Raw genomic sequence first — 230686 nt, 5'->3', positions numbered from 1 at the left:
GATCGTCGCGAGCCCGCCCGCGGACGCGAGCGCGGACGACAGGGCCGACGCGTGGGGCCTGCTCGCCGAGGGGCTCGAGGCGCTCGGCGATGCGGGCGGGGCCCGCGCTGCGAGCGAGTCGAAGCTCGCCGTGCTGGAGCGGGCCGCGAAGGAGGCGAAGACGCCCGAGGCGGCCGCCGCGTACGACTACGGGCGCGCCATGGCCTATGTCGCGCTCGGCCGCGGCGAGGAGGCGATCGTGATGCTCTCGCAGCGCGAGGCGCAGATGCCCGCGTCGTACGAGCCGCCCGCGCGGCTCGCGCAGGTGCTCCACGCGATGGGCCGCGAGGCGGAGGCGCTCGCCGCGGTGGAGCGCGCCATCGGGCGCGCCTATGGCCCGCGCCGGCTGCGCTACCTGAAGCTCCGCGCGGAGATCCAGCAGCGGCTCGGGCGGGGCGCGGAGCAGGTCGCCACGCTGCGCGAGGAGGTGGCCGGCTACGAGGCGCTCCCGAAGGGCCACGCCAGCCAGGCGGCCCTGGACGACGCGCGGCGGCGGCTCGACGAGGCGGAGAAGGCCCAGCGCGGCGGCGGTGTGAAGAAGCGCTGACGGCGGCTCCCAGGGTCCGCTAGTTCTCCCCGGTGCCCACGACCAGGCCCGTCGCGCGGAGGCGGTCGGTCGTGGGCTCCTCCGGGAAGACCACGGTGATGTCCAGGTCGATGGTGGATGGGAAAGACGTGCTCCCCGAGGTCTGCACCGTCAGGCTCCCGGTCGCGCTGGTCGCGCTCACGGCGGCGCCAGCTGAGCCCTGGCCGTCCGGCGTGCAGCTGGCCGCCCCCTTGCTCATCAGGATGCGCGACACACTCCACACCTCCGGGACCGTGACGATGGCGAAGCCCTCGGGCGACTGCCTGCTCGGCGCCTCGGCGTAGAGCACCACGCAGAGGTCCGCCTCGGGTCGGGCCTTGTAGATGGTGAGGTGATCGTACCCGCCGGGCCAGTAAGAGACGGTGTAGCGGCCGACCTCGGGCTCGACGCAGGACGCATTCATCGAGACGTCCACGCCGGCCTGCTGCGCAGCGCACGCATTGCAGTAGAACTGGTTGTCGCACCCGCAGACGCCCGGGCAGTCCTCCGGGCACCCCCCGGGCCGGGGGGTGCACCTGCCGATGGTGTCGAACGTTCCGCACGAGTCGTCGGGGAAGTCGCAGTACTCCTCCGCGCTGCAGACCCCGCCGCTGCGCCCTCCGCAGGCGAGCGGTGTCCCGCCGCTCGAGGTCGAGCTGGCGGAGCCGCCAGCACCGCCGGTGCCGCCGCCGTCGCCGGTGTCGCCAGTGCTGGCCGTGCCGCCGCTGCCGGACGGCATGTCGACCGTGCCGCCGCAGAGATTGCGAAAATCATCGGCGCTACCGTCGCTCGACGGGATCTCGACCGAGCCGCTGCAGGCGGCGAGAGAAAGCCCGAAGAGAAGCGAGGATAGGCGTGCGTGGCTCATGTGCGCAGTATGCCACGCTCGGCCGCCCGCCGAGAGGCCCTCGCCGTCCGGCGAAACGAAGCCGAGCTCGTGAAGGAAAGACACGCCAAGGTGCCAGAAGGCGCCAGGCGGAAATTCCAATCTTGGTGGCTTCTGGCGTCCTCACGGTTCCTCTGTTCGCCGCCCGCTTTACAGCGTCGGCAGCACGCCGCGATCCCGCCCGAGCGGAAAGGCCGTCTCGAGGCGGGCGATGTCCTCGCTGCTGAGGCGCAGATCGCCCGCGGCCGCGTTGTCGAGCGCGTGCGCGGCGTTCGCGGCCTTGGGGATCACGAAGATCGGCTGGCGGCGGAGCAGGAAGCGCAGCGCGACCTGCCACGGCGTCGCGCGGTGGGCGGCGGCGACGGACGCGAGCACCCTGCCCGCCGTGCTGTCCGGCGCCGGGAACCGGCCCGAGCCGAACGGGCTGTAGGCGACGACCGCGATGCCGTGCCGCTCGCAGAGCGGCAGCACCCGGTGCTCGATCGACCGCTCGAGCAGGTGATAGAGCACCTGGTTGCAGGCGATCTCGCGCGCTCCGGCGATGGCGATCGCCTTCGAGAGCTCCGCCTGGTCGAAGTTGCTGACGCCGAAATACCGGATCTTGCCACGGTCCCTCAGGTCCTTGAAGGCGCGGAACGTCTCCTCGAGCGGGTGCGGCCCGGGCCAGTGGAGGAGGTAGAGGTCGAGCCGGTCGGTGCGGAGCTGCTCCAGGCTGCGCTCGCACGCGGCGATCGTGCCGGAGTAGCTCGCGTTGCTCGGCAGCACCTTGGAGGCGAGGAACACCTCGTCGCGGCGGCCGGCGATCGCCTTGCCGACGAGCGCCTCGACAGCGCCCGAGCCGTACATCTCCGCCGTGTCGATGTGCGTCATGCCCGCGTCGATCCCCCGCCGGATGGCGTCGATGCAGGCGGCCTCATCGCCTATCTCCATCTGCCAGGTGCCCTGTCCGACGACCGGGATCTTGACGCCAGTAGAACCGAGTGCGCGCTGCTCCATGATGATGAACCTCCGCTTTTGTCACCGGGGGCGGCACGCGCCGCCCCCGCCCCGCCCCCACGCGGTCCGTGCTGGCCTCCCTTCACGGAGAGCCGCATGGACACAGCGTTTCTACCTGATCGGCGTTCCAGGGGCGCCCCTCCGCCCCGGGTGGGATCGCTGAATTCGCCACGAAAGGCAAGCCCGAGCGCCTTCACCGGGCTGAGCCCGGCGGTTCGCGGCGTCGGTCGCTGGCGTCTTGTCCATAGAAAATTCCTTGCTTGAGGACGTCGCAGACAGACGATGAGCCGCTGTGTAGATTGCGCTGCCCGCGAGCTCTGAGGAGGTGGATCGATGCGTTGCATGCTGATGGGATCGTTCGTAGTGGCCGCCGTGATGTCGTTCGCTGGCGTGAGCCGCGCGCACATCGACCTCACGTCCCCCGCGCCGAGGCACGCGGACGACCAGCAGAAGGTGTCGCCTTGCGGTGCTCGTGGCGATGCGCGGGGCGAGACCGTCACCGTGTTCGAGCCGGGCGAGACCATCACGGTGACGTGGAACGAGACGATCGATCACCCCGGGCATTTCCGGATCATGTTCGACGACGACGGCTTCGACGATTTCCCGGAGCCGGCGAACGAGAACGATCTCTGCGAGCCGGGGGTCGACAAGGGCTGCCTGCTCGACGGCATCGCCGACAAGAAGGGAGGGTCGTATTCGGCGGAGGTCACGCTCCCGGACGTGGAGTGTGACAACTGCACGCTTCAGCTCATCCAGGTCATGACGGACAGGAGGCCGGCCACCCTGTACTACCGCTGTGCGGATCTGGTGCTCAAGTCCTCCGACCCTGCCCCCGCAAGCTCCAGCGCCAGCGCCGGCGCCGGCGCCGGTGGCGGCGCGACGGGCGCGGGCGGGGGCGCAACGACGAGCGCGAGCAGCAGCGCCACGGTGGGCGCAGGCGGGGATGCGACGACGGGCGCGGGCGCGGGCACGGGCGGGGGCGCAACGACGGGCGCTGGCGCGGGCACGGGCGGGGGCGCAACGACGGGCGCTGGCGTTGACGAGGGATCTGGCGCAGCGGAGGACGACGGCGGGTGCAGCTTCGGCGGCGCGTCGGGCGGGGCTCCGATCTCGGCGGGGCTCGGCGCGCTCGCCGCCCTCGCGCTCGCGGCGCGCGGGCGGAGGCGAGGCCGGCTGGCGCCGCGGCGGGACGCTGCCGGGCGCGGGCCGCGGCGCTCGTGATCGCGGGGCCGGCGCGCCGTCAGGAGCGGCGCGTCGACCCTTCGGAGAACCTGGCGATCTCGATGATCTCCGCGGCGCGGTCGCTGGCCGGCGGAGCGAGCCAGGGGCCGTCGAACCGCGTGACCAGCGCGGTCACGTTGTCGCGGCCTCCGGCGGCGAGCGCGGCGTCGATCAGGGCGCTGGCGGCTGCCGCCGGGTCGGGGTGGGCGTCGAGCGTGGCGGCGATGTGCCGATCGTCGATGAGGTCGCTCAGCCCGTCGGTGCAGAGCAGCAGGGTGTCCTCGCGGCGGAGCTCGACGGCGGAGAGCGCGATCTTGAGGTGTTCGCGGAGCCCGAGCGCCTGGAGCATCACGCCCCTGTGCTCGAAGGTGGCGGCCTCTTCGGGCCGCAGCTTGCCGCTCTCGAGCAGCGACTGGAGGAGGGTCTGGTCGCGGGTGAGCTGGGTGAGGACGCCGCTGCGGAGGAGGTAGGCGCGGCTGTCGCCGACCTGCGCGAGCAGGAGGCGCTCATCGCAGAGCGCGGCCACGGTCGCCGTGGTGCCGCTGTTCCGGTGCTGTGAGCTCCGGCGGGCGTTCTCGCGGACGGCGCGCCCGGCCTCGCCGATCGCCTCGAGGAGGCTCCGCTCGAGGGCGTCGCTCGATCGGGGCGCGGAGCGGGTGAGGAGGGCGTGGACCATGCGCGCCGCGAGCCGGCTCGCAGCGTCGGGGGACGACGCGCCGCCCGAGCCGTCGTACACGCCGAGCGACAGGGCGAGCGGCGGCTCGATGGACGCCTCGGCGGCCGGAGGCCCATGGACGAGCCCGCGCGCGAGATCGCTGATCAGGAAGGTATCCTCGTTGTGCTCGCGGCTGTGGCCCACGTCGGTCCGGGCCGCCACGGCGACCGCCGCGGCGTGTTCGACGGCGGACGTGCGGTACACGGGCATGCGCGCATCGTACCGCGGGGGCGCTGTCCGAGGGAGGGCGCTCGACGCGCCGCTCGTCGAGATCGCCACGGCGGGCGTGGAGCTGCCGCGTGCGGCGACCGCGGCGGCCACGCCCGGCGGAGCCCTCGCCGAGGCGACGCGGGCGCTCGACGCGCGGCGCGCCTCGTACCTGAAATGAAGAAGAGACCGCATGAGACTGCTCCCCAACCCCGAGTGCGCGTGGGAGCGCGCCACGCACGTCCAGACCCTCGCGCGCGCCGAGATCGAGCGGCGCGTCCTGCCGTTTTCCGGCGAAGTGGAGGTGCTCTCCGGCGGGCACGCCAGGCGAGGGATGAGGTGGCTTGAAGCGTCGACCCCGGCGTGGCTCGGTAGCGCCTATTGGCGGGCACCGTAGCTTGGAGAGTCGTTTTCGTGATGAGCACAGAGCTCCTCGCGTAAGCATGCTTGCCGCTCATATTCCGCTCTATCTTGTGGGCCGTTCTCCGTGATGCGGTTAGGGTGCGCCGCCGATGCACAACGGCGCTGACCAGTTCGCGAAGAACATTCTGCGCGAGGCGCTGAGCCGAGCCTCGTCTCCGGAGACGGAGGTGGAGGTGCTCGCGGCGACGCAGAAGATCGATGTCTACAGCGTGCCCGATCCGGCGCGGGACGCTGAGCGCGCCGGCATGGGCTTGCTGGGCGAGCTCTCCGCGGAGCCGAGCCTGTTCGAGCCGTTTCACCGCACGCCCGGCCTTCGGCAGGTCCGCTCGTGTTTGCGCAAGCAGCTCACCTGGTATCACGAGCTCGAACGCCGGGCCCGCGCGTCTGCGTCTCCAGTTGGCGCGTCGTCGAACGATGCGGAACCCGACGCATCGACCCAGCCGGCCGTGGCTTTCCCTGCGCTCGTGGTCATCAGCTCGGGCCGGCCGGAGAGCGTGCTCGCAGCGTACGAGTGCCACAAGGTGAAGCCCGGCGTGTACCACGCGGCGCCGGGGCTCGCGCTTCGCCTCGTCGTGCTGTCCGAGCTGCCCCGGACACAGGAGACGCTGCTGTTGCGCCTGCTCGGATCCGGGCGCGTGCTGCGCGAGGCGCTCGCCGATCTGGCGGCGATGCCGGAGGACGCCTGGGAGAGGAGCGTCGCCACGCCTCTCCTGGTACATTTCCAGCTCGGGCTGGATGAGCAGGCGACGAGCGAGGAGGACGACGTGAGCGCAGAGATCCGGGCGTGGTTCGAGGACTACCAGCAAAAGCTGCGCAACGAGGGGCTGAAGGAAGGGGGGCGCAACCTCCTGCTGCGGCAGCTCCGGGCCCGCTTCGGCGAGCTGCCCGCGGCCGTAGTCGCTCGCATCGACGCAGCCGACGTGGCCGAGCTCGAGCGGTGGGGCGAGCGGGTGCTCGGCGCGCGGACGCTCGACGAGGTGCTCGGCGCCCCGAGCTGAAGGGCCGAGGAAGGCCCGCCGCGCCTGGCCGTCCGGCAGCATGGCCGCGCAGGGGCGGCAGCGATGCTCCGGCGTCCCTGGCGTCGCCGACCCCCCGTCGCTTTCTGCGCAGAAGACGCCTGCTCAGGGCAGGCCGGCAGGTGTCAGGACGACACCTTCACCCAGGCGGGACGCGCGCTGATCCGCTTCCACCACGCCGCGACGTTCGGCCGATCGGTGATGAGCTCCCCGACGTTCGACACCACGAGACACTGGAGGTACGGCATCCACGAGATGTCGGCCAGCGAGTAGCTCGAACCCGCGAGGTACTCGTGGCCCGCCAACGCCTTCTCGATCACGTCGAGCGCCCTCGAGACCTCGGCCTTGGACGCATCGACGATGGACTCGTCGCCCGGTTTGCCCTGCATCGGCAGGAAGACCCGCTGGAAGCAGATCTTGACCGCCGGGGTCCCGAAGTACGATTGCTCCACGCTGAGCCACTGATCCATGAGCGCCCTGGCCCTGAGCTCGGTCGGCGTCAGCGAAGCTCCCGGAAGCTTGTGATCGAGGTAACGCATGATCGCCCTCGACTCGTAGAGCGTGAAGTCCTCGTCCTCGAGCACCGGGATCACGCCGAAGGGGTGGCGCGCGAGGTGCTCGGGCTGCTTGTGCGCGCCCTTCATCAGGTCGACGAGCACGAACTGCGCCTCCTGGCCCTTCTCGGCGAGCACCGTCAGGACCTTGCGCGTACACGTGCTCATGGGATGTCCGTAGATCTTCATCGCGTCTCCTTAGACCTGTGTTCCGTCGCGAGGCGCCGACCGGCGGCGGCCTCCGCGGCGCGCTAGCCTAAACGGATTTCTCCTACCGCGAGCGCCCAGATGACGCGACCGATCGCGGCGCGCGCTCATCCCTCGCGCCGCCGGTCCTCCTGCCACTCGGCGTCGCGGGCCGCGGCGAAGACCGGGAGGCGCGCGAGCCACCGCTCGCCGGCGTTCGGGCGCTCGAGCGCGATGCGCAGGGCGGCGATGAGCTCGAGCGGCGCGGCGTCGAGGCCCTGCTCCTTCGCAGCCCATCCCAGCCCGGCGAGGACGGCGTTGGCGACCTCGTAGCCCGGGCGGTGCATCGGCGCCGTGGGGATGGACGCGGGCGCGGCGAAGTGGCGCTCGCACGCCGCGGCATCGAGGGAGCTCCAGCCTGCGCACACGATCGGGCGGACGGCGTGGATCGAGCAGGCGCCGCGCTCGTCGAGCAGCGGGCAGGGGACGCCGGCCTCGGCGCGCTCCAGGCGGGAGAGCCCGCGCGTCGCCGCGTCGGCGGCGCGGACGCGCTCCTCCAGCGCGGCGAGCTCCGCCTGGCTCCGCGTGGCGCGCAGGTGGGCTGCGATGCGGAGCACCTCCGGCGCCAGCACGAGCACCTTGCTGACGCAGCAGGTCGAGCAGCCTGCCCTGCAGGCGATGGGCCGATCGGGCGGCTCGGCGCCCACCGAGGCCCGTTGCAGCGCCTCGGCCCGCGCGAGCGCCGAGGCCGCGGCCGACACCGCGCCGGCCTCGGTGCGCGCGGCGAGCGACGGCGCGAGCGCGGCGCGCTCCCCGTCGGCGATCCCCTCGAGGACGGCGGGGGTGTACCGCGTCCCCGGGGAGAGCGGCAGGGAGCGCTTCCGCGGCGTCATCGCGGCGTTACGCGGTCTCCGGGAGCCGCCAGTCGATCTCCTCGGCGCCGCGGGCGCGGAGGGCGCTGTTGATGGTCGAGAACGGCTTGCTGCCGAAGAACCCGCTCCTCGCCGACAGCGGCGAGGGGTGAGCCGCCTTGATGACCGTGTGGCGCTTCGCGTCGATGAGCTTCGCCTTCTTCTGCGCGTGGCCGCCCCAGAGCACGAACACCACCCCGTCGGGCCTCTCGTTGACCTTCTTGATGACCGCGTCGGTGAACGACTCCCAGCCCTGGTTCTTGTGGGAGTTCGGCGTGTGCGCCCGGACGGTGAGCACGGTGTTCAGCAGCAGCACCCCCTGGGTCGCCCACGTGGTGAGGCAGCCGTGGCTGGGGATCGCGAAGCCCGGCAGATCCGAGACCGCCTCCTTGTACATGTTGGCGAGCGACGGCGGCGGCGTGACGCCCGGGCGCACGGAGAAGCACAGCCCGTGGGCCTGCCCGTCGTCGTGGTACGGGTCCTGGCCGAGGAGCAGCACGCGCACGCTCTCGTACGGCGTGAGCTTGAACGCGGCGAAGACGTCCTCCTCCGCGGGAAACACCTGGTGCGCCTTCCGCTCGTCCTCGACGAAGCGCGCCAGCTTCTTGAAGTACGGCTGCTCGAGCTCTCCGGCGAGCACGCGCTCCCACGAGGCAGGTAGATCGATCTTCATCTCTCGCTCAGACCCCTTCCTTCGGACAGAACTCGCTCATCCGGCACTCCCCGCACTTCGGCTTCCTGGCGACGCAGGTGTAGCGGCCGTGCAGCACCAGCGCGGGGCCGAAGAACGTCCATTGATCCTTCGGCACGATCTTCATCAGATCCTCCTCGATCTGCTCGGGCTTCTCGCGCTTCGAGAGGCCGATGCGCCCGCTGAGGCGGGCGACGTGGGTGTCGACGATGATCCCCGAGGCGATGTCGAACGCCGTGTTGAGCACGACGTTCGCCGTCTTCCTGGCCACGCCCGGCAGCGTGGTGAGATCGGCCATGGTCGCGGGCACCTCGCCGCCGAAGCGCGCGACGAGCTCCCTGCACATGGCCTGCACTGTCTTCGTCTTCTGGCGGTAGAAGCCTGTCGGCTTGAGCTCTTCCTCGAGCTCCGCCGTGGGCGCGTCGGCGTACGCCTGCGCCGTCGGGTACTTCGGGAAGAGCGTGGCGGTCACCCGGTTGACGCGCTCGTCCGTGCACTGCGCGGCCAGGATGGTCGCGACGAGCAGATCGAGCGGCGTCTTCCAGTCGAGCTCGTAACGCGCGTCGGGGTACTCCTTGCGCAATTGAGCGAGGAGGAGGGGGATGCGGTCTCGGGCGTTCATGGGGGTCGTCGCAGCGTAACCCAGCCCCGGGCCGCCCGTCAGCGGGGCTCGGCCCCTCAGCGACGCCGGGCGACGAGGCTGTGCACGGCGAGCGCGGGGCGTCGGCGCTCGCCTTCCCGAGCGGCCAGCGCCGCTCACGCCTTCTTGCCGAGCGCCACGTCGACGAGCACGTCGCCGAGCGGCGCTTCCAAGAGCAGGTGCACGCTCTCCCCTGCCGGCCTCCAGTGTACGATGGCGCCAGGCTCCACCTGGAAGCGCGCTGACGTCGTGATCACCCCGCCGTCGATCCGGAGGACGGCCTGCTCTCCCGGCGCGTGCTCGACGAGCACGTAGAGCCCGTCATCGCCGGCTGCGAGGTGGATGGGTCGACCTCCGAGCTTGGCGGACCCGGAGCGCGCACCCTCCCAGGCGACGAGGTTGAGCCCCGGCGCGAACCACGCGAGCGCGCGTGTCGCTACCGCGCGCGGTCGTGGCGCCCCGATCGCGCCGAGCTTCGCGTACGCTTCCTCCTCCTCTTCGTCAATCTCGAGGAAGATGGGCATTGGCTCCTGCGCTTCCGCCCGCTCTGCGCAGCGTCGCCGCGCGCGCTCCCACCGCGCGCGCGCGACGCCGTAGGAAAGCGGCGAGCGCGCGATGCGGGACCAGAGGCTGGGCTCGGTTGCGACGAGCGGTCCCCCTGGAGTCGACACCTCGCAGACGCGGCCGTTCAGCTGGAAGTATGCCCGCCCGTTGCGCGCGAAGAGGGGGGTGTGCACGCCGGGTAGCTCGAACAGGATTTGCCCCTCGGGCGCGCCGGCGCTGAACCGGGTGATGGAGAGCCCGTCCAGCGCAGCGACGTGATCGCCGTCTCGGCAAATCCGAGAGAGGCGACCGTGCTGCGCCGCTGCGAGGAGCCGGGTGCCCTCGGGAGCGGCCAGCGGAGCGGGAGCGAGCGCTGCCTCGAGAGCGCGGCTGCTCCCCTCGACCCCCGAAGTCCGCGCGGCCTCCCGCAGGGCCACGAGGGTTCCCGCGAGCCGCTCGCGCCGCCGATTCTGATCCGCGCGGGTCGCGATCGTCGCTGCGACGAAGCGAGCCGCTCCGCGCCGCGCTTCGGCCGAGCTCAGCCCGGCGCGGATGGCGTCGTCCACCACGGCATCCCCGAGCACGCGGAGCAGCGCGAGCGGCACGGGATCGCTGTCCGGAGCGGCCGTCCAGGCGCCCGCGTCATGACCGAGCCATTCCAGCAGTATCGTGGCCTGATCCAGAGGCGCCGGACGCGCTTGCCCCAGCACCGACAACGCCTCGATGGCTCCCCCGAGGCGGCCCCCTGCCGGGGCTGCGAGCGCCCCGCGGAGCGGCGCGAGGTCAGGCGGAGCGCCCTCCGGCCAGCGGGGCCCTTCCGCCGCGCTCTCGGGCCCGGCGCCTGGCGTCCCCCCCGGCGGCGCGAGACACCCCCGCTCGGCCAGCCAGCGCGCGAGTTTCTCCGGGCGCGCGAGCGGGGCGGCTGCGTTCCAGCCGGGATAGCCGACCGCGAGCCCGTGATGCAGCGTCAGCGTTGCGACGCGCTCGCCCCGGCCGATCAGCTCGAGCACCGGCGCCTCATGCCATGCGCTCTCGGCCGGTGGCGCCCCGTCCCCGATCTGGAGCAGCGGCCGGAGCTCGGCGAGCGCGCTGCGGTCCACCCACGAGAGCGTCGGCGCGACGCTGCGTCCTGGCGCCGGCGGTCGCGCCAGCACGCGCCCGAAGCTGGCCCGCGAGAGCAGCGCGTCGATATCTGCCTGCCGGGGCAGCCCGCCAAAGGGGGATGGTACGCTCGCGAGACGAGGGCTCATGGCTTGAACGGGACGCCGCTGACCGATCCGGATGGCGTCACTCCGACGTAGTAGCCTTGATGCACGAAGGGACCCTGGGGCGTGGGGCACATCTCGCCAGGACGGTAGGGATACTGGGGGGGCTTCCCCCAGAATTTCCAGGAGGGTTTCTTGCGCCCATCGTGGGGTAGGGGATGGGCAACGGGCTCGGCGCGGCCGGCGTGAGGCACACGCTCACGGCCATCCCCGTCATCTGATGACCGGATTTCTCGGTGATCGTGTCCATGCCGAGCGCGGTGACCTTCGCCATGGCGCCTGAGCGTCACATCCTCAAGGAGGGGAGCACAAGGGATGATGCAGGTCGAGCAAAGGGCTGCACCTGACGCGCCGGCGCCGTCACGGAAGCAGCTGCGCGTGTCATCGGTGAAGGCGATGCGCCACGCGGGCGCGTCGTGTGCGCGGCGTCGATGGCCGTCAGCGCCGTCGGGCCACGGGCCCCGGCCGTCTCCGGCCGAAGTAGATCTCGAGCAGCTCGCGTCCCACGAGGTTCGCCTTGGTGCGCCACGCGATGTCGTTGGCCAGCATCACGGAGACCGCGATCTCCGGGCGATCCGACGGCGCGAACGAGGCGAACCACGAGAACATCCGCGACGGGCTGCCGCCGACGAGCGTGCCGGTCTTGGCGGCGACGGGCATGGTGCCGAGGGCGCGGGTGCCGTCGGGCTTGCGGAACGCCTTGGCGCAGGTGCCCCGCCGCGTCGTGATCTCGAGCATCGACCGGAGGGAGCGCGCGACGTCGGTCCGGAGGCCGCGGCCGTCGGTGCTCCGCGGCGTGACGGCGCCCGCGTCCTCGCGGTCCTGCGCGCCCGGCGGCGCGAGCAGCGAGAGGCGGACGCGCTCGCCGTCGTTGGCGATCGTCTGCATCGCGAACAGGGCGCCGAGCGGGCTGAGCCGCCCGCTCCAGAAGCCCGCAGCGGCGCGGGCGAAACCGAGCCCGCCGGCGGGGATGTTGGCGGTGCTCGGCGCGACGGGGATGTCGATGGGGACCTCGCCGTCGAAGCCGAGGTCGCGGGCCTTGTTGCGCAGGTCGTCGGCCGTGAGGTGCCGGCCTGCGAGGCGGGCGAAGACGCCGTTGATGCTGCGGCCGAGCGCCTCGCCGAAGACGGTGCAGGTGGCGCCGCGGCCCTCCAGATCGGCCGCGGTGATCGCGCTCATGCCGCCCGTGTAGCAGACGGGCGTGGCGATGTTCACCTTGCGGCCCTCGAGCAGCGCCGCCGCGGTGACGATCTTGAAGAGGCTCGCGCTCGGGGCGAGCGGGGTGGCGACGTAGTCCCGGTCTCCGCGGCTCGCCCACACGAGGATGCGGCCGGTGCGGACGTCGGAGGCGACGATGGCGCCTTCGGGGGCGCCGGAGCGGGCGAGGAGGCGCTCGGCGGCGCGCTGGAGCTCGGGATCGAGCGTGAGGCGCACCTGCTTGCCCGACGCGCCGACCGTGGCGTGGACCGCCCCGGCCTCTACGTGGAGCTTTCGGACGCCCGGCGGCGCTGGAGATGCCGTCGCCGGCGCGATCCCGACGGCGATCGCGGCGGCGAGCGCGAGGAAGAGACGCGATCGCACCGCGCGGAGATGCCAGGCGCCGCGCGGGAGGGCCAAGTTCCGGGCGGCGTTCGTGACGGGCGCCTCGTCGCCCGAGGAGGAGGCGCGGGAGCGGCTCGTGAGGTGCTGCGCCCGCTCCCTGCTTTGCCCTGGAGCGGCTCAGCGTTCTTGTTCCAGGGCGATCCGATGGCCGTCGGGATCGATGACCGTCACGGGCGAGCTGCCTTCGGAGCCGACGACGCCGACGGCCGCGCCCAACGCTCTGAGCGACTCCAGGACCCGCTCGAGGTCGGAAACGACGAGCCCCAGGCGGAGGCCGGACGTCGGCTTGTCCGAGAGCGGATAGAGCTCGAGGATCAGTCCACCTACATCGCACGAGTAGTGCTTCGCTCCGCTGCCGTGCTGTTCTGGGGACAATCGCAGGCCAAGGCCCTCGTAGAACCGCCGCGAGCGCTCGAGGTCCGCGCACCGGAGAACCAGGTAGGCAACACGTTGCACGCTCATTGGAGGGGAGCCGCGCGCGCTGACCGAGGTCAGCGCCGCCCTTCCGGCACGATGGTCTCACCGCGCGCCAGCATCGCCACCAGCGTCTCGATCTTCTTCGCGCGCCCGGCGGGCGTCTTCACGCTGTTCATGCGAAACGCCAGCGCGAAGAGGTTCTGGCGTCCGAGGGTCTGGAACGTCTTGCGCGCCCGCGGGTTCGCCTCGATGGCCGCGCGAAGGTCCGCAGGAAGGGTGTCTTCGGTCGCGCTGCGGATGGGGGCGTAAGCGGCCTCCCAGCGACCATCCGCCTTCGCGGCGTCGACGTGCCGCTGGCCGTGCGGGGTCATGCGGCCGGCCGCCGTGAGCCGAGCGATGTGATCCCTGTTGATCTGGCTCCAGACGCTCCTCGCCTTGCGAGGGGTGTACCGCTGCAGAAACGAGATCTCGTCGAAGGACTTCCGGATGCCGTCGATCCACCCCCAGCACAGGGCCACGTCCAGCGCCTGCGCGTAGGTCACCGTCGGCACGCCCGAGTCCTTCTTGTGAATCTTCAGCCACAGCTCGGTCTCGCGGGCGTGGTTCGCGGCCAGCCAGGCTTCGAAGGCCGCCTCGGTGGGGAAGCTCTTTATCTTGTCTGGATTCGGAATGATCGGTGCCATGAAAAAGGTCCCGGTTAAAGCCTATCGATCAAGGAGCCAAGAAAGCTGGCATGCCGGGGCCTCTGCACGTACCAGAGCTTTGGAACGAGCGAAAGCTCATCGAACGTCGCCCATGGTGACCCGAGCAGCACAAGTGTTCCCCACTCGTCTTCAACAATTTCAGAATTTTAAGCAACGCCCGCGCCAGTCGCCGGCGGCTGCCGGTCTGCCGCGGCGCAGCGCCGCCGGCAGCAGCGGCTGATTGGGCGGCCTCATGGTTCAATCTTGCTCACGCAGCGCCCTCCCGATGTAGCTACGGCTCATGTCCTTGGTGAAGCCCCGAGACGTCATGACCTCGCTGTTTGAGCAACGCGGCAGATCGGGAACGAACCAGCATGATCCGCGTGTACTCCTTCATGAGCGTCGCGAGCGCCTCCATGTCCGACGCGGAGAGCCCTTCGCTCTGGCGCTTGATGTGCAGATCCTCGAGGTCTGCTGCCTTCTCCGGGGAGAGGCTCTGCCTGGCGGCCCGCCAGAGATCCTCGTCACCGAGCAGGTGCAGCGCGGCGATGGCCTCCGCCGTGTCGACCGGCAGCTCGTCGGGTTCGTCAGGGAGGGAAGTTGCCACCGCGTCGACGAGCTCGGCCTCGACGGTTCGTTGTGTCTTCTGAGCGCGGCGAGCCAGGCGCTCGTACAGCGGCTGGGGCAGGGTCACGGTAACGGCTCGAACGGCCATATCCTGGTTTACGATGGGCCGTCGAGGACAGCAAGCTCGGCGGTACAAGGCGCAGCGACGCGCAGCCGGCCGCTCTCCTCTGCCGTGCCATGATCGGTATCATCGTCGGCCCAACACTGAGCCAGTGATGGTGAGGGAGGTCCCCGTGCGGCCCGAGCTCCCGCTGGAAGCTCCGGAACGCCGAGCGCGCGAGGCCGCAGAACGGATGGCCTGGCCCGACGGATCTCTGCGTTCGGGAGGTACGCCGCCGCGATGGTCGTCGCCGCGCTCCGGGTCTGGTAGGGTGCGCACAGAGGTGCCTGTGCTCAAGCTGCCGAAAGATCTCGTCGCCGATCCGCGCCATGACGCGGTGTCCGATCTCCTCACCAAGCACGCAGGTCTGCTGTGGGAGAGCGGCCGAAACCAGGTGGCGACGCTCCCGATGACCGACGCGCTGGCCGCGGAGCTCCGCGGCGCGCTCGCGGCCGAGCACGCCTGCCATGGCCTCGAGCTCATCGCCGAGAAGCTCGCCGGCGAGCAGAAGGGGCTGGACGCCGCGGCCAGGAGGGCCCCGGAGAGCCCGCAGAACGCACGCGCGTCGCGCATCCTCTTCCTCGCGAGCGACGGCAGCACCCGCTTCTATCGCGACTGCGACGCGCTCCTCTCCCGCTACCCCCAGCGCCTCCTGGCCTGCCGGCTCGAGATCACGGGCGAGGCGCTGGGAGAGAAGCTCACGGGGAGCGCAAGGCTGATCCGGAGCGTGCTTGTCCTCGACAAGAAGGTTGCCGCCAGAGCGCTGCTCGCCCTGCTCCCGCCGGGCTGACGCCCGGCGGCGGCACGGCACGCTCCACCGCAGCGCGTCCTCCATCCACCCGGCGCCCGCGCACAGCACGCGGCGCTCGCGTGCTGGCAGCACCATCGGCGCGGCGTCCTGGAGGGGCACGCCTCCGCGCCTGGAGGTCATGGCCTCCAGGCCACAGCCTCCATACAGGCCCCCAGCATTTTAGCAGGACTGCCGCCGTGTTCCCGTACCGGCGCTCGCTCCACGAGCGCCCCCTCGAGATCGCCGGAAATCCGCGCCCGCCGGACCGGCACGCTGCGTGCTCAGCGTGCTCAGGAGGAAGGATCGTCAGTCGAACAATCGATCCCCGACCGGAGAGAACCCGTCATGAAATCTACCGCATTCATCCTCAGCAGCCTCGTTGTCCCCTTCGCCCTCGTCGGTTGCGTCTCGGACTCCGAACCTCTCGACGAGGGGCCCATGGACGTCGAGGAGGTCGCCGCCTTCCCCGAGGCAGCCCGCGCCCCGGCGGAGGTGCAGCCGGTCGAGGGCATCGGCGCGCAGAACACCGCGCCGGCCCCGGACGCCCTCGCCCAGCAGACGCTGACCCCCGTCGCGAAGTCTGGCGCAGAGATCGCGGTCAGCTCCGGCAGCGCGCAGTCCCTCGTCCTCCTCCAGCTCCCGATCGTCAACCTGCTTTACAACCCCGGCTTCGAGAACGCGCAGGCCGGCATCCCGTCGGGCTTCATCGATCATGGCAACGCCAATGCGTCATGGTTCGCCGGCTGGGGCACCGCGGCGGACTCCTGGCCTGCCACGAGCAATGATCTGAACTACGGCGCCATCGCGACATGGCTCAAGACCGACGTCGTGCACACGGCCAACAGGCGCAGCCTCCTCGTGTCCGCGACGACGACCAACGGCGGCATCGCCCAGCAGTACTGGACATCCGCCAGCCCGCCGCCCAACAACCCCTACCTGCGGTTCAGCGTCTGGGTCTATACAGTGACCGGGCAGGTGACGATAGGGCTCGGCAGCGGCGGGACGGGTTATAACACGAGGACCTCGACCCAGACCGGAAAGTGGGAGTATCTCCAGACCTGCGGCACGTCCTTCAACAACGAGGTCTATATCTACACGATCGGCGGGCCGGCCGTGTACTACGTGGACGACGCCAACGTGTCGGCGACGCCTTCGCCCCTCCTCGACCAGTATTGCTCGCCCGGCGGCGTCGTCTTCTGATCCACGCCGCCGCCCGGCGCGCAAGTCGGGAGAACCCGCGCCGGGCGCACCGAACATGGGCTCCGCGCTGCATCGCTCAGTCGGTGCAGCACGGCGCCCCGCCGGGGGCGCCGCAGGTCGCCGGATCGTCGCTGCACGGCGGCCCCCAGGCCACGGTAGCGCCGAGGACGACCTCCACCTGCGCCGCGTGCTTCGTCGAGCCGTCGTCGTTGCGCGCCTCCGCCGCGAGGATCACGTGGGTCCCTTCCTTGAGCACGGCGGCCGGATCCCACACTCTTCCGGGGAGGAACGCAATGAGCCCGTACGCGTGCGGGAACTCCCCGGGGACGAGCTCGATCATCCCCTCCTGCGGCACGCCCGGCGGGAACAGGTCCCCGGTCGCAGGGTCCTTGACGCTGTACCGAACACGCACCCTCTCCCCGCAGTCGGTGCAGCCGACGGCGAACCAGAGGTGATATCCCCCCTGGGGCCCGGCCATCACCGGGAGCGTGGCGCCCTCCTCGATGCTCTCGAAGCAGGTCTCGCCGGTCCCGATCTCGAACACCGCGGGGTCGTCCGGCAGGCGGCACCCGCCGCCACCGCCCGCCCCCGTGGAGCCTCCGCCGCCACTTTCCCCCGTGGAGCTGCCGCCTTCCCCTGTGGAGCCGCCAGCGCCCGATCCATTCGAGCTGCTGCCGCCGCCCTCGCCCGTCGAGGCGCTGCCGACGCTCCCCTGGCCGGTGGAACTACCGCTGCCACCCTCGCCGGCGGAGCCGCCGCCCATCGAGTCCGCCTCGACGCTCGAGCTGCAGTGGAGACACAGCAGCGCGAGGGTGAACACGGGAGTTGCTTGCCAGCGGATCAATGCGCGAAGAAAGGACCGCATTCTCATGGGGAGCACCTGGAACACGCGAGTGCGCTGTAGAGGGGAAGACGGAGCGCTTTACCTTCAGGCGCGATGTCCCGGAGGGCCGCGGCGGACCCGACGTCAGCGTCGGCCCTGGCAGACTTGGCAGCAACCGTTCCATCGCCGCTCCGCGCGATCCGGGCGCTTTCCCGAGCGCGCTCGCTGGCGCGCTGCGCCATGTGTGCCAGGCGCAGACAGCTCTGGCACAGGGACCAGGCGCCCACGGCCCAGCCGGCGCAGCGTGCGCGCTGGAGAAGAGCGGCGACGACGCGCCCGACCGGGCGGGCGTCTTCGAGGCCCACGCCGTGCCTTGGCGCGCTATGGTGTCGTCTCCCGGCCGGGGGCCGGGGGTTCCTTGCCGCCCATGCCGACGACCCGCCTGTTGCACAGCGCCGAGATCCCCCAGGCCGACAACCTCACGAACGTGCGGCGCGTGCTGGAGGCGCTCTCGGGCGGGGTGACCGAGAAGGAGCGGATCTCCGAGCAGACGGGCATCTCCTTGCGGCACGTCGGCTATGCGCTCGCCGCTGCCCGCGTCCTCGGCTGGCTCGGCGACGACGGCGCCTCGATCACGCCCGCGGCACGCGAGCTGCTCGCCACCTCGTCCGGCTCTGCCGACGAGCGGACGCACCTGCGGCGCGCGATCTTCGCCTGCGAGGTCGTGAAGGAGGTCGCGCCGGATCTCTTCGAGCCCTCGGCCCCGACGCGGGAGGCGCTCGCGCGGCGCATCTTCCGCTTCACCGCGGGCATCGGGAAGGAAACCGCGCGCCGGCGCGCGCAGACCCTGCTCGCCTGGCGGAGCCAGGTGCTGGAGCGGCAGCTCCCGCTCTTCCCGAAGCGTCCGAGGAAGCGCGCCGCCGCGCCGGCGGCGGGCGCTGGCGAGGAGACAGCGCCCGCCGAGGAGACCGCGGCCGGCGAGGCGACGGCGCCGCGGCGCTGACCTCGCTGCTCTACCGCGCTGCCGGGGCCTTGCGTGCGCCGCGCGCCGCGCGCAACTCGTCGGGGCTCAGCTTGCCGTCGCGGTTCGCGTCCGCCGCCTTCACCCGCTCCCAGCGCTTCTCGCCCACCTCGTCCCTGGTGAGGAAGCCGTCGCCGTTCTTGTCCTTCTTGGCGAAGCGCGCCTTCTGCTTCGCCTGCCGGTCCTTCATGCGCTGCTCGGCGTGCGCCTTGAGCTCCTCGGCGGACAGGTTGCCGTCCTTGTTCGTGTCCGCCTTGCCGAGCCGCTTCTGCGCCTTCTCGGGGAGCTCCGCGACGGTCAGCTTGCCGTCGCCGTTCTTATCGAAGCGCTTGATGAGGCGGGCCGGGTCCTTCGGGCCGTGCTGGCGGCGGGCGTCCTTGCCCTGGCCCTGGTGCGGCGCCGGCGTGTCCCCCGTGCCGCCCGCGCCGTTCGCCGCGTAGGCCGCTCCGCCGCCGGCGAGGACGGCCGCGGCAAGGAAGGTGCCGAGGACGAAGCGACGGATCGCGCTGTGGGTCTTGTTGGAGGAGAGGGCGAGGGTCATTGGGTCGTGCTCCTTGGTGCAAGGGCCAGCCTGTTCTTGCCGGCTTCTGTTCCTGGGACGCTCCCCGGGCCGCCCTCCCTACGCGCCCCTCGATCTTTTTTCCGGGAGCGGGCGCGACCCCCGGCGCCTCCGGGTTCACGGCGGGGTGCCCGGGTTCGAGGTCGAGGACGCCTTTGCCGGCAGGTATCCTGTGCAAATCCTGCTATTCGCGTCGGGGAAGGCGCATAACGTGGGATCCTCACCGCGCGGCGCCCGGCGAGACCGCGCCGGAACGCGCGCCGAGAAGGAAGAACGCATGAACCCTTATGCACCTCCGACCGCATCCACCGAGCCTCACGCCGCGGCCGTCGAGCAGATCAGCCCGGAGCGGCGCCTCGAGATCCAGAAGAAGCTGAGTCGCTTCAGCAGATTGAGCTTCCTCTTCGGGGTGCCGGGGTTCCTCCTGCAATCGGCGGGTCGCGCGATGGACAGCGCTCCCCTCTCGCTCCTCGGCGTCGTCCTGTTCATCATCGCCCTCGTGAATTACGCGAAGATGCGCGGCCGGAGCGGCGCGTGGGGCATCGTGGGGCTGGCCACCTGCATCGGGCTGGCGCTCCTCTACTTCCTGCCGAAGCACTGCCTGAACTGCGCGGCGAAGCACTCGTACCGATCGAAGGATTGCGATCGCTGCGGCGCGCCGCTCGGCTCCTGAGCGGGCGGACCGCGCCTCTCCACGTCTCGCGCTCGCCTCGGAGTTACCGCGCTGCCGCCGGCTTGTGCGCGGGGTGCGCCGCGCGCAGCTCATCGGGGCTGAGCTTGCCGTCATGGTTCGCGTCCGCCGCCTTCATCTGCTCCCAGCGCTTTTCACCCACCTCGTCCCTGGTGAGGAAGCCGTCGCCGTTCTTGTCGCGCTGGGCGAAGCGCGCGTTCTGCTTCGATTGCCGCTCCTTCACCTGCTGCTCGGCGTTCGCCTTGAGCTCCTCGGCCGACAGGGTGCCGTCCTTGTTCGTGTCGGCCTGGCCGAGCTGCTTCTGCATCTTCTCGGGGAGCTCTGCGACGGTCAGCTTGCCGTCGCCGTTCTTATCGAAGCGCTTGATGAGGCGGGCCGGGTCCTTCTGCCCGTGCTCGCGGTGGGCGTTCTTGCTCTGGCCCTGGTGCGGCGCCGGCTTGTCTCCCGTGCCGCCCGCGCCGTCCGCCGCGTAGGCCGCTCCGCCGCCAGCAAGGACGGCCGCCGTAAGGAAGCTGCCGAGTGCGAAGCGACGGATCGCGCTGTGGGTCTCGTTGGAGAAGAGAGCGAGGGTCATTGGGTCGTGCTCCTTGGTGCACCGGACAGCGTCTGCGTGCCGGCTTTTGTTCCTGGGACCCTCCCCGGGCCGGCCTCCCTCCGCGCCCCTCGATTCTTTTGTGAGCGGTGACGAGGCGGACCCCCCGGCGCGCTCGCGGTGGGCTTCGTGCCGGCTGGGCTCGCCACGGCGCCTGCCGCGCGGACGGAGGGCAGGGGGCCGCGAAGGACCAAAGGATCAGGCTTCGCCCGAGGTAACCTACCGCGATGGATATCTCCTCGATCCCCGCAGCCAACCCCCCTCCCGGCGAGATGGAGTTGCGCCTGGAGCAGCACCGGCGGGAGCTGACCGGCCACTGTTACCGGATGCTCGGCTCCGCGTTCGACGCGGACGACGCCGTGCAGGAGACGATGGTGCGGGCGTGGCGCAGCATCGATCAGCTCGACGGCAGCGCGGCGATGCGATCGTGGCTGTACCGCATCGCCACCAACGTGTGCCTCGACATGCTGCGGGGCCGGTCGAGGCGGGCGCGACCGATGGATCTCGGCCCGGCGGGCTCGGCCGAGAACCCGGTCCTCGACACGCTGGTGGAGGCGACGTGGGTGCTGCCGATCCCCGACGGTCGGGTGCTGGCGGCGTCCTGCGACCCGGCGGAGCTGGTCTCGTCGCGGCAGACGATCCGGCTCGCGTTCGTGGCGGCGCTCCAGCGGCTCCCGCCCCGGCAGCGCGCGGCGCTGCTGCTGAAGGAGGTCCTGTCCTGGGAGGCCGCGGAGATCGCGGAGCTGCTCGGGATGACCGTCGCCTCGGTCAACAGCGCGCTGCAGCGCGCCCGGGCGACGATGGGCCAGGACGAGAAGACCGACCTCCACGAGCCGATGAACGAGGCGCAGCGGTCCCTGCTCGGCCGCTACGTCACGGCCTTCGAGCGGCAGGACGTCGACGCGCTGGTCTCGCTGCTCCGGGAGGACGCGACCTGGTCGATGCCGCCCTACCGGCTGTGGCTCCGGGGGCGCCCCTCGGTGCACGCCTGGCTCCTCAAGGTGGGCGAGGGGTGCAGAGGCTCGCGGCTCCTGCCGGTGGCGGCGAACGGATCCTTCGCGCTGGGGCAGTACCGGCCGAGCGGCCCTGGCGGCGCCTTCGTCCCGTGGGCGATCCAGGTCATCGAGCTGTCCGCCGGGGAGATCGTCGGGGTGTGCTCGTTCCTCGACGCCGAGCGGCTCTTCCCGCTCTTCGGCCTGCCCCTCCGGCCCGAGGCGTAGCTCCGAAAAAAATCTTCCAGGCGACCGATGAATCGGGCGCCGTCGCGCGGTCCTAGGGATCGAATCGGCCGCGCCGCGCCACCGTGACCCCGGGGCGGGCGGACCGATCTGTCCAGATCGACCCGGAGGAGACGATGGAGATGAGCGCCTTGATGTCGGAGAAGCACGTGGAGCCGGTGGTGGTGTCGAACAAGAAGGTCTGGGCCGGGCGGGTCCTCAGCGGCCTCTCGGTGGCGTTCCTGCTCTTCGACAGCATCGGGAAGCTGATGATGGTGCCGCAGGTGCTGGAGGGGTCCGAGCAGCTCGGCTATCCCGTGAGCTCGGTCCGCGGCATCGGGCTCGTCCTGCTGGCGAGCGTCGTCACGTACGTGATCCCGCGCACCTCCGTGCTCGGCGCGGTCCTGCTGACGGGCTTCCTGGGCGGCGCCATCGCCACGCACGTGCGCGTCGACAACCCGCTGTTCAGCCACGTCCTGTTCCCTGTGTACGTCGCCGCGATGATCTGGGGCGGGCTGCTCCTCCGCGACGAGCGGCTGCGCGCGCTGTTTCCGCTCCGAAAGTAGCGGGGGTCGAGGGATCGTCGCGCGACCGAGGCGTCCGAGCGGCTCGCGCGGCCTGTGATCGAGGAACGCCCGCCGTGCCGGGCGAGCACCCAAGGAGAGACGACGATGCGATTCTTGATGCTGTATCGGCCTGACAAAAGCCAGCAGGAGCTCTGTGCTCCCGATCCCGAGCACATGGCGCAGATGGGGAAGCTCATCGACGAGATGACGAGAGAGGGCGTGCTCCTCGGCACCGACGCGCTCCTCCCCGCCGCGATGGGCGCGCGCGTCCGGAGAGCAGGCGCCGAGCTCACCGTGAGCGACGGGGCGCTCCCGGACATGAAGGATCCGATGGTCGGCTACGCGCTGATCCGGGCGGCCTCGAAGGAGGAGGCGATCGCGGGGGCGAAGCGCTTCCTCCAGGTCGCGGGGGAGGGCTACTGCGAGGTGCTGCCGCTGATGGACGGGCCTCCGCCCTCCTGAGCGCGCCAGCCGTGCGCTGTTGCACTGTCATCTGAATTGTACAGTGTGACGGCTGTCTGAAGCCTCCGGCCAGAGCTTCATCTTTCCCGGGAAGGTGCCGACAGCCTCCGGCCAGAGCTTCATCTTTCCCGGGAAGGTGCCGACAGCCTCCGGCCAGAGCTTCGTCTTTCCGGGGAAGGTGTCGACAGCCTCCGGCCAGAGCTTCGTCTTTCCGGGGAAGGTGTCGACAGCCTCCGGCCAGAGTTTCATCTCTCCGGGAGGGTGTCGACAGCCTCCAGGGGGGCGAACCGGCCCTTGACTCCGTGCGCGCGCTCACTTTTACGTGGTGTGCGCCGCCATCGCCTCTCCGCGGCGCCAAGGAGCCCAACCATGCACACTCGCAAGCTCGGAACTCTGCAGGTCTCCGCCCTCGGCCTCGGCTGCATGGGCATGAGCGATTTCTACGGCGAGCGCGACGAGGCCGAGTCGATCGCCACGATCCACCGCGCCATCGAGCTCGGCGTCACGCTGCTCGACACAGCGGACATGTATGGTCCCTTCACGAACGAGGAGCTCGTCGGCCGGGCCATCGCGGGCCGGCGCGATCGCGTCGTCCTCGCGACCAAGTGCGGCATCGTCCGCGACCCGAACGACGTCACGGTCCGCGGCATCAACGGCGCGCCGGCGTACATCCGCGCGGCGTGCGACGCGAGCCTGCGGCGCCTGCGCGTCGATGTGATCGATCTCTACCAGCTGCACCGCGTGGATCCGAAGACGCCTATCGAGGACAGCGTCGGCGCGATGGCGGACCTCGTGAAGGCCGGCAAGGTGCGTGCAATCGGCCTCTCGGAGGCGAGCTCGTCGACGCTCCGGCGCGCCCACGCCGTGCACCCGCTCGCGTCGGTGCAGACGGAGTACTCGCTCTGGACGCGCGATCCCGAGGACGACGTGCTCGCCACGTGCCGCGAGCTAGGCATCGGCTTCCTCGCGTACAGCCCCCTCGGCCGCGGCTTCCTCACGGGGCAGATCCGGCGCTTCGAGGATCTCGCGCCGGACGACTACCGCCGGATCTCGCCGCGATTCCAGGGCGAGAACTTCCAGCGGAACCTGGATCTCGTCGCGAAGGTCGAGGGCATCGCGCGGGAGAAGGGCGTGAAGGCGTCGCAGCTCGCGCTCGCGTGGGTGCTCGCGCAAGGGGACTTCATCGTCCCGATCCCCGGCACGAAGCGTCGCACCTACCTCGAGGAGAACGTCGCCGCGGAGGCGCTCGAGCTCACCGAGGGCGATCTGCGGCGCCTCGACGCGGTGGTGCCGAAGGGCGCGGCCGTCGGCCTCCGCTACCCGGAGCCGGGCATGCAGCTCGTGAACCAGTGAGCGAGGCGGCCTGAGGACCGCGCGCACGCCGATCCGGCGCGCGGCATCATGTGTCTTCGGGCGCGGGATCAGCCCTGTCTTTCGGGCGCGCGGCGACCCTCGCCTCTTCGGGCACCCCGGGCAGCCGGAAGACATGCAGGGGACCCTCGGACGAGAGCAGTCCGGCGAGCGCCGGATCGGTCATCACCTCGAGGAGGTCGCGCTCCGTGTCGTCGACCGTGCACCGTCGCCGCACGAGGCGGACGACCTGCGAGTAGTCCACGTGATCCGGATCGTGCGCGAGCCCGAGGGGTTGCCACAGGGTGTGCTGGCCGTACCTGTGGGCCGCGCCCGGGTCGAACCAGCCGTAGTTGGCGGCCCGGTCGGGGCGATCCGCGAGGCGGTTGGTGAGTACCCAGTGCTTGCCCACGTTCTCGATGAGCCCGGTGCGCCCCGCGACGTGCTCCTCGACGCGGCGGTGATGCTCCAGCATGCGGGAGGTGCTGGCCATCGTGGCATCCGGGGCGCCGATGCACGGCGGGATCCGCACGCTGGCCTGCTCCCACACGAGGTCGCAGAGGCGCGTCGTCAGCAACGCGCACTCGAGCAGATCCGCGATTCGCTGGGTCGTCCGCGCGGAGGCGTTGACGCGGACGGAGTCCTCCGCGTCGCCGATGCGGAGCGCGTCGGCGCTCACGAGGAACGTCGCGCGGCGCTCCTCGAGCTGGCTGTACACAGGGACCCACGAGATCGGCGCCAGGTAGCCGGCCTGCACCGCTTCCAGGATGGCCTCCTCGCGCGCCGCGCACGCGTGCTCTGGAAGGCCTGCGACGAAATCGGTGCCTCTCAGGACGTCTGTCATGCTCCCCCTCCCGCGAGCGCGCCCGCGGCGCTCGAGGTGAAAGCGTGAGCGGAAGCGGGCGCGGCAGGAAGATGTTTCGCTCTCTCGTCCACGGCGTGCCCACGGCCGCGCGCTCCCGTGCCGCTTTGCGCTGTCCGTCCGCTCGCCCTAAGCTCCGCCCCATGTCGCCCCCGGCGAGCCGTCTCTCCCTGCGTCCGTCCCGCGCGCCCCGCGCACCCCGCTTCCTCCTCGCCGCCTGCGCCGCCGTCCTCGCCGCGCAGGCGGCCGGCTGCGGCTCGAGCGCTTCCCGGGGGCCCGACGCGGGCGCCGCGATCTCGTCGATCGACGCGCGCCTGCGCGGCAGCTTCAGGCTCGTCCGGTTCGAGCCCGAGGTCCCGCTCGAACCGATGCTCGCGTCGATGCTCGAGTTCCAGTACGCGCACCTGGTCGTCCGCTTCGACGGAAAGCGCATCCTCGCGGACTCGCCCGGCCTCCACGTGGACCGCGCCTACGAGATCCGCGACCCCGCGTGGGATCGGTTCAAGATCGTCTCCTACGACGAGGCAGGGGTCGCCTACGAGGCGCTGTGCGAGTTCTCGGGCCAGGAAGAGCTCATCGTGCACGCGCAGACGCCGCCCTGGAAGGGCGTCGCCACGCTCCGGCGGGCACAGTAGCGAGCGGCCGGCCCTCTCGCGTCGATGCCCGTCAGCGGCGGAGCGGGAGCAGATCCGCGCGTGATGCGCCTGCCATGCTCTCTTGATGAGACGAAGAGACGCATGCTCGTGCAGGCGTGATCAGGTGCGCTCCGGTGTGTCGATGGGATGACAGGGCGTGCGCTGTAGGATGCGCTGCACGCGCCTCCGGCACGCTCGAAGTTCACCCTGCGCTATCGTCCTCTGGTAGGATAGCTAGGACGGACGTAACTGTCCACACGGCGCGCCAAGGAATCACCGGATCATGAACGACGGCGAAGCGGATGTTGTCGCTACGATGCGAGCGGAACTGGAGATGCTCCGCTGGCGCAACGCCGAGCTCGAGCGGGAGCTCGCCGAGAAGCAGCGCGTCGAGGACGCGCTGCGGGAGAGCGAGGCGCGCTACCGGGGCATCGTCGAGGACCAGACGGAGCTCATCTGCCGCTTTCGGATGGATGGCACGCTGACCTTCGTCAACGACATCTACTGCCGGTACTTCGAGAAGACGCGGGAGGAGCTGGTCGGCCACCGCTTCATGCCGATGGTCCCCGACGAGGAAGGGCCGCACCTCGCTCGGCAGTTCGCGAAGCTCGGCCCCGAGAACCCGATCGTCCACACCGAGCACCGCGTCATCCTCCCGAACGGCTCGATCCGCTGGTTGCACTGGACCAACCGCGCCCCGCTCGGCGAGGGGGGGCCGCTCGCCGAGTTCCAGGCGATCGGCGTCGACGTCACCGAGCGACGGCACGCGGAGGACGAGGTGAGGCGCCTCAACGCCGAGCTCGAGGCGCGCGTGGCGGACAAGACGAAGCGGCTCGAGCAGATGGTCCGCGAGCTGTCGACCCCGCTCATGCCGGTGGCGGATCAGGTCATCGCGGTGCCGCTGATCGGCTTCCTCGACAGCGACCGCGCGGCGGCGACGCTCGAGACCGTGCTCAACGGGGTCGTCACGCACAGCGCCAGGACGGTGGTCCTCGACATCACCGGCGTGGGGGTCATCGACTCCCAGGTGGCCGACTCGCTCATCCGGCTGGCCAAGGCGGTGAACCTCCTCGGCTCCCAGGTGGTGCTCACCGGCATCCAGCCGCGGATCGCGCAGACGCTGGTCGCGCAGGGCGTGGGCGTGGGCGGCGTCGTGACGCTCCGGACCCTGAAAGAGGGTATCGCGTTCGCCCTGCGGCGCGGGCTCACCGCCTCTCGACCTCCGGCCCTCCAGGGCAGCTAGCTCCGAGCCTCGGCGTGCGCCGGAGAGGGCGCGCCTGCCCACTATCCAGTCTCACGTCCGATCGTGTAGCCTCATCGACGATGGCGCACACGCAAACGACTGATCAACCCGACGTGCATTCGGCTGCTCACGGCGCGAAAGCCGGCGAGGGCTTTCAGGGGTTAGGAGGGGACATCGACTCGCGCTACATCAACGAAGACATCGCGCCCGTGCGCTCGGACCAGCGCAAATGGGGGATGAAGGACATCGCTGCGCTCTGGGTCTCCATGTGCGCCTGCACGCCGACGTACATGCTCGCCTCGGGCCTGATCGCCGAGGGGATGAGCTGGGGGCAGGCCGTCCTCACGATCCTCCTCGGCAACGTCATCGTGCTCGTGCCCATGATCCTCAACGCGCACGCGGGCACGAAGTACGGTATCCCGTTCCCCGTCTACTGCCGGAGCGCCTTCGGCGTCCGAGGGGCGAACGTGCCCGCGGTGCTGCGCGCCCTCGTGGCCTGCGGCTGGTTCGGGATCGGGACGTGGCTCGGCGGGTGGGCCATCTACAAGATCGTGGCCGTCTTCGTCCCGTCGATAGAGCAGATGCCGCCGACGCCGCTGGGGATCAACGTCCCGCAGCTCGTCTGCTTCCTGTTCTTCTGGGGCATCAACATCTGGATCATTCGCATGGGCATCGAGTCGATCCGGATCCTGCTGAACGTCAAGGCGCCTCTCCTGATCGGCCTCGGCATGGCGCTGCTCCTCTGGGCCTATAGCCGCGCCGGCGGGTTCGGCCCGATGCTCGAGAAGCCCTCGTCCTTCGGGGTGGGGCAGCCCAAGGAAGGTCAGTTCTGGGTCTTCTTCTTCCCGGCGCTCACGGCGATGGTCGGCTTCTGGGCCACCCTGGCCCTCAACATCCCGGACTTCACTCGCTACGCGCATTCGCAGCGCGATCAGGTCATCGGACAGGCGATCGGCCTGCCGCCCACGATGGCGTTCTTCTCGTTCATCGGCGTCGCCGTCACCTCCGCCACGGTCGTCATCTACGGCGAGACCCTCTGGGATCCGGTCGTCGTCATCACCCGCTTCGAGAACCCGGTCGTCTTGATCATCTCGCTCGCGGCCCTCTGCATCGCCAACCTGGCGACCAACATCGCCGCGAACGTGGTGAGCCCGGCCAACGATTTCTCGAACCTCTGGCCGTCGCGGATCTCCTTCCGCACCGGCGGCCTCATCACAGGCATCATCGGGATCCTGATGCAGCCTTGGCGGCTCGTCAGCGACCCGACGGGTTATATCTTCACGTGGCTCGTCGGCTACTCCGCGCTGCTCGGGCCCCTCGGCGCGATCCTGATCGCGGAGTACTACGTCGTCCGCAGGACCAACCTCGATCTCGCCCAGCTCTACAAGCGGGGAGGGATCTACTGGTACGCGGGCGGGTGGAACCCCGTCGCGATCGTCGCCCTCGTCCTCGGCATCCTGCCCAACTTGCCTGGCTTCCTCGGCACCATCAAGGTCGCGACGGTCTCCAGCGCGTGGATGAATCTCTATAGCTACGCCTGGTTCTCGGGCTTCGCCATCTCGTTCGTCGTCTACGTCGCCCTCTCGCTGATTCGCCGCCCGGCCAAGCTCGCCGCGGCCTGATCCTCATCGCCTCGCGGCGAGGCGCGCGACCCCGCCGCCCATTCAACTCAGCATCAGCGCGGTCGGCCGCGAACGCCGCGCCTTTCCCGCGGAGCGCGCTCCCGAGGGCGCCCTCTGCCTCGGGAGCGCCGTCGGCTCCTCGCCGGCGCGCGCCGGCGAGGAGCCGACGGGCTGCGTTTTTTTTGTACGCGGGCATTCATCTCGTGATCAACGACGAGACTCCCCCTCGGCAACAACGTTGTTGTGGGGCGGGGCCCCACCGTGGGAGACCTGTGGTGTGTTGTGGAGCGCTCCCGCCGCCGAGGCACTCCGCAAAGTGTCTTGCCAAACAACGTGGGTTGATTCCATTCGTCTGTCTCTTGCTCCGTGGGCGCTTTTCGATGGATCATGAAATGTCGCTCTTCTCCCGCCTTCGAGGTGCCCATGAACAAGCTCGTCCTCTGGTCGCTCCCGGCTCTCGCCCTGGCCGCATGCGCTGATAACGGCACGCCCGTCGACGAAACACCGACCGTCGCGGGCGCCCCGATCACGGTCGCCGCCGCCCGGCCCTACTCCCTCTTCGAGAGCGGCCAGGTCCGCCCTCTCGCCCTCTCGCCCGACGGCTCGATGCTCTTCGCCGTCAACACGCCTGACAACCGGCTCGAGATCTTCAAGGTCCGGAGCGGCGCGCTCGAGCACCGCGGCTCCGTCGCCGTGGGCATGGAGCCCGTCGCCGTCGCGGCCCGCAGCGATGACGAGGTCTGGGTCGTCAACCACCTCTCCGACAGTGTGAGCGTCGTCGACGTCTCGAAGCCCAGGAAGCCCCGCGTCGTGCGCACCCTGCTCGTGGGCGACGAGCCTCGCGACATCGTGTTCGCCGGCGCTGGCAAGAGCCGCGCCTTCATCACGACGGCGCACCGCGGGCAGAATAGCCCTGTGGATCCGGCGCTCACCACGCCGGGCGTGGGCCGCGCCGACGTCTGGGTCTTCTCGACGGCGAGCCCGAGCACCGCGCCGCTCAACATCATCACCCTCTTCAGCGACACGCCGCGCGCGCTCGCGGCCACGCCCGACGGCTCACGCGTCTATGCGGCGGCCTTCCACTCAGGAAACCGCACAACGGTGATCGAGACCAACGTGGTGAACCTGGGCCTCGGCCTGCCTCCGCCGACCACCAACGCCGCCGGGGTCGCGCAGCCCTCGGCGCCCCTCATCGTCAAATTCAACGGGACGCACTGGGTGGACGAGCTGAATCGATCCTGGGACGACAAGGTGAACTTCTCGCTGCCCGACAAGGACGTCTTCGTCATCGACGCCCTGGCCAACCCGCCCGCGCCCGTCGCGGGGGCCGGGGGCGTGTTCCGGGGAGTCGGCACGGTCCTCTACAACATGGCCGTCAACCCGGTGAGCGGCCGCGTCTACGTGGCCAACACGGAGGCGTTCAACGAGAATCGCTTCGAGGGCCCCGGCGTCTTCGCCGGCCACACCGTGCGCGGCCGGTTCAACCACAACAACATCACGGTGCTCGATCCCGCGACGGGCAGCGTCACCCCGCGGCACCTGAACAAACACATCGATTACAGCGCGTGCTGCGCCCCGGTCCCGAACGCCGAGAACCGGAAGAGCCTCGCGCTGCCCACGGGCATGGCCGTCTCCAGCAACGGGAAGAAGCTCTACGTCGCCGCGCTCGGCTCGGACAAGATCGGCGTCTTCAACACCGCGGCGCTCGAGGCCGACACCTTCGTGCCGAGGCTCGCGCGGCAGATCCCGGTCTCCGGCGGCGGGCCCACCGGCGTGGTCCTGGACGAGGCGCGCGGGCAGCTCTACGCCCTCACGCGCTTCGACAACTCCATCTCGATCATCGACGTCGATGACAAGGCCGAGGTCGCGCACGTGCCCATGTACAGCCCCGAGCCGGAGAGCGTGGTCCGCGGCCGCCGCTTCCTCTACGACGCGTCGTTCACGTCGAGCCACGGCGACTCGGCGTGCGCGAGCTGCCATGTCTTCGGCGATCTCGACAGCCTGGCGTGGGACCTCGGCGACCCCGACGCGGTGAACAGGCCGATGCCAGGCCCCTTCGTGCTCGATCCGACGATCTTCGGCGCGCCCGCCGAGTTCGCCGCGCTCAAGGGGCCGATGACGACGCAGAGCCTGCGCGGGATGGCCAACCACGGCCCGATGCACTGGCGCGGAGACCGCACCGGCGGGGAGGACGCGCCGAGCGCGCAGCCGAACAGCGGCACGTTCGACGAGGAGGCCGCGTTCAAGAAGTTCAGCGTCGCCTTCGTCGGCCTGCTCGGTCGAAACGCGCCCATCCCCGCGGCGGACATGCAGGCGTTCACCGACTTCGCCATGCAGGTGATGTATCCGCCCAACCCCATCCGCCACCTGGACAACTCGCTCACCGCCGATCAGGCGGCGGGCAAGGCCTTCTTCACCCTGCCGCCCAGCGAGGGCGGCGCGTGCGCCTCGTGCCACGTGCTCGATCCCACCGCCAACGCCGAGTACGGGGTCGAGTTCCCCGGCTTCTTCGGGACCGACGGGCGCTACACGTTCGATTTCATCTTCCAGAGCTTCAAGGTCGCCCAGCTCCGCAACGTCTATCAGAAGGTGGGGATGTTCGGCATGGTGCAGAACCCGCGCTTCAACGACCGGAACTTCGAGTTCCAGGGCGATCAGATCCGCGGGTTCGGCTTTGGCCACGACGGGACGATGGATACGGTCTTCCGCTTCCACGATCAGAACGGCTTCAACGAGGCGCCGGGGGTCGCCGGCTTCCCGCCGGGGGCGGCGGGCGAGGTGCTGCGCCACCAGGTGACCAAGTATCTTCACGCCTTCGACAGCAACCTGGCGCCCATCGTGGGCCAGCAAGCGACGCTCGCCGGCGCGGGCGACACGGCCGCCGAGCTGCGCGTGGATCTCCTGATCGCGCGCGCCGACGTGGGGGAGTGCGATCTCGTGGCGAAGGTCCGTCTCCACGGGGATGAGCAGGGCTTCCTCTATCAACAGGGCGCTGGCACGTTCCTGCCCGACAGGGCGGCGAGCCCGGCGATCAGCGCGGCGGCGCTGCGCGCGATCGCGGGGCCGAACAAGGCGCTGACCTTCACCTGCGCGCCGCCCGGCTCGGGGACGCGGATGGCGCTCGACCGCGACGGCGATGGGGCGCTCGACGGCGACGAGGAGGACGCGGGGAGCGACCCGGCGGACCCGGCGAGCACGCCCTGAGGCCCCGAGTCCGAGCCCGCGCGGCGATCCCACGCCGCGCGGGCGTCTTCGCGCCCTCGCGCGCCGCCTTCACATCACCGCGGCCGAGGCTTCCTCGCAAGCCACGCACGCTCGCCCCACGGGCACGCGAAATCCTGCGGCTTCGTCAGGATCCAGAGCACCGGCAGCGGCGGCGGCGCCGGGGGCGTGGGCCCCGCGCCGTCCGTGAAATAGATCACGCCGGAGACCTTCCGCGCCGCCAGGAACTCCGGGGCGAACACCGGCCGCAGATCGGTCCCGCCGCGGCCGCCGACCTCGTCGAGCCGCCCGTCGAACGCGTACACGCGCCCGATCTCCACGTCGCACTCGACCACGGTGATGCGCGCCGACTCGCTCATCACCTGAAGCTGCCGGGCGATCTCCGAGAGCTCCTCGCGCCGCATGCTCATCGACGTGTCGATCGCGACGAGCACCGACGGCTTCGTGATCGCGCGGGGCGCGTACGTCCTGCCGGGGACCTCGCCGACGCGGCCCGGGAAGCGCCGGTTCGGCCGCGCGTACGTGTGCACCGGCGCGCGCTCCCGCGCCACGAACATCCTGAGCGCGGTCTTCCAGTCGAGCGGGTGCGCGGGCGGGCCCAGCGCGTCTGTCAGCTCCTCGATGAGCCGCCCCGGCGTCTTGCCTGCGAGCAGCAGGCCGGGCACGTCCGCCGGATCGCCGTCCTCCGCGAGCGCGTCCGCCTCCTCGGCGGCGCGCAGCAGGAGCTGCCGCGTCTGCTCCACAGCGCCCGGCTCCCGCGAGGGGCGCCGGAGCACGCGGTGATCGTCGACGGCCTCGCCGCCGCGCTGCGGGAGCTTGCCCTCGCGCGCCGCGCTCACGAGCAGCTCGTAGCGCTCGAGCGTGCTCTGGCCGCCGCGCAGGCCGATCGCGGCGTAGGGCTGCCAGCGGATCGGGTCGGGGAGCGGCTCCTCGATGTACTCGTTGGCCGACATCTCCAGGGCGAGGTCCATGAGCTCCGGCTCGTCCGCGCCCGCGAACTTGGGGTGGCACAGGTGCCCGAGCGCGACGTGGTGCACCTCGTGGAGGAGCACGCCCCGCAGGAACACGGGCTCGTTCATGAACGACTCCACGTTGACGTGGAGGAAGAAGCGGCCATCGAACAGCGAGACGGCCATGCGCTTGACCGAGGGGTCCGCGACCGGCGCGAGCCGCGCGAGGATCGCCGCGTAGCAGGGGTACTTCTCCAGGAAGCCGGGATCGCGCACGAAGGCGTCGAGCCACGCGGCGAGCGCGTCCTCGGACACCTCGCCGCGCCCCGCGGTCTCGCTCATTGCGGCCGGACCGGCGTGACGCCGTGCTTCTTCAGCGCGCCCGCGAGCCGGAGGGCCCAGCGCTCCGGCAGCTGCGCGAGCAGCTGGCCAAGGCACACGCGCGCGACGTTGCTCCGCCGCACGTCGACGAGCTTCGCCTGCTGCGCGAGGTGCGCCGACAGCGCGGTCACGACGAGCCCCACGCGGTGCTGCCGCAGCGGATCGGCGCGCCACGCCAGCACCTTCTGCTCGGCGGCGCTGCCCGCGTAGTTCTGGAGCAGCTCCTCGGGGCGGATGTCGATGAGCTGCGTGGCCGTCGCGTTGCCGCCGAGCGCGTCCTGGAGGCGCTCGCGGTGGTCGCCAGGCAGGTCGGCGAGCAGCGCCTCGAACGCGCCCAGCGACAGCTTGCGCTGCGCCGCGAGCACGCCGACCTCGGGCCCCTCGAGCAGCGGCGCGAGCCGCGTCGTCACCTCGTCGAACCGGTCGGTCTCCCCGCGCTCGCGCGCCCCGCGCAGCACCTTGCCCGCCGGCGAGCTCGGCCCGTAATCGGCGAGCAGCGCGCGCAGATCGAACGGCAGCCGCGTCGACCAGCTGTCCTTCGACGCGAGCAGGAGCTCGACCCAGCTCGGGGGCAGGTACCCGCCCAGCGTGTCGCGCAGGAGGACGCCGTCCGCGAGCTCCTCGGGGCGGAGCGCGCTCAGCACGTGCGACGCATAGGTCCAGGTGCGCGGGGGGACGTCGTCCAGGACGCGCTCGTGCGCCTGCGCGAGGGCGATCACGCCCGGGTGGAGCCCGTTCACCTGCGCCCAGGCGAGCCAGGACGCCCGGTCGGCGCGGACGTTCAGGTGAAGGAACCGCGCGCGGAGCGCGCGATCGAGGGGGGTCACCTGGTAATCGGCCGACTCGGGATTGACGGCGGCAAAGCACACCCACCCCGTGGGCAGCTCGTACTCGTGCAGCCGCCGGGCGCTGAGCAGCTGGAGCGCCGGCTGCTGGATGTACCGCTCCGCGCGGTTGAGCTCTTCGAGCATCAGGATGCCGGCGCCGTCCTGGGGAAGCACCGACGGCGCCGCGTAGGTGGTCCGGCCGTCCCGGATGACCGGCAGGCCCACGAGGTCGGGCGGCTCGAGGAGGCTCAGATCGAGCACGACGGTGGCGATGCCGAGCCGCTCGGCGAGCTGACGGACGAGCTCGCTCTTGCCGATCCCCGTGGGCCCCTCGAGCAGCACCGCGCGGCGCGCGCGGTAGGCGAGCTCGAGCACGGCCTCGAGGCGCGGCCCGACCGGGATGGGCGCGGAGCGTCCCTCGAGGAGGTTCGGTGAGGTCGCCGGGGCCGGCCTGCCCGGCGCGTTGCCATCGGATCTGGGCTTCGTCACGGATGAAGAGGGGGTGCCGCGCGAGGGCGAAGAAAGGACCGCCGAGGCCCGGAGCCCGGGAGGTTCGGCCCTTCCGTACCCGACGGGCTTCCGGCGCGCTTCGTCTTTCTTGCCGGGTCGCCCCGAGCTCTAGCAGCCGCTGCGCGGCCTGTCATTCGCCACCGCCCACGCGACGGGGCGGCCCGCGGCGCGCTCATGCGCCAAGGAGCAGCCCGAGGCTGGCTGCGAGCGCGGCGTCGCTCCACGAGGACAGCCCGCGGGGCAGGAGGACGGTCGCGTGATGAGGCTGACCTTCGCAGCTCCGCGACCCCTCGTAGGTGCGCCCCGTCCGTGTGAGCTCGTAGCTGCAGCGCCCGATCGTGCCCGTGAGCTGCCGCTCGTCCAGCCGGTAGTCGGAGAGGGCGCCGGCCAGGAGGCCCCGCGCGTGGAGCCCTGCCTCCGCCCGGGTCACCGAGAGCTCCAGCGGCATGGCGCCGACGGTGCCGGCCGCGCGCTGCCCCGTCGCGGTGACGTTCACGGCCTGGTCGAACGCCACACCCCGGACCGTCTGCCCCTCGCGCCCCCTGTCGGCGGCGTACACGCCGAGGTTCACGTCCGGGCCGACGACGCGCCCCGGCTCGATGTCGGCGCTCACGAGCTCGCCCCGGGCGGTCAGCAGGATGAACTCGTTCGGCCCCGCGGCGCGGAAGATGTCCTCGCGCGCAGGGGATTCGGCGGCCGGCGCCGTCCCGCACGCCGCGGTGAGCGACAGCGCGAGCGCGAGTAGCCAGACAGCGCGCCCGGGGAGCAGGTTCATCCGCATCGCAACACCTCGACGCCCGACCGGGTGTGCCCGATCGGACACGCGCAACGTGATGCCGGCGATGCCCGACCGGTAGATGGCAGTCCCGCCGGGAGCGCGCTTCACCGATCCGTTCCCGGTGACATCGTGGACGACCCCGGCTCCTCCGTCCCGATGGCTCCTCCGCCCTACACCGGTTTCCGCCCCATGCCGAGCAGAGCGGCGGTCACCCGCACAGGAGACGGGCCCAGATCGGCGTTTTCGGCGCGCAAGCGCACTCCGGTGCGCTGAGCACCGAAAACGTCGAGATGGGCCCGTATCCGAAGCGGGTGACCGCCGCTCTAAAGGGGGAGCTCGAGGGGGGCGCAGGTCGACACGCCGGCGCCGACGATGCGGAAGCCGATGTCCGTCATGTAGTCCGTGTCGATCGAGCCGTCCGACGGGCGATAGCGGCTCACGTTGGTGGTCCGCGACGGGGACCCGAGCTCGCTCGGGGCGGTGTAGAAATAGAAGTCGCCGCCCCAGAACGAGAACGCCCAGGAGCTGGGGGTCTCGATGCCCGGCAGGTCCGTGGCCTCGATGATCTCGCCGGTGTCCTTGTCGATCTCGGCGAGCTGCACCGGGGTGGTCGTGAAGAAGCCGAAGAGGCGTCCATCCCCCGTGCCGGTGAGCTCCGCCGAGATGTCGCGCATCGAGCCGCTGAACTCGCCGACCGGCGTCACCGACGCGCCCTCGATCCTCCCCAGCCCGATGCCCGGCGTGCCGGTGGCGCCCGCCACGAAGAGCTCCTCGGTGTCCGGGCGCGAGAGATCGCTCGAGAAGCCCATGCCGAGCCGGGCCCATCCGTCGGAGAGCGTGGCCCCGGAGGGCTCGCAGCTCGCGTCCTCGGTGCTGACCTTGAACAACGTCCCCTCGCTGTCGTCGGCCTCCACATAGTTGACCCACGCCACCGCGTTGCGATCGACCGCCATCGAGTTGGGATCCATGCCGGTCCGGCACCCCAGGACACCAATCTTCGTGAACTCCTTACGATCGGGCCTGAAGCTGTAGAGCTCGTTGTCCTGTGAGAGCACATACACGAGGGAGGCCCGCTCGATGCACCCGTTGTTCGGGGCCCCACTCCCGTTGTCCCCACTCCCGATGTCTCCGCTGTTCCCGCCGATCCCGGCCCCGGAGCCAAACGGATCGTCCTGGCCGCCCGCGCCGCTCGCTACGCTGCCATTTTCGGCACCCGAGGACGGGTCGGTCTCCGTCGCGGACGTGCCGCTGTTGGACGCGCTGCAGCCGGCCGCCGCGAGCGCGATCCAGAAGCACCCTCGTGCGATTCGCATATCCGCTCTCCCTTTCGCGTGATTCGCTCTTATAGCCGCGAAGCGCGCACACGGGTACACGAACTCGCACCCTCGCTCAAAGGGGCGTCCGGGTCGAACAGCTCGAACAGCCCTTGGCGGGCGGGGTCATCAGTAGATAGGGATGACCTCGTCCGACTGGCAGCAATAGTAGGCCGGGCTCTCCGGTGTCACCTGGCCCACGGCGACTCCGCCTGTCGGGGCGCACCTGCCCGGGTCTTCCCTGATCCATCGGGCAGCCATGCTCTCGAGCCGCAGATCCGGCCCCGCGACGCACTTCGGCCCGGCCATCGTCACCATCTCTGCGCCGAGGAGCTCGCGACAGCCGCCGTCCTCGTAGACCGAGACGAGCGCGGAGCACGTGGCGTCCTCGAGCTCCTCGCACGCGCACTGCGTGCAGCTGCGCGTGTCGTCGAAGCGCTCGGCGGCGGCCAGCAGATCGGGATACTGCTCAGGGCACTCCGGCGTGCGCTGCTGGAGATAGCGGATGCACATCGTGAAGCCCCCCGACCGCCGCCTGGGGGCCGCGACACACATCCTCGAGGGATCTCTGCACTTGTCCTTGTCGGCCGTGCCCGTGCACGCGCGCACCCGGGTGCTCGCGGGGGCGGCCAGCCCGGGCGGCGCTCCTCCGGGATCGTGCGTCGGGGCGCACGCGCTCACGGTCGGCGCCGGGATGAGGAACGAGCCGATCTCGCCCGAGGTCGCCGCGTCCGGCGCCGTACACGCGCCGCTCCACCCCGCGGGGGCGGCGAACGACGTGGACGCCGTCCCATCGCACGTCGCCGAGGCGCTCCCCACAAGGCCTGACGGCAGCTCGCAGGAGGGCTTCGTGCAAAGGCACGTCGGACACGTGTGCTCGCCGTCGAAGCCGCTGTAACCGTCGAACACGAGATCCGGCGCCTCCGCCGGGCACTCCGGTGGGGACGTCCCGCCTGTCGCGTCGCCCCTCCAGAGCAGGATGGGAGCGTCGAACCCGGGGGCCGGCGGCGGCACGCACGCGCCGTCGCACACGGGGCACGGATCATTGCACTCGTGAGCATCCAGGCTGAAGCACGGCTCATTGCACGAATAGATCTGGACAGCGCCGCCTTCCCAGCAGCCCGCGAAGCTGCCGGCGCCGGCGCCGGCGAGCGCGAGCGCGATGCCGAACGGGTCCTTCCTTCTCCTCATCGTGATGGTCCTTCTCGCGTGTCGCGTTTCGGCTCTTCGGCAGGGGGCACCGCGACGATCGCTCGGCGCAGCCCCAAGCCTCTCTCTTCCTGCTCCTTTCACGCCGGCGAGGCGACCCGACCGGGGGCGCGCGGCGCCCTTGTCACTCCGGAGCCAAGGAGAGCTCGCATGCGTATTTCATACTTGGGTCGGCGGGGCCAAGGAAGCTGAATCTTGCCGTTAAGGCACGATGAATTGAGTATATTTCGATAGGCCCCGAGAAATTATCAGCAATTGTTGGTCGAGCGCTTTTCGTGAGAATCTCACCTTGGATGGTGGAAAGCACGGTGGCGCTGCCGCGCTGCCGGCGGGATCAGGCCGCGCCGGGCGTCGCTCCTGGCCAAGGACGAGCGCGTCGCGCGTCGCGCGTCCGCCTGGCGCGAGCGCGACACGGAGGCGGCGAGCGACGTGAGGTCTGGCGGCGCGGGCGCGCGCGCCTATCGCTGCGACCGATCCAGCGCGTCCACGGCGTCGAGCTGGGGCTGGAGCTGGGCGCGCTCCTCGCCGGAGAGCGGCGCCGCGTCGATCTCGTCGCGCAGGGCGCGGGCGCGCGCCTGTTCGCCCAGGGCGACAGCGAGCTCGAGCCGCGCGGCGAGGGCGCGGGCGCGCTCGAGCGGGTCGTCCGCCCCCTTCCGGGCGAGCGCCACGTCGAGGACCTTGGCGGCCGCGGCGTCGTCGTTCTTGAAGTCGCGCAGCCGCGCCGCCGCGCGCAGGGCCTTGCCCAGCCTCGAGCCCGAGCGCGACCCGGCGGCCCCCTCGTCGTCGTCGTTCGGCGCGTCCCGCCGGATGAAGATCACCGAGTTGCCCGCGACGTCGACAACCCTGAAGCGGCTCTGCCCCTTCTTCATGCGCGAGATCCGGGGCAGGCCGGAGATCGGCAGCTTGCCGTACGCCCGCCGCAGCCCCTCCGCGAAGGTCTCGTGGAGCCGCTCGACCTCGGGCACGATCACCAGGCACGTGCTGTACGCCTGCGTGGGATCCAGCCCCTTGAGGCCCATGAAGTGCAGCTGGACCTCCCCGCGTTGCGTCGCCGCATACACGTACGGCGCTTTCTGCTGGTGGGTGACCTCGAAGCCCAGGGCGCCGTAGAACGCCAGGGTCTCGGGCAGCGACACGCACGGGAGCACGGGAATCGTCATCGCTTCGCTCATGGGATCACGCCTTTCGAGCGGGTCGCGTGGGCGACGCCGCGTCCTCTTCGAGCACACGTCCGGCCTGTCGCAGCGCATCGACGGTCGCGCGCAGGCTCGACAGATCGAGCCGCTTGCCGATCCGGTCCGCCCACGCGGCGTGGCGCGCCTCGACCTGCCGCAGGGCCTCGCGCCCTGCCGCCGTCATGGAGATGAGCTTGGCCGTGCGGTGATGCGGGTTCTCGACGTACTCGACGAAGCCCTCGCGCTCGAGGGCGTCCGCTATCTGCTGCACGCCCTGGCGGGTCAGCCCCATCGTCCGAGCGACGTTCGAGACCGGCGCCGGGCCATGGTCCACGACGCCGAGCACCTGCCAGCGCGCGCTCGTGAGCCCCGCCGGCCTGGCCAGGGCGTCCCCGGCCTCGAGCGCCAGACCATTCAAGCGGAACACCTCGATCACCAGCTCGCTGAGCGCGGTCGCCTCCGCGGTGAGCTTCGTCATAGACATCAAGTTGTCATGTTGACAAGTACTTGTCAAAAGAAGCGCCGCGCCGGCGTTCTCCAATCGACCTGGTTTGCGTCTCGGGGAGCTCGGCGCGGCGGGAGGCCCGGCGGGGTGTTCCAGGGCGCGGATCTCATGCCAGGTTTGAAAGCAGAGATCTCAGAATCGAAAAGTATCGGGGGCATCCTTAAGGGTAACCCCAGGAACAGAGAAGGGGAGAGCCTTGGCTCGACTCCTGCTAAACACGGAGGCCAGAGCGCCCGTGACGGCTTCCCCCCCCCGCCGTCGAATGGGCGCTCTGTTTTTTGTGCCCCGGATCGGGGCAAGGGGACGTGCAGCCCGGCGATGCGGCTGATCGGCGCCTTGCACGCGGGATGCGCGTCCAGGGCACGTGGATGGCTGAGCGTGCATGGACTCCCTGGCTTCCGCCGAGCCCCTGGATTTGCTAATTCCGGGGCGCCACGGGGGAGGTTCTCCCGGCTGCCCGGCGGCGCATTAACGACATCCGCGTGAGATCCCCAGGCGCACTCTTCTCCCTCGCGCTCGCGGCCGCCGCCACCTTTCATGCGGGCGAGGCGCGCCCTCAGCCTGCAGGCGGCCCGGCCGATGAATCGGCAGGAACCGGAGGGACGCCGGCGCCCGGCGCAGCCCCGGCCGAGCCGCCGGCGTCCGAGGTTCCCGTCGGGTCGGCCGCGGCGCCCGCGGGGATCGAGGTCACCGTCGAGGGCAACCGGGCTCCGCCGGGCTCCGTCTCGCTCACGCGGCGCGACGTCCGCGAGCTGCCCGGCGCCCTCGGCGACCCCTACCGCGCGATCGAGATCCAGCCCGGCGTGACCTCCATCGCGAGCGGCATGCCGTACTACTACATCCGCGGCGCGCCGCCGGGGAACATCGGCTACTTCTTCAACGGCATCCAGGTCCCGCTCCTCTTTCACGTGGGCGCCGGCCCCAGCGTCATCCCTGCCGCGATGGTCCAGCGCGTCGAGATGCACCTCGGCCCCTATCCCGCGGACATCGGGCGGCTCGCGGGCGCGGCGATCGAGGCCGAGAGCGCGCCGCCGTCCGACGTCTGGCGCGGGGAGGGGAGCCTCCGGTTCGTCGACCTCGGCGGCGTCGTGGAAGGGCCGATGGACAGGGACACCCATGTCCTCGTGGGAGGGCATTACGCCGCCGGCGCGGCGCTCACGTCGGCGCTCGTCCCGAGCGTCGACGTGGGCTACGCCGACTACCAGGGGCGGATGACGTACCGGCTCGGGCCGGAGGAGCGCTTCACCGTCTTCGCCTTCGGCGCGTACGACTACCTCGCCAGCATCGGCAAGGAGCACGGCGCCGAGGTGACCGACGTCCTCCTCGACAGCGACTTTCATCGCCTGGACCTGCGCTACGACCGCGACGACGCCGCCTCGGGCGCGCGCGTCAGGTCGGCGCTCACCCTCGGGCTCGATCGGTCGCGCGGAGTGGGCGTGCAAAGCGCCGAGGCCTGGAAGCTCAACGCGAGGATAAGCCTGGCCCGGCCCATCCTCGCGGGGCGCGCGCTCCTGCGGGCGGGCGTCGACGCGGCGGTCGACCGCTACGTGGTGACGCCGCGCCCCAGCGCGGCGGACGAGGAGGCCGCCGGCGGCGCGTCCACCGAGGAGGACTCGCCCGCCGAGGGGACGGCCCAGCTCGACGAGAGCTTCCCCGAGCTCTTCCGCAGCCGGCTCGACCTGGCGCTGGGCGCGTGGGCGGACGCGCTGATCGTGCTCGACGAGCGGTCGACCCTCACGCCCGGCGTGCGCGTGGACCACTACACATCGCTCGGCAAGAGCGCGCTCGCCATCGACCCGAGGATCGTCGGCCGCTTCGGCGTCGGCGACCACGTGCGGCTCATCCCGGCGTTCGGCCTCGCCTCGCAGCTGCCCGGCCTCGCCCCGCTGCCGGCGCTCCAGATCGGCGGCATCCCGGGGGGGCTGCAGCGCAGCCTGCAGGCGAGCTTCGGTGTCGAGGCCGATGCGGGGCCGGTCAACTTCAGCGCCACGGTGTTTCGACAGGTGACCCTCGGCCTGAGCGATCCGATCGGGACGGGCCGCGGCACGAACCTCAGCACGGAGCGCTTCCTCACGCGGAGCCTCGGCGACACGTACGGTCTGGAGCTCGGGGCGCGCGGGGCGCTCCGCCGCGACATGTTCTTCCTGGCGTCGTACACGCTGTCGCGCTCCACGCGCACGCGGGGCAAGTCGACGGTCCCCTCCGCCTACGATCGGACGCACGTGGCGCACGTCGCGCTGCTCTACGACCTCGGCGCGGGCTGGCGCGCCGGGATCCGCCATGTCTTCTACACAGGCTTTCCCGCCGACGAGGCCGCCCCGGGCCGCGCCCCGCGCGAGCACCCGGATCGCATCGCGCCGTTCTACCGGCTCGACATGCGCCTGTCGAAGCGCTGGGCGCTGGGCGCGCGGAGCTACCTAGGGCTCGTGCTCGACGTGCAGAACGCGACGCTGGCGAAGGAGGTGTTCGACGTGAGCTGCGATGACAGCGGGTGCACGCCGCGGAAGCTCGGGCCCATCACGATGCCTGGGCTCGCGATCGAGGGCGGTTTCTGAGGGGATAGGGGAAAAAGACGCCGACGACGCCGGCGACGCCGCGGCAGACCGGCAGGGCCGACGGCCGCGCGAGCTACCGGTGGAGCACCTCGAAGAGCTGCTTCAGCATGAGGTACGTCAGCCCCCAGACGACCCGCTCGTCCACGAGCAGGCACGGGAGCTGGAGGACGTTTCCCTCGTGCGTGTACGCGTAACGCGAGGTGCGCTCGCCGCGCGCGAGCGGCCCGAGCGGCGTCCAGAGCGCCTCGGCCACCTCGTCGCTCAGGGTGAGCTCCGGCGTGGAGCGCAGCGCGAAGACGAACGGGGCCACGATCATCCCGGCGCGCCGCCCGCGCGCGACCGCCGGGACCTCGGGCAGGCGCGCGAGCAGGGTCCCGTGCGCCGCGAGGTCGATCCCCACCTCTTCCCGCGTCTCGCGGATCGCCGTGGCGAGCAGGCTCTCGTCCGCCGGTTCGCGCCGCCCGCCCGGGAGCGCCATGTGCCCCGACCAGGGATCGGCCGGGTGCTCGGCCCGGCGGATCAGGAGGAGCTCGGCCTCCCCGGGCTCCCTGCCCCCCGCAGGGTCGAGCGCCGTGCCCAGAGGTCCCGCAGGCGCCCGCAAGATCGCGGCGACAGCGGCCTGGCGCTCCTGCGTGAGCAGGTCGAGCGCGGCCTCGCGCCCGTCGAGGCGGGCCATGATGGCGGCGAGGTCGTAGGAGGAGAGCACCGTGGTCAGGATAGCATAATATCTATCGCTATTTAGAGCGCGGCGGCTGCGCTCGGGGCTCCATCGCGCGGCGGGCCCGGAGGCAAGGCGCGCAGGCCGCACGCCGTGCCCCGGCCATGGCGCGACGCGCCGCGGCCCTCCGTGCGAGCGCCGTCAGGGAGCCGCCGTGGCGAAGGTGTCCCACGCGTCGCAGAGCTCTCTCTTCAGGCCGGCCTGCGGAGCGATCTCGAGATCGAGGGCGAGGCTCTCGTCCCCCTCCGCTTCATACCTTGGCCACGTGACGGCGCCCTCGCCGTTGGGGTCCCCGCTCGCCGCGAGGCGCGACCAGTACCCCATGATCTTCTGCGACATCCCGAGCTCGCCCGCGGTCAGCGGCTCCGGCAACACCAATGTCGGGTTGCCGAACACGAACTTGATCTCGGAAGAATGGAAGGCGCCGAGATCGCCGAGCAGCGAGCTCTCGGGCGCATAGGTGAAATGATAGAGATACGTCGCCGCGCCGCCGCCCGCGAGCGCGCGCGCCGCCCGCCGCGTCGGGCACACGAACATCGAATCGCCGAGCGCCGCGATCGCCGCCGCCTGCGCCGAGCCGTAGGTCTGGCTCGGGTAGAGCGCCACCACCTCCTCGCCGTGGCCCGGGGCGAGCGTCTCGGCGAACGTCTCGAACGCGGCGTCGTCGGCGACCGCCGCGGACTCGCCCCAGAGCGCGACGAAGAGCGTGCCCTCGTCCGCGTTGCTGCCGAGGATCGTCGGCACCTTCTCGAAGCTCCCGGCCTCGAGGAGCTTGCCCGGCACGTCGGGGAGGTTCCACCCGTCGACGACCGGGAACCACGTCGGGCCGGCGCCCTCGAGGAAGGCCGCGCCCCGCGGCAGCGCGCTCATGACCTCCTCGGCCGACTTGCCGCGCAGGCACTCGAGGACCGACGGCGCGTCGGTGCAGCCCAGCGCCTCGACGAGCTCTTGCCCTTGCGCGCTGGCCGCCGCCTCGTCCGCGGCGGAGTCGCACGGTCCGCTCTCGATGATGGCGCGCTGGAACAGGCCTTTGCTCCTGGGCGAGACCAGGTGCATGCAGACGCTGATGCCGCCCGCGGACTCGCCGAACAGGGTGACCTTGCCCGGATCCCCGCCGAACGCGGCGATGTTGGCCTTGACCCATTCGAGCGCGGCGCGCTGGTCCTCGAGGCCGTACGCGCCCGTCGAGGGGTGATCGGGATCCTCCGACTTGAGGTCCGGGAGGGCGAGGAACCCGAGCGGGCCAAGGCGGTAGTTGAAGGTGACCACCACCGACCCGGTCGCCTCGGAGAGCGCCCGGCCGTCGTAATCGGCCTCCCCGCCGCTGCCGAGCTCGAAGCCGCCGCCGTGAATCCAGACGAGGACGGGCAGGGGAGAGGACGCCGGGCGCTCGGGCGTCCAGACGTTCAGGGTGAGGCAGTCCTCTCCCGAGCTCTCATTGAAGCCCGGGGTGAGCAGGTCCATCTGCGGGCAAGGGACGCCGACCTCGACGGCAGCCCGCGGCTCGGTCCACGGCTCGTGCCGCGCGGGCGATCTCCAGCGCAGGTCCCCGACCGGCGGCGCGGCGTACGGGATGCCCAGGAAGGTGCGCGTCGCGCCGACGCGCGCGCCCTCCACCGGACCCGCCTCCGTCTCGACGAGCGGCGCAGCCGCGTCGCTGCCGCCGGACCCACCGGCGCCGCCCGAGCCGCCGGCGCCGCCCGAGCCGCCGGCGCCGCCCGAGCCGCCGGAGCCCTCCAGAGCCGGCTCGCTCGAGCTGCAGGCGGCAGCGAGCAGGCCAAGAAGAATGGTGTGCGACAATGAAGGTCGAATAGGCATGATCGTCTCCGTCAAGAGCAAATCGTGAATGCAGGACCGTGGGAAGAGGCGAGCGCGGCGCCGAGGACGCAGGTGGCGATGAAGGCCGCCAGTCGGCGGAGCGACGTTCTGCGCACGCGGAATTCAACCATGAAGCGCGAGCGGTGGTGCTGGAATTTGACGTGGTTGTCTGAGAAGCTCCCACTGTGACAGCTTCGTGCTGCGGCGCAGGCCGCCTTGACATGGCGGATGGCGCGAACGCCTTCTGTGCGCATGGCAACTCATCGCAACGACGGGATCGCGGGCGGCGCCGGGCGTCGACAGGCTCCGGCGCATAGGTACCAGGGTCGCGCGGCCCGGATCGGGAGATCAGGCTGGTCGTGGCTGCTGTCATGCATGGTCATGGCCGGCGCCCTGACCGAGAGCGCGTGCAGCTCGGATCCTGGCCCTGGAGGACCTGGGGGAAGCGGCGGCATGGCGGCGTCCAGCGGGGGCGCGGGCGGCGAGGGCGCAACCACGGCGACCGGGGCGGGAGGAGAGGAGGGAGAGGGGGGTGGAGGCGAGATCACGCCGGTCATGCCCGATATCCACCCCGAGGTGTTCGGCACGTTCGACACGTCGGAGCTGACGGTGTTCGCGTTCAGCCAAGTGGAGGTGAACGAGGCGGATCCCCAGGTGCTCGAGCTCGCCCCGGACATGGTGCCGAGAGCGTGGCAGCGCTGGCGCGATACCGGGATCGAGGCCGACGATTATGACGCCGAGTATCTGGCGAGCTGCCGCGAGCGCGGCGTCCGCTTCGTCGCGGGCAGCACTGCATCCATCCTCTTCGACGACGAGGTCGACAGCGACGAGCAGTTTCGGGAGCAGACAACGCGCAACGCCGCGGGCGAGCTCGTCGCCCACGACCAGATCGTGCCAGGCGCCCACCGGTCGAGCATGGCGTCCCCGAGCTACCGGGCGCGGCTCGTCGAGATCGGCAAGCTCCAGATCGACCTCGGCGTCGACGGGCTGAACTTCGACGAGATCAACGGCGGTTACGGGGGCGCGGAGTACGATGGCAACGAGGGGTTCGACGACCACCATGTCGCGGACTTCGGCAACTACCTCTGTCGCAAGCACGGCGGCCGTCCGGACGGCTGGCAGCAGGGGTTCGATCTCCTCCCCGAGGACGGGCTCGACTGCGGAGGAGCGCCGGAGACGGCCGGGAGAGGCTTCGATTTCCGCGGCTACCTCCAGCGCGTGAACGCAACGGCGAAGCCCTTCGACAGCGGGAACGAGCTGCTCGTCGAGGAGTGGGGCCGGACCGTGGGGAACCGCCCAGACCCGCAGCTCGGGACCTTCGTCGAGGTCTATCCGGCGCTCGTCTACTGGCAGGAGGTGGTGCTCGAGCTCCGCCGCTACGCGCGGGAGCAGCACGGCCGCGAGATCTTCATCTCGTCGAACGGCATCGTGCCGTTCGTCGACATGCAGAGCGTGGGCCTGTACGACTGGAACATCGACGGCGACGGCCCGCGCGGCATGAACTGGGTGCCTGTCGTGGAGGGGCACCTCGACGGGACCGTGTCGTTCCAGACCGCTCTACGGGGGCTCAAGGCGCGCTCGAAGCGCGTTCAAGCCCTCGTCGGTGGCAAGGAAGTCCCCCTGATGCTGTTCCTGGACTGGCCCAATGACATGATGAACCGCTACTACGGGCTCCCGCTGGAAGAGCGGAAGGACTATTTCCGCGTCTTCGCCGCGGAGGCCTACGCGAACGGCCTGTACTTCGCCCTGCCGCTGCACACGACAACGGACGAGAGCACGGCGACCGCGCTCGAGATGACGGAGTTCTTCGCGCGCTTCCGCGACTTCTACAAGTCGCACGAGGGCCTGTACCACGGAGCGACGGACCTCGCAGGGCCCGTGACCCTCTCCTTCGAGGAGTGCGCGTCCGCCGAGCAGCCCGAGGCGTGCGCCGGCGAGAAGAAGATGAGCCATAACCTCGTGCGGCTCGCGGACGGCCGCACGGTGCTCCACGTGATCAACCACGAGTACAGCGCAGGCGTCGTGGAGCAAGAGGGGGTGACGGTGAGCTTCCCCGTGGACGCGAGCCCGACGCAGGTTACCGCCGCGTCGATCGACTTCGAGGAAGATCGCGCGGTGCCCTTCTCGTACGAGGACGGCGTGGTCACGGCGGAGATCGGGGCGCTCCCGGCCTCCGTCGCGATCGTCGCCGAGTGAGCCGGGCAGCGCCGCGGGCTCAGCTGCCCACCCGGGGCGCCAGGGCGGTCGTTACTGGCCTGCGACGTAGAACACGCCGCGCAGATCCTCGGTCGCCGCGATGGCGCCCGGCTCGCTGCCGCCCGGGGAGCGCCAGGAGGTCACGCGGAACTGATAGTACATCCCCGGATCGAGGGGCCCGCCGTACTCAACCGAGACCTCGTCCACGCCGCTCGATCCCGGGATGCTCGGCCCAGCGCACGTCGGGTCGTCCCCGAGGCACCACACGAGGTCGCCATAGGCGTTGTAGACGACCACGGTATAGAAGTCCTCGCTGGAGTCGTCTCCCCACCGGAGCGTGGGCGCGGCCGTCACCGGCTCGGGATCCGTCGCGCCTGGGCCGATCACCGGCAGCGCCTCGGTGATCTTGAACGAGGTCGGCAGCGAGACGTCCTCGCCGGGGCTCGGCATCTCCACGGTGACGAGCTGCGTGCCGGCGATGTTCGGATCGGGATCGCGGACGAGGCTGTCGTTCTCGAACGCGGCCAGCACCACGTACTTGCCGGCGGGGACGCCGGAGATGCTGAATTCGCCGCTCACGTCGGGCGGCCCGCTGAGCGGCGTGCGCAGCCCTCGCGGCACCTCCCCTCGGACGAACGCGTCGTTGAACGTGGACGCGACGACGAGCACGACGCTGGTGGTCGAACCGCCAGGAGCGTTGACGATGTTGAGCGTGCCAGTCAGGGTGCCGAGGGCGGCGTCCGAGCGCGCGAGATCCACGCCCGTGAGCGCCGCGTCGCCGACCTCCGCGGCCTTCGGATCGAGCGCGAGCCCCGCCGCGTAACCGCTCACGGAGTAGCTGCCGGAGGGCACGTTGAAGATCGTGAAGGCGCCGCCGCGATCGGTCACCGCGCTGAACCCCTTGCCGCCCTCGCCCTCCGCCACGACGAGCACGCCGCCGGACTGCTCGTCCGCGAGCACCGAGCCCGAGATGCTCGGCAGCCCCCGCTGGTCCTCGGGCAGCGCGATCAGCGCGATATCCGTGAGCGCGGTCTCGATGCTCCACCCGTCGTCGCCCGACGTCGCCTCGCTCGAGGCGATCGGCAGCGCGGTGCGGAGCCCACCGGGGAAGGGCTGGTGGTCCTGCGCGCTCGCCCGCAGCGTGAAGATCACGTCCCCGATCGGGGCGCCGTTCTCGGCGCGGGGCACCGGCACCTCGAGCACGTAATCCCCTGCGGCGTCGGTGGTCGTCACGTCCGTGATCGCGGTCGCCTGATCGTCGAGCGCGAGCACGAGCGCGCCCTCGATGCCCGCGGTGGTCTCGGAGTCGAAGACGCTCCCTCTCGCCAGCACGGGCGGATAACACGCATGGCCGCCTGCGACGAGCTCGGCGCAGGTGAGGCCGCCTGCGCACAGCGGGGCCTCCGGATCGCACTCGCCTCCTTCGGCGATGCCACAGATTCCCCCGCGGTCTCGCGTCTTGCCGCAGACCGCGTCGTCGAGGCAGAGATCGGGGCCCGCCGGATCGCACGCGCCGCCGGGCGGGGTCTGGCAGGTTCCGTCAGCGCCGCACGCCGTGCCTTCTGCGCAGAAGTCCTTCGCGTCCCCGGCGCAGGAGCCGCCGAGCGGGGCTCGGCATGTGCCGTCGTCGCCACAAACGGCATCCCCCAGGCAATAGTCGGTGCCGCCCGCATCGCAGCCGGCGCCGGGCGGCGCATAACAGATGTGGTCCTCACCGCCCTCGGCGCACACGAGGCCGCTGGGGCAGCCGTCCTCCGGAGCACATTCATCGCCGACCTTCTCCGGGTCAGGCCCGCAGCCCAGCGCGACGAGCGGAAGAGCGACGGCGGCGGCCTGCGCAGCCAGACGAGCGTACTCGGCAACTTTCATTGAAGTGTCCTCCCTCTTGTAAGTTGAAATGCGACGAGGTCGCCAGCGCGGCTCAGCGCTCTTTCGCCCGGGCAATCTGGATGACATGAGGCGATTGCCACTCTCGCCCTGGGTCAACGAGCTGGCCAGCACATGCCCCCTGCAGTGCCCGGGCGATCCGTGGACGGCTCAGCTTTTATATTGTCCGAGGAAGTGCCACCTTCCGGGCCAACTACCACGCAGGCCGACACGCGCGCTCGAGCGACGCCAGACGTGTGTCTGGCGGCGCGCCATGCCACACAGCAGCGCTATTGCACGAGCGGCGGCGCGTGATCGCCTGTGCGGGTGGCATCCGGGCGCGGCTCGACCGACATCTCGCCGGTGAGCACCGTCAGCGCGACCTTGATGGCGATCGTGAGCACCATGAACCCCACGGCCCAGATGCCCGCCGTGATCTTCCACTCGGCCATCGAGGGCACGTACTCGACGAGCTCGTGCAGGGTGCTCGGCACGAAGCCCGGGATGATGAGGCCCATGCCCTTCTCGATCCAGACGCCGGCGAAGGCGGCGACGCAGGCGGCGTTGAGGAAGGCCCGGCTCCCGCGGCTCGCCGGGAGGTGCAGGAGCGCCGCGGAGGCCACGTTCAGCGCGACGGCCGACCAGATCCAGGGCACGAGCGCGCTCTTGCCGTGCAGGCCGAAGAACAGGTAAGTCACCGCGGTGCTGTGCGTGCCGCCGGTGTAGAGCGACGTGAAGAGCTCCGAGCCCAGCATGAACAGGTTGAGCAGCACGGTCACGCGGAGCACGGAGGTGAGGGTGCGGATCGGCCCGTCGCCCACGCGCAGCCGGGTCAACCGGGCGACGAGCTGGAGCAGCAGGATCACGAAGGCCGGACCCGTGATGAAGGCAGAGGCGATGAAGCGGGGGGCGAGCAGCGCCGAGTTCCAGAACGGGCGGCCGCCGAGGCCCGAGTAGAGGAACGCCGTCACCGTGTGGATCGACACCGCCCAGCCGATGGACAGGAACACGAACGGCAGATACCACTTCCTGTTCGGCTTCCTGCCCAGGTACCTCGTGTAGATGAGGTAGCCCGAGATGTGCAGGTTGATGAACAGATAGCCGTTCAGGACGATGACGTCCCATGTCAGCATCGAGATTGGCCAGTTGAACCGCCCGAGCCCGGGCAAGATGTGCCAGAACCTGTCCGGGCGCCCCATGTCGGCCACGATGAACAGGAGGCACACGACGATGGCGGCGATCGCGAGCAGCTCGCCGAGGATCACGACGTCGTGCATCTCGTGGTCGTCGTAGAGATACGCCGGGATCACCATCATCACGGCGCCCGCCGCGAGCCCCACGCCGAAGGTGAAGTTCGCGATGTAAAGGCCCCACGAGACGTGATCGCTCATGCCGGTGACCCGCATGCCCTCGACGAGCTGGTGGGCCCAGGCGTTCGCCCCGACGAGGGCGATCGCCGTGAGCACGGTCATCCAGAGATAAAAGCGCCACGAGCCCTCGAAGCTCTGGCCGATCACCCGGAGGAGGAAGCGCGGGTAGGTGATGGCGTGCGTGTCCTTGCCCATCGTGGCTCCGCTCGCTCAGACGTCGAAGAAGTAGAAGAAGCGCGGCCGCGTGCCGAGCTCCTCCTTGAGGACGAAGATCCGCTTGTTCTCGAGCACCCAGCGGATCTCGCTCTTCGGATCCAGGAGGTTGCCGAAGACGCGCGCGCCCGTGGGGCAGGCCTCGAGGCAGGCCGGCATCCGGCCCTCGCGCGTCCGATGCAGGCAGAAGGTGCACTTCTCCACGACGCCCTGAGGCCGGATGCGGTTCGACAGGTAGCCCTGATCCGGGTTGATCTCGCCCGCGGGCACCTCGGGCTTCGTCCAGTTGAAGCGCCGCGCGTGGTAGGGGCAGGCGGCCTCGCAGTAGCGGCAGCCGATGCACCAGTTGTAATCGACGGCGACGATGCCGTCGGGCTCCTTCCATGTCGCCTGGACGGGGCAGACCTTCACGCAAGGCGCGTTGTCGCACTGCTGGCACTGCACCGGCATGTAGTACTTGCCCTTCGCGGGCACGGCGTGCTCGTACGTCGCGTCGCCCTTCTCCATGTCGAAGCTGCCCTGATCCATCTCGAGCACGCGGATGTAGGAGTTGTTCGTGCGCCGATCGTGGTTGTTCTCGACGTGGCACGCCTCGGCGCACTTGCGGCAGCCGATGCACACGCTGAGGCTGAGCGCGTAGCCGAACTGCACCCCTTCCTGAGGGCGGATGTCGCGGATCGTGACCTCGCGGCCGTACTCCTCGCGCGTCTCCCGCTCGAGGCGGCGGATGACCTCGGCGAGCTCTTCGCTCGTGAGCTCCTTGTAGTGGCGCTGCAGGAACTGATCGAGCGAGAGGTCCTTGCTCCACGCGCGGAGCGGCTCCATCGCGTGGGCGAACGCGGAGGCGCCGAGCGTGGCTCCGAGCACCTTGAGCGCGACGCGCCTCGTTGTCTGGGTCATCGGTGGGCTCCTTCTCCTGTGCCGGGCGCCGCCACGAAGCGGTCGCGCGGGGGCAGGACGGGCATCGACGGCTGGAACGCCGGCACGTGTGGATCGTGGCAGTCGACGCAGTGGTTGCGCACGCGCGCTCCGCCCGCGTAACTGCCGTTCATCCCGCCGTGCGCCCCGTTCGCGTAGTCGCGGAGCTGGGGGCCGTGGCACTGGGCGCAGAGCTGCATGGCGTCGCGCATCGGGACGAGCGTGCCGTCGGCCTTGCGCAGCGTGTCCTGCTCGCCGATCACATGGCACGAGGCGCAGCTCAGCCCGCCGTGCTCGAACCTCAGCCCCACGTGGAACTCGTCGAGCTCCGCCGTCGAGGTCGGCAGCGCATCAGGCCTGCGGAGCGAATGGCACGTCACGCACGCCGCGCGGATCGGCCGGCCCAGGGAGTCCCGCCTGTCCGTCGAGACACCGGAGAGCTTGTCAGGGCGGTGGACGCTCGCGGAGGCGATCGGCGTCGCGTCGAGCGCGGGGCGCAGCCCGGGCGGCTGGTCGCGATCCTGGCAGCCTGCCGCGTGCGCCACGCACAGGAGCCCCAGGATCACGGCGGCTCCAGGAAGATGAAGAGAGGCGTGCACGGCTCGAACCACATCGCACGCCACGTGCCATCACGCGTGTCCGGGGCGGCGCCGAGGCCCGCGGCTCGACACGGTGCAGGGCGCGCGTTCCGACGCACCGTTTGCGCATCCCAGCGCTCCTCGTGCGCCGCGGATCTCCGGTGAGGGGAAGGGACAGGCCGCGATGCGCGGGCGTTCCGGCGAGGAGCTCGTGTGGCCCGGACGTTGCGATGTTGCGATGCGACGCTCGACCGCATCCACCCGAACAACCCCAGCCAGGCGTGCCGATGCCCATCAGTGCTCTTGTCATCACGCTCTCCGATGAGCCCAGCGCGCGAGCGCGCGCGTGTCGCTCGCTCGCCGCAGAGGCGGCGCTCTCGCTCGGTCCTCCGTGTGGTTCGAGGCTACCCGCGATCGCCGAGACAGCGACCCTGGTCGCCGGGGAAGAGCTCGTGGAGCGGGTGCTCTGCACCGACGGCGTGGACTTCGTCGACGTGGTCTCGGTCGACTTCTCGGATCTGGAGCCATGATGGATCGCCGCGAGTTTCTGAGGTGCTCCGCGATGGGCGCGGCGACCGTGGCCGCCAGTCGGCTCGCGCTGGGCAAGGACGGCGTCGCCGCCGCCCAGGCGGCGCCCGGGGCGGGGATCACCTCCGATGTGGTCTGGAACAAGGCGCCGTGCAGGTTCTGCGGCACCGGCTGCCACGTGCAGGTGGGCGTGAGAGGGGGCCGCGTGGTCGCGGTCGCGGGCGACCAGAGCGCGGACGTCAACAAGGGCCTGCTCTGCGTGAAAGGGTATCACGTCGGCCTCGCCCTCTACGGCAGAGACCGGCTCACGAAGCCGCTGCTCCGCAGGAACGGCAAGCTCGAGCCCATCGGCTGGGACGAGGCCATCGCGATCATCGCGCGGCGCGCGATGCAGAGCCCGGCGGGGTTCGCGCTCTACGGCAGCGGCCAGTGGACGATCCCCGAGGGGTACGCGGCGAACAAGCTCGTGAAGGCGGGGCTCGGCAACAACCAGATCGACCCGAACGCGCGCCTCTGCATGGCATCGGCGGTGACAGGCTTCCTCTCCACGTACGGCGTGGACGAGCCGGCCGGCTGCTACGAGGATCTCGACAGGTGCGATGTCCTCCTCATGTGGGGGAACAACCCGGCCGAGATGCACCCCGTGCTCTTCTCGCGCGTCGTCGACCGTCGATCGAAGGGCGAGCAGGTGCTCCTCATCGATCTCACGACGCGGCGCACGCGCACCTCGGCCTTCTGCCAGCACACGCTGGTCTTCAAGCCGAACACCGATCTTGCGATCGCGAACGGCATCGCGCACCTGCTCGTCGAGCGCGGGACGTTCGACCGGGCGTTCGTCGACCGGTTCTGCAACTTCCGGAAGCGGACCGAGCCCCCGACCCTCGAGGGGCAGCCGATGAGCTTCGAGGAGTACAAGACGGCGCTGGCCGAATATACGCCGGAGCGGGTGGAGGCGATCTCGGGCGTCGCCGCGAAGGACATCCGGATGCTGGCGGATCTCTTCGGGCGCCGCGATCTGCGGATCACGAGCCTCTGGTGCATGGGGATGAACCAGCACACCCGCGGCACCGCGATCAACGATCTGGTGCACGGCGTGCACCTGCTCAGCGGCCACTTCGGCAAGCCCGGCGACGCCCCGACCAGCCTGACGGGCCAGCCGTCGGCCTGCGGCACGGTGCGCGAGGTCGGCACGCTCGCCCACGGGCTCCCCGGCGGCCTCGTCGTCACGAACGCCGAGCACCGGAAGGAGGCCGAGCACCTCTGGAACCTGCCCGCGGGGCGGATCAACCCGAAGCCCGGCTACCACACGGTCGACCTCTGGAAGCGCTTCTCGACCCCGAAGGAGCAGGGCGGCGACATCGACACCATCTGGGTGATGGTGACCAATCCAGGCCAGTCGTTGCCGAACACCAACGAGCTCTTCGACGCGAGCCGCAAGATCCCGGGCAAGTTCCTCATCGTGTCCGACGTCTACCCGACGGCCACGGTGCGCGCCGCGGATCTCGTCCTGCCCTCGGCCATGTGGGTCGAGAAGAACGGGATGTTCGGCAACTCCGAGCGCCGCACGCAGCAGTGGTTCAAGATGGTCGAGCCGCCCGGCGAGGCGCGGGACGATGCATGGCAGATCATCGCCGTGGCGCGCAAGCTCCACGACATGGGCTTCGCCGGGATGAAGGACAAGGACGGCCGTTTCCTGTTCGACATCCGGAAGGACGGCAAGGGAGTGCCGGTCTGGGACTACAAGCACTACCACGACGTCAACGTCGACGAGCAGCTCTTCGAGGAGTACCGCGAGTTCAGCCGGTTCAAGCACAAGGACCTGGCGCCGTACCGCGAGTACGTCAAGGCGCGCGGCCTGCGCTGGCCGGTCGTCGAGCAGCCGGACGGCTCGTGGCGGGAGACGCGGTTCCGCTTCGCGCGGTTCGACGACCCTTATGCCACGAAGGACGAGATCCAGTTTTATCACTCGGTGACGAAGGACGACCGGGCGCTCATCTGGTTTCACCCCTACGAGCCGCCGCCCGAGTCGCCCGACGCGGAGTATCCCTTCTGGCTGTGCACGGGCCGCGTCCTCGAGCACTGGCACACGGGGTCGCTCACCATGAGGATACCCCAGCTACAGCGGGCGATGCCGCAGTCGTACCTGGAGATGAACCGCGAGGACGCGCGGAGGCTCGGTGTCGGCGACGGCGAGGTCGTGATCCTGGAGAGCCGGCGCGGCGCGCTCGAGCTGCCTGTCTGGATCGAGGGCCGGGGCGCGCCGCCGGCCGGCACGGTGTTCGTGCCGTTCTTCGATGAGACCGTGATGGTGAACCGCGCGACGCTCGAGGCGTACGATCCGCTCTCGAAGCAGCCGGACTACAAGAAGTGCGCGGTCAGGATCCGCCGCAAACCGCAGGGCAAGCGGGGAGAGGCGCGATGAAGGACGCCCGCGGCCTGCACGTCGGCCTCGCCGCGATCGTCGCTGTCGCGGCGGCGGGCTACTTCTCGGGGGTCCGCGGCACGGAGCAGGGGGTCGCTGAGCTGCGCGGCGATCCCGCTCCGCCCTCGGCGAGCGTCGAGGCGCGCAGCTACGCCGACATGCGCGAGCGCGCGCACGGCCCGAACGCCGGCATGTACGAGGGCGCATTCGCCCGGCTCGAGGCGGCGGACGCCGATCTCTACGCGCCTGTCGAGCAGTCGGAGGCCGATCGAGAGGCGGCGCTCGAGCGGCGCGCCTCCCGCCGCGCCTACGACGGCGCGCCGCCCACGATCCCGCATCGCATCGAGCAGCTCGGCGCCCCGGATTGCCTTTCGTGCCACGAGCGCGGGCTGCGCGTCGCGAACCTCACCGCGCCCAGGATGAGCCACCGTCGCTACGAGAGCTGCACGCAGTGCCACGTCGTCGGCGCCGACCCGAGGCCGCTCGCGGACACGCCGCCTCCGCCCGACAACACCTTTGCGGGCATGGCGTCGCCGCGGCGAGGCGCCCGCGCCTACGAGGGCGCGCCGCCGACGATCCCGCACCCGACGCTGATGCGCTCGGAGTGCGCGAGCTGCCATGGTGTCCATGGTGCCCTCGGGATGCGCTCGACCCATCCTTATCGGCAGAGCTGCACCCAGTGCCACGCGCCTTCGGCCGAGCTGGATCAGCGCGCGCCCAGGCCTCTGTCCGCGTGGCCACCGCCGAGCATGGGAGCGGACAGGCCATGAAGCTCCACGCCGTGGATGAGACGGAGAGCGCGCCTGAGATCCGGCTGCCGCCATTGCAGGAAGCGGTGCTCGACGAGGCGACCCTCGATCAGCTCTTCTTCGACCTCGCCGAGGCCGCGGAGCTCGTCTCGGTGTCGCTCAAGGCCGGTGCGGCTGCCCGCGCAGGGGATCTCCAGCGGGCCGGCAGCGCGGGCGGCGAGCTCGCCCTCGCCCGTCGCGCGCTCGTCGACGGGACCGCGCTCGGGGTGCAGATCCGTTATCGCTTCGCGGGCTCGGAGTGGTGGGATACGCTGCTCCGGATCCCCTCCGGCGTGCGCCTCGTGCGCGTCCGGATCGAGGACGCCCTCGGATAGCGCCTCGCGCCCGCGTAGCGCCGTCCTCATGGGTCATCCATGGCCGAACGGCGACACCCACGCTTGCTTGGATACCGGCGCATCACCCGGGCGACCTCATGCCCTCTACAGTGCCCGCGCGATCTGCCGACGGCTCACCTTTCGTATTTGGCCGAAGCCGATCCACGTCGTGGACGAATGAACACGCCAACCCCCACAGGCGCCCTCGGCCAATCTGCGCCCGGCGAGCGCCGCGAGGCGCGCAGCCGCCTGGACACCGGGCAGAACACCTCGGTTCGGAGCGGCGGCCCATGTCCTTGTCTTGGTTGGACAGCCCTGTGCCTTGGCTTTCCATTGGTTGCGTGATTCTCTTGTCAGCCAGCAAATTCACCGTATACTGATTGTGAGTCGCGCTCCTGCCGTCCGCCATGTCGTCCTGAGGCGTGTCGCAGCGCTCGTGACGATCCGCCGGATCGAGGCTCCGACCATTCCAGGTCCGGCGATGCCCTGGACGGCGGGCTCGCCGCCGGCGCTCGCGAGCTGAGCGGAGGCCAGAGCGCTGCCGCCACCGATCTTCGCTGCGGTCAAAGGCTCTCGAAGGGGGAGGACTCATGTCAAACGTGGTGATCGTGGACGGACAGGACATCGATGTTGCCCGCTTCTCCCCCGAGCGGCCCCCGGCGCTCGTGCTAGGAGACATCACCCTGGTCCGCCCCCACGCGATGGCCGGGATCCCGGTCATCGTGGTGACCAAGGACCCGACCGACGCGGTCCTGTGCTCGCGCCACGTGAGCGCCGCGTGCCTCGTGCCCGGCTTTGACGAGGCGAGCCGGGCCGCGTCGGCAGCGACCTTGCTGCGCCTCGGGGCGCGGCTCCACGCCGCCCTCGGACGCAGGATCCCGCTGGCCTACGGCACCGACCCGCAGCTCGATCTCGTCTACCGCCACCGGAGAGCGCTGGCGCAGCACTTCCTGTTCCTCCTCAACGAGGAGGACGTGTGCTGGTCTCTCCTCGACAAGGAGGGTTTCTACGGCCTCTGCGAGGCGAGAGGCGTCCTCGCGCCGCGCACGCTGCGGCCCGGCGGCGATCCCGCGAGCTTGCGCGAGCCGCTCCTCGTGAAGCCGCGCCGCAAGTCGGCCTGGGCCGAGATCCAGCGCGATCTGCTCGGCGGCGCTGGCAAGGCGCGCCTCTTCAACACGCGGGCCGAGCTCCTTGCACACCCGCATTTCGCGCGCCTCAAGCAGGACCTGATCGTCCAGGAGCACATCCCGGGCGGCGTCGTCGATCTCGTGTCGTTCCACGGGTTCGCGGACGAGGAGGGGGAGCTGCTCGCGTGGTTCTGCGGCCGCAAGCTCCGCACCTACCCGGCGTTCGCCGGCGAGAGCGCGGTCGTCGAGATCACGGGCGACGAGGCGGTCGCCGCGGCCGGGCGCGACGTCGCCGCGAAGCTTGGGCTCAAGGGGCCCTTCAAGATCGACCTCGTCCGCGACGCAAGGAGCGGCGCGCTCTACACCCTCGAGGTCAATGCCCGGTACACCCTATGGAACCACGTGGGCGCCGCGGCGGGCGTCAACCTGCCGCGCGTCGCGTACGACTACCTGGTCGAGGGCCGGCGCCCGCCTGCGCCGCCGCGCGCCGCCCCCAGCTACCGCTGGCTCGACCTCTACCGTGTCTACCGCGCGTTCCGGGAGCAGCGCAGCAGCGCATCCCTCGCGGGCTGGCTCGGCACGGTCGCCGGGGCGCGCACCGTCTATGACGCGTTCGCCTGGGACGACCCGAAGCCGTTCGCGCGATGGGCCAGCTCATTCCTCACACGAAAGGTGGCGCGCCATGCTCTACGGGATCATCGCGGACATTCACGGTAACCTCGAGGCCCTCTCGGCCGTGCAGGCGTTCCTCGCGGAGCGGGGGGTGGCGCGCCTGCTCTGCCTCGGGGATATCGTCGGGTACAACGCGGACTCCGACGTGTGCGTGCGCCTGCTCGCGCGGCCGCCCACCCTCGCGATCGCGGGCAACCACGACCTCATCGCGATCGGTCGGATCGGCACCGAGCGTTGCGGCACCAAGGCGGCGTTCGCGCTCCGGCGCACGCGCGTCGCGCTCTCCGCGGACAGCAAGCGGGCCCTCGCCCTGCTACCCAGGCGGCGCCTCATCGAGGGCGAGATCGTCCTCATCCACGGCGGCGTCGCCGACGCCTGCGAGTACATGGTGAGCCCCGCGCACATCGAGGCGAACGCGCTGCTCCTCAGGGAGCATGAGCCGAGCGGGCGCATCTGCTTCTTCGGGCACACCCACGTCCAGGCGCTCTACGAGGTCGAGGCGGGGGTCGCGACGCCGCGGCCGACGGGCGAGCGGATCTCGCTCGGCCGCGGGCGCCGGTGCTTCTTCATCAACCCCGGCTCGGTCGACGCGGCCCGGAGGCGCGAGAAGCTCGCCGAGCTCGCCCTCTTCGACTCGTCGCGCCAGGAGATCTCGTTTCATCGGGTCCCTTATGAACACGAGCGCGCCGAGCGGCGCGCCGCCGAGGAGGGGTATCGAATGACATGGCTGGACAAGCGCATCGTCATGGCGCGGGCGGCGCTTGCCCACCTGCGGCCACGATGGCGCTGAGGGGGAGCGACGCCGCCGCCGCGCCGCTGCGAGGCGCGGCGTAGCGGCGGCGGACGGCGTGCGGGGTTGTGCGGAAGGGAGGGGGAGATGCTGCGGTTTCACCTGGTGACCGATGTCGCCGAGCTCGTCGCGATGCGTGGGGCTTGGGAAGAACTGATGGAGCGGAGCGGCATGAACGAGCCGATGCTCACGCCGGACTGGATGCTCGCCTGGTGGCGCGTGTTCGGGGCGCAGGGCCGCTCGCTGCGCGCCGCGCTCTTCTTCGATGGGTCCCGCCTGGTCGGCCTCGCGCCGCTGCTGGAGCGCCGCTGCCGGCACCGCAGCGGCATCCTGTTCCGCCGGCTGGAGCTCATCGCCTCAGGGGAGGATCAGGCCGACGAGGTCTGCTCTTGCAACCTCGGTGTCATCGCCGAGCGGGGCGCCGAGGCCGACGTCGCGCACGCGCTCGCCGGCGCGCTCACGGGCGCGGCGCTCGGGGCCTGGGACGAGCTGGTGATGCCGGCCATGCGTCCCGACGGCGCGCTCGCCGTGATCCTCTCGCGCGAGCTCCGGCAGCACGGCATCGACGCGCGGATCGAGGTCACGGACGCCTCGCCCTACATCCCGCTGCCGTCCAGCTGGGAGAAGTACCTGAGCGCGCTCTCCGCGTCGCGCCGCTACCTCGTGCGCCGCTCGACGCGCGATCTCGAGGCGTGGGCGGGCGGCACGCTGACGTTCGAGCGGGCGAGGACGCGCGCGGAGCTCGAGCGCGCGCGAGAGATCCTGCTCCGCTTGCACGCCGAGCGCTGGTCGGCCGATGGGGGCGCGGGCGTGTTCGCCTCGCAGCGCTTTCGCGACTTCCACGACGAGGTGATGCCCGCGATGTTCGAGCGCGGCGCCCTCGATCTCGCGTGGCTCTCGGCGCGCGGCGAGCCCATCGCGGCGCTCTATAACCTTGTGTGGGACAACAAGATCTACTTCTACCAGTGCGGGCGCAGGGTCGACCTGCCGAAGGGGCTCCGGCCGGGGACCGTGATCCACGCCTTTGCCATCCGCGCCGCGATCGCGGAGGGGCGGCGCGAATACGATTTTCTGGACAGCCCTTGCCAGTACAAACTGGCCCTCTCGCTAGCGGCGCGGCCGCTCATCGAGCTCCGGGCCGCGCGCCCCTCGCTGAACGACAGCGCCCGCCGCGCCGCGGAGCTCGCCGCGCACGAGCTCCGCGCGCTGAAGCGGCGCGTCCTTGCGACGTGGCGCTCCGCCGCCGGGTCGCTCGCGCGCGGGCCCGCGGACGGGCAGGAGACCCCGCGCGGCGAGCTCGCAGTCGCCCAGGGAGATCCCGCCATCCCCCCGCGGGCAGTGCGTGAGCGAGCCGCCTCGGAGCGAGCCGTTCGCCAAGAACAGAAGTCCTAGGCTCCTGTCCCTTGCTCTGTGGCCCTCTGTTCCTCTTCTGTTGTGGGCAGAGGCCGGGGGGCCGGAATCGGAGGGGGGTCGGATCTGAATGGCAAGGCGAGAAGATGGGAAGAACAGTTCAATGATCTTCCCACCTTCATGGGAACTCTCGCCGGGGAAATGCGACCGCTGCCCGGCGTCGCGGTGCGTCTCTCGGGGTGGCCTCAGAGGCCGACGGTAGCCCGGAAGAACTGGCCATGTCCGTCGATGGCGTAGCTCCCCGACGAGAACGGGACGAAGATCGAGCCACCCTGGCGGAGCTCGCGGGCTGCGCCGCGCGCGTCGACCAGCGAGGCCTGTCCCCGGGTGCAGAGGACGATCTCGGGGCCTCGGCGGTCATCGGTCCTCCAGGGGGCCGCGGCGTCGAGCTCGATGCGGGAGAGCCGGAACTCCGGCGCTGGGGTGTCATAGAAGGACTCCACGCCCACCTGGCGCGGCACGATGGGCTCGACGCGCCACGGCGCGAAGTCGAGGACGCGAATCAGCTCGTCGACGTTGACGTTCTTCGGCGTGAGCCCGCCGCGCAGCACGTTGTCGGAGCTCGCCATGATCTCGATCCCGACGCCCTGCACATAGGCGTGCAGCCGGCGCGGCGGCAGGTACAGCGCCTCGCCCGGCTCGAGGTGCACGTCGTTGAGCAGGAGCGCGATCACGACGCCGACGTCGCCCGGGTAGAGCTCGTGCAGGCGGAGCGCCCAGCCAGCGGCCCGTGCGAGCCATCCGCCCGCCTGGGCGCGCGCCCGGCACGCCTCGACCACCGAGGACACGAGCTCGCGCCGGGCGGCCGGCTCGAGCGCGAGCAGGCCCTGCACGAGCCGCGCGACCGCGGCCGCGTCGATCGCATCGGCGCTGCGCGGGACGAGCGCGTCTCCTGGGCCTCCGGCGAGGAGCTCGAAGACCTCCGGCAGGGCCGTGGCCGGCCGGAACCCGCAGAGGGCGTCGAACGGGGTGAGCGCACAGATGAGCTCGGGTTTGTGCTGCGGGTCGCGGTAGGTGCGCTCCGGGGCGTCGATCGGGACGCCGGCGGCGTTCTCCGCGTCGAACCCGCGCCGCGCCTGCGCCTCGTCCGGGTGTGCCTGGAGCGACAGCGGCTGGTCGGCCGCGAGCACCTTGAGGAGAAAGGGGAGCCGAGCGCCGAAGCGATCGCGCGCGGGTCCGCCGAGGAATGCGTCTGCGTGCCTGGAGATGGCGTCGATCAGGCGCTCGCGGCCCCCGTCGAGCTCGATGCACGAGGAGGCCGCCGGATGCGCTCCCATCCAGAGCTCGGCCTGCGGTTTGTCGGAGGGGCGCTGTCCGAGCAGCGTCGCGATGGCGTCCCGGGAGCCCCAGGCGTACTCCTGAACACGGTTCTCGAGCGAAAACATGGGGATAACGTGCTCCTGCAAGGCGCCACCCTACCTCATGGCACCCGGGAAATCAGCTCTCGATCGGGCTGTGAGCAGGCGCCGTTCCGGCTTTACGAGGTCGCGCGAGCGCTTTACGCTCGCCGGATGACGATGCGCCAGGACGACGCGAGGTTCACGCCCATCCTCGCGAGGCTGCGCGACGCCGCGCTGGCCTATCCCGAGGCCGTGGAGGAGTTCCCCTGGGGCGACCGTGTCGCCAAGGTGCGCGGGAAGATCTTCGTCTTCCTCAACACCCACGAAGGGAAGCTGCATGTCACGGCCAAGCTCCCGCAGTCCGGCGAGGCCGCGCTCATGCTGCCGTTCGCGGAGCCGACGGGGTACAACCTCGGCAAGAGCGGCTGGGTGACGGCGCGCTTCGGGCCGAAGGATCGCGTGCCCGAGGCGATGATGCTCGAGTGGATCGAGGAGAGCTATCGCGCGGTGGCGCCGAAGCGGGCTTTGCAGTCGCTGGAGGGGGCGGCGCCGAGGGAGTCCGGGACGAAAAGGGCTCCTGGAGAGCGTGCGACGGTGAGCCGGCGAGTGGCGCGGGCGACGGCCGCTGCCGCGGGGAAGGGCGCGGAGAAGGGGACTCCGGGGAAGAGGGCGGCGGCGAAGAAGGGGTCTCCCACCAAGAAGGTGGTATCGGGGAAGGGGACTCCGGAGAAGAAGGTGACGGCGACGAAGGGATCTCCCGCCAAGAAGGTAACGGCGAAGAAGGGGGCTCCCGCTCAGAAGACGGCGGACAGAGCGGCTCTCGCCAAGAAGGCGGCGGAGAAGGAGAGCCGGCGAAGCCCGTAACGCTTGTGAACGAGGCGGCGCCAGCGGAGGCCGCCAGCGCGCCCGGCCGGTCAGGTTGAGTGCGTTCTGGCCGCCGCCGCGCGTCGAGACGGACTCTACACGCCGACGGAGGAACATCGATGCGCCACCGCGAGCCATCCAGGGATGCGCCGTCCGAGCCGCAACCGCAACCCGCCAGGCGTCCCTCGCCGCCGCCGCGCTGGCGCCGGCTGCGGTTCTTCGTGCTCGCCGTCGCCGTGCTCTACCTCCTCGCGGTCGCGTCGATCTGGCTCGCCCTGCCCATCGTGGGCGACCGGTGGTGGCCAGGGACGCTCTTTCTCTTCGGCCCGCGCCAGATCGTCGCGCTCCCTCTCCTCGTGATCGTGCCCGCCGCGCTCCTCGTGCAGCGCCGCGCTCTCGTCCCGGCGGCGCTGGCCTCGGCGATCGTGGCCGGGCCGATCCTCGGCTTCACGTTCTCGCTCCGGGCCCTTTCCGGAGACGCCGACAGCGCCGATCTGCGCGTCGCCTCCTTCAACACGGGGAGCCGCGCCATGAACATCGATCGACTCAAGGGCTTCGTGGCCGAGACGCGGCCCGACGTGCTCGCGCTGCAGGAGTGCTCGGCGCCGGAGCAGGAGCTGAGCGCTGCATTCCCGGGGTGGTCCGTCCACGTAGATCACGGGATGTGCCTTGTGAGCCGGCACCCTCTCCTCGAGGTCGAGTCCAGGGATCGCCGCGACGTCTGGGATAAAGGCGGCCACGGCGCGATCCTCCGCTACGCGATCGCGCTGCCGGACGCGTCACGGCCGGGCGCCCATGAGCCGCCCGGTATGCGCACCTTCAGCCTGCTCAACCTGCACCTGGAGACGCCTCGCGAGGCGATCGAGGCGCTGATGCACGGCCTGTGGAAGCAGGCGGAGGAGCACGACCGCGTCATCGCATTGCGTGTCTGGGAGTCCGAGCTCGCGCGGCAGTGGGTCGACGAGGCGCCCTATCCGGTCGTCGTCGCCGGCGACTTCAACATGCCGGTCGACAGCGCCATCTACCGGCGTTTCTGGGCGGGCTTCGAGAACGCGTTCTCGCGCGCCGGCCTGGGGTTCGGCGCGACGAAGCGCACGCGCTGGTTTGGCGTCCGCATCGACCACGTGCTCGCCGGGCCTGGCTGGACGACCGAGCGCGCGTGGGTCGGCCCGGATCTCGGCTCGGATCACCTCCCCATCGTCGCCGACCTGCGCTGGAGCGGCACCCCGCGCGAAGGGCGTGGGGAGCGCTAGCGCCGCGTCGCCGCGAGAATGAGCGGGGGAAGCTCGAGCCGGCCCGTCAGGCGCGCGCCGGACGCGGGCCGCACAGCGGGCGCAGCGCCTCGCGCTCGGCCGCGGACAGCACCGTGATGGGGTACTTCGGATCCCTGGTCGCGCGATCGAAGAACGGATGCGGCCACGCCTTGCCGCGGAGCGTCCAGCCAAGCAGCTTCCGGGCCGCGTGCGCGAGAAAGCGCACGCTCGGCCTCACCGACCCGGGCGGCGGCTCGCCGATCGCAAACTTGCCCATGATGGCGCCGCGCGGCGCGCCGAAGACCTCGTCGCACGGAAGCGCGCTCGGGGCTTGCTGGAACAGCTCGGTGACGATGCCGACGAACGGCAGCCGCGGCGTCAACGTGTTGCCGAGCGGCGTCTTGCAGCAGCTCGCGTACCAGCGATAGAGGCCCTTGGGCGTCAGGCGCGCCGCGACGACGAGCTCGCTGCCGCGGTCGAACGAGACCGCCGAAGGAGCCACCTGCACGATGTCCGTGCCGCCGTGCTCATCGAGCAGGTCGGCGCGGCCGAGATGGTGCGCGAACGCCTGACAATCGTCGCAGTAGCAGACTGCGCGGTTCACCGCGTCCGGCGATGCACCGCGCAGCCATCCGTGGACCTTTCCGCAGCGACACTGGAGCTCGACGTCTCTGGACATCCGGCTCGCATAGCACGGCTCGACGCGCGCCGTGCGCGCTTCCGGTCGTCAGCGGTCGAGGAAGTCCATCAGCCAGGTCATGGCCGGCCGCATGGTGCCGTTCGGCTGCTGGAGGCCCGTGTTGGCCCTCCAGGTGGAGCCGACGATGTAACCCCACAGCGTGATGCCGGGGACGGAAGGGTGATTCCAGAACATCGTGAACTGTTCCTGCATCACCCGGCGCTGCTCCTCGTCGCTCGCGATGCCGATATCGTACTCGGTGATGTACACGGGCTTGCCCAGCGACGCGAGCTTGTCGATGTACCCCTTCACCGTGTTGGTGTTGAGCTTGTATGCGTCGTGGGCCTGCGCGCCGAGCGCGTCGACAGGGGCGCCTGCGTTGATCACCGCCCTCGCGATCCGCATGAAGTTCTGGTGCTCGCTCTCGTACTCGATGTTGTTGTAGTCGTTGAGGATCAGCTTCGCGTTCGGGCAGAACTCGCGAGCCCACTTGAAGGAGTTGACGATCCAGTCATAGCCGCTGGCGCCGTCGCCGCCGATGCCGTTCTTGTAAGAGGGCGTCGTGTGGGGCGGCGGCTCGTTGACGACGTCGATGTACTTCGTATCCGGGTAGCGCGCGCAGAACGACCGCATCCAGTCCCTCACGGCCGCCTGCTGCTCCGACCCGGAGAGCCCCGCGAGCCAGTCGGGCTGCTGGGCGCCCCAGACGAACGTGTGCTGTTTGAACACGATGCCGTTGTCCTTCGCGTACTTGTAGATCGCGTCGAGCTTGCTCCAGTCCTTCTGGCCGCGGCTCCTCTCGACGGAGCCCCACTTGCCCTCGTTCTCGGGCGTGATCTGGTTCCAGTAGTTCGCGAAGCCGGTGCGCACGGCGCCATTCGTCGTGATGTTGCCCACGAACTTCGCGCCGGTCGGGGTGCCGCCACCCGAGCCGCCGGAGCCGCCCGAGCCGCCCGAGCCGCCCGAGCCGCCGGAGCCACCCGCGCCGCCCCCGCCGCCGGCGCCGCCTGCCCCGCTGCTCGCGGAGGAGCTCGAGGACGAGCTCGAGCTGCTGCTGCTCGATGAGGAGCTCGAGCTGCTGCTCGATGAGGAAGTGCTCGTGCTGGTGCTCGAGCCGCCATTGCCCTTGACCGAGACGATCGTGGGGCTCCCGGTGCCGTTCGCGCAGAACCCCCATGATGTCGAGCGGCCCGCGGCCAGCGAGCCATTGTAGCTCTCGTTGGTGACGTTCAGCTGCCCGCCCGACGTCGTGGAGCGCGCGTTCCACAGGTTGGCCAGCGTGGCGCCGTTGAGCCCGACCACCAGGCCCCACGACGTGGCCGGGCCGTTGCTCGTGTTCGTCACTGTCACGTTCGCGCAGTACCCGCCGGTCCATTGCGACTGGAACGAGAGCTCGGCCTTCATCGTGTTGTCCGGGCTGCTCAACCCCGACTCGAGGGCGTCGCTGTCTTCCAGGTCAGCAGGCTCCATGGCGCAGGCGACCAGGCAGCACGCGAACGAAAAGGAAACAGGGCCAAATAAGCGATCGAACCGCATAAGGTCCTCCATGATCCGGCCGGCGGAGCCGCAAGAGTGCGTTCAAGGCGAATAAATAAAACAGAGTTGCGTCTGCGAGCCCTGCCGCCCATCGGGTCGAATTTGTAAGATTGTGGCCAGAGCGATATGCAATCGACAATGGCCGTTGCACGATCACACCGTGACTGTCGAAGAAAGATCTACACACGCCATGCCCGGCGCGAGACGAGGCCGAGCATGGCATCTGACTTAAGCATGCAGATGGGATCCGATGTCAAGCGCTTCGCGCGAACGGCTCCCTGATACAGTCCCGTTGCATTCACTGGCTCGCGACGGAACGACGTGCGCTCCGTCCGCCGCTCTGGAACTGCAACTGCAACTGCAACGGTGGTTCGATGGCCGAGCCGTGCGCTCGGGGGGATACCGCTGCTCCCGTGGCGCGCGGGCGCGAGGTCAGAAGCCCGGGTGGATGCGTGGCCCGCGGGCCGCGCTCACCCCGCGGGGTGTGTCTCGGCGTCCGCGCAGCAGCGGAAGCCGACCTCGTAGCCGTAGTCGTCTTCCTTGTGAAAGGTCGTCATCGGGCGACATGCGCTCCGGATCGGACCCCACCATCCGCCCTTGAGTCCGCTGCGGTAAGGGGCCTTCTGATCGGTGCGCACCACCCACTCGTTGACGTTGCCGTTCAGGTCGAAGACGCCCGCCCACGAGGCGCACTCCGCGCGCCCGCCGGCGGGCTCGCGGCCGTCCAGGCGCGCGAGCTCGGCGGCGCATCGCGCGTTCTGCTTGCACGCTTCGTAGTGGAGCAGCCGCTGGGAGTGGTCGGGAAAGCGGTAGTCTCGGTCCTGATTGCATGTCTCGGCATTCCGCTCGTAGCCGTAGACGTAAGGCAGCGACTCGGGACCTTCGCAGGCGAAATTGAACTCGGCCTCGGTGCAGAGCCGCTTGCCCTGCTCCGCGCAGAGCCCGGCGGCTTGCTCCCACGAGGTCAGCGTGCGCGGCAGCGCGCCCGGGACGTTCGGGTACTCGTACCGGTCCATGCAGAACGAGAGATGCTCGGTCTTCCCGGCGACGCACCGCGACGGCTCGCGGAATCGCAAGCATCGGGCGGCGACCCCCGGCTCGCCGTGGCGCTTTGTCCATTCGGGATGGTACTCGAGGCATTCCTGCACCACGGCGCTGCAATACTCGCCCTCCACCCGCACCATCCCGTCGGGGCAGCCCTGGGTCGAGCCGGGCAGCGCGATCGGCACCTCGATCATCGTCGGCTGGCCCGGCGGCTCGTCGCTCTCTGCGGCTGGAGGCTCGACCGGCAGCGGGTCCGAGTTCTCCACCTCTGCCGTCGGCATCTCGACCGGCAGCGGGTCGGTCATCTCCGCCTTCGTCGCGGGCGTCTCGACCGGCAGCGGGTCGGACATCTCCGCCGACTTCTCGGGAATCTCGGCGTGCCGGGCGTCGCCTCCACCTCCGCCCCCGCTCCCGTCGCCGTACGAGGGACCGGTGCAGCTCAAGGTCGCAACGCCAAGCAGTGTCAGTACCGTGAAGCCCAGGATACGCACGTTAACCTCTTCCCACGTTTGGCTACATCAGCCTACAGGCGTGGGCCAAAATTGATGCTGACCCGGGCTCGCCTCGATTTCTCCGCGAGCGTCGGGAGCCACTGGGAGGCATTGCAAAATCTCGGCCTGCTGCCTTACCCCGGAAAAGCCGGGTTACAGGGCTGTTGGCCGTTGCTTTGTCCCGTGGTGTGGCCGCCCGGTGGTCCAGGATGGCCGGCCAGCGCGGCCACCCCGGCACACCGGCCCGCGCGCGATATGCGCGCCCTGCCTCTGCTTCTTGCGCGGGTGGCTGGCTGGCCGCCAGCCTTTGCGCGCGTGCCGGCCGAGCTGTCCTGGCTGGCGGCCGCGCCGTCGGGCGAGGGCGCCGCGCGCCGTCACGTCGCGTCGACCGGAGGGCTCAGGCGGGGATCTGGGCCTCTCCCCTCTGTCGCGCCGGCACGCCGAGGCCACAGGCGGGCCACGTCAGGAGGTCAGCGCGCGTCCAGTATCCGCGGAACTGCATGGCTACTTGCAGGTCTGGAAGCCGCGATGTGCACCGCGCGAGCGCTGGCGCCGGCCTCCTGGTGGCCAACGAGCTTGAGGGGCGCGGGGCGAGGGGGCTCCGCGAGATCAAGGACATCGTGTTTCGAGCTCATGGAGTTCTCGAATCACCCGCTGGAGCGGCCCGGAGAGCTCGTCGGGATCGCCCCTCCGATCGCCTCGAATGCGCGACGTCCGTGTGGAGCTCCGGAGGTGGGGTCTTGGCCTGTTCATCGCACGACGCTCCGTCGCAGCGCATGGCGGCATGCGGAGCGCGGCGGGCGGATGCGCGACGCTCACCGTCGAATTGCCCAACGGCGGGCGTCGGGGCCAGGGCCGCCGCTTCTACGCGGGGTTCCCCTCGTCGTCCCACGTGGAGAAGCCGGGCGCGTCCGGGTGAGCGGTCCTCACCACGCAGAAGCGCTGGCCGGTCGGCGCCTCGAGCACCCACCACGTCGAGGCCTGCGTGATCCGCTTGGCGCCGAGCCGCTCGAGGCGGCGCACCTCGGCTTCGACGTCGTCGGTCTCGATGTCGAGGTGAACGCGGCTCCCGTGCTTCACGCTCTGCACCTCGACCGAAAGATCGCGCGTAGACGCGTCCAGGCGGACGTACGCCTCGCCGTCACGGCCGCGCGATCGCATCCCGAGCGCCGCGCTCCAGAAACGCGCGGCGCTATCGAGATCGTCGGTTCGGCAGTCGATGATGAACCCAGCCAGGCGACTCTTGTGCATGCGCTCTGTTACCACGGCTCCCACGGTGTGGCCGCGACGTGATGCGCCCGGGTGAGTGAGATTGCTGCCTGCGCATCAGCGGATAGGGTGCGTCGCCGTGGTCAGAGGTCCAGCGTCGGCTCCTGGAGCATCAGGCTCACGTCCGCCACGCCGGGCAACGCCTGCAGGCTCGTCACGAGGCCGGCCCGCAGGTCGGGGTGGCGAACGCGGATCTGGTAGGCGTGCTCCATGACGGTGCCCTGCGCCGCCTCGCGCAGGGTGACGAGCGAGAAGGTGCCGCAGTGCTCGCGGAGGATGCCCGCGATCGCGCCGGCGATCTCCGTGCCGGCCTGGCCGGCCGGCGCCACGAACCGGAGCAGCCCGTCCGGCTGCCGGCGCGACCCGTAGCCGGTGACGTGGAGCAAGAGCGTCGCGACGCCGAACATCGCCGCCCCCGCGATCGCCGCGCCGTAGGCCCGCGCGCCGCTCGCCATGCCGATGGTGAGCGACGCGAAGACGAACACGACGTCGCGCGGATCGCGCATCGTGGTGCGGAACCGGATCGCGGAGACGCCCCCCGCGATCCCGATGCCGGCCGCGATGTTGTTGCCGACGGCGAGCATGAGCGTGCACGTGATGATGCTGCCGAGCGCCATGCTCTGGACGACCGTCCGGGAGTACGAGAGGCCGCGGAACGTGAGCATGTAGACGCCGGCGATGCCCTGCGTGAGCCCGAAGGCGACGAGCAGGGAGATGAGCGCCTCGCGCCACTCGACGGTCCCGCCGTGCGAGAGCGCCGCGAGCCAGTCCATCATTGCCACCCTGCGACCCGGGCCGACCGCGCCTCCGGCAGCGTCAGCTGCGCGGTGACGCCGTAGCAGTACTTGGAGAACGAGTGCCGGACGAGGTCGAGGCGTCGCACGAGCGCCACCATCCACGGCGGCGGCCTGCGCTCGAATTTGAGCTCGAGCACGCAGACGGGCTCGGGCGTCTGCGTCTGGACGGGGTGGTCGACCGGGCGCCACCCCCCTTCGGAGGCGTCGAGATCCATCGTTTCCCTGCGCTGACAGACGATCTTCCGGTCGAACGTCAGGCGCGCGTAGGTGTCGGTGGTGCTCTCGTACGCCTCGCGCTCGTAGTCGACGAGGAGCGCCGGCCTGAGGTCGTGGCGGTGGAACGCGCCGATGAACTTCTCCGCGGCCTTCCGCGCGCCCGGCGAGAGCCGATCGAGCGAGGGGGGGCGGCCGGGCGCGAGCAGATCGCGCCAATCGCTCGCCGGCACCGCCGCGCGCGACTTGATGATCACATCCTGGACGCGCCGCTTCACCTCCAGGAAGGCCGGGCTGGTCTTCCCAGGATAGTTGCGCACCCGCAGCTTGAAGCGGTCGCGCTGCTCGCGGGCGTTGGCCCAGTAGAGGTCGAACCCGCGTGTGTCGAGGTAGAGCGACCGGATGCGGTACACGCCGTCCGGGCCGGCGTATCGGTCAATCCGGCCGACCGAGCAGGCCGTGGCCCGGATATCCGGGACGAGGCGCTCCGGCACCAGGTACTTGAACTCGTATCGTTCGATGACGTCCAGGACTCTCGCCTCCTCGGTCGTCAAGGGCAAGAGCGCCGCGCTGCCGCGCGTCGCGAAATTGTTACGGTAGCCACGCAATAATGACACAAATTTCACCCGCGTCCGCAAGCGGAATTCATCTCTGGTCCACGAGATCTTTGTGCTTTCCCTGCAACGTGCGCGCCTGCGGCAGCGCTGCTGGGGGGAGCGCCCGGCGCGGCGCGGCGCGGGGCCTGGCGCTGTTCCTCGCCCTGGGCTGCCGGGGCTCGGGGGCGGTGCCGGCGGGGCGGACCTTCGGCTGCCGGGGTGACGCGGGCCGGCGCGCTCCTCGGCGTCGGCGCGTGCTCCGGCGTGGTCGCTGGTAGGGGGCCCGCGGACGTGTTGTCGCTGCCTGTCTGTGCCACGAGCGCCCGGCTCATGATCGCGTCGTCATGAGTCGATCTCGTGAGCCGTTCCTCACGGGCGGCGAAGCCGTCGCGACGCGCCACGCTCGCGCTCCTCGACGCGCGGTGTCGGCGCGTGGCTGCTCGCCTTGTGGGCGTATCGCGCCTCCAGTACCCTCCGCGCGATGCGGAGCTCTTTTTCCTGGGGTATTGCGCTCGCAACCCTCTTCCTCGGGTGCGCCGATCTCCTCGGGATCAGGGACGTGACCCGCGACCCGGCATCGGGCGGTGGCGGTGGCGGTGGCGGTGACGGTGGCGCGAGCGCCGGCAGCGGCGGCGGCGAGAGCGTCGGCAGCGGCGGCGGCGGCGGGAGCGCCGGCAGCGGCGGCGGCGGAGAGCCGCATGCTCCCACGACGCCGGTCCCGAGGCTGCCGATCCAGGACAGCCCGGTCGGCTCGATGCTCGTGCCCGACACCCGGCGGCCCACCTTCGTCTGGGAGCCGTCGGTGTCGCCTGCAGGCGACCCGATCGAATACACGGTCGAGCTCGGTCAGGACCCGACGTTTGCCGCTGTGATCACCTCCGAGACGACGACGGCGACGCGCTGGCAGCCGGCCGCGGATCTCGAGGGCTCCGCGGCGCCTCCCGTGGGCGCCCGCGTCTACTGGCGGGTCCGCGCGTGCTCGGGGGGCGCCTGCTCCGCTCCCTCTGCGGTCCGGTGGATCAACGTGGGACGGGGGCACCACGATCTCAACGGCGACGCCTTCGACGACATCCTCGTGGGGGCGCTCGAGTATCAGATCCCGGAGTACATCCCTTGCGGAGCCGCCTACGTCTTCCTGGGCGGCGCGGGCGACGGCTTCGACCCGGCGCCGGATGGGACCCTCATCGGGATCAACAACCGCACCGGCGGCGCCATCGAGGGGGCCGGCTACGGGGGCAACGTGGCGACCGCGGACCTGAACGGCGACGGCTTCGCCGAGGCGGTGGTCGCGGGCACGACCTTCGCGGACCTCAAGGGCATGGTCCGCGTGCTCCAGGGGAGCTCGAAGGAGCCCGGGACGTGGGCCGCGAGCGCGGATTTCTCGGGGAACCTCGCTGGCGATGAGCGCAGGTTCGGCAGCGCGCTGGCCTCCGGGGACATCGACGCAGACGGCTACGCCGACCTCGTGGTCGGCGCGCCGGGAGGCGGCCCCAACTTCGACGAGCCGGGTAACGCGTACATCTATCGGGGCGGGCCAGAGGCGTTCGATACGGTCGCCGACACGATGTTCTCGGGGGTGCAGAGCGGCAGCAAGTTCGGCACCTCGGTCGCATCGGCGGACTTCAACGGCGATGGCTTCTCGGACATCGCCGTCGGGGCGCCCGGCAGCCAGCGCGTCTACGTCTATTTCGGCTCGGCCGGCGCGCTCGACACAACGCCTGACGGCCTGCTGATCGGCGAGGGCGAGGGCGAGCTCGGACGAGCGGTGGGCGCGGGCGACGTCAACGGAGACGGGTTCGCGGACTTGCTCGTGGGAGATCCGGGGAAGAACATGGCCTTCCTGTACCTCGGCGGGCCAGGAGGGGAGTTCGACACGACCGCCGATCTGGAGCTCCACGGCGAGGCGCCGGCCGATCGCTTCGGTCAGACCGTGTCATCGAGCGGTGACCTCGACGGGGATGGCTTCGTGGAGATGGTGGTGGGCGCGCCGGAGGCCGGCCTCAACGGCAAGGCGTACGTATACCGCGGCGGCGCGGGCCTCGACGGGGAGCCCGACGCCTCGATGAGCGGACAGCGCAGCGGCACGCGCGAGACGAAGATCTCGCGCGCCGGCGACTTCAACCGCGACGGGCTCGGGGATCTCGTCATCGCGTTCGGAGGCGGCAAGGAAGTCCTCGTGTACCTCGGCGGCGACCTCGGCGACCGCTCGCAGGCATCTCTCGCTGGGGCGGGAGGCATGAGCAACGAGCGGTTCGGGTCCGCTGTATCGCCGTAGCGGCGCGCGCCGCGCCTGCGCTCGGCAGCGCGGTTTTTTCCGACCCGCGATCGACCCATTGCGCGTGAATTTGTTGAAGGCCGCCTGGATCCAGGCGAGATCGTCGAGCGACCCGCATGCGTCCGGTACCCGACCTCCTCGCCGTCCTCCAGCAGATCGTGCGGCGGGCCATGGCCGTTCTCCCGTACGCGCCGCGCGGCAGCCTGCTGATCCGCGAGGGCGACCGCTTCGTGGCCAGAGCGCTGGTCGGGTTCGACTCGCCACCTGGGTTTTCCTCGCGCGTCCCGGTCGGCGCAGAGCTCGCCGACGGGGGAGCCGCGCTCGGCGCTGCGGCGCCTCTCGACGCCGCGCACGCGAGCCGCATCGTCGATGCGCGGGCCTGGTACCGGACGTACCTGCCTTTCGCGATCGAGGCGGGCAGCGGCGTCCCCGAAGGCGCCGGGCTCCTGGTCGCGCCCATCCAGCTCTGCGGCGAGCCGGCCGGCTATCTCGCCGTCGAGCAGGCCACCATGGCGTCTCCGGGCGAGGAGCGCTGCGCCACGATCCACGTCCTGGCGGGCACGGCCGGAGACGCGCTGGAGCGGCACAGGCTCTATGACGACAAGGCGAGCGCTGCGCAGGAGATCCGCCTGTTCGAGCGGCTTCTCCACGAGGTGGGCACGACGCCCGCGCTGCACGACCTCATCGAGACCATCGCTCACGGCATCAAGAGCGTGCAGCTCGACCCGAGCTGGAACACGGTGGAGATCTGGCTGCTCGAGGAGGACCGCGTCGGGGACGGCCCTGGGCTCGCGCGAGGCGACCTCTGCGCCCGTGTCTACCGGGCTCCGGCGTCGGAGCCGACGACCTACTTCCAGAACATCCGCGCCGGCGCGGACAGCGCCGCGCGGCCCCTCGGCGTCTCCATCGACTGGCGGACCGGCCACGGCGGCGACGGCGAGGGCTCTCAGCGCGCGCTGCTCGACGAGGCGATCAGCCGCCGCATGTCCGGCATCATCATCGCGCCCAGCAACCCCGAGAGCGCGGAGGAGGCGTTCCGGCAGGCGGCCGAGATGGACATCCCGGTCGTCGTGATCGACACGCCTCCGTTGCCGGGCAGCCGGGCGCCGCTCTATATCGGCACGGACAACGTGGCGTCGGGCAGGTTGGCGGCCGAGGTGATGAAGCGGCTGCTCCCGGGCGGCGGCGTCGTCGCGTCCCTCGGCGCCGTGGGGCTCGGGCTGAACGTCCGCGAGCGCGTCGATGGCTTCTGGGAGGCGGCGCTCGGGTCGAACCTCACGGTGCTGCCGACGATCCCGTGCGACTGGGATCAGGAGGCCGGGACGAGGCTCGCCACGGTGGCGCTCGAGGGGCGGTCCGACGTCGCGGGCGCCTTCGGCGCCGCCGCGGACAACGGGCCGTCCTGGGGTCGAGCGGCGCGAGCCCTCGGCCGGGCCGGAGAGCTCAAGATCGTCGGCTTCGATCTCGTCGCCCGCACGGTCGCCCTGCTCCGGCAGGGGACGATCCACGCGACGATCGTCCAGCGCGAGGACGACATGGGCTTCCGCGCCGTCGAGACGATCCACCGGATGATCACGCGCGGCGTCGGGCCGACCCTCGCCGAGCTGCCGCCTTCCCGGGTCCTCCACACCCGCGTCGATTGCGTCACCCTCGAGCAGACGCCTTGGTCCACGGCGCTGAGCGATTACCTCTCTCTCGAGGCCGCCCGCCGGGCCGCGGCCGGGAGCGGCGGGCGGATCGCGCCCGTCGCCCCTGCGATCGAGGTCATGATGATCGGGCTCTCGTCCCCGTCGAGCTCCGTCGTCGAGGACCAGGTCTCGATCCCGACGCGCTCGCTCGTGCGCCGCGCGATCGAGTCGGGCCGCTCGGTCGTGATCGACCCCGCCGACGGGGGAGCGGACGCCGCCCTGCCCGCCGCGCACGACGGCGCGCGCACGGCCATCGCCGTGCCGCTGCAAGGTCGCGGCAACGTCCTCGGCGCCCTCGTCCTGAGCAGCGCTCGCAGGGAGGCGTGCGGCGCGGGCGACGTGGCGTTCCTCGTCCGCGTCGCCGGCACGGTGGCGATCGGCGTCGAGAACGCCCGGCTGCTCCGCCGCATCTCCGCGCGGAGCGAGGAGCTCGAGCGCGCGAACCTGCAGCAAGCGGCGATGCTCCAGACCATCCGCGAGCTCTCGAGCCCCGTGGTGCCCATCGCGGACGGCATCCTCGTGATGCCCGTCGTGGGCGTCATGGATGCCCAGCGCTCAGGCGACTTCATCGCCTCGATGCTCCGCGAGATCGACGCGAAGCGCGCGCGCGTCGTGCTGATCGACGTCACCGGCATGGCGTTCGTCGACGCGACGGCGGCGTCCCGGCTCGTCGAGGCGGCGCAGGCGGCCGCGCTGCTCGGCGCCGAGGCGGTGCTCGTCGGCATCCGGCCGGAGGCCGCGCAGATGATGGTCCGGCAAGGCCTGGACGTCGGCTCGACGGCGACGCACGCCAACCTGGCGAGCGGCTTCCGCTATGCGCTCTCGAGGGTGCGCCGCCGCGCGGCGAAGCGCCGCTGACCGCGCGGCGGCTACTCCGCCCCGGCGGGCGGCGCCTCGATGGCGTTGCACGACCAGAGGCCGGTCGCGGCGTTGAGGTCCGGGTGGGCGTTGATGATGTCCTCGACGTTCGCGCGCGCCTCGGCGCGATCGGCGTTGTCCTCGCGCTTGTCCACGATCTGGATGTCGTGGGCGGTGACCACGTCCTGGATGCCCTCAAGGCGCTGTGTCGCGTCGTCGACGGCGAACATGCCGACGAAGACGGGTATCTTCCCGCCGTTTCGCAGGATCTTCACGATCTCGTTGCGGAGCAACGGCTATTGCGAGCAGAGCTGGGGATCCGATTTGCATTGGCACTGATTTCTACGCTCGGTGTCATTCCATTCGCAATAGCCGCACAACGCGTGCCTTTGACTCTTGCAGTACTGGTCGCACGCCGCACCCCCGAGGAAGCCGAAGTCGCAGACGTGAGGAGCCTCAGACCAGGACACTGGCCTGGCGAGGCCCTCGAGGGGCGCGTGGCTGAGGGCGCTCTGGGCCGGCGTAGTCTCTGACGGATCGCCGTCTTGCGGTGTCTCGTTGTAAGGTGAGCTGTCGACGACACAACCGGCGAGCCATCGCGCGCCAAGAGCGACGCATGTCCACAGCGCGGCATTCTTGAAGATGATCTTGCTCGTCATGTTTGGGCCCTGTCCTCCCCTGATGCTTCGCTGATTCCGTGTTTCCACACGAGCGCCGTCAGCACCTGCACGAGGTGCTTGCGCCGGCGCTGGCCGTGTCCATGCGGCGCCGTGGCCGCGCGAGGCAAGCGGGAGCGCCCTGATCGACGGCAGCGCGTTGGTGGGGGGTTGACCGGCGTCGGGCCCTGACAGGTCCCGGTGGGAGACGCGCGGCGGATGTCGTGGACTGCGGGCGATGGTGACCGCACCACCGCCGACGATGGCTCTTATCGCCTCGCGAACCCGAGGCGCGTCGCCTTGCCATGCACCTCGCGGAACACCGCGAGCTCGAAGGCCCACTCGCGGAGGCGTCCGCCGCCGATCCGGAGCCGGTCCTAGGCGCTCTGGTCGGGGCCGGCGACAAAGCCGTCGAGCGATATCGAGATCTCGAAACGCAGCTTGCTCATGTCGTGCTCTCCTCGAAGCTCATGGCTGTCAGCGGCGTCCTGCCTGCCGTGCGATCACTCGGGGCACGCCGCGGCGCACCCCTCGCCGCCGCAGTCGACGCCGGCCTCGTCGCCGTTCTTCACGCCGTCGGTGCAGGTGGGCGCCTGGCAGGTGCCGCTCCAGCACACGCTGCTGAGGCAGTCCGCGCCGGTCTCGCAGCCCCCGCCCACCGGGCAGCGCGGGCACCATAGCTTGCCGCAGTCGACGCCGGCCTCGAGGCCGTTCTTTATCCCATCGCTGCACGTCGGGATCATGCAACTCCCGTTCGTGCACACGCCGCTCTCGCAGTCCGTGTCGTCCTTGCAGCGCTCGCTCGAGGGGCAGGGGCGGCACGGGCCGCCGCAATCGAATCCGGTCTCTCCGAGCCCAGGGTCGCTCACGCCGTTCTCGCAGTGCGATGGTACGCACCACACGCCGTAGCACACGAGCCCCGCAGGGCACTGCAGCGTTGGGTCTTCGGAGACACACTGCACGCAGACGCCTTCATGGCATCGGCCGGAGCCCGAGGCGGGACATACGACGCCATCCAAGATGAGATGTCGCGGCCCGTCGAGCTCGCAGACGTCGAGGGTGCACTGGTTGCCGTCGTCGTAGGCGTCGACGGCCGCCACGCTCACCACGCGGCCGTCGGCCGTGCACTCCTCGACCTTGCAGTCGCCGCGGATCTGCGAGTCGATCGGCCCTCGTTCGATCTCGACGACGCAGGCGCCGTCCACGCACCTCCCCACGCCGCACCGCGGGTCCGGCGGGCCGGGGCACTCCGCGTCGCCCTCGCAGCCCCCGGGCGGAACCGGCACCCCCGAGCACGCCTCCGTGCCCTCGGCGCACTCGTCGCAGGTCCGGCACTCCTCGAAGCAGTTCGGCGTGTCGTCGCCGCGCGCGCAGCAGATGACCTTCCCCGGCTCGCCACACTTGCAGTGCTCATCGATGCAGATCGTGCCCGGCACATTCTGCTGGTCCGACTGGCAGTGGTCCGTGGTCGCGCACCTTCCACCCACGTAGGGCTCATCGCCGCACGCAAAGAAGGTCGCCGAGATGATCAGAAAAAGGAGAGCAGCAGCACAACGCGCGATGGGTTTACCCATGCGTCCAGTCCTCCGGCACGAGGCTGTGGCGCCGGCACCCAGGTGGCCCCAATCCGCCGGGGTGTCGTCTGCCAGGTCGTCTCGGGGCGCAGTATGCCGCGGTCAGGCGGCCGCCGTCACGCAAGTTTTCGCAAGATCGCGCAGCGTGCGAAGCGGCCTTCGATCAGCGCAGGCGCAAGGTCGAATTGCACATCAAAACTTGCTCGTCAACGCAAGGCCCTTGGCTGACACCGTGATCTCTGCCGGTCCGCGCGGATAGAACGTGTAGCCGAGCGTGGCGGCCAGGATGGCGCCTCCCGCGATGAGGCCGGCGATGCCCACGCCCCGGTAGGTGATCGCGTCGTCGTAGGCCGAAGCCGACTGCTGGCAAATCGGCTGGGTCAGCCGGAAGCAGCGGTTCGGCCCTGCGGAGAGCGCGGCGGTGTCGCCCGCCTCGTCCTTCTTCCCCGCGCCGACGAGCATCACGCCGCCGATCGCCGCCAGCGTGGCGGAGAGCCCGAAGCCGCCGGCGACGAGCTCCGGCCGCGGCCCGGGCCGGGGGGGCGGGGGGGCGAAGGGGGCGAGCGGGGAGGCGCGGGGGCCGGGAGGCGGCGCTGTCGCGTCTGCGGGCGCGGCCGGCAGGCCCGGGAGCGGCGCAGGGGCGCCGGCGGGACGGGCAGCGAAGGTGAGCACGACTTCCCGCGCCTCGCCGCGCGGCACGTCGATCTCGGCCGTCGCGATGTCGCCGTCCAGCATGGCGCGCACCACGTGGTGGCCGGGGGCGACGGGGACGGGCTTGCCGTCCTCGATCTCGGCGGGCGCGCCGTCGATCGTGATCTTCGAGCCCGCGGGGGCGACCACGTGGAGCTCGCCGGCGAGCTGCCGCGCGCGGGCCAGGTCGCTGAGCCGCGACGCGACGAGCGCGCGCTCCGCGGGCGTCCTTGGCGCGCGCATGATCTCCTGGCAGAGCGACAGCCAGCGCACGGCGGCCGGCGCGTCGCCGAGCCGGAGCGACAGCGCCCCGATGTTGCACGCGGCGACCTGGACGCGCTCCAGCCGCCAGACCGCCATCCACAGGTCGCGCGAGTCGGCGAGCCGATCCTCGCGAGCGGCCGCGTTCGCCTGCGCCATGAGCCGGGCGACCGCCTCCGGCGGAGCCTCGGCGCGACCCTCCGCCGCGCCGGCCAGCAGGGCGATGCACAGCGGGAGCGCGGCGACGCGGCGTGTGTTCCTTGGCACGGGTGCGGTTCTCCTCGGATTTGTCATGGAGGCTGTTAAGAGCAGAATCAACATCCCGAGAACGCGTCTCGGAACCGGCGCCGTCGCAGCCCTCCTGGAGCCGAGGCGGCCACGCCGTCCCGATCGCGTCGAGCGCCGGCCGGGCGCTGGAAACGTTATGCGGATCTGGCAGACGCCGGGTATCCCTAACTACCGCCCTTCCATCGCTCCCGCGCTCACCCCACCGCAGGCCCGGCCTTCCGCTGCGCGCTGTCGCAGACCCACCGCACCACCCCAGGGATGACCCCCTGCGCGATCGCGCTCACCCGCGAGCCCACGTCGGGGTAGATCTCGAACCGCCCGCGCGCCATGCCGTCGGCCATGCTGCGCGCCACGGCGTCCGGCTCGAGCGTCTTCACGTTGCCCGCGATGGCCTTCGTCTCCGCCGGCTTGTACTGGTTCTCGAACGCCAGCTGCGGTGTGTCGGTGTCGGGCGGCATGCACACGCTCACCCGCACGCCGTGCGGCCACATCTCCGCGCGCAGCGCCTGCGAGAAGCCGATCAGCGCGAACTTGCTCGCCGCGTACGGCGTGTAACCGTAGATGCCGATCACGCCCGCGAGCGAAGAGACGTTGAGCACATGGCCGCTGCCGCGCGCCGCCATCGCCGGGAGCACCGCCTTGCACAGGTGCACGGCGCCAAAGAAGTTCACGTCCATCATGCTCCGGAACTGATCCACCGGCAGCTCGAGGAAGCGCCCCGGCATCACCACGCCCGCGTTGTTCACGAGGTGATCGATCGGCCGCTCGGCGAGCCGCGACTCCATCGCCCGCGCGACATCGTCCGGCCGGCTGACATCCAGCTCCAGGAGGTCGACCCGCGCGGACGGGTGCTCGCGCCGGATGCCCACGGCGGCCTCGTCGAGGAGGGCGCGGCGGCGCGCCACCAGCGTCACCGCGGCGCCGTACCCCGCGACGAGCCTCGCGAACGACAGCCCGATGCCGCTCGAACCGCCGGTGATGAGAACGCTCTTGCCCTGGAAATAAGTTCGGGTGTCCATCGGCGGCCGAACCTACCCCAGGACCGCCCGAGGCGCGAGGCGCTCGTGCAGGCCCGCGGCGCCGCGCCTCAGCGGTCGCGCCGCCGCTTCTTCAGCGCGTCCTTCAGCAGGCTGCCCGCGGCGGAGCCGAGCGTCTCGACCGCGATCATCGCGGCCGCCGCCGACACCGCCTCGACCGCCTTCCGGAGGGCACGGCGGGTCTTCTTCTTCATCGGCTTCATGACGGCTGCGCGAGCTCCACGTCGGGGTGAGCTCTCCCCGATACGCCATTGGCCAGCTTCAAGCCGCCCAGCGCGCTCGCCCACTCCCTCACCTTCCGGCTCACGGCGGTCCTCGCGTTGCTCAGATAGTTTCTCGCTTCACCGCTGTACAGGCCGGCCGCGAACACCGCTGCGACGCTCGTCGCAGCGGCCACCGGCCGGAGGGCCCTCCGGCCGAGCTTGCTGAGCTTCCTCTTTTGCTTCTTGGAGAGCTTCATCTTCATGATCCCATCAGCCCAGCAGGGGTCGTGCCATGGCGTCCGAGCCGAGACGCGGTGACGAGCGCAACGCGCCCCCGTGACTCGCGCCCCGGAGACAGGACAGGACGTTTTGCCTCGGTGGGGTGAAATGCGCCTCCCACACCGGCGCTCAGGCGCGCAAGCGCGCTCGGGGCGCGAGCCCCCATCCAGGTAGATCAGGTCTCTCTGTTTCCCACGCTACACGACGCTGGACGGTGCTTCCGCTGCGCCGGCGTGGCATCACGGCTGTCCTCCGCGCGGGGCATACAGGGGTACGCCGCCCGCGCCACGATGAGTGATGTTGGGTAGCTCACAGCCTGGACGGGCTCGCAGCCGCCGGCGAACCGCCGCGCCCGGCCGCTGCGGGCGGAGTCGCTGGCGATCGGGGCCGAGTTCGTTTACTCCGTTGTAAGCAGGCTCATGCGAGGTCTCAGGTAAGGCGGGGACGAGATGCGCGTGGGAGACGTCATCGACCGTCGCTTCCTGATCGAGCGCCTCGCCAGCTCGGGCGGGATGGGGGACGTCTACCGCGCCTGCGATCTGGTCACGAACGAGCCGGTGGCGCTGAAGGTCCTGCAGCGGCGAGGGCTCCAGGAGGCGATCCGGTTCGCGCGCGAGGTCGAGGCGCTCGAGGCGCTCACCGCGCTGCGGCACCCGGGCATCGTGCGGTACATCGCGCACGGCGCGACCGACGCCGGGCAGCCCTACCTCGCGATGGAGTGGCTCGCCGGCGAGACGCTGACCGAGCGGCTCAACCGCAGGTCGCTCACGATCGCCGAGAGCGTCGCGCTCGCGTCGCGCATCGCGTCGACGCTCGGCGTCGTGCACCGCGCCGGCATCGTCCACCGCGACCTCAAGCCGAGCAACCTGCTCCTCGTGGGCGGCGCGATCGAGGGGGTCACGCTCATCGACTTCGGCGTGGTGCGCCTCGGCGCCATGGACCGGCACCTCACCATGCCCGGCACGATGCTCGGCACCCCGGGCTACATGGCGCCTGAGCAGGCCCGCAGCGAGCCGAACATCGACCCCCGCGCCGACGTCTTCTCGCTCGGCTGCGTGCTCTTCAAGTGCCTCACCGGGCGCTCGGCGTTCCAGGGCGCGGACGGGCTCTCGGTGCTCATCAAGGTCATCCTCGAGGATCCTCCGCGGCTCCGGGAGCTGCGCGGGGACGTCCCCGAGGCGCTCGACGACCTCGTCGCGCGCATGCTCGCGAAGCCGCCGAAGGACCGGCCCCGCGACGGCGATGCGGTGGCGGCGGAGCTCCTCGCGCTCGACGACGCGGGCGTCGGCGCCGCGAGCAGCCGCCCGTCGAACACGCTGCGCGGGGGCGAGATCACCACGAACGAGCGCAAGATGATGTGCCTCGTGCTCGCGCGCGACGCGAGCGGCGACGCCGAAGCGACGCGCTCCCAGGAGGAGGACCTGGAGCGCAGCAAGGCGCTCATCGCCGTCGCCGAGCGCTACCAGGGCGAGCTCGAGATCCTGGAGTCCCGCTCGCCGCTCATCGTGCTCACCGCCGGCGGCGCCCCGACCGATCTCGCGGCGCAGTCCGCCCGCTGCGCGCTCGCGCTGAACGCGCTGCTCGGCAGCGTGCCGGTCGCGCTCGTCACGGGCCGCGCCGAGATGTCCGCGCGGCTGCCGGTCGGCGAGCTCATCGACCGCGCGGTCCACCTGCTGCCGCCCGCGCACGCGCCGGCCGGCGCGGACGCCGTCCGCATGGACGAGGTGACCGCGGGGCTGCTCGGCGCGCGGTTCGACGTGACCCGCGAGGCGGGCGCCCTCCGCCTGTACGGCGAGCGCGAGGAGCTCGCCTCCACGCCGCCCCTGCTCGGCAAGCCGACGCCGTGCGTCGGGCGCGACCGCGAGCTCGCGCTCCTGGAGGCGGCGTTCTCGCACTGCGTCGAGGAGTCGACGCCGAGCGCCGTGCTCGTGACCGCGCCCGCGGGCGCAGGCAAATCCCGCCTGCGCTCCGAGCTGATCCGGCGGCTCCGCGACCGCGGCGAGGACCTGGAGGTGTGGATCGGGCGCGGCGACCCGATGAGCGCCGGCTCGGCCTTCGCGCTGCTCGCCCCGGCGCTGCGGCGCGCGATCGGCCTCTTCGAGGGCGAGCCCATCGAGGCACGGCAGCGCAAGCTGCGCGCGCGCGTCGCGCGGTACGGCCACGCCGAATCGGCGCGCACCGCGGCGTTCCTCGGGGAGCTCATCGGCGTGCCGTTCCCCGACGGCGACAGCGTGCAGCTGATGGCGGCGCGGCGCAGCCCCGTGCTGATGAGCGACCAGATCCGCGTCGCCTGGGAGGAGCTCCTCAGGGCGGAGTGCTCGGCGAGGCCCGTGCTCCTCGTGCTGGAGGACCTGCACTGGGGAGATCTCCCGAGCGTGCTGCTCGTCGACTCGGCGCTCCGCAACCTCGGCGATCAGCGGCTGATGGTGCTCGCGCTGGGCCGGCCGGAGGTGCGGGAGCTCTTCCCGAAGCTCTGGGCTGGGCGCGGCGTCCACGAGGTGCAGCTGTCGGGGCTGCCGCGGCGCGCGAGCGAGCGGCTGGTGCGCCAGGTGCTCGGCGAGGACGTCGCGCCGGAGCTCCTCGCGATGATCGTCGACCGCGCCGACGGCAACGCGTTCTACCTGGAGGAGCAGCTCCGCGCGGTGGCCGACGGCAAGGGCGCCGACCTGCCCGAGACGGTGGTGGCGATGGTGCAGGCGCGCATCGAGGCGCTCGACATCGAGGCGCGGCGCGCGCTGCGGGCGGCGAGCGTCTTCGGGCAGACGTTCTGGCAGGGCGGGGTGTCGGCGCTCGTGGGCGGGGCGCAGGTCGCGCCGAAGCTTGTCGAGCTGGAGCAGCGCGAGGTGATCTCCCGGCGCGGCGAGGGCAGCTTGCCCGGCGAGGTGGAGTACAGCTTCCAGCACGCGATCGTGCGGGAGGCGGCCTACGGGATGCTGACGGAGGGCGATCGGCGGCTCGGGCACCGGCTCGCCGGCGAGTGGCTGTCGCGCGCGGGCGCGGGCGTGGTCGACGCGATGGCGCTCGCCGAGCACTTCGAGCGCGGCGGCGAGCTCTCGCGCGCCGCCGCCGCGTACTGCCGCGCGGCGGAGCAGGCGCTGAGGGCGCAGGACCTCGCCGCCGCGATCGAGCGCGCCGAGCGCGGCGTCGCGTGCGGCCCGAACGCGCAGGCGCTCGGCGCGCTTCGCCTCGTGGAGGCCGAGGCGCACGTCTGGCGCGGGGAGCTTGCGCTCGCGGAGCAGCGCGGGACCGAGGCCGTGGACCGGCTGCCCGCCGGCTCCGCGGCGTGGTTCTCGGCGATCAAGCAGGTCGCCATGGCCGCGGGCAAGCTGGGCGGCTTCGAGCGGGTGGAGCGCTGGATGAGCGCGGCGCAGGCCGCCGCGGCGGACGCGGAGGGCGCGCTCGTGGCGAAGCACATGTGCCTCGGCGAGGGCGCGCTGCTGCTCGTGTTCGGGGGGCGCTACGCGTTCGCGGACGCGCTGATCGAGGCGATCGAGGGCGACGGGACGGACCTCGCGGAGCGGGAGGTCGAGGTGGTGGCGCGGCTGCACGCGGCGCGGTCGGCCCGGGCGCTCGGGAACGGCGATCCCAGCGCGTGCCTCGCGGGGCTGTCCGCGGCGCTCGCGGCGTTCGAGCGCGCGGGCGACCGCGGCAACGCCTGCGCGTTCCGCATGAACGTCGGGTACATGCACGCGGAGCTCGGGGATTTCGCGGGTGCGGAGGAGGTGCTGCGCAGCGCGCTCTCGGGCGCGGAGCGGATGGGGCTGCACGATCTCGCGGTGGCGACGCTCAGCAACCTGGGGCACGTCCTCGGCTACCGGGGGCGGATCGAGGAGGCGGAGCGGACCGAGCGCGAGGCGATCGCGCTGTCGCAGCGGCTCGGGGATCCGCGCACGGAGGGGAGCGCGCGGACGTACCTCGCGCGGATCGCGCTGCTCGCGCGGGACTTCGAGAGGGCGGAGCAGGAGGCGAGGGCGGCGGCGGAGATCCTGCAGAGCGCGCCGCCGCTGCGCGCGGCGGCGGTGGCGGCGAGGGCGAGGGCGCTGCTCGGGCTGGGGAGGTTCGACGAGGCGCTGTCGGCGGCGGGGGAGGCGTTCTCGATGCTGAACGCGATCGGGGCGATCGAGGAGGGGGAGTCCGCGGTGAGGAACGTCTACGCGGAGGCGCTGGCGGCGAACGGGATGGAGGCGGACTGCGCGGCGGCGATCGCGGCGGCGAGGGAGAGGTTGATGGAGAGGGCGGGGAAGATCAGCGATCCGGTGTGGAGGGAGCGGTTCCTCACGATACCGGAGAACCAGCGGACGCTGGAGATGGCTGCGAGGTGGGGAGGGCCCTCGGCGTGAAGCAAGCTCGTTCGGCCACAAGGCCTCCTCCCCACCATCAGTCACCAACGTAAACGTTTACGTAGTCGTCATCGTGGTCGTGGTCGTGGTCGTGGTCGTTCACGGCCTATCGTTGACGACCACGTAAACGACCACGTAAACGTTCGGATGTAGGAGAACGTGGCGCGAAGCTTGGTTGACGCCTACGGGGACGGGAGGATCAGCCGTCGCGCGGCTCGGCCGGCAGGCCGGCGTTCTTGCGGAGGGTGGCGATCAGGCGGTCCATCGCCTCGCGGTAGGTCTTCTGGGCCGCGGCGATGCGCTCCTCCATCGTCTCGTCGATCTGCTTCGCCTGGGTCGCGGCCGAGTCGAGCATCGCCTTGCTGCGCCCGAGCTCCTCGATGCGCGCCTCCGACGTCTTCTTCTCCTCGTCGGTGCGTTTGCCCGAGGACTGGAATGCTCGCTCCGCCTCGACCGCCTCGTCGATCGACTTCTTGATGGTCTCGATCTCCTCGAGCATCCGGCGGAGCCGGAGCTTGTGCTCGACCATGTCGATGTGGACGACGTAGCTCACGAAGCTCACGGCGTCGGCCTGCTTCTCGAGCGTCGCGGCGTTCTCCTTGCCGAGCGAGGCGCGGTAGCGCTCGATGCGGCGGTGCGCCTCGCTGCGCTCGCGGACGTACTTCTCGAGCTGGCGCTCGACGCCCTCCTCGAGCGCGTGCGCCGTGGCGCCGGTGACGTCGACGTCGCACCCCTTCTGCTTGACGACGTACTGCGCGGCGCCGCTCACCTTGCGGGTGAGGTCCTCCTTGTTGTCGTTGAAGAACGCCACGGCGCCGTCGACGGCGCGCACGCGCTCCACGTAGTCGTAGCTCCGGCCCGCCGCGTCCGCCTGCTCGATGACGTCGAGGACCTGCTTCCAGTCCGGCTTCTTGAGCTGGTCGGGATAGGACGCGAACTGCTCCGTGGCGCGCTTCGAGAGGTCCTCGCGCTCGCCAAACGACGTGGCCGTCGCCTGGAGCTCGGCCGGGTAGCGCCCCGCATAGCCGCTCTGCGAGGCCGAGGACGCGATCTCGGGCTCCGGCTTGGGGGCGCTGCAGCCGAGCGCGAAGAGCTGGCCGGTCAGGAAGAGCGCCCCGGCGATGAGGTACGGTCGGTTCATGGACGCCGGCCTATAGCCCAACTCCGCCCCGGCCGCGCGCGCTGCGCGCCGACGCCACCTCGGTCAAGGGTGACGCGACCCACATCCACGCAGCCCGGCGCAACCAGGGCGACGCACGCGCGACACCTCGGCACAAGGAGCCCTGTTGCGCGTCTCGTGCGCGTCGCGTTACCGCGCGGAGAGCGCCGGAATCCCTTCCCTTTCGTACTCGCCCTTGGCATCGTCTCGGGCCCGCTCTGCGCGCTCCGTTTGCGTTCCAGACGGTCGAAGACGGTTGTTCCTTGCTCGGCGTTTCACGAGCACCGGCGCCTGTCATGGAGGCGCCGGCCACCTTCGGGAGGGATGTGAAGCATGGGAGCTCTGAAAGACAAGGTCGTCATCGTCACGGGCGCGAGCTCGGGCATCGGCAGGGCGACGGCGGTCGCGCTGGCCGCCGAGGGCGCCAAGGTCGTCGCGAGCGCGCGGCGCGAGGCGCAGGGGCGCGAGCTCGTCGCGGCCGTCAAGGATCGCGGCGGGGAGATCACCTGGGTCACCGCCGACATGCGGGTCGAGGGCGACGTCGAGGCGCTCGTGAAGGCCGCGCTGTCCACCTATGGTCGCCTCGACTGCAGCTTCAACAACGCCGGAGCCGGCTTCTTGGTGCCGCTCGCCGACCTGTCCAACGCCGACTACGACCTGGTCATGGACACGAACCTCCGCGGCGTCTTCTGGTGCATGAAGTACCAGATCAAAGCCATGCTCGCGAGCGGCGGGGGCTCGATCGTCAACTGCGCGTCGGTGGCCACGTCGCGCTTCTTCCCCGGGCTCTCGATCTACGCCGCCTCCAAGGCCGGCCTCGTCGCGCTCACGCGCACCGCCGCGGTCGAGTACGCGCAGAAGGGTATCCGCATCAACGCGGTGAGCCCCGGCGTCGTCGAGTCGGAGATGGCGACGGCCGGCTGGCGCCTCGACGATCCCCAGGGCCGCGCCTTCGCCGCGTCGCTCCACGCCATGAACCGCGTCGGCGGGCCCCACGAGGTAGCCGCGCTCGTCGCCTTCCTCTTCAGCGACAAGGCCTCGTTCATCACCGGCCAGGAGGTCGCCGTCGACGGCGGCCTCCTCTCGGCGGCGTGGCCCGCCAACTACGCGGGCGGGGGCTGAGCCGCGCGCCGCGGCGGAGCCCGGAGGAGCGCGCCGCGGCGGAGCCCGGCCGGATGCCGCGCGGCTGACCCCGCTGCGCCCGGATCCTTCGGATCCCAGGTTCCCGAGCGTCCGGCGTCCCCATACTGCGACCATGGGTCAGCCTGAAGCGGAGCCGCTCCCCGCGGCGGGTCGTGGTGAGCGCCCGGCGGGCTCCGGCGCGTCGCTCTTGCGCGCGCTCCGCCACCGCAACTACCAGCTCTTCTTCGCCGGCCAGCTCGTCTCGCTGGTCGGCACCTGGATGCAGTCGGTCGCCCAGTCGTGGCTCGTGTACCGGCTGACGGGCTCGTCGCTGCTGCTCGGCACCGTCGGGTTCGCCACGCAGATCCCCGTCTTCCTGCTCGCCCCGATCGGCGGCACCGTGGCCGACCGGCGGAGCCGCCACCGCATCCTGCTCGCCACGCAGTCCGCCGCGATGGCGCTCGCCTTCGGGCTCGGCGCGCTCACGCTGAGCGGGCACATCCAGGTCCCGCACATCCTCGGGTTCAGCGTGCTCCTCGGCGTCGTGAACGCGTTCGACATCCCGACGCGGCAGGCGTTCGTCGTCGAGATGGTGGGCCGGGAGGACCTCGCCAACGCCATCGCGCTCAACTCCTCGATGTTCAACGGCGCGCGGATCATCGGCCCGGCGGTGGCGGGTATCCTGGTCGGCGCGATCGGCGAGGCGTGGTGCTTCGTCGCGAACGGGGTGAGCTTCCTCGCCGTGCTCGCGAGCCTGCTGGCGATGCGCGTCCCGCCCCGTCCGGCCGCCGCCCGGCGCGGCTCCGCGTTCTCCCACACGGTCGAGGGCTTCCGGTTCGTCGCTCGCACGAGGGCCATCCGCGCGCTCCTGCTCCTGCTCGGGGTCGTGAGCGTCACAGCGATGCCGTACGCGGTGCTGATGCCGATCTTCGCCGATCGGATCCTGCGCGGTGGGGCGCAGGGGCTCGGCATCCTGATGGGCGCGTCGGGGATTGGGGCGCTGCTCGGCGCGCTCGTCCTCGCCAGCCGGAGGCGGCTCCGGGGCCTCGGCCGCTGGGTCGCCGCTGCCTGCGCGGGGTTCGGGGTGGCGCTCGGGCTGTTCGCGCTCTCGCGGTCGTTCTGGCTCTCGACGCTCCTGCTCGTGCCCGTCGGCTTCTCGATGATGGTGCAGATGGCGGGGTCGAACACGCTCGTGCAGGCGATGGTGCCGGACGCGCTCCGCGGGCGCGTCATGGCGGTCTACGCGATGATGTTCATGGGGATGGCCCCGCTCGGCGCGCTGCTCGCCGGCTGGCTCGCGGGCAAGATCGGCGCGCCAGCGACCGTCGCCTCGGGCGGCGCGTGCTGCGTCGTCGCGGCGGCGGTGTTCGCCGCGAGGCTCCCCAAGCTGCGGCAGCAGGCGCGGGAGCTCATCATCGCCCAGCAGATGGCCGCCGGGACGCCGCCGGAGCAGCTCACCCAGCCGGTCGCGGTGGAAGCCGCGTCGGAAGAGCAGGGCGCGGCGCGGCCGGCGTGAGCGGGCGGGGCCGGCGCGCTCCGGCACCTCGCATGCACGCGGCGGGTCGAGGCGGGCGTGTGTGCGGTGGACGCACTGCGCGCCGGGCCAGGGAGGGGATCATGGGGCAAAAGGCCAAGCAGCGGTCCGGGGCGCAGGCGCAGGAGAACGGGCGTATCGACGAGGTCGATCAATCGAAGGGGATCTTCCGGCTCGACGGGCCGCACCCCAAGGACGCCGAGCTCCGCGCGCCGGGCTCGCTCGGCGGCGGGCCGTACGATGAATCGGGCCGCGGCGGTCCCGCGGGCTCGCTCGAGCTGCGGGAGACCAGCGCCGAGGCCACGGGCGCAGGCGCGGCGGCCCCGTCCGAGGACGAGCCGCCGCCAGAGAGCGGCGCGACCGAACCGGCGCAGCCGAGAGGCGCGCTGCCCCAGCACGAGGAGCCGAGCGCGAAGGACCGGAAGGCCGCCGGTCAGGGATAGCGGGCGCTGTGCCACGGCGGCGCTCGCGCCGGCGCGAGGTGTCTCGCCGCGCCGGCGGCGATAGCGCCGCCGCCCCGCGCGCTCACCGCGGGGCGACGGCGCTCGCCACGCCGAGGGCGACGTATTTGCCGACGGTACCGGCCACGCCCATCGTGTCTCGGAAGCCCTTCATCAGCCGGCCGGGCAAGACCAGGTCGTCGAGCAGGAAGCCGCCGAGCGCCGACAGCGCACCCGTGAGCGCGCCGCCGCGCTGCCCCGCCGCGTCGAGCGCCTTCTCGTAGCCGATGCCCCACACGAGCAGGCCCCCGGCGAGCGCCGCGATCCCTGCGGGCGTGGCGACCGGGTCGAACCGGCGCTTCGGGCGGCGACCCCCGAGGCCGACCGCCGCTGCCATGGCGTTCATGGCGGCCCAGGGCGATCCGCGCTTGAGGGTGGACGCTGCCATCATCGTGCACATCGTCGCTGCCGTCAGCACGGCGCCGGTCCGCAGCCCACGCGTGACGATCTCGCTCGTCCGGCTCGCCTGCTGAGGGCGCTGCGCCGCTGCGCGAGGCGTCGCCCAGGGAGACCGGGGCATCGCCGCGGGCGGCAGCGCCGTCGCCTCGGGCGGCAGCGCCGTCGCCTCGGGCGGCGAGGCGATCGGCGCGGCGGCCATCGACGCGGCTTCGGGCGGCAGGGACGTCGCCTGGACAGGTGAAGTCACCCCTTCGGCAGCCGGGACCAGCGCCTCGGGCTGATCCAGCTCCGCGCCCTCCTGGCGGCCGACGTGGAGGTAATCCTCTCGGCCGTCATGGTACGTGTAGGGGACCGGCCTGGGACCCTGGTGTTCCGGCTCGGCCGTTCCGGCGGCGTGTTCCGGGTTCATTCGATTGTCCATCTGGCACCTTTCAGCGATTTCTGCGGATACGTGGGCTCCTCTCCTCGGCATGTGCCAACTCCGTGCCAGGTCCGAGCTGGCCAGTCCATGGAGTCGGGGCGCCGTCGGTTCGCGGCCGGCCAAAGCGCCGCGCTCCGGCGTGGCGAACCGGTCGCTCCGCCGGCCCGAGCGATCCGTCCTGCGCCGCCCGACGGCTGTGGTTTGCCGCTCGCATGGGGGCGCGCTCAGGAGGATTTCATGAGCACAGCCCGCCCGTTCGAGATCACCGCCGCCACGAGGACATCACGCGCCGTGAAGACGGCGGGGGTGATCTTCGGTATGGGCGCAGGAGGCCTGATCGACGGCATCCTGTTCCATCAGATCCTGCAGTGGCATCATCTGATCTGCTTCAGCTGCCATCCAGGCGCGACCATCGACGATGTGAGGCGGAACATCTTCGCCGACGGCCTGTTCGGCGTTGTCGCATTGAGCCTCACCGTGGCAGGTGTCATCAAGCTCTGGAGCGCGCTGCGCGCGGGTGGAGCCGAGCTCCCCGGACGGATGCTCCCGGGCGCCGCCGCCATGGGCTGGGGGCTGTTCAACCTGGTCGAGGGGGTGATCGACCATCACCTCCTGCAGATCCACCATGTCCGTCCAGGTCCGGGGCAGCTCGGCTGGGACCTGGCCTTCCTCACGTCCGGCGTCCTGCTCGTGCTGGGCGGCCGGCGCCTGACGCGCGAGGCGCGCCCGTCAGTGGCCGCGCCGGCTCGGATCTGACTCGTCGCGCCAGGCCAGCTGGACCAGGCGGTGCAGCAGCGACAGCGAGGGCGCGTGAGGGCCCACCTCGAGCGACGGAAACGCGCTCGTCAGCTGGGCCACGGCGAACGGCGTTCTCCTGGCGATGAGCAGTTCGCAGCGGCCGCTGAACACCGCGGGGTCCTGGGGCGAAGCGGGGGTGTCCAGCGAGAGCCCCTCCGGGAGCTCTGCGACGGCCCGCCTCAGGTCGTCGAGCTCCTCGGGCGTGAGGCGCCTCTCGTGCGGCGCTCCTGCGCCGTCGCCGTCCGCGCGCAGCAGCGCGTGCGCGCTGGCCTGCGAGCGGAACGGGCCGTCCGAGGAGGGGGACAGCGAGAGCTCGACCTTGATCCAGCGGCGCCCTCCGCCGGCCGGCGCGATGCCCTCGAGGACGAGCAGCCAGTCGGGGGCCGCGGGCCGGCGCGCCAGCGCGCGCCTGGCCCAGCGACGCTGCGCTGCCGGCCCGACCCACGGCGAGAGCCCCGCGTGCCACGCGCGGAACGCGAGCTCATCGCGGTACGCCGCGCCCGGCAGCCACCCCCTGGCCACCCCGATCGACTCCCAGACCGCGAGCCCCGCCGCGAGCGCCGGGCCCACGCTGATGCACTGGACCAGCCCCGGAATGCAGGCGCCGGCCGCCGCGAGCACCGCGCCTCCGGCCGCCGCCGAGGCGGCCAGCTGGACCGCGCCGAGCCCGAGCTCCCACGGCTTGCAGCCCCGGCACCGCTGCCGCAGCTCGGAGGTGCTCAGCTCGCTCGGGTCGCGCACGTCGCAGGCCGCTCTGATCATATCCCTCGTCGCCGCCCGGCGCCGGACCGGAGGCGAGCTCTGCCAGCATACCGCGGATCCGGCGGCGCGAGCGTCCAATCCGCGTCGCCGCCTGGCGACGCGTTCAGTCCGCGTCGCCGCCTGGCGAGCGATCAGTCCGCGTCGCCGCCTGGCGACGCGATGGCGCCGACCTTCGCCCTGGTCGCGCGCAGATAATCGCCGGGAGCGACGAGGATTTGCGTGCCGCGCACACCGGCCGAGATGGAGACGACCTCGAAGAGCTCGATCGTCTCGTCCGCATAGACGGGATAGGCCTTCTTCGCGCCGAGCGCCGTGACCCCGCCGCGCACGTAACCGGTGAGCGGCTGGACCTCCTTCAGCGGCACCGTGTCGACCTTCCGGTCGCCGGTGAGCCTGGCCATCGCCTTGAGATCGAGCTGGGCGTTGCCGGGCACCACCGCGAAGCAGACGCCGTGGCGATCGCCGCGCGCCACCAGCGTCTTCCACACCTGCTCCGGCGGCAGGTCGATTTTCCTGGCCACGGTGCCCGCGGTCAGGTCGCTCGGGTCGACCTCGTAGGTGCGCAGCTCGTACGGGATGCCGAGGCTGTCGGGGATGCGCGCGGCGTTGGTCTTCATGGGGATGGGCCGGGCCCAACCTATACGCGCCGGCTGCGCCGATGACGACCGTGAAGAAGCGCCCCGAGGCCGGCCGAACCGCTTCGTCCGCCTCGCGGGCGTTGCGAGGGCGCGCGGCGCCGGCTCAGCGCGGGCGCCGGTCGTGGAAGAGGAGCATCTCGATGGTGCCGGCCTCGCGGAGCCAGGGCTGGTCGTGCGGGCCCGGCAGGACGCGGAGGGTGTGGGGGATGGACCGCTTCGCGAGCTGCGAGGCGAGGGCGGTGTTCGCGTCGCGGAACGGATCTCCCTCGCTGGTGAGCAGGTGGAGATCGCGCGGCCCGGCCGCGGCGACGGCCCTGGCGAGCCGGTCGGCATAGGAAGCGGCGCGGTGGGCGCTGATGGCGGACTGCACGCCGCCGAGGGCGCCGAAGAGCTCGGGCCTGCGGAGGAACACCTCGACGCCGACGTAGCCGCCGAGGGAGCAGCCGTCGAGCGAGGTGCGGGCCGCGTCGTCGAACGCCGGCGCCTCGGCGCGGGCGCGGGGGAGGACCACCTCGGCGAGCCAGCGCGCGTAGCCGTCGAGCGCCGCGGAGGGGTTCGGGGCCTTGTGGACGTTGGGCGTGAAGGGGCACGCGATGGCCAGGCCGCGGAACGGCCGCGCCGCGAGCGCGGCGTTCACCTCGGCGAGCCGCGCGTCGGTCCAGTCCATGCGGCGCGAGGTGCGCTCGAGCGGAGGGCGGCGCAGCCGCTCGTAGGCCGACCCGAGGCCGTACCGCGAGAGCCACGCGAAGGCGCCGAGGCGCTCGTCGCCGGTCTCGCCGAGGCCGTGGAGGAGCACGAGCAGCGGCACGCGCTCGCCCGGGGCAAGGTGCTTCGGGACGAGCAGCGTGAACCGCCGGCCGAGGGCGCGCTCGCCGGGGACCTGGAGGTCGCGGACGTCGAAGGCGGGCGGGGAAGCGGCGGGGGGCGGCGAGGGCGGCGCGGCGCCGGCGCGGTCGGCGAGGGCGGCGCGCGGGGCGAGCGCTGCGGCGCAGAGGGCCAGGAACGGGCGCCGGTGGAGGACCATGCGCGGAGTGTCGCAGCTCGGCGGCCGTCAGCCAGCCCGCGCTCGCGCTCCCCGTCGCGGCCCGCGGCGTCTACGAGCGGCGTCCGGGAGCGGCGCTGCGCGGGCGGTGGTCTTTCGGGATCTGACGTCAGGTCATCGAGCCCCAGAGTTCCTGGGAAGCCGCTATTTCAACGCACGTCCAAAACACCGAAGCACCGGAGTCGCCCCCTTCGCTGCCCGCGGCTTGACTCGGCTTTGTGCGGTCGTAGGCTCTCTGCGACGGTGTCGCGCCGCTGCGCGCTGTTCTGGATGGATGGACCGCGGCGGCGCGCGGATGGATCCGCATCGTGCTCGACAGAGCCGAGCAGGGAAAACGAGCTATCGACATATTCTGATATGCGGTGTTGGCGACCGCGGGCGTCGCCGCCGGGGCTTGTCGAAGGGGGGACGGTCATGTGGATCCAGATGGGGGCGATCGCGCTCGCGGCGGTCGCGGCGGTCGGCTGCGCGCACGCGAAGGGCGGCCGGGGCGCGGGCGATGTCGTGTACCTCGACCAGGGATGGGGCGAAGCGGAGCGCCGGATCTTCTACCGTGCCTCCCAGGGCGCCAGGTTAGTCCCGCTCGGGTGGTTCCTTGCGCTCGAGCGGGAAGACGGCGCCGAGCGGTTCGCCGCGAGCGACTATGTGGCGCGCTATCGCTTCATCGAAGATCGGGACGCGAAGAACAACCCGGAGCGCCTCCCGGTGGGGTTCGCCAGGGACGTCGATCCCGCGACGGGCGAGGTGTACGTCGGGTTCACGTGCGGGACCTGCCACACCCGCCAGATCTCCTATCGTGGCGCGAGGATCCGGATCGACGGCGGCCCTGCGGCGATCGACGTTGTCGCCTTCACCGACGCGCTCTTCGGCGCGCTCGACCGTACGCTGAAGACGCCGGAGAAGCTGGATCGCTTCGCCAGGGCGGTCCTCAAGGACCGTTACGGTGAGGACTCCACGCGCGCCTTGCGAGCGCAGATGGAGAAGATGCTGGAGGTGGCCCGGCTGCAAGCGTTCACCGGGGGCGCGGCGGGGCCCCACGCCGCCGTTGCAGGGTTTGGCAGGCTGGACGCGCTCGGGCGCGCCGGCAACCTGCTGTTCGGTCAGCTCAATCCGGAGAACCTCCGCGCGGTCGACGCGCCCGTCGACTATCCCCACATCTGGGATGCGCCGAGCTACGACTGGGTCCAGTGGAACGGATCCATCTCGCAGCCGATGGGGCGCAACATCGGGGAGGCCCTGGGGGTGGGCACGCACACGCGGCTCGACCCCGCGCCACAAGGGGCGGGGATGCACCTCCAGTCGAGCATCCGGGTGGACAACCTGCACCTGATCGAGCAGCAGGTCGAGAAGCTCCGCTCGCCGCGCTGGCCGGAGCACCTGCTCGGCAGCATCGACCGCGAGCGGGCGGCGCGCGGCGAGCGTCTTTACCGCGCGCACTGCGCGAGCTGCCACGACCCGGGGCTGACTCCCCCGGATGAGCACGGCAAGCGCTTCCGGGTAGCGACGATGTCCCCGCTCGAGCTGATCGGCACCGATCCGACCCACGCCGTGAATTTCAACGAGCGCACGGCGGATCTCGGGGCGCTCGGGCTCGGGAAGATGGGGATGGCGCAGGCGCTGGAGCTCGGAACGTCGGCGATCCGCGAGTTGAAGTACGACGAGTACGGCCTGTCGGCGGAGCAGCGGCTCGCGTGGGACGGGTATCGCCCGAACCGGTGGCGCGCGCCGCGCGCGTACAAGGCGCGCGAGCTCAACGGGATCTGGGCGACGGCGCCGTACCTGCACAATGGCTCCGTCCCGAGCCTGTACGAGCTGCTCCTGCCGGCGGACCAGCGTTCGAAGAGGTTCTATCTCGGCAGCACGGAGTTCGACCCGAAGCACGTCGGCCTCCAGGTGAAGCCCTTTCGGGGAGGGTTCGAGCTCGTGACGGAGATCCCCGGCAACTCGAACGCCGGGCACGAATACCGCGACGGGCCGCGCGGAAACGGCGTCATCGGGCCCGCGCTGACCGAGCAGGAGCGCTGGGATCTGGTCGAGTACCTGAAGACGCTGTGACGGGCGCGCCTGGCGGGACGCGCCGAGCGGCGGCGGCGCGGGGGGAGCGCCGCCTTCGGGCCTGCCGGAGGGGGCTCGATGGTCGCCGCGGAGGACGTCCAGGGCTGCCAGGTGCTGACAGGAAATGCCCGAGGCGTGCGCGGCGGGGTGGACGCGCCGGGCGCGCAGCGAGTACACCGAGGCGCCCATGGACACGACGCACGACGCGACGGACGCGACGGACGACGAGGTCGGGCAGACGCGCCCGATCCGCCCTGAAGATCAGGACCCCAAGCTGTGGAAGGGGAACGGGTGGACGGCGCGGGTCATCAAGAACGAGGACGACGACGGGTGGGCGGTCGAGATGACGTGCGACGGCCAGAGCGAGCCCGCCCTTGTGGGGCCGTGGACGATGGGGCGTGACAAGAAGAACCCGAAGCCCCTCGACGCGAGCGCCTTCGCCACCCTGGTGAAGACGGCGAACGAGGTCCTTTCGCGGCACGCCCAGCAACGCCGGGCGCAGCTGCACCGGAGCGTGACGACGGTGGTCGAGGGCGGCGCCCGGATGCGGGTGGACCTCGACATCGTGCCCGACGAGGACGATCCGCACGCCATCCTCACGGGGCGAGACGCGGCAGGAGAGACCGTGAGGCGGTCGAGGGTGCCCCCGGACTTCAAGCTCACCGCCGAGAGCGCGCGGACGTGGCTCGAAGAGGGCGTTCCCGAGCCGTGACGGGCCGCAGCCGGCCATGGGCCCGGTGATCTGGCGATGAGCCAGGCCGAGCTCCGCCCGTGCCAGATCAGGGGCGGGCGCTGGCTCAGCCGCAATGAGCTACAGCACAGCGGGATCCAGGCTCAGCCCGTGTGGATCGGCGTCCAGGCCGGCGGGTCGCTCGCCGGGAACGACTCGTCCGACGCCTCGTCCACCGGCTCCCACGCCTCGCGCTGCGAGCGCGCCCCGCTGCGATCGAGCGGCGTCTGCGGGCTCCGCTCCTTGCGCATCTTCGCCCTCGTCGCCTCGGGTCCGGTCTCGGGGCCTTCAGGTGCTTCCGGCTGTCGCTCCGTCGCCTTCTCCTCGCTCGTTCCCATGCGTCACATCCTCCGGCGCTCCCGTGCCCGACACGACAGGTGGAGCCGGCGAGGCGTGCCGCAAGGGGACCCCGCGCTGGATCGAGGCCGCCTTCGCTCGCTCTCCTCGCTCAGCGCTCCGGCTGAGCCTCGACGAATCGCTCGAACACGGCCTTGCGCAGCAGCTTCGGCGGCAGGATCCCCTGGGCGAGCACGAAATCGTGAAATCGCTGCGCATCGAAGCGAGGGCCCATCATGGACTCGACCTCTGCCCTGAGCTCCATCAGCCGGGTGAACCCGTAGAAATACGACGTCGCCTGTCCCGGCGCGCGGAACGTGTAGCGCTCCACCTCGGACTGAGCGAACGGCGCCGACAGCACCACTTCCTGCTCCAGGAAGGCGCGCGCGGCCGCAGGCGTGATCTTGCCGGCCTGGAGCTCCGGGTCCAGGAAGGCGCGCGCGGCCCGCAGCAGGCGGTATTGCAGCGAGACGAGCTGGCCGTCGGGCGGCATGAACGGGAACACGAGGGCCTCGGAGTACACCCCCCACCCCTCGACGTTGGCGCTGTTCATCGCGAAGACCGCCCGGGCGATCGAGACGCCGCGCTCGACGAGCGACGCGAACTGGAGCTCGTGTCCGGGGCGCGCCTCGTGGGCGGTGAGCGTCCATGACGCTGCCGCATGAGTGAAGTCATCGACCTTCTGCAGCTCGTCGCCGGCGCCGGGTGGGCCCGGGAGGCTGAGCGGCAACACGAACTCCCCCTCTTCCCCCTGGTTGCCGATCAGCCGCGGCGGCCGCATGTGGGGCGCTGGCGACTCGGCGCTCTCGGCGGCGGTGCCGAGCCGGATGCGCGCAGGCCGCTCGGGCAGCGTGACGAGGCGCTCTTTCCTGATGATGTCCTCTATCTGGGCGAGCCGCGCCTCGTAGTGCGGCAAGATGGCCTCGCCCACCAGCTGATCTTTCTTCAGGGCGCGGAGCACGTCGCGGTAGTCCGCGCCTGGCAGCTTGCGTTCCCTGGCGACCGATACCGAGAGCTCCTGCATCTGCGCCGTCAGATCCTCGAAGGCGGCGTGGGCCAGGGGCGCGAGCTCGGCGGGCGGCAGGTCGACGCCGTGCGACTCGAGCGCGAACGCATAGAGCGGCCGCGGCAGCGCGAAGTCGGTCCGCGCCCGGGGGAGCACGTCGTCGCGCAGCGCCGCGTCGTACGCCTCGAGCTGGCGATCCAGCGCCGCGAGCGGCTCGTCATGGCCGCTGATGCCGTATTTCCTGAAGAGCTCGCCGATGCCCTCGCGGACGCGGGCGTTCGTGGCGAGGTGCCGCTCGATCTCCATCCTGGGCGGGGCGAGCAATCCGGGCTTCTCGAGGTCCTGGAGGAGCCTGGACATGGCCTGCTCGGCGATCGGCACGTAGCCCGCCTCCAGGCCGGCATAGCGCCGGAGGCGCGTGCGGGCCGCGGCCCGCCGCGCCGGCGGCACCCGGTCGTCCAGCAGGTTCGAGATGCCCTCGAACACGAGCCCCGTGACGTTCACGTAGGTGACGCTGTGCTTCTCCTCGAGCTCCGAGCTGCGGACGGCCCGGTCCGCGGCGTCCAGCAAGATCTGCAGATCCTCGGCGACCGCCGGGTCCTTCTCGGTCTCTCGTCGTTTCTGGAGCTCCACGATGGCCGCGCGGTAGGCCGCGCGCTTCTGCGCCTCGACCCCGGGCGAGAGGTCCGAGATCTCCCGGTCGGCGCGCTCGACCCCCAGGTAGCCGGCGCGCTCCGGCGAGAACCGGACGAGCACGTCGAGGAGGACCTTCGCGTGCTCGTTGCTGCGCTCGACCCAGGCCGGGAGCCGCCGGGCCGTTGCTGGTGCCGAGCGCGCGACGGGCGTCGTGCTAGCGGCCGCCGAGGGCGCCGGCGAGGGCAGGGGAGCCGGCCCGGCCGCGGGAGGCGGGGCGCCGCGGGCGCATGCAGCGCCGAACAGGGGAATGAGGAGGAAGGTGCGGAGCGCGCGCAGGTCCATGCCGCACACCTTGTGACGGCGGCGCCGCGCGCCAACCGCAGCGCGGCGCAAACCGAGGCGCGCGCCGCGATCGGCGGCACCACACAAGCGCCTCGCGCGACTCCTGGATGTTCTCTATCGAGCAGCTCAGCTGTGCTCGAGCGGAAGCCCCGCCTTGACCCAACCGCTCGTGCCGCCATCCAGGTTGTAGAGCTGGTTGAACCCGAGCCGCTCGGCGAGCTTCGCCGCCGTCAGGCTGCGGGCGCCCTTCGCGCACACGAACACCACCCGATCGCGCGGCAGGGCCCGCTGCGGATCCGCTCTCAGTTGATCGAGGGGCACCAGCCGCGCGTGCGGCACGTGTCCGACCGACCACTCGCGTGGCTCACGCACATCCACAACGTCAACCTCCCCGCTCTTGATCAGCTCGTCCGCGTCCCTGGGCGATATCGTCTGGATCATGCGTCCATTATAACGGACGCGTACGACAGTGGCAACCCGGGGGACACAAGTTCGCCGTCGAGACGAAATCCTTCGAAATCCCGGGGGTTCAGCCTAATTTGGAGATCCAACCGGAGGGTTGGGCGGCGAAATCGGTCGGCAGGGAGCCCGGCGGTGTCCGTCTCAGCGGACAGCCGCCGGGCGTCACGTCAGCGAGACCTGCCGATCTGGATCCGATGCAGCGCGTCAACCAGCGCGTCGATGTCCTCGCAGGTGTTGTAGGGGGCGAGCGACGCGCGCACGGTGCTCTCCAGGCCGAAGCGGCGCAGGATGGGCTGGGCGCAGTGGTGGCCCGAGCGCACCGCGATGCCCTCCCGGTCGAGCGCCCCGCCCACGTCCTCGGTGCGCTGCCCATCGAGGACGAAGGAGAGCACGCCCGCCTTGTCGGCCGCGGTGCCGATGAGCCGCAGCCCGGGGACGCTCGCGAGGGCGTGCGTCGCGTAGTGGAGCAGCTCGTGCTCGTAGCGGCCGATGTTCTCGATCCCGATCCGCGTCACGTAGTCGAGCGCGGCGCCGAGGCCGACCGCGTCCGCGATGTTGCCGGTGCCGGCCTCGAAGCGCGCGGGCGGCGGGTGGTAGATCGTCCGCTCGAAGGTGACGTCCGCGATCATGTTGCCGCCTCCCTGCCAGGGCGGCATCGCGTCGAGCACCTCGCTCTTGCCGAAGACAGCGCCGATGCCCGTGGGACCGAACACCTTGTGTCCCGAGAACACGTAGAAGTCGCAGTCGAGGAGCTGCACGTCCGCGCGCATGTGGGACACCGCTTGCGCGCCGTCCACGAGCACGCGCGCGCCGTGCCGGTGCGCCATCGCCACCATCTCGCGCGCGGGCGTGATGGTGCCGAGCGCGTTCGACACCTGCGTGATCGAGACGATGCGCGTCCGCGGGCCGAGCAGCTTCTCGTACTCCTCGAGGATCACCTGGCCCCTGTCGTCCACGGGAGCGACACGGAGCTTGGCGCCCTTCTCGGAGCAGAGCTGCTGCCACGGCACGATGTTGGCGTGGTGCTCGAGCCACGTGATGACGATCTCGTCGCCCGGGCCCACGTTCCTCCGGCCCCAGCTCTGGGCGATCAGGTTGATCCCCTCGGTGGTGCCGCGCACGAACACGATCTCGCGCGTGGACGGGGCGTTGATGAAGCGGCGCGTCGCCTCGCGCGCCGCCTCGTACGCGTCCGTCGCGCGGGCCGCGAGCGCGTGCGCCGCGCGGTGGATGTTCGAGTTCTCGTGCTCGTAGAAGTACGAGAGCCGATCGATGACGGCCCGGGGCTTCTGGGTCGTCGCCGCGTTGTCGAGCCAGACGAGCCGCTTGTTGTGGACCCGCTCGTCGAGGATGGGGAAGTCGCGGCGGATCGCGTGGGGGTCCAGGATGCCGGCGGAGCGGCTGAGGTCGCGGACCAGCGCGGGATCCACGGCGCGGATCTCGTGGGCTTCGACCTGGGGAGGGCCGACGGGCGACTCGATGCCCAGCGCGGGCGCGCCGGGCACGAAGTACGCGTCGACGTCGCGGCCCGCGAGATCGCCCAGCACCGGGATGCGGAGCACCTCGTCGGCCGCTCCCAGGCTCAGCGGATCGGAGCCCACGAGCGGGACGCGGACGAACCCGGCGCGCACCGCCGAGTCCGGCAGCGACACCTCGCCGGGGAAGGCGGGCGTCGCGCCGGAATAAGCGGGGACCGAGCCGGGAGCGGGCGGCGCCGCGCCGGGAGCGGCGGGGGCTGACCCGGGATAGACCGGGGCCGCCGCCGCGGAGGGTCCAGCGGCAGCCGACGGCGTCGCGCCAGACGCCTGCACGGGCGGGGCGGGCGACAGCGACGGAGAGACGCCCGACGGCGTCGCGCCAGGCGCCTGCACGGGCGGGGCGGGCGACAGCGACGGCGAGACACCGGGCAGCGACACCTCGCCGGGGGAGGCGGGCGCGGCGCCGGAAGCAGCGAGGACCGAGCCGGCAGCCGGCAGCGCCGAGCCGGAGTAGGCGGGGGCCGAGCCGGAGTAGGCGGGGACCGAGCTGGAATAGGCGGGGGCCGACCCGGGATATACGGGGGCCGCCGCCGCGGACGGCCCCGGAACAGGTGACGGCGTCGCGCCAGCCGCCGCCAGGTGCGGGACGGGTGACTGCGACGGCGCCGCGCCGGGCAGCGGCGCCGCCGTCGGCGCCGGCGGAGCCGCTGGCGCCGCCGCCGCCCCCTGCTTGAACGGCGCGCCGAGCATCTCGTTGGCGAGCTGCGCGATCACCGCGGCCAGGGAGGCGGGGTCGAAGCCAGGGATCTCCGGTGCCGACGCGGGCGCGACGCCCGGCGCCGAGAGCGGCACGTTCAACGGCGCGATCCCAGAGCTCCCCACGACGCGAGTCACCTGCGGCAGAGCACCCTGGAGATCCGCTGTCTGGATCTCACTTGTACTCATAGTAGCTGTCCACCTGAACGCCCTCGAGCACGCCGAGCGCATCTTCGGTCAGAACCGCCGCCGAGCAGTAGAGGGACGCGAGGTACGAGGCAGCCCCGAGCTGGTTGATGCCCATGAAGCGAATCGACAGGCTCGGGCTCACCTCGCCCTGGATCCCCGGCTGGAACAGGCCCACGACACCGCGCTTCTTCTCGCCGGTGCGGACCAGCAGGATATCGGTCTTGTTGCCCGCGAGGTGCAGCTTGTCGGTGGGGATGAGCGGCAGGCCGCGCCACGTGAGGAACGGCGAGCCAAACAGGGTCACCGTGGGCGGCGGAACGCCGCGCTTCGTGCATTCGCGACCGAACGCCGCGATGGCGCGCGGGTGCGCCAGGAAAAAGGCGGGCTCCTTCCACACGCGCGCGATCAGCTCGTCGAGATCGTCCGGCGTGGGGCCAGCGCCGCGCGGCTTGACCCGCATGCTCTCATGCACGCTGTTGAGCAGGCCGTAATTGCCGTTGTTGATCAGCTCGTCCTCTTGCTTCTCCTTGAGCTTCTCGACGAGGACGGTGAGCTGCTCCTTCACCTGATCCATGGGGCTGCGGAACAGGTCGGAGATCCGGGTGTGCACCTGGATCGTCGTGGTCACCGTGTTGAGCACGAACTCGCGCGGCTGCTCTTCATAGTGGATGCGCGCCGTGGGCAGCTCGGCGGCGTCCTCCGGGCTGCAATCGACCGCGAAATCGGTATCGGTGACCCGGTTGAGGCGGTACACGCCTGCTTCGACGGGCGTCCAGGGGAGCAGCTGCACGAGCCAACGCGGGGTGGCACCGGCCCACTGGGGCGGAGTCTTGCTCGTGTTGGCGTGTTGCCTTGCGGCGCGCTCGCCAAGCAAATGGCTTTCGTGGTTCGTCATGGCAGGGCTTTTCCTCGAGCTTTGACGAGTTGGGAGGGTGTCTTCGCCAAAGCTGAGCCAGTACTACAACTTCTTCCCAGGCTGCCGCAATGGCGCTGGTGACGCCCTGGACGCTTTCCTCCTGTAAAGCAGATGTAATTTCCACCATGTCGGACTCCTATAAAGCGGATTTTCCTTCCACGATGGTGGAGCGCAACCGCGCGTGCCGTGGTGGAGGCTGACACCGGCGGACATCGTTCGAAGTCAAGGCTCAAGGGCGTTGCGGCGACGTTACGGCGTCGTTGCGACACCGTCAGACATGAAGAGATAAGGAGTGAGGTGATGGAGCGCCGGCCCCGTGCCATCGACGCGTCTCCCGTGCCATCGACGCGTCACGACGCGCCACGATCACTGAGCGGAGACCGCGGCGGCGGGGCACAAAGTGCTTGGCGGCTTTTGTCCGTTATGTTAGATGAACATCCGCTGGTAATCAAGCGCGGCGTTCGCTTCCCGCTCGACGTCCTCCGACCTCGAGGACGCGGAGGCATGCCGTCGCACCCCAGAGGGCCCATGTCGAACGTCACACGCGGCTGGTTCGAAGACAACGCAGAATCCATCGGCCGCACGCCGCTCGTGCGCCTCCGTCGCGTCGTCGAGGGCGCACTCGTGCTCGCGAAGATCGAGGGGCGCAATCCGGCGTATTCCGTGAAGTGCCGCCTCGGCGCGGCGCTCGTGTGGGACGCCGAGAAGCGGGGGCTCCTCGGTCCGGGCAAGGAGATCGTCGAGCCGACGAGCGGGAACACGGGCATCGCGCTGGCCTTCGTCGCGGCGGCGCGCGGCTATCCGCTCACGCTGACCATGCCCGAGACGATGAGCATCGAGCGCCGCAAGCTCCTCGTGGGTTATGGCGCGAAGCTGGTGCTCACCGAGGGGCCCCGGGGGATGAGCGGCGCCATCGCGAAGGCGGAGGAGATCGTCGCGTCGAACCCGAGCCGGTACGTGCTCCTGCAGCAGTTCAAGAACCCGGCGAACGCCGCGATCCACGAGCGGACGACGGGCCCGGAGATCTGGGACGATACGGCCGGGAAGGTCGACATCCTCGTGTCCGGCGTCGGGACCGGGGGCACGATCACCGGCGTTTCGCGCTTCATCAAGAACCAGAAGGGCAAGGCGATCACGTCCGTCGCGGTCGAGCCCACGCACAGCGCGGTGCTCACGCAGACGCGCGCCGGGGAGCCGCTCAAGCCGGGGCCGCACAAGATCCAGGGGATCGGCGCGGGCTTCGTGCCCGACGTGCTCGATCTGTCGATCGTCGATGAGATCGAGCAGGTGACCAACGAGGAGGCGATCGCCTACGCGCGGCGGCTGACGCGCGAGGAGGGCATCCTCTCGGGGATCTCGTCCGGCGCGGCGGTGGCGGTCGCGGCGCGGATCGCGAAGCGCAAGGAGAATGAGGGCAAGACGATCGTGGTCATCCTCCCCGACTCGGGCGAGCGCTACCTGAGCACGGCCCTCTTCGAGGGGCTCTTCGACGAGAAGGGGCTCGCGACATGAGCGAGGCCGATCACGGGGGGTTCCGCGCGCCCGCCGCGCCCGCCGTGTCCGGCGCGTCCTGGGCGCTCGGCTCGGTGGTCGCGGAGCTGCGCGCCGCCGGCCGGGGGATCGACGGCGCGCGCCAGAAGCTCGGGCGGCAGGCGCTGCCGTCGCGCGAGGTGCTCGTCGGCATCGCGCGCGATCTGCGCGCGGTGTTCTTCCCGGCGCATTTCGGGCCCGCCGATCTCACCGAGGAGGGGACCGACTACTTCGTCGGGCACACGCTCGACGCGGCGCTGCTCGCGCTCCATGAGCAGGTCCGGAGGGGCCTTGGCTTCCCGAGGGAGCTCGACGCCCGCGAGGCCGCCCGCCGCGAGGGCCGCGCGGCCGAGATCGTGCGCGACTTCGCCGCGGGCCTCCCCGCGGTGCAGGAGCTGCTCGAGACCGACGTGCGCGCGGCGTTCGAGGGGGATCCGGCGGCGACGAGCATCGACGAGGCGGTGTTCTGCTATCCGGGCATCACCGCGATCATGCACCACCGGATCGCGCACCTGCTCTACACGCTCGGCGTGCCGCTCATCCCGCGGATCCTCGCGGAGATCGCGCACGCCGACACCGGCATCGACATCCACCCCGGCGCCGAGATCGGGGCGAGCTTCTTCATCGATCACGGGACGGGCGTCGTCATCGGGGAGACGTGCCGTATCGGCGAGCGCGTGCGCCTGTACCAGGGCGTCACCCTCGGCGCGAAGAGCTTCCCGCGCGACGCGAGCGGGAACCCCATCAAGGGGATCGACCGCCACCCCATCGTCGAGGACCACGTGGTGGTGTACGCCGGCGCGACGATCCTCGGGCGCATCACCATCGGCCGCGGATCGAGCATCGGCGGCAACGTGTGGCTCACGCGCAGCGTCCCGGCGAACAGCCGTATCAGCCAGGCCCAGGTGCGGAGCGACGTCTTCGAGGACGGCGGCGGCATCTGAGAGGTCCGAGCGCGTCGTCCCGGCGCGCTCGGCGCGGGCGAGATCCGGCTCGTCCCCGGCGCCCGCGCGGTGTATGAGCGCCGGGCGTCCGCCGAGGCCGCCCCGCGATGATCCCCCGCCGCCGCCTGCACCGCGCCGTCTTCGCGCTGGCTGCCCTCTACAACGCTTGCTGGGGGCTCTACGCCGCCGTCGACCCGCAATGGCTCTTTCGCTTCGCGGGCATGGAACCCCTCAATCACCCGCCGATCTTCGCCTGTCTGGGGATGGTCGTCGGGGTGTACGCCCTCCTTTACGCGGAGGTCGCTCGCGCGCCCGAGCGCGGCTTCCTCCTTGCGGGCGTCGGTCTGCTCGGCAAGGTGCTCGGGCCGATCGGCCTCGCGGCGCTGCTCGCCACCGGGCAGTGGCCGCCTCGGTCCGCCGTGCTCTGCTTGACGAACGATCTCGTCTGGTGGATCCCCTTCGGCCTGTACCTCCACGACGCGTGGCCGTTCTTCGTGCGGCAATGGAGGGATGCGCCGGGGCCCCGCAGCTCTCCGGGGGGCTGACCTGCAGAACGAGCCGGGGACGGGCTCGGTCGGCTCGTGTCGTTCGCGCGGGCCAGGACGGGCTACGCTGCCGCGGTTCGCCGGCGCGAGGGCCGGCGGGAGGTGTGCGTTCATGAGCTCGAACAAGGCAGCGGTCGTCGTCGGCGTCGGCCCCGGACTCGGGGCCGCGGTGTCGAGGCGCTTCGCGCGCGAGGGGTTCTCCGTCGGCCTCATGGCCCGGACGGCCGCCGCGTGTGAGGCGGTGCAGCGGGAGATCGAGGGCGCCGGAGGGCGCGCCTTGAGCGTCCCGGGGGACGCCACCGACGCGGCCTCCGTCGCGGCGGCCTTCGCGCGCGTGGAGGAGTCGCTCGGGCCGGTCGAGGTGCTGATCTACAACGCCAGCGTGTTCCGCGTGGCCGGCGCGCTGGAGCTCACGCCGCGAGAGCTCGAGGACGACTGGAAGATCAACTGCCTCGGCGGCTTCCTGAGCGCGCAGGCGGCGCTGCCCGGCATGCTCGCGCGCGGCCGAGGGACGATCCTCTTCACGGGCGCCACCGCCTCGCTCCGCGGCGGAGCCCGCTTCGCGGCCCTCGCCGTCGGCAAAGCCGGCCTGCGCGCCCTCGCGCAGTCGCTCGCGCGCGAGCTCGGCCCGCGCGGCATCCACGTGGCGCACGTCGTCATCGACGGGCTGATCGACACCCCGCGGGTGCGCGCCATGGTGCCCGGGAGGACGGCCGCCACCCTGCTATCGCCGGAGGCGCTGGCAGAGACCTACTTCCAGCTCCACGCCCAGGCGCCGAGCGCCTGGACCCTCGAGATCGACGTGCGCCCGTCGGTGGAGAAGTTCTGACCTGTCCTGGGAGGCGCGGTCACCGACCAGCGTGTGACGGTCGCCTCGAGCGTGGACGGGTCGTGTCGATCGCTCGACGGGCCGCGCCATCGGTCGCGAGCTCCGCGCGCAGGCGCGCTGCCCGGCGGGCCCGAGCGCGTCGGGCGAGATCCCCGATCCATCTGGCGGAGCCCGGGGTAGAATCGTGGTGAGCTGGCCGTGGCGCCCGTCGGCGAGCGAGCGCCCGCGGAAGCGGGCGCGCCCAGGCGCAGCCAGCGCGCGAGGAACGAAGGATGGCAGAGAGAGACAGGCAATCGACCCCCGCGGCGGCGGAGCCGTGGGGAAGCGGGCGCGGTTACGGTCCGATATCGCCGCGGCATCCGCTCGGCGGCGAGATGACGGACGTCGTGCGCGGCATCTTCACGCGCCTCAGGCTCCCGTGGCTCCTCCAGCGTTACTCCAAGATACCGGTGCTCGCGGTCTTCAGCTGCGTGAACGGGTTCGTGAGCATCGGCCTGATGGCAGCCCTCGCCGTGGTGACGAAGTCGCCCTTCGTCTTTCCGTCGCTCGGGCCAACGGCCTTCCTGTTCTTCTACACTCCAACGGCGGCGTCGGCCGCGCCGCGCACCACCATCCTCGGGCACAGCATCGGCATCGCGGTCGCGTACATGAGCCTGCTCATCACCGGGCTCACGCACGCAGGTCCGGCGACCACGACGGGCGTGACCCTCGCGCGCGCCATCGCCGCGGCGCTCTCGCTGGGGCTCACGGCCGGCCTCATGGTGCTCGCCCGCGCGCCGCACCCTCCCGCGGGCGCGACGACCCTCATCGTCTCGCTGGGCATCCTGTCCCGGCCTCCGATGCTCCTCGTGCTCCTCGGCGGGGTTGTCCTGCTCACGCTCCAGGCCATCGTCATCAATCGCCTCGCCGGCGTCGACTACCCGCTGTGGGCCCCGCGGCAGGCGCGCCCGGAGCAGGATCCGCCGCCGCCTCCTTGATCCAAGGACCTCCCGTCGCCGGGCGGCCGAGGACGGGCGACTCGCGTCGTCGCTCCATGCCATCAGGGCACCTCGTCGCGCGTCGCGCCTGTCCGCGGTGTCACGGTCGCGGCGTGACATGTCACGGTCGCAGCGTGACATGTCACGGTCGCGGCGTGACATGTCACGGTCGCCCCTCGGAGATGCGGTTGGGCTCCGCGCTCCACTGCGTCGGACGAATGGGCCGGATTCGGCAGGATCCGCCGCCCGCTCGGGCCACGGAGATCCACATCGAGCTGACGCAGCGGCGGGGCCGTGGTTTCCCGGGCGCTGGCGTGCCGGTTGCTGAAGCGGCTCCGCGAGAGGCCCTGGGGCCAGGCCCGGCGGCGTTCGTCGCCTTGGTCGTCGCTTCGGGGCGCCGCTCGTCACGTGTGGAGTCCAGCGACGGAGGTTTTATGAAACAATCATGTGTGATGGTCGGGACACTGCTGCTCGCAAGCCTGGGAACCGCGGGCTGCGTGGTGGAGAGCCTCGAGAGCGAGGGAGGAGAAGACACCCTCGGCGAGGCAGAGCAGGCGCTGGCGTCCAGCCCGGCGCTCCGGGACTTCGGGCAAGTCCAGGCGCAGACGACGGCCTGGCGTACGGTCACCGTGGACAGCCAAGGGGTGACGCTGACGGGTTGCCAGTGCAGCGTCTCGAGCCAGCACTTCGGCGTCTCGAATTGCCCGGCCTCCTTCAAAGGCCAGCGGAACGTCAGCGTGTCCTTCACCGCGCCAGGGTCGCCGGGGACGTATACCGCGACGTTCGGCATCTCGTGCGGCGGGCAATCCTCACCGTCGGCCACCAGCGATCTGAGCGCCGTCGTTCCCATCGGCGTCAACCACAACGGCACGCTCCTCCGGGCCGGCGGCGCGAAGCCGAAGGCCGGGCGCAAGGCCGCGCGGCAGGCGCGGACCACGGGCGCCGCGCGCGCGATGCGGCGCGCGCGGTGACCCACGGCGCGTGGCGCCGCGGGCGAGAGCCAGCGACGCGCCACGCTTCGATCCGCGGCGACCGCGCGGCGTGGTGGCTCCTCAGGCCACGATCGAGGCGGCGTGACCCGCCTCCGCCAGGTTCTCCCGGCAGGCCGCGATCGTCGGGTGGCCCGGGCCGAGCGTCGCCTCGTAGATGGAGAGCGCCCGCTCCAGCAGCCGGCGCGCCGCCGCCCGCTTGCCCTGACGGAGGCGCAGCACGCCGAGGTTGTTGAGCGCCATCGCCAGGTCGGGGTGGGTCGGGCCGAGGAACCCTTCCATCGTCCCGATCGCCTTGCGGAACAGGCGCGCTGCGGCGTCGAGCTCGCCCTCGGCGTAGAGCAGGGCGGCGAGGTTGCTCGTGGTGAAGGCGACCTCGTGGTGCGCGGGGCCGTACGCGCGCTCGAAGATGGCGAGCGCGCGCCGGTAGAGCGCCGCCGCCTCGCCGCGCTTGCCCTGCGCGTCGAGGATGGCCGCGAGCGCGGCCGCGTCCTCGGCGACGAGCGGGTGCTCGGGCCCGAGCGCCGCCTCCCGCAGCGCCACCGAGCGGCGCGCGAACGGCTCTCCGCGGGCCGCCCGGCCGCGAGCGTGCTCGAGACCGCCGAGGTTGTGGAGCAGGGGCGCGAGATCGGGGTGATCCGGTCCGTGGACCCGCTCGAGGACGCGGATCGCCCGGCGGTAGAGCCGCGCCCCCTCGGCGAAGCGCGCGCGGTACTTGCAGCTCATCGCCAGCTCGTTGAGGCAGGCGGCGACCTCGACGTCGCGGGCGCCGAAGGCGGCCTCGGCCAGCCGGAGCGCGCGGCGGGCGCGCGCCGCCGCGTCTGCGTAGCGGCCCTGGAGCCGCGCGGTCGCGGCCAGGGCGAGCCATGCGTGGACGCGGAGCCGCTTGATCTCACCGCCCCGCCGCGCCCGCGCGAGCACGAGGACGGCGCGGCGCGCGTGCGCCTCGGCGGCGGGAGGGTCGCCGGACGCCGCCGCGATCCGCCAGAGCACGAGCAGCGCGCCCGCTGCCTCCGGGTCGGCGGGCCCGAGCTCCCGCGCGACGAGCGCGAGCGCCTCGCCCGCATCCGAGCGGGCCTCGCCGAGCATGCCCATGGAGAGATGACGGAGGGCGCGATCGCGGAGGGCGCGGGCGCCCGCGGCGGCCTGTCCCCGGGCCGGCCGCGCCGCGCGAGGGGCGGACGCGGGGGAGGCGCTCACGAGCCCTCGTCGGACCCCTGGGCGTCGTGAAGGTAGAACCCGGGGCTCTCCGGCACGCCGCCAGCGACGAACGCCGGGACGACGGGCGCCCGCGCGTTCACGACGTGGAGCAACGTTGTGCTGTCGGCGCCGCCGGTCAGCAGGACGATCGTGGAGGCTGGCATGGGGCAGGGAGGATCGGCGATCCGGCGCGCGCGCGCCAGGGGGCGGCGAGCGCGTGAGCGACGAGCGGATTGCAACGCTCCGCCGAGCGGCGTGCCCGGCGCCCCGGCGTCACTCCGCGAGCGCAGCGTCACCCAGCGTGTTGACGTATCCCGACTCGATGATCCTCTTGAGGAGCATCAGGAACACGTCCGCGTCGCGCCAGCACTCCGCCGGCAAGCTCGCCACGCCGCCGCGCACGACGTCGACGAATCGCTCGACGACGCGGCCATCCCCGGCGCAGTCGTCGGCGGCGAGATCGCGCAGCGTCGCCGCGATGACGTCCTCGTCATCGACGCCGACGAACCGCAGGGTTGCCTCGACGAGCCTCCTGTTCGGATGGTTGAAGAGGTTGAGATCGAACCGGCCGCGGGAGCCCGAGCGTCGATCGACGTCCTGATCTCCCACGTCGTCGAAGATGCGCGAAGCCGCGTCGGCGAATCGCTCGCACACGCGCCTGACCGCCGGGGCGGCCAGCACCTGTCCGATCGTGGGGAGCTCGGGGCTCGCGCTCCGGTAGAGGCTGTAGACGACGGCGACCGTCCCGGCCGACTGAATGCTCCCGATCGCATGCGCGACGAAATCGTCGGCGTGGTCGTCCCAGAACGCGCCCTCTTCGCGCTCGAGGTATCGCTGGCTGAGCTGCCGCATGGCGGAGCCATGGCTGAGAAAGCCGGCGACAGGCGACTCGATGAGCGCGCCTGCGTCTTCCGGAGAGCTCAGGCGACGCAGCAGGCGCGCCACCTCCTCCAGGGGTCGAGCGCGCGCAGCGACGAGGGCAGGATCGGCGCGCGGCGCTCTGGCCGCCTCGAGCTCGCTCAGGAGTACGGCGGACGCCAGCTGCTTCGTGTCGTTCGCTGCAGCGATGGGCAGGCGCGGCGCTTGAACCTCGATGAACCGGTGCGTTGCGACGACCATCGCCAGGTCCCCGTCATCCATCAGGCCATCGAGCAGGTAGAGGAGTCCAAATACGATGGAGACTTCGGCGAGGCGCTCGACATCCTCGATTTCGATCGCGATCGCGGCGCAGAACGCGGTCGCCTTGGGGCCGATCTGGCGCACGATGCGCTCGACGTGCTCCGGATCCAGGCCGGGTAAGGCTTCCTGGACGATCGGGCGGAACCTCTCGACAAAACACGAGTAAACGACCCGCATCCTCTCGGAGAGCGCGCGAGGGCCGACGGCGGTCGGGTAGGAATCGCCGAAGACATGGCTCTGCCACGTCTTTTCGATCAGATAGTCTAGCTTTCCCATGGCGGTTGCGACACGAGGAGCGCGCCGAGGACCCACGCGCGGTCCACCCGGGCCGGGCAATACAGCTCCTTCCCGATCCAGCGGAGATCTTCCTGGCCGGCGCCGATGTCATGGTTCGACACCAGCCAGTCGCACCCCCGTCGCCAGGCGCTCCGCGCCATGGATTCGAGCTCGCGGTTCCTTCGTGCGGCGCGGAGCGCGAGCACGGCGTAGGCCGTCTCTGCCGCGGTGGGCGCCCCGCCGGCTCCCCAGCCGCCATCGCCACGCTGGGCGCGCAGCAGCGCCTCCATGCCGCGCTTCACCGCGGGCAGATGCCCCTCGTGCGAGAGGGCCAAGATGACCTGGCTGGTCGTGTAGAGCCAGGAGCTGTGCCATTTGTCGCCAACCCACCGCCCGTCCGGCTGCTGGCGCTCGAGGAGGTACCGCGCTGGCGTCGACGCCTTCTCCCCGCAGGACGCGAGGGCGTGGATCGCGTGTGCATTGGTGGTGAGCGAGGGCTGCAGCTCGTTCGCGTACGTGATGAACATCCCGCCTCGCTCGAAGCGCCGCAGCGTCTCGATGGCGCGAGGCGCCACGAGCTCTCCCAGGGTGGCGATGACCGTCGATGTGATGTCGCCATCCTGAGTGAACGCGTCGCTCATGCCGATTCCCTCGGGGCGAAGCGCGGCGCCGAGGTCGAGCAGCTGCGGCCGCGCCACGTCGCCCAGCCGGGGATGGTCGAGCAGATCGAGGACCCGCAGCGCGTACAGGACCCAGGCCTGCTCGAACCGGTGGATGGGCCACACCGTGGGGACGACGCCGGGAATTCCGACCTCGGTAGCGCCGCTCGCTCGAAGCAGGTACTCGCGCGCCGCCGCTCGTGCGCCATCGAGGCCGGCCTTGTGCCGAGATGCGTGGAGCCAGGCTGCTGTGGCCGCGGGGCTGTGCCCGACGCCGCCGCTCACGTCGATGAGGTCAGGCGAGGGGCCGCCCCCCCAGCCCTCCCACGAGTGCGACGCCGCGCTGCCGGCCGCCGGCCGGGCCTTGCCGATCAAGGCCCGGCGCCGCTCGCCGAGCGCGATGAGCGCCCTGTACGGGTCCCAATCGACGCCGAGGCTGAGCGAGGAGGCCCGGTCGAGGAGCCTGGGCATGAGCAGCTCCAGCCCGACAGGGATGTCGTCCGGCAAAGACGTCCCCCAATGAGCTGCCTGGTTGCGCAGGAACTCCAGGCCCCCCTCGCAGGCGCTGCGTACCTGCGGCATGAGCTCGCGGTAAGGCTGGAGGGCCACGATCGACGCCAGCGTCGGGAGATCGCGCGCGCGCGGCACCGACGAGAGCCCCCAGCCCGCGTCCGGCCGCTGCTGCTCGAGAAGCCACCGGATGATGCTCTCCCTGGCTTCGGGAAAGACATCGAACATCAGCACGGTGGCGGTGTCGTACACCGAGGGACTGACGGAGCCTCCGCCTCGCCCGAGCTCCGCCACCAGCGCGCGAAGCCCGGCCAGAGCGCGATCGGAAGGACTCGAATGCGGCGAGGTGTTCATGCGCTGATCCACCCGGTGAGGGCCGGCTGCCGCCGGCGACCGTGTTGATGGTGAAGAGAGCCGTCCCGCCGGAGATCGTGGTCGATGCCTCGATGCGCTGGGGCGCTCGAGCTCTGCCCGTTCAGCACGGGCGAAAGACGACCCGTGTCGCGGCCGCCGGATGCCCGGTCGGGAAGTACACGTGCTTCGGCGAAGCGCCCTCCAAGTGTGGAACGAGCCCGGCGCGGCGCAACGCCCGGACGAGGAGGAACTGAAGCTGGAGCGCCTCGATGCAAGCGACGTTGTATCCAAGACAGAAGTGCGGCCCCCCGCCGAACGCGGCCAGCTCCAGCGGACCCGGTGGGCTAGAGCGATCGCTCCAGCGGCTCAGATCGAAGCGGTCGGGGTCCGGGAACAGCGATGAATCATAACCGAATTGCGCGGGGCTGAGGGCCAGCGGCGTATTTCGAGGGATGCGCCTACCGTTCAGCGTGATCGTCTCGGTGACCGTCCGGAAGATGAACCAGACCGGCGTGTACATCCGCAGGACCTCCCGGAAGATGGCGTTGGCGACAGGGAACCGGTGCGCCTCTCTCGCGGACATGGGCACGGACGCGTCCGGCGCGGCCGTGTGCTCGTCGCAGAGCGCGCTCCACACCTCGCTCCGGCGCGACAGGACGATGACGATCCAGGCCAGGATGGAGGCGCTGGTCTCGTGCCCGGCGAGCAATATCGCGCGGAGGTTGTCGACGATGTCTTGGTCCGACAGGGGCTCGCCCTCGTCGTCGCGAGCCTTCGAGAGCATGTCGACGAGAGAGCCCGCGGCGCCGCCCCCGCGAGCGAGCGCGAGGAGCCTCCGCAGGCGGTCGTCTATCCAGGCGCGCGCACGATCCGAGCGGTAAGCGGGCATGCCTGGCAGACGACCCGGGATCGGGTAAACACCCAAGAACAGCTCGCGATAGGCCCGGCTCCAGGCGCGCACATCCTCTGTCGGGACCCCGCAGATTCGAAAGATGATCTCGAGGGTCAGATCCCGCATGGCGGGATGGACCGCGAAGCTCTCTTGCTGGAGCCAGCCATCGATCTTCGCAGCGAACGCGGAGGCCATGGTGGCGGAGGCCTCCTTGGCGAACCCCTGCGGGGAGAACGAGGGGTTGATGGCCGAGCGCATGCGCCGGTGCATCGGCCCGTCCTGCCCAGCCATCGAGCGGCCCACGATCCCCTTGAGGTGCTCCGGATGGTCCATGACCACCTCGGGCGCGCGCAGGAGATCGAGCGCGTCGGCTCCCACATAGAAGAGCCGACGTTGCGCGAACCCGAGGTTGACCCAGAAGAGCGGACCCAGCGCGCTCCTGCTGCGGCGCAGAAGGCCGACGGCGTCCCGGTAAAGGACGGGCAGGTGACCGAGCACCGGCAGCTCTCCGGCCGCGGTGGGGATGCTGTCTTGGTCGGTTCGACCCGGGGAGAGCATGACGAACCTCGTTTTCGCTTCTCGCTTCTCGCTGCGACCGCGCCTGCGGAGCCTGTCTCGTCGTCGTCACGAGCTCGAGCGCGCGCCGCCGGAGGCGCCGGGGGTGCTTGCCGGATCGACGATGCCGAACGCCAGCGCCGCGCGAGCCGTGCAAGCAGAAGGGGAGACGCCGCGGGTCAGCGGCCTGAAGAGCCGTTCGCCGCCGGCGTCGCCGCGGGCTGGCGCATCTGGTTGATGCAGAACATGATGCCAGCCCGCAGGTTCGATCGCGTGACCATGCTGTTCAGATCGAGGCCCAGCTCGACGATCGTCTGCGCGACCGACGGCCTGATGCCGCAGATGATCCCGCCCGCGCCGAGGAGCCGGATGGCGTTCACGAGCTTGATCAGGTGATTCGCGACCTGCGTGTCCACCATCTCGACGCCCGTGAGATCCAGGATGGCATACCGCGCGCTGGTGCGGACGATCTCGTCGAGCAGGTTCTGCATGACGTCGGCGGTCCTCGCGCTGTCGACGACGCCGACCATGGGCAGCGCGACCACCCCGTCCCAGACCTGGATGATGGGCGTCGAGAGCTTGCCGATGACCTCCTGCTGCTTCTGGATCTGCAACAGCCGTAGTCGGAGCTCCTCTTCCGCTCTCTTCGCCTCCGAGACGTCGAGCGAGAGCCCGATCACGGACTCGACGTTCCCGAGAGGGCTCTGGATCGGCACCATCCAGTTCTCCCAGAACGAATTGTTGGTCGGGACGTGGCTCATCGAATGGGAGGGCGACCCGCGGAGCGCCCTCCTCACGTTCTCCGTGCCTTCGGGAGCGCTGGCAAAGACGTCGAAGAGGTTCGTCCCGACGAGCTGCCCCCGCTTGAGGCCGAGCCCCGCCAGGCCCCTCCCGTCGTGGCGGGTGATGACCCCCGCCGCGTCGCATGACCAGACGATGACAGGGAGGTTGTCGGAGAGGGCGCGGAGCATGTCCGCGTCCTCTCCCTTCCCGGGCCCGGCGGCGGGGAGATCGACGGCGCCGGACGTCGGGTGCAGCGAGCCGTAGACCGCCTGGCCGTGCGGCGCTCTGCGCAGCACGCAGGAGAAGGACGCATACACGTTCCCGGCCGTCATCACCCGCCCGCGGAGCTCGACGGCCCCGGGCGTCTCCAGAAGCACAGACCACTTCGCCCGGGCCGCCTCGCGATCGTCGTCGTGGAAGAGCTGGAAGAACGCCGTCCCCGGCGTGGCCGCGTGCCCGACCGTGTGGCCGAATGACTCGCTCCAGTGCGACAGCGTGCCGTCGATGTCCGCTACGAACAGCGCCTCGGGGGAGTAGAGATAGGCCGCCTCCCACGGGTCGCGTGAACTCATATAATGCTGTGTCATGACGAATGTTGCCCTCCCCCAAGCCCGATTCAGGCCTCCTACCCGTGCTCACCTCGTTCGTAGGGGCCGTGGATCGCGCGTGTCATTGACCAAGAATCGGTATCGGCAGACTCACCCCTCTCAGGACCCGCGAGAGCGATGACGAGCGCTCGGAGATGTGCAAAAACGCTTCGATCCGAGCGAGGGTTCCAGCTTGCATTGCGAGATTACAAGCCGCACATCTCCGGCTGAGGCCGGGTAGATCCGGAACTCGTGCTAAGGCCATTCCCGATGTGTGATCGGGGTCGGCGTCCAGGATGCTGTTCAATCCGTTCGGCCCGGAAGCGCCGCGATGCACGGGGTCAGACGAGATGGGAAGACCGAGCTCCTCATGTCTGCCGCCGCGCCGTGAGGGCGCCGGCGACATCGGAGGAGCTACGCATATTCCCCGGGGGTTCGCGATCATCGCTCCCTCGGCGATGCCGCCCGGTGACCGTCGCGTGACGGGGCCTCATGGCGGTGCCTCATGGCGGTGCCTCATGGCGGTGCCTCATGGCGGTGCCGCATGGCGGTGCCTCATCGCGGTGCCTCATCGCGGTGATCGAGCGGACACCGCCCGGAGATCCACGCGGTCACCTATGCTGTCGTCCCACCAGGGGAAAGGACTTGACTTCCACGAACCGCTTGGATCTCCTGTCCGGTAGAGCGGCTGCGCCGCTGTGACCTTGACATGGAAACCGAGACCGCCGCGAGCCCCTCGCCCGAGCACATCGACCTCTCCGCGCCTTCGGTGATAGCCGATCCTTACCCCGCGTACCACGCGCTCCGAGGGCGATCTCCGGTGCTCTATGCGCGCGTGCCCGCGGGCGGCGCCGCGGGCCTCGGCGAGCCAATCCGTGCCTACGCGCTCCTGCGCCACGCGGAGGTGCTCTCCGCGCTGCGGGATCCCCAGACGTTCTCGTCGAACGTCACGGACAAGATCCGTGTCCTGCCGCGGATCACGCTGCTGCACGACGATCCGCCCCGGCACACCCACCTCCGCAGGCTCGTCAGCCGATCGTTCACGCCGCGGCGCATCGCAGAGCTCGAGCCGTGGATTGGCCGCCTCGCCGCCTCGCTGCTCGAAGCGACGGGCGACGGGCCGTCAGACCTCATGGACGCCTACGCGATGCCCCTGCCGATGATGGTGATCGCCACCCTGCTCGGCATCCCGGCGGAGCGCTATGCGCAATTTCGGAGCTGGTCCGAGTCCGTGATGTCCTACAGCGGTATACCGGCGGAGGAGCGCGCGAGCCGCGGTAAGGCGATGGTCGACTTCTTCGCGGCGGAGCTCGAGGTGCGACGGCGCGCGCCGTCAGGCGATCTCATCTCGGCGCTCGTGGAGGCCGAGATCGACGGCGCGCGCCTCGACACGCCCGAGGCGGTCGGCTTCTGCGTCGGCCTGCTCGTCGCCGGCAACGACACCACGACGAACCTCATCGGCAACATGGCGCACCTCCTGTCCGAGCGGCCCGAGCTCTACCGGCGGGCGCAGCAGGACCGGAGTCTCGTGGAGCCCATCATCGAGGAGACGCTGCGCCATTCGAGCCCGGTGCAGCGCCTCTTGCGCGTCGCCACGCGGCCGGTGGAGGTGAGCGGCGTGGTGATACCGGCCGGGCACCTGGTCGACGTCGTGTTCGGCGCGGCGAACCGGGATCCGGCCGTCTTCGAGGAGCCGGACGCGTTCCGGCTCGACCGGCCTCCGGTGGAGCACCTGGCGTTCGGGCAGGGGACCCATTTCTGCATCGGCGCGGCGCTGGCGCGGATGGAGGCGCGGATCGCCGTGAACGCGCTCCTCGACTGCTATGAGTCCATCACGCCCGGCGAGGCACCTCCGCTGCGGCAGACGCGGGCGATGATGCCCCTCGGGTTCGAGTCGCTCCCGCTCGTGCTGCGGAGGCGCGCCAAACCCTGAACTTCGAGGGCGCTGGAGCCGCTAGACCACCGATCACGTTGCTCAAGCGAGAACGTAGAAGAAGAGCGATTGCCTGCTCTGCAGTGGCCTTATCAGGTGAACTTGCTTAGAGAGCGAGAGCAGGATGTCTTTGATCTCGTGACGAGGCGCGCCGGCTCGTCACGGGCGCGGGAGGAATGTCACCTTGCCGGTCTCCAGGGCGTACTCGGCGCCCACGATCAGCATGCCTTCCTCGGCGCACAGGCGCTCGAGCAGCCGGCTGCCGTGCCGGAGGTGATCGCACGAGTTGCGCACGTTGGCGCGCACCGCCTCGCGCAGGAGAAAGTCTCTGTCGGCGTGGCGGCCCGCGGCGCTCACCACCGTCTCGACGGGAGCTCGGCAGCGCTCGACGATATCGCGGATGTTGTCGGTGAGGGGGCCGCGGCGGTCCTCGTGGAGCAGCTCGCTCAGCGTGGCGTCGATGGCGCCGCAGCGCGAGTGGCCCATCACCACGGCAAGGCGGGTCCCGAAGGCGGCGGCGGCGAACTCCACGCTGCCGACGAGCGAGGGCGCCACCACGTTGCCCGCGACCCGGATGACGAACAGGTCCCCGAGCCCCTGGTCGAAGATGAGCTCCGACGGCGCCCGCGAGTCCGAGCAGCTGAGGACGATGGCGAAGGGCTGCTGCCCGTCCACGAGGGCGGCCCGCGCCCGCGGGCCCATCTCGATGTGCTCGCTGCGGATGTTGTCGACGAAGCGCCGGTTGCCCTCGATCAGGCGCTCCAGCGCTTGATCGGCGGGTACGACGGGAAAGGAGGGCGGTGCGTTGCTGAGTCCCATGCTGATCGGCCACGGTGGGGGACCGGGCCGCGGGCGTCAATGGGTGAATATTCCGCCTCAGATGTTCCCGGGCTCACGGGGCTCACGGCTCAGCTCGCTCCGCCGCCCCGCCGCCGCCGCCGCACCGCGAACGTCGCGAGCGCCGCGGCGGCCCCGAGCGCGCCCAGCGGCCCGCGCGGCGCGCCCCCCGGGATCGCGCAGCCGCACCCTTCAGCCTCCGGCTCCTTCGCCAGATCGACCACCACGTTGACCTGGTCGGTCGCCTCCAGGATCCCGTCGCTGACCGTCACCGCGAACGCCAGGGCCGTCGCCTCGGTCACCTCGGGCGCCACGAAGGTCGCCCGCGCGCCCTCGCCGCTCAGCTCGACCGCGGGCCCCGCCGTCTGCACCCAGGAGAACGTCAGCTCGTCCTCCTCGGGGTCCGAGCTCCCCGAGGCGTCGAGCGTGACGAGCTCGCCGATCGCGACCACCTGGTCCGCCCCCGCGTCGGCCTCGGGCCCGCCCTGGCAAGAGGCCGTGTCCTCGACCACCGTCGCGAACGGCTTGTTCTTCAGGCCCGCGAACCCGATGTCGTCGAGCTCCCAGCCGGTGTCGCCCGCGGCCGCGTCCGTGCCGACGCGGAACCGCACCTGCACCGTCTTCCCGGCGAACGCGGTCCCCAGGTCGATCGCGACGTGGTCGACGTCGGGCCACGAGGGGCTCTGGCCGACGAACGCCCTCCGCCTGCCCAGCGGATTGCCGGACTCGACGGTGACCCTCCCGTTGTAGCCGGGCTGCGCGCCCCTCCCGATGTCCTGCCATGTCTCGCCGCCGTCGGCGCTGAGCTCGACCACCGCACCGTCCCAGAACGTCTCGTCGCTCGTCTCGAACTGGTGCCGGTGCGCGAACGTCAGCACGAAGCGCTCGGTCTCGCTGACCTCCAGGGCCGGCGACACCAGCGCCGTGTCGGACACGCTCCCGAGGTTGGCGCCGCGCCACACGCGGTTCGGCGCGTTCCCCTCGGCGCGCGACCAGACGACCTCGCTGGAGCGCCCTTCGACGCTCCACGTCGTGCTCTGCGCCTCGACGTCGTCGACCGCCGAGGACCCCGGCACCTCGTCGTAGTTCACGCGGCGCACCAGGGCCTCCACCCGCGCCGGCGTGCACGCCGCGGCGCTCTTCAGCGTCAGGCTGAGCTTGAGGTCCTCGGCGGGCGCCACGGTCCGGTCGAGCTTCACCGCCACGGTCGCGGTCCCGGTCGCGAACGGCGCGATGTCGCCGAACGACGCGCGCGCGCCGTCCGGGAACGTCACCCCGGCGGAAGGCACCTCGATGGACGCCACCGCCCCGGTCAGGGGCGCCGCGCCGCGATTGACGATCTCGATCGATATCGTGCCGGACTCCTCCGCGTCGAGCAGCCCATCGCGGTCGCAGGAGCCGGCGCTGTCGTCGAGCTCCGCCCGGACCAGCGAGATCTCGGGCTGGACGCTGAAGCTCTCCACGACGCCCGAGAAATCGTGCGAGTCGGCGCGCGGGGACACGGCGCACGTGCCGGCGCCGCGCCGGGCGAACGCCCCTGCCAGCGCGAGGAAGTCGCCCTGATCGCTGGCGAGCGCGGCGGCGAGGAGCGCGTCGCGCTGCTCGGTGTACGTCGGGCTCACCGGCGCGAGCTGCATGCCGGCCACCACGTAATCGCTCATCCGCCGCCGGGTCTGCTCGAACGCGCGCGGCGGGGTCAGGCCGCTGCCATGCCGGATCAGCCCGACGTAGGCCTCGAACAGCATGCTCGCCCAGACCTCTCCCGCGTTGTGCTCCTCGGAGTTGTCGGAGGCCGAAGAGTTGAGCGGGTGGTCGGGGAGGCGGGCGCCCTCGGAGATGTGCTTGAACGTCAGCCCGTTCTTGGTGAAGTCGACGGAGTAGGGGGCGCGGCGGATGCCGAAGTAGCTGTCGCCGAGCGCCGCGCTCCCGTAGCTCGAGAGCGGGAAGGCGCCGTCGAGGTCGTCGCCGTCGCGCAGCGCCATGTGCAGGGCGATGAAGTCGCCCCACCCCTCGCTCTGCGCGCCGCACATCTTGGTGCCACACGCGACCTGACGCAGGTGGATGTAATGGCCCCACTCATGCGCCACGATGGTGTTGTCGATCGTGCCGTCGCGCTCGACGCTGGGCTCGCGGGTCATGGTGACCGTGATCGGCGCGTCCGAGGCGGCGAGCGCCGCCTTGAGCGCGCTGCCGTCCGCCTGCGAGACGCTCTGGGCGGGGGTCGTCACCTCGGGGGCCTCGCCGAACAGCCGCGGGGCCCCGTCGCTCTCGCGGTTGTTGGCGATGAGCACGCCGACGGCGCCCGCCGCCTGCGCGCTCTGCGCCTTCTCGGCGAAGGTGCACCCGCCCCGGTCGATGAGGGCGATCTTGCCGGCCACGTCGCTCGTGATCGGCCCGCACGCGTCGCCGCGGGGCTCGGCGCCGTCCAGGGCGAGGGCGAGCTCGCCGGTCACCTCGTAGCGCTGGGGCCCGAACAGGGCGGTGTTCGACGCGTAGCTGGCGTTCTGCGGCGTGACGCTCAGCGAGCGCTGGTCCGGCCCGGACCACAGGTACATCTGCATCCGGGGCGACGCGCCGTCGTACGTCGCGTCCATGTTCGCGTTGTCGCGGCTGCCGCCGATCGCGTCGTCCTGCGCCTCCGCGAGGAGCGGATCGCCGTCGAGGCCGCCCCGCCCGAGGTTGTCGCGCTGGGCGTTGCCCGCGGCCTCGGTGAAGCCGGAGTCGTAGTACCAGTCATGGAGCCAGTTCGTGACGTAGAAGATCTGGGTGACGGCCGCCATGGTCTGCTCGGGCGTGGCGAGCGGCTCGGCGAGCGGGTCATAGATGTGGTCGAACGATCCCGGCCCCGAGAGCTCCGCGCGCGTATCGCCGCTGGAGAACCCGTCGGGCGGGCTGTGGTCCGCGTAGGCGTCGACGTTGTTGCCGAGGGTCGAGGTCGCGTCGGCCGGCAGCCAGGGATCGGCCCCGCCGTCGAGGTTCGTGTTGAAGCCATCGATGGAGATGAGGCTCGGCGCGACGAACCGAGCGATCTGGCCGTCGGGCCGCCCGGTCGGGTGCGGCGAGAGATCCGCGAGGGGGCCGTCGAGCGGCCTGTGATCGCCCCCTTCCTCCGCCCAGACCCGGTAATCGAACGCGGCGTGGGAGAGGTTCTCCCGGTAGAGCATCTGCCCGTCGCCGGCCCCGAACACCCAGGCGTACGCCGCGGAGCTCGTGCCGCCGGCGTCGCCCGAGACGAGCTCGACGAAGTAGCCGGCGACGAGCCGGTCGGGCAGCGGAAAGAGCACCTTCCTCACCCGCGCCGGCTGCGTGAAGCGCAGGCCCCCGGCGCGCTGGCGCGCGTGATCGGTGTCCGCGATGTCGAAGAGCCGATACCCGCCCTTCGCCCCGCCGAGCTCGCGGAGGTCGGCCGTCTTGACGTCGATGCGGTGCGCGTCGCGCAGGGCGCGGACGACCGCCTGCGCCGGCGAGCCGGAGAACGCCCGGCCGCGGAGCGAGCCCGCCATCGGCGAGGCGGCGCCGGGCGGCAGCGGGACGGCCGACGCGTGGAGGTTGCCCGCGAGGGCGACGAGCTCGAGGTCGCGCTTCATGAGCACCTTGAGCCCGCTCCGGAAGACCGGGATCCCGTCGACGTCCTGGCCGAGCGTCACGACGACGCCGCCGCGCCCGGTGTCGTGGACGTGGCGCACAACGGCCGTATCGAGCGCGGCCTGCGGAAGACCGTAGAGCCGCGCGTACCGCTGCACGTACCATCGGGCCGCGGCCTCGGGCGTCCCGTGGGTCGCGGCCGGCGGGCGGTGGCCCGGGGACGTCGCCCACGCGAAGGTGGGCACCCCGCGCTGCGGATCGGTCGACGCGACGACGGCGCCCGGCGCGCGCTCGTCGACGTCGCGCCCCGCGCGGGCGGGCAGCGCGGGTGGGGCCTTGAAGTATGCGTCGTAGTTCGGGCGCTCCCGCGCGTGGGCGGCGGGGCCTGCGAGCAGAGCGAGCGATAGCGCGGTGTACCGAACTGAGACCTTCATGTTCCTCGATTCTCCGACTCCGAGGGGACGACGCATGACCGGCCGCGCGCGTGCAGGTCGCGCGCTGCCTCCCCGGGCGCCTCGCGCCCACCCGTCGAATCCGCGGCGCGACGCAACCTAGCCGCAGCGCGCGCGCAGGGAAAGCGCGACGGCTATCGCTCTGTCCGGCGTCGTAAGGCGCCTCTCATGCGATCTTGTCCGGACGCTCCGCAGAGCGCGAGTCACGCGGAGCCGAGGCGGGAATGGAATAGAGAAGCAATCCTTGTTGGCAGATTGCACGAATCCATGAATTGCCGTGTCATGCGTCCTCGCGAGGCGAGCCGAGCGTATGCCGCGGTCGCCGCGGGGTGGGGCAGGAGGGGGGTTGTCGGGCCCGCGATCTCCTCCGGGCTCTGGTCGGGCGTTTGGGGCGGCTCGCGCGGCGCGTCGTGCAGCGCTGGCCCGTGGTGGGGACTCGCGCGGTGCGTCGTGCTGCGCCGGCTCGTGGGTGCGGGCTCATGCAGGGTTGGCCCCGCGAGCCAGCTCACGCGCGGGGTGCTGGTATGACGAAGCGCTGACATGGCGCCCGACCCCCGGCGATTATCTTCGCAAAACCCAACGTGATCCACGCCTTGCACGTCGAGACCAAGCTCGTCTCCGAAGAGCTCTGCGTACTGTTGCGTCAGGTCGATCCCGCCGTGTTCGTCTTCCACGACGAGCCCGAGGTCCGCGCCCGGGTCGAGCGGGTGGCGTCGCGGCTCCGCGAGCTCGTCGTGGCCGCCGAGCGTGACGACGCCGGGGGCAGGCTCGAGCGGCTCCGCGAGCGGCTCCGCGTGTTGCTCGCGGCGGTCGAGCGGGCGACCCCGACCGGGACGCCCTCGCCCAAGGCGGCGTGGATCGCGTTCCAGCGGGAGGTGCAGCCTGCCTACGAGTCGCTGCTGCTGACGCTGCGCGGCGTGGTCGCCGCGCCGCCGAGCGTCAGGCCGACGAACCATGTGCGCAGCCTGTGGCACGTGGGCTCGGGGCTCTCGGTGCTCGGGCTGATCCAGCTCTTGCCGGAGCGCGGCTGGCTCGTGGCCGCGAGCGGCGCGTTCGTGGTGGCGGTGTGGTCGATGGAGATCGCCCGCCGGGTCAGCGAGCGGGTCAATGAGCGCCTGATGGGGGTCTTCCGGCTCGTGGCGCACCCGCACGAGCGCTACAGGGTGAACTCGTCGACCTGGTATGTGACAGCGCTCTTCCTGCTGGCGCTGTTCGGGACACGGCTGAGCCAGTCGCTCGCGGTGGTGGTGCTGGCGGTGGCCGACCCGGCGGCGGCCCTCATCGGCCGCCGCTTCGGCCGCACGCGGCTGCGCGACGGCCGCTCGCTGGAGGGCACGCTCGCCTTCTTCGCGGCGGGCGCGCTGAGCGCCCTCGCCGTGATGTGGGCGCTCGGCCCGGCGTCGCTCTCCTCGCGGCTCCTCCTAGCCGCCGTCGCCGGCCTCGCCGGGGCGGCGACCGAGCTGTTCTCCACGCGGATGGACGACAACTTCACCATCCCGGTCGCCGTGGCTGCCGCGGTGACGGTCGCCGGCGCGGGCTGACGCGCTGACGCTATCCGACGTCAGCTGACGTCAGCTGACGTCAGAGGCCATCTCGCCGCCGATCTCCAGCGCGAGGCGAGCGAGGTACTGTCTCATGAACTCCGCCCGCCGCGCGCCCTCGCGGCGCCCTGCTGCCGTCTTGAGGCTCTCCGCGGTCTTGAACAGCTTCACGTGGAAGTGGTCGATCGCGTTCACCCGATCGTCCCAGGGCCTCCGCTCGGCGAACGGATCCCCGGGATCGTAGAACCGCACGCCGAGCAGGCCGCCCACGGCGAAGCAGCGGGCGATGCCGATCGCCCCGAGGCCGTCGAGGCGGTCGGCGTCCTGGACCACCCTCGCCTCGAGGGTCGTCGGCTCGATCCCCGCGCTGTAACTGTGGCACTCGATGGCGTGGGCGATATCGGGGAGGAACGCCTCGGGGTACTCCATGCTCCGCAGGAAGCGCAGCGCCTCCTCCGCGGAGAGCCGGGACGCCTGGGAGCGCCTGGAGTCGTTCTTGGGGACGTTGACGAGATCGTGCAGCCACGCCGCGGGGACGACGATCTCGAGCCTCGCCCCTTCGTCCGCCGCGAGCGCCTTGGCCGTGGCGACCACCCGCGTGAAATGCGCCAGATCATGGGCCGGATCATTGCCGAGGTCGGTCTCCTCGAGCTTCTTTGCGAAGAGCGCTTCCCAGTCCTTCATGGCCGCCTCATAGACGCGGAAGCCGACCCGCGCAACGGCTCGGTCTTCTTCGCCGGGTCACCGGCACACCTCGAATTGCCCGAGGGGGTGCGCCACGCCGTTGACCATCACGTCGATGCTGTGGCGACCGGGATAGTGACGGCGGGTCGTCATCTCCTCGAAGGAGACCTTGCCGGTTATCTCGGCGCGACCCGACGGCGGCAAGACGAGCTTCCGCAGCTTGAAGACCTTTGGCCGCGTCGAGCCGTTCGCCTTCACGAAGTGCACGGCGCAGTCGACGATCAGCTCCTGGTCGCGCGGGGCCGTCGACGTGAGCTCGAACGAGAACCGGAGCTCTCCGCCGAGCTTCACCGATCGCGGGGACAGCGACGCCGAGGCGATCGCGACGCTCGGCGCCGCGCCGAAGCCGAGCGCGTCGAGCGCGCCGCGATCCCCCTTCTTGACGAGCGAGCGCAGCGCGTGGCGCACGATCCATTGCCGCCCGGGCGGCGCGCCGTCGAGCCAGCGCCGGCAGAGGCTCGCCGCGACGCTCGGGTGGTCCTTGCCGATGTCATTGATGTTGTTCGCGACGGAGCGCTGCACGTAGCGCTCCGGATCGTCCTTCAGGATCTCGAGCAGATCGATGACGGGGCCTGGATCCTGCTGGAAAGCGCGGAGCCGCGGGGCCCACGGCAGCCGCGGACGGGTCCCCTCGGAGACGAGCCGGCGGACATGGACGTTCGGGTCGGCGGCCCACGCGCGGAGCCGGCGGAGCGTCGCGTCGGGGTACCTCGTCAGGAACGCGCGGACGCTGAACTCGGCGGAGAACCGCTTCGTCAGCTCGTATTGCGCGGTCATCGCGTCCTCGAAGTGATCGAGACCGCGCTTTGCCACATAGAACACGTGCGGCATGTACTGCAGCGGCTCGAGGCCGAACGCGTCGCTCCGACCCAGCTCGGGCCCGAGGGAGGCGACGATCACACGAGCTGCCTCCGGAAAGGGCTGCGGCAGGTGGTGGTGCATGACGTCCGCGATCCGGGAGGCGCGGCCCGTGAGCTCCAGATCGGAGAGGCCGGCCAGGCAGTCACGGGCGAAGCCGCGCTCATCGAGGCCAGGGTGCGCCGAGCGGAGGTCGCGGGCGATCGAGCGGACGCGCCGCTCGTCGAAGAGGTCTTTCAGCCGGTCACCCATGGGCATCTGTCGGTGAGGGGACGCCGAGGCCGATTGGCCAGGTCTTCTCTGGGTCGGACATGGGCGTTGACTAGCGCGAGACCCTGACAGATTCTGTCACCATATGTCGCGCGCCCTCCGCGTCATGGAGCTCTCCGACCTGCTTCGCGCGCGGGGAGCGACGACCGTCGGCGAGCTGGCCGCCACGCTCGGGGTCAGCGCCCGCACCGTGCGCAGGGACCTCGCGACGCTGAGGGAGCGCGGCGTCAACATCGAGGGCGAGGCCGGCCCCGGCGGGGGGATCCGGCTCGATGCAGGCCGGGGCGTCACCGCCGTGCACCTCTCGGTCGCCGAGATCGTCACGCTCTGGCTCTCCGCCCGCCTCTCTCAGGCCGCGAGCGACCTCCCGTGGAGCAACACCGCCAGCTCCGCGCTGGCCAAGCTGCTCAGCAGCCTTCCTCCTGAACGAGCGCGAGAGCTGCGCGCCCTCTGCCGCAGGGTCATCGTCGGCGATCCGGCGAGCGGGCCAGTGCGCGCCGGAGCCGGGACGCCTCCAGCTGAGCTGGTGAGGCTCTTCGAGGAGTCGTTCTCCTCCGGCGTCGGCCTCGGGTTCGACTACAGCGACCGCGAGGGGAGGACGTCGAGGCGGCGCGTGGAGCCGCACGGCCTCCTGATCCAGAGCCCTGTCTGGTACGTGCTCGCCCTGGACACGGGAAAGAACGAGCCGCGAATGTTCAGGATGGATCGCATCTCGACGCCTCGCGTCCTGCGGGAGATCGCGTTTCGTCCGAACGCCGACGTCATCTGGGCGCTCTTGCCGAACGAATGCGCGTGGCGACCGCTCCTCGGCGACCGACCGTGAATGTCGGCCAAGGCGGACGGACACCGTTCACGCTCCGATCCTGTGCCCACCACGGTTCGACCAGCGGAGCCTGGGACGCACGGTGTCGTATGGTTGCGCGTATCGGCTCTGCCTGATAGCTTAGGTTTGATACAACACACGACATCTTGGCGAGTGACCAGAACGAAGAGCGACGTCCGGTGCACGGGGTGACTGCTCGATTCCGGGTGATTGCAGAGAGAGCTCCCGCCGAGGAGTGACCAGCGATCGATGGCGCGCGGCCGACCTGCCCCCTGAAGCCGTGCTCGCCTGCGTGCGGTGGCCGGTGTCGCGCGGGTAGATACGGGCTTCGAGCTCGACGAGGGTGTCGATGCATGCCGCTCGTCCCTGGGTGGCCATCCATCCATTCGACGATCAAGGGGCCATCGTGTGTGGTGGCCATTCTCGAGGATTCGAACCAAGGAGCGTGAATGAACTGTTCAGCCGCGAGGTGGGCGTCCATCTCCTTCGCTGCCCTGACTGCCGCTCTGCTCGGAGGCCCAGCGTCCGCGCACGTGCCGGAAGCGCCGGGAGATCCGCCGGACAGGGACGCGGTCCTCGACTGGAACGCCGTCGCTCTGGACGCGGTCGCAGGGGACACCTCCAGCGCGCGCACGCGGGACCAGCGCGGGCCGACGCGCGTCTCACGGGCTCTCGCGATCGTTCATGCGGCGATCTTCGACGCCGTGAACTCGATCGTCCCGAGGTACGAGCCGTACTCCGTCCTCCTCGACATGCCGGATGCATCCATCGATGCGGCGGTGGCCACGGCAGCTCACCGCACGCTGACGGCGTTGTTCCCGAGGCAGAGGGCGCTGCTCGACGGGAGGCTCGACGAGTACCTGGCGGCGATCCCCGACGGCGACGCCAAGGAGGACGGTCGTGCGCTGGGCGGCGCTGTCGCCGACGAGATCCTCGCGGAGCGGGAGAACGACGGGTCGGACGCCCCGATGCGTTACACCCCAGACATCGCCCCCGGCCGGCATCGCGTCGATCCGCTTTATCCCGATCAGGGGTACTTGACCCCGAGATGGGGGAGGGTACGGCCGTTCGCCATCGAGAGCGGCGCCGAGTTCCGGTCTCCGCCGCCGCCGCCGCTGTGGAGCCTGGAGTATGCGTTGAGCTTCTATGAGCTCTTCCTGCTGGGGGGCGACGGCGAGATCACACCGACCGTGCGCACCCCGGAGCAGACCGTCATCGGGATCTTCTGGTCGTATGACGCCGCCCCGCGCCTCGGGGAGCCGCCCCGGCTCTACAACCAGATCGCGCGGGTCCTCGCGATCGAGGAGTGCAACTCGGAGATCGAGAACGCTCGTTACTTTGCGCTGGTCAACATCGCGCTGGCCGACGCCGCCATCGCCACGTGGGAGACGAAATACCATTACGAGTTCTGGCGGCCGATCGTCGCGATTCGTCGGGCCGACAGGGACAGCAACGCGCTCACGATAGCTGACAGGAGGTGGACGCCCTTCGGATCCCCCGGCAGCAACGGGGGCCCTCCGCGCATGACCCCAGCGTTCCCGGCGTACACCTCCGGGCACGCGAGCTTCGGGGCTGCCATGTTCCAGGTGTTGACCCGGTATTATGGGACGGATCGCGTCCCCTTCTGCTTCATGTCCGACGAGTACAACGGGGTAACGACGGACGAGCGGGGCAACGTTCGACCCGAGATCACGCGCTGCTATTCCAGCTTCGAGGAGGCGTCCTGGGAGAACGCGGTCAGCCGCATCTACCTGGGCGTCCACTGGAGGTTCGATGGAGTGCGCGGGATCCGTCAGGGCAAGCGCGTCGGAGACGCCGTCTTCGACAGGGTCCTCCAGCCGCTTCCTTGACGAGCTGGCCAGCGAGCCGCTCGATCCATCGAGCGGAGACTCGTGGCCTCATGGCGGGTCCCCCCGGCCCCGGCCAGCCTCTCAGTTCATGAGCCGGGAGCGAGCGGGCGCCCACCGCTCGGGTCGCGGCGCGGAGAGCGGACCGGCGTGGTGGTGGACCATCCTCCATTGCCCGTCTTCGAGGACGAACACGTTGGTTGCGCACAGGTGTGCGGGCTCGTCGCCGTTCGCCTCGTAGCACGTGACGAAGGCGAACTCCCCGAAGAGGTGCGCCGAGGCGCCCTGGCAGCGCATGCGCAGGGGCGAGGTCTGGCGCAGGAGCTGGCTCCAGCTCTCGAGCACGCTGGCGCGCCCCGAGAGCGCCTCCATGCCGGGATGGGCGCAGGCCAGGGGCGCACGCTCGGCCCACACCCGGCACATCGCCTGGTAGTCCCCGGCGCGGAACGCCTCGTAAAAGGCCTCGTTTGCGGCCAGGACAAGCCGTTCCGCCGCGACGCGCTCCTCGACGCTCATGCAGCGACCATGCTCCCCGGCCAGCGCGGGCGCAAGAGCCTCGACGGCGTCGTCTCGCCCGCTCGACCATGCGCCCGGGCGCAGCCTGACTAGGACGGGCCCTTGCTCCGCTGATGGAGGACGAGCTGCGTCCGGTTCATCCGCTTGACGCCGGCCGCGTCGAGCTCCTCGAGCGCCGCGACGCGGAGGATTTGCTCGCGAGACCACCCGCCTGCCCGGCTGTGCGCGCGGGCAGGCTGACCCGCGGTCGACGGAGCGTCAGGCCGTCGGGTGAATCTCCGAGCTCGCGGCGCGATGGGGAGGCGCCGCCGCGAGCTGGTTGATGTGCACGTGCTGGCTCGGGACGGGGAGCCCCATCTTGCCGAGCTCCTCGCGGATGATCTTGGTCGTGGCGAAGTAGACGTCCCAGTAGTGATCGGTGTGGCAGAAGGGCCGGACGGCCAGCACGGGCCCGGCGAGGGTGAAATCCAGGATCTCGACGCTGGGCGCAGGGGTCTTCGCGACGTTGGGGATGAGCGCGAGGTGCGTCTTGAGCCGGGCGATCGCCGCCTCGTGATCCGCGCCGTGGGCGAGCTGCGCGGTGCAGTCGACGCGGCGGACCGGGTTCGTGCTGAAGTTCTGGATCGTGTCGCTGAAGATCTTGTTGTTGCCCACGATGGTGCGGACGTTGTCGGGCGTGTCGAGGGTCGTCGCGAACAGGCCGATCGAGTGGACGGTGCCCGTCACGCCGCCGGCCGTCACGTAATCCCCGGTCTTGAAGGGGCGCAGGAGGATCATGAAGATGCCGGCCGCGAGGTTCGACAGGAGGCCGGACCATGCCATGCCGACGGCGATGCCGATCGCGGCGAGCAGGCTGGCGAAGGTGGTCGTCTCGACGCCGAAGACGCTGAGCACGGCGATGACGAGCAGGATGTTCAGCAGCACGGACGCCGCCGACTCCAGGTAATGAGCCAGCGTCGTGTCGAGCTTCTTCAGCGCGGAGCTGCGCTGCAGCATCGACAGGAGCCCCCGGACGATCATGCGGCCGATGACCCAGACGAGGATCGCGCCCACGATCTTCCCGCCGACGCTCACCCCGAGCGCTACCCCCATGTCCACGTACCGCTGAACCCTCTCGTCCATCTCAAGCCTCCTGGCGACGTGTGCGTCGCTCGCGGGGGGCCCCGTGCAAGGCGCATGCGCGCCGCGCCTTGCTGGATTCGCCCCCTGGCGGCCAGCTTTATCACACCGGCGGGTCGCTCCGCGAGGGGCGTGACCGAGATTTTCGAGCCTCAGCGCTGCGGCCTGCGGACATCAGGCGGCCGCGGAGCGGATACCTCGTTGTAGCGAAGGAGCAACGGGCGGCGGGGGCGCACGCGGCGTGCGGCGTGCGGCGTGCGGCGTGCGACGTGCGACGTTGAACGAGCGGCCGACGTGAAGGGGCACAGGAGCAAGCCCATCGCCTGGCGAGTGGCCGCCGAGGTGACGGTCGAGGAGGGGAGAGCGGACGCGGGCCAGCTGCATAGGTGGAGAATGGTGTGGCTTGCGTACGGGGCTGTGAACCGGCTCAGTGAAGACTATGTCCAAAGGCTCTCGGGTTGATCGGGAACTTCAGGCCGATGACCAACCCGTACTCCGTGCCGTAGGAGGGCGCCGTCGCGCCATTTCCCTCGTTGAACGGAAGGGCGAGCCGAAAGCCCGCGTAGGCGATGGGGAGCCCGATGAAGGGGACGATCTGCGCCCCATACGTCCGGGCGTTCGACGTGCCCGAGCCCTCGGTGTACATCGAGAGCTCGGCGCCGATCGGGCCGAACCCACCCTGGAAACCGAGCGCCAACCTCTCGTGGACCGGTCGGTCGGCGACGAGCTGCGCCTGCGCAACGGCGCCTATCCAGACGAACGAGCCTTGTCCGTACCACGCGAAGCTGCCCTCGACGCCGGCGCCCACGGCGTCATCGGCGTTCTCGCGGCCAGTATAGCTGAAGAGGCCGCCCACGCTCACGACCGGATCGCCAGGGCGCCCCACGTTGGGCCAGCCTTCCGCGGGATACACCACGGGGGGAGGGCTCCCCGCGGGGGGCGAGCCGTCCGCCTGCGCCGACGCAGCGCCAACGAGGAGGCAAGAGGCGACAAGAACCGCTGTGGCTGCAGAGTGCTTCATGCATCTGTGATCTAGCCCGTCCAACTCGGCGAGTCACGATGAAGGTGTATGCGCACGGGAGACGCGCTGTGCTAGGCTCGCCGTCGATGGTGCAGCTCTCGCGCGCGGAACAGATCGCGGCGCTCGCGCGCATGATCGCCGCGCTCGACGCCCGGCCGGCGCCGCGCTTCGACGCCTTCGCGGCCCTGTTTCACGGGAAGAGCCTGCGGAAGGGCGAGGCGTTCGTGCGGGCGGGCGAGGCGAGCGACTCGGTGGCGCTCGTCAGCTCCGGCATCGCGAGGATGTTTTACACGCGGAGCGATGGGAAGGAGTTCAACAAGGGGTTCATCTCCGCGCCGGACTTCATGTCGGTGCTGGAGGCGCTGATCACCGGAGAACCCGCCCGGCTGACGATCCAGGCGCTGACCCCGATGCAGCTCTTCGTCGCGCCCTACTCGCGGCTGAGCGAGTTCTGTGAGCACGACATCTACTGGGAGCGGGTGAGCCGGCGGATCGTCGAGCGGGTGTACCTGAAGAAGGTGCGCCGCGAGGCGTCGCTGCTGATGGAACCGGCGGCCGAGCGCTATCGCGCGTTCCTCGCAGAGCACGGGGCCGTGGCGCGCCGCGTGCCCGACTACCACATCGCGGCGTATCTCGGCATCACACCCGAAGCCCTGAGCCGCCTGAAGCGCGCGGCGACCAGGTCCGCTGCTTCTTGACCTAGGTCAAGGTGCGATCTCGCTCCGCTGGTCATGGTCTCCCGCATGACGACGGAACGAACGAAGCGAGACGGCGAGCGCCCAGCAACGGAACCCACGCGCGGCCCGGGGCGCCGCGGAGCGCCGCAGCGCGCGGCCCGAAGGACGGCGCTGATAGCGGGCCTCGCGGTCCTGCTTGCCGGCTCGGCGCTTGTCGCGTGCGGCGCGGCGGCGCCCAGGCTCCACCCCGTGTTCCCCGAGCGCCCGGTGGCAGAAAAACCCAGAGGGAAGATCCTCTTCGTCCTCAGCGCCGCGCGAGAGCAGACGCTCGCGGACAGCTCGAAGCGCGCGACCGGCACCTTCCTCGGCGAGCTCTACGAGCCGTACCTGGCGCTCACCGGCGCGGGGCACGAGGTCGTGTTCGCGACCGACGGAGGCGCCGCCCCGGCGATCGACCCGGAGAGCCTCGATGCGCGGTACTGGGGAGACGGAGCGCGGCGCGCGCAAGCGCAGCGCTTCGTCGAGCGCGCCCCGGAGGTCCGTGCGCCGCTCAGCCTGAAGGCGGCGCGCGCCGCGGCCGACTCGTTCGACGGCATCGTCGTTCCCGGCGGACAGGGCGTGATGGTCGACCTGCTCGACAACGCGGATCTGCACGCGCTGCTCGCTCACTTAGGCGCGAAACACCAGCCCGTGGGGCTCATCTGCCACGCGCCGGCGGTGCTCACCCGCATGCGGCAGCCGAACCCGCTCAGCGGCCGGACGGTGACGTCGGTCTCGTCGTTCGAGGAGTTTTATATCGAGACCTTCGTGATGGGGGCCGACGCCCAGGTCCGGGGCATCGGCGAGCAGCTCGAGGACCACGGTTACGAGCATGAGGCCGCATTCCCGGGGAGCGCCCACGCGCAGCGGGATTGCAACCTCGTGACCAGCCAGAATCCCTTCTCCACGGATCGGTTCAGCGCGCTTTACCTGGAGGCCCTGGCCGACTACCGGCGCGGCGCCCGCTGCGCGGAGCCAGAACGTATCTAGTTCCGCCCGTCAGAGGTCCGGCCAGGGATCCGACGAGAGATTTCAACGCAAAGTCGCAAAGTGTGGTGTTCGCTGGAGCTGGACAATGACGAGAGCGCCCGTGGGCGGCCCCGCGCGCGGAGCGGAGCGCCGGACGGGCTCGCCGTCGGCGGCTGCGTCTTTTTTTCGGGGCCGACCGATGAGTTCTGCGCGGTGGCCGGGTCTCTCTCTCCGGACGGCTTTGCCGCCCGCCCTTTCCCGGAGGCCACGATGTCCGCTGTCTCATCCGTCGCTTCGCCCGTCCCCGCCGAGCTCTCCTCCCGCATCGCCGCGCGCGGGATCGACGTCCTCGTCCTCGCCGCCCTCGACGTCGGTCTCGGCCAGCTCATCGGCTTCGGCTTCGACTGGCTGATCCTCGGTTCCGCGCTCGTTCTCGCGTACTTCTCGCTGCTCGACGCCCTGGCGGGCGCCACGCCCGGCAAGCTCGCGCTGGGCCTGCGGGTCCTCGGCCCGGACGGCGGCCGGCCGTCGTTGAAGCAGGCGCTGATCCGCGAGGCGTTCACGATCGTCGGCGCGGTCCCGCTCGCGGGGCCGCTGATCGCGCTCGCCGCCTGGACGTGGATCGCTCTGACGATCCGCTCGAGCCCGCTCCGCCAGGGCAAGCACGACCTGTTCGCGGGCGGTACGCGGGTGATCCGCGTCCGGGTGGGTTAGCAGCCAAAGCAGGAGTGAACGCCCCCTGATGGGTCGAGACGCCCCACAGGAGGTCGCCAGGGCGGCGCAGGAGTGGCGCAATGGAGAGAGAGGACACCGATGGGGATGCACAGGAGGGGAGGGGAGGCCGCGCAGGACAGCGCCGGGCGCGCGCGGCCTGCGCTCGGCGCTATGCCGTGAGAGACAGGCCGCGCACATACTCGGCGAGCGCCCGCTCGGCGCTGGCCACCGCCTCCCGCGCGCCCGGGAGCTTCGCCGACACGGCCGCGATCCGGTCTTCCTGCTCGCCCAGCGTCTTGAGGTAGCGCTCGTGGAGCGCGTTCCCCGCGGGCACGGCCTTGAGGTTGTTGCGCACGCGCTCCTGCTCCACGCGCAGCGCCGCGAGCTCGGACTCGAGGACCGAGAGCGCCCGCTGCCTCTCGGCGACCGCGGCCCTGAGCTCCGCGAGCCGCGCGAGCGCCGCGCGCAGCGCCTCGGGGATCTCGCGCGACGACAGGTAGACCTCGATCTGCTCGCTCGAGAGGCTCGTGAGCGCGACCGCGTGCGAGATGGGCTGCTCCAGCGATACGGTCACGCGCGCCGTCTCGCCCGCGGCGACCTCGCGCCGGATCCGGTAGCGGTCGCTTGTCGTCTCGACGCCTTCCCTGGGCTCGGCGAGGTCCCAGCCGGCGATGCGCGGGTGCTCGATGAGCACGACGCGCGGCTCGCGCGCCGCGCCCACGATCGTGTAGACCGTCACCTTGCGGGCGGTCCTGACGATCTCGAGCACGCCGCCCTGGATCTTGGCGCGCGAGAACACCTCCTCGCCGCGCTCCTCGCGGTCGATCCGCACCTTCCGGTCCACGGCGAAGCTCACGATCCGCGATTCGCCCGGCGGCAGCGGCGCGAGGCGCGCGTCGCCGACATAGGTGACGACCCCCCGGCTCGAGCGCTCGTAGACCGTCATCGCTCCGGCCGGGAGCGTCGTGTCTTCGTCGTTCCTCAGCCGGACCGAGGCGAGCGGGCTGCGCGCGCTCGCCTCCGGCTGATAGAGCCACAGCCGCTCTGCGGGGATATCGCGCTGGACGATCGGGAGGAGCGCCGTCTGCCCGCTCGCGATCGTGAGCGGCGCCGGGAAGCGGAACACGACCTGCGTCGCCGCCTCCTCGGCCTCCGGCTCCACCTTCGCGATGGGCGCGGCGGTCCCCGCGGCGGGCGCGGGGGCCCCATCGGCGCCGCCGGCGCGGTAACCCATGCGCGGCGCCGCCCTGGCCGCGAGCTCGGCGGCGCCCTTGTCGAGCAGCGGCAGCACCCGCTCGGCGACGTCGACCGGCACCTCCGGGCGAGACACGTAGTAGATCTCGTAGAGCGCCTGGCGGAACGTCACCGGGTCGCCCGACACCAGGGTGAAGTCCACGTTCTGCCAGTCACCGCCGCTCTGGTTCTCGACGACGGCCCACCCGGTCAGCGCCGCTGTCTTCGTCTGCGCGTCCTCCGGCACCGTGAGCCGATACGTGGTCTTCCAGAGCGGCACCTCGATGACGTAGGCCACCCGGACCACCCGCTCGCCCTCGCCGGCCGTGCGCACGACGAGCTCGCGGCGGTTGCGCTCCCGCCCGCTCGAGAGCCCGACGAGCGCCGCGCCGACCTGCTGGCGCAGCCGCTCCTCGACGAGCTCCACGCTCTCGAGCTCCTCCAGGACGACCTGCTTCAGCGCGCCCTCCGACATCAGCGCGAGCCGGTGCCGCTCCTCCGATCCGCCGTGCGGCAGCGCCGCCTGCGCCGTGGTGACCGCGAGGATCCGCCCGGCGACGGCGCCTTGCAGGCCCCGCGTCCGCACCTCGGCGCCGCGCAGGGCGTTCAGCAGGGCGGGCGCGGACTCGAGCGCGCCCTCGTCGAACGGGAGCTCGCGGAACAGGTCGCGCAGCGGCTCCCTCCCGGGAAGCGTGATATTCCCCGTCACCCCGTGAAGGTCGTAGACGACGATGCTCTTCAATACGTCGTCGACCTGATCGAGCCGCACCTCGAGCCGGAGCTCGGCGTCGCCGCGCACCCGCGCCTCGTACTCGAAATAGCCGACTCCGCCCGTCGAGAGCACCACCCGGCGGAGCAGCAGCGTGTCCGACACGGCCCCCGATCGGGCCGGATCCATCGCGGCGGCCCTCAGCGTCGCCGTGGTCCTCAATCCATGGTTCATCGTCGCCTCCCCCGGCGGAGGCGTGCTGTGGCCCCGCCCCGGAGGTGTCCATAACGCCCCTCCGGAGGGCGTCAACGACGGTGGCTGGCCGGGAGATAGGGCGCGGCGCCGCGCGTCAGCCGCGCCCCGAGGCCTCGAGCTGCTTCACGACCGCGAGCGCCTCGTCGACGTGGCGGGTCGCGCGGAGCTGGGAGGAGAAGGCATGTCGAACGATGCCGTCGCGATCGATCACGAACGTCACGCGGCCCGGGAGGAGGCCAAAGAGCGACTTGACGCCGTAGCGCGCGGCGGTCTCCCCGCCAGGGTCGCTGAGCAGCGTCATGGGCAGGCGGTATTTGTCGGCGAATTGCTGGTGAGACCCCGCCGAGTCGGCGCTCACGCCGATGACCTCGGCGCCGGCCTCCGCGAACGCATCGTAATGGTCGCGGAACGCGCACGACTCCGCGGTGCACCCCGGGGTGTCGTCCTTGGGATAGAAGAAGAGGACAACGGTCTTCTTGCCACGGAAGTCGGAGAGCTTCACCGTCTCCTGCTTCTGCGATTGCAGGCTGAAATCAGGGGCGGTCTCACCGACGGACAGGGTGGATTTACCGAGCATGGTGTGTCCTCTACCCGATGCGCCGCGCCGCGTCCAAGGCGCCCAGCGGAGCGCGGCGGCTCTCCGTCGGGCGGGGGCGCGGCGAGCCGGGCTCTCGGCAGGTTCCTTCGCGATTTCCTGCCGTGGCGGCGCCCGCGCGCCGGACCAGGGAGAACTTGAGTAAGCGGTTATGAAGGCGCGCCGCGCGCGTCGGACGCCGGCCGCGGGCCGGCGATCGGGTTACGATGAGCGCCTCATGGCCACCACGTTCGCTGCGTTGATCTTTCGACCCGCCGAGATCCCGGACCGCGCGCTGTCCCAGGGCTTTGCCGTGGCGCTCGGTGGCTGGGACGTCGCCTCGCCGCGCCTGTTCATCGCGCCGCTCCCCGGCGTGCCCGGGTACTCGGCGGCGTTTTACTCGAGCGGCGAGGCGGCCGGCGGCGGGGACGACGAGCTCGACCACCTCTCCGAGCTCTTCGAGGACGAGCTCTCTCCGCCCGTCGCCGTGCTCGACGCGGCCGCCGAGCTCGGCCACCCCGGCGCGACGCTCTTCGCGCTCGTCTTCTCGGAGGACGTCGTCCACGACGACGGCTGGCGCTTCGAGGCGAGCGGGTTCGTCCGCCATTTCGTGAGGGAAGGGGAGGAGGGCCTCGAGGCGGGCGTGGAGGCGCCCGACCGGAGCGATGTCGTCGAGCTCGACGTCGACCTGCCCGAGGGCGCGACGGCGGCCGAAGAGCGCGATGCCACGGACCGGGCGATCCGGCCGCACCGCGGCTCGACGTTCCTCGCCGCCGAGCTGGGCGCCCCGGTGCTGGGCGCGCTCATGGGGGCCCTGTTCGCGCCCGAGCGCCGCGTCGCCGTGCGCCTCGTCGAGCCGGGGCCGGGGTCGATCGCCGACGAGGTGGCGCGGCTCAACCGGGTGCTCCGGCGCGACAGCGGCCGCGGCGCGCCCGCGTCGTCGCCGCCCGTCCGCGGCGTCGCCCCGCCGGCGACGTACACGGCGTTCGCGCGCGCGTACGACTGGGCCGATCCGGCGGATCCGGAGGACCTCTACCGGGAGCTCGCGATCGGCGCCATCGAGGGCACGCTGCGCTTCCTGCGTGAGGACGAGCTCCTCGGCCACGAGCGCGAGCCGGGCTGGGAGGCGGCGGCGGCGCGGCAGCTCTACCCGATCGCGCGGCTCGCGGGCTCGGCGCTCGGCGGCGGCGCGGCGGCGCCCCACCGCGCGATCGTCGCCCTGGGGGCCGACGGCGAGCAGCTCTGGGTCGTCCGCGGCGGCACGAGCGCGGCGCCGGCCGGACCGACGTTCGGCGAGCTCCTGCGCTACCTGTCGCTCGGCTGGTCGCGCCGGAGCGACGCGGAGGAGGACCTCATCGGGGCCCTGATGCTGCGCGCGCGGCTCAGGTCGCTGGGAGGCTGAGCCCGAGCGCCGCTCGCCCTGCTGGCGCGATCAGCAATAGATATCGTACGCCTCGCGTTCGGCGGCGTGCCGGATCGCGTAGAGGCCGTTGTCGTCCAGGACCAGATGGAGCAGGCCGACGTCTCGCTCGCTGCGAGCGAATACGCTCACGAGGATCCCGCCCTGACGGACGCCGGCCTCGTAGCGTTCCGCCCAGTGCCTCGGGACGCCGGCGGTCATGAGGATCTCGCGCAGGCCGCCCGTGATCCCGGCGCCGACCGCGCTGGCCACGACCGCGGCCAGCGGGCCGGCGACCACGAACCCGAGGTCGGGGACCACGACGCTCATCGCGACCGCCGCGCCGAACGTCTGTGACGACGGCGCTCCGTCCGGGCTCCGGAAGCACCTGTGGCGTGTCGCGTCGGTCATCAGCAGGCTGACCTCCTGTCGGGTGTAGCCGCAGTCGATGATGCGTTCCGCCGCGGCTTCCGCCTCGTCGTGCGTCTGCACCAGGCCAATTACCAGCTTCTCCATGAAAGAGACCTCCTTCGCGTCGAGCGCGTCCTCGCTCAGGGCCCCGGCGACGGATACCGCACGCTCTGTGCCAATCCGAAATTCTCGCGCCTCGGTGCGTTTGCGCCGATTTCTGTGCCCCTTCCGCTGGAGGAGTGAGGCGGGATGTCGCAGTGCGCCCCCCGGGCCTCACCTTCCGATGTCGACCTCGCCCGTGCCAGCGCGGTTGATTCCATATTTTGCAGTCGATCGGCGCGAGCGCCCCATTTCGGGGGCTCCGTCTGACCAGGTCGTCCGAAGGCCGTGTCCACGGGCGCCTGGGGCGGCCGGAGCAGGACGGGGCCGGAGGCCGCGTCAGAAGCCGATCGTGTCCTCGACCTGCGTGGGCGGCTTCGTCCCCGTCGTGCGGCCCGTCGACGCCTCCCGCGGCGTGGCGCGGCCGCGCCCCTCCGAGGTGCCGCGCGGCGCCGCCGTCGCGCCCGGCCTCCCCGCTGCGCCGGTCCGGACAGCGCTCGCCGGCTGCGCGGTCGCCGCCGTGGCCGTCGGCTGCGCCGTCTCGGCCGCGGGCGTCGCGCTCGCGGGCTCTGCCGGCACCGGCGCGGCGGCGCTCGCCGGCGCCGGCACCACCGGCTGCGCCGGGACGGGCGCGGCCTGCCGGGCCGGAGCCTCCGACGAGGGGGTCACCTCGGCCGTGGGCGTTCGCTTCGTCGCCAGGAAGACGACCGCCGCCACGAGCGCTCCGAACGCGAGCGCGGCCGCCAGGATGGCCGGCGCCCACCTCCGGGCCCCGTCCGTCCCCGAGGTCGCCATGCCGGCGAGCGTCCGCCCCGGCGCGCCGTCCGTCGAGAGCCGCGCGCCCGGCGCCGACGACGGCGGCGTGCCGGTCGTCGAGAGCCGCGCGCCCGGCGCCGGCGGCAGCGGCGTCGGCTCCCCGAACAGCACCGGCTGCGACGCGCTCCCGTGGTGGGAGCGCTCCCCCGCGGACGAGGGCTCGGTCGTGAACGCCGTGCGCCCGATCCCGAGGACCGCGCGCTCCAGCGCCTCCGCCATCTGCCGCGCCGACGCGAAGCGCGCCGCGGGATCGTGCGCCAGCGCCTTCTTCATCCAGGCGTCGATCGCCGGAGAGAGCTCCGGCCTCACCTCGCTCGGCGGCGTGAAGATCCCGGTGTGCAGCACCACCGACAGCGCGCCCAGCGTCTCGCCCCGGAACGGGACCTGCTCGGTGAGCGCGTGGTAGGCGACCACCGCGAGCCCCCAGAGATCCGCGCGGAAGTCGACGTGCTTCGCGCTGAGCAGCTGCTCGGGGCTCATGTAGAGCGGCGTGCCCAGCACGCTCCCGGTCGACGTCATGCCGAGCTCGCCGTGGACCCGCTTGGCCACCCCGAAGTCGAGCACCTTCACGAACAGCTCGCCCTCGACGTCGAGCAGGAAGATGTTGTCCGGCTTGATGTCGCGGTGGACGATCCCGACCTGGTGCGCCCGGCCGAGCGCCTTGGCCGTCTGCGACACGATCGTCGTGACCTCGACGGGCGGCAGCGCGCCCAGCCGCTGCATGCGGCTCTTGAGGTCCTCGCCCTCGAGGAGCTCCATCACGATGAACGGCACCCCGTCCGTCGTGACGCCGTGGTCGAAGACCTGCGCGACGTGCGGGCTCTTGATCTGCGCGGCCGCCATCGCCTCCCGCCGGAAGCGCTCCACGAAGCCGCTCTGGTCCGCGTAGGCCGGCGCCATGAACTTCACCGCCACCTGCGTCCCGAGCGCGAGGTGATCGGCCACCCACACGCTCCCCATCGCCCCCTTCCCGAGCTCGCGCGCCAGCCTGAGCGTGCTCGTCACCTGCTGTCCGGGGTTCATCGGGGGGTCCCTCTTCGATCGGCCGGGCCGACGGCCCTGGGGAGGCGTCCTGTGCGGGCGGCGCGGCGCTCTGGTGTTGGCGCGTGTCGGCGCGCACAGCGTACAACAAACACCCCGGACCGTCACCACCGAGCGCTCGCGCCGCGCACCTGACGGGAGGTCTCGGATAAGCTGGCACCATGCGCGAGGGCACGCTGGTCGCAGGCCGGTTCGAGGTGCACCGCCTTGCCGGCGCCGGCGGGATGGGCACGGTCTACCGGGCGATCGACCAGCTGACCGGGCGCCCCGTCGCGCTCAAGGTCGCGCCCCCGGAGCTCGCCGCCCGCTTCCGGCGCGAGGCGCGCATGCTCGAGGCCGTGCAGCACCCGCTCATCGTGCAGCACATCGCGCACGGCACGGGCGACGACGGCGCCCTGTGGCTCGCGATGGAGTGGCTCGAGGGCGTCACGCTCGACGCGCGCCTGGGGGAGGGGGCGCTCCCCGTGGCCGACGCGCTGCTCGTCGCGCACCAGATCGCGGAGGCGCTCGCCGCGATCCACGCCATCGGGATCACGCACCGCGATCTCAAGCCGAGCAACGTGCTCCTGCGCGAAGGCAGGGTCGACGGCGTCGTCCTGCTCGACTTCGGCGTCGCCCGGGCGGCGGCGTCGACCTCGCTCGTCACGGAGGCCAGCTCGCTCGTCGGGTCGCTCGGCTACGTGGCGCCCGAGCAGGCGCGCGGCGACGCCGAGGTCGACGCGCGCGCCGACGTCTTCGGGCTCGGCGTCGTGCTCTTCGAGTGCCTCGCCGGCCAGCGCCCCTTCGCGGCCGACGACCCGCTCGCCGAGGTGTGCCGCATCCTCCTCGAGGAGGCGCCGCGCCTCGTCGAGCGGCGCCCGGACGTGCCGCCCTTCATCGACGAGCTCGTCGCGCGCCTCCTGGCGAAGGACCCGGCGGCGCGCCCCGCGGACGGCCGCGCGGCGGCGGCCGCCCTCGCGGAGGCGCGCGCCCTGCTCGCGCGCGCGTCCAGCGCGGGCGCGGACGGCGCGCCGGCGTCGGTCACCGACGACGAGCGGCGGCTCGTCAGCGTCGTCCTCGTCGATCTGGGCGCCGCGGACCCGGAGCCGGCGAGCGATCGCGGCGTCGAGCGGATCATCGCGGACCTCGCCGAGGCGTTCGGCGGCGAGCGCGTGCGGCTCCCGGGCGGCACGCGCATGGTGCTCCTGTCCTCGCAGACCGACGAGGTGTTCTCCGGCCGCGGCGGCGCCGGCACGATGGCCGCCTTCGACCTCGCGGCGCGCGCCGCGCAGTGCGCGCTCGCGCTGAAGGCGCGCCTGCCCGGGCGCCCGGTCGCGCTCGCCACGGGCCGCGCGCAGGTGGGCGAGCGCCTGCCCGCGGGCGACGTGATCGACCGCGCGGTCGCCCGCCTCCGCGAGGCCGAGGGCGACGTGCGCATCGACGAGGTCACGGCCGGGCTCGCGGCGCCGCGCTTCGAGGTGATCGGCGACGGCCCCTCGTTCCTGCTGAAGGGCGAGCGCGACGGCACCGAGCCCGAGCGCACGCTCTTCGGCCGCGTCACCTCGTTCGTCGGGCGCGACCGCGAGCTCGCGACGCTGCGCGGCCTCTTCGAGCAGAGCGCCGACGAGCCCGTGGCGCGCGCGGCGCTGGTCCTCGGCGAGGCGGGCATCGGCAAGACGCGCCTGCGCTGCGAGCTCGTCCGCGCCGTGCGCGAGCGCGACGCGCGCGCGTCGGTCTACGTGGCGCGGGGCGACCCCCTCGGCGCGGGCGCGCCGTTCGGCATGCTGGGCGAGATCGTCCTCGCGGCCGCCGGCTGCCTGCCCGGCGAGGCGCTCGAGGCGCGCCGCGTCAAGATCCGCGAGCACGTCGCGCGGGCCCTGCCCGCGCCAGCCGACGACGCCCCGCGCGTCGCCTGGTACCTCGGCGAGATCGCGGGCACGCCGTTCGACGACCCCGACGTGGAGCTGCGCGCCGCCCGCGGCGACGCTGTCGCCGTGAGCGAGCAGGCCCGCCGCGCCGTGCTCGAGTGGCTCGCGGCGCGCTGCGGCGAGGGGCCGGTCGTTGTGGTGCTCGAGGACATGCACTGGAGCGATCACGCCTCGCTCTCGCTGCTGGACGAGGCGCTCCAGGTGCTCTCGGATCGCCCGCTGCTCGTGCTCGGCTTCGCGCGCCACAGCGTGATGGAGACGTTCCCCGGCCTCTGGGGCTCGCGCGGGGTGCAGCACATCAAGCTCGGAGCGCTCAGCCAGCGGGCGGCCGAGCGGCTCGTCCGCAGCGTGTTCGGCGAGGAGCTCGCGCTGCCCGAGGTGGCGCGGCTCGTCGAGCACGCGGACGGCCACCCCTTCTTCCTCGAGGAGCTCATGCGCGCGCGCGCCGAGGGCCGGAGCGACATGCCGCCCACGGTCGTGGCCCTGATGCACGCGCGCATCGAGGCGCTGCCGGCCGAGGCGCGGCGCACGCTGCGGGCGGCGAGCCTGTTCGGCGGCAGCTTCTGGCCCGAGGGCGTGCGGCAGCTGCTCGGCGCCGGCACCTCGGCCGAGTCGCTCGACCGCTGGCTCAAGAGCCTGCTTTCGGAGGAGCTCGTCGCCCGGCGCGGCGTGTCGCGCTACCCGGGGCACGACGAGCTCACGTTCCGTCACGCCCTGGTGCGCGACGCCGCCTACGGGATGCTCACGGACGGCGATCGCGCCGCCGGCCACCGGGCTGCGGCGCGCTGGCTGCGCTCGGTGGGCGAGACCGACGAGCGGGTGCTGGCCGAGCACGCCGAGCGGGGCGGCGACGCCCCCACGGACAACGAGGGCCTCGTCGCCCGCGGCCCCGCGCAGGACCGCGCGCGGGAAGGCAGCGGAGGCGGAGCCGGACAAGGGCGCCCCCCGGAGCGCAAATCAGAGCGTGAACGGAACGAAGCGCAAGGGGGCCAAGGTTGATGAAGTTACATTGACGTGATAACCCGCCGCCCAGAGCAGTGAGCATGGATTCGTCTGATCTGGGCACCGTCGGTCCCTACGAGCTGCTGTTGCAGCTGGCCAAGGGCGGCATGGCCGAGGTCTTCATCGCGCGTCGCGCCTGCGCTGCAGGCCGAGGGGACGCGGGCGGTGCGGCGGGTGCGGGCTGCGCGGGTCTGGAGCGCGAGTCGCTCGTGGCGGTGAAGCGGATCCGGGCCGATCTGCGGTACGAGTCGAGCTATTCGTCCATGCTCTTCGACGAGGCGGGCATCGCGTCGCGCGTCGCGAGCCCCCATTTCGTGCCCGTCCTCGATTACGGTCTCGACGACGGGGCGCCGTACATCGTCATGGAGCTCGTCGTGGGGGTCACCCTCAAGCACCTCACCCGGGCACCCGAGGCGCTCGGGGTCGGCGACGCGATCGAGCTCATCGCGCAGGCCGCCGAGGGGCTCCACGCCGCGCACGAGGCGCGCGACAGCTCGGGGGAGCTGCTCCAGGTGATCCACCGGGACATCTCGCCCTCCAACGTCCTTGTCGGGGTCGACGGCCGGGCGTCCATCTGCGATCTCGGGCTCGCGTATGCCCTGCGCCGCACGACGCGGACGAAGACCGGGATGGTGAAGGGGAAGCTGAGCTATTTCTCGCCGGAGCAGGCGAATGCGCGGCCGCTGGATCGGCGCTCGGACGTGTTCTCGCTCGGGGTCGTGGCGTGGGAGGTGCTGGCGGGCAGGCGGCTGTTCGCCGGCAGCAACATGGTCTCGACCCTCCACGCCGTCCTGGAGCGCGAGGTGCCGCCGCTCTCGAGCGAGCGCGAGGGCGTGAGCCAGGCCGTCACGGCCGCCGTCGCGCGGGCGATCGAGCGCGATCGCGACGCGCGCTGGCTCACGGCGGCCGATTTCGCGCGGGCGCTCCGGGCCGCGGCCGAGGAGGAGGGGCACGCGGCGTCGCGCGACGCCATCGGCGCGCGGGTCGCCGAGGTGCTCCCGGCGCCGCTGAAGCCGCTCGCGCCGTCCTACGCCCCGGGCGGGCCGCGGGTCACGAAGGAGATCATCGCCGCCTTGCAGTCGATGCGCGCGGCGGCGTCGGTGGGCGAGGGGGAATCGGGCGGGCTCCTGGAACAGGGGCGGCCCTCGCGCGGCTGAGCGCGCCGCTGCGGTTCCGGCGTCCGCGGGGGAGCCCGGAGCGTCGGTATGCGTTCAACACCATAATCTCGTTCAGCTGCACGACCGTGGTGCGGCGTCTGCTCCTGTTGACGCGTCGCTCCGGAGGAGCTCCGCCGGCCTTGTCCTCCCTCGGGTCGGCGGACGCGCGCGGAACGGTCGATAGGCGTTGACATCGGGCATGTGAGCGTTCACATTGCAGAGGTATCCTTTCGCTTTGCTCTGGGTGGGTCGCCATGCGCATTGCGAGCTGCGTGGTCGGGTATCGGGTCGAGCCTGGTGCCGGTCGCGTTCGGTCGTTGCGCAGATGATTGCCGAACGACGGCGATCGGCGTTTCGCCAGGAGCGAGCCACCGGAGAACGCGACAGACCTCGGTTGTTCCACGATTGTCGTGAAAAATCATGGATGCTGTTCACCGGTAGCATCGGTGCGCAGGGGGTGGTCCGCGCGAGCGTAGCTACCTCGATGGTCGTGTCACCGCAGGCCACAAGCATCTTGTCATCGTCGTCGCTGATGCCTGCATTGTGAGTCGTTTCCTTACCATCCCGACGGGAGGCCAAATGGCGTTGATGACGAGAGGTAGCGGCGGGTGATGGAGGAGCAGTTCACGATGTTCCGGAGCCACGAGAACGTCGAAGGCATCGCGCTCTCGGGCTACGTCCATGGCACGACGTGGGGGAGGGACTCGGCCTCATCCGTGATGGCCAGCCGCGCCCCGCCCTGGAGTGGTTGCTGGATTTTCTCGGCAGGTAGCAGAAATATATTCAGGCCGGACTGGCCACGAGCTGTCGCGATACGGGCGAGGGTAGACACCAGATCCCGCCTGCGCTCCACTTTAGCGTGCCCACAGCGGGCGAGGAGAGAGAACCATGGTTAGGCCCTCAGATCATGAGAAGGCGCGTCCTCGCCTAGGCTCTCGGTCAGCTGTCTCGATCGCGTTGATCGTGGCCAGCGGCTGCACGGGAGACCTGGGCGGATTTCGCTCCGACGATTCCAAGCCGAACGACGACCCGCCGCCCACCTCGACGGGCACGGGCACGGGCACGGGCCCGACGGACCCGGCCGCTTGCGAGGACGGCGCGGTGTACCCCGGGCGAGCGCCGCTGCGGCGCTTGACGCGCTTCGAGTACAACAAGACCGTCCGCGACCTCCTGGGCGACACGACCGACCCGGCCTATTCACTGCCGAGCGAGGAGGTCGGGAACGGCTTTGGAAATGACGCGGACGTGCTGTCGGTCTCGAGCCTGCTCGCCGAGCAGCTGGGCACCGTCGCGGAGGGCATCGCCAAGCGCGCGACCGCCACCCCGGAGGCGCTCGCGAAGCTCCACCCTTGCGCGAGCAGCGTGAGGGCGGAGGACGAGGAGGCGTGCGCGCGCTCGATCATCGAGCGACTCGCGCCGCTCGCTTACCGGAGGCCGCTCGCCGACGGCGAGGCGAACGAGCTCCTCGCGCTGTACACCGCCGGCCGGACGGACGCCACGTTCGACGCCGGCGTCGCGACGGTGATCGAGGGGCTGCTTCAATCGCCGGATTTTCTCTACCGCATCGAGTTCGGCACGCCCGACCCGCAGCGCCCCGAGCTCCGCCGGCCCACGGGCGACGAGATGGCGACGCGCCTATCGTACCTGCTCTGGGGCACGATGCCCGACGAGAAGCTGCGCCTGGCGGCGCAAGCGGGTGAGCTCTCGACCAAGGAAGGCGTGCGCGCTCACGCCGAGCGCATGCTCGAGGATCCTCGGTCCCGGGTCACCGTCCGGTACTTCTTCGACAACCTGCTCCCCATCAGCAGCCTCGCGGATCTCGAGCGAAACGCGGAGACGTTCCCGACCTTCTCGCGGACGATCGGCTCGCTCCTGCACGAAGAGACGCAGCGATTCCTCGCGCACGAGATCTTCGAGGAGAACGGCACCTGGGCGTCCATCTTGACGGCCCCGTACACCTTCATGAATGGACCTCTCGCGGCGTTCTACGGCGTCTCCGGCGTGACGGGCGACGAGTTCCAGCAGGTGCAGCTCGACACGACCCAGCGCCTCGGGCTCCTCACCCAGGCCGGTATGATGGCCGGGACGACGCACTCGAACAACACGAACCCCGTGGTCCGCGGCGGCTTCGTGCTCGACAAGCTGATGTGCCAGAAGATCCCGCTCCCCACCGGCGACATCCTGGCGAGGGTGAAGCCGCCGGAGCCGTACACCGGCAAGACGGCGCGGGAGCGCTTCAGCCAGCACAGCAAGGACCCGGTCTGCGGGACCTGCCACCAGTACCTGGATCCGGTCGGGTTCGCGCTCGAGAACTACGACGCGGTCGGGCTGTTCCGTACGACGGAGAACGACGTCCCGATCGACGCGAGCGGCGGGGTCCCGGGCACGGACATCAAGGTGAACGGGCCGATCGAGCTGGTGCAGGGGCTCGCCCAGACCGATGCGGTGCAGAACTGCTTCGCGACGCACTGGGCCGAGTACGGCTATGGTCTCACGCTCCGCGCCGGGGACGCTTGCACCAAGAAGGCTGTCACGGACGCCTTCAAGGCGTCCGGATACAATGTGAAGCAGCTCCTGATCGAGCTCACGCAGACGGATGCGTTCCACTACATGGCTGCCCAGGAGGAGTGATGGTTATGTCGAACTTTCGTTTGAGCCGACGTGCCGTGCTGCGCGGCGCTGGCGCCATCGCCATCGCGCTCCCCTGGCTGGAGATCATGGGCACCGAACGCACGGCGAGCGCGGCACCCGCCCCCGCCAAGCGTTTCCTCTCCGTCTACACGCCGGGCGGGACGGTGATGAACCGCTGGCGGCCGACCGGCAGCGAGATGAACTTCACCTTGGGGCCCATCCTGTCGCCGCTCGCGCCGGTGCAGGACAAGCTGCTCGTCGTCGACGGCCTCGACATGAAGAGCGCGGTCGGTGAGCAGCACCAGGCCGGGATCATCGCCTGGCTCTCGGGCACGACCCAGGCACCGAACGGCGGCTACGGGGGCGGACCGTCCATCGATCAGGTGATCGCCTCCCGGATCTCCGCCGGTCAAAAGGCGAAGGCGAGCATCGAGATCGCGGTGCGCTGGGCGACGGGAAAGTCCCACGGCCTGCTGTCACCCATGAACGCCGCGAATTTCGAGAGCACCGCGCCGTTCAGGCCGATCGCGCCGCGCCTCGATCCGACGGAGATCTTCACCGACCTCTTCGGCACGCTGGATCCCAGCGCCGGCAACGACGCCGCCCGCCGACTCGCGCGAAAGAAGTCGATCCTCGACTTCCTCGACGGGCGCTACTCCGCCCTGTCCACGCGGCTCGGCGCCGCCGACGCGCAGAAGATCGACCAGCACCTGACGAAGATCCGCGAGATCGAGAAGAGCCTCGACACCGCGGCGCCGGTCGAGACGAGCGCGTGCAAGGCGCCGACGAAGGTCGACACGTCCGACTACAACCCGCGCACGGGGCTCAGCGCGGACAACGACGGCAAGGTCAAGGACACCTCGACCGACGCGGCGATCCCGAAGGTCGGCAAGCTGATGATGGACATGCTGGTGATGTCGCTCGCCTGCGACATCACCGCGGTCGGCACGCTGCAGTGGAGCGACACCGAGGCGAAGCACACCTTCCCCTGGCTCAACCTGAGCGAGCACCACCATTTCTACCAGCACGACGGCGGCTTCAGGGCGGCCGAGTGCGAGCTCATCTGCAACTGGTATTCGAAGCAGCACCTCTATCTCCTGCAGGAGATGGCGAAGATCGACATGGGTGGACACTCGCTGCTCGACGAGAGCGTCGTCTTCTTCGGGTCCGAGCTCTCGGATCCGCCGAGCCACAACAAGTCGAACATGCCGTTCTTGCTGGCCGGCGGCGGCGGCGGTCTGCGCACTGGACGCTGGGTCCGGTACCCCAACCTCTCGCACAACAACCTGCTCGTCTCGATCTTGAACCTGTTCGGCGACAACCGGAACACGTTCGGCGACCCGAAATTCTGCACCGGGCCGCTCACGAACCTGACGTAGCCGTCGCAAGGACAGAGCGCCGGCCGGCGCAAGTTCAACGACGCTGGCCGGCGCGAGCTCAACGACGCTGGCCGGCGCGTTTTCAACGACGCCGGCCGGCGGTCCTCGAGGTACAGGCTGGCGCCGTCACGCGACGCGGCGCGAGCAGGAGGGTCGCACCGGGAAGGCGCGACCGCGACGTCGCCTCACCGCAGCAGATCGCCGATCGCCCCGTACCAGACGTTCGCCATGCGCACGTAGCCGGACTCGTTCGGGTGTATCCTGTCCGGGAGCTCCGCTGTCGGAAACCCGGTGTGCATGTCCACCAGCCTCCGTACCACGCACACCGAAGCGGAGCGCCGCGGGGATGCGAGCTCCGCTGGCGCCATCGAAGTGATCGATCGAGAGCCCCCGAAGAGACACGAGACCTCGCGCCCAGCGCGCTACGGCGCGAGCGGCGCCCCTGCGACCTCGCCGTCGCTCGCGTCTGCGACGATCAGGCGAATGGAATCGGCGCAGAGAGCGAGCCCGATCCCAGGGCCGAAGAGCCAGCGCATGACGGCCTGGTCAGGGGAAAGCGAAAGGCGACCCCGAGACGGACTGTGAGCGCTCACATTGTGGGTGCCAACGAAAATGGACCCGCGCGCGGCCTCTCAAGGGCGAGCTCGTCCCCGGATCGCGCGCTCCAGTCGGCGCGCAGGGGAGGGGCCTCGGTCTCTTTGCCATGCACCCAGGGCGCGCTTCACCGGGCGGCGCGCTTCACCGGGCAGCGCGCGGGCGCTCCGTGGGCCGGAGCGCATAGGCGATGCCGCTCTGCAAGGTGCCCATCGTGACGATGCCGGTGAGGTCGGCGCCGAGATCGATCAGGGCGCGCGCCACCTCGGGGCGGATGCCGGTGAGCACCACGCGCGCGCCGAGCATCTGGGCGGCGCGCGCGGTCCGCGTCAGCGCATCGGCGACGAGCGTGTCGACAGCGCGCACGCCGGTGATGTCCAGGATCGCGGTGTGGGCGCGCTGGCTGCTGATCCCGGTGAGCAGCGTCTCCATGATCTGCCCCGCGCGCGCGCTGTCCACCGTCCCGACGAGCGGCATGACCAGGACGCCGTCGGCGAGCGGGATGAGCGGTGTCGACAGCTCCCTGAGCGCCTCCTGCTGCGCGGCGATGATCTGCTCCTGCAGCGCGGCCCGCTCCGCCTCCGCGCGCCTCAGGTCGGTGTCCTCTCTCACGACGCCGCCGACGCCTATCAGCTCGCCGCGCTCGTTGCGAACCGGGAACTTGACCGTGAAGAAATAGAAATTCTGGCTGCCGTAGTCCAGGACCTCCTGGTACCGCATGGCCTGGCCGCTCGCGAACACCTCCCGTTCCTTCTCCACGATCCGGTCGGCGACGCCGGGCGGCGTGGCGCCGAACTCATGCTCGTCCCTGCCGAGGAACTCGATGACGTGCCGCCCGATGGCCCGCGCATAATGGCGGTTGAGGAACACGTAGCGCCCCTCCGCGTCCTTGATGAACATGACGTTCGGCGAGTTGTCCACGAGCTGCAGGAGCATCCGATAGCGCTCGTGCATCAGGCGCTCTCTCTGCCGGGGATCGTCGCCTTCATCCACGATGGCCGCGATCTCCCGGACGTCGCCTCGCTCATCGCGCAGCACGGCGTAGGTCCACCGGCAGGTGATCGCGTCTCCCTCTCTCGTCCTGCCCACGCTCGTCGTCGTCGCGAAGAGGCTCTCGCCGGGATCGTGGTTGAACGCCTGCACCTCCTCGGGCGACACCGGATCTGCGGCCACGAGCTCGGAGAGCCGGCGGCCGACGGCCTCGCCCTCGCTCCAGCCGAAGAGGCACCTGGCGGCGTCGTTCCAGCGCGTCACGGTGCCATCCACGCGCCAGTGGATCAGCGCCGGCACCTGCGTGGCGCCCAGCGGGAACGGCGCGTCGAGGTACGCCGCCGCCGCGCTGACCAACCCTCTCTCGCGCCCGAGCTCGCCGCGCCGACTGGCCAGCTCATTCTCGAGCTCCTCGACGCGCGCGCGCAGCGCCGCGCACTCGGCCTTGTAGTCAATCTCGTCATCGCCGCGCGCGGTCACCCCGCCCGGCGCGGGGATCCCGCCAAGCTGGCAGGGCCCGCCCGCCGGGCTCCCTGCTTCCGAGTCGTGGTCCCCTCCGGACGCCCCGTTCGCGTCCGCGTGTCCGAACGGTCCGGATGTCCGCTCGCCCCTGTCCCGACCCATGCTCGCTCCTCCCCGCGCTGATCCGCAAGCGCGCCGCCCGTCGTGCCGTAGTGTAACGGTTCCGCACGTCGATCTCGCCAGAAAGTCGACAAGGCCCACCGCGACGCGCACCTGCCGTCCCCCGCGGTGGCGATGGCCAGTGACGAGCGCTGCACCACCTCGCTGGGCCTATCGTCGAGCCGCCGGATCGCGTCAAGGCGCGCGCAGTCGATGGGACCGGAGACCAACTGTGTGAGTGCTCACTTTTTTGGGGGCCAGGCGAGGCTGCACGCCATCGGCGTCTGGCACGGGGGCGGTGGCGCACCTTCCAGGTCCGCCTCGGATTCCGCAGGAGCTCCTGCGGCTCGCGCTCGCCGGGAGCGCCGGTCGTGCGCCGTAGACTCAGTTCACGTTCTTCGACTCGATGGTCCATGCCCGGTCTGTGCACAGGCCGCAGCTCGCGCCGACGAACATGCCCTTGCCGGTCGCCCCCATGTCACCCTTCAGCTGCCAGCCTAGCCAGGCGACGCCGACCTTGCCGAAGACTCCGCCGTTGTCTTGGCCGTACGTGCCGCCGTGGCCCACGTTGGTGCTCGCAAGGACGGCGGGCACGCGGCTGGTGTTCCGGTAGTCCCGGGTCCCGTTCGGGTAAGCGACGTCATCGGGGCCGCCGAGGATGAACGCGATCGGCGCGTGGAGCGCGTCGAGGATCTTCTGATCGGGGTTGATCATCCCGCTGCTCCAGATCACTGCGGTCGTCACGCGCGGGTCGCCGGCAGCACCCTCCGCCATCAGTCCGCCGCAGGACCAACCCATGACCGCGACCTTGTCGGCGGCCAGGTTCCGGTAGTACTGGCTGCAGGCTCGCCCGTTCTCCTTGATCGCCCAATCCAGGGATTCGATCAGGGGCTTTCCCATGGCCTTGTAGTCGTCGACCATTTGCCTCGATCCGGAGCCGTTCGGTTCACCATCGGAGATCACCAGGTACCCGTGAGACGCGAGCTCGCCCAGAAAATCTGGGTTGGTGGTGCCGTTCAAGGAACAGCCGCCCTGCCCCCAGGCAACGATCGGGTACTTGTTGGCTCCGCCCAGGTCCTTCGGCCTGAAGATCGTGCGACCAGACAATCCGGGGTCCTTTTCGACCACGACCTCGTGGGAGCCGGTAAACGCGGCTCCCATGCCCCTCACGTTGACCGGCGTCGGATCGGCGGTCTCGTCCGCGGGGTCACACGTCGCCGCGCCGCCCGCGCCTGCACCACCGGCGCCTGCGCCCGTGCCACCGGCGCCTGCGCCAGCGCCACCGGCGCCTGCGCCGCCATCGCCCGCCGCTCCGCTGGAGCCACCCGCCGCTCCGTCGGAGGCGCCCCCACCCGCCGTGCCACCGGTCGCGCTCACATCGCCGCCGCCGCTGCCCGCGGGCGCAGCGCCTGTGGTCGCAGAGCCGGCAGAGCCCGCGGCTCCGCTCGAGCCCGCCGGAGTGCCAGCGGCCTCCGAGGGCAGCGAGTCGTCAGCACCGCAGCCGAACAGGAGGAGGGCGACGGCTGCTGCCGTTACGTGCGTCGATGCTTGCATGGAGGTCTCCTCTCGCGCGAAGGGGACGCGCGCGACTTGCTCTTCGTCCGCTCACTGGGGTCTTTCGCAGTCGATGTGAGCGTTGGCGATTCTGGTATCGAGTCCAGCGACGCTCACCGCCCGGCGATGCCGCTCAGGCGAGCATGCCGTCGATGGGCCCGGAGCCCTTGCCCTCGCCGAAGTTCTCCGTCCACTCGGTCTTGTCCCGAACGGCGGCGGCGATGAGGCCGTTGAAGAGCCGGTTGTTCGTGACGTCTCCGGCGTCGATGTACGCACCCTGCTTCAGGTAGCCGCCGCCGTTTCCGGCGATGATCGTCGGCACGTTGCGGAAGCTGTGCGACGGGCCGTCCGATACGTGGTTCGTCCACATGACGATGGACTTGTCGAACAGGTCGCGCGCCTTGAAGTGATCGAGGCCGTGGAGCAGCGTCTTCATGCGGAGCACGTCGATCTCGGCGTGTGCTTGCTCGGCCGTCGGGTTGTTGCCCGTAGCGGCGTCCGATTGCACACGATGGCTGATGTGGTGGAAGGGCCACCCGAGCGACGCGTTCGCCGGTACCGAATACTTCGTCCCATCCGTGCCGTCGCCGTGCTGCAGCGTCGCCACGCGGTTGAAGTTGCAGGCGAACGCCAGCGCCACGAGCTCGAGGTGGAGCTTCGCGACGTCCTCTATCATGCCGTTCGTCTTGAACGCGAAGCCGCTCTTGAGCGCATCGAGCTCCGACGTCGAGAGGCCCGCCTGGCTGCAGGAGCTGGCCATCTCGCCCATCGTGACCTCGGCGTCGCGGATGGCCTCGAAATGCTGCTGGAGGCGCTTCTTGTCGGCGGAGCTCAGCGCGGACATGCGCATCAGGCTGTTCAGCTCCTCGCGCACGAAGTCGTTCGCGCTCTTGCGGCTGCGGATGAGCTCCTCGGCGACCTGCGCGCCGTTGCCGCCGCTGCTGCCGCCGCCGCTTTCCGCCAGGCCGACGAGCTTGGCGTAGAGCGTGTACGGGTTGTCGTCCGCAGAACGCACCTGCCCGGCGCCGCCGCCCTTGAAAGAGATGCGCTCTGCGATGTACCCGTTCCTGCGGTTGCCGGCGTAGAGCGTGAGCGGCTCGGCGCCGCCCTCGTTCACCAGCTTGGCGATGACCACGTCCGCGGACACGCCGCCCGAGGATGCGGTGCTGCCGCCGCCCTGCGCCGGGCGCGCGGTGAGCGACTGACACAGGCCCTGCGCGTGGCCGCAGTTGGTGGGGCCCCCCATGGGGAAGTTGATCCCGCGGATGAACAGCAGGTTCGGGGCGTGAGGCGCGAGCACGTGCGTCGCCTTGTCCGTCATGGCGGCGAGCCCGTCGGTGGTGAGCTGGCCAGTCTGGTCCGGGAAGAACTTCTTACCCACCACGCCGCACGCCGCCACGATGTAGAGGCTGAACACGGGCGGGCTGTCCGCGGCCCAGGCGGAGCGCGCCGGCAAACCCTCGAGGAACGGAAGGGCGATGGCGACGCCGCCCGCGCGCAGGAACGCGCGCCGGTTCATGCCGCGCCGGTGCGCGGTGCTCGGAGGAGCGAGGTTCATTGCGATCTTCGGGTTCACAGCGTACCTCCCATGTGAGTCCGGAATGCGTCGTTCTTCACGAGCTCGAGCATCATCTCTTTCACCGAGCCGCTGGCGCCGCGGCTCACCTCGGCGAGCGTCTCGACGAGCGGCAAGTCCGACGGGACGACATCGCGCTGGAGCGCGAAGCTCGCGAGCTTCTTGGCGTAGCAGAGGTGAGCCTGCTCGCCCTCCGCCATGTAGTGCATCAGCTCGCCGGCGTCCCCGAACGACTTGGTCCCTTCGGAGAACGCGTAGACGCCGCTGCTGTCGATCGGCAGACCTCCGTTCTCCTCGTCCCGATATTGCCCCATGCCGTCGAAGTGCTCGAAGGCGAAGCCGACGGGGTTGATGAGCTGGTTGTGGCACGTGCCGCCGCAGCCGGAGGTGAGCCGCGTGATGCGTTGACGGTTCGTCTGCCCGGGCTCGAGCGGCGGGACCGGCGGAATGTTGGGGGCCGGCGCGCCGAGCGGCGCGCACAGCATGTCGAGGTTGATGCTGACGCCGCGGTGGATCGAGTCCGACTCCTCGTTCAGGGCGTTCAGCGTCAGGTAGGGGAGCTGCGAGAAGAAGCCGACGCGATCGGGACCGAGGTCTTGCTCCACCATGCGGCTCCCGCTCGGCGCCAGGCCGTAGAGGCTCGCCATCCCCGGCCCCACGAAGCCCTTGGTGGACGTGAGGATCTCCTTGACCCCGAGACCCTCGGTGAAGATCTTGTCGAAGAACAGGTACGCGCTCTCCTCGTACTCGGCGTTCAACGATTCGTTGTAGTTCGGCACGCCGAGCTTGCTGATCGTGGCGTAGCGATCGAAGTGGAGCAGCTCGCTGTGGAAGTACCGCATGCCCTTGACCGCGGTGGGCTCCTCCAGCATGGTCTTGGCGACCGCGGCGATCGCCTCCGGCGTCGTGAGGGTGGGCGCCTTGTCGAGCAGCTCGTCGCCCGGCGCGGCGTCGCGCAGCCAGAGCGAGAGCTTCGCCGCAACCTCGTAGCCGTCGAGCGGCTTGCGCGTTTCGCCGAGCTCCGTGCGGTAGAGGAAGTGCGGCGACTGGAGCATCGTCCGGATCACGAGCTGCGCGCCCTTGGCGAACGCGCTCTTCGTGCCGGACATCGCCGAGCCGGTCTCGAAGAGCTCCGAGTACCTGGCGATCTCGTCGTCCGTCAGCGGACGGCGATACGCACGGCGCCCCACGGTTTCGATGAAGCCGGTCTCGTCCGTATCCGGGTAGACCTTGGCGAGCGCCGCATCCGAAGCCGTCACCTCCTCGGCGAGCGCCTCCGCCGCCGATTGGTAGTCGGCCCACGAGCGCTGGTTCACGCTCAGCAGGTGCTCGTTGTTCGTGAAGTCCGTGATGCCCGAGACAGGTTTCTCGAACCCGTCGGACATCGACGGAGGAGCGGCGAGATTCAGAACCACCTGCACGCTGCGCGCCCACTGCGAGTTCGTGAGGCGCACGAACCGGTGGTACTGCGGCGCCCCAGGCATGTCGATGCCGCGCGCAACGCCGCCGGTGGGCGGCGGGTCGATGTCGTCCGGCGCGGGGCCGCCGCCCCCGTCCGAATCGCCCAGGGAGCCCGTGCATCCCGCGAGCAAGAGCGCGGTGGCGCAGAGCCCCGCGCTCAGCGCCCGCCTGCGGTATGGCAAGCCGGGCATCGAAAAAGACGGTCGGGTCATCATTGCCTCCTGACCAAGCTCGGGTGACAAGTTAGCTGTTCCAGCTCCGTTACAATGCAACCATCATCCGGTAACTGTCGTGTTCATCTGACGATCGAGGAATCCATGCATCGAAAAGACTACGTTCACTCCACAACAGCGGGGCTCACTTGAGCGACTGGAAGAAGCGCCAGGCTCGCCCGCCCGCGCCGGACGGCACGGAGTGGCCGCCTGGGTGCGTGCAGTACACGAGCGGCAGGCCCTCCTTGCAGCCCTGATACTCGACGCACGAGTCGCCGAAGCTCGACCGCATCGTGGTCGCCTGGCAGCCGTTCCGGCCCCGCCAGAAGTCGCGGGTCGACTGCCCCAGCTGGGGGGACACGGTCGTGTCGGTGTCGCCTTGCGTCTGGATCAGCGCGTGCGCGGCGCTGGCGTCGCTGCACGTGGGCTGCGATGCATTGGGACCCCATCCGGCGACCGGGGCGAGACCGCGGAACACGGACGAACGCTCACAGCCGAGCGTGTTCGTCATGAAGCCACCCTGGCTGAACCCGACCGCGAAGACGCGCTTCGTATCCACGCAGTAGCTCGCCTTGGCGTGCTCGAGCATGGCGTCGAAGAACGCCAGGTCGGCGTCCAAGCGCGCCCTGTTGGCGCTGGGCGGCGGACCGCCCCAGTTGGAGTCTGCAGTACCCCACTGCGATTGGGTGCTCGGAGGCCTGGATTGCCCATCCGCCGGCAAGCCCTGCGGGTAGATGAGCAGCGCCTGGTTGTTGGTCTCCTGGATGAGCTGGAATCCGCTGTTGTCGTGCGCAGCCCACACGTTGTTCATGTTCAGGCCGTGGATACCGAAGACCAGCGGCAGCGGCTTGCTCGGGTCGTAGTTCTCCGGCACGTGAATCAGGTAGTAGCGCGTCACCCCACCGACCGTCAGCGTCTGCTGCGTGCGAGGGTCGGGGCGCGTCACGGCTTTGCCGCAGCCCACCGAGCCGCCGCCGCCAGGGTCCATCGTGCCGCCGTCGCCGGTGCCCGTCGAGCCGCCGTCGCCAGCGCTCGTCGAGCCGCCGTCGCCGGTGCTCGTCGAGCCGCCGTCGCCGGTGCCCGTCGAGCCGCCGTCGCCAGTGCCCGTCGAGCCGGCGGCACCGACGCCGGCCGAGTCGCCGCCCGTGCCGCCGGAGCTGCTCGCGCTCGCGGCCGTGCCCGCGCCGCCGCTCCCGACGGCTCCTCCGCCCGACGTCGCGCTCGAGGTGGTGGGGCCGCTGCTCGTGGATGCGCCGGAAGAACCACCAGCACCCGGGTCGACGGGCTCCGCGTCCGACGAGCAAGCGGCCAGCGCCGTCGCCACGCCCACGGTGAAAAGAACGCTCAGCCCGGAACCAGATCTACGCATAGGGAAACCACCTCGCCAACTGCTGCTCGTCGGTGGCACGGGCGATCGCGGGTCATCCGCCACGCTATCCCGGCCGGTTGATGCGGGCATCATGTGCCGGGCGTCGCCGGGCCGATCAGTCCTCAATAGGTCGAGAACAGGTTCCAGAGGAACTTGGGCGCGAACGCGGGCCAGCCATGATTGGTGTTGCTGTAGTTCGGGTCTCCGTGCTGGCACCAATAGACCGGATAGCCCTCGTCACAGCCCTGAGCCATGACGCAGTTCGAGAGATCGTCCGTGTACCCGTCAACCGGCGTCGTGCTCGCCTCGCAGTGGTTCAGATCGGTGTAGAAGTCGCGCGTCTTCGGGCCGTTGTCCGTCCCGACCACCGAGTCGCGCTTTCCGTGGATGACGACCGCCGTGACCTGCCCGGTACACTTTCGGGTGTCGGCGTTGAGCGGATACTGCTGTACGTTCTTGGTAGCGCACGGGCCGATCGCGCGCAGCTTGTCCGCGTGCTCGCAGCCGAGGATGCTCGAGAAGTCGCCGCCCGAGCTCTCGCCCGCCGCGAACACGCGGGCCTTGTCGATGCAGAGGTTGGCCGTGATCTGATCGTAGAGCGGCTGGAAGAAGGAGACGTCGTTCGCCCCCCAGCCGGAGCTGGGGTTGGCCGGGTGAGGGTAGACGCGGATCCAGGCTTCCTTGGGGCCGGTTGCCTCGAAGCCCGCGTTCTGCTCGGCCCAGTTGATCGGGTTGTTCGTCGGGTTGAACATGATCATCACCGGGTACGGCTTGCTGGCGTCGTAGCCGGTCGGCAGCTTCACGTAGTACTGGTGACCCGACACGGTGAGCGGGCTCTGCGCGCTGCCCGTCTGCGGATTGGCCTTGCCGCAACCCGTGCTCGGCTCCGGGGGCACCTTGCCTCCCATCGATCCGCCCGAACCACCGGCTCCTGGCGAACCACCGCTTCCGCTCGTTCCTCCTTCACCGCCCGCTCCACCCGCGGACGCGCCGCCGTCGCCGGTCGTTGTGCCGCCGCTGGTCGTTGTGCCGCCGCTGGTCGTGGTGCTGCCGCTGCTGACTGAGACAGCGGCCCCGCCCGTCCCGGGGTTGGGGTCGTCGCCTGACGAGCTCGCGCCGCCATCGACGCTACCTCCGCAAGCCGAGAGGGCGCAAGAGCCGGCCAGCGCTGCGAACAATGTGGCTCGAACGAGTGTAGGTTGGTTCGTCATTCGAATACCCAGGCGCGATTTTTCCCTCACCGGCGGTGTTCTACGAGGCGCGCCCGCAGGGTGAGGTTGTTTCCAGTTGATTGAAGGATTCGAGTCCGACGGCAGAGCCAGGATTCAGCGAGCTTGCGCGACTTTGATGTAAACAAGCCGTCTCGCTGGATTTTCACTCGCCGCGCTCGCGGCAAGGTGTTCATTGTGATCGTTCACATCATCGATGTCAACTCCTGTCGACAGGACCGCGGGTATCCTCGATCCCAAGGGAGGACATGGCTGGCGTGGCTCTCCGACGAAGCGGCGCGTCAAGCGGGGGCACCGGCCGCGGACCAGTGGAGGGCGTCAATTTTGTTTGACGCCCAGAATGTGATCGATCACGGTGCGCGCTCGGGGGTCCTGCTGTTTTGCCTTGGCCGTACTGCGGACCGTGCCATTCGTCCCGGGCTCAGGATCGGGCGTCTGCACTGGCTCTTTTCGCTCGGTCGCCGCGGGCGCGAGGAAGGATGAGGTCGCGGCGGCATCGCTCGTTTCGCGCCGGGCGCGAGGCCTCACCTGCGACCTGCGCGCGCACCGCGCTCCGCATCGCGTGATCGCGCAAGACTGCTGACGTCGTATTTGAGCAGGCACACGGGCCCCTATGCGCGAACCGGTGGCCCAGTAACCGGGCTCACAGCGTCGCGCTGGGGGGGCTGCGGGGCTCTGTGGGCGCCGGCAGCTCGCTCGTGCCGTGGACTTGGTTGATATTAGTGCATTTTTCTGCGACCTGTGAACAAGCCATCGAGTCGCGCGCCAAGAGGCCTCGGAGAACCACGAACGCTGAGCAACCCGCCCAGAACGGGCTGATCTCGACCCCGGAGTGAGCATGACGACACGTCGATTCCTCTCGTCACTGGCCTGCATCGGTTGCGCGCTGTCGCTCGCCGCTTGCGGGAGCGATGATACCGGCAGCGGCGCCGCCTCCACCGGCCAAGGTGGCGGCGGCGCCAGCGCGCCGGACGCCGCCTCCAGCGGCCCCGGCGGGGGGGCTCCTGGGGACGCCTCGGCCAGCGCGGGAGGTCAAGCGGGCGCCGGCACGGGCGGCGAGGCGCCCAGCGGCGGGACGACGGCGGCCGGCGGCGAAGGCGGCGCCGCAGGGACGGGCGGGGCGGGCGGTTCAGACGAATTCGAGCCGGTGACCATCTCGTTCGGGACCACGCTCGATCCGCGCACTCAGGTGCTCGAGGCGCGAGCGCTCGCCGAGTCCGTCGCCGATCCCAGCTCTCCGCAGTGGCGCGCCAAAGGCGACCAGCGCAGGACGTACCGCTTTCCAGAGGCGGGCGCCGACGTTCCTTACCGCGTCTGCGTCCCGAATCGCTGGGACGGCACGTCGAAGTTGCCCCTCGTGATGTTCTTGCACGGCGCTTCGAACGACGAGAGCTCGTACCTGGATCAGAACAACAAGCAGATGGTGAATCTGGCCGACCAGCATGGCGTGCTCCTGGTCTCGCCGCTCGGCTATCAGGGCGCCTACGGCAACTTCCTGCGGCTGCCGGCCGTGTTCGGGCAACCCGAGGAGGCGGAGAAGCTCCTGGCCATGCGTACGCCCGAGCGAGAACGCGACCAGGAGCTCAGCGAGAAGGACGTCATCAACGTCCTGGAGCTGGTGCTGCACGAATACCCGATCGATCGCAGCTCGATGTTCCTCACCGGACACTCGATGGGGAGCGGTGGCACCTGGTACATCGGCGCGAAGTACGCCGACTACTGGAAGGCGCTGGCGCCCATGTCCGGACCCTTCGTCCAGGAGTCGGGCTATCCGTGGGACCGGCTGCGCAATGTGCCCATCTTCGTGACGGAGGGCACCCGCGGCACGCCTTCCCTCACAGGGAGCCACGCGCTGCGCGACTGGATGATGGCTGGCGGTTACACGATCACGTACAAGGAAGTCGACGCGGACCATCCAGGGATGGTTCCGCTCGTGCTGCCCGACGTCTTCGACTTCTTCGACCGTCAGTAGCCTCCGCGCTCCTCGCGCGCCTTCACGTCGCTCGGAGTAAGTGGCGGCGCTCTCCGCATGCGCGCCGCCGCCGGAAAGTTCCAGTTCTCACGGCCCCACGTCCGTGTCAGCGTCCTTCCTCGGGCCAGAGGACAGCCGCGGGCGGGTCGATTGGGTTTGACATCGATCATGTGATCGCTCACATTGCCCCGGAGCAGTATCCTTTTCCTTCGCCTTGGGTGGGTCGTCGTGCGGACCGAGACCTTCGTCCTTCGATGGATCTCGGCGCCTGTGCCGTTCGCTCGGCGGCGCGCCGCGGGCGGCGGATCGGCGCACCGCACGTCGCCGGCTGTCGGGCTGCCCCCTCGAGACCGCGCGATCTCTCGTGATCCTGTTCGTGAGTCAGCTCACGAGTTCTCGTCGTGGTTGAATCGTCCAGCGTTGAACGGTTGCGGACCGCATGCAACAGGCAAGATCGACCCGCGCTCGATGACGGAGTGAACAGGACGATTTCCGTTGGATGGTAGGCGCACTGACAGCCACGCTGAGCTGGCCGCTCGGTCGCCAGCTTTGACCAGGAGAGGGAGAGAGGGATGACCCGACCGTCTTTTTCGATGACCCTCCTGTCACGCTGGAGGCGGGCGCTGTGCGGTACGGCGCTCCTGCTCGCGGGGTGCACGGGCTCCCTGGGCGCCGAGGACGAGGGCGACGGCCCGTCGCCGGGCGGCGCGGCGGCGTTGCAGGTCGCCGAGCGGAGCATGTTCCCGCGGCTGAGCCACGCGCAGTGGGAGAACACGGTGCGCGACCTCCTGCGCCTCGACGACAGGCCCGGTCTCTCGGCGTCCTTCACGAGCGATCCGCTCGGCGGCGTGTTCGACAACAACGAGGCTGCGCTGCTGGTGACACCCGGCCTCTGGAGCGACTACCAGCGCGCCGCGGAGGAGCTCGCGGCGATGGTGACCGCCGACGAGGGCAAGCTCGGAAGGCTCGTGCCCGCGGACCTGCCGGCCGAGCCGGAGGCGCGGGCGCAGGCGTTCGTCGAGCGGTTCGGCGAGCGGGCTTTCCGGCGCCCCATCACGGACGACGAGCGGGGTGCGTACCTCGCGCTGTTCCACGGCGGCAAGGAGCTCTTCGAGGGCGAGGAGCCGTTCGCCGCCGGCGTGCGCGCGGCGCTCGAGGCGTTTCTGCAGTCGCCCCATTTCGTCTACCGGGTCGAGCGCGGCGCCGGGCCGGCGAGGGGCGGGCTCATCCCGCTGAGCGGCCATGAGATCGCGGCCAAGCTCTCGTACCTCTTCTGGAACACGATGCCCTCCGACGAGCTCCTCGAGGCGGCGAAGGCGGGCGAGCTCTCGACCCGCGAGGCCGTCCGCGCCTACGCCGGGGGGATGCTCGAGGATCCGCGCGCCCGCGAGGTCGTCCGCGCGTTCCACCGGCAGCTCTACGATTACGAGCAGTACCACGACCTCAACAAGGACCAGGCGCTCTACCCCGAGTTCGTCCCCGAGATGGGCGACGACATGCAGCGCGAGGCAGAGCTCTTCGTGGATCATGTCGTCTTCGAGAGGGAGGGTGGCCTCACGGAGCTGCTCACCTCGCGCACCGCGTTCGTGAACGACCACCTCGCGGCGGTCTACGGCGTCGAGGGCGACTTCTCGGACGAGTTCGAGCAGGTGGAGCTCGACGACGCCGAGCGCTCGGGGCTGCTCACGCGCCTCGGCTTCCTCGCGGCGAAGGCGACGGCGCGGCAGCCGGACTCGATCCACCGCGGCGTGTTCGTGAACCTCCGGATCCTCTGCGCGGCGCTGCCGCCGCCGCCCGACAACGCGACCTCGCTGCCGCCGGGCGAGCTCGCGACCAACCGCGAGCGCGTCGAGGCGCACACGGGCAAGGGGACGTGCGGCGCGTCGTGCCACGGGGTGCTCATCAACCCCGCAGGGTTCGCCTTCGAGCACTACGACGCGATCGGCAAGTACCGCACGACCGACAATGGCGCGCCCGTCGACTCCGCGGACGTGTACACGCTCGGCGGCCAGCCGAGGAGCTACGCGGATGCGGTCGAGTTCAGCCAGCTCCTCGCCGAGAGCGGCGAGGCGCACGCGTGCTACGCGCAGCGCTGGATCGAGTTCTCCCACGGCCGCGGCGTGCGCGCGGAGGACCGCGCGCTCGTCAAGGAGCTCGGCGAGGCGTCGCGCGGCGGCGCCGCGACCAAGGAGCTCCTCCTCCAGATCGTCTCTTCGGCTCCGTTCCTCGCTCGAGTTCCCGCGGAGGCGCCATGATCACCCGACGACGTGTGCTTCGAGGCCTCTTTGGCGTCACGGTGGCGCTCCCGTTCCTGGAGACCTTCGCCTCGCGGCGCGCCTCGGCCGGCACGGGCGACGTGCCGCCCTTCGCGATCTTCATGCGCCAGGCGAACGGCGTGGCGCAGGCGACGAACGACGAGCCCGAGATGTTCTGGCCCAGCGAGACGGGCGCGTTGACCGCCGCGTCGATGGAGCGGGACAGCGACCGCGCTGTCAGCGAGCTCAAGGACCACGCGAGCAAGCTCATCATGCTGCGCGGCGTGGATTTCGCGTTCAAGGGCAACGGGTGCGGCCACTCCGGCGGCGGCAACCAGTGCCTCACGGCCGCGCGCGTGTCGGACCAGCCGGCGGGCAACGAGTCGCTGGCGATGGGTGAGTCGATCGACAACCGCATCGCGACCGAGCTCAACCCGGCGGGCGTCGAGCCGCTGACGCTTTATGCGGGCAGGATGGCCGGGTACATCAACGAGGTGCTCTCGTACCGCGGGCCGAAGCAGCTGCGCGCCGCCGAGCGCAACCCGGCCAACGCGTACCAGAAGCTCTTCGGCCTCGCCGACGTGGACACCGAGGTCCAGCAGTCGCTGGTCGAGCGTCGGACCAGCGTCAACGACCTGGTGCGCGGGGAGATGAAGGCGCTCATGAGCCGGAAGGACATCAGCAAGAGCGATCGCGAGCGGCTACAGCTCCACTTCGACAGCATCCGCGACCTCGAGGTCGCGCTCGCGTGCAAGCTCCCGGAGATGCAGGTCGACGAGATGGAGGCGATCTCGCCGAACGTCGGCAAATCCGAGAACGTGGAGGCCGTCACGCGGATGCAGATGGACATCATCGCGCTCGCGATGGCGTGCGGCGTCACGCGCGTGGCGACGCTCCAGGTGGGTGACGGCAACGACGGGACCGAGTACACGATCCACGGCGTGCGGCAGAAGAGCTACCACAAGATCTCCCACCGCATCGACAGCGACGGCACCTCGGGCCCGCCGATCGAGGGCGCTCAGGAGCTGCACCACCAGATCGACCGGATCCACGCGCGGCTCTTCAAGTACCTGCTCGATCGGCTCTCGTCGTACGAGCTCGGCTCGGGGACGCTCCTCGATCACGGCGTGGCGGTGTGGCTCAATGACAACGCCGACAAGTACCACGGGTACCGGAAGGTCCCGTACATCCTCGCCGGCGGCGCCGCGGGCTACCTGAAGACCGGCCAGTTCGTCGACGTCAAGATCACCAACAACAAGCTGCTCAACACGATCGGCGCGGCGGTCGGGTGCACCAACGGCCAGGGGGGCCCGCTCGACGACTTCGGCGATGAGAGCCTCGAAGGTGGGCTCGTCGCCCCGATCATCGCCTGAAGAAGCAAAGAATCCAGACGTTTCGGAGCTCGATCCGCTGCCTGTCGGCTCTCTGCTCAAAGCATCCCCATCTTCAATCGTTCAACTTGCGGAAATCCAACATGAATAAGAACCGTTCTTCTCGATGGCTGCGCGGTACGACGTGGATCGCGCTCGGGCTCGCGACTCTCGCTGGATGCTCCGATGCGGGCGAAGGTGATGGCACGGGCGGCGCGGGAGGAGCTGGCAGCACGACCAGCGCCGGCACGACCAGCAACGGCACGACGAGCGGCGCCACGACGAGCGGCGCCACGACGAGCGGCGCCACGACGAGCGGCGCCACGACGAGCACCGCCACGACCAGCGCCAGCACCGGCGGATCAAACGAAGGTGGCGGCGGTGCGGACGCGTCGACCAGCGTGTCCACCAGCGCGTCCACCAGCGCGTCCACCGGAGCCGGCGGCTCCGAGCCCACGGGGAAGTTCGTCGGCAACATCACGACGCGCGGCGCCGTGCGCGACGGCTTCGCGAAGTACTGGAACCAGATCACGCCTGAGAACGAGGGGAAGTGGGGCGAGGTCGAGAAGAGCCGCGGGAACAAGGACTGGAGCAAGCTCGACAGGATCTACAAGTACGCGCAGGACAACAACATCATCTTCAAGCACCACGTCTTCGTGTGGGGCTCCCAGCAGCCCAGCTGGGTCGGGAGCCTCCCCGGCAACGAGCAGCAGGCGGCCGTGCGGGACTGGATGAAGTCGTTCTGCGAGCGTTACCCCAAGACGAAGTACATCGACGTGGTCAATGAGCCGCCGCCCCACACCACGCCGTCCTACAAGAACGGCATCGGCGGAGACGGCGCCAGCGGCTGGGACTGGATCGTCAACTCCTTCAAGTGGGCCCGCGAGTTCTGCCCGAACGCGAAGCTGATCCTCAACGACTACAACAACATCGAGTATCAGAACGACCACAACAACTTCATGAAGATCGCGAGGGCGGTCATCGCAGCGGGCGCCCCGGTCGACGCCATCGGCGCGCAGGCCCACGACGCGTACAAGATCAACACCAACACCGTCAAGGGCTTCATTGACCAGCTCGCCTCGCTGGGCAAGCCTGTGTACATCACCGAGTACGATATCGGCGAGGCGAACGACAACAGGCAGAAGCAGATCATGGAGGAGCAGTTCACGATGTACTGGAACCACCCCTCGGTCCAGGGCATCACCTTGTGGGGTTACATCGTCGGCACCACCTGGCGGGACAACACCGGCATCCAGTATGACGACGGCAGGATGCGGCCGGCCATGCAGTGGCTGATGGACTTCCTGGATCGCGGGTGATTCATGTCACGCTCGAGCGTTGATCCCCGCTCGTACAACGGACTCGAGCAGGCCGACGCCAGCCTGTGCGTCGGCAAATCGCGGATCTTCGCGATCATGACCTGAAATCCTCACGACGTCTGGGATTTCCTTACGCAGTTCTGAGCTGAGGGTTCAACGACGGCGCTCGGTGCGCGTCGTCGGAGAGTAGCCGGGCTGGAGAGCTGGAGCGTCGTCTGCCGCCGATGTTCACCTTCCGCGGGAGACGATCGCTGCCAGCTCGCCCAGCCGGCTGTCTCTACGACGAACCACTCGGCGGGAGGCGCCGGGGCGCCATGGACCCAGCGACCCACGACATCGGCAATGCCTGACATCCTTCAGGAGAGCAGCAAGGATTCAAGAATGGCAACGAACACGATACCCTTCCAACGTAAGCTCTTCGGGGCGGCGTTGTTGCTTTGCGGCGCGACCGCGCTTCCGTCCGTCTCCCTGGCGGACAATCCCGTCGTACAGACCAATTATACCGCGGATCCGGCTCCCATGGTCCACGGTGACACGGTGTACCTCTACACCGGACACGACGAAGACAGCGCCACGGACTGGTTCGGGATGAACGAATGGAGGGTGTATTCCTCCAAGGATATGGTGAACTGGACGGATCACGGGTCGCCGCTGAAATTCAGCGATTTCAGCTGGGCAAAGGGAGACGCGTGGGCCGGCCAGGCCATCCACAGGAACGGGAAATTCTACTACTACGTTCCTGTCACGAGCCGCTCGCTGAACAGGATGACCATCGGCGTGGCCGTGTCGGACAGCCCCACCGGTCCGTTCAAAGACGCCGTGGGGCGGCCGTTGATCACCGCCGATTGCGGAGACATCGATCCGACGCCGTTCATCGACGACGACGGCCAGGCTTATCTGTACTGGGGAAACCCGAGCGTGTGCTACGTGAAGCTGAACGAAGACATGATCTCCTACCAGGGAGACGTCGTTCGCGTGCCCATGACGGCGGAGAGCTTCGGGCAGCGCACCGGGAAGGACGATGGTCGCCACAAGACCAAGTACGAAGAAGGTCCATGGCTCTACAAGCGCGATGGGCTGTACTATCTGGTGTACGCGGGGGGCCCTATCTCGGAGTACATCGCCTACTCGACGAGCAGCAAGCCCACCGGGCCGTGGACCTACCGGGGGGTCATCATGCCCACGGAGGGCAGCAGCTTCACCAACCACGCGGGCGTCATCGACTTCAAGGGGAGCTCCTACTTCTTCTATCACAACGGCGCCTTGCCGGGCGGTGGCGGGTATCACCGCTCGGCCGCCGTCGAGCGGTTCACGTTCAACGCCGACGGCACATTCCCGACGATCAAGATGAGCAAGGAGGGCCCGCCCGGCGTCGGCAACCTGAATCCGTATGTCATGACGGAAGCGGAGACCATCGCCTGGGAATCCGGGGTGGAGACCGAGGTATGCGGCGAGGGGGGAATGAACGTCGGGTCGATTGAAAACGGCGACTACATCAAGGTGAAGGGCGTCGATTTTGGCACCGGCGCGGTGTCCTTCGATGCGAGGGTGGCCTCGGCGAACGCTGGCGGCAGCATCGAGCTGCGCCTCGACAGCGCGACCGGCACGCTGGTGGGGACCTGCATGGTCGAGGGTACCGGCGGCTGGCAGACCTGGGTCACCACGTCCTGTGCCGTCGACGGCGCGACAGGGATACACGATCTGTACCTCAAGTTCACCGGTGGGAGCGGTTTCCTGTTCAATGTCAACTGGTGGAAGTTCACTCCGCTCGACGCCCCGGATCCCGATCCGACGGGCGCCGGGGGCGCTGGCGCCGGGGGCGCTCCGGACGTGGGTGAAGGGGGAGCGGCGGGCAGCGGCGGAGCGGGCGGGGGTGTGAGCAGCGGCAGCGCAGCGACCACCGGCAGCGGAGCCACGGCGGGCAGCGGAGCCACGGCGGGGAGCGGCACGGGCGGCGCTGGCGGTGCGACCGCTGGCGGCGCCAGCGGCGACGAGGGCGGGTGCGCCTTCCGGGTCCAATCCGGGCCCAGCTCCCCCGCGGGCGCGCTCGCAGCCTTGATCGCGCTGGGCGCGGTCGCCGCGCGGCGGCGGCGTGCCCGAGAAGCCGGGCGGAGCGGCGCCGCCGCGAATTGACGGTCTAGTGCAATCATTGGAGGTTTGATCATGTTCACGAGAGTTCGCTCAGGTTCAATGCTCGCCGCCGCCTCGCTGGCGCTCGCTTTCAGCTCGACCGCGGCCGCGAAGCCCTACAAGGGCGCAGAGGTCTACTCGTCCCAGAGCTATCTTCAGGGTCGCATCGAGATGCGCATGCGCATGTCGCGCGGGAGCGGCATCCTGTCGACCTTCTTCACCTACAAGAACGGCTCCGAGATGTCCGGCGCGTTCTGGGAGGAGATCGACATCGAGGTCTTCGGGAAGGACAACGCCCGGAGCTGGCAGTCCAACATCATCACCGGGATGGGCACGAGGGTGACGTCGGAGCAGGTGCACAACGCGGGCGTCTCCCTCGCGGACGCCTATCACACCTACGCGCTGGAGTGGACGCCGGACTACGTGGCGTGGAGCATCGACGGGCGAGAGATCAAGAGAACGACGGGGGCGCAGGTGACCGCCCTGAAGAATCCCCAGTCTTTTCGCTTCAACACGTGGTCCTCCGACGCCACCGAATGGGTCGGAGCGTTCGACGATTCCGCCCTCCCGCAGCACCAGTTCGTCAACTGGATCAAGTATTATCGTTACAACAACGGGAACTTCGAGCTCGCGTGGCAGGACGACTTCAACTCCCTGGACAGCACGCGATGGAGCAAAGGGGACTGGACGTTCGACGGGAACCGCGTGGACTTCGACCCGCAGAACGTGACGGTGAAGGACGGCACGCTGGTGCTGTCGCTGACGCGGGAGGGGCAGACCGGGTTCACCGGAGCTGTGCCCCGCGATGAGGACACCGGGGCGGGCACCGGCGCGGGCGCGGGCGGGGCAGGGGCGACAGCCAGCGCCTCCAGCAGCGGCGCGGGCGGGGCGGAGACGACGGCGAGCTCCTCCGGCAGCGGCGAGGGCGGGGCGGAGGCGACGGCGAGCTCCTCCGGCAGCGGCGAGGGCGGGGCTGCGACGGCGAGCTCCTCCGGCAGCGGCGAGGTCGGGGCCACGACGGGGGCCAGCGCCTCCGTGGGCGCCGGCGCGACGGGCCAGGGAGGTGGGAGCGACGGAACGATGCCGAACGACGAGTCCTCCGACGGAGGCTGCGGGTGCGTCGTCGCCGGAGCCAGCGCCACGACGAGCTCGTGGGCCGCAGCGCTCGCCCTGGGGCTCTCCGCCCTGGCGATGCGACGGCGCCGGCCCCGCGGCTGACCTCGCAAGACGCTCGAAGGCGCCGCGGGGCGGGGGGCTCGCCGCCGCGGCCGTTACGACACCGCGCGCCGCGGGGCGCGGCGAGTCCCACCCTCCAGGCGTCCGGCCGGGGATCCGGAGCGAGAGTTCAACGCGGCGGACCCTTCTCTGTATTTCCATTCTTCCCGGCAAGGCACGGGCGGACCTGGTGAACGCACATCGGGTATGTAGTTGACCGAAGCTGGCGGATCCTTCTGATGGTGGCCACGCCTGGTCGCCCGCAGGTTGTTCGGCAAGAAGGGCGGCAGAATGCCGCGGAGCTGAATAGCCGATCCTGACTCGCCGACGGGTGGAATCTAGCCGGCCTGAAGAACATCAGCCCGAGGGCACAGGTCCTGTGCCCGGCCGGGCGCTTGGCCGAAGACTCCCTCTGGGCTCGGCGCCACACGAAGGAGAGAGGACCGTGAAGAACGAGATCGCTGGCATCCGCATCCCTGACAGCCACCTGGCCGCGGAAGCGACCGAGCTCGCGCGGGACATGTCGGCGCCCTTCCTCTTCAACCACCTCATGCGCACGTACATCTTCGGCGCGCTGCTGGCGAAGCGGCGCGGGCTCGAGCTCGATCTCGAGCTGTTCTACCTCGGGGCGGCGCTCCATGACCTCGGCCTGGCCGAGAGGTTCCGGGGCCCGGAGCGGTACGAGGTCGAGGGCGCAAACGCGGCGAGCGAGTTCCTGAAGCAGCACGGCGTGCCCGAGGAGGCGATCGGCGTCGTGTGGGACGCGATTGCGCTGCACACCGTGAGGGGGGTCCCGCCCTACAAGCGGCCCGAGGTGGCGCTGCTCCACGTCGGAACCATCATGGACATCACCGGCAAGGACTTGAAGGAGCTCTCCGCGGACGAGGTGGATGAGGTGCTCCACGCGTACCCGCGTCTCGATTTCAAGCGCGCATTTCCGCAGGCGATCGCTGATATGCTCGCCAGCAAGCCCGAGACGGCCTTCTACAACTTCACGGCCGACATCGCCGAGCGCCTGGTCCCGGGCTTCCATGCCCCCAATTTCTACGACGTCATCCTGGCGGCGCCGTTCAAGGAGTGACCGGACCCAGCGCGTCGAGATCTGTAGTCAGTCAATCACACACCCTCGGCGGCCCGCTCGTCATCGACCGGTGTCTCTGGCGGGATTTCTGGCGCGCGGAGCTAGATCTTCTCCCAGCGCCTGCTCTCGGCGGAACGGAAGAGCGCGTCGATGACCCGCATGTTGCCGACCGCGACCTCGATCGAATTCTCGACGGGGCCGCCCGTGCGGATGGCGCGCGAGAACGCCTCGCTCTGCAGGTGGTACTGGTCGACGACGGGGAACGAGGTGACCTTGGCCGAGCTGCAGTTCAGCGTCGAGCCGTCATCGAGGAAGATCTTGCACGGCTGGTCGGCGGGGGCGTTGAACGGGATCTCGATCTCGATTCGGCCCTTGGTCCCGAGCGCGTTCACGCGCTGGTAGGCCACCGCCTGCGTGCTGCACGTGAAGGTCAGGTGCGCGCCGCCGTAGTCGAGCAGGCCCGAGGTCAAGCGATCGGTGCCGAACTCGGGATCGCGCTCGACGAGCACCATCGCCCGCACGGGCTCGCGCCCGAACAGCAAGCGCGACGTGTTCACCGCGTAGCAGCCGATGTCGTAGAGCGCGCCGCCCCCGACTTGTTCCCTGTTGCGGATGTTGGTGGCGTCGCGGTTGAAATATGAGAACGCCGCCTGGACGCTGACCAGCTCGCCGATCCGGCCGCTCCGCACCCACTCCCTGGCCTGCTGCCACTGCGGGTGGTAGCGGATCATGAACGCTTCGGCGATCCGCTTGCCCGTCTCGTGCTGCACGTCGACCAGCGCCGCGGCGTCCTTGGCGCTGAGCGCTATCGGCTTCTCGCACAGGACGTGCTTGCCGGCGCGGGCGGCGCGCGCCGTCCACTTCACGTGCAGGTGGTTGGGCAGCGGGTTGTAGACGGCCTCGATCTCCGGATCGTCGAGCAGCTCATCGTAGCTGCCGTACGCCTTCGGGATCCCGAGAGGCTGCGCGGCGGCGCGCGCCTTGTCGATGTCGCGCGATGCCAGCGCGGCGATCTGGGTCAGGGGCCCTCGCTTCATGCTGGGCAGGCTGACCTTCAACGCGAAGTTGCTCGCCCCGAGGACGCCCCAGCGCACGGGGGTGATGGATTCGCTCGACTTCGGATCTTGTGCAGATGTGGACATGGGCACCTTGCAGCGCGCGACGCGGGTGGCCGACGGCGCGTCTATGAACGCTCGACGTGAATCGACCCGACGGGTAGGGCCAGGGCCTCGAAGCTGGAAGGAGCGCGCGCGCCCCGCGCGAGGAGCGGAGAGGGCGAGAGGAGGGGGCGGCGCCTCGGAGGGGGTGTCACCGTGTTTCGCGGCGTACTCTGCCTTGTACAGAACCGCCTTGATCCAGCCCCTGCATCGGACAGGCTTGCTGTCCTTTGGCGCCGCAGCCGAAATCCTTCCCGTCGGCAACCGGTGCAGGGACGTCCGCCGTCCCGCCCGCGGCCCACGCTGCGCCCGCAAAGCCGCCTGCAAACCCGCATGCAAAGCCAGTGCCGACGCTCACCATCACGGCACCCATCAGCTTCACGCTCATCCACATCCGACGTCTCCTGGTCAGGGAGGGGGCAAGCTCGGCCGCATGATCGCAGCTCGGACACAGATTGTGATCGTTCACATGGCGGGGTCAATCAAAAATTGACCGACGCGCAGCCACGCTCGGCCTCGAGCGACGCGGGCGGCGACGCGTGGCGGTGGCCGGCCGCCGCCACGCGTGAGCTGTCCTACGAGCCTGGCTTCTGCGAGGCTGTAGGTTTCACGGAGCCTGGATGGTGCTGTTGCGCAGCACCGGCGCGGTCTCGACCAGGATGCGTGCGGCTCTGGAGGGCCCCGCCAGCGTCGTCCCAGCTCGGGATCGAGGGGGCCCGCGTGCCGGTCGATTGGCGTTGACTCCTGAAATGTGATCGTTCACATTCGGCTCAGGGGTATCCTTTCGCTTCGCCCTCGGTGGGCGTCATGCGCGCCGAGACCTTCGTCTTCTGATCGGTTCCGGTGTCGATTCCGTTCGTTCGGCCGTCGCGGAAGCGGTTGCCGATCGATGGTGCTTGGCGTTTCGCCAGAGGCGATTCACCAGAGGCCACGACAAGCTTTGCTGATTCGACGGCTGTCGTGATGCCCTAGGTGCTGTCAGCTGGAATTTTCTCGGGAGCCCGGCGAGGCGGCCGGATGGCAACTTCGGGGGCGGCGTAACCTAGGTTGCGGCGGGCCATGCCTCAGCCCCTCCTCGGGCGCAGCAGTGTCATCACAGCGGCCCGGTCCGGTATCAGGTGCTCCAGGTTCCGTCATGCCGGGCGAGCTTGGCTCGGCGATGCGAGCACCTGCTCCGGGGCATGGTCGCGAGATGTGGGTTACCGCGCGTCGTCATCCCCTTGCATTATCGGAGAGCAAGATGAAGAAGCCGTCGTGGCACGAGCTCCGTTCCTCAAAAGAGATCGCCGCCGTTTGCGCGCTCGCGTTCGCGGCCGCGTGCACGGGCGCGCTGGGTGACCCGACGGAGGGCGCTGGGGCATCCTCCAGCGGGGGAGATGGAACGTCGCCGGGCTCGGACTCGGACCCGCCGCCGTTCCAGCCCGCGGCCGGGATGCTGCGCCGTTTGACGAGAACGCAGTTCCGCAACGCCGTGCACGACATGTTGGGCGTCGAGGTCGATATCAATCAGCTCGACGCCGACAGCTGGAACGGGAATTTTGCGGTCATCGGCGCATCGACCGTCGTGACCTCGGAGCGAGGCGTCGAGCAGTACCACGCGGCCATCGAGAGCGCCGTCGACGCGGTGTTCGCGGATCGCGCGAAGCGGGACCAGTTCATCGGCTGCGCGCCCAGCGGCGCGGAGAACGACGCTTGCGTGCGCGGCTTCCTCCAGACGCTCGGGCTTCGAGCGTGGCGCCGCCCGCTCGAGGCCGCCGAGCTCGACCGACTCGCGGCCGTCGCCGCGAAGGCCGCGACCGAGCTCGAGAGCCCCGTCGAGGGGGCTCGCTGGGCGACCGTGGCCCTCTTCACCTCTCCGAACTTCCTGTATCGCCCGGAGCTCGGGGCGCCGAGCGCCGACGGGTCGCTTCGCTTGACGGGCTACGAGATGGCGTCCCGGCTCGCGTTCCTTTTGTGGAACAGCCTGCCGGACCAGGAGCTGCTCGACGAGGCCGCGAGCGGGGCGCTCGGAACGGTGGAGGGGATCCGCGCGGCGGCGACGCGGCTGCTCGAGACGCCTGCCGGGCGCGAGGCGGTCGGCGCCTTCGCCGAGGAGTACATGCGGCTCGATCGGATCGGCACCCAGGCAAAGGACTCGGGGCTCTTTCCGGAGTACAACCCCGCGCTGCAAGCGGCGATGGTCCGCGACATGCGAGGCACCTGGGAGGTCCTCGCGTTCGACGATCAAGCGAGCGCGCTCGACCTGTTCTCGACCACGAAGGTCGTCGTCAACAGCGACCTCGCCCAGCTCTACGGTCTCGACACCGCCGGCCTCGGCTCGGGCGCCTTCGAGGTCCGCTCGTTGCCCGCGGACGGCCCGCGCATCGGGATCCTCAGCAAAGCGGGCTTCCTCTCGCAGTTCGCGAACCAGAAGGAGGGCTCTCCCACCTTGCGCGGCAAGTTCATGCGCGACGCCCTCATGTGCACGCCCATCCCGCCGCCGCCCGGCGACGTCGCTCTCGAGCTCCCGGAGCCGCCTGCAGACAAGCCCCTCACGAAGCGTCAGCGGCTCGAGATCCACCGGACCGAGCCCACTTGCGCCGGCTGCCACTCGTACATGGACCCGCTGGGCCTGCCGCTCGAGACCTTCGACGCGATCGGCCGCTTCCGCACGACCGACCACGGCCTGCCGATCGACCCGAGCGGCGAGTTCGACGGGCAGCCGGTCGCCGACGCGCGTGCGCTCGGCCTGACCCTCAGCGCGGACGCCTCCGTCGCGGAATGCCTCGTCCGCAAGTACTACACGTATGCAGCGGGTCACGAGGAGAGGAAGGTGGACGCGAGCGTGCTGAACGCGCTGACCGCCTCGTTCGAAGGGTCGGGGTACAAGCTGCGCGAGCTGGTCCTCGACGTCGTGACCAACGACGCTTTCTCGTCCGTCGCCCCCCAACCCTGATCGCAGGTACCCCAATGACGAACAAAGCCTTGAACCGACGAACTGTTCTCCGGGGCATTCTGGCGACGGGCGCCGCCGTCACGATCCCGCTCCCCCTGCTCGAGATCATGCTGAACGAGAGCGGCACGGCGCTCGCGCAGACGAAGACGCCGGTCTCGCCGCTCTACGTCACGTGGTTCTTCGGGAACGGCACGCTTCCCGGTCGCTGGAAGCCGACGCGCACGGGCTCCGGTCAGGCCTGGGATCTCAGCCCCGAGCTCCAGCCCCTCGCGGACCTCAAGTCGTACCTCACGGTGATCAGCGGCCTCGAGAACAAGCTCGTGGTATCCGGCGTCGAGCACCCCACGGGGTCGGCGGGGGCCACGACCGGCGCGCCGCTCAGCGGGAACGCCGTGCGGGCCGCGTCCATCGACCAGGTCGTCGCGAACGCCATCTCGGCCGGGGCGCCGTACCGCTCCCTCGAGCTGGGATTGACGCCGGCGACGCCGGGCGGCCCTCAGGACTCGCTGCACACCGTCTCGCACAAGGGGCCGAACGCGCGCAACAACCCGGAGTTCGATCCGAAGGCCGTGTTCAATCGATTGTTCATGAGCGGCTTGCCCGAGCCCAGCGACGACGGCGCGGCTCAGGCCACGAAGATCGCGAACGTCCGGAAGAGCGTGCTCGACTCCATCCTGCAGGACGGCGCGAGCCTGAAGGAACGGCTCGGGGCGGCCGACAAGCATCGTATCGAGGAGCACCTCGAGTCGATCCGGGCCATCGAGCAGCGCCTCGAGACCATGCCGTCCGGCGGCGATCCGACGGCAGCGTGCAAGAGCCCGACGGCCCCCACCGTCGGCAAGGATTCGCAGAGCGAGGCGCCCCCTGCGGTGAACACCGCCATGGTCGAGCTCTCGGCGCTCGCGCTCGCGTGCGAGAGGACCCGCGTGCTCTCGTTCATGTTCTCGCTGCCCGCCGCGCACGTCTACTACCGGCACCTCGCGCAGGACATGAACGACGACTTCCACGACACCATCTGCCACGGAGACGCCGGGGACCAATCGAGTCAGCCTCGCGTCGACAAGGGCGTGATCTACACGATGCGCTGCCTGAACGAGTTCTTGACGAAGCTCAAGAACACGCCGCACGGCAGCTCGAACCTGCTCGACAGCTCGCTCGTGTACGTCACGTCCGACACCGCGTGGGGCAAGGTGCACACGAGGACGGAATGGCCGGTGCTCTTCGCGGGGAAAGCCGGAGGGCGGCTGCGCGGCGACGAGCATCGCAACTTCCCCGGCGACAACCTGAGCAAGGCGCTCCTGACGGTCGCCCAGGTCATGGGCGTGAACGTGACGGAGATCGGCATCGACGCGGGGCGGGTCACGTCACCGCTCGCGGGCATCCAGGTCTGAGCGCGGCGTCGCGGCGCCTGGAAGAGGCGCTCGCCGACCTGCCCGCGCTACCGCATCGTCCCCAACCTAGGATACTGGTTCTATGAACTCGATTTCATCGTTCGCTACAGCGCGGCTCGTCTGCGCGAACCGCACCGCCATCGATGACCCTGGTCCGAGCCCCGATACCGTGGGGATGCGGAGTATCTGCGCAACGCCGGCGATGGCTCTGCTTGCGCTGCTGCTTACGGTCGCCGGATGCAGCAGCACCGAGACGGGCGGCGCGGGGGGAGCCGGGGGAACCGGGGGAGCAGCGCCGGGCGATTCCGGTACGCATGACGCCGCGTCGGGCTCGGGCGGCGGCGGTGGCTCGGGTGGCGACGGCGGCTCCGGCGGCAGCGGTGGCTCGGGCGGCGGCGACTCGGGCGGCGGCGGCGGCTCGGGCGGCGGCGGTGGCTCGGGTGGCGGCGACGCCGCTCCAGATCTCGCAAGTTATGCGAGCGGGTTGGACAAGCTGTTCGTCGATGCCCCGTGCGCCCCGTCGACGCCCTTGCCGCTGGCCTCCATGGCGACGTGCAATCATCCGCCCAACACCCAGCGCATCGAGAAGCAGGTGATCTTCGGCGGCGATCCGGGCACGACGTACTCGGTCAAGCTGCGGGTGCGCGGGATCTGGGAGCCGACGGACATCGAGGGGGGCGAGATGCTCAAGAAGCCGTTCATGATAGGCGGCAGCGTTGGCCCCAACGACTCCATCAACTACCAGCAATATTCGATTGAGGTGAGCGAGCCGCGCCAGACGTACTGGCTGAACAATTATCAGTACCGCGCTCACGACATTCACAAAGAGGACTACGAGGCGACGATCCAGGTCAACGGCGGCGCCATGGTCAAGGTGGTGATGAACGACGGCAACGAACGCCAGATCGCCAACTGGACCAAAGACTATTTCGAGGGGCTGCCGCCGTACGATACGGCGCCGACCACCGGCCAGATGCTGCGCCTGGACGTGGTGTCGGTGAGCAAGTAGGGCGCGTCGGGGCCCGACGGCCTCGCTCGGCCCATGATCTCGTCGGCGTCCTGAGGTGCAGTGCGGCCCGGGACGCGCCGTGCTCCGGCTGCGGACAGCTGTTGAGCACGCGCTCGCCCACACCGCGTCGCGGAGAGGACACCGCGCGCACCCTGGGCGCCAGGAGAGACCTGTTCGACACCCGGCGCGCAGCGGCGAGCCAGAGCCTCGAGGCGGCCCAGCAAGCTGATCGAGGAGGCGGAGCAACCTGTTGGAGCTCGATGAACTCCAACAGGTTCGGCCCGCTAGCGAACTGCCTTCAACAGGCCGAGGCGGTACGGGAGCTGCGAGTATTCGCCGCCCGAGCTCGGATTGCGTCCTTGATACAGGAACTGCAGATTGCAGGTGTCGAGCGTCGCGGTCTCGTCGTTGCCATCGCGCACCAGCTCGCCATGGCTGACGTCGTCGCTCCAGTCAGCCACGCCTGACGCGTAGGTGACGTTGTTTTGACCTGCGAACGGCGCGTTCCAGGTATGCGCGAGCGGGGTCCACGCGCCGTCGAGGCGATCCGCGGTGAACGAGCGATAGAACCTGGCGCCCGTCGGGCCGATGGCCTCGATCACGGTCAAGTACTTGTTCATGCCCTTGATCTTGTACGTGGAGCTCCCCTCGAACAGATTGTTACGATTCGAGTCCTGAAGGGCGACCGAGACCGGGCCGAAGCCGTTCGGGAAATTCTGCAGGGTGGTCTGGCTGCGGTACATCCGACCGTCGTCGCCGGTGAAGAAGAGGTAACAATTGGCGCTGTCGCAGATCGCCCAGTAATCGATGGGCAGGCTGGGCATGCCAGCGGGCGTGGACGCGAAGAAGTTCTGGGGTCTGGTCCAGCTGTCCGGGCGGCTCGGGTCGCTGGTCGTGGAGAACTGCGGCGGCTGCGATTGATAGATGAGGTACCACTTGTTCTGAGGCCTGAAGAAGAACATCTGCGGCGCGCACCGATAGCCGCTGAAGCCGGGCGTGCGATCCATGTAGTATTGCGGCGCGGATGCGGCCTGGGACCAGTCGGTGAAGTTCAGGTAAGTCATCTGCCAGTTCCCGGCGGTGTTCGCCGTGGTGGCGTAGATGTGCCATCGGTCGTTGAAGAAGGAGACCGTCGGATCTTTGATGGACACGATATTGTGAGTCGCGTCGGACTTCGGGCTCACCAGCATGCCGCTCGACTGCCAGCGGAAGGTGGTCGGCAAGCCGCAACCTTCGCCGCCCCCGCTGCCGCCGCTGCCGCCGGTTCCGCCGGTTCCGCCGGTTCCGCCGCTGCCGCCGGCTCCGCCGGTGCCGCCGCTGCTGCTGCTGCTGCTGCTGCTGCCCGAGCTCACGGGTGTGATCCGGAACTGCTGGTTGGTCCCGCCGTTCGATGCCCATTGAACCAAGGCGGTGCCGTCGGCGGTGCCGCGTCCGTAGACGTCCAGGGACTTGCCGCTGTTGCGTGCGGTGATGCGCACGACGCCGCTGGAGACGTCGGTGAACGACCACTGCTGGTTTTCCCCGGTCCAGCAGGAGTATTGCTGGATGCGGGCGCCGTCGCTTGTGGAGGCGCCGGCGACGTCCATGCAACGGTTGCTGTTGACGTTGCGGATGCGATAGTAGCCGCCGCCTGCCGATTCCATGCGGAACTGTTGGCGCGTCGAGCCGTTGCAGCTGGCGATCTGCAGGGCCGCTGCGTCAGCGGTGCTGCCTCCAGCCACTTCGACGCATTTTCCGCTCTGGACGCCGACGAGCGTGTAGGTCGCCGCGGCATCGATGGTGACGCCTTCGGCCAGGTGGTCGAACTCGTGGCCGTCTTCGTCGATCGGCTCGGCGGAGACGCACGCACCCGTGGCGGCGAGCGTCGCGAGCAGCGGCCATCGCCTGAATCGGATTCTCATCATCATCCCCTCTGTTCAAAGGTATACGAAGCGGGAGGTAAGGCACATTGGAAGGCGCCCGGGATCGGCTGCGCAAGCTCTTGTCCTACGGGTCGACTCCGTCGACCCGCGACCGAGCGGACGAGCCTGCGCAGCGATCACCGGGCGCGCAGATCTCCGTGAACCGCGCGTCAGCGCGCTCAGCGTCAGCGTCCCAGGTAGCTCATGAGCCAGGACATGGCGGGCCGCATCTGGCCGCTGCTGCTCATGAGCCCTGAGTTGGTCACCCACGTCTGGCCGCTGATGTACCCCCACAGCGTGATGCCTTTCACGCTCGGATGGTCGTAGAACATGGGGAACTGGCTCTGCATCACGTTGAGCTGCTGCGTGTCGTTCGCCAGGTTGATGTCGTACTCGGTGATGTAGACCGGTAGACCGGTGCCGGCGAGCCGGTCGAGGAAGCCCTTGACGGTGCTGGTGTTGAGCTTGTGCGCGTCGTGAGCTTGAGCTCCGATGCCGTCGATGGGAGCCCCTGCCGCCCGGATCCGATTGACGATGTTGATCGTGTTCTGATTGTCACCGCTGTACTCGATGTTGTTGTAGTCGTTGAGCAGCAGCTTGGCGTTCGGGCAGTACTGCCGCGCCCACTTGAACGCTTGCACGATCCAGTCGTAGCCGCTCGAGCCCGCGCCGCCGAGGGCGTTCATGTACGCCGGGGTGGTGTGCGGGGGCGGCTCGTTCACGACGTCGATGATGGCGACGTCCGGGTAGCGCTGGCAGAACGCCTGGATCCACTCTTCCACCTCGGCGCGCTGCTCGCTCTGCGACAGACCGGCAATCCAGCCCGGCTGCTGGGCACCCCAGATGAGGGTGTGGCCCTTGTAGGGAATGCCCTTCTGGCGAGCGTAATCCCGGACTCGGTCCATGCCGGCCCAGTTCATGACGTCCCGCGTGGGCTCGACGGAGCCCCACTTGCCCTCGTTCTCCGGGCTGATCTGGTTCCAGTACCGGGACAGATCCGCTCGCACCTGCCCGCCGGTGGTGATGTTACCGACGAACTTGCCACCTGCGCCGCCGCCGCCTGCGCCGCCGCCCCCGCTGCCGCCGGCTCCGCCGCTGCCGCCGGCTCCGCCGGTGCCGCCGCCGCTGCTGCTGCTGCTGCTGCTGCTGCTGCTGGTGCCCGAGCTCACGGGGGTGATCCGGAACTGCTGGTTGGTCCCGCCGTTCGACGCCCATTGAACCAAGGCGGTGCCGTCGGCGGTGCCGCGTCCGTAGACGTCCAGGGACTTGCCGCTGTTGCGTGCGGTGATGCGCACGACGCCGCTGGAGACGTCGGTGAACGACCACTGCTGGTTTTCCCCGGTCCAGCAGGAGTATTGCTGGATGCGGGCGCCGTCGCTTGTGGAGGCGCCGGCGACGTCCATGCAACGGTTGCTGTTGACGTTGCGGATGCGATAGTAGCCGCCGCCTGCCGATTCCATGCGGAACTGTTGGCGCGTCGAGCCGTTGCAGCTGGCGATCTGCAGGGCCGCTGCGTCAGCGGTGCTGCCTCCAGCCACTTCGACGCATTTTCCGCTCTGGACGCCGGCGATCGTGTAGGTCGCCGCGGTATCGATGGTGACGCCTTCGGCGAGATCGTCGAACTCGTAGCCGTCTTCATCGATCTGCTCGGCGGAGATGCAGGCGCCGAGCGCGAGCGTGGCTAGCAGGGGCCATCGTTCAAATCGCATTCTCATGAGGTTCTCCTGTACCCAAGGGGCATGTCGTAGGCCGTGGCGTGAAGCGGCCCCTTGGGCGCATACATAAGTTGTTACTATGATGTCGCTTCTTCATGGGGCGGGCGTGCGGGTCGCCGTGGAGACGAGACCTCGCGCCCAGCGCTGCTGAGGCGCGACCGCGACGTTCGCGGGCTCACCACCACGATGGCCGAGCGAACCCAGCCGATGCCGAGATCGGCTGACGATGGTCTCGGTGCGCATGACCGCCCTTCCGAAGCGAAGCAAAAGAATACCGACGGGCCTCAATGTGAACGCTCACAACCAGGATGTCAATCCAAGAAGGCTGTTGAGTGAAGGCGGCCCCGTCGATTCATGGGTAAGTTGTCGATACGGTGTCGCTTTTTCAGAGAGGCCGGATTGCATGGCAGAATATTCTGTCAGCCCAGGGCAACTCTCGCAGTTGGGACTTGACATCTCCGAAGGGGTTGGACTCTCCGCTTCCTCTCTACACTGGACCTCCTTGTCCCACACTGGACTTCCTCTTCCTCCTACATCGGGCTTCCCTCTCCCCCAACAAGCGCTAGCTGCGCCGCGCGCTCCGGTGGGAGACAGCCGCGCTGTCGGCGGCTGTGCTCGCCGCCACGCATGGGCGCGCCCGCGGCGGGAGGGTAGGATCGCGGAGGATGGAGCCGATCGTTGCCCTGATGATCCTCCTGGGAATCACGGGGCTCGCGGGGGGCTTCGGGGAGGCGCGACATCGGGCGAGGCGGGCCGCCGAGGCCCGCTGGCGGCTCGCCCGTCCGATCTGGCAGCGCGCCGCGGACCTGGTCGGCGGCAAGTTCAAGTCAGGGCCGGATCCATGGGGAGATCCCCGAATGCAGATCTCCGTGGTGTGCGAGACCGTCTCGCTCCTCGTCGACCACGACATCGATCACGACGACGTGTCCGTCGCGCGGTACCACACCCGCATCACCGGCACGGCGCGGAACCCGTCGGGCCTCAGGCTCCGCGTCCACGAGCAGCGGCTCCGCAGGTCGAGCGGCGGGCCCTTCCGGGCGCGGCGGGTGGACGTCGGCGATCCGGCGCTGGACGGCGCCTTCGTCGTCAGGGCCAGCATCCCGGCGCTCGCGCGCTGGTGGCTCACGCCGCCGCTGCGCGACGCGCTCCGCGCGGCCGCCGGCTACCAGCTCACGCTCGAGTCGCACCGGCTCACCGCCATCCGCGCCGGGCTGGAGGACGACGCCGAGAAGCTCGCGAGCGCCATCCGCGCCGCCGCGCTCGTCGCGGACCGCGGCCGCGCGCTCGCCAAGGAGCTGCGGGCGCTCTCGCAGGGGCTCGGCGGGCGCCTCCTGTCCGGCGCGGGCACCGCCTCGTCCGAGGGCGGGATGACCATCGAGCTCGAGCACCGCGGGAGGCTCTTCACCGTCGAGTTCGGCCGGGTAGGGGGGAAGGGCGCGTTCGGCACCCGCGTCCGCGCGGCCCGCGCCGCGTCGCCCTCGGAACGATTCAGCCTGAGGCGCCGGCCCGGGCGCGGGCGGCCCCGGGGCGCGCTCGATCCGTCCGGCGACGACGCGCTGCTGCGGGCCTACGAGCTCCTGGCGGAAGCGCCCGACCGGGTGGCTCAGCGCCTCGGCGACGAGCTGCGGCGCGAGATCGCCGCGCTCCGCCCGGCGTCGGTCACGGGCGATGACGCCGCGGTCACGCTGGTCTTCGGCCACCTCGAGACGGGGCGCGAGCGGATCGAGCGCGCGATCGCGATCGTCTCCGCGCTCGCGGCGCCCGAGCCGCGCGGGCCCTACCGCTGATCGCCGCGCGACGCGCTCGAGGTCGGCGGGCGTGATAGATCGTACGCCCGCAGCATGAAGGCCCAGCTCGACATCCCGGCGCCTCCTTCGCGCGCGTCCGCCCGGGGGCGGAGAGGGGAAGAGGGATGAGCGCCGCGCGGGAGGATCCGACGACGCTGGTCCGCACCCGGCGGCGCGCCGACGCTGGCCACGCGCCGCGGCCGCTCCTCTTCCTCGTCCTGCAGTGCCAGCGGCCGATGGATCCGCCCGCGCGGCTTCCGCTCGACGGCGTCGACGAGGTCGGGTTCGGGCGGGGCCCTGTGCGCTCGATCGGCCGGCGGATCGAGGGCGATCGGACGATCCTCGACGTGCGCCTCGAGGACGGCTGGGTGTCGTCGCGGCACGCGCGGATCACGCGCGAGGGCGGCCGGCTCCGGCTGGAGGATCTCGGCTCGACGAACGGCACGTTCGTGAACGGCGTGCCGCAGCGGAGCGCGCTCCTGGCCGAAGGGGACCTGATCGAGCTCGGGCACACGTTCTTCCTGTTCCGCGAGGCCGCCGCGCCCGACGAGCCGGCGGGCGGCGCGACCCAGGGGGCGGATCAGCCGTTCGGCCTCGCCACCTTCTCACCCGAGCTGTCCGAGCGCTTCGCCTCCCTCCGGGCCGTCGCGCCCGCGCCCATCCCCGTCGTCCTCCAGGGCGAGAGCGGCACCGGCAAGGAGGTCGTCGCGCGCGCCGTCCACGCGCTCTCGGGGCGGCCCGGCCCGTTCGTCGCCATCAACTGCGGCGCGCTGCCCGAGAGCCTCATCGAGTCCGAGCTGTTCGGCCACAAGAAGGGCGCCTTCTCCGGCGCGGCCGAGGACCGGCCCGGGCTCATCCGCGCGGCCGACCGCGGCACGCTCTTCCTCGACGAGATCGGCGACCTGCCCGCGGCGTCGCAGACCGCGTTCCTGCGCGTGCTGCAGGAGTCGGAGGTCGTCGCGGTGGGCGCGACGCGCCCCGTGAAGGTCGACCTCCGCGTGGTCGTGGCCACGCACAGGGACCTCCCGGCGATGGTGGAGCGCGGCGACTTCCGGGGCGATCTCTTCGCGCGCCTCTCGGGCTTCGTGCTCGAGCTGCCCCCCCTGCGCAGGCGCCGGGAGGACCTCGGCCTGCTCATCGCCGCGCTGCTCCGCCGCGCCGCCCCGGACCGGGCCGCGTCGATCTCGCTCGGCTGCGAGGCGGCGCGCGCGCTCCTCCTGCGCGAGTGGCGGCTCAACGTCCGCGAGCTGGAGAAGTGCCTGGCGACCGCGATCGTGCTCGCGGGCGGTGGCCGGGTGGAGCTCGATCACCTGCCGCCGCCCGCGGTCCTCCCGCGCGGCGGCCCCGCGCCCGAGGCCCCCCAGCCCGGCGAGCCGCAGCGCTCCGACGAGGAGGACCGCCGGCGGGAGGCGCTGATCCGCCTCTTCCGCGAGCACCGCGGGAACGTCAGCGCGGTGGCGCGGGCGATGGGCAAGGGGAGGACGCAGATCCACCGGTGGATCGCGCGCTATGGCATCGAGCCAGGCGACTACAGGGACGGGTGAGCGCGCGGCCGCCGCTCAGGGACAGAGCGCCGCATCGCCGGACAACACGCCGCCGGGCAACAACGGCGCGAACGGGGAGAACGGAGAGTTCCGGACGACATCCGACGGGTGGTTGAGGAACACCGTGATCGGGTGGGGCCATGTGCCCCCGCCTCCATCGCACTGCTGGAAGTCCCTGTCGCCGTCCACGAGCCCCCCGTCGTCGACGGAGCATTGGTGGAGCGGCGGACAGCTCGTGACAGCGTACGATTCGCCGCAGGCGCCGACCGAGGTCGCGACGCAGTCCATCTCGCCCTCGGCGCCCGCGCAGAGGCGTTCCGCCACGTACGCGGCGTGATCGGTCCAGTATTCACCCGTGCAGGCGAAGGCGTGCCGATAGATGGCCTGCCCGGAGAACTCCTCGGGGGTCGGAGCAGGGTTGAATTCGCCGTTCTCTTTCACCTCGTTCATCCCCACCTTGAGACGGGGATGGAGGGGCTCATTGCCCCAGAGATTCCCGTAGAACGCGCCCTCGCGCCAGCCGAAGACGTCGGCCTCCGCCGCCGGATACACCGCGGCGCGGAACGTCGCCTCGACAACGGAGATGGCGCCGGGCGGCGGCGGGGGGCTCGGTCGCGGGCGGCTCCCCACGCTGAACTGCCGGTTCTTCTGGAGCGCCGCGGCGCCGCTCCCGGCCGGCGCGGGGAGGCCGGCGCGGCCGCTCGTCCGCGGGCCGCTCATGAGGCTGAAGTAGGCGCTGGAAGGGCAGACGAAGCGGAGCGCGGGCTCGGTGCGCCTGCCGCAGCGCACCTCGCTCGAGTCGATTCGATCGGGTGAGCCGGCGTCGCAGCCGCGGATACCGCTGCAGACGCGAAGCACCGTATCGCTGGCGGGCAGCCCGACGGCGCTCGCTGCGTCGTCGGCGCAGTCGGTCAAGGGCGCCTCGCCGGTCGCGATGAACACGGTCGATCCCGGGGTGCAGGAGCCCACGTGCTCGGCCGTCCATCCACAGCTGCGCGACGCGCCCTGGGAATCGATCCTGCACCGCCTGAAGCTCGGAATGGTGTCCCCGTCCTCCGTGCCCGTCACCACGCGGACGGAGGGCGCCGGCGTGAGGAGCCCCGGCCGGTGCTCCGGGAAGGCCTGGCCCCGCATCGAGACGGTGATCGAGCGGCCCATGGCGTTCACGAGCGAGAGCATGCACGCCGAGACGAGCTGCTGGCACTTCACCCCCACCGGGCCCGCGGCCCAGGCCGGGCAGATACCGATCTTGCCGTCGAACGTGAATTCCTCGCCTGTCGACGTGTCGGTGTACGACACGCTCTGGCCCACCTCGAGGGCGCAGGCGACGAGATAGCCCATCACCTCGCGCGTGGGCTCGTGGCGGAGCTGGCGTTGGAGCACGGGATAGGGGCCTGCGTCGGCGTAGCTGTCGGTCGCGAGCGGGACGGACACCATGACGGGGTTGGCACGCGGGTTCGTGATCAGCGCGTTGCGGGTGAGCGCCTCGGCGGAGAGGCCGTTGCCCCAGACGCCCTGCACCGCGTCCGCGAACGCCGCCACCGCAGCGCTGGTGCTGGCCGACCCGCCGCTGGCCGACCCGCCGCTGGCCGGCCCGGCGGCCGACGCGCTCGACGAGCTGCCGCTCCCCGCCGGCGCCGCTTGCGGCGGCCCGTCGAGCGGCGAGGCGTCGTCGCCAGCGCCGGCGCAGCCCGCGCCGGCGCAAGAGAGCCCGAGACAGAACACAAGCAGCCCAGGGATCCGGGAGATCATCACGCGATCGGGTTCCTTTCTCGTCCTGGCGAGCCGGATCATCGGTTCACGCTTCGCCGCTCGATCCAGGCGAGAGGCCCGGCGGGAGGAGCGCGCGCTCGATCTCGTCGAACCGCTGCTCCCAGAAGCCCGCCGAGTTCGCCCTTGCGTCCCGCACGAACGCCAGCGCCTCGCCGGCGGCGCCCGCCCGGAGGGCCGAGAGGGCCGCGCTGTGCAGCGCCTCGGCGTGCTCGTGAAGGATCGCGGTATGCCGCGCCTCCTCCACGAGCGCGCGCCATGCCGCAGCGTCGAACCGACCGGCTGCCCGGTCGTCCAGGGCCTGCTGCACCAGGCGTGCCAGCGTCCGGGCGCAGGGGGTGAGGTTGGGTTCGGGGAGGCTCGCGCGGGCCTCGGCCAGGTGGCGGGCCGCCTCGTCGTGCTCGCCGCGGGCGATGTGGATCCGGGCGAGGAGGAGGACATCGTCCGGCGAAGGGCGCTTGTTGAAATACCGCCGCTGGAGCTCGAGGCTGCGGCGCGCGAGCGGGAGGGCCTCGTCGGGCGCGCCCAGCCAGTACCGCAGCTCCGCCAGGTTCAGCGTGGCCCAGCGCTCGAGCTGGGCGTGGCCGAGCTCGCGGGCGAGGCGGACGGCCTCCCGCTGGTCCGCGACAGCGCGCCCTTCCTCCCGCCGCTTCACCCACATGAAGACGCGGTTGATGTACGCGGTGCACAGGTGGAAGGCGTCTCCGGCGCGCAGGCAGGCCTCGACGACGGCCTCGGCGTGGCGCTCGGCCTCGTCGAGCCGGCGGGCCACCGAGAGCGACGCGACGAGCACCAGCCGGGCGATGACGTGCGCCTCGTGGTCGCCGACGGCGAGCGCGCCGCGGGCGGCCCGCTCCAGCTTGGGGATCCCCTCGTCGACGCGCTGGTCGCGGCAGTCCGAGCGGCCGCCCGCGAGCAGGCTGCGCGCGTCGAGCCGCGCGTCGCCGAGGCCGGCGCACAGCTCGGCGGCGCGCGCCGCGATCGCCGCGGAGGCGGGGAAGTCCTCGAGCCAGTCGAGCGCTGTCGCCTCCTCGAGGAGGAGCTCGGCCGCGCGGGCCCTGTCGCCCGCGGCCTCGGCCAGCGCGCAGGCCGCGCGCAGATCGGCGAGCGACTCCTCGAAGCGCTGCAGGCGGTAGCGCGCCCGGCCTCGGCCCGCGAGCGCGCGGCCCCGGGCCTCGGGGTCGTCGCGCTCGAGGAGGCCGACGAGGCGCAGGGCCGCGGTGAAGCGCTGCTCGGCCTCGACGACGTCGTGCCGGGCGAGCGCCTCGTCCGCGAGCTCGGCGTGCGCCGCCGCCGCCGCGGCAGGGTCTCCCGCGGCGGCCGCGTGCCGCGCGATCCGGGCGCGCGCCCCGGCGGCGCGCGGCGCGCCGAGGAGGCCCTGGAGGACGGCGGCGTGCAGCGCGCGGCGGCGGGCGGGCGGGATGCGCGCCTCGACGGCCTCGCGCAGGAGCGGGTGCCGGAAGGCGTAGCGCGGCGGCGACGCCGGGAGCGCGACGAGCACGCCGGCCCGGGCGAGGCGCGCCAGGCCGACGCCGGGGTCCAGCGCGCCGGCGCCGGCGCCGGCGCCGGCCGGCCGCGCGTCGGCGGCGCGATCCAGCGCGCGCAGGGCGGCCTCGAGCTCGGCCGGGGAGAGGTCGTCGCCGAGGATCGCCGCGCGCTCGAGCAAGTCGACGAGCGGCGGCGGCAGGGCCGCGAGCGCGCGCGCGGCGAGGCGCTCGCCGAGCGGCGCGGCCGACAGGGAGAGCAGCTCGTCCGGAGCGAGCGTCCAGCCCTCGCCGCCCCGGGCGCGCTGGATCGCGCCGCCGACGCGCAGGGCGCACGCCACCTCCACCAGGTCGCGCGGGACGCCGCGCGCCAGCGCGTGGAGGCGATCGAGCACGGCGCGGGGGACGAACTCGACGGGGCGGAGGTGATCCTGGAGCAGCGCGCCCGCGGCCTCGGCGTCGAGCGGGCCTAGGTCGAGGGTCACCCGGCGGGCGGCGCGCTCCCCGAGCCCCGGACGGAGCGACGCGATCGAGGGCCGCGCGGCGAGCACGATCGCGAGGCGCGCCGCGCTGCCCTCGGCCGTGGCGAGCTCGATCGCGTCGAGCGCGGACGCGTCGGCGCGGTCGGCGTCGTCGAGCAGCAGCGCGATCGGCGCGGCGGCCGCGAGGGCGGCCGCGAGCGCGCGCGCCTCGGCGTGGCGTCGCGCGCCCGGCGCCTCCAGGAGCGGCGCGGCGGCCGGGTCCGCTGGGGCGAGCTGCCCAAGGGCGAGCCCGACGGCTGGCCAGGCGCGCGCGGCCTCCGCCGCGCCGAGCCGCTGGACGAGCGCCTCCCGGGCATTCGCGTCGCGCTCGCCGCTGGCCGGGAGATCCAGGGCCGCGCGCAGGAGCGCGACGAGCGTCGCGCCGTGCTCGGCCGCCTCTGGCCGGAGCGCCGCCGCGGCGTGCACGGCCGCGCCGCCGGCGTGGAGCGCCGCCGCGAGCGCTGCGAGGAACCGGCTCTTGCCGTGCCCTTCCGCGCCGAGCGCCGTGACGAGCGCCGGCCCTCCGCCGGCGAGCGCCTCCTGCGCGGCGGCGAGGGCCGCGCAGAGCGCCGCATCGCGGCCGCGCAGGGAGGTCTCGCCGGGCTCGTCGGGGGGCGCGTTGCGCAGCTCGGGGGCCACATCGCGCGGAGGGGGCGGGGTAACGTGCGGGCTGTCGGCGAGCGCGCGCCGCGCTTCGGCCGTGAGGAGCGCCGGCGGCATGGCGTCCGCGTCGCCCGGGCCGGCCCCCCAGGTCTCCGCGTTCTCGAGCGCAGCGCCCGCGAGCGTGACGCCGTGCGTGCCCTCGCGCACCCGGAGCGGGGCCAGGTGGACCGCGAGGGGCGGCTCCGCTGCGCCGGCCTCGGCGAGGCGCCGGGCCACCCGCGCCGCCGCGCGCACGCCGTCGCCTGGCGCTTCGGCGGCGGGGAAGGCGAGCACCATGCGCTCCCCGCGAAAGCGCGCCAGGATGCCGCCTTCGGCCCGGGCGATGTCGACGAGCGCGTCCGCGCGCTCCCGCGTGCGCAGGGCGAGCAGCGCCACCGCGCGGTGCGGTCCGGCGGTGGGAGCGGGCGCGTCGGATCGGCTTTGGGGCGTATCGGAGCGGCCTTTGGCCATGTCCGATCGGCCTTGGGGCGTGTCGGAGCGGCCCTCGGCCATGTCCGATCGGCCTTGGGGCGTATCGGAGCGGCCCTCGGCCATGTCCGATCGGCCTTGGGACGTGTCGGATCGACCTTCGGGAGTGTCGGATCGGCCTTGGGACGCGTCGGATCGGCCTGATGACGCGTCGGATCGGCCTGCGGGGGCGCCGGAGGATGCCGCGCGCCCTCGGGACGGGGCGACGCGCGCTTCGAGCGACGCCGCGAGAGCGCGCGCCACGTCGCTCGCGCGGGCCGGGCGGGCCTCTGGATCCTTCGCGAGGCAGCGGAGGACCGCCTCGTCGGCGCCCTCCGGCAGCTGCGCGATCGACGACGGTGGTTCGGGGCGGCGGGCCACGTGGGCCTGGCGCACCTCGGCCGCCTCGCCGACGAACGGCGGACGCCCGGTGAGCAGCTCGAAGATCATCGCGCCGAGCGCGTAGATGTCGGCGCGCGCGTCGACGGCGCGCGCGCCGAGGCACTGCTCCGGCGCCATGTACGCCGCCGTCCCGAGGATCGCCCCGGTCTGCGTCAGATCGGGGCCGAGCGCCGCGCGCGCATCGCCGTCCGCGCGCGCCTGCGCGGCCAGGCCGAAGTCGATCAGCGCGACCTCCCCGCCCGGCCGCAGCCACACGTTCTCGGGCTTGAGATCGCGGTGCACAAGCCCGGCGTCGTGCACCGCGTCCAGCGCGGCCGAGAGCGCGCGCACGATCGCCGACGCCCGCGCGATCGGCATCGCGCCGGCGCCCGGCAGGTCCGCGAGGCGCCGCGCGAGCGAGCAGCCCTCGAGCCGCTCCAGCACGAGGAACGGACCGAGCTCTCCCGAGCGCCCGCGGCCGAGCAGCGCGGGGACCAGCGGCGGATCGAGGCGGGCGAGCGCCGCCGCCTCGCGCGCGATCCGGCCGTCGTCCTGCCGGCGCGCCACCTTGAGCGCCACGGAGCGGCCGTCGCCCGCGCGCGTCGCCGCGTAGACGCGCGCGAACCCCCCTTGCCCGAGCAGCCGCTCGATACGGAACCCTTCGACGCGGAGCCCGGGCACCGGCGGCGACGGATCCCGCTCGAGCGCCTCGTGCTCGCGCTCGTCGGCGCTCGTCACCGGCGATGGGGCCAGGGGGTGCGCCGGGCACGCGGCGCCGGCCCGCCCCGGGAGGCGGCGATGGCACTCGGAGCAGCGCATGGGGCGCGAGTATACTGGGGTAGGGTGCCATGCGGCCGCCTGCCGAGCTCAACCAGGACGAGACAGCCGTCATCTCGGGCCGACCGCTGGAGCTCGAGGCGAGCGCCGCCGGCGACGCGCTCCCTGCCGGCGCGGTGGTCGGTGGTTACGTGCTCGACGACGTGCGGCTCGGGGGCGGCTTCGGCGTCGTGCACCGCGCCGTCCCGGTCGGGGGCGGCGCGCCGGTCGCCCTGAAGGTCCTCCGCCGCGGCCTGTCGCTCCTGCCGGCGATCCTCCGGCGCTTCCAGCGGGAGGCGGAGGTGCTCGCGCGGCTCAGGCATCCGGCGATCGTCGAGGTCCGCGGCGTGGGCGCCCTGGACGACGGCCGGCCGTACATCGCGATGGAGTGGGTCGAGGGCCGGAGCCTCGCGGCCGAGCTGCGCGCGCGGGGCGCCTTCTCGCCGTCCGAGGCGGCCGCCCTGCTCGAGGAGGTCGGCGGCGCGCTCGCCGCCGCGCACGCGATCGGCGTCGTGCACCGCGACGTGAAGGCCCAGAACGTCATGGTCTGCCGGGGTGAGCGCGGGCCCGACGCGCCGGGCGTGAAGCTCGTCGACTTCGGCATCGCCAAGCTCCTCCGCCCGCGCGACGTCGATCGCGCGCGCGGCGGCAAGAGCAGCAGCCTGATCCTCGGCACGCCGCTCACGATGGCCCCGGAGCAGATCCTCGGCGGCGCGGTGGACGCGCGCACGGACATCTACGCGGTGGGCCTGCTTGCCTACCAGCTCGTGACGGGGGAGCTGCCGTTCCAGGGCGCCGATGCGGTCGAGACCGAGGAGATGCACCTGCGTTCGCCGCCGCCCTGCCCGAGCGACCGCGCGCCCGTGTCGGCGGCGTTCGACGCGGTGGTGCGCCGCTGCCTCGCCAAGGAGCCGGCGGACCGGTACGCGGGCGTGCCCGAGCTGCTCGCCGCCCTGCGCCGGGCGGTCGGCGCGCCGGGCCGAAAGAGCGCGGCGCCCGCGGCGCGCTCGCCGGCCGACGCTCGCCTCGCGGGCGCGTGCGCGCAGCGGCAACGCGCGCCCGAGGGGCCATGCGCGGCGCTGCTCGTCGAGGCCCGGCTCTCGGCGCCGGACGACGCCGGCGACGAGGCGCTCGCCGACGTGGAGCGCCTGGTCCAGGCGGCGCGCGCGGCGCTCGTCCGGCTCGGGGCGACGCTCGTGGTCGAGAGCGCCGACGCGCTGCTGGCGGCGCTGCCCGCGCCGTACGATCGCGCGCCGGAGCGGGCGCTCGGCTGGGCCCTCGAGCTCTGGGCGGAGCTCGGCGCGCGGGCCGGCGCGAGCCCCGAGGTGCTCCCGCGCCTCGCGCTGCACGCGGCCGAGCCCGAGGCGCTGCGCGTCTGGGCGCCCGCCGCGACCGGGGCGGGCGTGTTCGTGACCGACGCGTTCGCCGAGGGGCTCGCCGGGGAGGGCGGGGAGGGGGAGAGCGAGCGTGCGCCGCTCCGGGGCGAGGGCGGTGCGCTGCGCCGGGTGGCGCCGTGAGCGCCGCGGCCTGATACGGGCGCGCGCTGACACGGCCCCTGCCAGGTACTGGTCAAATTTGAACAGGGAGACGGGGAGGCAGGGAGAAAAATCTTGGTAAATCTCCCCGTCTCCCTGTGATCTTTCTCGGGCAAAGTTGACCACCACCCCCTGCCACAGGGGTGTCACAGGGCGATGTGACAGGGGACAGCCGCGCTGTGGCAGGCAGGCCGCCTGCGCGGCGCGGAGCCGTCCTGCCGCCAGCATGGCGACGGCCGCGAGGAGCGCGTCACTTGCGCGTCGCTCTCAGGTGATCGGTGGGAATGGCCCTCGGCGGGCGACGCCAGGTCGCGAGCGCCGCGCGCTGGCAAGGCGCTTGCGATGGGGCTCCCCCGCGAGGCCGCCGCGGCCGCGCCGCTCCTGGCGCGCCGCGTGGCTGGCCGCCTCCGGTTCGACAACAAGAGAGCTCGAGAGAGCTGAGGAGATCTCGTCATGCGCATCGTCCGCTCTGCGTTCCCCCTCGTCGCCCTGTTCGCCGCCGGCTGCGCCGTCGAGGCGGCCGACCCTGAGCTCATGGAGGACGCCCCGTCCCTCTCGGAGACCTGGACCGTCAGCAACGCCGCGGTCAACGTGCGCTGGGACTCGGGCCTGAACGCCAACCTCTCGGCCTGGGAGTATATCCACTGCCACATCGATGATGGCGCTGGATTCATGTTGACCGACCTCACCGCCTTCCAGGAGCCCCTCACCGAGCCTGACGAGTTCATCGCGAGGATGTCCGGCGTGTGCCGGGAGTTCGACCTCCTGCTGCCGAATCTCCCGCGGACCGGCGCGATCGACTCGGAGACCATCTTCTCGTGGCCGGGCGGCTTCCGCGCCGGCGCGCTCAGCGCCGTCATCCCGGTCGCCAACTACCCCACGGGTCTGCGGCTCAAGGTGGACGGCGCCAACACCTATGTGAAGGACGTGCGTATCAACTACGCTCCCAGGAACGCGGCCAATACGGCCCTCGACCTCGCCTCGGCTTCCTATACGAGCTATGCGATCGGATACGCCGGGAACAACGTGACCCTGAGCTGCCCGGCCCAGCAGGTGCTGACGGGGCTGGACCTCAGGTACGACACGGTCGAGGGGAAGATCCGGGTCCTGGAGATCCACTGCAGAGCGCTGCAGCCCTGAGGAGGCCAGCGCCGTCGCGGCGAGCCGCCCCGGGGCATCTCCACCGGGTACCCCGATCGCCGCCGCGCGCCGTTCCGCCCGCGGCGTCCCACGAGGCCGAGGGAACACACGTCGACGACGACGTGGCGCGACCATCGCAGCCTTCATCACCAAGGTAGTCCATGACGGCCCCGGGGTTCCGTCGAAGGCGGCGCAGCCGGCGACATTCACGATCGACACCTCGACCGACGTGTCACAGCAATGACGTAGACCGCCCTGTTGCCGGCCTTGAGATGGTGAAGGGCTTGGGGAGCACGCGCTCGATGCCCAGCTTGTACAACTGTCCCCTTCGAAGTCGCGTTCTTTCACGCTGGCCACCTCTGTGTCGCCGGGAGGCGACCGACGATACTGCCGCTTGACGGGCTCAGCGTCGGGCTCAAGAGCGGAGCGATGATGGGTATTCGATCGCGAGAATGGCTGGGTCGGACGCGAGAATGGCTGGGTCGAACGGGACAATGGGTGGGCGTCGGGCTCCTCGCGGTGCTCATCGTCCTCGGCACGCAGCTCCTCAGGCGGCGCGCAGGATCTGGGGCCCGCTCCGTAGCCACGGTGACGTACGCCTGGGTGCAGCGGCTGGGGCCTGATGGGCCGAACGTCAGCGTCGATCTCTACGCGCCGCCGCGCGCGAGCAAGCGCGGCCCGCTGGTCGTCCTCTTGCAGGGGAACGAGCCCTCGCAGCCCGACGAGCGGCTCTCCTTCGCTGCGAACGTCGGCGACTCCCTACAGCGAAACGGGGTCGCCGCCGCCGCCGTCTCGTTCAACATCCACACGGGCTACACGCTGCGCGCGTGCGCCGCGGACGTCGCCCGGGTCCTGCAAGAGGTGACCGACGCGCGCAACCCGACGCGCCTAATCCTCGCCGGTCGCGGCGTCGGCGCGTCGATGGCGTCCCTCCTTGCGCTCGATCGGCGGCTCCTCGAGGGGGCCGGCATGGATCCCAAGCGCGTCGATGGGGTCATCCTGTTGCGCGGCACGTACGACCTCGGCGAGGCGGCGCTCGCGGGGCACCCCGACGCGGCGTTCTTCGCGGGCTCGGTCGAAGATCGCAGCGAGTCGTCGCCCATCACGTACGCGAGGTCCGACGCGCCGCCGTTCTTGATGCTGTTCGGCGGCGAGGACGACGTCGGCTGGGTGCGTCTCGGTCGCCCCTTCGCGCGCGCACTCCATGATGCGGGCGCGCCCGACATCGACACTTTCGTCGTCCCCAGGCGCGACGCGCACAGCATCTTGCACTGGGGCGGAAGGGGAGACATGGTCGGCGATCTGGTGTTCCCCTTCGTCGCCTCGGGCCTCAAGGAGCTCCCCATCGACAACCCCTTCGGCGTGCTCCGCCGCTGGGGTGCGCGGCCCCCGCTCGACCTGTCGGAGCTCCGCAAGGATCCCCGGGCCATCACCACCTACCCGGTCGACGCCGCGCTGCGGGAGACGATAAGCAGCCTTCTGGGCAAGGGGGGGCTCGAGCGCTACGCCCTGCCCGGCAAGACCTATCAGGCCATCGATCTGCTCGCCTACCTGGCCGAGCGGCCGAAGTCCGAGGTGGGCGAAGGGGACTGGCTGGTGGTCTCGAACCTTCGGGGCGAGCGACAGTATTTCTCGCGCGAGACGCTGAAGAAGGCGCAGGCGGTCATCGTGGTCGGAATCGACGACGAGGACAATCTCTACCGCCTCGTCGACTTCTACCGGCTGAAGCGCGCCTACTCGTGGATCGAGGGCGAGGAGCCGATGCCGATGATGATCCGGCCGCTCGGCGCGTTCCTGCACTTCCGGACGCCGCTGCCGGCGGACCTGGGGAACAAGACCTACGCGGCATTCGGGCTCGATGCGGCGAGCTTCCACTGGGTGGAGAAGGATCCGCTCGCGCCGTTCCGCTCGCTCACCGGTGGAGTGCGCGAGGCGCTGATCGGCGAACAAGGGTGCGTCAAGTGCCACAGCTTCCGTGGCGTCGACGCGCGGGCGCACCACGCGCTGGCGCTCGACGGCACGCCGTACGGGGCGTACGCGCTGCCGCTCGAGGACTATCCGAGCGAGGTGTTGCGGCGCTTCTTGTTCGAGCAGGACGCGGTGGCTGAGAGCTTCGGGGTCGTGCCGCTCCGGGTGGACGAGGCCGTCGCGGGGCAGCTCCTCGACATGGTGAACCACGAGAAGAACGAGAAGAAGTAGCGGCCCGCAACCTCAGGGCTCTACCTGTTCGTAGAGCGCCGTCGCCCACTCGGCGTGCGCGCGCGCCGAGGGGTGCAGGCCGTCGCCGGCGAGCATCTTCGCCTCCGCCTGCCTGTGCATGAGCGGATACAGGTCCACGTAGCGCGCGCCCGTGGCTCGTGCCTCGTCGCGCAGGATGGTGTTGAAGGCGACGATGTCCGCGCCGATCTGCCGCGGATCTCCGAACGAAGCGGCGGCCGGAGAGAGCGACCAGTCGGGCTGCGGGAGCGCCACGATCCGATTCGGCCCGACGCCAGCGTCGATGATCGCTCGGAGGAGCACCCGCACGCGCGATCGGTAGACGTCCGCGCTCCAGCGACGCACGTAGTCGTTGGCGCCCACCGCGAGCGTCACCAACGTAGGGCGAAATGGTGCCACCTCCGGGATCTCCCGCTCTTGCACGTCTTCCGTGGTGTAGCCGTTGACCGCCACGTTCTTGAGGGTCACCCGGCGGCCCTGCGCGCGCCAGAGCTCAGCGAGACGCGAGGGGAACGCGTCGGCCGGCTGGTTCCCCGTCCCTGCCGTGAATGAGTCGCCGAGCGCCAGATAGCGGATCTCCTCGAGCCCGCGCGTGGGCGCGACATCCTCGCTGGCACCGGTGGGCGCGCTCCGTGAAGAGCTGCCGAGCAGCGTCAAGGCGAGCAGGAGAATCCCACCGAACAGGAGCAGAACCGGCAGGAGGAGCGGGCGGAGAGAGCGCATCAAGAAGGATAGCATCGCTTCATTGCCCGGCTAGATATCCTTCGAATCGCTCCTCGCGGGCTGACCAAGGGCTCAGTCAAGGGGCATGGTGACGTGGACGATCCGTCGATTCCCAGCGCGCATCGGCCCGAACCCCGGCCCAGCAGGTGATGAAGGGAAGCGAGCTCCGGTTCGACACGGTCGAGGGGAAGGTCGGCGTCCGCGAGATCCACGGCAGAGCGCTGCAGCCCTGAACGGACCCGGGCCGGCGCGGGAGTATCCTTCCAGGGCGGGATCGTGCATCATCGAACGAGGGTGCCTCGGGGATGCGCCGCGATCCCGCGGCGGCATTGGACGGAGGATATCGATGGATGACATGAGCACATGACGACCCCTCTCCGCGCCGAGGAAGCGCTCGCGAGCCTGCGCCGCGCGGGGCTCGCGACCCAGATCGACGCCGCGGCCTTCGCGGCGGCGTGCGACGAGGAGCGAGGCGGCGCGCCGCTCGACGCCGAGATCGCGCTCTCGGCGCTGGCGTCGATCTATGGCGTGCGCGGCCCCTCGGAGGCGAGCGCCGCGGACCGCGCGTTCGTGGTGGACGAGCACGCCGCGGCCGATCCGGCGGTCCTCGGGGCCGTGTGGCTCGCGCTCGAGCGATGGCTGGAGCACCCGATCCCCGTCGCGGTGGCGACGGACCTCGACGAGCTCGTCTCCTACGCGGGCGACCTGTGCTTTCTTCGCCGGCACGCCGGCGCCGCGAGCGAGGCGCCGTATCTCTTCTCCATCGACAGGTGGCGCACGCGCGATGACACGCCCTATTCGCTCTACGTGCTGCGGAGCGACGGCGCGCCCCTCTACGCGCTCGGCGTGCCCGTCCAGCTCCACGTCCACCCGGACACGGAGGCCGCGGCTGCCGGCATCTTCCGCACGGATGGCCTCACGTCGAGCTACCGCGAGCATGTGCCGACGTGCGCCGCTTGCCGCGACGCGCTCCGCGGCGCCGCGGAGCGAGGCGTGCTGCCCGACGTGTTCCAGCCGCTCCTCGGGTAGGGAGGAGCTCGGGGACGGCGAGGCGTTGCTCGAGCACGTGAGGTGGCTCTCAGGCAACGAGCCGGCCGGGGTCCTGGCGGCCGGTCGTCTTGTGGTGTGGCGAGCACCCGTTGTAGCTTGAGCCGATAATGGGAGGTTTGCCGTGATGCGTACATGCCGGAATGGCCTCGTGATGGGTGCTTCGATCGTGCTGGCGGCGGTGGTCCTCGGAGCGTGCGGAGACGACGGCGACGGCGGGACGAGCGCTCAGTCTTCCTCCGGAGGGAGCCTCAGCTGTCCCATGTCGCAGCCGACGGCGTGTCCGCCGGTCGCGAGCACCTACTGCGCCGACACGACGAGCGACGTGAACAACTGCGGAGGGTGCGGGGTGAAGTGCGGCGATGGCCAGGCGTGCTCGGAGAGCGCGTGTGTGTGCCCGCCGACGATCCCGGACGCGTGCTCCCAGGGAGGCACGACGATCTGCACGAACCTCGCGACCGATCCGGAGCACTGCGGCACCTGCGACAACGCGTGCGCGACGCCGCAGGTGTGCGCCGAGGGCACCTGTGACGTCGTCTGCGAACCGCAGCAGACGAAGTGCCCCGCCAGCGGCGGGCAGCCCGCCTACTGCGCGTCGTTGGACACGGCCAAGGACTGCGGGGCGTGCGGAAACGCCTGCGCGCTGGACCACGACTGCTCCGGCGCAGAGGGGAGCCTGGAATGCGTCGTATGTGTTCCCAGCGTCGCGAGCGCGACAGACGAGTTGCCCACGCCGCCCGCGGGCTGGAAGATCACCTGCCTCACCACGCCGTGCCCGATCGTGCGCTGCGGGGAGCTCACCTTCTGGGTGTACTCGGACGTCGAGAACGAGAGCTTCTTCGGCGTGACCGGGTACGACGCGCAGAACAACCTGGTCAAGGGCCCGGTGATGGTCACGGGGGATCGCTACATCTCGTCGATCACGCTGGACCCCGGAACGGAGACCGCGAACCTGATCGGCCAGAACGGTGGTACCGGCGTCCAGGTACCCTGGTCGATGTTCCGTCTTCCCTGACGCGAGGGGCCGCGCCGCTGGCTCGTTGAACGGCCCTGACGTGTCATCCCCGTGAGCGGAGGCCGACGCTGGCAAGGTAGGCTTCCAGGGCCGGTGCATGATCGGACGACACGATGGCGCCGATATATCCGTCCGGCCGGACGAGCACCCAGTCGCCGAGCGACACGCCATAAGCAGCGCGGAGATGGCCGCCCTCATCGACGATGTCGCCGCATGGCCCGACGGCGTGGATGTGGAGTCCGGGGCGCGGCTCGACGGGCGAGAGCCGGTCCACGCCGTAACCCAGCAAGGTCCAATGCGGACCCTGGAAGAGCTTGAAGAGCCGTGTCGGCATCCCCGCCGCGCCGCGGACGGGCGCGTCCGGCGCTCGGTTGCCCGCGAGGATGCCGCCGCTGCGTTTCGGCTTTTCCATGGCCAGCGACGATTCCGGATACCCGAGATCGAGCTGATGCATCTCGCGACCGCGGCGCATGTCGCCTCGCTTGGCCGCCTCCAGCAGCTTCGTCGACAGGCCGAGCACCTCCGCGGCGATCGGCCGCCGCTCCTCCTCGTAGGTCGCGAGCAGCGCCTCCGGCGCACCTGCCAGGACGGCGGCGAGCTTCCAGCCGAGGTTGTAGGCATCCTGCACGCTCGTATTGAGTCCCTGCCCACCCGTCGGCGGGTGGATATGCGCGGCGTCGCCGGTGAGGAAGACGCGCCCGTCCCGGTAACGGTCGGCGAGGCGCGCGTTCATGGTGTAGGCGGAGGCCCAGGAGACCGAGCGGATCACGATGTCGCCTCGGCCCGTGCGGCCCGTGACCATCGCTGTGAGGCCTTCCGCGGAGAGATCCACATCGCCCTCCGGCGGGATCGGCGCCTGCAACTGGAACATGTCGGTGCCGGCGAGCGGGCACAGCGACATCTGCTTCTCCATCGACCCATGGTTGAAGCGATGCCAGGCGGCCCTGCTGAGCCCATCCAGGACGACGTCGGCGACGACCGCGCGCACCCCCATCGTCTTGCCGGGAAAGCCGATCGCGAGCGCCTGCCGTACGACGCTGCGGCCGCCGTCCGCTCCGACGAGATAGCGGACGCGGACGGTCTCCTCGCCCGTCGGGCCGGCGATGCGGGCGTCGACGCCCTCGCCATCCTGCTCGAAGCTCTTCAGCTCGCGGCCGAACTCCGGGTACTTCCCGAGCTCCGCCAGACGCTCGCGCATCGCGGCTTCGGTCAGGAATTGAGGCACGAGGAGCGCCAGGCGATAGGGCTCGCCAGGCGTCGGGTCCTGAGGCTCCATGATCTGCGACTCCTCGTAGCCTCCGTCGTCGCGATACTCCCGCGGGGGTGGGTACAGGCCGCCGATCGCGACGACGCGGTCGAGGATGCCCAGATCCTCGAACACCTCCTGGCTGCGCGGCTGGATCCCTTTGCCGCGCGAGCCGGGAAATGGCCGGTCCAGCCTGTCGATGAGCCGGAACGCGACGCCCCGACGGGCGAGCTCGATGGCGAGGGTCAACCCAGCAGCACCTGCGCCGACGATCAGGACATCCGTCGAAAAATTAGACTCCACTGAGACCTCCGTTTTTGTTGGACTGCGTCTCGGATATGTGTACTATGCATATAGTCGCGCCTCCCGAAGCGTCAAGGGAATTTGTGCAAAATACACGGATTGTGAAAAAGAAGCTCCGCGAGCTCCACGGAGCCATGGTCGATCTGACCGCGCTCATGAATCAGCCGCAGCGCGATCAGGCGCTGCTCGCGGAGGCAGGCATCTCCCTGGATCGAGCCCTCTTTCCGCTGCTGGTGGGGATCGAGCGCTTCGGGCCGATCGGCGTGGTCGACCTTTCGGAGCGAGCCGGGCGGGATTACACGACCGTCAGCCGCCAGGTCGCAAAGCTCGAGAGCCTGGGGCTGATCGAACGTCGACCGAGCCCGGCTGATCGTCGCATCCATGAGGCGGTGATCACCGACAAGGGGCGGCAGATGACGGACGCCTTGGACGCCGCCCGTCAGAGGATTGCGGCTCCTATCCTCGCCAAGTGGAGTGAGGAAGACTTCAGCGACCTGGTGCGCCTGATGCGGCGGTTCGTGGACGACTTGATGGATCCGTCAGGCGGAACGGACAAGACCTGAGGTGGGCGCAGGCCTCCTGCGGCGCCGTCGTGGTGCCCGCAGGCTGTGGAGTGGATTTCCTGGTCCCCGGTCCAGTGACCGGGTTCGGTAAAGGAGTGGGCACCTGGAACGCGTGACTGCCACCGCCTTGCACCATGCGCACATCGAGTGCCCGTTTACAGCGGGAAGCATCCAGCTGGAAGGCATCAGCCTTTGCGACAACTGTTTCTCGCGGCTTCCGTTCGGTGCGCGCAAGGGGGTCCACGGTTGGCGACCTCCCACGGCATGCGACGCTTGTGGCCTGCCGCTCGCATCGCTCCTCGGTAAGCCGGTGCGGTTGGACGAAGGGCGGTGGACGATTCGTTGCGACTGTGGGGAGCTCCTGCGAGGCTCCCACCGTCGCGGCGCACTGTTCGGCACCTGGGCTTTCGTGGGGGTGCTGCCGTCGGTGGAGCTCGGCGTGGGTGACGGGCTCGTGCCCGAGGCCGTCAGGAGCTCGAGTGATCTGGGAGCGACCTGGCGCTCGACCGTGATGAGCGGGCTCGACATGGTTGACCTGGTCACGTGGCGATCGGGCACGATCAATAGTCTGGAATTCTCTGACGGCTCGGCTCACAGGTTTCTGCTCCAGTTCAGGCGGGAGAATCCCGCCAGCTGGGTCGCCTACGGTGGCGCAGGTGTCGACGGTGCAGGCATGCGTCTCTGGGCGCCGCTCACGAGGGATCCCGAGCTGGAGCGGAGGATTGCAGCCATGCTCGACCGAGCGATTCGCTGGAGGCAATCGGCTCTGGCGGGCGGTAAGCAGGAAATGGTGGAGCCGCTTCGCTCCCTCGGGAATTTCTACGCATATCTCTGCTGACAGGTCCTCGCTGCGTGCGGTGATGGGGTGATCCATCCCCAGCTCACCCTCCGGGAGTCCGCCGCGCAGGTGGCCTTCGCCGCGAGGCGCTGTCCGATCTCACCGAGGTGCTTCGACGAGGAGGGCCACGCTGGCGGCCCGCGGCGGCCGCGGATATACACCAGGTCGTGCCTCCCGCGCCGTCGCCGGTCGATGCCATCCACAGCCTGATCTCCGCGTTCGGCGAGAGCTTCGCGCCCGGCGACGAGGCGCCTCCGTACGAGGCGAGCCTCGACGGGCCGAGGATCCGTCTGACCACGAGCCGCGGTGTGCTCGAGGAGCACGCGTCCGAGTGGAAGCGCCTGTGCGGCCGGCTCTGGGTGCAAGCCCTGCCGGACGAGCGCGCGCGAGCGCTCGAGGTCCTGCTGCCCACGCTCTCCGACTTCGATGGCGCGGTGTGGGCCCCGATGCAGCGCCTGCTCGAGGCGGACGCCGTGGCGTCGGCGCTGCGCACGCTCGAGGCGTCCCTGCCGGATGCGCTCGAGGCCCTCGCGTGTCGATGCTCTGCCTCCTTCGCCGAGTCGATCCACGGCGAGCACCCGTTCGTCCGCGGCGCGATCCCGGCGGCGCAGCACGAGGCCTTCTCGAGGAAGAGCGCGCTCTCGACCGTGGAGCTCGTGAAGATACCGCTCGAATTCCTGGCCAGCCCCTTGCCCCTCGAGCGCCTGGAGGCGCTCTACTGGCTGCGCGATGCCCTGCGCGAGAACCCGACGAAGGTGCTGGGCATTCATCGCCTGCTCGTGCAGCGCGTGGTGCCCGTGTGTCGCCAGGGCGTGGGACTCTGGCGCGAGGGCGCCATGGGCGTGATCGAGCGCTGGGTGACGCGCCTGGTCTCGCGCGCCGCCTACCCGGAGGCGCTGCCGATGCTCGGCATCCTGCTGGCGTATGGCGTGGCGATTCCAGGGCTCTTGCCGCTGCGCTACGAGGCCCTGCTCGCTTCAAACGAGCCGGCCGAGGCGGAGCGCACGCTGCTGCGCCTGCGCGCCATCGCCGACGCCTCGGGGCACCTGCGCTCGCCCTGGGTGCGGGCGGACAGCCACGTGGACGATCTCTGCGCCATCGCCTCGTGGAAGGCCGCCAAGGTGTTCCGCCAGGTCGCCGAAGGCGCGCACCCCTTCGCGGAGCGGCGCCTCAAGAACGAGCCCGGTCCGCCGGCCGTCACCGCGTCGGAGGCGGCGGAGATCAGCCGTGGCCTCGCCGCGCACGCCCTGGAGCTCTTCCAGCGCCGCGCCGCCCAGCCGCCCACGGTCGCGTATCCCCCCCGCTACGATGTCTACATCGCGTGGACCAGGCAGCTCGCCGACTAGCCGCGAGCGCCCAACCGGCCTCGAGGCTCCAAACGTTCGTCAAGCATCGCGCTGCGCCCGGGCGGCTCTCGCGGCTGCTCCCGAACCGCTGCGTGCGCCTCGTCGATGAGCTGGAATGTCTGCCCGGCCAAATTACGATGCTTGTCCAGGGCACGCTTCTTCAAACTCGAGCAGGTTCTCTCGCTCACCCTGCTCCAGCTTCGCTCTCACCGGCGATAGGGGGCGCTCGTGGACTGTTCGATAATTTGCAGGTGCCCGAGCAGCGAGCCGCCGGACCCGCACACGCACGCGCCCTGGTTGGCTCTGGCGGTCGCCGTCGTCCCCCGCGTCGATGAGCGCCCCGGCCGGCGCGCCGCCGGACCCCTGCTCGTCGTTGCCTTGCCGCGCCGCGCGTCCCCGGGCAGGCTTCCGCCATGGGCCAGCCCGCCGCCAAGCAGCGCCGCGCGACGTACGCCGACCTCGAAGCCGTCCCGCCGAACAAGGTGGCGGAGCTCATCGCGGGCACCTTGCACGTGTTCCCCAGGCCGGCGCCGCCTCATGCCCGCGCATCGTCCCGCCTCGGCATCGAGCTTGGCGGTCCGTTCGATGCAGGGAAGGGGGGTCCTGGCGGCTGGTGGATCCTGGACGAGCCCGAGCTGCGCTTCCCGGACCCAGCGCAGCCGGGCGAGGTGGAGGCGGTCGTACCGGACATCGCTGGCTGGCGTCGAGAACGCATGCCCGAGCTGCCCACGACGGCTTTCTTCCCGCTCGCTCCGGATTGGGTCTGCGAGGTGCTGAGCCCTTCGACCGAGGAAGTGGACCGCGACGAGAAGATGCCGATCTACGCGCGCGAGGGCATGCGGCACGCGTGGCTTGTCGACCCGATCGCGCGGACGTTGGAGGTCTTCTCGCTCGCCTCGGGTCGGGGTTGGGGGCCCGCCGTCGTCCACCGCGACGCCGCTCGCGTCCGCGTCGAGCCCTTCGAGGCGATCGAGCTCGATCTCTCGGTCCTCTGGGTGCGCTAGAGTTCCTGGACGGCGCGCCAGAGTTCCTGGACGGCCCCGCCCGCCCTGACGCGCCAGCGCCGCCCCCGCGCCGCTGCCGGCGGCGCCACCGGCACCCCTGCCGCGGCCTCGAAGGCGGAGATCATCGGAAAGTCGCCGCGTCGGTTTGCCAAGCGAGCTCGATGTCGATGTCCCGATAATCGTCGAACGTGAGTACTCGTACACTGCCGGGGGCGTCGCGCTCAGGGCGTCTTCACCTCGACGGGGATCGCGGAGCTCGTCGCGGCGCCGTCGCCGAGCTGACCCAGGGTGCCTTTGCCCCAGCACAGGACCTGGCCAGGGCCCGTGGGGCCGCACGCCCCCTCGACGATCGCGCACGTGTGGAAGAAGCCGGCGCTCACCGCGACGACCTTGGCGAGGGCCGTGCCGTCGCCAAGCACGACGGGCTCCATCCGCGTGTTATCGGCCCTCGTCGGCGTGCTGCGACCGAGCTGCCCTTGCTCGTTGCTGCCACGGCAGCGGAGCTGCCTTTGGTCGTCGATCGCGCAGACGAAGACGTAGCCGGTGGACATCGGACCCCAGACACCCGGGATCGCAGCCGCCGTCCCGGCCGGGGGAGCCTCGGCGCCGTGCTGACCTGAGCTGTTGTTCGTCCCCCAGCAGAAGAGGCCTCCCACGTCGTCGCGCGCACAGCCGAAGTTCGTGCCGTAGGAGATCTCGGAGAGGGGCAGCGTCGCTCCCGCCGCGATGAGCGGCGTGTGCGCGCTGTAGTTCGCGCCGCCCTCGGAGCCGGCCGGGGTGTTCGTGAGGATATATCCGCCGCCCATCGCGCCCCAGCAACGCAGCCCGTCTTCCGCGGCCCCGGTCGAGAAGCAGCTGCCTATCGAGCCGATGCCCGGTGCGAGGATGGCCCTCGGACCGGCCGTCGCGGTGAAGTTGAACGCTTTCACCGGGACGAGGCTCTCCTCGCCGGTCGCCTCCGGCCCGAGGCTCGAGAACAGGTTGGCCCCCCAGCAGTAAATGCTGCTGGTCGAGGTGAGCGCGCACGCCGAGTACCACTCGGGCGCGATCTTGCGCACGAGCAGCGGGGCCGTACCGTCATTGACGATCGCCGGGGCGTCGTGGGCCATCGAGTCTTTGGTGCCATTCGCGAGGATGCCGGTCTCGTTGTTTCCCCAGGCCCAGAGTCGGAGCTGGCTGTCGATGGCGAAGGTCGCCTGCTCGGTCAACGCGATCTGCGTGATCGTCGCCGTGCCGAGCGACGCGGGAAATTGCACTCTCACCGGCGTGCTCGAGGAGACCGCCATCGCCTGCGGAACACCCAGCTGGCCGAACGAGTTGTCCCCCCAGCAGGTGAGAGAGCCGTCATGCCGGATCGCGCACGTATGGCTGCCGCCCGCAGCCACCATGACGGCGTCGGCGAGCGTGGGGCTGTCTGCCGGGATCTGGCATCCAGGATCACCTCCGCCGCCTCCGCCCACGCTGCCGGACGTCTCACCGCCGGACGCGCCCCCGCCGCCCCCGCCGGAGGCGTCCCCGCCGACCCCGCCGGACGCGCCGTCGCCCCCGCCGCCCTGTGCCTCGCTCGGACCGCCGCCCGTTCCGCCACCCGCGCCGCTGTCCGAGAAATGCCGGTCGGGAGCGGCGCATCCTGCCCCCGCAGCGAGGGTGGTGGCGACGACCAAAAAGGAGCAGAAGTTCGGTCGCGTCTGGGTGTTCCTCTTCATCTCAAGCATCCGGTTACGCTCCTGGCGTCTTTTTGCACACCCTTACCGTACGGAAGACAAGAAGTCCAGTTGAGTCCCGATCACCGATGTCCCCGCTTTCCCTGAGGCCTCAGGGGCGCTTCGGCGCGCACCTACCGAGCGTGGGTGATCTCAGCAGAGCCTGCGGGCGCCGGCGAGCGGCAAGGCTCCGGGCATCAGGGGCAGCTGCAACAGCTGTGCGAGCGGCAGCTGCCCGTAAGTGCGCTCCCTCGCCGTTTCAACGGCGATCACCATCGGTGCAAGATTGGCTTGAGCATCTTGCGCAGCGCGCGCGGCGCGTGGCAAGCACCGGAGGGAGGGGGGCCGCGGAGGGCGCGGTGCCTCCGCGGCCGGAAAGGCTTCAACCGCGGTGCTTCACGCGGCGGTGCTTCTCGCGGCGAGCACCGACGACCGGGTCATCACCTGGCTCACGCCGTCCGTTTCGGGGTCGGCCACGGGGGCGCCCACGGGGTGTGCGAGGGCATAGGCCAAGAGCTCGTGTGTCCACGGCTCGAATATCGTGAACACCTCGTCCGCGAGCGCGATGTACCGCGCGCGCGTCTCCGCGTCGAGCGGGATGCGCGCGAGCTCGGCGTGGTCGGCGTTCACTGCGTGGCCCGACTCGCGCTCGAAATGGAACGAGCCGCAGTAGCGCAGCTGCGTGCCGAGGCGCTTCTCCAGGGCCTCCGCCAGCGGGAGCATCGCCCCGAAGAGCACGTTGCCGGTCTCCTCGATCGCCTCGATGATGACGAGCCGCTCGAGGCCCGTCGTGCCCTTGATGAGCGCGGTGAGCCGCGCGGTGAGGATCCGATTCTGTATCGTCTCCTCGCCCCAGAGGAAGTGCAGCAGGTCCGTGGCCCGGCCCTCGACGTCGTGGCCGAGCTTTGACAGATCCTCCAGGTACCAGGGCCAGTGATGGTCGTCCTCGCGCGTGTGGGCGTTGACCATCTCTTGGTAATCGTCCGCCGGGTGCTCCTCCCGTAGTACGAATTTGTTCAGATCACCGAAGCTCAGGATGAAGTACGCCATGCATGGATAGAAGGCGAGCCGCTCGCTCGGATCGAGCCGTTCGTCTCGCATGCGCTCGAACAGGGGTAGACGAGCGTATGCCTGCTTCTTCTCGAAGATGTGCCGCAAGACCTGCCGCATGAGCGATCTCCTTTTCGGCTGCGTGTCAGTTGGTTGAACAATCCCTCTGTTTACGTAAATCAAGCGCCGCGAGCGCCTCGAGAGGCCTCAAGACAAGATCACGGCGCACCGAGCATGCACGCTGCTGCTGGACCTCACCTCGGTTGAAATCCTGCGCATCCCCCTCGCGCTGCATTCCGAGCTTAGTTATTGGAATTTTCCACCAACCACCTCAGACGTTTCTGCAACGCTGCGGGGTGCGTCCAGCCGGTGCATCCACTGTAGCGCACGCCCGGCGTAAGTTGCACCCACTATCTTTGGATCACCATTCAAATTTGAAACGGCGGCCGGTGGGCGAACCGGCGTTGGGGTGCGATACGGCTTGCGACGTCATCGATTGGCTGACGATTGACCCGTCGGAACGCCCGAGAGCGCGCGGTGACTCAATGGACCGAATGCGGAAGCGGGCGGCTGTCATTGCCTCGTCCTCTGTCTCCCCGGCCTTCATGGGACCCATGATCGCAGCCCTCAATGTTCTGGCGGGGTGCTGGCTGGTCCCACACACGCGTACCTGAACGATGGCGAGCCGGTATCGACGGCGCTGACCGAGGACGGCCTCCGCGAAGGTGCAGCCAAACAGCTTGAATGCCGGCGGTCGAGGCATGTAGCTTGCCGGTTGTGCCGTGAAAGACCAACTCGACTCAGCGCTGATGGTGGAGCCCGAGAGCCGCGCGGTCCCGAAGAGCGCGCCCATGCGGGCGGAGATTGTACGGCTGGTCCGTGAGAAGCGCTACGAGGAGGCGCTGGCGGTGCTGTACCGGGCGCGCGCGGAGTCGCCCGGCGATCGCGAGCTGCAGGCGAGCATCGAGCGGATCAAAGAGTTCCTCGCCGGCGCCTACGCCAAGCGGCTCGGCGGCCTCGATCAGGTGGCGGGGCCCATCCCGGTGTCGGCGGGCCGCTCGCCCGACGCGCTCTTGGTGACGCGGTACATCGACGGCTCCTCGACGTTCGACGACATCATTCAAATGTGCCCGCTCGGGCGGCTCCGCACGCTGCAGGTGCTGGTCGGCCTCTACACGGGGAGGGAGGTGGCGTCGCCGTTCAGCGACCGGCCGTCGGTCTCCTTCAGGCCGCAGCTGGACACGCTGCCGTCCGAGGCCGGCGCCGATCCGGGGCCGCCGACGATGCCGGAGCGCGGCCTGGAGCGGCGACCGCCGGAGGCTCCCCCCGCGAGCGCGCGAACGCCCCCCGCGAGCGCGCCGACCCCCCCCGCGAGCGCGCCGTTCACGCCACGGGTGTACGAGACCGAGGAGGATCGGCTCTACCGCGAGGCGTTCGCCCGCGGTACCGCCGCGTTCGTGCAGCGCCGCTACGACGCTGCGGTCGAGGCGTTCGAGGCGTGCGCGCGCATGCGCCCGGGCGATACGGCGTCGTCGGTCATGCTGCGCCGGGTGCGGCGCGACACCGGAGGCTGATGGCCATCGTCGTGGTCGCTGTTCCCGATCTGCGCGAGCGCATGCGGTGCATCCGCGTCATCGCCGGGCAGGCGCCGGTGAGCGCCCTCGGCGCCGCGACCTGGGAGGAGCTCGATCAAGCCCTCGACGGCGTGCAGAGCGCGGAGCTGATCATCTACGCGCCGTCGCTCCCGGGTGGGCCGGAGGACGCCGTCGCGCAGCTCCTCCGCCGCACGGCGCGGCTGGTGCTCGCCGTCAACGATGGCGTGGAGGTCCCGGGAGCGGCGGGCACCACGCGGGTGACGTGGCCCATCGCCGAGGAGACGCTCATCCTCATGGCGCACGCCGCGGGCGCCCAGTCGGCGCCGATCGGGATGAACTTCGTGCCCGTCGACTTCTTGCAGATGATCTGCATGTCCGGCGAGTCGCACGTCCTCGTGGTCAGCAACGCCAGCGCCGACGTGGGTCTGATCGAGGTGCGGCGCGGCCAGGTGTGGACGGCGTTCGACGGCCTCGGCGTGGGCGAGGAGGCGTTCGCGCGGCTCATCCGCCCCGAGATGCGGGTGCGCGTCACCCCCGCCGTCGGCTCGACGAAGGAGCGCACCATCTTCAAGGATCTGGCGGAGCTGGTGCTCGACTCGTTGCGCCGGATCGACGAAGGTAGCGTGGAGGCGCCGCCGCCGATCTCGTCGAGGCGGATCGAGATCGCGCTCATCTCGCCGGAGCAGCGCGCGGCCCGCATCAAGCAGCTCAACGCCGACGCGCGGCGCCTCTTGATGGAACGCAGCTACAGCGAGGCGGCCTGCGTCCTCATCGACCTCTCGACGCTCGATCCCGCATCCAGCCTCGTGCGCGCTAACCTGGAACAGCTACGCAAGCTCGGATACCCAAGATGACCCGATCCATCGCATTCGCCAGCCTCAAGGGCGGAGTCGGAAAGACCACCGTGGCGCTCAACTGCGCCTTCGCCTTCGCGCGCCGAGGCGCGCGGACCCTGCTCGTCGACACGGATCTGCAGGGCGCCATCGGCATGTCGCTCGACGGCGTCAGCGACCGCCCCGGCCTGGCCGCGAGCCTCGCGCGCGGCGGCCCCCCGCTCGAGGGTCTGGTGAAGACCCGGCTCCCGGAGCTCTGTCTTTTGCCCATGGGCCCCGTCGACGCGCTCGATGAGGATCGCTTCGCCATCAACGCGCGCGAGGCGAACATCGTGGGGCGCATCCTGGAGCAGAGCCAGCGCGACTTCGACCTCGTCCTCTTCGACACGCCGGCCGGGCTCGGCGGGATGTCGCGCCTCACGCTGGAGGAGGTGGACAGCGTCATCGCCGTCGCGCAGTGCGAGCCGCTCGCGCTGCGGGCCATGCCCCGGTTGCTCGAGCTCCTGGCGCGGCTCCGCGACATCGGCTCCGCCTGCTCCCTCCTCGGCGTGGTCGGCACCATGAGCTCGTTCCGCGAGCCGGTGATGCTGGCCTCGCTGGAGGAGCTGTGGTCCCTCTACCGCGATCAGGTCTTCGACACCGCGGTCCCGCGCGACAGCACGTTCCTCCAGGCGAGCCGCGCGGGCGTGCCGCTCGGCCTGCTGAGCCGCCGCCCGCCCGCGGTCTCCGCGGTGTTCGACAAGCTGGTGGCCGAGATCGAGGAGCGCCTGGGCTCCAACGCAGGAGGCGAGGATGACGGTCCGATCCGTCTCGTGGACTGACGCGCAGCGGGTGAGCTCGCTCCTCGCGCGGGTGAGCGCGACGCGGTCGCGGGAGCCCGCGGCGCTCGTGAGCGCCATGGGGGCAGCGCGCGCCGGCGCGCCGGCGAAGGCGGCGCCCGCGCCGGCGAAGGCCGCGCCCAAGGACGTGCCCAAGGAGGTGAAGGAGGTGCCGCGCCTCGTTCAGACCTCCGACAACCCGGCCGATCGGCTCGACGCGCTCGTCGCCTGGACGCTCGATCACCACGCGTGCGTGGGCGCCTTCGTGGCCGACGACAACGGCCTCACGCTGGCGGCGCACGGCATCTCCGAGGCGCACGTGTCCCTCGTGGGGCCGCTGCTCTCGGCGCTGGTCGGCGTCCGCAGCATCCCCGGCGTCGACGCCACGGCGGGCGCGCTCTGGCTGGGCGCGCAGATGATGTCCTGGGTCGAGGCGCGCACGGCGCGCGGCGGCTTCTGCCTCGGCACCGTGGGCGACGAGGCTCTCTCCACGCGGTCGTTCGAGCAGCTGAAGGAGGCGCTCGCGACGACCTTGCGCGGGCTGTAGTACATCCGGGTTTTCAATGCGGGCGCGCGCGCCCAGGAGCGACGGAAGCACGATGATCGATACCAAAGTCCTCGAGGCCGCAGTCCATGATCTCCGCAACATCCTCCGCGACGGGCTGCTGGCCACCGACATCTGGGAACGTTCGGCGGGCCTGTCGCTCGCCGGCTTCAACCAGCAACCGGTGGCGGTGGCCCTCTTCACCCGCATCACCGAGGAGCTGGACAGCTCGCTGCGCGACTCGAACTTCCCTCCGTTAGGGCGGTATTACCTGCTCGACATGGCGGGCAACCACACCGTGGTGGTGCTCAACCACGGGAATCTGCTCCAGGGCATGCTGGTGGACAACAAGCGGGCGAACCTGGGGATCCTCATCTCCGTGGCCATCCCGCGCATGATCGAGACCATCGCGCACGCGAGCGAGCGCTGAGCTGCTCGGCCGCCCGATCACCACCACCGCGCGACGTCTGGGTCGGCCTGTTCATCGCGGGCCCCCATCGAGCCTGGGCTTGACTTAGTTCCTGGACGGCCCCGCCCGCGTCCTGACGAGGCGGACGCGGCGCGAAATCCGCGATCAGGGCGCTGTGCGCTGGCGTTCCAGGAGGCGCGCTGTCATTGCCTGCGCGGCGTCGGCGACGCGGGCGGCAGCGCGCGCCGCGTCGCGGACCACCTCATCCGCGCGGCGCGCGCCGTCGCTCCCGGACCGCTCCCAGAGCAGCGCCGCGGGCACCGCGAGACCGAGCGCCACCGCCACCCCGGCCACAGCGACGCGCCAGCGCCGCCCCCGCGCCGCGGCCGGCGGCGGCGCCACCGCTACCCCTGCCGCGGCCTCGAAGGCGGAGATCATCGCCAGGACGCTGGGGAACCGCTCCGATGGGCTGATGGCGAAGGCGCGCGCGAACCACGCCTCCAGGGCGGGCGGCGCTCCCGGGCACAACGTGGCCAGCGGGGGGCGCCCGCTGACAAGGATGGCCGCGAGCACCGCGGCCAGGTTGCGGCCCGGGAACGGCTGCCGCCCGGTCAGCGCCTCGTGCGCGACGACCGCGAGCGACCACATGTCGAGCTGCGGGCCGCCAAGACCCTCACACGTGTGCTCCGGGCTCAGGTAGGCCGGCGTGCCCAGCACCACGCCGTCCGCGGTGCGGCGGCGGAAATCGGCCGGCCGATCCTGGCCGACCCACTTGGCGATCCCGAAGTCGGTGATCTTGGCGCAGAGATGGCCGTCGCTCCCCTCGACGAGCAGGATGTTCGACGGCTTGATGTCCCGGTGCACGACGCCGAGGCCGTGCGCCGTCGACAGCGCCTCTCCGAGCTGACGGAGCAACGACGCGAGCTCGACGGCGGGGATCGTGCCTCGCTCCTCCAGCAGCTGACGCAGCGACCTGCCGCGCACGTGCTCCATCACGATGTACGGGCCCGCCGCGGGGTCCTCGCCGGCGTCGAGCACGGCGACGACGCCGCGGGTCTTCTGTCCGAGCTGCGCCGCGACCCGCGCCTCCAGGCGGAACCGCTCGATCGCGTCGACGTTGCGCCCGCCGCGCGCCACCGTGAGGAACTTCAGCGCGACATCGGCGCGCCGGACGCCGTCGTGCGCGCGCCAGACCTCGCCCATCGCGCCGCGCCCGAGCAGCTGATCGACCTGGTAACGCCCGTCGATGAGGCGGCCTCGCAGCCGTACGGAGCGGCGCGACGAGGCGGGGCGGGAGTCTGCCGGTCGATCAGCGAGCGCTCCTTTCGCGCGCGCGCTGTCTCTCCTCTGGGAGTCAGGTTGTGAATCGAACGAGGAAGGATGGAACACGATCGAGCACCTCCGTGCCGCCTCTGCGTCCCAGCCACGTCGGTGTCCCTCTCGGGCGACGCGCTGGGGTCAGGGACCGGGGCATCCCCAGAGCGTATCGCGAACATGGGACCCTGGGAATCCCGGACAGCGCACCTCCAGCAGAGTGCCAATCGGGGATGTGCGCTCACAAGGTCGTACGGCCGCGCTGGATGTCGGGCCGGGCGCGCAGGGCGGCGCAGAGCCGGCGCGTCGCCTCGCGCAGCTCGCCTTCATCGAGCGACGCGAACCCGAGCCGCGCGGCGCGCGCTTCGCCCCCGCGGAAGCTGAAGCGCGCGCCGGGGTAGAACCCCACCCCGTGCCGGGGGGCGGCGCGCGCCGCGACCTCGGCGTCCACGCCCTCGGGGAACGAGACCCAGAGGCTCATCCCGCCGGCCGGGACGGCGAGCTCCGCGGCGCCGCCCAGCTCGGCCCGGAGCGCCTCCGCGAGCGCATTCCGCCGCGCCTCGTACACGCGCCGCATCTTGCGCGCGTGGCGCGAGAGGAGCCCGTCCTCGATCAGCGCGGCGACGGCCCGCTCGAGCGCCGGGCTGCCGTGCCGGTCGGCGCGCATGCGCTGCGCCGCGAGCGCCTCGACGAGCGGCCGCGGCCCGGCCACCCACCCGAGGCGCAGCCCGGGCGCGAGGATCTTCGACAGCGTGCCGACGTAGATCACCGCGCCCATGTCCGTGGCCGCGAGCGGCAGGACCGGGCGGCCATCGTAGTGGAACTCGAAATCGTAGTCGTCCTCGAGGACGGCGATCCGCCGCGCGCGCGCGACGTCGAGCAGCTGGAGCCGCCGCGCCGTCGAGAGCGTGACCGTGGTCGGGAACTGGTGGTGCGGCGTCAGGTACAGGAGCCGCACCCGCCGCCGCGCGGCGAGCGCCTCCAGCGCGTCGACGCGCAATCCATCGCCGTCGACGCCGACGGGCAGGAGCTCGGCGCCTGTCGACGCCAGCGCGTCCCAGGCCGGCGGGTAGCCAGGGTCCTCGACGGCGACCGCGTCGCCCGGCCCGAGGAGGCGGCGCGCGACGAGGTCGATCGCGCCCTGGCTGCCCGCCGTGACGAGGAGGTGGTCCTCGTCGCACGCGAGCCCGCGCGTCTCCCGCAGCAGCGAAGCGAGCGCGCGCCGGAGGTGCACGTCGCCCCGGGGATCGCTGTACCCGAGCGCGGTCCGGCCGCCTGCCCGCGCGGCCGCCCGGTACGCCCGGGCCAGCTCGTCGGCGGGCGCCAGGCGGAGGTCGGGCAGCCCCGCCCCGAAGTGGAGCACGCCCCGGCGCGCCGGATCCGGCGCGAAGGCGCGCCACGCCGGGCGGGCAGGGAGGTCGTAGCCGAGCTCGCCCCGGGGCGCTGCCACCCCGCGCGGGCGCGGCGGCAGCGCCGCGGAGACGCGCGTGCTGCGCTCGGCGGAGCTGAGCCAGCCCTCGGCCTCGAGCTCGTCGTACGCGGCCAGCACGGTGTTGCGGTGCACCCCGAGCGTCTTCGCCAGCGTGCGCGACCCGGGCAGGACCGCGCCGGGCCGGAGCCTCCCGCGGCCGATGTCCGCGGCGATCCGCCGGGCGATCTGCAGGAACAGCGGCTCCGCCGAGCCCGGGTCGAGCGAGACGGGGAAGGTCCACGGGCGCATGGTCCAGCCATCATGCCAGAAATGGACCTCCTCACTGGACCACCCCGGAGCCAGCTTCCGGGGCGAAAGAGGAGCCATGACGATCTCGCATTCCGCCCCGCGCCCCGCCGACCCTGCAGCCGACGCGCTCGCCGCCGCCCACCGGCTAGGCCTCGCCCCGCCGTGGGCTTCGCCACGCTTCGCCTGGGCGAGCGCGCTGCTGCTCCGGCTGGGCCTCGCCGCCGCGTTCCTGTCGGCGGTCGCCGACCGCTTCGGCCTGTGGGGCCCGCCGGGCACCGGCAACGTGGCCTGGGGCGAGTGGGGCCGCTTCGTCGCGTACACCGGCGCGATCAACCCGTGGGCGCCGGCCTGGATGGTCCCGGCGCTCGCCTGGTCGGCGACCGCGCTGGAGACGGCGCTCGGGGTCGGCCTGCTCGCGGGCGTGTGGACGCGGGCGCTCGCGTTCGCGAGCGGGATGCTGCTGCTCGCGTTCGCGCTGGCGATGACCTTCTCGGGGCGCGGCGTCGAGGCGGTGCTCTCCTACTCGGTTTACACGGCCGCGGGCGGGGCGCTGCTGCTCGCGGCCGCGCCCGCCGTGCCCTTCGGCGCGCTCGCCCGCGGGGGCCAGCGCGCCAGAACCCCTTGAACCGCGCCCTCGCACCGACGACGTTACGCCGCCTGTCATGCCAGGCGACACCCAGGCCGTCCCTCCCGCAGCGCCGGCGGCGCCCTTCGAGACCCGCGCGGCCCTCTTCGCGTGGCTCGCGCAGCACGGCGTCGCGCACCTGGCCCGGCTGAGCCTCGAGGCGGTGGCGCCGCGCGTCGACCCCACGCTCTGGCCCGAGCTGCAGCTCCTCGGCGCGCGGCGGCGCCTCATCGACCTCGCGAGCGCCGAGGAGCTCGCGAGCGCGCTCGTGTGGCTCGCGCCCTCGCGCCTGCGCGACGTGTTGCCGCCCCTCGTCGCTCGCTTCCTGGAGGACGAGCGCGACGACGCCGCGCTCGCGCGCGCCGCGGCGCCGTCGCTGCTGCGGGCGCCCGAGGAGCCGCGGGCCCTGTCGGCGCACGAGCGGCTCTGCGAGCTGCGCGCGCGCGTGCCGGACGCGGCGGCCCCGCGCCCCGAGCGGGCGCTCCGGGCCGCCGCGCTGCGCTTCGACGCCGCGCTCCCCGGCTTTCGCCTCGACGATCCGCGGCCCTTCGAGGCGCACCGCGCGGGCGCCGGCTTCGTCAGGCCGGAGGCGCGGCTGATCCTCGCGCCCGGAGCCCTCCGCGCCGAGTGCGATTGCGGCGCGGGCGGTTGCGTCCACGTGCTCGCGGCCATCGATGCCGCGCTGCTCTGGCTCCGCCAGCCCCCGAGCGAGGCCTTCTTCCAGGCGCTCGACGAGCTCGGCCGCCCGGCCTGGGAGCGGGCCTTGCAAGCGCTCGACAGGGCCCTCGACGAGGGCCCCGGGGCGCGCGGCGGGGTCGAGCTCGCCTTCCGGCTCGATGTCGTCGAGGCGGCCGGCGTGGTGGTCGCGCCCTGGATCCACAGGCTGGGCAAGAAGGGGCAGCGCGGCGCCGGGGCGCGGCTCGGCAAGAAGCGCCTGCTCCTGGAGCACGGCGGCAAGCTCTCCGCCGAGGACGCCCGCATCGCGTCGCTCCTGCCCGAGGGCAACGCCTTCGCCTCGCGGGCGCTGCTCGACGCGCTCATCGGCCACCCGCGCCTCTTCCTCGACGAGGCGCCCGATGTGGCCGTGAGGATCGAGCGCGCGCCGGTGGGCGTCGTGGCCGAGGAGCGCCACGGCGCCGTGCGGGTGAGCGCCGGCGTCGAGGGCACGGCGCTGCCCCCTGCGCTGCTCGATCGCGCGCGCCGCGCCCGGCCCGAGGAGGTGCTGTTCCTCTGGGACTGGGACAAGGGCGCGCGGCGGCTCACGCTGCTCGACGTCAAGGCCGAGATCCGGGCGCTGCTCGACGTGCTCGTGCGCGAGGGCGACGTCTTCCCGCCCGAGAGCCACGGCGCGCTGCTCGCCGCGCTCTCGCGGTGGGCGCTGCGCGTGCCCGTGGCCATGCCGCGCAGCGTGATGGGCGAGTCGGTCCCGCCGGAGCTGCTCCCGGTGCTGCGGCTCACGGCCCAGCCGCGCGGCGCTGTGGAGGTCGAGCTGCGCGTGCGGCCGCTCGCCGACGCCCCGCCGCTCGTGCCGGGCGCGGGCGCGCGCGACGTCCACGTGCGGCGCGGCGACCGGGCCCTGCACGCGGTGCGCGACCTGCGCCGGGAAGAGGACTTCGCCGCCGCGCTCGCCGCCGAGCTCCCGCTCGCCGGCGCCGAGCCGTTCGAGGACCGCCCGTTCCACTACCGCTTCGCCAGCGCGCAGGGCGCGCTCGATCTGCTCGCAGCCTGCGCGCGGCGCGAGCCGCCTCCGGAGCTCGAGTGGGTCAGCGAGCCCCTGCGGGTCGTGGGCGACGGCGGCCCCCGCGCGCTCAAGGTCGTCCTCGAGAAGCGGCGCGAGTGGTTCGGCGTCCTCGGCGGGTTGAGCGTCGCGGGAGAGCGCGTGGAGCTGGCCCGGCTCCTCGACTCGGCGCGCCGCCACGAGCGCTACGTGCAGGTCGAGGCCACCACCTACGTGGAGCTGGGCGAGGCCCTGCGCGCTCACCTCGAGCGCCTGGCCGATCACGTCCACGACGCCCGGCACGGCCTCTCGGTGGGCCCCTCGGCCGCCATGGTGCTGTGGGAGCTCGAGCGGGCCGGCGCCGCGCTCGAGGCGGACGGCGCGTTCCGGGGGCTCGTCGAGCGGGTCGTGGCCGCCGGCGAGCTCTGCCCCGCAGCGCCGGCGGCGCTCGTGGCCGAGCTCCGCCCTTACCAGCTCGACGGGTACCGCTGGCTCGTGCGGCTCGCTGCCTGGGGCGCGGGGGGCGTGCTCGCCGACGACATGGGCCTCGGCAAGACGGTGCAGGCGCTCGCCGTCCTGCTCGAGCGCGGCGAGCGCGGGCCGGCGCTCGTCGTCGCGCCCACCTCGGTGGCCTTCAACTGGCAGGACGAGGCGCGGCGCTTCGCGCCCTCCCTCCGCCTCACGGTCTACGCGGACGAGGCCGATCGCGACGGCGCGCTCGCGCGGCTCGGCCCGGGCGACGTGATGGTGCTCAGCTACGGCCTGCTCGTGCGCGATGCCGCGCGCCTCGCGGCGCGGCGCTTCGCCACGGTCGTCTTCGACGAGGCGCAGAGCCTGAAGAACGCGACCACCCAGCGCTTCCGCGCCGCGAGGGCGCTCCAGGCGGACTTCAGGTTCGCGCTCTCGGGCACGCCGATCGAGAACCACCTCGGCGAGCTCTGGAGCCTCTTCGCGCTCGTCTTCCCCGGCCTCCTCGGCGGCTGGGACGCGTTCCGCGACCGCTACGCCATGCCGATCGAGCGGCAGATCGACCCCGCCGCCGGGCCCGCGCTCGGGCGCGTGCTCGCCCCGTTCCTCCTCCGGCGGACCAAGGCGCAGGTGGAGGCCGAGCTGCCGGCGCGCACCGAGGTGCGCGTGCCGGTCGTGCTCTCGGGCGCCGAGTGGCAGCTGTACGAGGACGCGCGCCTCGCGGCGCTATCCGACCTCGAGACGAGCCGGGCGGTCCGGCGCGAGCAGGAGCGGCGCGTCGAGGTGCTGGCGGCGCTCACGCGCCTCAGGCTGCTCGCCTCGCACCCGCGCCTCTACGACGCGCGCTCGGCGCTCGACTCGTCCAAGCTCGCGCGCTTCCTCGGGCTCGTCGACGAGCTGTGCGCAGAGGGGCAGCGCGCGCTCGTGTTCAGCCAGTTCACGTCGCACCTCGCGCTGGTGCGCGAGGCGCTCGAGGCGCGCGGCGTCGCGTACGTCTACCTCGACGGCGAGACGCCCCGGAAGGCCCGGGCCGAGCGGGTGCGCGAGTTCCAGGAGGGGTCGGCGCCGCTCTTTCTGATCTCGCTCAAGGCGGGGGGCTTCGGCATCAACCTCACGGCGGCCACCAACGTGATCCACCTCGACCCCTGGTGGAACCCCGCGGTCGAGGATCAGGCGTCGGATCGGGCGCACCGCCTGGGTCAGCGGCGGCCGGTCACCATCTATCGCCTGGTGGCGCTCGGGACGATCGAGGAGAAGATGCTGTCGCTGCACGCGGAGAAGCGCTCGCTCGTGGCCCAGGTGCTCGGCGGCAAGGAAGCCGCCGGCAAGCTCTCGACGCAGGAGCTCGTCGGCCTGCTCTCGGCGCAGCTCCGGGGGCCGGACGGCGGCGAGGGCGGGGACGGCGAGCTCTCGGACTCAAGCCCTCCGAGTCCGTGACGGAGTGCTTTGGCTGAAGGTGGGGTCGTTTGAACCGCCAAGAAAACACAAAATCTTGGCGGGATGGGGGGATTCCCCCCAATCGGCCACCAACGTGAACGTTTACGTGGTCGTGGTCGTGGTCGTGGTCGTTCACGGCCTACCGTTGACGACCACGACCACGACCACGACCACGACCACGACTACGACCACGTAAACGTTCGGATGTAGGAGAACGCGGCGCGAAGCTTGGTTAACGCCTATGGGGATTCCCCCATTAGCCCGAGTCGCGCTCTCTGACTCGCGCTCTTCCTCACCGGAGCGAGATCTGGTGCGCGAACTGCGACTCCTCGAAGGAGTAGGCCCAGAGCGACGTGTCGCGCTCGTCGTAGAGCCAGGCGTGGACGCGCGGCCCGCCTCCCTGCGCCAGGAGCGGGTAGGTGAGCAGGTGATCGAGCTGGGTCAGCACGTTCTCCTGGGCCGTCACCTCGCGGAGGGCGTCGCGGTGGAGGCCGACGTAGTTGTGGCGCACGAGGTCGATCGTGGCGCGCGCCGCGGGCACCTGCGACAGGAGCCCGAAGGCCTGCCGATCGCGTTCCCCGTCGAGGAGCACCTCGAGCGCCGCGCACCGGACGTGGCCGCAGATCACGACGTCGTGTGTCTCCCGCATCGAGAGCGACAGCAGGAGCGAAGCATTCTCGCTCTCGGCGTTGTCCTTCCAGGGCGCCACGAGGTGCGCCGGCGATCGGACCTGCGCGCAGGGCACCCCGTCGGCAGCGAGCCCCATCCGTCCGAGGGGGAGCGCGGCGTCGAAGCATGAGATCAGCAGCGTATGGCGGGGATCCAGCGCTGCGGTTGCGCGCCGCCGCCGCGTCGAGGCGGGGGCCTCAGGTGACCTGCTGTTCGAGAGCTGCATCGGTTCTCCTCGCGGACCAAGAGCGGTCCCCGCATGAGTCGGAACGGGGGCGCGTCAGGTTCCCGCGCTCTGCGCGTCATCAGGCGAGGGGGAGCGGCGAGGGGAACCGGCGCGGGGCGAAGCGGGCGAACAGGACGAGGGAAACCGGGCGCGCGTCCACGGCGCGAGGCGGCCGAGCGGCGGCGATCCGAGGCCTTCCGCCCTGCGCGGCTGCCCCCGCGCAGGGCGGCCGGTCCGCGCGGGCGCTTCCGCCGCCCTCACGCCTCTCCGACCTCGCTCGCAAACGCCTGCGCGGGGTCGGCCTGCCTCGGCGCCTCGCCCGGAGGCGCCTTCTGGACGAGGGCCCGCTTCCATCGCCCCGAGGCGTAGTAGGCGGTGCCCGTGATCATCGACACGACGAAGCTCGCCGCGATGGCGTACCAGACGCCCTTCACGTTGCGCATCTCGCGCGAGAGCCAGTACGCGAGCGGGGCGCGGACGACCCAGAGGCTGAGCAGCGTCGTCGCGGTCGTGACCATGGTCGCGCCGGCGCCGTTGATGATGCCGTTGCTCACGAAGGTGAGGCCGAAGAACACGTAGCACGCGCCGACCGTGTGCAGGTACGACACGCCGAGCTCGATGACGGCCGGATCGGTGATGAACACCCTGAGGAGCGCCTCGGGGAACGCGACCGCCACCGCCGAGATGAGGAGCGTCATCCCGCCGCTGAACAGGCAACCCCACGCGAAGATCTCGCGCACGCGGCCGTGGTGCCCCGCCCCGAGGTTCTGCCCGGCGAGCGTCGATATCGCCATCCCCATGTTGATCGCCGGCAGGAAGGCGATCTGGTCGATGCGCGAGGCCGCGCCGAACGCTGCGGTCGCGATCTCCCCGAACCCGTTCACGATCCCCGTCACGACGACCATGCCCAGCGCCACCACCGACTGCTGGACGGCCGCCGGCGCGCCGATACGGAGCGTCTTTCGGATCGTCGGTCCGAGCTGGCCGAAGCGCGGCCAGCTCGGCGCGATCGGCGACCTGCGGGCGTGGAGGTGCAGGTTGAGCGCCACGAGCGCGATGGCCTGAGAGACGAGCGTGGCCCAGGCCGTCCCGTTCAGGCCGAGCTCCGGCAGCCCCAGCCGCCCGAAGATGAGGAGCGGGTCGAGGACGGTCGTCAGCGCGACGGACCCGAGCAGGAAATAGAGCGGCGTCTTGGAGTCGCCGGTGCCTTGCAGCATGCTCCGGAGCGCGAACATGCCGAAGCTGAACGGCAGCGAGAGCAGGTAGATGCGGAGATAGCTGACCGACGGCGCGAAGACGTCGGCCGGCGTGTCCATCGCGCGGAGGATCTGGGGCGTGAAGAGCTCCCCGAGGGCGGTCAGCAGGAGGCCCAGGCCGTAGATCAGCACGGTGGAGCCGTCGACCACGCGCCGCAGCTCATCGAACCGCCTGGCGCCGAAGCTCTGCGAGACGAGGATGTTCGTTGCCAGGGTCATCCCCATCCCGACGCCGAAGATGGTGAAGATGACCGGGAAGCTCACGGTGACGGCCGCCAGGGCCGCCGTGCCCAGGAACTGACCGACCCAGATGGCATTGATGAAGCTGTAGGTCGTCTGAAGGAAGCCCCCGATCAGCATCGGGAGGGAGAAACTCACGATATGTCTCGGGATACTGCCTGTCGTCAGGTCGGTTCCAAACTTCGATTGCATCAGGTTCCTCGCCTGGGAGCGGGTGGAAAGCGGCCTCGTGGTGGCCTGTTCAGTCGCGGCGTAACGTAGCGAACGCGCGGCGACAGTCCACCGTCCACCCCGCTGGCGCGCAGCTTGCAGTCCGCCGACGCCGCTGAGCGCTCGAGCCCAGTCCAGGCGCGCCAGCGAGGAGAAACGACATGTCGAAAGCGAAGTCCGCGAGCGCTTCCCGGAATCCGGGAGCGCGGCCCGCGTCGTCCGGGCCTTCCGAGGCGTCCCTGCCGCTGGCGCTCACCGCGGCCGAGCAGGACCTCCTGGGTCGCGCTCTCCGGTTCCTCGTCAACGTCCAGGCGGCGCCGTTCATCGCGCGGGCGCGTCGCGAGGGCTACGCGGCGAACGAGCACCGCGAGGGGTGGCGGCTGTTCAAGCTCGCCGCGGGCGAGCAGCGCCCGCTCGAGCACCTCTTCGCGGAGGCCGCGGTGGAGGCCGCGAGCGGCGGGGGCGTCGAGGGGGCCGAGCGGATGCAGCTGCTCCGGGAGGTCGACGTCTTCGAGAACACGTGGTTCCCGCGCACGCGCGCGATCATCCGCCGCGTCGTGGCGCGCGAGAGGCGCGAGGGCTTCGAGGCCGCGTTCTTCAAGCACCTGGAGCCGCAGCCGCTCGGGTCGACGGTGACCACGTCGGTCGGGACGTACCTCCGCCGCCTCGAGGGGCTCGCCAGGAACAGCGATGGTGACGCGAAGAAGGTCCACAGGACCCTCGCGGCGCGCGGGCTGACCGAGGCGAAGGTGCAGCAGGTGCGCGATCTGCTCGCGAGGCTCGAGGCCGGCGCCGGGGCGCAGGCGCAGCCGCCTCGGGTGCCGGCGGCCGAGCTGGCGAGGGCCTGGCGGGAGCAACGGGAGGGGCTCGAGGGCCTGCGGGACTGGTTCAACGACTGGGCGACGACGCTCCGGCAGGTCTTCCCGGTGAAGGCGCAGATCCAGCTCGGCCTCACGGCCGTGCGGCGCACGGCGGCCGCCGCCGGAGAGGTGATCGAGGAGGACGTGCCGCTCGACGAGGACAAGGGCGCCGAGGGCGAGGCCGCCGGCGCGGAGCCGCTGCTCGGCTGACGCTCTTCGGCCGCCGCGGTGCCGGACCGGCGCCCGCGGCGCCCACGCCGCCAGCGCAGATCCCGCGCGCAGGCGCACAGATCACACAGGGGGCGGACGACGGGAGCCCGGGCGGCGCCAGGCCGCGGAGGCGGTACGCAACCGCTTGCTCTCTTCCGCAATGGTTTGCGGCATCCGGCAACAGGTCGCGCTCCGGGGGCCCCGGCGGGACGTCCCGCACGGCACGAGCACGGCTGCGCGCAGGTGGCCGCGCTGCGGGAGGGGCTCCTCGCCCCGTCCACTCGGCTCGTCGTCCGAGCCACGACCCGGGTCGTCGCCCGAGCCGCGGTTCGAGATTGTCGCCTGAGCCATGACTGGGCACGTCGCCTGAGCCACAGCCCGGCTCCTCGCCTGAACCTGAGCCATGACTGGACTCGTCGCTGAGCCATGACTGGGCACGTCGCCTGAGCCACAGCCCGGCTCCTCGCCTGTGCCACGACTCGGTGCCTGGGAATTACCGCAATACCGAGCGGCCTGAAATGGCGGAAGAAAAGGAGGAGATCGACGGGAGCGCTGGCGTCAACTGGTGTGCAAGGAGAGGGGCTGACGCATCGGAGGCGAGGACACCGGACGATGTGGGGAGGTATGCTATAGAAGCTTCAACAGGCAGCGACGGTTGGCTGCTTGAGCATCGGTCCGGGTACGCCGTCGGGTTCTCTCGCCAGAGCGGCGCGACGAATTCGACATTCAGGAGCGTTGCGTGTCGACAGGGGGTGGGGACGTTTCGTCCGGAGCCGCCGCGCGGGCGTGGCAGCGATCGGAGGGGCCAGGATGAGCCGCGAGACCCTCGCGCCAGGGACGGTGTTCCAGGGTCGCTATGAGATCCTGTCCTGCTGCCGAGCGAGCGGCCGAACGGTCGTTTACAGGGGGCGGCGCATCAGGGGCGGTCGGCCGATCGTCCTCCAGATCCTCCGCCTGCCTCGGGATGGAGACGGCGGGCACCACTCGCGGCGCTCCGCCTCGCGGTTCCTGCGGGAGATGCGCTCTGGCACACGGCTCCAGCACTCCCCGATCATCCGGCCCGTCGACTGGGGGCACGCCGGCGAGGGGCAGCTCTATACCGTCTTCGAGCTCATGCCGGGACACACCCTGCGGGAGGTGATGCCCGCGCCGGACGACCCGCGGCAGCCCGCGCTCGGCGCGACCCTGCCGCAGGCGACGCGCGAGCTCGAGGAGGCGCCGCACCGCGACGCCGAGGCCCAGGAGCAGAGACAGCCGGACCGACCGGGATGGAGCGGAATCCGTGGCGAGCCGACCGAGACGACGCTCGCGCTCGCCGGCCTGGCGCCCACGGAGGCGTCGGCCGGCGCGACGTTCGAGGAGCGAGCGCGCGAGGCCGCAGCTCCGCCGGTACACGTCGCGCACGACGAGCACGACGAGCACGCCGCAGCCACGGTGGGGGGAGCGACGGTGGGGGGGGCAACGCCGACGGGGAGCGATCCGGGCTCCGCGCTGCCGGACGTCGGCGGGATGATCAAGCACTACGAGATCATCCGCAAGCTGGGCCGGGGAGGCATGGGGATCGTGTACCTGGCCAGGGACACGAAGCTCGGGCGCCTCGTCGCGATCAAGCTGCTGCTCGAGTTCAGCGGGCAGGGGAACGAGCGCTTCCTGGACGAGGCGCGGGCCACGGCGCGCTGCCGTCACGAGAACATCGTGGTGATCCACGAGGTGGACGAGATCCGCGGCCACCCGTACCTGGTGCTCGAGTACATCAAGGGCCGCACGCTCAGCGAATGGCTGGCCCAGCGCGAGCACCCGAGCGCGCCAGGGCCGCTCGCCGCGATAGGGCCGTCTGGCCCGATGTCGCCCGGCCAGGTGGTCGAGCTGATGATCCCCGTGATCCGCGCGCTGGTCTGCGCGCACGAGCTCGGGATCGTGCACCGCGATCTCAAGCCCGAGAACATCCTCATCGACGACACGGGGAGCATCAAGGTGCTCGACTTCGGGATCGCGAAGCAGCTCGACGTCAGGGTGATGTCGACGCTCACGGGCGCGCAGGCGACGCTCGCGCGAGGCCGCGGCGATGGCCACCGGAGCGGGCTCATCGGCACGCCGGCGTACATGTCGCCGGAGCAATTGCTGGGCGGGGACGTCGATCCTCGCAGCGACCTCTGGGCCGTGGGCATCCTCCTGTACACGCTGCTCGTGGGGGTGCACCCGCTCGATCCGTTCTCGGTCGCGCGGCTCGCCGACATCGTGAAGCTCGATCTCCCGATGCCGCGCGTGGCCGCGCGGCGCCCGGACGTGGGCGCGCTCGGCGACCTGGTCGATCGCTGCTTGAAGAAGCGCAAGCACGAGCGCATCGGCTCCGCCAAGGAGCTGCTCGCGGAGCTGGAGGCGCTGCTGCCCGGTCGAAAGGCGCTCGAGCTGGGCGACGACGAGAGCCCTTTCGCAGGGCTGTCCGCGTTCCAGGAGTCGGACGCGGCGCGCTTCTTCGGCCGCGATCGCCAGATCGCCGCCACGACGACGCGGCTGCGCTACCAGCCGCTCCTCACGGTCGTCGGCCCGTCGGGGGCGGGCAAGTCGTCGTTCGTGCGCGCGGGGGTGATCCCGGCGTTGAAGCGCTCCAGCGAGCGGTGGGAGACGTTCATCGTGCGGCCGGGGCGCCGGCCGCTGTCGGCGCTCGTCGATGTGCTCGCGCAGGTGGCCGAGGCCGAGGCGGCCAGCTCGGGGTCCGGAGCGGCCGAGCTCGCCGACCACGACGGGATCGTCGCCACGCTGCGCGCGCAGCCGGGGCACCTGGGCGCTCGGCTGCGCGCGCGCTGCCGCCGTGAGGGGACGAGGCATCACGCCCTGCTCTTCGTCGATCAGTTCGAGGAGCTGTACACGCTCGGCGCCAGCCGCGAGGAGCGGGCCGCGTTCGTGGCCTGCCTGGAAGGCGTGGCCGACGACGCGTCATCGCCCCTCCGCGTGCTGCTCGCCGTCCGCTCCGATTTCCTCGATCGCATGGCCGATGATCACGACTTCGTGATCGACGTGACGCGCGGCCTGTCGCTGCTGCCGCCGATGGGGCGCGACGGCCTGCGCGACGCGCTGACGAGGCCGCTGGAGGCGGCCGGTCATCGCTTCGAGACGGCCGCGATGGTCGGGGAGATGCTGGGGACGCTCGAGAGCACGCGCAGCCCGCTGCCGCTCTTGCAGTTCACGGCCGCGAAGCTGTGGGAGGCGCGGGATCGCGAGCACCGGCTGCTGACGCGAGACAGCTACGAGAGGCTGGGCGGCGTGGCCGGCGCCCTGTCCGCGCACGCGGACGCGGTGCTCTTGGCGCTGCCGGCGCGTGAGCATCGGCTGGCCCGGGCGGTGCTGGTGCGCCTCGTCACGCCCGAGCGCACGCGCGCCGTGGTCAGCCTGGAGGAGCTCCACGGGGTGGCGCAGAACGGCGAGGGGCCTGCGGGCGAGGCGATCGATCAGGTGGTCCAGCACCTGGCCGGCGCGCGGCTGCTGCTGATCGAGACCGGGGGCGAGCGGGAGGGCACGACGGTGGAGCTCGTGCACGAGTCGCTGATCGAGCGGTGGCCCAAGCTCCGGCAGTGGCTCGCCGAGGGCGAGCAAGACGCGCAGTTCCTGGCCCGGCTGCGCGCCTCGGCGCAGCAGTGGGAGGCGAGCGGCCGGGCCGAGGGGCTGCTCTGGCGCGACCGCGCGGCCCAGGACGCGAGGGCGTGGTACGAGCGCCGGCGCGCCGCGCAGGGCGCCGACGGGCGAGCGGGGCTGGGCAAGCGCGAGGAGCGCTATCTCCTGGCCGTGGTGGAGCTCGCCGAGCGCGCGCGGCGCTTGCGGCGGCAGCTCGCGATGGGCGTGATCGCGACGCTCAGCGCGTTCGCGGTCATGGTGTCGTACCTGGCGATCCGCGCGCAGGCGGACGCGCAGCTGGCGCGCAACGCCACCCGCATGGCCGCGGCGCGCGAGCTGCAATCCGATCCGACGACGGTGCTGGCGCTCCTGCGGGAGGTCGAGCCGCCCGAGGTGCCGCGCGGGTGGGCCACCCTCGCGCGCTGGGCGCTGCACAGCTGGGTCGCGCGCGTGGTGCTCACCCATCCGGATTTCGTCATCCGCGCGGCGTTCAGCCCCGACGGCAAGCGCATCGCGACGATCTGCGCGGACAGGGCCGTGCGGGTGTGGAACGCCGATGGCACGGGCGAGCCGCTGGTCTTTCGTGGCCACGAGGGGCCGATCAACTCGGTGGCGTTCAGCCCCGACGGCGAGCGCATCGTGACGGCGTCGGACGACAGGACAGCGCGGGTGTGGAGCGCCGAGGGGACGGGCGAGCCGCTCGTCCTCCGCGGTCACGAGGAGGGGCTCTATTCGGCGGCGTTCAGCCCCGACGGCGGTCGCATCGTGACGTCGTCGTTCGACAGGACCGCGCGGGTGTGGAAGGCGGATGGCACGGGCGAGCTCCTCGTCCTTCGGGGTCACGCGGAGCCGGTCTATTTCGCGGCGTTCAGCCGCGACGGCGGCCGCATCGTGACGTCGTCGTTCGACAGGACCGCGCGGGTGTGGAAGGCGGATGGCACGGGCCAGCCGGTGGTCCTGCCCGGTCACGAGGATGCCGTCTACTCCGCGGCGTTCAGCCCGGATGGCAAGCGCGTCGTCACGGCGTCGTGGGACAAGACGGCGCGGGTGTGGAACGCCGACGGTACGGGCGAGCCGCGGATCCTGCGCGGTCACGAGGATGTCGTCTACTCCGCGGCGTTCAGCCCCGATGGCGAGCGGATCGTCACGGCGTCGTGGGACAAGACGGCGCGGGTGTGGAACGCCGACGGCACGGGCGAGCCGCGGATCCTGCGTGGCCACCAGGATCGGGTCTACTCGGCGGCGTTCAGCGCCGACGGCAGGCGCATCGTCACGGCGTCCTATGACAAGACGGCGCGGGTGTGGAACGCCGAGAGCACGGGTGAGCCCCTCAGCTTCCGCGGGCACGAGGATGCGATCTACGCTGCGGCGTTCAGCCCGGATGGCGAGCGCGTCGTCACGGGGTCATGGGACAAGACGGCGCGCGTGTGGAAGGCCGACGGCTCGGGAGCGCCCGTGATCCTCCGTGGGCACGAGGATGCGGTGTTCTCCGCGGCGTTCAGCCCCGATGGCAGGCGCGTCGTCACCGCGTCCGACGACAAGACAGCGCGGATGTGGAACGCCGACGGTTCGGGAGAGGTGCTGGTGCTCCGCGGTCACGACAACAGGGTTCGCTCTGCGGCGTTCAGCCCTGACGGCAAGCGCATCGTCACGGCGTCATGGGACAAGACAGCGCGCGTGTGGAACGCCGACGGGTCTGGAGAGCCCGTGACGCTCCGTGGTCACGCGGACCGGGTGCGCTCGGCGGCGTTCAGCCCCGACGGCAAGCGCGTCGTCACCGCCTCGTATGACAACACGGCGCGTGTGTGGAACGCCGATGGCACGGGCGAGCCGGTGGTCCTGCGAGGGCACGATCGCTGGGTCGTATCGGCGGCGTTCAGCCATGATGGCAAGCGCGTCGTCACGGCGTCGTGGGACAAGACGGCGCGTGTGTGGAACGCCGACGGCACAGGCATGCCCGTGGTCCTGCGCGGTCACGAGCACTGGGTCAATGCTGCGGCGTTCAGCCCCGACGGCAAGTATGTCGTCACCGCGTCCGACGACAGGACGACGCGGATATGGAATGCCGACGGCACGGGCGAGCCTCTCGTGCTGCGCGGGTCCGACGCGCCCGTCAACGCCGTGGCGTACAGCCCCGATGGCAAGCGCATCGTCACCGGGTCCGACGACAAGGTCGCGCGGGTGTGGACCGACCTCGAGCCGCTCCGCGGCGTCGATGACCCGAAGCTGTGGACGGCGACGACCTACTGCATGCCCGTCGAGCGGAGGATCGAGCTCCTTCGTGTGCCCGAATCCGCCGCCCGGGCGAGCCAGGAGGCCTGTCTGCGGCAGGTCGCCGCGGTCCGCGCGGACGCGCCGGGAGGTCAGGTGGATTCAGGGGGCCGGCTGGGCAGCACGGCCGGCCGATGACGATCACCCATCCATCGAGCGCACGCAGGCTCACGCCCGCGAATCCGCGCGCCCTCACGCCGCCCGCAGCCGCCAGACCGCGGGCCGCACCAGCAGGAGCGGCGCTGCGAACCCCGCGATGACGAACGCCCAGACCGTCGCCTCCACGCCGATCCGCCCCGCGAGCCAGCCGGCTGCCAGCGTTCCCGCCGGCAAGAGCGCCCCGGTGAGCACGTGGAGCGTGGCGTCGACCCGGCCGAGCACGTGCAACGGCAGCATGGATTGCCGGGCGCTCACCGCGTGGATCATGAAGGCCATGAGGAACGCGTCCCCGACGAGCTGGTGCACAACGAGGGCAGGGATCGCGAGCCGCCCGAGCTGCGCGGCCAGCGGGATGAGCGCGCAGCCGGCCTGACTCATGAACAGGCTGAGGATCATCGCCGGCCCGGCGCCGAGGCGTCGGCCCAGCCAGCCCGCGAGGAAACTGCCGCCCAGCGCGCCGATGCCGCCCACGCTGATGATCAGCCCGACCGTGGTCGTGTCCAGCTGCAGATGCTCCAGGAGATAGAGCATGTACAGCGCGGAGAAGGCCCCGCCGAGAAGGAGCGCGTGGGCGCCCATCGCCAGGAACGTCGCCCCGACCACGGGATGGCCCAGACCGTGGCGCAGCCCCACCCGGAGATCCTCGACCAGCGAGGCGCCCCCGTCGCCTCCGCCGCCCGCGGGGACGGCCGGCGCCTCCGCCGCCCGGATGCGCCCGAGGAGCGCCGCCGACACGAGATACGACAGCGCGTCCACCACCATCGTCACCGGCGCCGTCAGCGCCTGGATCAGGATGCCCGCGGCGCCGGGGCCCGCGATCTCCGCGGCGGCCTCGGTCCCCTCCAGCCTGGCGTTCGCCTTGACCAGGTGTTCCTGCCCCACCAGCGCCGGCAAGTAGGCGTTGTCGGCTATCTGAAACAGGGAAGTGGCCATGCCCACCAGCGCGGCCACCACGGAGAGCTGGAGCAGGGTGAGCGTGCCGGTCCAGGCCGCGATCGGGACCGAGAGGATCAGCGCCGCCCGCGCGAGATCCGCGCCGACGAGCAGCGGCCGCTTGCGCGAGCGATCGACGAGCCCGCCCGCGAAGAGGCCCACGAGGACGCCCGGCGCGGTGGACACGGCGGAGAGGACCGCCACGCCCGACGCGTCGGCCCCGAGGCTCACGATGGCGATCACGGGCAGCGCCGTCCGGCTGATGCGGCTGCCCACCGCGCTCACGGCCTGCGCCGCCCAGAGGCGCAGGAAATCGGGGTGGCGCGACAGGCCGGCGGGCGGGGAGGACATGGACCGGGGCGCGAGCAGAGCAGAAAGAGGAGGGAAGGAGAAGCGCGCACTATCGAACATGGCCGCCCAAACGGCTCTTCATATGCCGTCGCCACGTCGACACCGTCCATCGAGGACGCAGCTCGCTGGATCGCGCCGGGGCGCCCGCATCCCGCTCGCCTCTCCGGGCAGGCGCGGCTACGAAGGCAGCTCTGGAGTCCCACGCGACCATGCCCACGCTGCTGCGTTCACCGGCCATGAGGCTCGGCGCCGCGCTCGTCGCGATCGCGATGGCGCTCGTCGGCTTCCTGCCCCTCTTCGACGGCCCCGGCTACGAGAGCGCGCTCGCCGCCGGCCTCATCGTCCCGGCCGCCGCGGCGATCGTGACCGCCCTCGACGTCGCCGCGCATCGGCCGCCGCCCGTCGAGGCGTTCCGCCGCGGCGTCGCGAGCGGCGCCCTGCTCGCGGTCGTCGCGTACGCCACCACGCTGGCGCACGGCCTGCGCGCCGGCTTCTGCGACGTGCTCGGCGGCTCGGCGCACTTCGCCCTCGGGCCTGGGCTCGGCGCGGCGCTCGGCGGCGCCTGGGGCGCCGTCGCGGGCGAGCTCGCCGCCGGCATCCGGCGCGACGACGCCGCGCTTCCCCGCCTGGCGTGGCGGCGCCGGCTCGTCGCCGTCCTCGCGGCGCTCGCCGCCCCCCTCGGCTCGATCGGCGTGAGCGCCGTCCGCTTCTACACGAGCCCGATCGTCTTCGCCTACGACCCCTTCGCCGGCTTCTTCAGCGGCACCCTCTACGACACGGTCGTCGACGCGTCCGGGCTGCTGACGTACCGCGCGGGGACGCTGGCCACCTTGTTCGCCGCGTCGGCGCTCGCGCAGCACCTCGTGCACGACGCGGGCGGGCGGGTGTCGTTCCAGCTGCAGGGCCGGCCCGGGCTGCTCCTGCTCGGCGTCGCGAGCGCCGCGCTGAGCGCCGCGACCGTCCTGGAGGGCGAGCGCCTCGGCCACTTCCAGACCTCCGAGAGCATCGCGGCCGAGCTCGGCGCGCTCTCGAAGGGCCATCGCTGCGAGGTCGTCTACCCGCGCGGCATGCGCGAGGCCGACGTCCAGCGCTTCGTGCGCGAGTGCGACGCCCACATCGAGGCCGGCGAGCGCTGGCTCGGGGCGCCCGCGGTGGTCGACGGCGCGCCGCTCCGGGTCCGCGCCTACCTGTTCGAGAGCGCGGCGCAGAAGGGCGCGCTCATGGGCGCGTCGCGCACGTACGTCGCGAAGCCTTGGCGCCGCGAGGTGTACCTGCAGGCCGCCGGCTACCCGCACCCGACGCTCGGGCACGAGATCATGCACGTGCTGGCCGGCGCCTTCGCCCGCGGCCCGTTCAAGATCGCCGGGCGGCTCGGCGGGTGGCTCCCCGACCCGGGGCTCATCGAGGGGATCGCCGTCGCCGGCTCGCCGAGGGAGGGCGAGGACCTGAGCCCGCGCGCGTGGGCCAAGGCGATGAAAGATCTCGGGATCCTGCCGCCGCTCGCGCGCCTGTTCGCGCTCGGCTTCCTCGCCGAGAACTCGTCGACCGCCTACACCGTGAGCGGCGCGTTCGTCGGCCACGTGCGCGCGACGTACGGCGCCGACGCGGTGCGCGCCTGGTACGGCGGCAAGGCGCTGCCGGAGATCACCGGCGCCTCGTGGGAGGCGATGGAGCGCGCGTGGCACGCCGATCTCGACGCGCTCACGCTCCCCGACGCGGCGAAGGCGCAGGCGAAGGCCCGCTTCGATCGGCCGGCGCTCTTCGAGCGGCGCTGCCCGCACGTGGTCGACGCGTGCACCCACGAGGCGGAGGAGCTGCGCGCGCGCGGCGACCACGAGGGCGCCATCGACGCGTACCGGCGCGTGCTGTCGCTCGACCGGAGCCCCGCGCCGCGCATCGCCATCGCGGAGACGCGGCTCGCCAGCGACGCGCCGGGCGAGCGGAGCGAGGGGATCCGCGAGCTCGAGGGCATCGCCGGGGACGCGTCGATCCCGCGCCACCTGCGCGACCGCGCGGCGGAGCGGCTCGGCGACGTCGCGCTCGCGGCGGGCGACAGGGAGCGCGCGGCGGCGTGGTACAGCGAGGTCGCCGGCCGGCTCGTCGACGAGGACCGGCTCCGGACGCTCGACGTGAAGATCGCCGCCGCGAACGATGAGCGCGCCCGCGCGGCCATCGTCGAGCTGCTGATCGGCACGCGCGGCGGCGCGCCCGACAGGCTCCGGGCGGCGGAGCTGCTCGGCGCGTGGGCCGCGCAATCCCCCGGCGACGGCCTGCCCAATTACCTGCTCGGCCGCCATTACCTGAGCGACGGCCGCTTCGACGAGGCCGCCGATCGCCTGGACCGGGCGCTCGCGGCCCACCTGCCCGTCCAGCGGGTCTGGATCGAGGCCGAGCGGCTGCGGCTCGTTGTCGCGTGCGGCGTCGAGGACGTCGAGACCGCCCGCAGGATGTTCGCCCAGTACGCAGCGCACGACGGGGCCGCCGGCACGGGGCCGGCCGTGAGCGAGGAGCGCCGGGACGCCGCCCTCCGCCTGCTCGAGCGCTGCGCGGGCGAGGCGGCCCTGCCTACGTCCCCGGCGACCGCGGGCGACCCGCCGGCCGGACAAAAGTGAAGAATGCCTCTCGTCCCTGCGCGCTGACGTGGTGAGATGTCGTGGAAATGCACGCTGAGCCTGCGAGCGAGAGGGTTGGCCGCCTCGTCGCGCTGAACGCCGTCCTCACCGTCGTGGCCCGCCACTCGAACCTGCTCCTGCCGAGGCCGTTCGAGGAGCTCGCCGCGGCCGTAGGCCGGTTCGCCGCGTTCCAGCTGCTCGCGGTGGTGTTCCCGGAGCCGGAGGGCGGGCTCCGCGCGTACGCGGTCTTCCGCGGCGACGCGCTCGCCGCCGCCCCGTTCGGCGCGCGACTGCCGGCGCCCGCGGCGCTCTTCCGGCGGGTGTTCGCCGAGGGCGAGCCGTTCTCCTGCGACGACAACCGCGCGGGGAACGCGCTCGCCCAGATGGGGGCCGGCGAGGGGTGTCTCTCGTACGTCGCGCTGCCCGTGCGGGCCGCGCCTCCGGGCGCCGAGCCCGGCCACCCCGCGCGCTCCGGGCCGGCCGGCGCCGGGGCCGGCGGCTTCAGCTGCCCGATCATCGCGGCGCTCGTCGTGGGCTACGGAGACGCCGGCGCGGCGGCCTCGGCGCCGATCCCGCTCCTCGAGGAGATCGCCGACGCGCTCGGCGCCGGCCTGGATCGCTCGCTGCGCGTCGTCGCCGGGGAGCGCGAGGCCGCCGAGCGGCTGCTCAGGATCCGCGAGCTCGAGGAGCAGCACAGGAACCTCCTCGACAACGCGCCGCTCATCATCTTCCGGCTCGACCCCGAGTCCGGCGAGCTCTCGTTCCTGAACCGGCACGCCGAGCGGCTCCTGGGCGTGCCGGTGACCGAGGCGCTCAAGACGCCGGGCTTCCTCGGGGAGGCGCACGCCGATCCCGAGGGCGTGATGTGCTTCGAGGACGCCGTCGCGCGGGCCAAGCTCGGGGCCCCGTCGGCCTCCTACGAGGCGCGCCTGCGGCGGCGGGGCGGCGACGCGATCACCGCGCGCGGCACGGTGTACCCGCTCGTCTCGGATCGCGGCCGCGTGGTGGCGATCGAGGGCGTCCTCGCGGACGTGAGCACCGAGCACGCGGCGCGCACGCGGCTCATCCAGGTCGATCGCCTCTCGACGCTCGGCACGCTCGCGGCCGGCGTGGCGCACGAGATCAACAACCCCGCGGCGTTCATCCTGCTCGGCCTGGACATGCTCGACCGCCTCCTGCGCGGCCCGAACGTGCGCATGGAGGGCAGCGCCGCCTCCAGCGCGTCGGAGCTCGTGAAGGAGCTGCGCGACTCGATCAAGCGCATCGTCGACATCGTCCGCGATCTCAAGCTGTTCGCGAGCCCGCCGCAGCCCGAGGGCTCGCGGCGCACGCTGACGGACGCGAACCGCACGGTCGAGTCCGCGCTGAGCCTCACGCGCGGCCAGATCATCGAGCGGGCGCAGATCGTGAAGAACCTCTCCGAGGTGCCGCCGATCCTCATGGATGACGGCCGGCTCGGCCAGGTCATCGTGAACCTCCTCGTCAACGCGGCCCAGGCGATCCCGAAGCCGAGCTCGAAGCACGAGGCCCGCGATCAGACGGTGACGGTCGAGACGCGGAGCGACGGGGAGACGGTCGAGATCGTGGTGAGCGACACCGGCGCCGGCATCGCGGAGGAGAACCTGCCGCGCATCTGGGCGCCCTTCTTCACGACGAAGGGCCCGGAGGTCGGCACGGGGCTCGGGCTGTCGATCAGCCGCGAGATCATCGAGCGCGCGGGCGGGCAGATCACGGCGGAGAGCCCGGTCCCTGGGCGCGTCCCGCCGGGCGGCGCGCGCTTCATCATCTCGCTGCCCGCGGCCGGGCGGACGGACGAGGCGACGCCGAGCGTCTCGCCGGTGCCGCGGCTCGTCTCGAAGCGGGTGCGCGTGCTCGTGGTGGAGGACGAGGCGTCGCTCGCCCGCGCCCTGTCCGATCAGCTGGGCCGCGTGCACGAGGTGGCGCTCGCGCCCAGCGCCGACGCCGCGATGGGGATGCTCGCGGGCGGGCAGCGCTTCGACGTCGTGCTCTGCGATCTGCGCATGCCCGGCATGTCGGGCGACGTCTTCTACACGCGGATCCGCGAGAGCGATCCTGTGCTGGCGCAGGGGTTCATCTTCATGACCGGCGTGGGCTTCGGCGCGGACGTCGAGCGGTTCCTCGCCTCGTCGGGCCGCCCGCTCCTGGAGAAGCCGTTCTCCGCCGAGGACGCGCTCTCCGCGATCGCCGAGGTCGTCTCCGCGAACTCCGCGCCCCGCGCGGAGGCGCGCGACAGCAGCAGGTAGAAGCGCCCGCGCTGTCCGCCCGCGCTGTCGCCGGCGGGACGCCGCCGCGCGTCCGTCCACACCGCGCGCGCGATCAGCCGAGGATCTGCGCGCAGAGCCGCTGGAGCTCGCTCAGCGTCTCCGGGGTCGCCTGGAGCGTGATGCGGGAGCGGAGGTCGCCCTCCTGGTAGCTCAGCGTGAGGACGACGACGGGGGCGGCGATCTTCGCCCCGCGGCTCGCGGTCGCGATCGTGTCGATGCGCCACTCGACGCCGGTGAGCAGCTTGCCGTGATCGAGCAGCGCGCCGCGGACGATCTCCCGCCGCACGAGCGCCCTGGCCTGGTCGTAGCCGGCGAGCAGGACGGCCTGGATCTCCTCGGCGTCCTGGCCGGGCGCGAGCGCGGCGATGTCGGCCGCGAGCGCGGCGCGATCGAGGTCGGACTTGCTCGCCTCGCGGATGAGGAAGCGGCACGCCTTGAGCACCCGCGCGAGCGCGTCGGACGCGACCTCGTGCCGGCGGCAGAACGCGTCGAGGAGCCGCTCCACGGCGGCGGGCACCGGCTCGCCGAGGCTCGGCCCGAGCGCCTCCCAGAGGCGCTGCCGCGCGCCCTCGGGCAGCTCCAGGAGCCGCCGCAGGTCGACGGCGAGCTCCGGGGGCGGCGGCGATCCGCCGAGGCAGCGGAGCTCGGCGCCGCGCGGGCTCATTGGCTCAGCTTGATCGGGACGTAGAGCGCCCGCATCGTCGCCGCCGTGCCCGCGCGCGTGTACCCGGCGAGGCCGAACAGGACGTTCCACCAGTGACCGTCCGGGGTCTCGCCGTACGAGAACAGCGGGACGAGGTGGAACTCCCACTCCTTGCCGTTCCGCACCCGGTGCTCCCGGTACACGGTGTTGAGCGCGACCTGCGTCACCGACGTCGGGTCCGCGAACCGGAAGAAGAACGGCAGGGCCACCGTGGTGCGCGACGTCGGCGACGCGAAGTCCCAGAGGAACGGCGCGGCGACGAGGTGCGTCGAGTCGCGGTTCCTCCCCGCGTAGAAGAACGGATAGATGTCCGTCTCCCAGCCGGTGAGATCCCGCGTGTGCCGCACGAGCGGCGTGAGCCACGTGGTGTCGCTCAACCCGTGGCGCTTGAAGCGGCCGTAGAAGGGGAAGAGGACGAGATCATCGCTGCGCGGCGA

181 protein-coding genes (2 of these 181 cut by a window edge) are annotated in these 230686 nt (G+C 71.1%); 87 read left to right on the top strand and 94 right to left on the bottom strand.

Annotated elements, in window-relative coordinates; all coding sequences use genetic code 11:
• Window positions 1-586, top strand: the 3' end of a protein-coding gene (locus tag WMF14_RS26435; protein ID WP_437790468.1) for a thioredoxin family protein. It extends 896 nt beyond the left edge of the window; 586 of the gene's 1482 nt are visible here — the last part of the coding sequence; its start codon lies beyond the left edge, outside the window; its stop codon occupies window positions 584-586.
• A 19-nt stretch (window positions 587-605) separates the two neighbouring features.
• Here WMF14_RS26435 and WMF14_RS26430 read toward each other — a convergent pair whose 3' ends face one another.
• Window positions 606-1472, bottom strand: coding sequence for a hypothetical protein (locus WMF14_RS26430; RefSeq protein WP_437790467.1), 867 nt, complete (start codon window positions 1470-1472; stop codon window positions 606-608).
• A 168-nt stretch (window positions 1473-1640) separates the two neighbouring features.
• Entirely contained in the window at window positions 1641-2486 is an 846-nt protein-coding gene (locus WMF14_RS26425; protein WP_437790465.1) for an aldo/keto reductase, read from the bottom strand.
• Between the two features lie 348 nt (window positions 2487-2834).
• Between WMF14_RS26425 and WMF14_RS26420 the strand changes: the two genes are divergently transcribed.
• Window positions 2835-3707 carry an SCE4755 family polysaccharide monooxygenase-like protein gene (locus WMF14_RS26420; protein ID WP_437790463.1) on the top strand — a complete coding sequence of 291 codons (873 nt, stop codon included), beginning with the start codon at window positions 2835-2837 and terminating at the stop codon, window positions 3705-3707.
• A 19-nt stretch (window positions 3708-3726) separates the two neighbouring features.
• On the opposite strand, the gene WMF14_RS26415 is transcribed toward WMF14_RS26420, so the two are convergent.
• Window positions 3727-4632: a PP2C family protein-serine/threonine phosphatase gene (locus tag WMF14_RS26415; RefSeq protein ID WP_437790462.1), complete on the bottom strand. Its 906-nt coding sequence runs from the start codon at window positions 4630-4632 to the stop codon at window positions 3727-3729.
• Here WMF14_RS26415 and WMF14_RS26410 point away from each other — a divergent pair.
• From WMF14_RS26410 to WMF14_RS26400, 3 genes are all read left to right on the top strand, one after another.
• Window positions 4631-4810, top strand: a complete 180-nt coding sequence (locus tag WMF14_RS26410; RefSeq protein ID WP_437790460.1) for a hypothetical protein — start codon at window positions 4631-4633, stop codon at window positions 4808-4810. The two genes, WMF14_RS26415 and WMF14_RS26410, sit on opposite strands and share 2 nt — an antisense overlap.
• A 12-nt stretch (window positions 4811-4822) precedes the next feature.
• A complete protein-coding gene (locus tag WMF14_RS26405) occupies window positions 4823-5026 on the top strand; it encodes a hypothetical protein (protein WP_437790458.1) in 204 nt (67 codons plus the stop codon).
• 115 nt (window positions 5027-5141) lie between these two features.
• A complete protein-coding gene (locus tag WMF14_RS26400; protein ID WP_437790456.1) occupies window positions 5142-6050 on the top strand; it encodes a DUF4351 domain-containing protein in 909 nt (302 codons plus the stop codon).
• 143 nt (window positions 6051-6193) lie between these two features.
• Here the strand turns inward: WMF14_RS26400 and WMF14_RS26395 are convergent, their stop codons facing one another.
• The 9 genes from WMF14_RS26395 to WMF14_RS26355 all read right to left on the bottom strand — a co-directional run bounded on the left by WMF14_RS26395 (window position 6194) and on the right by WMF14_RS26355 (window position 14254).
• Window positions 6194-6811 carry a glutathione S-transferase family protein gene (locus WMF14_RS26395; RefSeq protein WP_437790455.1) on the bottom strand — a complete coding sequence of 206 codons (618 nt, stop codon included), beginning with the start codon at window positions 6809-6811 and terminating at the stop codon, window positions 6194-6196.
• A 125-nt stretch (window positions 6812-6936) separates the two neighbouring features.
• A complete protein-coding gene (locus tag WMF14_RS26390; RefSeq protein WP_437790453.1) occupies window positions 6937-7701 on the bottom strand; it encodes a YkgJ family cysteine cluster protein in 765 nt (254 codons plus the stop codon).
• A gap of 7 nt (window positions 7702-7708) precedes the next feature.
• Window positions 7709-8392 carry a uracil-DNA glycosylase gene (ung, locus tag WMF14_RS26385; protein ID WP_437790451.1) on the bottom strand — a complete coding sequence of 228 codons (684 nt, stop codon included), beginning with the start codon at window positions 8390-8392 and terminating at the stop codon, window positions 7709-7711.
• A 7-nt stretch (window positions 8393-8399) separates the two neighbouring features.
• Window positions 8400-9032: an endonuclease III gene (nth, locus tag WMF14_RS26380; protein ID WP_437790449.1), complete on the bottom strand. Its 633-nt coding sequence runs from the start codon at window positions 9030-9032 to the stop codon at window positions 8400-8402.
• A gap of 134 nt (window positions 9033-9166) precedes the next feature.
• On the bottom strand, window positions 9167-10843 hold the full coding sequence (locus WMF14_RS26375; RefSeq protein ID WP_437790448.1) for a hypothetical protein: 1677 nt from the start codon (window positions 10841-10843) through the stop codon (window positions 9167-9169).
• Window positions 10844-11296: 453 nt separating this feature from the next.
• Window positions 11297-12439 (bottom strand): penicillin-binding transpeptidase domain-containing protein, encoded by a 1143-nt coding sequence (locus tag WMF14_RS26370; RefSeq protein ID WP_437790446.1) that lies wholly within the window; start codon window positions 12437-12439, stop codon window positions 11297-11299.
• A gap of 138 nt (window positions 12440-12577) precedes the next feature.
• Window positions 12578-12922 (bottom strand): VOC family protein, encoded by a 345-nt coding sequence (locus WMF14_RS26365; RefSeq protein WP_437790444.1) that lies wholly within the window; start codon window positions 12920-12922, stop codon window positions 12578-12580.
• 29 nt (window positions 12923-12951) lie between these two features.
• Window positions 12952-13560: a YdeI/OmpD-associated family protein gene (locus tag WMF14_RS26360; protein ID WP_437790442.1), complete on the bottom strand. Its 609-nt coding sequence runs from the start codon at window positions 13558-13560 to the stop codon at window positions 12952-12954.
• Between the two features lie 292 nt (window positions 13561-13852).
• On the bottom strand, window positions 13853-14254 hold the full coding sequence (locus tag WMF14_RS26355) for a hypothetical protein (RefSeq protein WP_437790441.1): 402 nt from the start codon (window positions 14252-14254) through the stop codon (window positions 13853-13855).
• Window positions 14255-14570: 316 nt separating this feature from the next.
• Between WMF14_RS26355 and WMF14_RS26350 the strand changes: the two genes are divergently transcribed.
• On the top strand, window positions 14571-15077 hold the full coding sequence (locus WMF14_RS26350) for a hypothetical protein (protein WP_437322754.1): 507 nt from the start codon (window positions 14571-14573) through the stop codon (window positions 15075-15077).
• Between the two features lie 345 nt (window positions 15078-15422).
• A complete protein-coding gene (locus WMF14_RS26345) occupies window positions 15423-16277 on the top strand; it encodes a hypothetical protein (protein ID WP_437790439.1) in 855 nt (284 codons plus the stop codon).
• A gap of 76 nt (window positions 16278-16353) precedes the next feature.
• On the opposite strand, the gene WMF14_RS26340 is transcribed toward WMF14_RS26345, so the two are convergent.
• Window positions 16354-17097 (bottom strand): hypothetical protein, encoded by a 744-nt coding sequence (locus tag WMF14_RS26340; RefSeq protein ID WP_437790437.1) that lies wholly within the window; start codon window positions 17095-17097, stop codon window positions 16354-16356.
• Between the two features lie 430 nt (window positions 17098-17527).
• Here WMF14_RS26340 and WMF14_RS26335 point away from each other — a divergent pair, with 430 nt between their 5' ends.
• Window positions 17528-18103, top strand: a complete 576-nt coding sequence (locus WMF14_RS26335) for a hypothetical protein (RefSeq protein ID WP_437790436.1) — start codon at window positions 17528-17530, stop codon at window positions 18101-18103.
• A gap of 10 nt (window positions 18104-18113) precedes the next feature.
• Here the strand turns inward: WMF14_RS26335 and WMF14_RS26330 are convergent, their stop codons facing one another.
• Window positions 18114-18662, bottom strand: coding sequence for an EF-hand domain-containing protein (locus WMF14_RS26330; protein WP_437790434.1), 549 nt, complete (start codon window positions 18660-18662; stop codon window positions 18114-18116).
• Window positions 18663-18957: 295 nt separating this feature from the next.
• Between WMF14_RS26330 and WMF14_RS26325 the strand changes: the two genes are divergently transcribed.
• Window positions 18958-19353 carry a hypothetical protein gene (locus tag WMF14_RS26325; protein WP_437790432.1) on the top strand — a complete coding sequence of 132 codons (396 nt, stop codon included), beginning with the start codon at window positions 18958-18960 and terminating at the stop codon, window positions 19351-19353.
• A 43-nt stretch (window positions 19354-19396) separates the two neighbouring features.
• On the opposite strand, the gene WMF14_RS26320 is transcribed toward WMF14_RS26325, so the two are convergent.
• Window positions 19397-19945: an EF-hand domain-containing protein gene (locus WMF14_RS26320; RefSeq protein ID WP_437790430.1), complete on the bottom strand. Its 549-nt coding sequence runs from the start codon at window positions 19943-19945 to the stop codon at window positions 19397-19399.
• Window positions 19946-20190: 245 nt separating this feature from the next.
• Here WMF14_RS26320 and WMF14_RS26315 point away from each other — a divergent pair, with 245 nt between their 5' ends.
• The 3 genes from WMF14_RS26315 to WMF14_RS26305 all read left to right on the top strand — a co-directional run bounded on the left by WMF14_RS26315 (window position 20191) and on the right by WMF14_RS26305 (window position 22208).
• Window positions 20191-21183 (top strand): sigma-70 family RNA polymerase sigma factor, encoded by a 993-nt coding sequence (locus WMF14_RS26315; protein WP_437790429.1) that lies wholly within the window; start codon window positions 20191-20193, stop codon window positions 21181-21183.
• Between the two features lie 134 nt (window positions 21184-21317).
• The gene (locus WMF14_RS26310; RefSeq protein ID WP_373372156.1) at window positions 21318-21746 is read left to right on the top strand and encodes a DoxX family protein; all 429 of its coding nucleotides are present in this window, start codon (window positions 21318-21320) and stop codon (window positions 21744-21746) included.
• Window positions 21747-21851: 105 nt separating this feature from the next.
• Complete coding sequence (locus tag WMF14_RS26305; RefSeq protein ID WP_437790428.1) at window positions 21852-22208, top strand: YciI family protein; 357 nt, start codon at window positions 21852-21854, stop codon at window positions 22206-22208.
• 27 nt (window positions 22209-22235) lie between these two features.
• Here WMF14_RS26305 and WMF14_RS26300 read toward each other — a convergent pair whose 3' ends face one another.
• Window positions 22236-22457, bottom strand: coding sequence for a hypothetical protein (locus tag WMF14_RS26300; RefSeq protein WP_437790426.1), 222 nt, complete (start codon window positions 22455-22457; stop codon window positions 22236-22238).
• Between the two features lie 120 nt (window positions 22458-22577).
• Here WMF14_RS26300 and WMF14_RS26295 point away from each other — a divergent pair, with 120 nt between their 5' ends.
• Window positions 22578-23561, top strand: coding sequence for an aldo/keto reductase (locus WMF14_RS26295; RefSeq protein WP_437790425.1), 984 nt, complete (start codon window positions 22578-22580; stop codon window positions 23559-23561).
• Window positions 23562-23607: 46 nt separating this feature from the next.
• On the opposite strand, the gene WMF14_RS26290 is transcribed toward WMF14_RS26295, so the two are convergent.
• Window positions 23608-24402 (bottom strand): hypothetical protein, encoded by a 795-nt coding sequence (locus WMF14_RS26290; protein WP_437790424.1) that lies wholly within the window; start codon window positions 24400-24402, stop codon window positions 23608-23610.
• 161 nt (window positions 24403-24563) lie between these two features.
• Here WMF14_RS26290 and WMF14_RS26285 point away from each other — a divergent pair, with 161 nt between their 5' ends.
• The 4 genes from WMF14_RS26285 (at window position 24564) to WMF14_RS26270 (ending at window position 31124) form a co-directional block, all read left to right on the top strand.
• Complete coding sequence (locus WMF14_RS26285) at window positions 24564-25055, top strand: hypothetical protein (RefSeq protein ID WP_437790422.1); 492 nt, start codon at window positions 24564-24566, stop codon at window positions 25053-25055.
• A 316-nt stretch (window positions 25056-25371) separates the two neighbouring features.
• Window positions 25372-26298: a PAS domain S-box protein gene (locus WMF14_RS26280; protein ID WP_437790420.1), complete on the top strand. Its 927-nt coding sequence runs from the start codon at window positions 25372-25374 to the stop codon at window positions 26296-26298.
• Between the two features lie 80 nt (window positions 26299-26378).
• Window positions 26379-27920 carry an NCS1 family nucleobase:cation symporter-1 gene (locus tag WMF14_RS26275; protein ID WP_437790418.1) on the top strand — a complete coding sequence of 514 codons (1542 nt, stop codon included), beginning with the start codon at window positions 26379-26381 and terminating at the stop codon, window positions 27918-27920.
• A 423-nt stretch (window positions 27921-28343) separates the two neighbouring features.
• A complete protein-coding gene (locus WMF14_RS26270) occupies window positions 28344-31124 on the top strand; it encodes a hypothetical protein (RefSeq protein WP_437790416.1) in 2781 nt (926 codons plus the stop codon).
• Between the two features lie 74 nt (window positions 31125-31198).
• On the opposite strand, the gene WMF14_RS26265 is transcribed toward WMF14_RS26270, so the two are convergent.
• The 7 genes from WMF14_RS26265 to WMF14_RS26235 form a co-directional block, all read right to left on the bottom strand.
• Window positions 31199-32434, bottom strand: a complete 1236-nt coding sequence (locus WMF14_RS26265) for a vWA domain-containing protein (RefSeq protein ID WP_437790414.1) — start codon at window positions 32432-32434, stop codon at window positions 31199-31201.
• On the bottom strand, window positions 32431-33789 hold the full coding sequence (locus WMF14_RS26260; RefSeq protein ID WP_437790412.1) for an AAA family ATPase: 1359 nt from the start codon (window positions 33787-33789) through the stop codon (window positions 32431-32433). The genes WMF14_RS26265 and WMF14_RS26260 overlap by 4 nt, the downstream gene beginning before the upstream one ends.
• Before the next feature lie 193 nt (window positions 33790-33982).
• Window positions 33983-34585: a hypothetical protein gene (locus tag WMF14_RS26255; RefSeq protein ID WP_437790410.1), complete on the bottom strand. Its 603-nt coding sequence runs from the start codon at window positions 34583-34585 to the stop codon at window positions 33983-33985.
• A gap of 326 nt (window positions 34586-34911) precedes the next feature.
• Window positions 34912-35901: a hypothetical protein gene (locus WMF14_RS26250; RefSeq protein WP_437790408.1), complete on the bottom strand. Its 990-nt coding sequence runs from the start codon at window positions 35899-35901 to the stop codon at window positions 34912-34914.
• Between the two features lie 129 nt (window positions 35902-36030).
• Window positions 36031-37092, bottom strand: a complete 1062-nt coding sequence (locus WMF14_RS26245) for a hypothetical protein (RefSeq protein WP_437790406.1) — start codon at window positions 37090-37092, stop codon at window positions 36031-36033.
• A gap of 476 nt (window positions 37093-37568) precedes the next feature.
• Window positions 37569-38282 (bottom strand): hypothetical protein, encoded by a 714-nt coding sequence (locus WMF14_RS26240; protein WP_437790405.1) that lies wholly within the window; start codon window positions 38280-38282, stop codon window positions 37569-37571.
• A 4-nt stretch (window positions 38283-38286) separates the two neighbouring features.
• Window positions 38287-38826 carry a MarR family winged helix-turn-helix transcriptional regulator gene (locus WMF14_RS26235; RefSeq protein WP_437790403.1) on the bottom strand — a complete coding sequence of 180 codons (540 nt, stop codon included), beginning with the start codon at window positions 38824-38826 and terminating at the stop codon, window positions 38287-38289.
• Between the two features lie 446 nt (window positions 38827-39272).
• On the opposite strand from WMF14_RS26235, the gene WMF14_RS26230 reads away from it, so the two are divergent.
• Entirely contained in the window at window positions 39273-41345 is a 2073-nt protein-coding gene (locus WMF14_RS26230) for a TonB-dependent receptor plug domain-containing protein (protein ID WP_437790400.1), read from the top strand.
• A gap of 73 nt (window positions 41346-41418) precedes the next feature.
• Here WMF14_RS26230 and WMF14_RS26225 read toward each other — a convergent pair whose 3' ends face one another.
• Window positions 41419-42051 (bottom strand): NUDIX hydrolase, encoded by a 633-nt coding sequence (locus WMF14_RS26225; RefSeq protein WP_272093605.1) that lies wholly within the window; start codon window positions 42049-42051, stop codon window positions 41419-41421.
• Window positions 42052-42204: 153 nt separating this feature from the next.
• Window positions 42205-43881, bottom strand: coding sequence for a carboxylesterase/lipase family protein (locus WMF14_RS26220; protein ID WP_437790398.1), 1677 nt, complete (start codon window positions 43879-43881; stop codon window positions 42205-42207).
• Window positions 43882-44334: 453 nt separating this feature from the next.
• Here WMF14_RS26220 and WMF14_RS26215 point away from each other — a divergent pair, with 453 nt between their 5' ends.
• A complete protein-coding gene (locus WMF14_RS26215; RefSeq protein ID WP_437790397.1) occupies window positions 44335-46077 on the top strand; it encodes a hypothetical protein in 1743 nt (580 codons plus the stop codon).
• Between the two features lie 51 nt (window positions 46078-46128).
• Here WMF14_RS26215 and WMF14_RS26210 read toward each other — a convergent pair whose 3' ends face one another.
• The 4 genes from WMF14_RS26210 to WMF14_RS26195 form a co-directional block, all read right to left on the bottom strand.
• A complete protein-coding gene (locus WMF14_RS26210; RefSeq protein WP_437790396.1) occupies window positions 46129-47946 on the bottom strand; it encodes a hypothetical protein in 1818 nt (605 codons plus the stop codon).
• A gap of 287 nt (window positions 47947-48233) precedes the next feature.
• Window positions 48234-49508, bottom strand: coding sequence for a sulfate reduction electron transfer complex DsrMKJOP subunit DsrP (gene dsrP / locus WMF14_RS26205; protein ID WP_437790395.1), 1275 nt, complete (start codon window positions 49506-49508; stop codon window positions 48234-48236).
• A 15-nt stretch (window positions 49509-49523) separates the two neighbouring features.
• The gene (locus tag WMF14_RS26200; RefSeq protein WP_437790394.1) at window positions 49524-50426 is read right to left on the bottom strand and encodes a 4Fe-4S dicluster domain-containing protein; all 903 of its coding nucleotides are present in this window, start codon (window positions 50424-50426) and stop codon (window positions 49524-49526) included.
• A complete protein-coding gene (locus WMF14_RS26195) occupies window positions 50423-51010 on the bottom strand; it encodes a hypothetical protein (protein ID WP_437790393.1) in 588 nt (195 codons plus the stop codon). The genes WMF14_RS26200 and WMF14_RS26195 overlap by 4 nt, the downstream gene beginning before the upstream one ends.
• A 299-nt stretch (window positions 51011-51309) precedes the next feature.
• Between WMF14_RS26195 and WMF14_RS26190 the strand changes: the two genes are divergently transcribed.
• From WMF14_RS26190 to WMF14_RS26160, 7 genes are all read left to right on the top strand, one after another.
• Complete coding sequence (locus WMF14_RS26190; RefSeq protein WP_272093599.1) at window positions 51310-51552, top strand: hypothetical protein; 243 nt, start codon at window positions 51310-51312, stop codon at window positions 51550-51552.
• Window positions 51549-53972, top strand: a complete 2424-nt coding sequence (locus WMF14_RS26185) for a molybdopterin-dependent oxidoreductase (protein WP_437790392.1) — start codon at window positions 51549-51551, stop codon at window positions 53970-53972. Before WMF14_RS26190 ends, WMF14_RS26185 begins: the two co-directional genes overlap by 4 nt.
• Window positions 53969-54742, top strand: a complete 774-nt coding sequence (locus WMF14_RS26180; protein WP_437790391.1) for a nitrate reductase cytochrome c-type subunit — start codon at window positions 53969-53971, stop codon at window positions 54740-54742. Before WMF14_RS26185 ends, WMF14_RS26180 begins: the two co-directional genes overlap by 4 nt.
• Window positions 54739-55095 (top strand): hypothetical protein, encoded by a 357-nt coding sequence (locus WMF14_RS26175; protein ID WP_437790390.1) that lies wholly within the window; start codon window positions 54739-54741, stop codon window positions 55093-55095. The genes WMF14_RS26180 and WMF14_RS26175 overlap by 4 nt, the downstream gene beginning before the upstream one ends.
• 590 nt (window positions 55096-55685) lie before the next feature.
• Entirely contained in the window at window positions 55686-56939 is a 1254-nt protein-coding gene (locus tag WMF14_RS26170; RefSeq protein WP_437790389.1) for a carboxylate--amine ligase, read from the top strand.
• Window positions 56905-57684, top strand: a complete 780-nt coding sequence (locus tag WMF14_RS26165; protein ID WP_437790387.1) for a metallophosphoesterase family protein — start codon at window positions 56905-56907, stop codon at window positions 57682-57684. Before WMF14_RS26170 ends, WMF14_RS26165 begins: the two co-directional genes overlap by 35 nt.
• Before the next feature lie 87 nt (window positions 57685-57771).
• Window positions 57772-59076 carry a GNAT family N-acetyltransferase gene (locus WMF14_RS26160; RefSeq protein WP_437790386.1) on the top strand — a complete coding sequence of 435 codons (1305 nt, stop codon included), beginning with the start codon at window positions 57772-57774 and terminating at the stop codon, window positions 59074-59076.
• A gap of 203 nt (window positions 59077-59279) precedes the next feature.
• Here WMF14_RS26160 and manA read toward each other — a convergent pair whose 3' ends face one another.
• Window positions 59280-60479: a mannose-6-phosphate isomerase, class I gene (gene manA, locus WMF14_RS26155; RefSeq protein ID WP_437790385.1), complete on the bottom strand. Its 1200-nt coding sequence runs from the start codon at window positions 60477-60479 to the stop codon at window positions 59280-59282.
• A gap of 126 nt (window positions 60480-60605) precedes the next feature.
• Between manA and WMF14_RS26150 the strand changes: the two genes are divergently transcribed.
• Window positions 60606-61298, top strand: a complete 693-nt coding sequence (locus WMF14_RS26150; RefSeq protein WP_437790384.1) for an MmcQ/YjbR family DNA-binding protein — start codon at window positions 60606-60608, stop codon at window positions 61296-61298.
• Between the two features lie 119 nt (window positions 61299-61417).
• Window positions 61418-62551, top strand: coding sequence for an endonuclease/exonuclease/phosphatase family protein (locus tag WMF14_RS26145; RefSeq protein WP_437790383.1), 1134 nt, complete (start codon window positions 61418-61420; stop codon window positions 62549-62551).
• Window positions 62552-62597: 46 nt separating this feature from the next.
• Here WMF14_RS26145 and WMF14_RS26140 read toward each other — a convergent pair whose 3' ends face one another.
• The 6 genes from WMF14_RS26140 to WMF14_RS26115 all read right to left on the bottom strand — a co-directional run bounded on the left by WMF14_RS26140 (window position 62598) and on the right by WMF14_RS26115 (window position 69197).
• Window positions 62598-63230 carry a DUF6151 family protein gene (locus WMF14_RS26140; RefSeq protein ID WP_272093588.1) on the bottom strand — a complete coding sequence of 211 codons (633 nt, stop codon included), beginning with the start codon at window positions 63228-63230 and terminating at the stop codon, window positions 62598-62600.
• A gap of 48 nt (window positions 63231-63278) precedes the next feature.
• Window positions 63279-64700 carry an endo-1,4-beta-xylanase gene (locus WMF14_RS26135; protein WP_437790382.1) on the bottom strand — a complete coding sequence of 474 codons (1422 nt, stop codon included), beginning with the start codon at window positions 64698-64700 and terminating at the stop codon, window positions 63279-63281.
• Between the two features lie 536 nt (window positions 64701-65236).
• The gene (locus WMF14_RS26130) at window positions 65237-66253 is read right to left on the bottom strand and encodes an SUMF1/EgtB/PvdO family nonheme iron enzyme (protein WP_437790381.1); all 1017 of its coding nucleotides are present in this window, start codon (window positions 66251-66253) and stop codon (window positions 65237-65239) included.
• 912 nt (window positions 66254-67165) lie between these two features.
• Window positions 67166-67552 (bottom strand): VOC family protein, encoded by a 387-nt coding sequence (locus WMF14_RS26125; protein WP_272093585.1) that lies wholly within the window; start codon window positions 67550-67552, stop codon window positions 67166-67168.
• A 101-nt stretch (window positions 67553-67653) separates the two neighbouring features.
• Window positions 67654-68346 (bottom strand): DUF4956 domain-containing protein, encoded by a 693-nt coding sequence (locus tag WMF14_RS26120; RefSeq protein WP_437322715.1) that lies wholly within the window; start codon window positions 68344-68346, stop codon window positions 67654-67656.
• The gene (locus WMF14_RS26115; protein WP_437790379.1) at window positions 68343-69197 is read right to left on the bottom strand and encodes a VTC domain-containing protein; all 855 of its coding nucleotides are present in this window, start codon (window positions 69195-69197) and stop codon (window positions 68343-68345) included. The genes WMF14_RS26120 and WMF14_RS26115 overlap by 4 nt, the downstream gene beginning before the upstream one ends.
• Window positions 69198-69657: 460 nt before the next feature.
• On the opposite strand from WMF14_RS26115, the gene WMF14_RS26110 reads away from it, so the two are divergent.
• Together WMF14_RS26110 and WMF14_RS26105 are read left to right on the top strand one after the other, a co-directional pair.
• Window positions 69658-71451 (top strand): FG-GAP-like repeat-containing protein, encoded by a 1794-nt coding sequence (locus tag WMF14_RS26110; protein WP_437790378.1) that lies wholly within the window; start codon window positions 69658-69660, stop codon window positions 71449-71451.
• A gap of 116 nt (window positions 71452-71567) precedes the next feature.
• The gene (locus WMF14_RS26105) at window positions 71568-73997 is read left to right on the top strand and encodes a substrate-binding domain-containing protein (RefSeq protein ID WP_437790377.1); all 2430 of its coding nucleotides are present in this window, start codon (window positions 71568-71570) and stop codon (window positions 73995-73997) included.
• Window positions 73998-74008: 11 nt separating this feature from the next.
• On the opposite strand, the gene WMF14_RS26100 is transcribed toward WMF14_RS26105, so the two are convergent.
• The 6 genes from WMF14_RS26100 to WMF14_RS26075 form a co-directional block, all read right to left on the bottom strand.
• Window positions 74009-74272: a substrate-binding domain-containing protein gene (locus WMF14_RS26100; protein WP_437790375.1), complete on the bottom strand. Its 264-nt coding sequence runs from the start codon at window positions 74270-74272 to the stop codon at window positions 74009-74011.
• An 884-nt stretch (window positions 74273-75156) separates the two neighbouring features.
• Window positions 75157-76227, bottom strand: coding sequence for a hypothetical protein (locus WMF14_RS26095; RefSeq protein WP_437790373.1), 1071 nt, complete (start codon window positions 76225-76227; stop codon window positions 75157-75159).
• 192 nt (window positions 76228-76419) lie between these two features.
• Window positions 76420-77445 (bottom strand): hypothetical protein, encoded by a 1026-nt coding sequence (locus tag WMF14_RS26090; RefSeq protein ID WP_437790372.1) that lies wholly within the window; start codon window positions 77443-77445, stop codon window positions 76420-76422.
• A 215-nt stretch (window positions 77446-77660) separates the two neighbouring features.
• A complete protein-coding gene (locus WMF14_RS26085) occupies window positions 77661-78485 on the bottom strand; it encodes an SDR family oxidoreductase (RefSeq protein ID WP_437790371.1) in 825 nt (274 codons plus the stop codon).
• A gap of 68 nt (window positions 78486-78553) precedes the next feature.
• Entirely contained in the window at window positions 78554-78706 is a 153-nt protein-coding gene (locus WMF14_RS26080; protein WP_437322708.1) for a hypothetical protein, read from the bottom strand.
• Entirely contained in the window at window positions 78703-78969 is a 267-nt protein-coding gene (locus tag WMF14_RS26075) for a hypothetical protein (protein WP_437790370.1), read from the bottom strand. Before WMF14_RS26075 ends, WMF14_RS26080 begins: the two co-directional genes overlap by 4 nt.
• Window positions 78970-79434: 465 nt before the next feature.
• Between WMF14_RS26075 and WMF14_RS26070 the strand changes: the two genes are divergently transcribed.
• Entirely contained in the window at window positions 79435-83325 is a 3891-nt protein-coding gene (locus WMF14_RS26070) for a protein kinase domain-containing protein (protein WP_437790369.1), read from the top strand.
• A gap of 199 nt (window positions 83326-83524) precedes the next feature.
• On the opposite strand, the gene WMF14_RS26065 is transcribed toward WMF14_RS26070, so the two are convergent.
• Window positions 83525-84466 (bottom strand): hypothetical protein, encoded by a 942-nt coding sequence (locus tag WMF14_RS26065; protein WP_437790367.1) that lies wholly within the window; start codon window positions 84464-84466, stop codon window positions 83525-83527.
• A gap of 351 nt (window positions 84467-84817) precedes the next feature.
• Here WMF14_RS26065 and WMF14_RS26060 point away from each other — a divergent pair, with 351 nt between their 5' ends.
• The 3 genes from WMF14_RS26060 (at window position 84818) to WMF14_RS26050 (ending at window position 87583) form a co-directional block, all read left to right on the top strand.
• The gene (locus WMF14_RS26060) at window positions 84818-85606 is read left to right on the top strand and encodes an SDR family NAD(P)-dependent oxidoreductase (RefSeq protein ID WP_437790365.1); all 789 of its coding nucleotides are present in this window, start codon (window positions 84818-84820) and stop codon (window positions 85604-85606) included.
• A 133-nt stretch (window positions 85607-85739) separates the two neighbouring features.
• Window positions 85740-87122 carry an MFS transporter gene (locus WMF14_RS26055; RefSeq protein WP_437790363.1) on the top strand — a complete coding sequence of 461 codons (1383 nt, stop codon included), beginning with the start codon at window positions 85740-85742 and terminating at the stop codon, window positions 87120-87122.
• Between the two features lie 101 nt (window positions 87123-87223).
• Window positions 87224-87583, top strand: a complete 360-nt coding sequence (locus WMF14_RS26050) for a hypothetical protein (RefSeq protein ID WP_272093569.1) — start codon at window positions 87224-87226, stop codon at window positions 87581-87583.
• A gap of 82 nt (window positions 87584-87665) precedes the next feature.
• Here the strand turns inward: WMF14_RS26050 and WMF14_RS26045 are convergent, their stop codons facing one another.
• Window positions 87666-88448: a hypothetical protein gene (locus WMF14_RS26045; protein WP_437790362.1), complete on the bottom strand. Its 783-nt coding sequence runs from the start codon at window positions 88446-88448 to the stop codon at window positions 87666-87668.
• 249 nt (window positions 88449-88697) lie between these two features.
• Between WMF14_RS26045 and WMF14_RS26040 the strand changes: the two genes are divergently transcribed.
• Window positions 88698-89216 carry a DUF2243 domain-containing protein gene (locus tag WMF14_RS26040; protein WP_437790361.1) on the top strand — a complete coding sequence of 173 codons (519 nt, stop codon included), beginning with the start codon at window positions 88698-88700 and terminating at the stop codon, window positions 89214-89216.
• On the opposite strand, the gene WMF14_RS26035 is transcribed toward WMF14_RS26040, so the two are convergent.
• The 3 genes from WMF14_RS26035 to WMF14_RS26025 form a co-directional block, all read right to left on the bottom strand.
• The gene (locus WMF14_RS26035; RefSeq protein ID WP_437790360.1) at window positions 89190-90020 is read right to left on the bottom strand and encodes a hypothetical protein; all 831 of its coding nucleotides are present in this window, start codon (window positions 90018-90020) and stop codon (window positions 89190-89192) included. The genes WMF14_RS26040 and WMF14_RS26035 overlap by 27 nt on opposite strands.
• A gap of 131 nt (window positions 90021-90151) precedes the next feature.
• Window positions 90152-90637, bottom strand: a complete 486-nt coding sequence (ybaK, locus tag WMF14_RS26030) for a Cys-tRNA(Pro) deacylase (RefSeq protein WP_437790358.1) — start codon at window positions 90635-90637, stop codon at window positions 90152-90154.
• Between the two features lie 124 nt (window positions 90638-90761).
• Complete coding sequence (locus WMF14_RS26025; protein ID WP_437790356.1) at window positions 90762-91682, bottom strand: alpha/beta hydrolase; 921 nt, start codon at window positions 91680-91682, stop codon at window positions 90762-90764.
• Between the two features lie 432 nt (window positions 91683-92114).
• Between WMF14_RS26025 and WMF14_RS26020 the strand changes: the two genes are divergently transcribed.
• Window positions 92115-93755 carry a di-heme-cytochrome C peroxidase gene (locus WMF14_RS26020; RefSeq protein WP_437790354.1) on the top strand — a complete coding sequence of 547 codons (1641 nt, stop codon included), beginning with the start codon at window positions 92115-92117 and terminating at the stop codon, window positions 93753-93755.
• Between the two features lie 124 nt (window positions 93756-93879).
• Window positions 93880-94467 carry a hypothetical protein gene (locus tag WMF14_RS26015; protein WP_437322696.1) on the top strand — a complete coding sequence of 196 codons (588 nt, stop codon included), beginning with the start codon at window positions 93880-93882 and terminating at the stop codon, window positions 94465-94467.
• A gap of 122 nt (window positions 94468-94589) precedes the next feature.
• Here WMF14_RS26015 and WMF14_RS26010 read toward each other — a convergent pair whose 3' ends face one another.
• The 5 genes from WMF14_RS26010 to WMF14_RS25990 form a co-directional block, all read right to left on the bottom strand.
• Window positions 94590-94823 carry a hypothetical protein gene (locus tag WMF14_RS26010; RefSeq protein WP_437790353.1) on the bottom strand — a complete coding sequence of 78 codons (234 nt, stop codon included), beginning with the start codon at window positions 94821-94823 and terminating at the stop codon, window positions 94590-94592.
• Window positions 94824-94933: 110 nt separating this feature from the next.
• Window positions 94934-96805, bottom strand: a complete 1872-nt coding sequence (locus WMF14_RS26005) for a DUF885 domain-containing protein (protein ID WP_437790351.1) — start codon at window positions 96803-96805, stop codon at window positions 94934-94936.
• A gap of 126 nt (window positions 96806-96931) precedes the next feature.
• A complete protein-coding gene (locus WMF14_RS26000; protein ID WP_272093559.1) occupies window positions 96932-97246 on the bottom strand; it encodes a rhodanese-like domain-containing protein in 315 nt (104 codons plus the stop codon).
• A 188-nt stretch (window positions 97247-97434) separates the two neighbouring features.
• Entirely contained in the window at window positions 97435-99690 is a 2256-nt protein-coding gene (locus WMF14_RS25995; protein WP_437790349.1) for a family 2A encapsulin nanocompartment cargo protein cysteine desulfurase, read from the bottom strand.
• On the bottom strand, window positions 99677-100585 hold the full coding sequence (locus tag WMF14_RS25990; protein ID WP_272093557.1) for a family 2A encapsulin nanocompartment shell protein: 909 nt from the start codon (window positions 100583-100585) through the stop codon (window positions 99677-99679). The genes WMF14_RS25995 and WMF14_RS25990 overlap by 14 nt, the downstream gene beginning before the upstream one ends.
• A gap of 549 nt (window positions 100586-101134) precedes the next feature.
• On the opposite strand from WMF14_RS25990, the gene cysK reads away from it, so the two are divergent.
• The 6 genes from cysK to WMF14_RS25960 all read left to right on the top strand — a co-directional run bounded on the left by cysK (window position 101135) and on the right by WMF14_RS25960 (window position 106402).
• Complete coding sequence (gene cysK / locus WMF14_RS25985) at window positions 101135-102118, top strand: cysteine synthase A (protein WP_437790347.1); 984 nt, start codon at window positions 101135-101137, stop codon at window positions 102116-102118.
• On the top strand, window positions 102115-103080 hold the full coding sequence (gene epsC / locus WMF14_RS25980) for a serine O-acetyltransferase EpsC (protein ID WP_437790345.1): 966 nt from the start codon (window positions 102115-102117) through the stop codon (window positions 103078-103080). Before cysK ends, epsC begins: the two co-directional genes overlap by 4 nt.
• A 107-nt stretch (window positions 103081-103187) precedes the next feature.
• Window positions 103188-103625 (top strand): hypothetical protein, encoded by a 438-nt coding sequence (locus tag WMF14_RS25975; RefSeq protein ID WP_272093554.1) that lies wholly within the window; start codon window positions 103188-103190, stop codon window positions 103623-103625.
• Window positions 103626-103737: 112 nt separating this feature from the next.
• Complete coding sequence (locus WMF14_RS25970; protein ID WP_437790343.1) at window positions 103738-104454, top strand: SDR family NAD(P)-dependent oxidoreductase; 717 nt, start codon at window positions 103738-103740, stop codon at window positions 104452-104454.
• A 272-nt stretch (window positions 104455-104726) separates the two neighbouring features.
• Window positions 104727-105431 (top strand): HPP family protein, encoded by a 705-nt coding sequence (locus WMF14_RS25965; protein ID WP_437790342.1) that lies wholly within the window; start codon window positions 104727-104729, stop codon window positions 105429-105431.
• A gap of 452 nt (window positions 105432-105883) precedes the next feature.
• Window positions 105884-106402, top strand: coding sequence for a hypothetical protein (locus tag WMF14_RS25960; protein WP_437790340.1), 519 nt, complete (start codon window positions 105884-105886; stop codon window positions 106400-106402).
• Between the two features lie 81 nt (window positions 106403-106483).
• Here the strand turns inward: WMF14_RS25960 and WMF14_RS25955 are convergent, their stop codons facing one another.
• The 6 genes from WMF14_RS25955 to WMF14_RS25930 form a co-directional block, all read right to left on the bottom strand.
• The gene (locus tag WMF14_RS25955; protein WP_437790338.1) at window positions 106484-107620 is read right to left on the bottom strand and encodes a tetratricopeptide repeat protein; all 1137 of its coding nucleotides are present in this window, start codon (window positions 107618-107620) and stop codon (window positions 106484-106486) included.
• Window positions 107617-107784, bottom strand: coding sequence for a hypothetical protein (locus WMF14_RS25950; protein ID WP_437790336.1), 168 nt, complete (start codon window positions 107782-107784; stop codon window positions 107617-107619). Before WMF14_RS25950 ends, WMF14_RS25955 begins: the two co-directional genes overlap by 4 nt.
• Window positions 107785-107893: 109 nt before the next feature.
• Complete coding sequence (locus WMF14_RS25945; RefSeq protein WP_437790335.1) at window positions 107894-109075, bottom strand: hypothetical protein; 1182 nt, start codon at window positions 109073-109075, stop codon at window positions 107894-107896.
• Window positions 109063-110598 carry a hypothetical protein gene (locus tag WMF14_RS25940; RefSeq protein WP_437790334.1) on the bottom strand — a complete coding sequence of 512 codons (1536 nt, stop codon included), beginning with the start codon at window positions 110596-110598 and terminating at the stop codon, window positions 109063-109065. The genes WMF14_RS25945 and WMF14_RS25940 overlap by 13 nt, the downstream gene beginning before the upstream one ends.
• A gap of 121 nt (window positions 110599-110719) precedes the next feature.
• Window positions 110720-112048 (bottom strand): cytochrome P450, encoded by a 1329-nt coding sequence (locus tag WMF14_RS25935; protein ID WP_437790333.1) that lies wholly within the window; start codon window positions 112046-112048, stop codon window positions 110720-110722.
• 176 nt (window positions 112049-112224) lie between these two features.
• Window positions 112225-113400 (bottom strand): STAS domain-containing protein, encoded by a 1176-nt coding sequence (locus WMF14_RS25930; protein WP_437790332.1) that lies wholly within the window; start codon window positions 113398-113400, stop codon window positions 112225-112227.
• A 724-nt stretch (window positions 113401-114124) separates the two neighbouring features.
• Between WMF14_RS25930 and WMF14_RS25925 the strand changes: the two genes are divergently transcribed.
• On the top strand, window positions 114125-115348 hold the full coding sequence (locus WMF14_RS25925; RefSeq protein ID WP_437790331.1) for a cytochrome P450: 1224 nt from the start codon (window positions 114125-114127) through the stop codon (window positions 115346-115348).
• Window positions 115349-115507: 159 nt separating this feature from the next.
• Here the strand turns inward: WMF14_RS25925 and WMF14_RS25920 are convergent, their stop codons facing one another.
• Together WMF14_RS25920 and WMF14_RS25915 are read right to left on the bottom strand one after the other, a co-directional pair.
• A complete protein-coding gene (locus WMF14_RS25920) occupies window positions 115508-116167 on the bottom strand; it encodes a carbonic anhydrase (protein ID WP_437790330.1) in 660 nt (219 codons plus the stop codon).
• A gap of 89 nt (window positions 116168-116256) precedes the next feature.
• Window positions 116257-120204 (bottom strand): M36 family metallopeptidase, encoded by a 3948-nt coding sequence (locus WMF14_RS25915; RefSeq protein WP_437790328.1) that lies wholly within the window; start codon window positions 120202-120204, stop codon window positions 116257-116259.
• A 599-nt stretch (window positions 120205-120803) separates the two neighbouring features.
• Here WMF14_RS25915 and WMF14_RS25910 point away from each other — a divergent pair.
• Window positions 120804-121763 carry a diacylglycerol/polyprenol kinase family protein gene (locus tag WMF14_RS25910; protein WP_437322677.1) on the top strand — a complete coding sequence of 320 codons (960 nt, stop codon included), beginning with the start codon at window positions 120804-120806 and terminating at the stop codon, window positions 121761-121763.
• Between the two features lie 30 nt (window positions 121764-121793).
• On the opposite strand, the gene WMF14_RS25905 is transcribed toward WMF14_RS25910, so the two are convergent.
• Window positions 121794-122447, bottom strand: coding sequence for an HD domain-containing protein (locus WMF14_RS25905; protein WP_437790326.1), 654 nt, complete (start codon window positions 122445-122447; stop codon window positions 121794-121796).
• 57 nt (window positions 122448-122504) lie between these two features.
• Window positions 122505-123617 carry a DNA alkylation repair protein gene (locus WMF14_RS25900; protein ID WP_437790325.1) on the bottom strand — a complete coding sequence of 371 codons (1113 nt, stop codon included), beginning with the start codon at window positions 123615-123617 and terminating at the stop codon, window positions 122505-122507.
• A gap of 103 nt (window positions 123618-123720) precedes the next feature.
• Here WMF14_RS25900 and WMF14_RS25895 point away from each other — a divergent pair, with 103 nt between their 5' ends.
• Both WMF14_RS25895 and WMF14_RS25890 read left to right on the top strand, forming a co-directional pair.
• The gene (locus tag WMF14_RS25895; protein WP_437790323.1) at window positions 123721-124458 is read left to right on the top strand and encodes a helix-turn-helix transcriptional regulator; all 738 of its coding nucleotides are present in this window, start codon (window positions 123721-123723) and stop codon (window positions 124456-124458) included.
• A 449-nt stretch (window positions 124459-124907) separates the two neighbouring features.
• Complete coding sequence (locus WMF14_RS25890; protein ID WP_437790322.1) at window positions 124908-126308, top strand: phosphatase PAP2 family protein; 1401 nt, start codon at window positions 124908-124910, stop codon at window positions 126306-126308.
• An 81-nt stretch (window positions 126309-126389) separates the two neighbouring features.
• On the opposite strand, the gene WMF14_RS25885 is transcribed toward WMF14_RS25890, so the two are convergent.
• The 3 genes from WMF14_RS25885 to WMF14_RS25875 form a co-directional block, all read right to left on the bottom strand.
• On the bottom strand, window positions 126390-126821 hold the full coding sequence (locus WMF14_RS25885; RefSeq protein ID WP_272093536.1) for a nuclear transport factor 2 family protein: 432 nt from the start codon (window positions 126819-126821) through the stop codon (window positions 126390-126392).
• A gap of 258 nt (window positions 126822-127079) precedes the next feature.
• On the bottom strand, window positions 127080-127943 hold the full coding sequence (locus WMF14_RS25880; protein WP_272093535.1) for a mechanosensitive ion channel family protein: 864 nt from the start codon (window positions 127941-127943) through the stop codon (window positions 127080-127082).
• A gap of 424 nt (window positions 127944-128367) precedes the next feature.
• A complete protein-coding gene (locus WMF14_RS25875; RefSeq protein WP_437790319.1) occupies window positions 128368-128826 on the bottom strand; it encodes a hypothetical protein in 459 nt (152 codons plus the stop codon).
• 221 nt (window positions 128827-129047) lie between these two features.
• Here WMF14_RS25875 and WMF14_RS25870 point away from each other — a divergent pair, with 221 nt between their 5' ends.
• The 3 genes from WMF14_RS25870 (at window position 129048) to WMF14_RS25860 (ending at window position 131360) form a co-directional block, all read left to right on the top strand.
• A complete protein-coding gene (locus tag WMF14_RS25870; protein WP_437790318.1) occupies window positions 129048-129659 on the top strand; it encodes a Crp/Fnr family transcriptional regulator in 612 nt (203 codons plus the stop codon).
• Window positions 129660-129887: 228 nt separating this feature from the next.
• Window positions 129888-130667, top strand: coding sequence for a type 1 glutamine amidotransferase domain-containing protein (locus WMF14_RS25865; protein WP_437790317.1), 780 nt, complete (start codon window positions 129888-129890; stop codon window positions 130665-130667).
• Between the two features lie 249 nt (window positions 130668-130916).
• A complete protein-coding gene (locus tag WMF14_RS25860; RefSeq protein WP_437790316.1) occupies window positions 130917-131360 on the top strand; it encodes an RDD family protein in 444 nt (147 codons plus the stop codon).
• Between the two features lie 169 nt (window positions 131361-131529).
• Here the strand turns inward: WMF14_RS25860 and WMF14_RS25855 are convergent, their stop codons facing one another.
• Complete coding sequence (locus WMF14_RS25855; RefSeq protein ID WP_437790315.1) at window positions 131530-133536, bottom strand: DUF4139 domain-containing protein; 2007 nt, start codon at window positions 133534-133536, stop codon at window positions 131530-131532.
• A 115-nt stretch (window positions 133537-133651) separates the two neighbouring features.
• Window positions 133652-134134 carry a peroxiredoxin gene (locus tag WMF14_RS25850; protein WP_437322660.1) on the bottom strand — a complete coding sequence of 161 codons (483 nt, stop codon included), beginning with the start codon at window positions 134132-134134 and terminating at the stop codon, window positions 133652-133654.
• A gap of 235 nt (window positions 134135-134369) precedes the next feature.
• Between WMF14_RS25850 and WMF14_RS25845 the strand changes: the two genes are divergently transcribed.
• Window positions 134370-135533 (top strand): hypothetical protein, encoded by a 1164-nt coding sequence (locus WMF14_RS25845; RefSeq protein ID WP_437790312.1) that lies wholly within the window; start codon window positions 134370-134372, stop codon window positions 135531-135533.
• A gap of 30 nt (window positions 135534-135563) precedes the next feature.
• Here the strand turns inward: WMF14_RS25845 and WMF14_RS25840 are convergent, their stop codons facing one another.
• Both WMF14_RS25840 and WMF14_RS25835 read right to left on the bottom strand, forming a co-directional pair.
• Window positions 135564-136046 (bottom strand): hypothetical protein, encoded by a 483-nt coding sequence (locus WMF14_RS25840; RefSeq protein WP_437790311.1) that lies wholly within the window; start codon window positions 136044-136046, stop codon window positions 135564-135566.
• 333 nt (window positions 136047-136379) lie between these two features.
• Entirely contained in the window at window positions 136380-137879 is a 1500-nt protein-coding gene (locus WMF14_RS25835) for a serine/threonine-protein kinase (RefSeq protein WP_437790310.1), read from the bottom strand.
• Between the two features lie 179 nt (window positions 137880-138058).
• Between WMF14_RS25835 and WMF14_RS25830 the strand changes: the two genes are divergently transcribed.
• The 4 genes from WMF14_RS25830 to WMF14_RS25815 all read left to right on the top strand — a co-directional run bounded on the left by WMF14_RS25830 (window position 138059) and on the right by WMF14_RS25815 (window position 145973).
• Window positions 138059-140803 carry a protein kinase domain-containing protein gene (locus WMF14_RS25830; RefSeq protein ID WP_437790309.1) on the top strand — a complete coding sequence of 915 codons (2745 nt, stop codon included), beginning with the start codon at window positions 138059-138061 and terminating at the stop codon, window positions 140801-140803.
• A 44-nt stretch (window positions 140804-140847) separates the two neighbouring features.
• Entirely contained in the window at window positions 140848-141963 is a 1116-nt protein-coding gene (locus WMF14_RS25825; protein ID WP_437790307.1) for a serine/threonine-protein kinase, read from the top strand.
• Window positions 141964-142926: 963 nt separating this feature from the next.
• Window positions 142927-144594, top strand: coding sequence for a DUF1592 domain-containing protein (locus WMF14_RS25820; RefSeq protein WP_437790305.1), 1668 nt, complete (start codon window positions 142927-142929; stop codon window positions 144592-144594).
• A gap of 35 nt (window positions 144595-144629) precedes the next feature.
• On the top strand, window positions 144630-145973 hold the full coding sequence (locus WMF14_RS25815; protein ID WP_437804303.1) for a DUF1552 domain-containing protein: 1344 nt from the start codon (window positions 144630-144632) through the stop codon (window positions 145971-145973).
• A 738-nt stretch (window positions 145974-146711) separates the two neighbouring features.
• Here WMF14_RS25815 and WMF14_RS25810 read toward each other — a convergent pair.
• From WMF14_RS25810 to WMF14_RS25785, 6 genes are all read right to left on the bottom strand, one after another.
• Complete coding sequence (locus WMF14_RS25810) at window positions 146712-148181, bottom strand: PAS domain-containing protein (protein ID WP_437790303.1); 1470 nt, start codon at window positions 148179-148181, stop codon at window positions 146712-146714.
• 381 nt (window positions 148182-148562) lie between these two features.
• Entirely contained in the window at window positions 148563-149732 is a 1170-nt protein-coding gene (locus WMF14_RS25805) for an alpha/beta hydrolase family protein (protein WP_437790301.1), read from the bottom strand.
• Between the two features lie 133 nt (window positions 149733-149865).
• Complete coding sequence (locus tag WMF14_RS25800) at window positions 149866-151290, bottom strand: DUF1552 domain-containing protein (RefSeq protein ID WP_437790300.1); 1425 nt, start codon at window positions 151288-151290, stop codon at window positions 149866-149868.
• A gap of 14 nt (window positions 151291-151304) precedes the next feature.
• On the bottom strand, window positions 151305-152960 hold the full coding sequence (locus WMF14_RS25795) for a DUF1592 domain-containing protein (RefSeq protein WP_437790298.1): 1656 nt from the start codon (window positions 152958-152960) through the stop codon (window positions 151305-151307).
• Between the two features lie 166 nt (window positions 152961-153126).
• Entirely contained in the window at window positions 153127-154350 is a 1224-nt protein-coding gene (locus tag WMF14_RS25790) for an alpha/beta hydrolase family esterase (RefSeq protein WP_437790297.1), read from the bottom strand.
• Between the two features lie 122 nt (window positions 154351-154472).
• On the bottom strand, window positions 154473-155258 hold the full coding sequence (locus WMF14_RS25785; RefSeq protein ID WP_437790295.1) for an alpha/beta hydrolase family esterase: 786 nt from the start codon (window positions 155256-155258) through the stop codon (window positions 154473-154475).
• 1159 nt (window positions 155259-156417) lie between these two features.
• On the opposite strand from WMF14_RS25785, the gene WMF14_RS25780 reads away from it, so the two are divergent.
• From WMF14_RS25780 to WMF14_RS25770, 3 genes are all read left to right on the top strand, one after another.
• Window positions 156418-157551, top strand: coding sequence for a hypothetical protein (locus tag WMF14_RS25780; protein WP_437790294.1), 1134 nt, complete (start codon window positions 156418-156420; stop codon window positions 157549-157551).
• A 572-nt stretch (window positions 157552-158123) separates the two neighbouring features.
• Entirely contained in the window at window positions 158124-159806 is a 1683-nt protein-coding gene (locus tag WMF14_RS25775) for a DUF1592 domain-containing protein (protein ID WP_437790293.1), read from the top strand.
• Window positions 159803-161179 (top strand): DUF1552 domain-containing protein, encoded by a 1377-nt coding sequence (locus WMF14_RS25770; protein WP_437790291.1) that lies wholly within the window; start codon window positions 159803-159805, stop codon window positions 161177-161179. Before WMF14_RS25775 ends, WMF14_RS25770 begins: the two co-directional genes overlap by 4 nt.
• 73 nt (window positions 161180-161252) lie before the next feature.
• Here the strand turns inward: WMF14_RS25770 and WMF14_RS25765 are convergent, their stop codons facing one another.
• Window positions 161253-161609, bottom strand: coding sequence for a hypothetical protein (locus tag WMF14_RS25765; protein WP_437790290.1), 357 nt, complete (start codon window positions 161607-161609; stop codon window positions 161253-161255).
• On the opposite strand from WMF14_RS25765, the gene WMF14_RS25760 reads away from it, so the two are divergent.
• The 4 genes from WMF14_RS25760 (at window position 161578) to WMF14_RS25745 (ending at window position 166921) form a co-directional block, all read left to right on the top strand.
• Entirely contained in the window at window positions 161578-162495 is a 918-nt protein-coding gene (locus tag WMF14_RS25760) for an endo-1,4-beta-xylanase (RefSeq protein WP_272093513.1), read from the top strand. The genes WMF14_RS25765 and WMF14_RS25760 overlap by 32 nt on opposite strands.
• Before the next feature lie 381 nt (window positions 162496-162876).
• Window positions 162877-164628 carry a glycoside hydrolase family 43 protein gene (locus WMF14_RS25755; protein WP_437790289.1) on the top strand — a complete coding sequence of 584 codons (1752 nt, stop codon included), beginning with the start codon at window positions 162877-162879 and terminating at the stop codon, window positions 164626-164628.
• Between the two features lie 30 nt (window positions 164629-164658).
• Window positions 164659-165843 (top strand): family 16 glycosylhydrolase, encoded by a 1185-nt coding sequence (locus WMF14_RS25750; protein WP_437790287.1) that lies wholly within the window; start codon window positions 164659-164661, stop codon window positions 165841-165843.
• Between the two features lie 442 nt (window positions 165844-166285).
• Complete coding sequence (locus WMF14_RS25745; protein ID WP_437790286.1) at window positions 166286-166921, top strand: HD domain-containing protein; 636 nt, start codon at window positions 166286-166288, stop codon at window positions 166919-166921.
• 101 nt (window positions 166922-167022) lie between these two features.
• Here WMF14_RS25745 and WMF14_RS25740 read toward each other — a convergent pair whose 3' ends face one another.
• Window positions 167023-168063 (bottom strand): Gfo/Idh/MocA family protein, encoded by a 1041-nt coding sequence (locus WMF14_RS25740; protein WP_437790285.1) that lies wholly within the window; start codon window positions 168061-168063, stop codon window positions 167023-167025.
• A 166-nt stretch (window positions 168064-168229) separates the two neighbouring features.
• A complete protein-coding gene (locus WMF14_RS25735; RefSeq protein ID WP_437790284.1) occupies window positions 168230-168466 on the bottom strand; it encodes a hypothetical protein in 237 nt (78 codons plus the stop codon).
• 852 nt (window positions 168467-169318) lie between these two features.
• Between WMF14_RS25735 and WMF14_RS25730 the strand changes: the two genes are divergently transcribed.
• From WMF14_RS25730 to WMF14_RS25720, 3 genes are all read left to right on the top strand, one after another.
• The gene (locus tag WMF14_RS25730; protein ID WP_437790282.1) at window positions 169319-171013 is read left to right on the top strand and encodes a DUF1592 domain-containing protein; all 1695 of its coding nucleotides are present in this window, start codon (window positions 169319-169321) and stop codon (window positions 171011-171013) included.
• A gap of 29 nt (window positions 171014-171042) precedes the next feature.
• Entirely contained in the window at window positions 171043-172404 is a 1362-nt protein-coding gene (locus WMF14_RS25725) for a DUF1552 domain-containing protein (RefSeq protein WP_437790280.1), read from the top strand.
• An 82-nt stretch (window positions 172405-172486) separates the two neighbouring features.
• The gene (locus WMF14_RS25720; protein ID WP_437790278.1) at window positions 172487-173413 is read left to right on the top strand and encodes a hypothetical protein; all 927 of its coding nucleotides are present in this window, start codon (window positions 172487-172489) and stop codon (window positions 173411-173413) included.
• 284 nt (window positions 173414-173697) lie between these two features.
• Here the strand turns inward: WMF14_RS25720 and WMF14_RS25715 are convergent, their stop codons facing one another.
• Together WMF14_RS25715 and WMF14_RS25710 are read right to left on the bottom strand one after the other, a co-directional pair.
• Window positions 173698-175320 carry a non-reducing end alpha-L-arabinofuranosidase family hydrolase gene (locus tag WMF14_RS25715; RefSeq protein WP_437790277.1) on the bottom strand — a complete coding sequence of 541 codons (1623 nt, stop codon included), beginning with the start codon at window positions 175318-175320 and terminating at the stop codon, window positions 173698-173700.
• Between the two features lie 179 nt (window positions 175321-175499).
• On the bottom strand, window positions 175500-177029 hold the full coding sequence (locus WMF14_RS25710) for an endo-1,4-beta-xylanase (protein ID WP_437790276.1): 1530 nt from the start codon (window positions 177027-177029) through the stop codon (window positions 175500-175502).
• Between the two features lie 665 nt (window positions 177030-177694).
• Here WMF14_RS25710 and WMF14_RS25705 point away from each other — a divergent pair.
• Entirely contained in the window at window positions 177695-178816 is a 1122-nt protein-coding gene (locus WMF14_RS25705) for a hypothetical protein (RefSeq protein WP_437790274.1), read from the top strand.
• A 125-nt stretch (window positions 178817-178941) separates the two neighbouring features.
• Window positions 178942-180360: a sigma 54-interacting transcriptional regulator gene (locus tag WMF14_RS25700; protein ID WP_437790273.1), complete on the top strand. Its 1419-nt coding sequence runs from the start codon at window positions 178942-178944 to the stop codon at window positions 180358-180360.
• Between the two features lie 15 nt (window positions 180361-180375).
• Here WMF14_RS25700 and WMF14_RS25695 read toward each other — a convergent pair whose 3' ends face one another.
• Both WMF14_RS25695 and WMF14_RS25690 read right to left on the bottom strand, forming a co-directional pair.
• Window positions 180376-182115: a hypothetical protein gene (locus WMF14_RS25695; RefSeq protein WP_437790272.1), complete on the bottom strand. Its 1740-nt coding sequence runs from the start codon at window positions 182113-182115 to the stop codon at window positions 180376-180378.
• A gap of 43 nt (window positions 182116-182158) precedes the next feature.
• Window positions 182159-186445 (bottom strand): protein kinase domain-containing protein, encoded by a 4287-nt coding sequence (locus tag WMF14_RS25690; RefSeq protein WP_437790270.1) that lies wholly within the window; start codon window positions 186443-186445, stop codon window positions 182159-182161.
• 29 nt (window positions 186446-186474) lie between these two features.
• On the opposite strand from WMF14_RS25690, the gene WMF14_RS25685 reads away from it, so the two are divergent.
• The 3 genes from WMF14_RS25685 to WMF14_RS25675 all read left to right on the top strand — a co-directional run bounded on the left by WMF14_RS25685 (window position 186475) and on the right by WMF14_RS25675 (window position 191316).
• On the top strand, window positions 186475-187959 hold the full coding sequence (locus WMF14_RS25685) for a serine/threonine-protein kinase (protein ID WP_437790268.1): 1485 nt from the start codon (window positions 186475-186477) through the stop codon (window positions 187957-187959).
• Between the two features lie 471 nt (window positions 187960-188430).
• Complete coding sequence (locus WMF14_RS25680; RefSeq protein ID WP_437790266.1) at window positions 188431-189117, top strand: hypothetical protein; 687 nt, start codon at window positions 188431-188433, stop codon at window positions 189115-189117.
• Window positions 189118-189615: 498 nt separating this feature from the next.
• Window positions 189616-191316 carry an alpha/beta hydrolase family protein gene (locus WMF14_RS25675; protein WP_437790264.1) on the top strand — a complete coding sequence of 567 codons (1701 nt, stop codon included), beginning with the start codon at window positions 189616-189618 and terminating at the stop codon, window positions 191314-191316.
• A gap of 12 nt (window positions 191317-191328) precedes the next feature.
• Here WMF14_RS25675 and WMF14_RS25670 read toward each other — a convergent pair whose 3' ends face one another.
• Window positions 191329-192057: an SGNH/GDSL hydrolase family protein gene (locus WMF14_RS25670; RefSeq protein WP_437804301.1), complete on the bottom strand. Its 729-nt coding sequence runs from the start codon at window positions 192055-192057 to the stop codon at window positions 191329-191331.
• A 363-nt stretch (window positions 192058-192420) separates the two neighbouring features.
• Between WMF14_RS25670 and WMF14_RS25665 the strand changes: the two genes are divergently transcribed.
• Both WMF14_RS25665 and WMF14_RS25660 read left to right on the top strand, forming a co-directional pair.
• Window positions 192421-193086, top strand: coding sequence for a hypothetical protein (locus WMF14_RS25665; RefSeq protein WP_437790262.1), 666 nt, complete (start codon window positions 192421-192423; stop codon window positions 193084-193086).
• Window positions 193087-193231: 145 nt separating this feature from the next.
• Window positions 193232-194119, top strand: a complete 888-nt coding sequence (locus WMF14_RS25660) for a hypothetical protein (RefSeq protein WP_437790260.1) — start codon at window positions 193232-193234, stop codon at window positions 194117-194119.
• A gap of 43 nt (window positions 194120-194162) precedes the next feature.
• On the opposite strand, the gene WMF14_RS25655 is transcribed toward WMF14_RS25660, so the two are convergent.
• On the bottom strand, window positions 194163-195668 hold the full coding sequence (locus WMF14_RS25655) for an FAD-dependent oxidoreductase (RefSeq protein ID WP_437790258.1): 1506 nt from the start codon (window positions 195666-195668) through the stop codon (window positions 194163-194165).
• A 44-nt stretch (window positions 195669-195712) separates the two neighbouring features.
• On the opposite strand from WMF14_RS25655, the gene WMF14_RS25650 reads away from it, so the two are divergent.
• The 4 genes from WMF14_RS25650 to WMF14_RS25635 all read left to right on the top strand — a co-directional run bounded on the left by WMF14_RS25650 (window position 195713) and on the right by WMF14_RS25635 (window position 199419).
• Window positions 195713-196231: a MarR family winged helix-turn-helix transcriptional regulator gene (locus tag WMF14_RS25650; protein ID WP_437790257.1), complete on the top strand. Its 519-nt coding sequence runs from the start codon at window positions 195713-195715 to the stop codon at window positions 196229-196231.
• Window positions 196232-196670: 439 nt separating this feature from the next.
• Window positions 196671-197069, top strand: coding sequence for a hypothetical protein (locus WMF14_RS25645; protein ID WP_437790255.1), 399 nt, complete (start codon window positions 196671-196673; stop codon window positions 197067-197069).
• A gap of 167 nt (window positions 197070-197236) precedes the next feature.
• Complete coding sequence (locus WMF14_RS25640; RefSeq protein ID WP_437790253.1) at window positions 197237-198415, top strand: hypothetical protein; 1179 nt, start codon at window positions 197237-197239, stop codon at window positions 198413-198415.
• A gap of 413 nt (window positions 198416-198828) precedes the next feature.
• A complete protein-coding gene (locus WMF14_RS25635; RefSeq protein WP_437790252.1) occupies window positions 198829-199419 on the top strand; it encodes a Uma2 family endonuclease in 591 nt (196 codons plus the stop codon).
• 221 nt (window positions 199420-199640) lie between these two features.
• Here WMF14_RS25635 and WMF14_RS25630 read toward each other — a convergent pair whose 3' ends face one another.
• Together WMF14_RS25630 and WMF14_RS25625 are read right to left on the bottom strand one after the other, a co-directional pair.
• Window positions 199641-201134: an RCC1 domain-containing protein gene (locus WMF14_RS25630; RefSeq protein ID WP_437790250.1), complete on the bottom strand. Its 1494-nt coding sequence runs from the start codon at window positions 201132-201134 to the stop codon at window positions 199641-199643.
• Between the two features lie 384 nt (window positions 201135-201518).
• Window positions 201519-202292 carry a hypothetical protein gene (locus tag WMF14_RS25625; protein WP_437790248.1) on the bottom strand — a complete coding sequence of 258 codons (774 nt, stop codon included), beginning with the start codon at window positions 202290-202292 and terminating at the stop codon, window positions 201519-201521.
• 662 nt (window positions 202293-202954) lie between these two features.
• Here WMF14_RS25625 and WMF14_RS25620 point away from each other — a divergent pair.
• Genes WMF14_RS25620 through WMF14_RS25600 form a run of 5 tightly spaced genes read left to right on the top strand, consistent with a single transcriptional unit; the run spans window position 202955 to window position 206392 of the window.
• The gene (locus tag WMF14_RS25620; RefSeq protein ID WP_437790246.1) at window positions 202955-203746 is read left to right on the top strand and encodes a TRP-like protein; all 792 of its coding nucleotides are present in this window, start codon (window positions 202955-202957) and stop codon (window positions 203744-203746) included.
• A complete protein-coding gene (locus WMF14_RS25615; RefSeq protein ID WP_272093479.1) occupies window positions 203746-204621 on the top strand; it encodes a DUF4388 domain-containing protein in 876 nt (291 codons plus the stop codon). Before WMF14_RS25620 ends, WMF14_RS25615 begins: the two co-directional genes overlap by 1 nt.
• Window positions 204618-205421, top strand: coding sequence for a ParA family protein (locus WMF14_RS25610; RefSeq protein ID WP_272093478.1), 804 nt, complete (start codon window positions 204618-204620; stop codon window positions 205419-205421). Before WMF14_RS25615 ends, WMF14_RS25610 begins: the two co-directional genes overlap by 4 nt.
• A complete protein-coding gene (locus WMF14_RS25605; protein WP_437790244.1) occupies window positions 205393-205965 on the top strand; it encodes a hypothetical protein in 573 nt (190 codons plus the stop codon). Before WMF14_RS25610 ends, WMF14_RS25605 begins: the two co-directional genes overlap by 29 nt.
• A gap of 52 nt (window positions 205966-206017) precedes the next feature.
• A complete protein-coding gene (locus tag WMF14_RS25600) occupies window positions 206018-206392 on the top strand; it encodes a hypothetical protein (RefSeq protein ID WP_272093476.1) in 375 nt (124 codons plus the stop codon).
• Between the two features lie 144 nt (window positions 206393-206536).
• Here the strand turns inward: WMF14_RS25600 and WMF14_RS25595 are convergent, their stop codons facing one another.
• Entirely contained in the window at window positions 206537-207760 is a 1224-nt protein-coding gene (locus WMF14_RS25595; protein ID WP_437790243.1) for a serine/threonine-protein kinase, read from the bottom strand.
• A 166-nt stretch (window positions 207761-207926) separates the two neighbouring features.
• Window positions 207927-209405: a PLP-dependent aminotransferase family protein gene (locus tag WMF14_RS25590; RefSeq protein ID WP_437790242.1), complete on the bottom strand. Its 1479-nt coding sequence runs from the start codon at window positions 209403-209405 to the stop codon at window positions 207927-207929.
• A 76-nt stretch (window positions 209406-209481) separates the two neighbouring features.
• On the opposite strand from WMF14_RS25590, the gene WMF14_RS25585 reads away from it, so the two are divergent.
• Together WMF14_RS25585 and WMF14_RS25580 are read left to right on the top strand one after the other, a co-directional pair.
• Window positions 209482-210030, top strand: coding sequence for a DoxX family protein (locus WMF14_RS25585; RefSeq protein WP_437790241.1), 549 nt, complete (start codon window positions 209482-209484; stop codon window positions 210028-210030).
• A gap of 37 nt (window positions 210031-210067) precedes the next feature.
• Window positions 210068-213652, top strand: coding sequence for an SNF2-related protein (locus WMF14_RS25580; RefSeq protein WP_437790239.1), 3585 nt, complete (start codon window positions 210068-210070; stop codon window positions 213650-213652).
• Window positions 213653-213944: 292 nt separating this feature from the next.
• On the opposite strand, the gene WMF14_RS25575 is transcribed toward WMF14_RS25580, so the two are convergent.
• Both WMF14_RS25575 and WMF14_RS25570 read right to left on the bottom strand, forming a co-directional pair.
• Entirely contained in the window at window positions 213945-214547 is a 603-nt protein-coding gene (locus tag WMF14_RS25575) for a carbonic anhydrase (RefSeq protein ID WP_437790237.1), read from the bottom strand.
• A 257-nt stretch (window positions 214548-214804) separates the two neighbouring features.
• Window positions 214805-216181, bottom strand: coding sequence for an MATE family efflux transporter (locus WMF14_RS25570; protein WP_437790236.1), 1377 nt, complete (start codon window positions 216179-216181; stop codon window positions 214805-214807).
• A 233-nt stretch (window positions 216182-216414) separates the two neighbouring features.
• On the opposite strand from WMF14_RS25570, the gene WMF14_RS25565 reads away from it, so the two are divergent.
• Together WMF14_RS25565 and WMF14_RS25560 are read left to right on the top strand one after the other, a co-directional pair.
• Window positions 216415-217323: a hypothetical protein gene (locus tag WMF14_RS25565; protein WP_272093469.1), complete on the top strand. Its 909-nt coding sequence runs from the start codon at window positions 216415-216417 to the stop codon at window positions 217321-217323.
• Window positions 217324-218133: 810 nt separating this feature from the next.
• A complete protein-coding gene (locus WMF14_RS25560) occupies window positions 218134-223344 on the top strand; it encodes an nSTAND1 domain-containing NTPase (protein ID WP_437790234.1) in 5211 nt (1736 codons plus the stop codon).
• A gap of 54 nt (window positions 223345-223398) precedes the next feature.
• Here WMF14_RS25560 and WMF14_RS25555 read toward each other — a convergent pair whose 3' ends face one another.
• Window positions 223399-224649 carry an MFS transporter gene (locus tag WMF14_RS25555; protein WP_437790233.1) on the bottom strand — a complete coding sequence of 417 codons (1251 nt, stop codon included), beginning with the start codon at window positions 224647-224649 and terminating at the stop codon, window positions 223399-223401.
• A gap of 209 nt (window positions 224650-224858) precedes the next feature.
• Here WMF14_RS25555 and WMF14_RS25550 point away from each other — a divergent pair, with 209 nt between their 5' ends.
• Both WMF14_RS25550 and WMF14_RS25545 read left to right on the top strand, forming a co-directional pair.
• Window positions 224859-227261 (top strand): hypothetical protein, encoded by a 2403-nt coding sequence (locus WMF14_RS25550; RefSeq protein WP_437790231.1) that lies wholly within the window; start codon window positions 224859-224861, stop codon window positions 227259-227261.
• Window positions 227262-227308: 47 nt separating this feature from the next.
• Window positions 227309-229525 (top strand): hybrid sensor histidine kinase/response regulator, encoded by a 2217-nt coding sequence (locus tag WMF14_RS25545; protein ID WP_437804299.1) that lies wholly within the window; start codon window positions 227309-227311, stop codon window positions 229523-229525.
• A 73-nt stretch (window positions 229526-229598) separates the two neighbouring features.
• On the opposite strand, the gene WMF14_RS25540 is transcribed toward WMF14_RS25545, so the two are convergent.
• Both WMF14_RS25540 and WMF14_RS25535 read right to left on the bottom strand, forming a co-directional pair.
• Window positions 229599-230210, bottom strand: a complete 612-nt coding sequence (locus tag WMF14_RS25540; protein ID WP_437790229.1) for a COMM domain-containing protein — start codon at window positions 230208-230210, stop codon at window positions 229599-229601.
• Window positions 230207-230686, bottom strand: partial view of a hypothetical protein gene (locus tag WMF14_RS25535; RefSeq protein ID WP_437790227.1) — the 3' portion only. The gene runs 1302 nt beyond the window's last position; only the last 480 of its 1782 coding nucleotides appear in the window; the start codon falls outside the window, past its right edge; it ends in the stop codon at window positions 230207-230209. The genes WMF14_RS25540 and WMF14_RS25535 overlap by 4 nt, the downstream gene beginning before the upstream one ends.

Source organism: Sorangium sp. So ce693 (assembly GCF_051521375.1).
Taxonomy (GTDB): domain Bacteria; phylum Myxococcota_A; class Polyangia; order Polyangiales; family Polyangiaceae; genus Sorangium; species Sorangium atrum.
Note: the sequence above shows the minus strand (reverse complement) of the source record. Positions and strands in the feature narration are given on the sequence as shown.

Excerpts from the sequence above, each read along its gene's own strand:
- WMF14_RS25630 (WP_437790250.1), bottom strand. The coding sequence starts at position 201,134 with ATGCTTGAGATGAAGAGGAACACCCAGACGCGACCGAACTTCTGCTCC.
- WMF14_RS25750 (WP_437790287.1), top strand. The coding sequence starts at position 164,659 with ATGTTCACGAGAGTTCGCTCAGGTTCAATGCTCGCCGCCGCCTCGCTG.
- ung (WP_437790451.1), bottom strand. The coding sequence starts at position 8,392 with ATGAAGATCGATCTACCTGCCTCGTGGGAGCGCGTGCTCGCCGGAGAG.
- WMF14_RS25650 (WP_437790257.1), top strand. The coding sequence starts at position 195,713 with ATGCATATAGTCGCGCCTCCCGAAGCGTCAAGGGAATTTGTGCAAAAT.
- manA (WP_437790385.1), bottom strand. The coding sequence starts at position 60,479 with ATGTTTTCGCTCGAGAACCGTGTTCAGGAGTACGCCTGGGGCTCCCGG.
- WMF14_RS26185 (WP_437790392.1), top strand. The coding sequence starts at position 51,549 with ATGATGGATCGCCGCGAGTTTCTGAGGTGCTCCGCGATGGGCGCGGCG.
- WMF14_RS26150 (WP_437790384.1), top strand. The coding sequence starts at position 60,606 with ATGACGATGCGCCAGGACGACGCGAGGTTCACGCCCATCCTCGCGAGG.
- WMF14_RS25975 (WP_272093554.1), top strand. The coding sequence starts at position 103,188 with ATGATCCCCCGCCGCCGCCTGCACCGCGCCGTCTTCGCGCTGGCTGCC.
- WMF14_RS25920 (WP_437790330.1), bottom strand. The coding sequence starts at position 116,167 with ATGGGACTCAGCAACGCACCGCCCTCCTTTCCCGTCGTACCCGCCGAT.
- WMF14_RS25755 (WP_437790289.1), top strand. The coding sequence starts at position 162,877 with ATGGCAACGAACACGATACCCTTCCAACGTAAGCTCTTCGGGGCGGCG.
- WMF14_RS26070 (WP_437790369.1), top strand. The coding sequence starts at position 79,435 with ATGCGCGTGGGAGACGTCATCGACCGTCGCTTCCTGATCGAGCGCCTC.
- WMF14_RS26395 (WP_437790455.1), bottom strand. The coding sequence starts at position 6,811 with ATGAAGATCTACGGACATCCCATGAGCACGTGTACGCGCAAGGTCCTG.
- WMF14_RS26025 (WP_437790356.1), bottom strand. The coding sequence starts at position 91,682 with ATGGTCCTCCACCGGCGCCCGTTCCTGGCCCTCTGCGCCGCAGCGCTC.
- WMF14_RS25590 (WP_437790242.1), bottom strand. The coding sequence starts at position 209,405 with ATGCGCCCGTGGACCTTCCCCGTCTCGCTCGACCCGGGCTCGGCGGAG.
- WMF14_RS26010 (WP_437790353.1), bottom strand. The coding sequence starts at position 94,823 with ATGGGAACGAGCGAGGAGAAGGCGACGGAGCGACAGCCGGAAGCACCT.
- WMF14_RS26015 (WP_437322696.1), top strand. The coding sequence starts at position 93,880 with ATGCCCGAGGCGTGCGCGGCGGGGTGGACGCGCCGGGCGCGCAGCGAG.
- WMF14_RS25790 (WP_437790297.1), bottom strand. The coding sequence starts at position 154,350 with ATGCGTAGATCTGGTTCCGGGCTGAGCGTTCTTTTCACCGTGGGCGTG.
- WMF14_RS25845 (WP_437790312.1), top strand. The coding sequence starts at position 134,370 with ATGGCCACCACGTTCGCTGCGTTGATCTTTCGACCCGCCGAGATCCCG.
- WMF14_RS25990 (WP_272093557.1), bottom strand. The coding sequence starts at position 100,585 with ATGACGAACCACGAAAGCCATTTGCTTGGCGAGCGCGCCGCAAGGCAA.
- WMF14_RS26020 (WP_437790354.1), top strand. The coding sequence starts at position 92,115 with ATGTGGATCCAGATGGGGGCGATCGCGCTCGCGGCGGTCGCGGCGGTC.
- WMF14_RS25770 (WP_437790291.1), top strand. The coding sequence starts at position 159,803 with ATGATCACCCGACGACGTGTGCTTCGAGGCCTCTTTGGCGTCACGGTG.
- WMF14_RS25785 (WP_437790295.1), bottom strand. The coding sequence starts at position 155,258 with ATGGGAGGCAAGGTGCCCCCGGAGCCGAGCACGGGTTGCGGCAAGGCC.
- WMF14_RS26125 (WP_272093585.1), bottom strand. The coding sequence starts at position 67,552 with ATGCACAAGAGTCGCCTGGCTGGGTTCATCATCGACTGCCGAACCGAC.
- WMF14_RS25555 (WP_437790233.1), bottom strand. The coding sequence starts at position 224,649 with ATGTCCTCCCCGCCCGCCGGCCTGTCGCGCCACCCCGATTTCCTGCGC.
- WMF14_RS25700 (WP_437790273.1), top strand. The coding sequence starts at position 178,942 with ATGAGCGCCGCGCGGGAGGATCCGACGACGCTGGTCCGCACCCGGCGG.
- WMF14_RS25600 (WP_272093476.1), top strand. The coding sequence starts at position 206,018 with ATGATCGATACCAAAGTCCTCGAGGCCGCAGTCCATGATCTCCGCAAC.
- WMF14_RS25710 (WP_437790276.1), bottom strand. The coding sequence starts at position 177,029 with ATGAGAATGCGATTTGAACGATGGCCCCTGCTAGCCACGCTCGCGCTC.
- WMF14_RS26085 (WP_437790371.1), bottom strand. The coding sequence starts at position 78,485 with ATGGACACCCGAACTTATTTCCAGGGCAAGAGCGTTCTCATCACCGGC.
- WMF14_RS25895 (WP_437790323.1), top strand. The coding sequence starts at position 123,721 with ATGTCGCGCGCCCTCCGCGTCATGGAGCTCTCCGACCTGCTTCGCGCG.
- WMF14_RS26420 (WP_437790463.1), top strand. The coding sequence starts at position 2,835 with ATGGGATCGTTCGTAGTGGCCGCCGTGATGTCGTTCGCTGGCGTGAGC.
- WMF14_RS25915 (WP_437790328.1), bottom strand. The coding sequence starts at position 120,204 with ATGAAGGTCTCAGTTCGGTACACCGCGCTATCGCTCGCTCTGCTCGCA.
- WMF14_RS25995 (WP_437790349.1), bottom strand. The coding sequence starts at position 99,690 with ATGAGTACAAGTGAGATCCAGACAGCGGATCTCCAGGGTGCTCTGCCG.
- WMF14_RS26295 (WP_437790425.1), top strand. The coding sequence starts at position 22,578 with ATGCACACTCGCAAGCTCGGAACTCTGCAGGTCTCCGCCCTCGGCCTC.
- WMF14_RS25805 (WP_437790301.1), bottom strand. The coding sequence starts at position 149,732 with ATGCAAGCATCGACGCACGTAACGGCAGCAGCCGTCGCCCTCCTCCTG.
- WMF14_RS25625 (WP_437790248.1), bottom strand. The coding sequence starts at position 202,292 with ATGCGGCAGGTCTTGCGGCACATCTTCGAGAAGAAGCAGGCATACGCT.
- cysK (WP_437790347.1), top strand. The coding sequence starts at position 101,135 with ATGTCGAACGTCACACGCGGCTGGTTCGAAGACAACGCAGAATCCATC.
- WMF14_RS26250 (WP_437790408.1), bottom strand. The coding sequence starts at position 35,901 with ATGCGAATCGCACGAGGGTGCTTCTGGATCGCGCTCGCGGCGGCCGGC.
- WMF14_RS26105 (WP_437790377.1), top strand. The coding sequence starts at position 71,568 with ATGCGTCCGGTACCCGACCTCCTCGCCGTCCTCCAGCAGATCGTGCGG.
- WMF14_RS26265 (WP_437790414.1), bottom strand. The coding sequence starts at position 32,434 with ATGAGCGAGACCGCGGGGCGCGGCGAGGTGTCCGAGGACGCGCTCGCC.
- WMF14_RS25780 (WP_437790294.1), top strand. The coding sequence starts at position 156,418 with ATGACGACACGTCGATTCCTCTCGTCACTGGCCTGCATCGGTTGCGCG.
- WMF14_RS26180 (WP_437790391.1), top strand. The coding sequence starts at position 53,969 with ATGAAGGACGCCCGCGGCCTGCACGTCGGCCTCGCCGCGATCGTCGCT.
- WMF14_RS26045 (WP_437790362.1), bottom strand. The coding sequence starts at position 88,448 with ATGAACCCGGAACACGCCGCCGGAACGGCCGAGCCGGAACACCAGGGT.
- WMF14_RS25575 (WP_437790237.1), bottom strand. The coding sequence starts at position 214,547 with ATGCAGCTCTCGAACAGCAGGTCACCTGAGGCCCCCGCCTCGACGCGG.
- WMF14_RS25545 (WP_437804299.1), top strand. The coding sequence starts at position 227,309 with ATGCACGCTGAGCCTGCGAGCGAGAGGGTTGGCCGCCTCGTCGCGCTG.
- WMF14_RS25680 (WP_437790266.1), top strand. The coding sequence starts at position 188,431 with ATGCGCATCGTCCGCTCTGCGTTCCCCCTCGTCGCCCTGTTCGCCGCC.
- WMF14_RS26305 (WP_437790428.1), top strand. The coding sequence starts at position 21,852 with ATGCGATTCTTGATGCTGTATCGGCCTGACAAAAGCCAGCAGGAGCTC.
- WMF14_RS25585 (WP_437790241.1), top strand. The coding sequence starts at position 209,482 with ATGACGATCTCGCATTCCGCCCCGCGCCCCGCCGACCCTGCAGCCGAC.
- WMF14_RS25935 (WP_437790333.1), bottom strand. The coding sequence starts at position 112,048 with ATGCTCTCCCCGGGTCGAACCGACCAAGACAGCATCCCCACCGCGGCC.
- WMF14_RS25850 (WP_437322660.1), bottom strand. The coding sequence starts at position 134,134 with ATGCTCGGTAAATCCACCCTGTCCGTCGGTGAGACCGCCCCTGATTTC.
- WMF14_RS25960 (WP_437790340.1), top strand. The coding sequence starts at position 105,884 with ATGGTCGGGACACTGCTGCTCGCAAGCCTGGGAACCGCGGGCTGCGTG.
- WMF14_RS25740 (WP_437790285.1), bottom strand. The coding sequence starts at position 168,063 with ATGTCCACATCTGCACAAGATCCGAAGTCGAGCGAATCCATCACCCCC.
- WMF14_RS26190 (WP_272093599.1), top strand. The coding sequence starts at position 51,310 with ATGCCCATCAGTGCTCTTGTCATCACGCTCTCCGATGAGCCCAGCGCG.
- WMF14_RS25635 (WP_437790252.1), top strand. The coding sequence starts at position 198,829 with ATGGGCCAGCCCGCCGCCAAGCAGCGCCGCGCGACGTACGCCGACCTC.
- WMF14_RS25830 (WP_437790309.1), top strand. The coding sequence starts at position 138,059 with ATGCGCGAGGGCACGCTGGTCGCAGGCCGGTTCGAGGTGCACCGCCTT.
- WMF14_RS25670 (WP_437804301.1), bottom strand. The coding sequence starts at position 192,057 with ATGCGCTCTCTCCGCCCGCTCCTCCTGCCGGTTCTGCTCCTGTTCGGT.
- WMF14_RS26135 (WP_437790382.1), bottom strand. The coding sequence starts at position 64,700 with ATGGAGCCTGCTGACCTGGAAGACAGCGACGCCCTCGAGTCGGGGTTG.
- WMF14_RS26160 (WP_437790386.1), top strand. The coding sequence starts at position 57,772 with ATGCTGCGGTTTCACCTGGTGACCGATGTCGCCGAGCTCGTCGCGATG.
- WMF14_RS26220 (WP_437790398.1), bottom strand. The coding sequence starts at position 43,881 with ATGCCTATTCGACCTTCATTGTCGCACACCATTCTTCTTGGCCTGCTC.
- WMF14_RS25930 (WP_437790332.1), bottom strand. The coding sequence starts at position 113,400 with ATGAGTTCACGCGACCCGTGGGAGGCGGCCTATCTCTACTCCCCCGAG.
- WMF14_RS26280 (WP_437790420.1), top strand. The coding sequence starts at position 25,372 with ATGCGAGCGGAACTGGAGATGCTCCGCTGGCGCAACGCCGAGCTCGAG.
- WMF14_RS26210 (WP_437790396.1), bottom strand. The coding sequence starts at position 47,946 with ATGAAAGTTGCCGAGTACGCTCGTCTGGCTGCGCAGGCCGCCGCCGTC.
- WMF14_RS26175 (WP_437790390.1), top strand. The coding sequence starts at position 54,739 with ATGAAGCTCCACGCCGTGGATGAGACGGAGAGCGCGCCTGAGATCCGG.
- WMF14_RS25775 (WP_437790293.1), top strand. The coding sequence starts at position 158,124 with ATGACCCGACCGTCTTTTTCGATGACCCTCCTGTCACGCTGGAGGCGG.
- WMF14_RS26410 (WP_437790460.1), top strand. The coding sequence starts at position 4,631 with ATGCGCGCATCGTACCGCGGGGGCGCTGTCCGAGGGAGGGCGCTCGAC.
- WMF14_RS26310 (WP_373372156.1), top strand. The coding sequence starts at position 21,318 with ATGGAGATGAGCGCCTTGATGTCGGAGAAGCACGTGGAGCCGGTGGTG.
- WMF14_RS25940 (WP_437790334.1), bottom strand. The coding sequence starts at position 110,598 with ATGAACACCTCGCCGCATTCGAGTCCTTCCGATCGCGCTCTGGCCGGG.
- WMF14_RS26080 (WP_437322708.1), bottom strand. The coding sequence starts at position 78,706 with ATGAAGCCGATGAAGAAGAAGACCCGCCGTGCCCTCCGGAAGGCGGTC.
- WMF14_RS25660 (WP_437790260.1), top strand. The coding sequence starts at position 193,232 with ATGCGTACATGCCGGAATGGCCTCGTGATGGGTGCTTCGATCGTGCTG.
- WMF14_RS25885 (WP_272093536.1), bottom strand. The coding sequence starts at position 126,821 with ATGAGCGTCGAGGAGCGCGTCGCGGCGGAACGGCTTGTCCTGGCCGCA.
- WMF14_RS25685 (WP_437790268.1), top strand. The coding sequence starts at position 186,475 with ATGCGGCCGCCTGCCGAGCTCAACCAGGACGAGACAGCCGTCATCTCG.
- WMF14_RS25870 (WP_437790318.1), top strand. The coding sequence starts at position 129,048 with ATGGTGCAGCTCTCGCGCGCGGAACAGATCGCGGCGCTCGCGCGCATG.
- WMF14_RS25945 (WP_437790335.1), bottom strand. The coding sequence starts at position 109,075 with ATGGGAAAGCTAGACTATCTGATCGAAAAGACGTGGCAGAGCCATGTC.
- WMF14_RS26365 (WP_437790444.1), bottom strand. The coding sequence starts at position 12,922 with ATGAGCGTGCAACGTGTTGCCTACCTGGTTCTCCGGTGCGCGGACCTC.
- WMF14_RS25665 (WP_437790262.1), top strand. The coding sequence starts at position 192,421 with ATGACGACCCCTCTCCGCGCCGAGGAAGCGCTCGCGAGCCTGCGCCGC.
- WMF14_RS25855 (WP_437790315.1), bottom strand. The coding sequence starts at position 133,536 with ATGAACCATGGATTGAGGACCACGGCGACGCTGAGGGCCGCCGCGATG.
- WMF14_RS25565 (WP_272093469.1), top strand. The coding sequence starts at position 216,415 with ATGTCGAAAGCGAAGTCCGCGAGCGCTTCCCGGAATCCGGGAGCGCGG.
- WMF14_RS25900 (WP_437790325.1), bottom strand. The coding sequence starts at position 123,617 with ATGGGTGACCGGCTGAAAGACCTCTTCGACGAGCGGCGCGTCCGCTCG.
- WMF14_RS26110 (WP_437790378.1), top strand. The coding sequence starts at position 69,658 with ATGCGGAGCTCTTTTTCCTGGGGTATTGCGCTCGCAACCCTCTTCCTC.
- WMF14_RS26275 (WP_437790418.1), top strand. The coding sequence starts at position 26,379 with ATGGCGCACACGCAAACGACTGATCAACCCGACGTGCATTCGGCTGCT.
- WMF14_RS25800 (WP_437790300.1), bottom strand. The coding sequence starts at position 151,290 with ATGAACCTCGCTCCTCCGAGCACCGCGCACCGGCGCGGCATGAACCGG.
- WMF14_RS25905 (WP_437790326.1), bottom strand. The coding sequence starts at position 122,447 with ATGAAGGACTGGGAAGCGCTCTTCGCAAAGAAGCTCGAGGAGACCGAC.
- epsC (WP_437790345.1), top strand. The coding sequence starts at position 102,115 with ATGAGCGAGGCCGATCACGGGGGGTTCCGCGCGCCCGCCGCGCCCGCC.
- WMF14_RS25950 (WP_437790336.1), bottom strand. The coding sequence starts at position 107,784 with ATGCCAGCCTCCACGATCGTCCTGCTGACCGGCGGCGCCGACAGCACA.
- WMF14_RS26405 (WP_437790458.1), top strand. The coding sequence starts at position 4,823 with ATGAGACTGCTCCCCAACCCCGAGTGCGCGTGGGAGCGCGCCACGCAC.
- WMF14_RS26390 (WP_437790453.1), bottom strand. The coding sequence starts at position 7,701 with ATGACGCCGCGGAAGCGCTCCCTGCCGCTCTCCCCGGGGACGCGGTAC.
- WMF14_RS26360 (WP_437790442.1), bottom strand. The coding sequence starts at position 13,560 with ATGGCACCGATCATTCCGAATCCAGACAAGATAAAGAGCTTCCCCACC.
- WMF14_RS26270 (WP_437790416.1), top strand. The coding sequence starts at position 28,344 with ATGAACAAGCTCGTCCTCTGGTCGCTCCCGGCTCTCGCCCTGGCCGCA.
- WMF14_RS26300 (WP_437790426.1), bottom strand. The coding sequence starts at position 22,457 with ATGAAACTCTGGCCGGAGGCTGTCGACACCTTCCCCGGAAAGACGAAG.
- WMF14_RS25540 (WP_437790229.1), bottom strand. The coding sequence starts at position 230,210 with ATGAGCCCGCGCGGCGCCGAGCTCCGCTGCCTCGGCGGATCGCCGCCG.
- WMF14_RS26200 (WP_437790394.1), bottom strand. The coding sequence starts at position 50,426 with ATGACCCAGACAACGAGGCGCGTCGCGCTCAAGGTGCTCGGAGCCACG.
- WMF14_RS26120 (WP_437322715.1), bottom strand. The coding sequence starts at position 68,346 with ATGATGGACTGGCTCGCGGCGCTCTCGCACGGCGGGACCGTCGAGTGG.
- WMF14_RS26255 (WP_437790410.1), bottom strand. The coding sequence starts at position 34,585 with ATGAACCTGCTCCCCGGGCGCGCTGTCTGGCTACTCGCGCTCGCGCTG.
- WMF14_RS25715 (WP_437790277.1), bottom strand. The coding sequence starts at position 175,320 with ATGATGATGAGAATCCGATTCAGGCGATGGCCGCTGCTCGCGACGCTC.
- WMF14_RS26075 (WP_437790370.1), bottom strand. The coding sequence starts at position 78,969 with ATGAAGATGAAGCTCTCCAAGAAGCAAAAGAGGAAGCTCAGCAAGCTC.
- WMF14_RS25720 (WP_437790278.1), top strand. The coding sequence starts at position 172,487 with ATGAACTCGATTTCATCGTTCGCTACAGCGCGGCTCGTCTGCGCGAAC.
- WMF14_RS26000 (WP_272093559.1), bottom strand. The coding sequence starts at position 97,246 with ATGATCCAGACGATATCGCCCAGGGACGCGGACGAGCTGATCAAGAGC.
- WMF14_RS26245 (WP_437790406.1), bottom strand. The coding sequence starts at position 37,092 with ATGAGGAGAAGGAAGGACCCGTTCGGCATCGCGCTCGCGCTCGCCGGC.
- WMF14_RS26095 (WP_437790373.1), bottom strand. The coding sequence starts at position 76,227 with ATGGGTAAACCCATCGCGCGTTGTGCTGCTGCTCTCCTTTTTCTGATC.
- WMF14_RS25690 (WP_437790270.1), bottom strand. The coding sequence starts at position 186,445 with ATGCGCTGCTCCGAGTGCCATCGCCGCCTCCCGGGGCGGGCCGGCGCC.
- WMF14_RS26320 (WP_437790430.1), bottom strand. The coding sequence starts at position 19,945 with ATGACCCTCGCTCTCTTCTCCAACGAGACCCACAGCGCGATCCGTCGC.
- dsrP (WP_437790395.1), bottom strand. The coding sequence starts at position 49,508 with ATGGGCAAGGACACGCACGCCATCACCTACCCGCGCTTCCTCCTCCGG.
- WMF14_RS26165 (WP_437790387.1), top strand. The coding sequence starts at position 56,905 with ATGCTCTACGGGATCATCGCGGACATTCACGGTAACCTCGAGGCCCTC.
- WMF14_RS26425 (WP_437790465.1), bottom strand. The coding sequence starts at position 2,486 with ATGGAGCAGCGCGCACTCGGTTCTACTGGCGTCAAGATCCCGGTCGTC.
- WMF14_RS25840 (WP_437790311.1), bottom strand. The coding sequence starts at position 136,046 with ATGGAGAAGCTGGTAATTGGCCTGGTGCAGACGCACGACGAGGCGGAA.
- WMF14_RS26415 (WP_437790462.1), bottom strand. The coding sequence starts at position 4,632 with ATGCCCGTGTACCGCACGTCCGCCGTCGAACACGCCGCGGCGGTCGCC.
- WMF14_RS26315 (WP_437790429.1), top strand. The coding sequence starts at position 20,191 with ATGGATATCTCCTCGATCCCCGCAGCCAACCCCCCTCCCGGCGAGATG.
- WMF14_RS26335 (WP_437790436.1), top strand. The coding sequence starts at position 17,528 with ATGCCGACGACCCGCCTGTTGCACAGCGCCGAGATCCCCCAGGCCGAC.
- WMF14_RS26065 (WP_437790367.1), bottom strand. The coding sequence starts at position 84,466 with ATGAACCGACCGTACCTCATCGCCGGGGCGCTCTTCCTGACCGGCCAG.
- WMF14_RS26290 (WP_437790424.1), bottom strand. The coding sequence starts at position 24,402 with ATGACAGACGTCCTGAGAGGCACCGATTTCGTCGCAGGCCTTCCAGAG.
- WMF14_RS25730 (WP_437790282.1), top strand. The coding sequence starts at position 169,319 with ATGAAGAAGCCGTCGTGGCACGAGCTCCGTTCCTCAAAAGAGATCGCC.
- WMF14_RS26060 (WP_437790365.1), top strand. The coding sequence starts at position 84,818 with ATGGGAGCTCTGAAAGACAAGGTCGTCATCGTCACGGGCGCGAGCTCG.
- WMF14_RS26345 (WP_437790439.1), top strand. The coding sequence starts at position 15,423 with ATGAAATCTACCGCATTCATCCTCAGCAGCCTCGTTGTCCCCTTCGCC.
- WMF14_RS26055 (WP_437790363.1), top strand. The coding sequence starts at position 85,740 with ATGGGTCAGCCTGAAGCGGAGCCGCTCCCCGCGGCGGGTCGTGGTGAG.
- WMF14_RS25880 (WP_272093535.1), bottom strand. The coding sequence starts at position 127,943 with ATGGACGAGAGGGTTCAGCGGTACGTGGACATGGGGGTAGCGCTCGGG.
- WMF14_RS26050 (WP_272093569.1), top strand. The coding sequence starts at position 87,224 with ATGGGGCAAAAGGCCAAGCAGCGGTCCGGGGCGCAGGCGCAGGAGAAC.
- WMF14_RS26375 (WP_437790448.1), bottom strand. The coding sequence starts at position 10,843 with ATGAGCCCTCGTCTCGCGAGCGTACCATCCCCCTTTGGCGGGCTGCCC.
- ybaK (WP_437790358.1), bottom strand. The coding sequence starts at position 90,637 with ATGAAGACCAACGCCGCGCGCATCCCCGACAGCCTCGGCATCCCGTAC.
- WMF14_RS26170 (WP_437790389.1), top strand. The coding sequence starts at position 55,686 with ATGTCAAACGTGGTGATCGTGGACGGACAGGACATCGATGTTGCCCGC.
- WMF14_RS26400 (WP_437790456.1), top strand. The coding sequence starts at position 5,142 with ATGCACAACGGCGCTGACCAGTTCGCGAAGAACATTCTGCGCGAGGCG.
- WMF14_RS25580 (WP_437790239.1), top strand. The coding sequence starts at position 210,068 with ATGCCAGGCGACACCCAGGCCGTCCCTCCCGCAGCGCCGGCGGCGCCC.
- WMF14_RS25890 (WP_437790322.1), top strand. The coding sequence starts at position 124,908 with ATGAACTGTTCAGCCGCGAGGTGGGCGTCCATCTCCTTCGCTGCCCTG.
- WMF14_RS26035 (WP_437790360.1), bottom strand. The coding sequence starts at position 90,020 with ATGATCAGAGCGGCCTGCGACGTGCGCGACCCGAGCGAGCTGAGCACC.
- WMF14_RS25735 (WP_437790284.1), bottom strand. The coding sequence starts at position 168,466 with ATGAGCGTGAAGCTGATGGGTGCCGTGATGGTGAGCGTCGGCACTGGC.
- WMF14_RS25605 (WP_437790244.1), top strand. The coding sequence starts at position 205,393 with ATGACGGTCCGATCCGTCTCGTGGACTGACGCGCAGCGGGTGAGCTCG.
- WMF14_RS26145 (WP_437790383.1), top strand. The coding sequence starts at position 61,418 with ATGCGCCACCGCGAGCCATCCAGGGATGCGCCGTCCGAGCCGCAACCG.
- WMF14_RS26285 (WP_437790422.1), top strand. The coding sequence starts at position 24,564 with ATGTCGCCCCCGGCGAGCCGTCTCTCCCTGCGTCCGTCCCGCGCGCCC.
- WMF14_RS25560 (WP_437790234.1), top strand. The coding sequence starts at position 218,134 with ATGAGCCGCGAGACCCTCGCGCCAGGGACGGTGTTCCAGGGTCGCTAT.
- WMF14_RS25835 (WP_437790310.1), bottom strand. The coding sequence starts at position 137,879 with ATGAACCCCGGACAGCAGGTGACGAGCACGCTCAGGCTGGCGCGCGAG.
- WMF14_RS25810 (WP_437790303.1), bottom strand. The coding sequence starts at position 148,181 with ATGGGTCGGGACAGGGGCGAGCGGACATCCGGACCGTTCGGACACGCG.
- WMF14_RS25925 (WP_437790331.1), top strand. The coding sequence starts at position 114,125 with ATGGAAACCGAGACCGCCGCGAGCCCCTCGCCCGAGCACATCGACCTC.
- WMF14_RS25965 (WP_437790342.1), top strand. The coding sequence starts at position 104,727 with ATGGCAGAGAGAGACAGGCAATCGACCCCCGCGGCGGCGGAGCCGTGG.
- WMF14_RS26240 (WP_437790405.1), bottom strand. The coding sequence starts at position 38,282 with ATGAGCGAAGCGATGACGATTCCCGTGCTCCCGTGCGTGTCGCTGCCC.
- WMF14_RS26005 (WP_437790351.1), bottom strand. The coding sequence starts at position 96,805 with ATGGACCTGCGCGCGCTCCGCACCTTCCTCCTCATTCCCCTGTTCGGC.
- WMF14_RS26330 (WP_437790434.1), bottom strand. The coding sequence starts at position 18,662 with ATGACCCTCGCCCTCTCCTCCAACAAGACCCACAGCGCGATCCGTCGC.
- WMF14_RS26140 (WP_272093588.1), bottom strand. The coding sequence starts at position 63,230 with ATGTCCAGAGACGTCGAGCTCCAGTGTCGCTGCGGAAAGGTCCACGGA.
- WMF14_RS25860 (WP_437790316.1), top strand. The coding sequence starts at position 130,917 with ATGTCCGCTGTCTCATCCGTCGCTTCGCCCGTCCCCGCCGAGCTCTCC.
- WMF14_RS26325 (WP_437790432.1), top strand. The coding sequence starts at position 18,958 with ATGAACCCTTATGCACCTCCGACCGCATCCACCGAGCCTCACGCCGCG.
- WMF14_RS25825 (WP_437790307.1), top strand. The coding sequence starts at position 140,848 with ATGGATTCGTCTGATCTGGGCACCGTCGGTCCCTACGAGCTGCTGTTG.
- WMF14_RS25970 (WP_437790343.1), top strand. The coding sequence starts at position 103,738 with ATGAGCTCGAACAAGGCAGCGGTCGTCGTCGGCGTCGGCCCCGGACTC.
- WMF14_RS26040 (WP_437790361.1), top strand. The coding sequence starts at position 88,698 with ATGAGCACAGCCCGCCCGTTCGAGATCACCGCCGCCACGAGGACATCA.
- WMF14_RS26430 (WP_437790467.1), bottom strand. The coding sequence starts at position 1,472 with ATGAGCCACGCACGCCTATCCTCGCTTCTCTTCGGGCTTTCTCTCGCC.
- WMF14_RS26215 (WP_437790397.1), top strand. The coding sequence starts at position 44,335 with ATGGCGGCGTCCAGCGGGGGCGCGGGCGGCGAGGGCGCAACCACGGCG.
- WMF14_RS25615 (WP_272093479.1), top strand. The coding sequence starts at position 203,746 with ATGGCCATCGTCGTGGTCGCTGTTCCCGATCTGCGCGAGCGCATGCGG.
- nth (WP_437790449.1), bottom strand. The coding sequence starts at position 9,032 with ATGAACGCCCGAGACCGCATCCCCCTCCTCCTCGCTCAATTGCGCAAG.
- WMF14_RS25610 (WP_272093478.1), top strand. The coding sequence starts at position 204,618 with ATGACCCGATCCATCGCATTCGCCAGCCTCAAGGGCGGAGTCGGAAAG.
- WMF14_RS25795 (WP_437790298.1), bottom strand. The coding sequence starts at position 152,960 with ATGCCCGGCTTGCCATACCGCAGGCGGGCGCTGAGCGCGGGGCTCTGC.
- WMF14_RS25550 (WP_437790231.1), top strand. The coding sequence starts at position 224,859 with ATGCCCACGCTGCTGCGTTCACCGGCCATGAGGCTCGGCGCCGCGCTC.
- WMF14_RS25705 (WP_437790274.1), top strand. The coding sequence starts at position 177,695 with ATGGAGCCGATCGTTGCCCTGATGATCCTCCTGGGAATCACGGGGCTC.